Annotated in this window: 228 protein-coding genes, 4 tRNA genes, 1 other RNA gene and 3 pseudogenes (1 of these 236 only partly in view); 152 read left to right on the top strand and 84 right to left on the bottom strand. The window is 70.7% G+C overall.

The window, feature by feature from the left end; all coding sequences use genetic code 11:
* Positions 1–109, bottom strand: the 5' end (the start) of a protein-coding gene (locus tag AB0M43_RS22930; RefSeq protein WP_363727789.1) for a peptidylprolyl isomerase. It extends 722 nt beyond the left edge of the window; the window shows 109 of its 831 coding nt (coding positions 1–109); it begins with the start codon at positions 107–109; its stop codon lies off the left edge, out of view.
* Positions 110–287: 178 nt separating this feature from the next.
* Here AB0M43_RS22930 and AB0M43_RS22935 point away from each other — a divergent pair, with 178 nt between their 5' ends.
* Both AB0M43_RS22935 and hisS read left to right on the top strand, forming a co-directional pair.
* The gene (locus AB0M43_RS22935) at positions 288–977 is read left to right on the top strand and encodes an MBL fold metallo-hydrolase (protein ID WP_363727790.1); all 690 of its coding nucleotides are present in this window, start codon (positions 288–290) and stop codon (positions 975–977) included.
* Between the two features lie 100 nt (positions 978–1077).
* Positions 1078–2391: a histidine--tRNA ligase gene (hisS, locus tag AB0M43_RS22940; RefSeq protein ID WP_363727791.1), complete on the top strand. Its 1314-nt coding sequence runs from the start codon at positions 1078–1080 to the stop codon at positions 2389–2391.
* Between the two features lie 51 nt (positions 2392–2442).
* Here hisS and AB0M43_RS22945 read toward each other — a convergent pair whose 3' ends face one another.
* Positions 2443–2991, bottom strand: a complete 549-nt coding sequence (locus tag AB0M43_RS22945) for a hypothetical protein (RefSeq protein WP_363727792.1) — start codon at positions 2989–2991, stop codon at positions 2443–2445.
* Positions 2992–3241: 250 nt separating this feature from the next.
* Between AB0M43_RS22945 and aspS the strand changes: the two genes are divergently transcribed.
* Together aspS and AB0M43_RS22955 are read left to right on the top strand one after the other, a co-directional pair.
* Positions 3242–5011 (top strand): aspartate--tRNA ligase, encoded by a 1770-nt coding sequence (gene aspS, locus AB0M43_RS22950; RefSeq protein WP_363727793.1) that lies wholly within the window; start codon positions 3242–3244, stop codon positions 5009–5011.
* Between the two features lie 120 nt (positions 5012–5131).
* Positions 5132–5938 carry a sugar nucleotide-binding protein gene (locus AB0M43_RS22955; protein ID WP_363727794.1) on the top strand — a complete coding sequence of 269 codons (807 nt, stop codon included), beginning with the start codon at positions 5132–5134 and terminating at the stop codon, positions 5936–5938.
* Positions 5939–5942: 4 nt separating this feature from the next.
* Here the strand turns inward: AB0M43_RS22955 and AB0M43_RS22960 are convergent, their stop codons facing one another.
* From AB0M43_RS22960 to AB0M43_RS22970, 3 genes are read right to left on the bottom strand one after another with little or no spacing between them, the layout of a single operon-like run.
* Positions 5943–6158 carry a hypothetical protein gene (locus AB0M43_RS22960; RefSeq protein WP_363727795.1) on the bottom strand — a complete coding sequence of 72 codons (216 nt, stop codon included), beginning with the start codon at positions 6156–6158 and terminating at the stop codon, positions 5943–5945.
* Between the two features lie 57 nt (positions 6159–6215).
* Entirely contained in the window at positions 6216–6419 is a 204-nt protein-coding gene (locus tag AB0M43_RS22965) for a cold-shock protein (protein WP_363727796.1), read from the bottom strand.
* Between the two features lie 43 nt (positions 6420–6462).
* Complete coding sequence (locus AB0M43_RS22970) at positions 6463–7263, bottom strand: GNAT family N-acetyltransferase (protein WP_363727797.1); 801 nt, start codon at positions 7261–7263, stop codon at positions 6463–6465.
* 182 nt (positions 7264–7445) lie between these two features.
* Here AB0M43_RS22970 and AB0M43_RS22975 point away from each other — a divergent pair, with 182 nt between their 5' ends.
* From AB0M43_RS22975 to AB0M43_RS23010, 8 genes are all read left to right on the top strand, one after another.
* On the top strand, positions 7446–8972 hold the full coding sequence (locus tag AB0M43_RS22975) for an AAA family ATPase (RefSeq protein ID WP_363728024.1): 1527 nt from the start codon (positions 7446–7448) through the stop codon (positions 8970–8972).
* Positions 8972–9370 (top strand): hypothetical protein, encoded by a 399-nt coding sequence (locus AB0M43_RS22980; protein ID WP_363727798.1) that lies wholly within the window; start codon positions 8972–8974, stop codon positions 9368–9370. Before AB0M43_RS22975 ends, AB0M43_RS22980 begins: the two co-directional genes overlap by 1 nt.
* A gap of 148 nt (positions 9371–9518) precedes the next feature.
* Positions 9519–9974 carry a DUF948 domain-containing protein gene (locus AB0M43_RS22985; RefSeq protein WP_363727799.1) on the top strand — a complete coding sequence of 152 codons (456 nt, stop codon included), beginning with the start codon at positions 9519–9521 and terminating at the stop codon, positions 9972–9974.
* A 1-nt stretch (position 9975) separates the two neighbouring features.
* Positions 9976–10239, top strand: a complete 264-nt coding sequence (locus tag AB0M43_RS22990; RefSeq protein ID WP_363727800.1) for a hypothetical protein — start codon at positions 9976–9978, stop codon at positions 10237–10239.
* A complete protein-coding gene (alaS, locus tag AB0M43_RS22995; RefSeq protein WP_363727801.1) occupies positions 10239–12926 on the top strand; it encodes an alanine--tRNA ligase in 2688 nt (895 codons plus the stop codon). The genes AB0M43_RS22990 and alaS overlap by 1 nt, the downstream gene beginning before the upstream one ends.
* A complete protein-coding gene (ruvX, locus tag AB0M43_RS23000) occupies positions 12923–13384 on the top strand; it encodes a Holliday junction resolvase RuvX (protein WP_363727802.1) in 462 nt (153 codons plus the stop codon). Before alaS ends, ruvX begins: the two co-directional genes overlap by 4 nt.
* A complete protein-coding gene (gene mltG / locus AB0M43_RS23005) occupies positions 13381–14553 on the top strand; it encodes an endolytic transglycosylase MltG (RefSeq protein ID WP_363727803.1) in 1173 nt (390 codons plus the stop codon). Before ruvX ends, mltG begins: the two co-directional genes overlap by 4 nt.
* Positions 14514–15356: a shikimate dehydrogenase gene (locus AB0M43_RS23010; RefSeq protein ID WP_363727804.1), complete on the top strand. Its 843-nt coding sequence runs from the start codon at positions 14514–14516 to the stop codon at positions 15354–15356. Before mltG ends, AB0M43_RS23010 begins: the two co-directional genes overlap by 40 nt.
* Before the next feature lie 156 nt (positions 15357–15512).
* On the opposite strand, the gene AB0M43_RS23015 is transcribed toward AB0M43_RS23010, so the two are convergent.
* Entirely contained in the window at positions 15513–17069 is a 1557-nt protein-coding gene (locus tag AB0M43_RS23015) for an alpha/beta hydrolase (protein ID WP_363727805.1), read from the bottom strand.
* An 86-nt stretch (positions 17070–17155) separates the two neighbouring features.
* Here AB0M43_RS23015 and AB0M43_RS23020 point away from each other — a divergent pair, with 86 nt between their 5' ends.
* From AB0M43_RS23020 to aroQ, 5 genes are all read left to right on the top strand, one after another.
* Positions 17156–17863 (top strand): prepilin peptidase, encoded by a 708-nt coding sequence (locus tag AB0M43_RS23020; protein ID WP_363727806.1) that lies wholly within the window; start codon positions 17156–17158, stop codon positions 17861–17863.
* Between the two features lie 159 nt (positions 17864–18022).
* Entirely contained in the window at positions 18023–19213 is a 1191-nt protein-coding gene (gene aroC / locus AB0M43_RS23025; protein WP_363727807.1) for a chorismate synthase, read from the top strand.
* Positions 19210–19818 carry a shikimate kinase gene (locus AB0M43_RS23030; RefSeq protein ID WP_363727808.1) on the top strand — a complete coding sequence of 203 codons (609 nt, stop codon included), beginning with the start codon at positions 19210–19212 and terminating at the stop codon, positions 19816–19818. The genes aroC and AB0M43_RS23030 overlap by 4 nt, the downstream gene beginning before the upstream one ends.
* Positions 19815–20834, top strand: coding sequence for a 3-dehydroquinate synthase (gene aroB / locus AB0M43_RS23035; protein ID WP_363727809.1), 1020 nt, complete (start codon positions 19815–19817; stop codon positions 20832–20834). Before AB0M43_RS23030 ends, aroB begins: the two co-directional genes overlap by 4 nt.
* A 17-nt stretch (positions 20835–20851) precedes the next feature.
* Positions 20852–21322, top strand: coding sequence for a type II 3-dehydroquinate dehydratase (gene aroQ / locus AB0M43_RS23040; RefSeq protein WP_363728025.1), 471 nt, complete (start codon positions 20852–20854; stop codon positions 21320–21322).
* A 33-nt stretch (positions 21323–21355) separates the two neighbouring features.
* Here the strand turns inward: aroQ and AB0M43_RS23045 are convergent, their stop codons facing one another.
* On the bottom strand, positions 21356–22339 hold the full coding sequence (locus tag AB0M43_RS23045; RefSeq protein WP_363727810.1) for a hypothetical protein: 984 nt from the start codon (positions 22337–22339) through the stop codon (positions 21356–21358).
* Positions 22340–22367: 28 nt separating this feature from the next.
* On the opposite strand from AB0M43_RS23045, the gene AB0M43_RS23050 reads away from it, so the two are divergent.
* From AB0M43_RS23050 to AB0M43_RS23065, 4 genes are all read left to right on the top strand, one after another.
* Positions 22368–23198 carry a hypothetical protein gene (locus tag AB0M43_RS23050; RefSeq protein WP_363727811.1) on the top strand — a complete coding sequence of 277 codons (831 nt, stop codon included), beginning with the start codon at positions 22368–22370 and terminating at the stop codon, positions 23196–23198.
* A gap of 70 nt (positions 23199–23268) precedes the next feature.
* Positions 23269–23826 (top strand): elongation factor P, encoded by a 558-nt coding sequence (gene efp / locus AB0M43_RS23055; RefSeq protein WP_363727812.1) that lies wholly within the window; start codon positions 23269–23271, stop codon positions 23824–23826.
* Positions 23819–24268, top strand: a complete 450-nt coding sequence (nusB, locus tag AB0M43_RS23060) for a transcription antitermination factor NusB (protein ID WP_363727813.1) — start codon at positions 23819–23821, stop codon at positions 24266–24268. Before efp ends, nusB begins: the two co-directional genes overlap by 8 nt.
* A gap of 279 nt (positions 24269–24547) precedes the next feature.
* A complete protein-coding gene (locus tag AB0M43_RS23065; protein WP_363727814.1) occupies positions 24548–25600 on the top strand; it encodes a GNAT family N-acetyltransferase in 1053 nt (350 codons plus the stop codon).
* A 50-nt stretch (positions 25601–25650) separates the two neighbouring features.
* Here the strand turns inward: AB0M43_RS23065 and AB0M43_RS23070 are convergent, their stop codons facing one another.
* A complete protein-coding gene (locus AB0M43_RS23070; RefSeq protein ID WP_363727815.1) occupies positions 25651–26751 on the bottom strand; it encodes a GNAT family N-acetyltransferase in 1101 nt (366 codons plus the stop codon).
* A gap of 128 nt (positions 26752–26879) precedes the next feature.
* Here AB0M43_RS23070 and secA point away from each other — a divergent pair, with 128 nt between their 5' ends.
* The gene (gene secA, locus AB0M43_RS23075; RefSeq protein WP_363727816.1) at positions 26880–29729 is read left to right on the top strand and encodes a preprotein translocase subunit SecA; all 2850 of its coding nucleotides are present in this window, start codon (positions 26880–26882) and stop codon (positions 29727–29729) included.
* Between the two features lie 83 nt (positions 29730–29812).
* Here secA and AB0M43_RS23080 read toward each other — a convergent pair whose 3' ends face one another.
* The 3 genes from AB0M43_RS23080 to AB0M43_RS23090 all read right to left on the bottom strand — a co-directional run bounded on the left by AB0M43_RS23080 (position 29813) and on the right by AB0M43_RS23090 (position 31550).
* Positions 29813–30274: a hypothetical protein gene (locus AB0M43_RS23080; RefSeq protein WP_363727817.1), complete on the bottom strand. Its 462-nt coding sequence runs from the start codon at positions 30272–30274 to the stop codon at positions 29813–29815.
* Between the two features lie 78 nt (positions 30275–30352).
* Positions 30353–30808 carry an Rv3235 family protein gene (locus AB0M43_RS23085; protein ID WP_363727818.1) on the bottom strand — a complete coding sequence of 152 codons (456 nt, stop codon included), beginning with the start codon at positions 30806–30808 and terminating at the stop codon, positions 30353–30355.
* 511 nt (positions 30809–31319) lie between these two features.
* A complete protein-coding gene (locus tag AB0M43_RS23090) occupies positions 31320–31550 on the bottom strand; it encodes a helix-turn-helix domain-containing protein (protein ID WP_363727819.1) in 231 nt (76 codons plus the stop codon).
* 68 nt (positions 31551–31618) lie between these two features.
* On the opposite strand from AB0M43_RS23090, the gene AB0M43_RS23095 reads away from it, so the two are divergent.
* The gene (locus tag AB0M43_RS23095) at positions 31619–32116 is read left to right on the top strand and encodes a hypothetical protein (RefSeq protein ID WP_363727820.1); all 498 of its coding nucleotides are present in this window, start codon (positions 31619–31621) and stop codon (positions 32114–32116) included.
* 195 nt (positions 32117–32311) lie between these two features.
* On the opposite strand, the gene AB0M43_RS23100 is transcribed toward AB0M43_RS23095, so the two are convergent.
* Positions 32312–33349 (bottom strand): hypothetical protein, encoded by a 1038-nt coding sequence (locus AB0M43_RS23100; protein WP_363727821.1) that lies wholly within the window; start codon positions 33347–33349, stop codon positions 32312–32314.
* 171 nt (positions 33350–33520) lie between these two features.
* Between AB0M43_RS23100 and pruA the strand changes: the two genes are divergently transcribed.
* From pruA to AB0M43_RS23130, 6 genes are all read left to right on the top strand, one after another.
* Complete coding sequence (pruA, locus tag AB0M43_RS23105; protein WP_363727822.1) at positions 33521–35146, top strand: L-glutamate gamma-semialdehyde dehydrogenase; 1626 nt, start codon at positions 33521–33523, stop codon at positions 35144–35146.
* 157 nt (positions 35147–35303) lie between these two features.
* A complete protein-coding gene (locus tag AB0M43_RS23110) occupies positions 35304–35570 on the top strand; it encodes a hypothetical protein (protein ID WP_363727823.1) in 267 nt (88 codons plus the stop codon).
* A 228-nt stretch (positions 35571–35798) separates the two neighbouring features.
* Positions 35799–36503, top strand: a complete 705-nt coding sequence (locus tag AB0M43_RS23115; protein WP_363727824.1) for a hypothetical protein — start codon at positions 35799–35801, stop codon at positions 36501–36503.
* Between the two features lie 84 nt (positions 36504–36587).
* Positions 36588–37319 carry a hypothetical protein gene (locus AB0M43_RS23120; RefSeq protein ID WP_363727825.1) on the top strand — a complete coding sequence of 244 codons (732 nt, stop codon included), beginning with the start codon at positions 36588–36590 and terminating at the stop codon, positions 37317–37319.
* Positions 37320–37484: 165 nt separating this feature from the next.
* On the top strand, positions 37485–40046 hold the full coding sequence (locus tag AB0M43_RS23125) for a glycosyl hydrolase family 18 protein (RefSeq protein ID WP_363727826.1): 2562 nt from the start codon (positions 37485–37487) through the stop codon (positions 40044–40046).
* A 53-nt stretch (positions 40047–40099) separates the two neighbouring features.
* A complete protein-coding gene (locus tag AB0M43_RS23130; protein ID WP_363727827.1) occupies positions 40100–40636 on the top strand; it encodes a DUF2087 domain-containing protein in 537 nt (178 codons plus the stop codon).
* A 34-nt stretch (positions 40637–40670) separates the two neighbouring features.
* Here AB0M43_RS23130 and AB0M43_RS23135 read toward each other — a convergent pair whose 3' ends face one another.
* Positions 40671–41372, bottom strand: a complete 702-nt coding sequence (locus tag AB0M43_RS23135; RefSeq protein WP_363727828.1) for a GNAT family N-acetyltransferase — start codon at positions 41370–41372, stop codon at positions 40671–40673.
* A gap of 228 nt (positions 41373–41600) precedes the next feature.
* On the opposite strand from AB0M43_RS23135, the gene AB0M43_RS23140 reads away from it, so the two are divergent.
* Positions 41601–42395 carry a tryptophan 2,3-dioxygenase family protein gene (locus AB0M43_RS23140; protein ID WP_363727829.1) on the top strand — a complete coding sequence of 265 codons (795 nt, stop codon included), beginning with the start codon at positions 41601–41603 and terminating at the stop codon, positions 42393–42395.
* A gap of 56 nt (positions 42396–42451) precedes the next feature.
* Here the strand turns inward: AB0M43_RS23140 and AB0M43_RS23145 are convergent, their stop codons facing one another.
* From AB0M43_RS23145 to AB0M43_RS23155, 3 genes are read right to left on the bottom strand one after another with little or no spacing between them, the layout of a single operon-like run.
* Positions 42452–43405 (bottom strand): BadF/BadG/BcrA/BcrD ATPase family protein, encoded by a 954-nt coding sequence (locus AB0M43_RS23145; RefSeq protein WP_363727830.1) that lies wholly within the window; start codon positions 43403–43405, stop codon positions 42452–42454.
* The gene (locus AB0M43_RS23150) at positions 43399–44640 is read right to left on the bottom strand and encodes a 6-phospho-beta-glucosidase (RefSeq protein ID WP_363727831.1); all 1242 of its coding nucleotides are present in this window, start codon (positions 44638–44640) and stop codon (positions 43399–43401) included. The genes AB0M43_RS23145 and AB0M43_RS23150 overlap by 7 nt, the downstream gene beginning before the upstream one ends.
* The gene (locus AB0M43_RS23155) at positions 44637–45635 is read right to left on the bottom strand and encodes an ROK family transcriptional regulator (RefSeq protein WP_363727832.1); all 999 of its coding nucleotides are present in this window, start codon (positions 45633–45635) and stop codon (positions 44637–44639) included. The genes AB0M43_RS23150 and AB0M43_RS23155 overlap by 4 nt, the downstream gene beginning before the upstream one ends.
* A gap of 250 nt (positions 45636–45885) precedes the next feature.
* Between AB0M43_RS23155 and AB0M43_RS23160 the strand changes: the two genes are divergently transcribed.
* The 6 genes from AB0M43_RS23160 (at position 45886) to smpB (ending at position 51414) form a co-directional block, all read left to right on the top strand.
* Positions 45886–46395, top strand: a complete 510-nt coding sequence (locus tag AB0M43_RS23160; RefSeq protein ID WP_363727833.1) for a helix-turn-helix transcriptional regulator — start codon at positions 45886–45888, stop codon at positions 46393–46395.
* Between the two features lie 119 nt (positions 46396–46514).
* Positions 46515–47636, top strand: coding sequence for a peptide chain release factor 2 (gene prfB, locus AB0M43_RS23165; RefSeq protein ID WP_363727834.1), 1122 nt, complete (start codon positions 46515–46517; stop codon positions 47634–47636).
* Positions 47637–47722: 86 nt separating this feature from the next.
* Positions 47723–48403: a cell division ATP-binding protein FtsE gene (gene ftsE, locus AB0M43_RS23170; protein ID WP_197006967.1), complete on the top strand. Its 681-nt coding sequence runs from the start codon at positions 47723–47725 to the stop codon at positions 48401–48403.
* Positions 48404–48415: 12 nt separating this feature from the next.
* Positions 48416–49294, top strand: coding sequence for a permease-like cell division protein FtsX (ftsX, locus tag AB0M43_RS23175; protein ID WP_363727835.1), 879 nt, complete (start codon positions 48416–48418; stop codon positions 49292–49294).
* Positions 49295–49452: 158 nt separating this feature from the next.
* Positions 49453–50682: a peptidoglycan DD-metalloendopeptidase family protein gene (locus tag AB0M43_RS23180; protein WP_363727836.1), complete on the top strand. Its 1230-nt coding sequence runs from the start codon at positions 49453–49455 to the stop codon at positions 50680–50682.
* 252 nt (positions 50683–50934) lie between these two features.
* On the top strand, positions 50935–51414 hold the full coding sequence (smpB, locus tag AB0M43_RS23185) for an SsrA-binding protein SmpB (protein WP_363727837.1): 480 nt from the start codon (positions 50935–50937) through the stop codon (positions 51412–51414).
* A 74-nt stretch (positions 51415–51488) separates the two neighbouring features.
* Here the strand turns inward: smpB and AB0M43_RS23190 are convergent, their stop codons facing one another.
* Complete coding sequence (locus tag AB0M43_RS23190; RefSeq protein WP_363727838.1) at positions 51489–52115, bottom strand: helix-turn-helix domain-containing protein; 627 nt, start codon at positions 52113–52115, stop codon at positions 51489–51491.
* A 97-nt stretch (positions 52116–52212) separates the two neighbouring features.
* Here AB0M43_RS23190 and AB0M43_RS23195 point away from each other — a divergent pair, with 97 nt between their 5' ends.
* The 6 genes from AB0M43_RS23195 to AB0M43_RS23220 all read left to right on the top strand — a co-directional run bounded on the left by AB0M43_RS23195 (position 52213) and on the right by AB0M43_RS23220 (position 56670).
* Positions 52213–53205, top strand: a complete 993-nt coding sequence (locus tag AB0M43_RS23195) for an NADP-dependent oxidoreductase (protein ID WP_363727839.1) — start codon at positions 52213–52215, stop codon at positions 53203–53205.
* Positions 53206–53234: 29 nt separating this feature from the next.
* Positions 53235–53837, top strand: a complete 603-nt coding sequence (locus tag AB0M43_RS23200; RefSeq protein ID WP_363727840.1) for a cellulose binding domain-containing protein — start codon at positions 53235–53237, stop codon at positions 53835–53837.
* A gap of 21 nt (positions 53838–53858) precedes the next feature.
* Positions 53859–54231, top strand: a transfer-messenger RNA (tmRNA) gene (gene ssrA, locus AB0M43_RS23205).
* Between the two features lie 206 nt (positions 54232–54437).
* Positions 54438–54830, top strand: coding sequence for a hypothetical protein (locus AB0M43_RS23210; RefSeq protein ID WP_363727841.1), 393 nt, complete (start codon positions 54438–54440; stop codon positions 54828–54830).
* A gap of 121 nt (positions 54831–54951) precedes the next feature.
* The gene (locus AB0M43_RS23215; protein WP_363727842.1) at positions 54952–55635 is read left to right on the top strand and encodes a response regulator transcription factor; all 684 of its coding nucleotides are present in this window, start codon (positions 54952–54954) and stop codon (positions 55633–55635) included.
* Positions 55636–55692: 57 nt separating this feature from the next.
* A complete protein-coding gene (locus AB0M43_RS23220) occupies positions 55693–56670 on the top strand; it encodes an ATP-binding protein (protein WP_363728026.1) in 978 nt (325 codons plus the stop codon).
* Positions 56671–56798: 128 nt separating this feature from the next.
* Here the strand turns inward: AB0M43_RS23220 and AB0M43_RS23225 are convergent, their stop codons facing one another.
* The 4 genes from AB0M43_RS23225 to AB0M43_RS23240 all read right to left on the bottom strand — a co-directional run bounded on the left by AB0M43_RS23225 (position 56799) and on the right by AB0M43_RS23240 (position 60164).
* Positions 56799–57545 (bottom strand): S-methyl-5'-thioadenosine phosphorylase, encoded by a 747-nt coding sequence (locus tag AB0M43_RS23225; RefSeq protein ID WP_363727843.1) that lies wholly within the window; start codon positions 57543–57545, stop codon positions 56799–56801.
* Between the two features lie 184 nt (positions 57546–57729).
* Entirely contained in the window at positions 57730–58527 is a 798-nt protein-coding gene (locus tag AB0M43_RS23230) for a MetQ/NlpA family ABC transporter substrate-binding protein (RefSeq protein ID WP_363727844.1), read from the bottom strand.
* A 150-nt stretch (positions 58528–58677) separates the two neighbouring features.
* Positions 58678–59265, bottom strand: a complete 588-nt coding sequence (locus tag AB0M43_RS23235) for a methionine ABC transporter permease (protein ID WP_363728027.1) — start codon at positions 59263–59265, stop codon at positions 58678–58680.
* Between the two features lie 38 nt (positions 59266–59303).
* Positions 59304–60164 carry an ATP-binding cassette domain-containing protein gene (locus AB0M43_RS23240; RefSeq protein ID WP_363727845.1) on the bottom strand — a complete coding sequence of 287 codons (861 nt, stop codon included), beginning with the start codon at positions 60162–60164 and terminating at the stop codon, positions 59304–59306.
* Between the two features lie 798 nt (positions 60165–60962).
* Here AB0M43_RS23240 and AB0M43_RS23245 point away from each other — a divergent pair.
* Both AB0M43_RS23245 and AB0M43_RS23250 read left to right on the top strand, forming a co-directional pair.
* The gene (locus tag AB0M43_RS23245; RefSeq protein WP_363727846.1) at positions 60963–61553 is read left to right on the top strand and encodes a YqgE/AlgH family protein; all 591 of its coding nucleotides are present in this window, start codon (positions 60963–60965) and stop codon (positions 61551–61553) included.
* A 98-nt stretch (positions 61554–61651) separates the two neighbouring features.
* A tRNA-Ala gene (locus tag AB0M43_RS23250) sits at positions 61652–61724 on the top strand.
* A gap of 88 nt (positions 61725–61812) precedes the next feature.
* Here AB0M43_RS23250 and AB0M43_RS23255 read toward each other — a convergent pair.
* The 3 genes from AB0M43_RS23255 to AB0M43_RS23265 all read right to left on the bottom strand — a co-directional run bounded on the left by AB0M43_RS23255 (position 61813) and on the right by AB0M43_RS23265 (position 64070).
* The gene (locus tag AB0M43_RS23255) at positions 61813–62085 is read right to left on the bottom strand and encodes a hypothetical protein (RefSeq protein ID WP_363727847.1); all 273 of its coding nucleotides are present in this window, start codon (positions 62083–62085) and stop codon (positions 61813–61815) included.
* 160 nt (positions 62086–62245) lie between these two features.
* Positions 62246–62863 carry a response regulator transcription factor gene (locus AB0M43_RS23260; RefSeq protein WP_363727848.1) on the bottom strand — a complete coding sequence of 206 codons (618 nt, stop codon included), beginning with the start codon at positions 62861–62863 and terminating at the stop codon, positions 62246–62248.
* Positions 62864–62966: 103 nt separating this feature from the next.
* On the bottom strand, positions 62967–64070 hold the full coding sequence (locus AB0M43_RS23265; RefSeq protein ID WP_363727849.1) for a sensor histidine kinase: 1104 nt from the start codon (positions 64068–64070) through the stop codon (positions 62967–62969).
* Positions 64071–64178: 108 nt separating this feature from the next.
* Here AB0M43_RS23265 and AB0M43_RS23270 point away from each other — a divergent pair, with 108 nt between their 5' ends.
* A complete protein-coding gene (locus tag AB0M43_RS23270; RefSeq protein WP_363727850.1) occupies positions 64179–64706 on the top strand; it encodes a heme-binding protein in 528 nt (175 codons plus the stop codon).
* 242 nt (positions 64707–64948) lie between these two features.
* Here the strand turns inward: AB0M43_RS23270 and AB0M43_RS23275 are convergent, their stop codons facing one another.
* The gene (locus AB0M43_RS23275; protein WP_363727851.1) at positions 64949–65464 is read right to left on the bottom strand and encodes a DUF4352 domain-containing protein; all 516 of its coding nucleotides are present in this window, start codon (positions 65462–65464) and stop codon (positions 64949–64951) included.
* A gap of 230 nt (positions 65465–65694) precedes the next feature.
* Here AB0M43_RS23275 and AB0M43_RS23280 point away from each other — a divergent pair, with 230 nt between their 5' ends.
* The 4 genes from AB0M43_RS23280 to AB0M43_RS23295 all read left to right on the top strand — a co-directional run bounded on the left by AB0M43_RS23280 (position 65695) and on the right by AB0M43_RS23295 (position 70018).
* The gene (locus AB0M43_RS23280) at positions 65695–67578 is read left to right on the top strand and encodes a ricin-type beta-trefoil lectin domain protein (protein ID WP_363727852.1); all 1884 of its coding nucleotides are present in this window, start codon (positions 65695–65697) and stop codon (positions 67576–67578) included.
* A gap of 214 nt (positions 67579–67792) precedes the next feature.
* Entirely contained in the window at positions 67793–68419 is a 627-nt protein-coding gene (locus AB0M43_RS23285) for a TetR/AcrR family transcriptional regulator (protein ID WP_363727853.1), read from the top strand.
* Positions 68416–69498, top strand: coding sequence for a winged helix DNA-binding domain-containing protein (locus AB0M43_RS23290; RefSeq protein ID WP_363727854.1), 1083 nt, complete (start codon positions 68416–68418; stop codon positions 69496–69498). The genes AB0M43_RS23285 and AB0M43_RS23290 overlap by 4 nt, the downstream gene beginning before the upstream one ends.
* Before the next feature lie 67 nt (positions 69499–69565).
* The gene (locus AB0M43_RS23295; protein ID WP_363727855.1) at positions 69566–70018 is read left to right on the top strand and encodes a hypothetical protein; all 453 of its coding nucleotides are present in this window, start codon (positions 69566–69568) and stop codon (positions 70016–70018) included.
* 12 nt (positions 70019–70030) lie between these two features.
* Here AB0M43_RS23295 and AB0M43_RS23300 read toward each other — a convergent pair whose 3' ends face one another.
* Positions 70031–70690, bottom strand: coding sequence for a hypothetical protein (locus tag AB0M43_RS23300; protein ID WP_363727856.1), 660 nt, complete (start codon positions 70688–70690; stop codon positions 70031–70033).
* A 77-nt stretch (positions 70691–70767) separates the two neighbouring features.
* Between AB0M43_RS23300 and AB0M43_RS23305 the strand changes: the two genes are divergently transcribed.
* From AB0M43_RS23305 to AB0M43_RS23315, 3 genes are read left to right on the top strand one after another with little or no spacing between them, the layout of a single operon-like run.
* Positions 70768–71685, top strand: coding sequence for a hypothetical protein (locus AB0M43_RS23305; RefSeq protein WP_363727857.1), 918 nt, complete (start codon positions 70768–70770; stop codon positions 71683–71685).
* A 40-nt stretch (positions 71686–71725) separates the two neighbouring features.
* On the top strand, positions 71726–73195 hold the full coding sequence (locus AB0M43_RS23310) for a hypothetical protein (RefSeq protein ID WP_363727858.1): 1470 nt from the start codon (positions 71726–71728) through the stop codon (positions 73193–73195).
* Between the two features lie 20 nt (positions 73196–73215).
* On the top strand, positions 73216–74478 hold the full coding sequence (locus AB0M43_RS23315; RefSeq protein ID WP_363727859.1) for an AAA domain-containing protein: 1263 nt from the start codon (positions 73216–73218) through the stop codon (positions 74476–74478).
* A 15-nt stretch (positions 74479–74493) separates the two neighbouring features.
* Here the strand turns inward: AB0M43_RS23315 and AB0M43_RS23320 are convergent, their stop codons facing one another.
* From AB0M43_RS23320 to AB0M43_RS23330, 3 genes are all read right to left on the bottom strand, one after another.
* Positions 74494–75075 (bottom strand): hypothetical protein, encoded by a 582-nt coding sequence (locus tag AB0M43_RS23320; RefSeq protein WP_363727860.1) that lies wholly within the window; start codon positions 75073–75075, stop codon positions 74494–74496.
* 184 nt (positions 75076–75259) lie between these two features.
* Complete coding sequence (locus AB0M43_RS23325) at positions 75260–76045, bottom strand: SDR family oxidoreductase (protein ID WP_363727861.1); 786 nt, start codon at positions 76043–76045, stop codon at positions 75260–75262.
* Positions 76042–77478: an NAD(P)/FAD-dependent oxidoreductase gene (locus AB0M43_RS23330; protein WP_363727862.1), complete on the bottom strand. Its 1437-nt coding sequence runs from the start codon at positions 77476–77478 to the stop codon at positions 76042–76044. The genes AB0M43_RS23325 and AB0M43_RS23330 overlap by 4 nt, the downstream gene beginning before the upstream one ends.
* A gap of 199 nt (positions 77479–77677) precedes the next feature.
* Between AB0M43_RS23330 and ctaD the strand changes: the two genes are divergently transcribed.
* From ctaD to AB0M43_RS23345, 3 genes are all read left to right on the top strand, one after another.
* A complete protein-coding gene (gene ctaD / locus AB0M43_RS23335; RefSeq protein WP_363727863.1) occupies positions 77678–79366 on the top strand; it encodes a cytochrome c oxidase subunit I in 1689 nt (562 codons plus the stop codon).
* Positions 79367–79516: 150 nt separating this feature from the next.
* Positions 79517–80797, top strand: coding sequence for a nicotinate phosphoribosyltransferase (locus AB0M43_RS23340; protein WP_363727864.1), 1281 nt, complete (start codon positions 79517–79519; stop codon positions 80795–80797).
* A gap of 2 nt (positions 80798–80799) precedes the next feature.
* Positions 80800–81345 carry an isochorismatase family protein gene (locus tag AB0M43_RS23345; protein WP_363727865.1) on the top strand — a complete coding sequence of 182 codons (546 nt, stop codon included), beginning with the start codon at positions 80800–80802 and terminating at the stop codon, positions 81343–81345.
* Positions 81346–81408: 63 nt separating this feature from the next.
* On the opposite strand, the gene AB0M43_RS23350 is transcribed toward AB0M43_RS23345, so the two are convergent.
* Entirely contained in the window at positions 81409–82023 is a 615-nt protein-coding gene (locus AB0M43_RS23350) for an ABC transporter ATP-binding protein (protein WP_363727866.1), read from the bottom strand.
* Positions 82023–83159, bottom strand: a complete 1137-nt coding sequence (locus AB0M43_RS23355) for an FtsX-like permease family protein (RefSeq protein WP_363727867.1) — start codon at positions 83157–83159, stop codon at positions 82023–82025. The genes AB0M43_RS23350 and AB0M43_RS23355 overlap by 1 nt, the downstream gene beginning before the upstream one ends.
* A gap of 78 nt (positions 83160–83237) precedes the next feature.
* On the opposite strand from AB0M43_RS23355, the gene AB0M43_RS23360 reads away from it, so the two are divergent.
* From AB0M43_RS23360 to AB0M43_RS23375, 4 genes are read left to right on the top strand one after another with little or no spacing between them, the layout of a single operon-like run.
* A complete protein-coding gene (locus AB0M43_RS23360; RefSeq protein WP_363727868.1) occupies positions 83238–83810 on the top strand; it encodes a helix-turn-helix domain-containing protein in 573 nt (190 codons plus the stop codon).
* Between the two features lie 56 nt (positions 83811–83866).
* Positions 83867–85159 carry an alpha/beta hydrolase-fold protein gene (locus AB0M43_RS23365; RefSeq protein WP_363728028.1) on the top strand — a complete coding sequence of 431 codons (1293 nt, stop codon included), beginning with the start codon at positions 83867–83869 and terminating at the stop codon, positions 85157–85159.
* Complete coding sequence (locus AB0M43_RS23370; protein ID WP_363727869.1) at positions 85159–87867, top strand: DUF2156 domain-containing protein; 2709 nt, start codon at positions 85159–85161, stop codon at positions 87865–87867. The genes AB0M43_RS23365 and AB0M43_RS23370 overlap by 1 nt, the downstream gene beginning before the upstream one ends.
* A gap of 38 nt (positions 87868–87905) precedes the next feature.
* Entirely contained in the window at positions 87906–88364 is a 459-nt protein-coding gene (locus AB0M43_RS23375; RefSeq protein WP_363727870.1) for a cellulose binding domain-containing protein, read from the top strand.
* Positions 88365–88546: 182 nt separating this feature from the next.
* Here the strand turns inward: AB0M43_RS23375 and AB0M43_RS23380 are convergent, their stop codons facing one another.
* The 3 genes from AB0M43_RS23380 to AB0M43_RS23390 form a co-directional block, all read right to left on the bottom strand.
* Positions 88547–89041, bottom strand: coding sequence for a carbonic anhydrase (locus AB0M43_RS23380; RefSeq protein ID WP_363727871.1), 495 nt, complete (start codon positions 89039–89041; stop codon positions 88547–88549).
* Positions 89042–89148: 107 nt separating this feature from the next.
* Positions 89149–89553: a thioesterase family protein gene (locus AB0M43_RS23385; protein WP_363727872.1), complete on the bottom strand. Its 405-nt coding sequence runs from the start codon at positions 89551–89553 to the stop codon at positions 89149–89151.
* A 35-nt stretch (positions 89554–89588) separates the two neighbouring features.
* Positions 89589–90923 (bottom strand): AfsR/SARP family transcriptional regulator, encoded by a 1335-nt coding sequence (locus AB0M43_RS23390; RefSeq protein WP_363727873.1) that lies wholly within the window; start codon positions 90921–90923, stop codon positions 89589–89591.
* A gap of 85 nt (positions 90924–91008) precedes the next feature.
* Here AB0M43_RS23390 and clpS point away from each other — a divergent pair, with 85 nt between their 5' ends.
* The 5 genes from clpS to AB0M43_RS23415 all read left to right on the top strand — a co-directional run bounded on the left by clpS (position 91009) and on the right by AB0M43_RS23415 (position 93776).
* Positions 91009–91299, top strand: a complete 291-nt coding sequence (clpS, locus tag AB0M43_RS23395; RefSeq protein WP_363727874.1) for an ATP-dependent Clp protease adapter ClpS — start codon at positions 91009–91011, stop codon at positions 91297–91299.
* On the top strand, positions 91275–91766 hold the full coding sequence (locus AB0M43_RS23400; RefSeq protein ID WP_363728029.1) for a DUF2017 domain-containing protein: 492 nt from the start codon (positions 91275–91277) through the stop codon (positions 91764–91766). The genes clpS and AB0M43_RS23400 overlap by 25 nt, the downstream gene beginning before the upstream one ends.
* 47 nt (positions 91767–91813) lie before the next feature.
* Positions 91814–92308: a M67 family metallopeptidase gene (locus AB0M43_RS23405; protein WP_363727875.1), complete on the top strand. Its 495-nt coding sequence runs from the start codon at positions 91814–91816 to the stop codon at positions 92306–92308.
* Positions 92309–92363: 55 nt separating this feature from the next.
* Positions 92364–92723, top strand: a complete 360-nt coding sequence (locus AB0M43_RS23410; protein WP_363727876.1) for a MoaD/ThiS family protein — start codon at positions 92364–92366, stop codon at positions 92721–92723.
* A gap of 102 nt (positions 92724–92825) precedes the next feature.
* Entirely contained in the window at positions 92826–93776 is a 951-nt protein-coding gene (locus AB0M43_RS23415; protein WP_363727877.1) for a cysteine synthase, read from the top strand.
* A 103-nt stretch (positions 93777–93879) separates the two neighbouring features.
* On the opposite strand, the gene AB0M43_RS23420 is transcribed toward AB0M43_RS23415, so the two are convergent.
* Entirely contained in the window at positions 93880–94320 is a 441-nt protein-coding gene (locus AB0M43_RS23420) for a hypothetical protein (protein ID WP_363727878.1), read from the bottom strand.
* Positions 94321–94537: 217 nt separating this feature from the next.
* Here AB0M43_RS23420 and murI point away from each other — a divergent pair, with 217 nt between their 5' ends.
* The 4 genes from murI to rdgB are packed head-to-tail and all read left to right on the top strand — an operon-like array spanning position 94538 to position 97480.
* Positions 94538–95320, top strand: a complete 783-nt coding sequence (murI, locus tag AB0M43_RS23425; protein WP_363727879.1) for a glutamate racemase — start codon at positions 94538–94540, stop codon at positions 95318–95320.
* Positions 95317–96063, top strand: coding sequence for an MBL fold metallo-hydrolase (locus AB0M43_RS23430; RefSeq protein WP_363727880.1), 747 nt, complete (start codon positions 95317–95319; stop codon positions 96061–96063). The genes murI and AB0M43_RS23430 overlap by 4 nt, the downstream gene beginning before the upstream one ends.
* A 21-nt stretch (positions 96064–96084) precedes the next feature.
* A complete protein-coding gene (gene rph / locus AB0M43_RS23435) occupies positions 96085–96831 on the top strand; it encodes a ribonuclease PH (protein ID WP_363727881.1) in 747 nt (248 codons plus the stop codon).
* Positions 96832–96886: 55 nt separating this feature from the next.
* On the top strand, positions 96887–97480 hold the full coding sequence (rdgB, locus tag AB0M43_RS23440; protein WP_363728030.1) for an RdgB/HAM1 family non-canonical purine NTP pyrophosphatase: 594 nt from the start codon (positions 96887–96889) through the stop codon (positions 97478–97480).
* Between the two features lie 74 nt (positions 97481–97554).
* Here the strand turns inward: rdgB and AB0M43_RS23445 are convergent.
* From AB0M43_RS23445 to AB0M43_RS23485, 9 genes are all read right to left on the bottom strand, one after another.
* Positions 97555–97627 (bottom strand) — tRNA-Leu (locus AB0M43_RS23445).
* Positions 97628–97638: 11 nt separating this feature from the next.
* Complete coding sequence (locus AB0M43_RS23450) at positions 97639–98202, bottom strand: HNH endonuclease (protein WP_363727882.1); 564 nt, start codon at positions 98200–98202, stop codon at positions 97639–97641.
* Between the two features lie 31 nt (positions 98203–98233).
* A complete protein-coding gene (locus AB0M43_RS23455; protein ID WP_363727883.1) occupies positions 98234–98392 on the bottom strand; it encodes a hypothetical protein in 159 nt (52 codons plus the stop codon).
* On the bottom strand, positions 98392–98811 hold the full coding sequence (locus AB0M43_RS23460; protein ID WP_363727884.1) for a PLD nuclease N-terminal domain-containing protein: 420 nt from the start codon (positions 98809–98811) through the stop codon (positions 98392–98394). Before AB0M43_RS23460 ends, AB0M43_RS23455 begins: the two co-directional genes overlap by 1 nt.
* Before the next feature lie 45 nt (positions 98812–98856).
* Positions 98857–99330, bottom strand: a complete 474-nt coding sequence (gene bcp / locus AB0M43_RS23465; RefSeq protein ID WP_363727885.1) for a thioredoxin-dependent thiol peroxidase — start codon at positions 99328–99330, stop codon at positions 98857–98859.
* Positions 99331–99488: 158 nt separating this feature from the next.
* Positions 99489–100532 (bottom strand): hypothetical protein, encoded by a 1044-nt coding sequence (locus AB0M43_RS23470; protein ID WP_363727886.1) that lies wholly within the window; start codon positions 100530–100532, stop codon positions 99489–99491.
* Between the two features lie 4 nt (positions 100533–100536).
* Positions 100537–101280: a thioredoxin domain-containing protein gene (locus AB0M43_RS23475; protein ID WP_363727887.1), complete on the bottom strand. Its 744-nt coding sequence runs from the start codon at positions 101278–101280 to the stop codon at positions 100537–100539.
* Positions 101280–101807, bottom strand: coding sequence for a MauE/DoxX family redox-associated membrane protein (locus tag AB0M43_RS23480; RefSeq protein WP_363727888.1), 528 nt, complete (start codon positions 101805–101807; stop codon positions 101280–101282). The genes AB0M43_RS23475 and AB0M43_RS23480 overlap by 1 nt, the downstream gene beginning before the upstream one ends.
* Before the next feature lie 49 nt (positions 101808–101856).
* The gene (locus AB0M43_RS23485; RefSeq protein WP_363727889.1) at positions 101857–102384 is read right to left on the bottom strand and encodes a sigma-70 family RNA polymerase sigma factor; all 528 of its coding nucleotides are present in this window, start codon (positions 102382–102384) and stop codon (positions 101857–101859) included.
* 68 nt (positions 102385–102452) lie between these two features.
* On the opposite strand from AB0M43_RS23485, the gene AB0M43_RS23490 reads away from it, so the two are divergent.
* The 5 genes from AB0M43_RS23490 to AB0M43_RS23510 all read left to right on the top strand — a co-directional run bounded on the left by AB0M43_RS23490 (position 102453) and on the right by AB0M43_RS23510 (position 107920).
* Complete coding sequence (locus AB0M43_RS23490; RefSeq protein ID WP_363727890.1) at positions 102453–103049, top strand: zf-HC2 domain-containing protein; 597 nt, start codon at positions 102453–102455, stop codon at positions 103047–103049.
* Positions 103046–104656 carry a copper resistance protein CopC gene (locus AB0M43_RS23495; protein WP_363727891.1) on the top strand — a complete coding sequence of 537 codons (1611 nt, stop codon included), beginning with the start codon at positions 103046–103048 and terminating at the stop codon, positions 104654–104656. Before AB0M43_RS23490 ends, AB0M43_RS23495 begins: the two co-directional genes overlap by 4 nt.
* Before the next feature lie 18 nt (positions 104657–104674).
* Positions 104675–105373 (top strand): YcnI family protein, encoded by a 699-nt coding sequence (locus tag AB0M43_RS23500; protein ID WP_363727892.1) that lies wholly within the window; start codon positions 104675–104677, stop codon positions 105371–105373.
* Between the two features lie 388 nt (positions 105374–105761).
* Positions 105762–106976 carry an Ig-like domain-containing protein gene (locus AB0M43_RS23505; RefSeq protein ID WP_363727893.1) on the top strand — a complete coding sequence of 405 codons (1215 nt, stop codon included), beginning with the start codon at positions 105762–105764 and terminating at the stop codon, positions 106974–106976.
* A 77-nt stretch (positions 106977–107053) separates the two neighbouring features.
* The gene (locus tag AB0M43_RS23510) at positions 107054–107920 is read left to right on the top strand and encodes a GDSL-type esterase/lipase family protein (RefSeq protein ID WP_363727894.1); all 867 of its coding nucleotides are present in this window, start codon (positions 107054–107056) and stop codon (positions 107918–107920) included.
* A 41-nt stretch (positions 107921–107961) separates the two neighbouring features.
* Here the strand turns inward: AB0M43_RS23510 and AB0M43_RS23515 are convergent, their stop codons facing one another.
* A complete protein-coding gene (locus AB0M43_RS23515) occupies positions 107962–109167 on the bottom strand; it encodes an ROK family protein (protein ID WP_363727895.1) in 1206 nt (401 codons plus the stop codon).
* A 138-nt stretch (positions 109168–109305) separates the two neighbouring features.
* Here AB0M43_RS23515 and AB0M43_RS23520 point away from each other — a divergent pair, with 138 nt between their 5' ends.
* A complete protein-coding gene (locus AB0M43_RS23520; RefSeq protein ID WP_363727896.1) occupies positions 109306–111390 on the top strand; it encodes a UvrD-helicase domain-containing protein in 2085 nt (694 codons plus the stop codon).
* A gap of 35 nt (positions 111391–111425) precedes the next feature.
* Here the strand turns inward: AB0M43_RS23520 and AB0M43_RS23525 are convergent, their stop codons facing one another.
* Complete coding sequence (locus AB0M43_RS23525) at positions 111426–112424, bottom strand: endonuclease/exonuclease/phosphatase family protein (protein ID WP_363727897.1); 999 nt, start codon at positions 112422–112424, stop codon at positions 111426–111428.
* Between the two features lie 10 nt (positions 112425–112434).
* The gene (locus AB0M43_RS23530; RefSeq protein ID WP_363727898.1) at positions 112435–113529 is read right to left on the bottom strand and encodes a hypothetical protein; all 1095 of its coding nucleotides are present in this window, start codon (positions 113527–113529) and stop codon (positions 112435–112437) included.
* A gap of 521 nt (positions 113530–114050) precedes the next feature.
* Here AB0M43_RS23530 and AB0M43_RS23535 point away from each other — a divergent pair.
* The 4 genes from AB0M43_RS23535 to AB0M43_RS23550 all read left to right on the top strand — a co-directional run bounded on the left by AB0M43_RS23535 (position 114051) and on the right by AB0M43_RS23550 (position 120099).
* Positions 114051–116780: a M36 family metallopeptidase gene (locus AB0M43_RS23535; protein ID WP_363727899.1), complete on the top strand. Its 2730-nt coding sequence runs from the start codon at positions 114051–114053 to the stop codon at positions 116778–116780.
* 96 nt (positions 116781–116876) lie between these two features.
* Complete coding sequence (locus AB0M43_RS23540; RefSeq protein ID WP_363727900.1) at positions 116877–118352, top strand: M1 family metallopeptidase; 1476 nt, start codon at positions 116877–116879, stop codon at positions 118350–118352.
* 76 nt (positions 118353–118428) lie between these two features.
* Complete coding sequence (locus AB0M43_RS23545) at positions 118429–119028, top strand: CAP domain-containing protein (protein WP_363727901.1); 600 nt, start codon at positions 118429–118431, stop codon at positions 119026–119028.
* Positions 119029–120099: a helix-turn-helix transcriptional regulator gene (locus tag AB0M43_RS23550; protein WP_363727902.1), complete on the top strand. Its 1071-nt coding sequence runs from the start codon at positions 119029–119031 to the stop codon at positions 120097–120099.
* Positions 120100–120196: 97 nt separating this feature from the next.
* Here AB0M43_RS23550 and AB0M43_RS23555 read toward each other — a convergent pair whose 3' ends face one another.
* Together AB0M43_RS23555 and AB0M43_RS23560 are read right to left on the bottom strand one after the other, a co-directional pair.
* Entirely contained in the window at positions 120197–120697 is a 501-nt protein-coding gene (locus AB0M43_RS23555) for a hypothetical protein (protein ID WP_363727903.1), read from the bottom strand.
* 130 nt (positions 120698–120827) lie between these two features.
* Positions 120828–121685, bottom strand: coding sequence for a helix-turn-helix transcriptional regulator (locus tag AB0M43_RS23560; protein ID WP_363727904.1), 858 nt, complete (start codon positions 121683–121685; stop codon positions 120828–120830).
* A 121-nt stretch (positions 121686–121806) separates the two neighbouring features.
* Between AB0M43_RS23560 and AB0M43_RS23565 the strand changes: the two genes are divergently transcribed.
* On the top strand, positions 121807–122754 hold the full coding sequence (locus AB0M43_RS23565; RefSeq protein WP_363727905.1) for a carbohydrate-binding protein: 948 nt from the start codon (positions 121807–121809) through the stop codon (positions 122752–122754).
* Positions 122755–123191: 437 nt separating this feature from the next.
* The gene (locus AB0M43_RS23570) at positions 123192–124127 is read left to right on the top strand and encodes a GNAT family N-acetyltransferase (RefSeq protein ID WP_363727906.1); all 936 of its coding nucleotides are present in this window, start codon (positions 123192–123194) and stop codon (positions 124125–124127) included.
* A 194-nt stretch (positions 124128–124321) separates the two neighbouring features.
* Here the strand turns inward: AB0M43_RS23570 and AB0M43_RS23575 are convergent, their stop codons facing one another.
* Positions 124322–126859 (bottom strand): tetratricopeptide repeat protein, encoded by a 2538-nt coding sequence (locus AB0M43_RS23575; RefSeq protein WP_363728031.1) that lies wholly within the window; start codon positions 126857–126859, stop codon positions 124322–124324.
* Between AB0M43_RS23575 and AB0M43_RS23580 the strand changes: the two genes are divergently transcribed.
* The gene (locus AB0M43_RS23580) at positions 126761–126994 is read left to right on the top strand and encodes a hypothetical protein (RefSeq protein WP_363728033.1); all 234 of its coding nucleotides are present in this window, start codon (positions 126761–126763) and stop codon (positions 126992–126994) included. The genes AB0M43_RS23575 and AB0M43_RS23580 overlap by 99 nt on opposite strands.
* 59 nt (positions 126995–127053) lie before the next feature.
* On the opposite strand, the gene AB0M43_RS23585 is transcribed toward AB0M43_RS23580, so the two are convergent.
* On the bottom strand, positions 127054–127479 hold the full coding sequence (locus AB0M43_RS23585; protein ID WP_363727907.1) for a hypothetical protein: 426 nt from the start codon (positions 127477–127479) through the stop codon (positions 127054–127056).
* A 218-nt stretch (positions 127480–127697) separates the two neighbouring features.
* On the opposite strand from AB0M43_RS23585, the gene AB0M43_RS23590 reads away from it, so the two are divergent.
* Positions 127698–128234: an AAA family ATPase gene (locus AB0M43_RS23590; protein WP_363727908.1), complete on the top strand. Its 537-nt coding sequence runs from the start codon at positions 127698–127700 to the stop codon at positions 128232–128234.
* A gap of 166 nt (positions 128235–128400) precedes the next feature.
* Here the strand turns inward: AB0M43_RS23590 and AB0M43_RS23595 are convergent, their stop codons facing one another.
* Positions 128401–129360, bottom strand: a complete 960-nt coding sequence (locus tag AB0M43_RS23595; protein ID WP_363727909.1) for an NAD-dependent epimerase/dehydratase family protein — start codon at positions 129358–129360, stop codon at positions 128401–128403.
* A 60-nt stretch (positions 129361–129420) separates the two neighbouring features.
* Here AB0M43_RS23595 and orn point away from each other — a divergent pair, with 60 nt between their 5' ends.
* On the top strand, positions 129421–130035 hold the full coding sequence (gene orn, locus AB0M43_RS23600) for an oligoribonuclease (RefSeq protein WP_363727910.1): 615 nt from the start codon (positions 129421–129423) through the stop codon (positions 130033–130035).
* Positions 130036–130252: 217 nt separating this feature from the next.
* Here orn and AB0M43_RS23605 read toward each other — a convergent pair.
* Positions 130253–130325, bottom strand: a tRNA-His gene (locus tag AB0M43_RS23605).
* Between the two features lie 143 nt (positions 130326–130468).
* Between AB0M43_RS23605 and AB0M43_RS23610 the strand changes: the two genes are divergently transcribed.
* Positions 130469–130541: transfer RNA gene (locus AB0M43_RS23610), tRNA-Lys, on the top strand.
* A gap of 176 nt (positions 130542–130717) precedes the next feature.
* Here the strand turns inward: AB0M43_RS23610 and AB0M43_RS23615 are convergent.
* The 15 genes and pseudogenes from AB0M43_RS23615 to AB0M43_RS23685 all read right to left on the bottom strand — a co-directional run.
* Positions 130718–132037, bottom strand: a pseudogene (locus AB0M43_RS23615) (tyrosine-type recombinase/integrase); the annotation flags it as partial.
* 192 nt (positions 132038–132229) lie between these two features.
* Positions 132230–132835 (bottom strand): helix-turn-helix transcriptional regulator, encoded by a 606-nt coding sequence (locus tag AB0M43_RS23620; RefSeq protein WP_363727911.1) that lies wholly within the window; start codon positions 132833–132835, stop codon positions 132230–132232.
* Positions 132836–133012: 177 nt separating this feature from the next.
* The gene (locus tag AB0M43_RS23625; RefSeq protein WP_363727912.1) at positions 133013–133792 is read right to left on the bottom strand and encodes a hypothetical protein; all 780 of its coding nucleotides are present in this window, start codon (positions 133790–133792) and stop codon (positions 133013–133015) included.
* A gap of 15 nt (positions 133793–133807) precedes the next feature.
* The gene (locus AB0M43_RS23630; protein WP_363727913.1) at positions 133808–134680 is read right to left on the bottom strand and encodes a L,D-transpeptidase; all 873 of its coding nucleotides are present in this window, start codon (positions 134678–134680) and stop codon (positions 133808–133810) included.
* A 4-nt stretch (positions 134681–134684) separates the two neighbouring features.
* Entirely contained in the window at positions 134685–135647 is a 963-nt protein-coding gene (locus AB0M43_RS23635) for a S8 family serine peptidase (protein WP_363728032.1), read from the bottom strand.
* 410 nt (positions 135648–136057) lie between these two features.
* Positions 136058–136519 (bottom strand): annotated as a pseudogene (locus tag AB0M43_RS23640) (protease pro-enzyme activation domain-containing protein); the annotation flags it as partial.
* 36 nt (positions 136520–136555) lie between these two features.
* On the bottom strand, positions 136556–136765 hold the full coding sequence (locus AB0M43_RS23645) for a hypothetical protein (protein ID WP_363727914.1): 210 nt from the start codon (positions 136763–136765) through the stop codon (positions 136556–136558).
* Between the two features lie 454 nt (positions 136766–137219).
* Complete coding sequence (locus AB0M43_RS23650; protein WP_363727915.1) at positions 137220–137876, bottom strand: ATP-binding protein; 657 nt, start codon at positions 137874–137876, stop codon at positions 137220–137222.
* On the bottom strand, positions 137873–138808 hold the full coding sequence (locus tag AB0M43_RS23655; RefSeq protein ID WP_363727916.1) for a hypothetical protein: 936 nt from the start codon (positions 138806–138808) through the stop codon (positions 137873–137875). Before AB0M43_RS23655 ends, AB0M43_RS23650 begins: the two co-directional genes overlap by 4 nt.
* A gap of 61 nt (positions 138809–138869) precedes the next feature.
* Positions 138870–139706, bottom strand: coding sequence for a hypothetical protein (locus tag AB0M43_RS23660; protein WP_363727917.1), 837 nt, complete (start codon positions 139704–139706; stop codon positions 138870–138872).
* 3 nt (positions 139707–139709) lie between these two features.
* Positions 139710–140435 (bottom strand): hypothetical protein, encoded by a 726-nt coding sequence (locus AB0M43_RS23665; RefSeq protein ID WP_363727918.1) that lies wholly within the window; start codon positions 140433–140435, stop codon positions 139710–139712.
* Between the two features lie 88 nt (positions 140436–140523).
* On the bottom strand, positions 140524–140784 hold the full coding sequence (locus AB0M43_RS23670) for a hypothetical protein (protein WP_363727919.1): 261 nt from the start codon (positions 140782–140784) through the stop codon (positions 140524–140526).
* Positions 140781–141056: a hypothetical protein gene (locus AB0M43_RS23675; protein ID WP_363727920.1), complete on the bottom strand. Its 276-nt coding sequence runs from the start codon at positions 141054–141056 to the stop codon at positions 140781–140783. Before AB0M43_RS23675 ends, AB0M43_RS23670 begins: the two co-directional genes overlap by 4 nt.
* A 166-nt stretch (positions 141057–141222) precedes the next feature.
* The gene (locus AB0M43_RS23680) at positions 141223–141387 is read right to left on the bottom strand and encodes a helix-turn-helix domain-containing protein (protein WP_363727921.1); all 165 of its coding nucleotides are present in this window, start codon (positions 141385–141387) and stop codon (positions 141223–141225) included.
* Between the two features lie 18 nt (positions 141388–141405).
* Positions 141406–141579 (bottom strand): helix-turn-helix domain-containing protein, encoded by a 174-nt coding sequence (locus AB0M43_RS23685; protein ID WP_363727922.1) that lies wholly within the window; start codon positions 141577–141579, stop codon positions 141406–141408.
* A 580-nt stretch (positions 141580–142159) separates the two neighbouring features.
* Here AB0M43_RS23685 and AB0M43_RS23690 point away from each other — a divergent pair.
* From AB0M43_RS23690 to AB0M43_RS23765, 16 genes are all read left to right on the top strand, one after another.
* The gene (locus AB0M43_RS23690) at positions 142160–143011 is read left to right on the top strand and encodes a hypothetical protein (RefSeq protein WP_363727923.1); all 852 of its coding nucleotides are present in this window, start codon (positions 142160–142162) and stop codon (positions 143009–143011) included.
* Positions 143012–143596: 585 nt separating this feature from the next.
* A complete protein-coding gene (locus AB0M43_RS23695; RefSeq protein ID WP_363727924.1) occupies positions 143597–144583 on the top strand; it encodes a hypothetical protein in 987 nt (328 codons plus the stop codon).
* Positions 144526–145650, top strand: a complete 1125-nt coding sequence (locus AB0M43_RS23700; RefSeq protein WP_363727925.1) for a 2-keto-3-deoxygluconate permease — start codon at positions 144526–144528, stop codon at positions 145648–145650. The genes AB0M43_RS23695 and AB0M43_RS23700 overlap by 58 nt, the downstream gene beginning before the upstream one ends.
* A complete protein-coding gene (locus AB0M43_RS23705; protein ID WP_363727926.1) occupies positions 145647–145994 on the top strand; it encodes a hypothetical protein in 348 nt (115 codons plus the stop codon). Before AB0M43_RS23700 ends, AB0M43_RS23705 begins: the two co-directional genes overlap by 4 nt.
* Before the next feature lie 9 nt (positions 145995–146003).
* Complete coding sequence (locus tag AB0M43_RS23710) at positions 146004–146708, top strand: hypothetical protein (protein WP_363727927.1); 705 nt, start codon at positions 146004–146006, stop codon at positions 146706–146708.
* A 26-nt stretch (positions 146709–146734) separates the two neighbouring features.
* Positions 146735–148714, top strand: a complete 1980-nt coding sequence (locus AB0M43_RS23715; RefSeq protein ID WP_363727928.1) for a hypothetical protein — start codon at positions 146735–146737, stop codon at positions 148712–148714.
* A gap of 16 nt (positions 148715–148730) precedes the next feature.
* A complete protein-coding gene (locus AB0M43_RS23720; protein WP_363727929.1) occupies positions 148731–150230 on the top strand; it encodes an SCO6880 family protein in 1500 nt (499 codons plus the stop codon).
* Positions 150227–151825, top strand: a complete 1599-nt coding sequence (locus AB0M43_RS23725) for a hypothetical protein (RefSeq protein WP_363727930.1) — start codon at positions 150227–150229, stop codon at positions 151823–151825. Before AB0M43_RS23720 ends, AB0M43_RS23725 begins: the two co-directional genes overlap by 4 nt.
* Complete coding sequence (locus AB0M43_RS23730) at positions 151822–153669, top strand: TraM recognition domain-containing protein (protein ID WP_363727931.1); 1848 nt, start codon at positions 151822–151824, stop codon at positions 153667–153669. The genes AB0M43_RS23725 and AB0M43_RS23730 overlap by 4 nt, the downstream gene beginning before the upstream one ends.
* Positions 153670–153671: 2 nt before the next feature.
* Positions 153672–154349 carry a hypothetical protein gene (locus AB0M43_RS23735; RefSeq protein WP_363727932.1) on the top strand — a complete coding sequence of 226 codons (678 nt, stop codon included), beginning with the start codon at positions 153672–153674 and terminating at the stop codon, positions 154347–154349.
* Positions 154346–154711 (top strand): hypothetical protein, encoded by a 366-nt coding sequence (locus AB0M43_RS23740; protein ID WP_363727933.1) that lies wholly within the window; start codon positions 154346–154348, stop codon positions 154709–154711. Before AB0M43_RS23735 ends, AB0M43_RS23740 begins: the two co-directional genes overlap by 4 nt.
* Positions 154708–155208: a hypothetical protein gene (locus AB0M43_RS23745; protein ID WP_363727934.1), complete on the top strand. Its 501-nt coding sequence runs from the start codon at positions 154708–154710 to the stop codon at positions 155206–155208. Before AB0M43_RS23740 ends, AB0M43_RS23745 begins: the two co-directional genes overlap by 4 nt.
* Positions 155205–156341, top strand: a complete 1137-nt coding sequence (locus AB0M43_RS23750; RefSeq protein ID WP_363727935.1) for a M23 family metallopeptidase — start codon at positions 155205–155207, stop codon at positions 156339–156341. Before AB0M43_RS23745 ends, AB0M43_RS23750 begins: the two co-directional genes overlap by 4 nt.
* Before the next feature lie 64 nt (positions 156342–156405).
* Entirely contained in the window at positions 156406–158217 is a 1812-nt protein-coding gene (gene asnB / locus AB0M43_RS23755; RefSeq protein ID WP_363727936.1) for an asparagine synthase (glutamine-hydrolyzing), read from the top strand.
* A 205-nt stretch (positions 158218–158422) separates the two neighbouring features.
* Positions 158423–158983 carry a hypothetical protein gene (locus tag AB0M43_RS23760; RefSeq protein ID WP_363727937.1) on the top strand — a complete coding sequence of 187 codons (561 nt, stop codon included), beginning with the start codon at positions 158423–158425 and terminating at the stop codon, positions 158981–158983.
* 317 nt (positions 158984–159300) lie between these two features.
* Complete coding sequence (locus AB0M43_RS23765) at positions 159301–159843, top strand: TnsA-like heteromeric transposase endonuclease subunit (protein WP_363727938.1); 543 nt, start codon at positions 159301–159303, stop codon at positions 159841–159843.
* Between the two features lie 524 nt (positions 159844–160367).
* On the opposite strand, the gene AB0M43_RS23770 is transcribed toward AB0M43_RS23765, so the two are convergent.
* Genes AB0M43_RS23770 through AB0M43_RS23780 form a run of 3 tightly spaced genes read right to left on the bottom strand, consistent with a single transcriptional unit; the run spans position 160368 to position 163336 of the window.
* Positions 160368–161189 carry a methyltransferase domain-containing protein gene (locus AB0M43_RS23770; RefSeq protein ID WP_363727939.1) on the bottom strand — a complete coding sequence of 274 codons (822 nt, stop codon included), beginning with the start codon at positions 161187–161189 and terminating at the stop codon, positions 160368–160370.
* Positions 161186–162535: a SufS family cysteine desulfurase gene (locus AB0M43_RS23775; RefSeq protein ID WP_363727940.1), complete on the bottom strand. Its 1350-nt coding sequence runs from the start codon at positions 162533–162535 to the stop codon at positions 161186–161188. The genes AB0M43_RS23770 and AB0M43_RS23775 overlap by 4 nt, the downstream gene beginning before the upstream one ends.
* Positions 162536–162592: 57 nt before the next feature.
* Complete coding sequence (locus AB0M43_RS23780) at positions 162593–163336, bottom strand: AfsR/SARP family transcriptional regulator (protein ID WP_363727941.1); 744 nt, start codon at positions 163334–163336, stop codon at positions 162593–162595.
* Positions 163337–164257: 921 nt separating this feature from the next.
* On the opposite strand from AB0M43_RS23780, the gene AB0M43_RS23785 reads away from it, so the two are divergent.
* From AB0M43_RS23785 to AB0M43_RS23835, 11 genes and pseudogenes are all read left to right on the top strand, one after another.
* Positions 164258–165067, top strand: coding sequence for a hypothetical protein (locus AB0M43_RS23785; RefSeq protein ID WP_363727942.1), 810 nt, complete (start codon positions 164258–164260; stop codon positions 165065–165067).
* A 963-nt stretch (positions 165068–166030) separates the two neighbouring features.
* Positions 166031–166918: an SDR family NAD(P)-dependent oxidoreductase gene (locus AB0M43_RS23790; protein WP_363727943.1), complete on the top strand. Its 888-nt coding sequence runs from the start codon at positions 166031–166033 to the stop codon at positions 166916–166918.
* Positions 166915–167787, top strand: a complete 873-nt coding sequence (locus tag AB0M43_RS23795; protein ID WP_363727944.1) for an SDR family oxidoreductase — start codon at positions 166915–166917, stop codon at positions 167785–167787. Before AB0M43_RS23790 ends, AB0M43_RS23795 begins: the two co-directional genes overlap by 4 nt.
* Positions 167784–168995 (top strand): crotonyl-CoA carboxylase/reductase, encoded by a 1212-nt coding sequence (ccrA, locus tag AB0M43_RS23800; RefSeq protein ID WP_363727945.1) that lies wholly within the window; start codon positions 167784–167786, stop codon positions 168993–168995. Before AB0M43_RS23795 ends, ccrA begins: the two co-directional genes overlap by 4 nt.
* Before the next feature lie 17 nt (positions 168996–169012).
* A complete protein-coding gene (locus AB0M43_RS23805) occupies positions 169013–169273 on the top strand; it encodes an acyl carrier protein (RefSeq protein WP_363727946.1) in 261 nt (86 codons plus the stop codon).
* A 7-nt stretch (positions 169274–169280) separates the two neighbouring features.
* Positions 169281–170303 (top strand): ketoacyl-ACP synthase III, encoded by a 1023-nt coding sequence (locus tag AB0M43_RS23810; protein ID WP_363727947.1) that lies wholly within the window; start codon positions 169281–169283, stop codon positions 170301–170303.
* On the top strand, positions 170300–171292 hold the full coding sequence (locus tag AB0M43_RS23815) for a beta-ketoacyl-ACP synthase 3 (RefSeq protein WP_363727948.1): 993 nt from the start codon (positions 170300–170302) through the stop codon (positions 171290–171292). Before AB0M43_RS23810 ends, AB0M43_RS23815 begins: the two co-directional genes overlap by 4 nt.
* Entirely contained in the window at positions 171289–172044 is a 756-nt protein-coding gene (locus AB0M43_RS23820) for an SDR family oxidoreductase (protein WP_363727949.1), read from the top strand. The genes AB0M43_RS23815 and AB0M43_RS23820 overlap by 4 nt, the downstream gene beginning before the upstream one ends.
* Before the next feature lie 21 nt (positions 172045–172065).
* Positions 172066–172497 carry a MaoC family dehydratase N-terminal domain-containing protein gene (locus AB0M43_RS23825; RefSeq protein ID WP_363727950.1) on the top strand — a complete coding sequence of 144 codons (432 nt, stop codon included), beginning with the start codon at positions 172066–172068 and terminating at the stop codon, positions 172495–172497.
* A 226-nt stretch (positions 172498–172723) separates the two neighbouring features.
* Positions 172724–172912, top strand: a pseudogene (locus tag AB0M43_RS23830) (helix-turn-helix domain-containing protein); the annotation flags it as partial.
* Positions 172913–172915: 3 nt separating this feature from the next.
* Positions 172916–173959 carry a hypothetical protein gene (locus AB0M43_RS23835; protein WP_363728034.1) on the top strand — a complete coding sequence of 348 codons (1044 nt, stop codon included), beginning with the start codon at positions 172916–172918 and terminating at the stop codon, positions 173957–173959.
* Positions 173960–174019: 60 nt separating this feature from the next.
* On the opposite strand, the gene AB0M43_RS23840 is transcribed toward AB0M43_RS23835, so the two are convergent.
* The 3 genes from AB0M43_RS23840 to AB0M43_RS23850 all read right to left on the bottom strand — a co-directional run bounded on the left by AB0M43_RS23840 (position 174020) and on the right by AB0M43_RS23850 (position 177106).
* A complete protein-coding gene (locus tag AB0M43_RS23840) occupies positions 174020–174799 on the bottom strand; it encodes a class I SAM-dependent methyltransferase (protein WP_363727951.1) in 780 nt (259 codons plus the stop codon).
* On the bottom strand, positions 174796–175653 hold the full coding sequence (locus AB0M43_RS23845) for an alpha/beta hydrolase (protein WP_363727952.1): 858 nt from the start codon (positions 175651–175653) through the stop codon (positions 174796–174798). The genes AB0M43_RS23840 and AB0M43_RS23845 overlap by 4 nt, the downstream gene beginning before the upstream one ends.
* 1042 nt (positions 175654–176695) lie before the next feature.
* Positions 176696–177106, bottom strand: coding sequence for a hypothetical protein (locus AB0M43_RS23850; protein ID WP_363727953.1), 411 nt, complete (start codon positions 177104–177106; stop codon positions 176696–176698).
* 570 nt (positions 177107–177676) lie between these two features.
* On the opposite strand from AB0M43_RS23850, the gene AB0M43_RS23855 reads away from it, so the two are divergent.
* From AB0M43_RS23855 to AB0M43_RS23870, 4 genes are all read left to right on the top strand, one after another.
* Positions 177677–178195, top strand: a complete 519-nt coding sequence (locus AB0M43_RS23855; protein WP_363727954.1) for a VUT family protein — start codon at positions 177677–177679, stop codon at positions 178193–178195.
* Complete coding sequence (locus AB0M43_RS23860) at positions 178192–178953, top strand: hypothetical protein (protein WP_363727955.1); 762 nt, start codon at positions 178192–178194, stop codon at positions 178951–178953. The genes AB0M43_RS23855 and AB0M43_RS23860 overlap by 4 nt, the downstream gene beginning before the upstream one ends.
* 74 nt (positions 178954–179027) lie before the next feature.
* Positions 179028–179540 carry a hypothetical protein gene (locus AB0M43_RS23865; protein WP_363727956.1) on the top strand — a complete coding sequence of 171 codons (513 nt, stop codon included), beginning with the start codon at positions 179028–179030 and terminating at the stop codon, positions 179538–179540.
* The gene (locus tag AB0M43_RS23870; RefSeq protein WP_363727957.1) at positions 179537–180058 is read left to right on the top strand and encodes a hypothetical protein; all 522 of its coding nucleotides are present in this window, start codon (positions 179537–179539) and stop codon (positions 180056–180058) included. Before AB0M43_RS23865 ends, AB0M43_RS23870 begins: the two co-directional genes overlap by 4 nt.
* 507 nt (positions 180059–180565) lie before the next feature.
* Here the strand turns inward: AB0M43_RS23870 and AB0M43_RS23875 are convergent.
* The gene (locus tag AB0M43_RS23875) at positions 180566–180817 is read right to left on the bottom strand and encodes a hypothetical protein (protein WP_363727958.1); all 252 of its coding nucleotides are present in this window, start codon (positions 180815–180817) and stop codon (positions 180566–180568) included.
* A gap of 880 nt (positions 180818–181697) precedes the next feature.
* Here AB0M43_RS23875 and AB0M43_RS23880 point away from each other — a divergent pair.
* Positions 181698–181895: a hypothetical protein gene (locus AB0M43_RS23880; protein WP_363727959.1), complete on the top strand. Its 198-nt coding sequence runs from the start codon at positions 181698–181700 to the stop codon at positions 181893–181895.
* A 254-nt stretch (positions 181896–182149) separates the two neighbouring features.
* Here AB0M43_RS23880 and AB0M43_RS23885 read toward each other — a convergent pair whose 3' ends face one another.
* Both AB0M43_RS23885 and mobF read right to left on the bottom strand, forming a co-directional pair.
* Entirely contained in the window at positions 182150–182608 is a 459-nt protein-coding gene (locus AB0M43_RS23885) for a pentapeptide repeat-containing protein (protein ID WP_363727960.1), read from the bottom strand.
* An 82-nt stretch (positions 182609–182690) separates the two neighbouring features.
* Positions 182691–187784, bottom strand: a complete 5094-nt coding sequence (gene mobF / locus AB0M43_RS23890) for a MobF family relaxase (RefSeq protein ID WP_363727961.1) — start codon at positions 187782–187784, stop codon at positions 182691–182693.
* Between the two features lie 322 nt (positions 187785–188106).
* Here mobF and AB0M43_RS23895 point away from each other — a divergent pair, with 322 nt between their 5' ends.
* The 17 genes from AB0M43_RS23895 to AB0M43_RS23975 all read left to right on the top strand — a co-directional run bounded on the left by AB0M43_RS23895 (position 188107) and on the right by AB0M43_RS23975 (position 203489).
* Positions 188107–188454 (top strand): hypothetical protein, encoded by a 348-nt coding sequence (locus AB0M43_RS23895; protein ID WP_363727962.1) that lies wholly within the window; start codon positions 188107–188109, stop codon positions 188452–188454.
* Between the two features lie 129 nt (positions 188455–188583).
* On the top strand, positions 188584–189585 hold the full coding sequence (locus AB0M43_RS23900) for a hypothetical protein (RefSeq protein ID WP_363727963.1): 1002 nt from the start codon (positions 188584–188586) through the stop codon (positions 189583–189585).
* 92 nt (positions 189586–189677) lie between these two features.
* Positions 189678–189968, top strand: a complete 291-nt coding sequence (locus AB0M43_RS23905) for a hypothetical protein (protein ID WP_363727964.1) — start codon at positions 189678–189680, stop codon at positions 189966–189968.
* A gap of 135 nt (positions 189969–190103) precedes the next feature.
* Positions 190104–190970 (top strand): N-6 DNA methylase, encoded by an 867-nt coding sequence (locus tag AB0M43_RS23910; protein WP_363727965.1) that lies wholly within the window; start codon positions 190104–190106, stop codon positions 190968–190970.
* 75 nt (positions 190971–191045) lie between these two features.
* Complete coding sequence (locus AB0M43_RS23915; RefSeq protein ID WP_363727966.1) at positions 191046–191579, top strand: hypothetical protein; 534 nt, start codon at positions 191046–191048, stop codon at positions 191577–191579.
* 54 nt (positions 191580–191633) lie between these two features.
* Positions 191634–192326, top strand: a complete 693-nt coding sequence (locus AB0M43_RS23920; protein WP_363727967.1) for a hypothetical protein — start codon at positions 191634–191636, stop codon at positions 192324–192326.
* A gap of 87 nt (positions 192327–192413) precedes the next feature.
* Complete coding sequence (locus tag AB0M43_RS23925) at positions 192414–194018, top strand: ParB N-terminal domain-containing protein (protein ID WP_363727968.1); 1605 nt, start codon at positions 192414–192416, stop codon at positions 194016–194018.
* A gap of 131 nt (positions 194019–194149) precedes the next feature.
* Entirely contained in the window at positions 194150–194803 is a 654-nt protein-coding gene (locus AB0M43_RS23930) for a hypothetical protein (RefSeq protein WP_363727969.1), read from the top strand.
* An 82-nt stretch (positions 194804–194885) separates the two neighbouring features.
* Positions 194886–195614 (top strand): hypothetical protein, encoded by a 729-nt coding sequence (locus AB0M43_RS23935; protein WP_363727970.1) that lies wholly within the window; start codon positions 194886–194888, stop codon positions 195612–195614.
* A 76-nt stretch (positions 195615–195690) separates the two neighbouring features.
* Positions 195691–196422, top strand: a complete 732-nt coding sequence (locus AB0M43_RS23940; protein ID WP_363727971.1) for a hypothetical protein — start codon at positions 195691–195693, stop codon at positions 196420–196422.
* 109 nt (positions 196423–196531) lie between these two features.
* Positions 196532–197440, top strand: a complete 909-nt coding sequence (locus tag AB0M43_RS23945) for a hypothetical protein (protein ID WP_363727972.1) — start codon at positions 196532–196534, stop codon at positions 197438–197440.
* Positions 197437–198345 (top strand): phosphoadenosine phosphosulfate reductase family protein, encoded by a 909-nt coding sequence (locus AB0M43_RS23950; protein WP_363727973.1) that lies wholly within the window; start codon positions 197437–197439, stop codon positions 198343–198345. Before AB0M43_RS23945 ends, AB0M43_RS23950 begins: the two co-directional genes overlap by 4 nt.
* A gap of 132 nt (positions 198346–198477) precedes the next feature.
* The gene (locus AB0M43_RS23955) at positions 198478–199281 is read left to right on the top strand and encodes a hypothetical protein (RefSeq protein WP_363727974.1); all 804 of its coding nucleotides are present in this window, start codon (positions 198478–198480) and stop codon (positions 199279–199281) included.
* A 583-nt stretch (positions 199282–199864) separates the two neighbouring features.
* The gene (locus AB0M43_RS23960; protein ID WP_363727975.1) at positions 199865–200704 is read left to right on the top strand and encodes a hypothetical protein; all 840 of its coding nucleotides are present in this window, start codon (positions 199865–199867) and stop codon (positions 200702–200704) included.
* A gap of 138 nt (positions 200705–200842) precedes the next feature.
* Complete coding sequence (locus AB0M43_RS23965; protein WP_363727976.1) at positions 200843–201283, top strand: hypothetical protein; 441 nt, start codon at positions 200843–200845, stop codon at positions 201281–201283.
* A gap of 40 nt (positions 201284–201323) precedes the next feature.
* Positions 201324–202265, top strand: coding sequence for a hypothetical protein (locus AB0M43_RS23970; RefSeq protein ID WP_363727977.1), 942 nt, complete (start codon positions 201324–201326; stop codon positions 202263–202265).
* 339 nt (positions 202266–202604) lie between these two features.
* Positions 202605–203489, top strand: coding sequence for a hypothetical protein (locus tag AB0M43_RS23975; protein WP_363727978.1), 885 nt, complete (start codon positions 202605–202607; stop codon positions 203487–203489).
* A 155-nt stretch (positions 203490–203644) separates the two neighbouring features.
* Here the strand turns inward: AB0M43_RS23975 and AB0M43_RS23980 are convergent, their stop codons facing one another.
* On the bottom strand, positions 203645–203872 hold the full coding sequence (locus AB0M43_RS23980) for a hypothetical protein (protein WP_363727979.1): 228 nt from the start codon (positions 203870–203872) through the stop codon (positions 203645–203647).
* Between the two features lie 292 nt (positions 203873–204164).
* Between AB0M43_RS23980 and AB0M43_RS23985 the strand changes: the two genes are divergently transcribed.
* A complete protein-coding gene (locus tag AB0M43_RS23985; protein ID WP_363727980.1) occupies positions 204165–205343 on the top strand; it encodes an ISL3 family transposase in 1179 nt (392 codons plus the stop codon).
* Between the two features lie 1136 nt (positions 205344–206479).
* On the opposite strand, the gene AB0M43_RS23990 is transcribed toward AB0M43_RS23985, so the two are convergent.
* The 4 genes from AB0M43_RS23990 to AB0M43_RS24005 all read right to left on the bottom strand — a co-directional run bounded on the left by AB0M43_RS23990 (position 206480) and on the right by AB0M43_RS24005 (position 210450).
* Positions 206480–207022, bottom strand: a complete 543-nt coding sequence (locus AB0M43_RS23990; RefSeq protein WP_363727981.1) for an NUDIX hydrolase — start codon at positions 207020–207022, stop codon at positions 206480–206482.
* Positions 207019–208365 (bottom strand): hypothetical protein, encoded by a 1347-nt coding sequence (locus AB0M43_RS23995; RefSeq protein ID WP_363727982.1) that lies wholly within the window; start codon positions 208363–208365, stop codon positions 207019–207021. The genes AB0M43_RS23990 and AB0M43_RS23995 overlap by 4 nt, the downstream gene beginning before the upstream one ends.
* A 282-nt stretch (positions 208366–208647) precedes the next feature.
* The gene (locus AB0M43_RS24000; protein WP_363727983.1) at positions 208648–209172 is read right to left on the bottom strand and encodes a UTRA domain-containing protein; all 525 of its coding nucleotides are present in this window, start codon (positions 209170–209172) and stop codon (positions 208648–208650) included.
* Between the two features lie 48 nt (positions 209173–209220).
* Entirely contained in the window at positions 209221–210450 is a 1230-nt protein-coding gene (locus AB0M43_RS24005; RefSeq protein ID WP_363727984.1) for a helix-turn-helix transcriptional regulator, read from the bottom strand.
* Between the two features lie 566 nt (positions 210451–211016).
* Between AB0M43_RS24005 and AB0M43_RS24010 the strand changes: the two genes are divergently transcribed.
* From AB0M43_RS24010 to AB0M43_RS24070, 13 genes are all read left to right on the top strand, one after another.
* Positions 211017–211415: a hypothetical protein gene (locus tag AB0M43_RS24010; protein WP_363727985.1), complete on the top strand. Its 399-nt coding sequence runs from the start codon at positions 211017–211019 to the stop codon at positions 211413–211415.
* Between the two features lie 104 nt (positions 211416–211519).
* Positions 211520–211822 carry a hypothetical protein gene (locus AB0M43_RS24015; protein ID WP_363727986.1) on the top strand — a complete coding sequence of 101 codons (303 nt, stop codon included), beginning with the start codon at positions 211520–211522 and terminating at the stop codon, positions 211820–211822.
* Positions 211819–212196: a hypothetical protein gene (locus AB0M43_RS24020; RefSeq protein ID WP_363727987.1), complete on the top strand. Its 378-nt coding sequence runs from the start codon at positions 211819–211821 to the stop codon at positions 212194–212196. The genes AB0M43_RS24015 and AB0M43_RS24020 overlap by 4 nt, the downstream gene beginning before the upstream one ends.
* A gap of 112 nt (positions 212197–212308) precedes the next feature.
* Positions 212309–212452 (top strand): hypothetical protein, encoded by a 144-nt coding sequence (locus AB0M43_RS24025; RefSeq protein ID WP_363727988.1) that lies wholly within the window; start codon positions 212309–212311, stop codon positions 212450–212452.
* Positions 212453–212932: 480 nt separating this feature from the next.
* Positions 212933–213544: a GTP cyclohydrolase I gene (locus AB0M43_RS24030; protein WP_363727989.1), complete on the top strand. Its 612-nt coding sequence runs from the start codon at positions 212933–212935 to the stop codon at positions 213542–213544.
* Positions 213544–213918: a 6-carboxytetrahydropterin synthase gene (locus AB0M43_RS24035; RefSeq protein ID WP_363727990.1), complete on the top strand. Its 375-nt coding sequence runs from the start codon at positions 213544–213546 to the stop codon at positions 213916–213918. The genes AB0M43_RS24030 and AB0M43_RS24035 overlap by 1 nt, the downstream gene beginning before the upstream one ends.
* The gene (locus tag AB0M43_RS24040) at positions 213915–214601 is read left to right on the top strand and encodes a hypothetical protein (RefSeq protein WP_363727991.1); all 687 of its coding nucleotides are present in this window, start codon (positions 213915–213917) and stop codon (positions 214599–214601) included. Before AB0M43_RS24035 ends, AB0M43_RS24040 begins: the two co-directional genes overlap by 4 nt.
* Entirely contained in the window at positions 214598–215320 is a 723-nt protein-coding gene (locus AB0M43_RS24045) for a 7-carboxy-7-deazaguanine synthase QueE (RefSeq protein WP_363727992.1), read from the top strand. The genes AB0M43_RS24040 and AB0M43_RS24045 overlap by 4 nt, the downstream gene beginning before the upstream one ends.
* A complete protein-coding gene (tmk, locus tag AB0M43_RS24050) occupies positions 215310–215927 on the top strand; it encodes a dTMP kinase (RefSeq protein ID WP_363727993.1) in 618 nt (205 codons plus the stop codon). Before AB0M43_RS24045 ends, tmk begins: the two co-directional genes overlap by 11 nt.
* Positions 215924–217261, top strand: a complete 1338-nt coding sequence (locus AB0M43_RS24055) for an FAD-dependent monooxygenase (protein WP_363727994.1) — start codon at positions 215924–215926, stop codon at positions 217259–217261. The genes tmk and AB0M43_RS24055 overlap by 4 nt, the downstream gene beginning before the upstream one ends.
* Positions 217262–217274: 13 nt before the next feature.
* Positions 217275–218213: a hypothetical protein gene (locus AB0M43_RS24060; RefSeq protein WP_363727995.1), complete on the top strand. Its 939-nt coding sequence runs from the start codon at positions 217275–217277 to the stop codon at positions 218211–218213.
* Positions 218210–219055, top strand: coding sequence for a hypothetical protein (locus tag AB0M43_RS24065; protein ID WP_363727996.1), 846 nt, complete (start codon positions 218210–218212; stop codon positions 219053–219055). Before AB0M43_RS24060 ends, AB0M43_RS24065 begins: the two co-directional genes overlap by 4 nt.
* A gap of 3 nt (positions 219056–219058) precedes the next feature.
* Positions 219059–219445 (top strand): hypothetical protein, encoded by a 387-nt coding sequence (locus tag AB0M43_RS24070; protein WP_363727997.1) that lies wholly within the window; start codon positions 219059–219061, stop codon positions 219443–219445.
* Between the two features lie 2 nt (positions 219446–219447).
* Here AB0M43_RS24070 and AB0M43_RS24075 read toward each other — a convergent pair whose 3' ends face one another.
* A complete protein-coding gene (locus AB0M43_RS24075) occupies positions 219448–219945 on the bottom strand; it encodes an NUDIX hydrolase (RefSeq protein WP_363727998.1) in 498 nt (165 codons plus the stop codon).
* Between the two features lie 89 nt (positions 219946–220034).
* On the opposite strand from AB0M43_RS24075, the gene AB0M43_RS24080 reads away from it, so the two are divergent.
* The 5 genes from AB0M43_RS24080 to AB0M43_RS24100 all read left to right on the top strand — a co-directional run bounded on the left by AB0M43_RS24080 (position 220035) and on the right by AB0M43_RS24100 (position 223935).
* The gene (locus tag AB0M43_RS24080) at positions 220035–221210 is read left to right on the top strand and encodes a hypothetical protein (protein ID WP_363727999.1); all 1176 of its coding nucleotides are present in this window, start codon (positions 220035–220037) and stop codon (positions 221208–221210) included.
* Positions 221211–221487: 277 nt separating this feature from the next.
* Positions 221488–221631, top strand: a complete 144-nt coding sequence (locus tag AB0M43_RS24085) for a hypothetical protein (protein WP_363728000.1) — start codon at positions 221488–221490, stop codon at positions 221629–221631.
* 151 nt (positions 221632–221782) lie between these two features.
* Positions 221783–222247 carry a hypothetical protein gene (locus tag AB0M43_RS24090; protein ID WP_363728001.1) on the top strand — a complete coding sequence of 155 codons (465 nt, stop codon included), beginning with the start codon at positions 221783–221785 and terminating at the stop codon, positions 222245–222247.
* A gap of 79 nt (positions 222248–222326) precedes the next feature.
* Positions 222327–223178 carry a hypothetical protein gene (locus tag AB0M43_RS24095; RefSeq protein WP_363728002.1) on the top strand — a complete coding sequence of 284 codons (852 nt, stop codon included), beginning with the start codon at positions 222327–222329 and terminating at the stop codon, positions 223176–223178.
* Between the two features lie 82 nt (positions 223179–223260).
* A complete protein-coding gene (locus AB0M43_RS24100) occupies positions 223261–223935 on the top strand; it encodes a hypothetical protein (protein WP_363728003.1) in 675 nt (224 codons plus the stop codon).
* A gap of 353 nt (positions 223936–224288) precedes the next feature.
* Here AB0M43_RS24100 and AB0M43_RS24105 read toward each other — a convergent pair whose 3' ends face one another.
* On the bottom strand, positions 224289–225263 hold the full coding sequence (locus tag AB0M43_RS24105; RefSeq protein WP_363728004.1) for a Shedu anti-phage system protein SduA domain-containing protein: 975 nt from the start codon (positions 225261–225263) through the stop codon (positions 224289–224291).
* Between the last annotated feature and the right edge of the window lie 96 nt (positions 225264–225359).

The following is a 225359-nucleotide window of genomic DNA, read 5'->3' on the forward strand; positions in this document are numbered from 1 at the left end:
CGCCGGCACGGATCTGCCGCCGTCGACGGGCGTGCGCAGTCCGCCGAGCGGTCTGTCGGTCGAGCTTCGCCCGGGCCAGCTGGCGCTGCCGGTCTCTGCTGGAAGCCACGTGTGCTCCCTCCCCAAGGTGGGCACGGTCGATCCGTGCCGTAGGTCACATCCGCCCGAGTGTACGGTCGGGTCGGTTCGATAGGGTACCGGGTCAACCTGTATCTCCGTGCGACCGTCCGGACAGGCTCGGTAGGCTCTACGGCGGAGCCGTCACCTCGCCCAGAAGGACCCTTTACGTGTTTATTGCCGGGTTTCCAGCCGCCGCCCTCGGCACGAATTGTTACGTTGCCGCCGGTGACGGACCCGGCGGAACGTGCGTGGTGGTCGATCCCGGCCTCGGTGTCCTGGCCGACCTCGACGCGCTCCTCGCCGAACACCGGCTCACCCCCGTGGCCGTCCTGCTGACCCACGGGCACTTCGACCACGTCTGGTCGGCGGCGGAACTGTGCGCCGCCCGCGACCTGCCGGCGTACGTGCACGCGGCCGACGTGGGGCTGCTCGACGACCCGACCATGGGCCTGCCGATCAGCCTCGCGCAGCTCGTGGGCCCCGGGCGGTCCTACACCGGCCTGGAGGACCCGCGCCTGGTCGCCGACGGCGACGTGCTGGAACTCGCGGGTACGGCGTTCACCGTCGACCACGTGCCCGGCCATACCGGCGGGTCGGTGCTGTACCGGACCCTCGGCGCCGAACCCGTCTGCTTCACCGGCGACGTCCTGTTCGAGGGCACCATCGGACGCACCGACCTGCCGGGTGGTGACTCCGCGACGATGATGGCCAGCCTGCGCGACCGGCTGCTCACCCTCGACGACGCGACGGTCTGCCTGCCCGGCCACGGCGCGCGCACCACGATCGGCCGCGAGCGCGTGTCGAACCCCTACCTGACCGGCCTGGCCGCGCCGGACACCCGGCGGACCGGCTTCTAGTACCCGCCAGCGTCGTTGGTCCCTCCACGGGGACGGCGACCCTTCCGTGCGGGCCGCGACCCGGCACGGCGAAGACTTGAAACGAGAGAGAGCACCCGACATGACCCGTCCGACTCCGCTCAGCGGCTTCCCCGAGTGGCTGCCCGGCCAGCGCATCATCGAGCAGACCGTCCTCGACCGGATCCGGGGCACCTTCGAGCTGCACGGCTTCGCGCCGATCGAGACCCGCGCCGTCGAGCCGATGGACCAGCTGCTCCGCAAGGGCGAGACCTCCAAGGAGGTGTACGTCCTGCGCCGCCTCCAGGCCGAGGGCGCCGACTCCTCCGACTCCGGCCTGGGCCTGCACTTCGACCTGACGGTCCCGTTCGCCCGGTACGTGCTGGAGAACTCGGGCAAGCTGACGTTCCCGTTCCGCCGGTACCAGATCCAGAAGTGCTGGCGGGGCGAGCGGCCGCAGGAGGGCCGCTACCGCGAGTTCTACCAGGCCGACATCGACATCATCGACCGCGAGACCCTGCCGAACCACTACGAGGCCGAGCTGCCCGTCGTGGTGGCCGACGCGCTCGCCGGCCTGCCGCTGCGGTTCACGATGCACGTCAACAACCGCAAGCTGTCCGAGGGCTTCTACCGGGGCCTGGGCCTGACCGACCCGATGGCCGCGATCCGGGTGATCGACAAGCTGGACAAGATCGGCCCGGACAAGGTGGCCGTGATGCTCGCCGAGCAGGCCGGGGCCACGGAAGCGCAGGCCGCCGCGTGTCTGAGGCTCGCCGACATCTCCACCGCCGACAGCTCCTTCGTGGACGCCGTCCGCGCGCTCGGCGTCAGCGACCCACTGCTCGACGAGGGCCTGGAGGAGCTGGCCGCCGTGCTCGACGCCGCCGCCGAGCACGCGCCGGGCCTGCTCGTCGCGGACATGCGGATCGCGCGGGGCCTGGACTACTACACCGGCACCGTGTATGAGACGTTCATCGAGGGCCGGGAGAAGTACGGCTCGGTGTGCTCCGGCGGCCGGTACGACACCCTCGCCCAGTCCGGCAACGACACCTTCCCGGGCGTCGGCCTGTCGATCGGGGTGAGCCGGATCCTCGGGGTGCTGTTCGGCTCCGGCGCGCTGACCGTGAGCCGGCCGACCCCGACGTGCGTGCTGGTCGCGCTGCCGGCGGAGGAGGACCGGCCGGCGTGCAACCGGATCGCGGCGGCGCTGCGCGGGCGGGGGATCCCGGTGGAGGTCGCCCCGGCGGCGGCGAAGTTCGGCAAGCAGATCAAGTTCGCCGAGAAGCGGGGTATCCCGTTCGTGTGGTTCCCCGGGGACGAGCAGACGGTGAAGGACATCCGCAGCGGGGAGCAGGCGGTGGCGGATCCGGCGACGTGGGCGCCGCCGGTGGGGGATCTGCGGCCCACGGTGGCGTAGCGCTGGAGGCGGCCGTCCCGCGGGGCGGCCGCCGACGGTGGGCTGCCCGGATCAGCCGTGCCGGGGATCCGGCCCCGGACCGACCTTGCCGGGACCCGCCGAGGTGGGCGGCGGCTCCCTCGGGGCCATCGCCACCACCCACGCCGACTGCACCCCCAGGAACACCAGCAGGCATAGCAGGATCGCCTCGACCTGCAGGCTCGTCAGGTTCCCCCGGACCGCGTCCCCCAGCGGCGGGATCGCGGCCACGGCGGCGACCACCAGGTACACCGGCACGGCCCCCCACAGCAGCGCGCGGGCCGTCCGGGGCTGCCCGGTCGACTTCCGCAGCGCCGGGACCAGCAGCGCGATGCCGAGCGCGCCCGCCAGCCCCGCGAAGGTGAACGAGACCCGCCACAGGGTCGGCACGTCCGGGGCGACCTGGGACAGCAGCGACACGGTGCCGGGGACGACGAACTGCAGCGAGACGAGGTACGCCATCCGCCGCCCCGCCGAGTCCCGTACCGACATGTCCGGCCGGTCCTTGGCGGCCACCCACCACAGCCCGAGCAGGGTGAAGTTGATGCCCGCGACGACGCCGTAGAACGCGCTGAGATCCATCTGGGCTCCCTCGGGCCGCGTGGTTCTGGGCTGATTGTAGGATTTCGCCCCATACTGCCGCCGGACAACGGCCGAGTTGGCGGCCCCGGGACGCGGGCCGGTGACCCCGGGGAACGCCGGCCGGCCGCACCGCCGGTGTTCCTCCCGTCGGCCCGGCCGGTCCCCGCGCCGCCGCCGGGGGCGCCCCGCCGGCCCGCCCCGGCGCTCTGCGAGAATGTTGCGCGACGAAAACGGACGAAGGAGAAGCTCTGTGATCCGCACCCACGAGGCCGGGGCGCTGCGTTCCACGCACGTCGGCGAGCGCGTGACCCTGGCGGGCTGGGTCGCCCGGCGCCGTGACCACGGCGGTGTCATCTTCATCGATCTCCGGGACGCCTCCGGGTTCGTCCAGGCGGTGTTCCGCGACGCGGCGGCCGACGGCGCCCCGGCGGAGTCCGAGGCCACGGCCGCCCACGGCCTGCGCAACGAGTACTGCGTCAAGGTCACCGGCACCGTCGAGCTGCGCCCCGCCGGCAACGAGAACCCCGAGCTGCCCACCGGCGAGATCGAGCTGAACGTCACCGAGCTGGTCATCCTGTCGGAGGCCGCCCCGCTGCCGCTGCCGATCGACGACCACGTCGAGGTCGGCGACGAGGCCCGGCTGCGTTACCGGTACCTGGACCTGCGCCGCTCCGGCCCCGCGAAGGCCCTGCGGATGCGCTCGGACGCCAACCGGATCGCCCGCGACCTGCTCAACGAGCGCAAGTTCGTGGAGATCGAGACCCCGACCCTGACCCGGTCGACCCCCGAGGGCGCCCGCGACTTCCTGGTGCCGGTCCGGGTCAAGCCCGGTTCCTGGTACGCGCTGCCGCAGTCCCCGCAGCTGTTCAAGCAGCTCCTGATGGTCGCCGGCATGGAGCGGTATTACCAGATCGCCCGCTGCTACCGCGACGAGGACTCCCGCGCGGACCGCCAGCCGGAGTTCACCCAGCTCGACATCGAGATGTCCTTCGTGACCCAGGAGGACATCATCGAGCTCGGCGAGTCGATCGCCGCCGCCCTGTGGCGCGAGCTGGTCGGCTACGAGATGCCCCGGCCGCTGCCGCAGATCACCTGGCACGACGCGATGGACCGGTACGGCTCCGACAAGCCCGACCTGCGCTACGGCGTGGAGCTGGTCGAGCTGACCACCTACTTCCAGGGCACCGAGTTCCGGGTGTTCCAGGCCCCGTACACCGGCGCGGTCGTCATGCCCGGCGGTGCGGCCCAGACCCGCAAGGAGCTCGACGGCTGGCAGGACTGGGCGAAGTCCCGGGGCGCGCGCGGCCTGGCGTACGTGCTGTTCGACGCCGAGACCGGCGAGGCCCGGGGCCCGGTCGCCAAGAACCTGTCCGAGGCGCACCTCGCGGGCCTGGCCGACGCGGCGGGCGCCAAGCCCGGCGACGCGGTGTTCTTCGCGGCCGGCGAGCGCCGGGCGTCCCAGGAGCTGCTGGGCGCGGCCCGGATCGAGATCGCCAAGCGGTCGAACCTGATCGACGAGTCCGCGTGGGCGTTCTGCTGGGTGGTCGACGCGCCGATGTTCGAGCAGATCGACGGCGGCGGCTGGACGGCCGTGCACCACCCCTTCACCTCGCCGAACGAGGAGTGGGAGCCGAAGTTCGAGGAGTCCCCGGACGGCGCCCTGGCCTACGCCTACGACATCGTCTGCAACGGCAACGAGATCGGCGGCGGCTCGGTCCGTATCCACAAGGGCTCCGTGCAGCGCTGGGTGTTCGACCTGCTGGGCATCACCGAGGAGGAGGCCGCCGACAAGTTCGGCTTCCTGCTGGAGGCGTTCAACTACGGCCCGCCGCCGCACGCCGGCATCGCGTTCGGCTGGGACCGGGTCTGCATGCTGCTCGCCGGCTCCGACACGATCCGCGACGTGATCGCGTTCCCGAAGTCGGGCGGCGGCTACGACCCGCTGACCGGCGCGCCGACCCCGATCACGGCCGTGCAGCGCCTGGAGGCCGGCGTGGACGGCCCCCCGAAGAAGGCATAGAAAACCCCACTTTCCGGGTACGCGGCCAGCCGCCCCCGGGGCCCCGCCGGCACCTCGGCGACCGGTTCCGGCGGGCGGCTGCCGTCTCGTACCCCTCTGGAGGGTTTAGGGTCTGAGTCCGTGGACACTCTTCTGATCACGGGCGCGTCCGGTTTCCTCGGCCGGGAGGTGGCCCGTCGGGCCGTCACCGCGGGGTGGCTGGTCGTCGGCACCTACCAGTCCCAGGTCCCCGAGATCTCCGGCGTCACCTGGCACCGGCTCGACGTCACCGACCGGGTCGCCGTCGCGGCCCTCGTCGAGGAGGCCGCCCCCACGGCGGTCGTGCACACCGCCTTCTCCCGGAACTCGTGGGCGGTCAACGCCGACGGCGCGGCGAACGTGGCCCTCGCGGCCGTCGGCGCCCGCCTGGTGCACGTGTCCAGCGACGCCGTGTTCGCGGGCCGCACCGAGCCCTACACCGAGCAGGCCGTCCCCGAGCCGGTCAACGCCTACGGGGCGGCGAAGGCGGCGGCCGAGACCGCGGTGCACGCCGTGCACGCCGACGCCGTGGTCGTCCGCAACTCCCTGATCCTCGGCGACGGCGACAGCGCCCACGAGCAGCTGATCCGGGAACTGGCCGAGGGCCGCCGCGACGGCATCCTGTTCACGGAGGAACTGCGCTGCCCGGTACACGTGTCCGACCTGGCCTCGGCCGTGCTGGAACTGGCCGTCAACGACCACGCGGGCGTGCTCAACGTCGCCGGCCCCGACGCGGTCAGCCGCTACGAACTCGGCCACCTGCTGGCCGCGCGCCTCGGCATCCCGGCGGACAGACTGCGAGGCGGACCCGCCCCGTTCGCGTGCCCGGGGGAGATCCGCCTCGACATCAGTCTTGCTCAGGACCTGTTGCGTACCAGGCTCCGGGGTGTCCGGGAACTGGCGGCCTGAGAGATCAGAGCCGCGTGTCGTTGGCGCAGGAGAGCCACCCGCTCGTCGCCTCGCGGGCCTGCTCGGCCTGCGCCGCCGTCACCAGTCCGTTCACGTCGGAGGACCGTCCGAGGATGGCCTCCACCTGGGCGCGCTGTTCGACCGTGATCGCCCAGAAAGCGGATGACGCGCTACCGTCAGCGTGCCAGTCCACAATGCTCAACGTGCGTCGCTCAACCATCACTGCCTCCCGCAACCCATAGGGCGCGGTCTCACGGCGGGGAGGAGCTGACTGCCGTCAGATCGCGCGTACGTTTTCCGCCTGCGGGCCCTTCTGACCCTGGCCCACATCGAACTCGACCCGCTGGTTCTCATCCAGGCTGCGATAGCCCTGGCTCGCGATAGCGGAGAAGTGCACGAAGAGATCCTGCCCGCCGTCGTCCGGAGTGATGAAGCCGAAACCCTTTTCGGCGTTGAACCACTTCACTGTACCTTCGGCCATTGACCCGGCCTTTCTGTTGCTACCGCGTGACTTGCCCTCCAGCCTAGCCCGGTATCGGCCCCCGAACACGCGAATCGGACGATGCCAACATGCCGGCGGTCCGCGGGCACACCGCGCGGTAGCCCAGCCGCTCGTACAGCGCGGAGGCCCGGGAGTTGTCCGAGTACACCCCGAGGCTGGCGATCCCGTGCTCGGTGAGCAGCACCCGGGTCACGGCCGCCGTCAACGCCCCGCCGAGCCCCAGGCCCTGGTGGGCGGGGTGCACGGCGATCCCGGAGACCACCCCGAACCCGGGCGGGGACACGTCGGCGGCGACCGCGGCGAGCCGGCCGGCGACCCGGATCCCGTACCACGCCACCGCGTCCGCGTCGCCCGGCCGGACCGAACTCTCCGGCAACGAAAGATCCAGGACGGCGTCGATCTCCGCCGAGTCCCCCGGGTCGAGCCGGACCGCGTCCCCGGGGTCGGCCCGGACCGCGCCGGGGGCGTCCGGCCGGGCCGCGGGCGTGCCCGGCAGGGCCGGGGGCGCGGACACCGTCCAGCGGAAGTCCCACTCGTGCACCCGGCCCTCGAAGCCGGGGTCCACCCCGCGCGGCCCGTTGACCCAGTGCCCGGCGGACAGCACCCCGGTGTCGCGGGCGTGGGCGATCAGCGCGGCGCACGCGCCCGGGTCGCCGATGGCCTGGCCCCGGGGGGCGGAACCGGGCGGGTGGGCGACGACGAGCAGGGAGCCCTCGAGCGACCAACCGGTGACGATGCCGTCGCGGAGGATGACGGCCCGCAGGTAGGGGATGTCGGCGGCGGCGCGCTCGGCGGCACCGGCGGTCAGGGTGCGTGGTTCCACGCCCCGACCGTACCCGTGAGCGGCGTCACCGCGAACCGGACATTCGCCGGGTTCCGTCGGACCCCGACGGTAAGGTCTGCGGCGTGGACGCGCTGTTCGAGTTGTCGGAGCCCGGAGGTTCCGCCTCGGCGTCCTCGAACGACTTCGCGGACGTGCCGCCGGGGGCCCCGCTGGCCGTCCGGATGCGGCCCCGCGCCATCGACGAACTGATCGGGCAGGAGCACCTGCTGGCCGCCGGCGCGCCCCTGCACCAGCTGGTCAGCGGCGACTCGCCGATGTCGGTGATCCTCTGGGGGCCGCCCGGCTCCGGCAAGACCACCGTCGCGCACCTGGTCGCCCGGTCCTCCCAGCGCCGGTTCGTCGCCCTGTCCGCGCTGTCGGCCGGGGTCAAGGACGTCCGCGAGGTGATCGCGGCCGCCAAGGCCGACCGGCGGCGCACCGGGCGCGCCACGGTGCTGTTCATCGACGAGGTGCACCGGTTCACCAAGACCCAGCAGGACTCGCTGCTGGCCGCCGTCGAGGACCGCACGGTGACGCTGCTGGCCGCGACCACGGAGAACCCGTACTTCTCGGTGGTCTCCCCGCTGCTGTCCCGGTGCGTGCTGCTGACCCTGAGGCCGCTGGACGAGGTCGCGGTGGGGGCCCTGGTGGACCGGGCGCTGACGGACGAACGCGGGCTGGCGGGGGCGGTGACCCTGACGCCGGAGGCGCGCGACCACCTGGTGCGGCTCGCAGGGGGAGACGTGCGCAAGGCGCTGACGGCCCTGGAGGCGGCGGCCTCGGCGGCGCTCGCGCCGGGCTCGGCGCTGGGCGTGCGCGCTCCGGGCCCGAACCGGGGCCCGGCCCCTTCGAACCAGGGCCCGGCCCCGGCCCCCGCTCCGGACTCGACCTCAGCCCCTGCTCCGGACTCGACCCCGGCCCCCGCTCCGGGCTCGACCCTGGCCCCGGACTCCGCTTCGGACCTGGCCCCGGACGACGGGACCTCGGCCGACGGCGGCCCCACCCCGGTCCCGGCCGACAATGCCCCGGCCGAGAACCCGGCGGCAACCGCCCCGGCCGGTACCCCGATGATCGATCTCGCCACCATCGAGGCCGCCATCGACGTCGCCGCCGTCCGCTACGACCGCGACGGCGACGGCCACTACGACGTGACCAGCGCGTTCATCAAGAGCATGCGCGGCTCCGACGTCGACGCCGCCCTGCACTGGCTCGCCCGGATGCTCGTCGCGGGCGAGGACCCCCGGTTCATCGCCCGCCGCCTGGTGATCTTCGCCAGCGAGGACGTCGGGATGGCCGACCCCACCGCCCTGCTGGTCGCCACGGCCGCCGCCCAGGCCGTCGCGCTGATCGGCCTGCCCGAGGGGCAGCTCAACCTCGCCCAGGCCGTCGTGCACCTGGCCACGGCCCCGAAGTCCAACACGGTCACCACCGGGATCTTCGAGGCCATCGCCGACGTCAAGGCCGGCCGGACCGGCAATGTGCCGCCGGCCCTGCGCGACGCGCACTACGCGGGCGCCAAGGGCCTCGGCCACGGCGCCGGCTACCGCTACCCGCACGACGACCCGCGCGGCGTCGTCGCCCAGCAGTACGCGCCGGACGAGACCGTCGGCCGCGACTACTACCGGCCCACCACGCACGGCGCCGAGCGCGCGGTGTCCGAACGCATCGACAAGCTGCGGACCATCATCCGCTCCCGGGGAGACTCCTAGTGCGCACGAAGTTCCTGGTCGCCCTGTCCGTGGTGGCCCTGGCCCTGACCGGTTGCGGTGGCGGCCCGAGCGGCGCGGCCGACGCGCTGGCCAAGGTCGAGGCCCCCGAGTGGCTGGGCAAGCCCGCCGACACCACGAAGGGCGACAACCTCGTCCGGACGTACGTGGGGGTGCCCCGGCGGGCGGCGGAGGTCGAGTCGGCGTACTCGCAGGCGCTGGACCGCGCCGGCTGGCGGTTCCACGAGGGCGGCCCGTCCTGCGGGAAGAACCCGACGAAGGACGGCTGCTGGACGGCCGACGACCTGCTGATCACCGTGTCGGGCAGCGGCAACGACAGCGCGACCCCGGACGCGACCCCGGCGACCACGCTGACCGTCGTGGTGTCGGCGAAGGGCTAGCGCCCGTCCGGCCCGGCCCCGCGAAGCCCCGACCCGCGCACCCCCGCACCCCCGGCCCACCCGCGCGTGTCCGCCAAGGCCTGACGCAGGCCCTTCCGGGGTAGGCGATAGGGTCAGCCCGAGAGGTTTGTCACGAAGGGGGACCCCAGTGTCGTTCGGAGAGGTCGCGGCCCTGATCGCGGCCGTCGCATTCGTAGGTCTGGTGGCGGCCCTCGCGGTGCCGATCCTGAGGCTCCGGCACACCGTGGACGCGGCGACCCGGGCGCTCACGGACCTCACCGACCGGACCGGCCCGCTGCTCGGCAACGTCAACACGACGGTCGACAACGTCAACGTGGCCCTCGGCCAGGTGCAGGTCACCCTCGACGGGGTGAACGAGCAGCTCGCCCGGGTGGACACGATCACCAGCCACGCCTCGCAGCTCACGGCCAACGTGGCGAACGTGAGCACCCTGGTGTCGGCGGCCGTCGCGAACCCGCTGGTCAAGGTCGCCGCCCTCGGCTACGGCTTCCGCAAGGCCGCCGCCAAGCGCCGCGCCGCCGACGAGGACCGCGAGGTGCGCGACGAGCTGAAGTCGCGCCGCAAGGCCACCAGGAAGGGCTGAGATGTTCAAGCGACTGCTGTGGCTGGGCGTCGGGGTGGCCGTCGGGGTGGTGGTCGTGCGCAAGCTGACCCGGACCGCGCACGCGTTCACGCCGGCCGGCATCGCGGGTAACCTCGGACAGTCCGCCGGCGGGGTCCTGGACTCGGTCCGCGGCTTCTTCGACGACGTCCGCGAGGGCGCGGCCGAGCGCGAGGCGGAGATCGCCGACGCGATCGCGCACGGCCTACTGATCACCAACGACACTGAGGAAAGCGAAGAATACTGATGCGGACCGCGGAGATTAAGCGCCGGTTCCTGGCCCACTTCGAGGCGAACGGGCACACGGTCGTGCCCAGCGCGCCGCTGCCAGCGATTGATGACCCGAACCTGCTGTTCATCAATGCCGGCATGGTGCAGTTCGTCCCCTACTTCCTGGGCCAGCAGGCAGCTCCGTGGAAGCGCGCGGTCTCGGTGCAGAAGTGCATCCGGACCCCCGACATCGACGAGGTCGGCAAGACCAGCCGGCACGGCACGTTCTTCCAAATGAACGGCAACTTCTCCTTCGGCGACTACTTCAAGGCCGAGGCCATCCCGATGGCCTGGGACCTGCTGACGAAGTCCCTCACCGACGGCGGCTACGGGCTGGACCCGGAGACCCTCTGGGCGACGGTCTACCTGGACGACGACGAGGCCATCGACATCTGGCACCGCACGGTCGGCCTGCCGATGGACCGGATCGTGCGCCGGGGCAAGAAGGACAACTACTGGTCGATGGGCATCCCGGGCCCGTGCGGCCCGTGTTCGGAGATCTTCGTCGACCGCGGCCCGTCCTACGGCCGCGAGGGCGGTCCGGAGGTCGACGAGGACCGCTACATGGAGATCTGGAACAACGTCTTCATGCAGTACGAGCGCGGCCCGGGCACCGACAAGGAGAACTTCCCGATCCTGGGGGAGCTGCCGGCGCGCAACATCGACACCGGCATGGGCCTGGAGCGGATCGCCTCCGTCCTGCAGGGCGTCGACAACCTCTACGAGATCGACGAGGTCCGGCCGCTGATCGAGAAGGCCGAGGAGCTCACCGGCAAGCGCTACGGCGTGTCGAAGAGCTCGGTGGCCTCCGAGTCGCACCCCGACGACGTGCGGCTGCGGGTCATCGCCGACCACGTGCGCACCGGCCTGATGCTGATCGGCGACGGGGTGACCCCGGGCAACGAGGGCCGGGGCTACGTGCTCCGCCGCATCCTCCGCCGGGCGATCCGCTCGATCCGCCTCCTCGGCTTCGAGGGCCAGGCCATGCCGCACCTGCTGCCGGTGGCCCGGGACTGCATGGCCCCGAGCTACCCCGAGGTGGCCAGCGACTACGACCGGATCGCGCGGTACGCCTACGCGGAGGAGGACGCCTTCCTGTCCACCCTGCGGCAGGGCACGACGATCCTGGACCTGGCCCTGACGGAGACCAAGTCCGCGGGCGGCGAGAAGCTCGCGGGTTCCAAGGCGTTCCAGCTGCACGACACGTTCGGCTTCCCGATCGACCTGACCCTGGAGATCGCGTCCGAGCAGGGCCTGTCGGTGGACGTGGAGGGCTTCAAGGCCCTGATGCTGGAGCAGCGGACCCGGGCGAAGGCCGACGCGGCGGCGCGCAAGAGCGGGCACGCGGACCTGTCGGCGTTCCGGTCGGTGCTCGACGAGCACGGCCCGACCGACTGGGTGGCGTACTCGACGCTGGAGTCCGACGCGACGATCCTGGCGATGCTCAAGGAGGGCCTGCCGACCCGGCACGCGGCCCCCGGCGAGGTCGTCACGGTGATCCTGGACCGGACCCCGTTCTACGCCGAGTCCGGCGGCCAGGACTCCGACGCGGGCCGGCTGGTCGGCGCGGACGTCGAGGCCGAGGTGCTCGACGTGCAGCGGCCGGTGAAGAAGCTGGTCTCGCACCAGGTGCGGGTCCTGCACGGCGAGCTGCACGTGGGCCAGAAGGTGCACGCGGCGGTGGACGCGGAGTGGCGGATCGGCGCGCGCCAGGCCCACTCGGGCACCCACGTGGTGCACGCGGCCCTGCGCCAGGTGCTCGGCCCGGCGGCCCTGCAGTCGGGTTCGTACAACCGCCCCGGCTACCTGCGGCTGGACTTCTCCTGGCGCGGCGCGCTGTCGCCCGAGACCCGCAGCGAGATCGAGGAGGTCTCCAACCTCGCGGTCCGCAGCGACCTGCTGGTCACGGCGAACGTGATGCCGATCGCGAAGGCGAAGGACCTGGGCGCGATCGCCCTGTTCGGCGAGACGTACGACGAGGACGTCCGGGTCGTGGAGATCGGCGGCGAGTGGTCGCGCGAGCTGTGCGGTGGCACGCACGTCGAGCGGTCGGCGCAGATCGGCCCGATGGCGGTGACCGGCGAGTCGTCGGTGGGCGCGGGTTCGCGCCGGATCGAGGCCGTGGTGGGCCACGAGGCGTTCCGGTACCTGGCCCGCGAGCGGGACCTGGTGCTGCGCCTCGCGGAGCTGTTCCGGGTGCCGAGCGACCAGCTGGGTGACCGGGTGGCGCAGATGATGGCCCAGTTCAAGGACACCGAGAAGGAGCTGGAGAAGCTGCGGGCCCAGATGGTCCTGGCGAACTCCGGCGGCCTGGCGGCGGGCGCGAAGGACGTGCGCGGCGTCGCGTACGTGGGCGCGGAGGCCCCCGAGGGCACCGGCGCGAACGACGTGCGGACCCTGGCGCAGGACGTCCGGGGCAAGATCGACCCGAAGCGGCCGGCCGTGGTGGCCGTGACGGCGCGGGCGAACGGCAAGGCGTCCATCGTGATCGCGGTGAACGCGGCGGCGAAGATCGCGGGCCTGTCGGCGGGCGACCTGGTCAAGGGCGCCCTGTCGGGCAAGGGCGGCGGCAACGCGGACCTGGCCCAGGGCGGCGGGATCCCGGCGGACCAGGCCGGCGCGCTGCTCGACGCGGTCGAGAAGCTGGTGGCGGAGCGGGCTTGACCGGGACAGGTTGGCAGCGCGGCGTCCGACTCGGCATCGATGTCGGGAACGTCCGGATCGGCGTCGCGCGCTCCGATCCGGACGGCATCCTGGCCACCCCGGTGGTGACGGTGGCCCGGGACCAGTCGGAGACGGACAAGCCGACCGATCTGGCGGAAATCGCCAAACTGGTCGAGGAATATGATGCGATAGGCATCGTCGTGGGTCTGCCGATCGCCCTGAACGGCAAAGAGGGACTGGCGGCGGCCGCCGTGCGTGGCTACGCTGCGCGCTTGACCGAGGCCCTGCCGTCGATCCCGGTACACATGGCCGACGAGCGGATGTCAACCGTCGTGGCGGGACGTAGGCTCGCAGAACGGGGTGTCAAGGGGAAGCGCCAACGCGCTGTCGTCGACCAGGCGGCCGCGGTGGAGATCCTGCAGGGTTGGCTCGACGCTCAGCGGAGGCTACGCGGATGATGGACGAACTGGGGTTGTACGAGGACGTCGACCCCGGCCGGCACCGCCGTCGCAGAAAGAAGAAGGGCCGCAGCGGGCTCGCGCTGATCCTCACGGCGGTCATCCTGCTCGTGCTAGGCGGGGGCGCCTGGTGGGGCGCGACCAAGATCAGCGACATGCTCGCCACCCCGGACTACGCCACGGGCGGCACCAGCGAGACCACGGCCACGGTGAAGAAGGGCCAGTCGGTGGCCGACATCGCCAACACGCTGTTCTCCGCCGACGTGGTGAAGAGCGCCAAGGCGTTCGTCGAGGCCGCGAAGGAGAACCCGAAGGGCACGTCCTTCCAGCCGGGCACGTACAAGGTGCGCAAGCAGATGCGGGCCAAGGACGCGGTGACCGCGCTGCTCGACCTGAACAACAAGATCACCACCCGGGTGACCCTGCGCGAGGGCCTGACGTTCAAGGGCACGTTCGCGGAGCTGGAGAAGGTCACGAAGATCCCGGCCGCCGAGTTCGAGGCCGCCGCGAAGGACCCCGTCGAGCTCGGGGTGCCCGACTTCTGGTTCAAGCGCAACGACGGCAAGCCGGTGGAGAAGTCCATCGAGGGCTTCCTGTTCCCGGACACCTACGAGTTCGAGCCCGGTTTCACGGCGACCTCGATCCTGAAGAAGCTGGTCGCCCGGTTCAACGCGGAGATGGAGTCCAGCGGGTTCATCGCCCGGGCCGAGAAGGAGCGCCAGATCTCGCCGTTCGAGGCGCTGATCGTGGCCTCGCTCGCGCAGGTCGAGGCGGGCAACGCGGACGACCTGGGCAAGGTGGCCCGGGTGGCCTACAACCGGGCGTACAAGAAGAACATGCCCCTGGAGTTCGACGTGACGGCCAACTACTGGCTGATCAAGCAGGGCAAGCCGTCGAAGAGTTCCTCGGAGCTGTCGAAGGAGGAGATGGACGACCCGAAGAGCCCGTACAACGTGAAGAGCGTGCGCGGTCTGCCGGGCGGGCCGATCTCCAACCCGGGGGCGGCGGCGCTGAAGGGCGCGATCGAACCGCCGGCCGGCGAGTGGGTGTACTTCGTGGCCGTCGACAAGGAGGGCCACTCCGCGTTCGCCGTCACGCTCGCCGAGCACGACGCGAACCGACGCAGGGCATGCCAGGCGGGGGTGCTGACCGGGGACTCCTGCCGGTGAGGGCCGCGGTGCTCGGCCGCCCGGTCGGCCACTCGCTGTCCCCTGTCCTGCACAACGCCGGCTACGCGGCCCTCGGCCTCGACTGGTCCTACGCGGCGGTCGACGTCGGCGAGGACGAGCTGGCGTCCTTCGTGGACGGTCTGGGCCCGGAGTGGGCCGGGCTGTCGCTGACGATGCCGCTCAAGGAGGTCGCGCTCACCGTCGGCCGGGAGGTCACGCCGTTGGCCCGGGTGCTGGGCGCGGCGAACACCCTGGTGCTGCGGGGCGGCACCCGGTTCCTGGACAACACCGACGCGCCGGGCGCGGTCGACGCGCTGGCCCAGGTGGGCTGCGTGGCGGCGGCGGAGATGGCGATCCTGGGCGCCGGGGGCACGGCCCGCGCGGCGCTGGCGGCGGCCTCGTCGCTGGGCGCCCGGGCCACGGTCTACGCGCGCCGGCCGGAGGCGGTGACCGAGCTGCTGCCGGTCGCGGCGGCCCTGGACGTGCGGATCGTCCCCGCGCACTGGGACGACGTGGCCGACGCGGCGGACGCCGACGTGATCGTGTCCACCGTCCCGAAGAGCGCCGCCGGGTCCCTCGCCGAACTCAAGCCGCACCGCGACACCGTCGTCTTCGACGTGCTCTACGACCCGTGGCCGACCCCCCTGGCCGCCGCCGCGCTGGCCGCCGGCTGCCGGGTGGTGAGCGGCCTGGACCTGCTGGCCGCCCAGGCCTATCTCCAGTTCGCCCTGTTCACCGGGGTGCCCGCCCCGAGGGCTCCGATGCGCGCGGCCCTGGACGCGGCGGTCGCCGCACGGGGCTGAGGCCCGCCCACGATCTACGGACGGGCCTCAGGAAAATCACCACCACCCGACGGGTACGCGTCCCGCGCGCCCGACCGGCGGGCGTCGGATCCCGCGACTCCCGGGGGACACGCCGCGAACCTGCCCGCTGGGGTCGGCCCGCGGCGTCCCGCGCGGTTAGAACGGGCTGTCGTCCGCCGCGCACACCAGGTTCTTCGGCGGCAGGACCCCGGTGAACAGGTAGTCCCGCTTGGCCTTCTCACCACAGGTGCTCGGCGTGTACATGCCGGTGTGGCCCGCGCCCTCGATCACCATCAGCTGGGCGTTGGCCAGCTCGGCGGTGCCGTCCTGCGCGCCGTGCAGCGGGGTGGACGGGTCGTAGCGGTTGTTCACCACGAGGATCGGCGCGGCGGTCGGGGTGTTCCACGGACCCATGAACCGGTCGGTGTCCCGGCCCGGCCAGGTGGCGCACGGCATGTAGCCGAAGACGCCGATCCGGCCGAAGTACGGCACCCGGCGGTCCTCGGGTTCCGCGAGCCGGCTGTACGTGGACGTGTGCCGGGGCGAGACGCTGTCGGTGCAGTTGATCGCGAAGTACGCCTCGCTGCGGTTGTCCAGGTACTGCTCGCCCAGCTTCGGGGTCGCCTCCCGCACCGCCCCGAACGCGCGCGCGGCCGGCTGGACGTTGGCGAGCCGGTCGAGCAGGGTCGCCAGGTCCTTCCACCACAGCGGGTGCGCCAGGTTGCCCTGCACCGTGCTGACGATCGTCGTGTACGACCAGCTCTCGCCGTCGAGCACGATCGGCGCGACGCGCGCCCGGTCGGTCAACGCCTTGAACCGGGCCTTCGGCGCGACGTCGCCCTTGGCGAACGCGCACCGCTCCGGGCCGGCCGTCTGGCACTGGGTGAGGAACTGGTCGAACGTCTCGGCCAGCCCGCGCGGCACGTCCTGGCGGGTGTCGATCGGCTTGGTCAGCCCGTCGATCCCGTGCCCGGTGGCGCTGCCCTGGAAGTCGAGCGCGCCGTCGAGGACGAGCGCCCGGAACTTGTTCGGGAACAGGTTCGCGTAGGTCGCGCCGACGTGCGTGCCGTAGGACAGGCCGAGGTAGCTGAGCTTCTCGTCGCCGACGGCGCGGCGCATCACGTCGAGGTCGCGGGCCGTGTTGGCCGTGGACAGGTGGTTGATCAGGTCACCGCCGCGCTCCTTGCAGCGCGTGGTGAGGTCGGCGGCCTGCGCGTAGAACGCGGGCTCCTGGGCGGCCGTGGCCGGGAACGCGGGGACGGCGTTGAAGTACGCCTCCTGCTCGGCCTTCGTCTCGAAACATCGGATCGCCGTGCTCCGGCCGACGCCCCGGGTGTCCCAGGAGACGACGTCGAACCGGGCGCGCAGCTCGGGGGAGAACAGCCAGTCCCAGTGGCCGCGCCACTGGAGCCGGTCGACGCCGGACGCGCCGGGGCCGCCGAAGTTGACGAACAGGGAACCGATCCTGCGCGCCGGGTCGGTGGCGGGCATCCGGATCAGCGACAGCGAGATCTGCTCGCCGCGCGGCCGGTCGTAGTCGAGGGGGGCGGCGGCGGTGGCGCACTCGTAGCCGTCGGCGCAGGTGCTCCAGGTGAGCGTCTGGGCCGGGGGAGAGTCCGCTGTCGCGCCCGCGGGTGACGTCACCGCGAGGGTCGCGGCCATGGCGACGAGCGCGGTGCCCGCGGCCAGCCGGAGCCGGGTGAATGGTGTCATGCCGGTGACTCCTGTCGATGAGGGATTCCAGCGCCTAAACGCTAGGTGACCATGACAAGGTTGCACGTTGTGATATTGATCATGAAATGATTGCGCCCGCCCGGTACAACTGCGGGGTGGTCTGGGTGGCGGTGGTGCTCGGTGTCCTGATCGGCCCGGTCCTGACCGGCGCCGCAGACCGGTGGTGCCCGACGCCGGCCACGTGGCGGACCAGGCTCGTGGGGGCGGTGGTCCTCGCCGGGACGCTCGCCGCCCTGGCCGCCCGCCTCCCGGTGACAGCGCCCGCGCGGCCCCCGGGCGGGTGGCCGGAAAAGATCGCACAGACCGTCCTGACGGGTACGGATGCCCCGGGCGCCGGCCACGCGGCAGCCCTCACCGCCTGCTACGCCGCCCTCGGGTGCCTCGGACTCGTGCTGGCCAGGGTGGACCTCGCCGCGCTCCGGTTGCCCGACGAACTCGTGCTCCCCGGGTACCCGGCGATCGCTCTGCCCCTCGCTCTTCTCGCCCCCACCGGCGCGCCCCGCGCCCTGCTCGCCGCCGCCTGCTGCCTGCTCGGCTACGGCGTGCTCTGTGCGGCCGGCGGCCTCGGCTTCGGCGACGTCAAGCTCGGCGGACTCCTCGGCCTGGCCACCGGCTGGGTGTCCTGGCGGGCCGTCGCCGCCGGAGTGCTGCTCGCCCTCGCGCTCGGCGCCGCGCACGCCGTGACCCGCCGCCTCGCGGGCCGCCCCGGACCCGCCCCCTACGGCCCCGCGATGCTCGCCGGCACCCTGGCCGCCCTCACGGTCCCGCTCTGACCGACCTAGCCTGCAAGACCCGGCGCGGCCACCTGTTGGCCCGTTCCACGGCCGGATCCGCGCAGCTCGGGCCGCCCCCGGTCCCAGAGGCTGAGAATCGCGCGAACACGCCACGGAGCCGCCATGGTGACCGTTCCCGGCGCGTGAAAGACTCGGCGTGTGCTGCGATGGTTTACTGCTGGAGAGTCCCACGGTCCCGCCCTGGTCGCCATCCTCGAGGGGGTGCCCGCCGGGGTCGAGCTGACGAGTGCCGAGATCGAGCGGGAGCTCGCCCGACGCCGGCTCGGCTACGGCCGCGGCGCCCGGATGAGCTTCGAACGCGACGTCATCGAGATCATCGGAGGGCTGCGGCACGGCGTGACGCTGGGTAGCCCCTTCGCGGTCCGGGTCGGCAACAGCGAGTGGCCGAAGTGGCAGACGGTGATGGCCGCCGACCCGGTGCCCGCCGAGGAGCTGGCCGCGCAGTCCCGCAACGCGCCGCTGACCCGGCCCCGCCCCGGGCACGCCGACCTGGCCGGCATGTCGAAGTTCGGGCACGACGACGCCCGGCCGATCCTGGAGCGCGCCAGTGCCCGGGAGACGGCCGCCCGGGTCGCGATCGGCACGGTGGCCAAGGCGCTGCTCAAGCAGGCGTACGGCATCGAGATCGTCTCGCACGTCGTCGAGCTGGGCTCCGTGGCCGCCAAGCCCGGCGTCCTCCCGCTGCCCTCCGACGAGGAACGGCTCGACGCCGACCCGCTGCGCTGCCTCGACCCCGAGGCGAGCGCGCGGATGGTCGCCGAGATCGACGCGGCGAAGAAGGACGCGGACACCCTCGGCGGCATCGTCGAGGTACTCGCGTACAACGTGCCGGTCGGCGTCGGCACCCACACCCAGTGGGACCGCCGGCTCGACGCGAAGCTGGCCGCCGCCCTGATGTCCATCCAGGCGATCAAGGGCGTCGAGGTCGGCGACGGCTTCACCCAGGCCCGGTCGCGCGGCAGCGTGGCGCACGACGAGATGTACCCGGCGGCGGAGGGCCGCACCGACGCGACCAGCGTGCGGCGGGAGACCGACCGCGCGGGCGGCATCGAGGGCGGCATGTCCAACGGGCAGCCGATCCGGGTCCGGGCCGCGATGAAGCCGATCTCCTCGCTGAACCGCGCGCTGGCCACGTTCGACACCACGACCGGCGAGGCGGCGACCGCGATCAACCAGCGGTCCGACGTCTGTGCCGTGCCGGCCGCCGGGATCGTCGCCGAGGCGATGGTCGCGCTGGTGATCGCGGACCTGGCGGCGGAGAAGTTCGGCGGCGACTCGGTCGCCGAGATCCGGCGGAACGTCGCCGGCTACCTGGACGGCCTGGCGTGACCGGCCCGGCCGCGCAGCCGGGGACGGACCCGGCCCGGCCCGGCACCACGCCGGCCGCGCACCCCGGCACCGACCCTGCCCACCCCGGCGCCACCCGCCCCGTCTGCGTCCTCGTCGGCCCCCCCGGCGCCGGCAAGACCACGGTCGGCCAGGCCCTCGCCGAGGCCCTCGGCGTGACCTTCCGCGACACCGACGCCGACATCGTCGCCGCCACCGGCAAGGAGATCACCGAGATCTTCGTCGACGACGGCGAGGACGCCTTCCGCGCCCTGGAGCGCCGGGCCGTCGCCGACGCGCTCGGCGGCCACCCGGGCGTGCTGGCCCTGGGCGGCGGCGCTGTGCTGGCCGAGGAGACCCGGGCCCTGCTGATGGCGCACGTCGTCGTCTACCTGGAACTGGACCTCTCCACCGCCGTGAGCCGGGTCGGGCTCCAGGGCGGCCGGCCGCTGCTGATGTCCAACCCGCGCGCGACCCTGAGGTTCCTGCTCGACCAGCGCCGCCCGCTGTACGAGGAGGTGGCCGACGTGATCGTGCCGGCCGCCGTACCCCCGGCCGAGGTCGTCGCGATGATCACGAGTGCCCTGAAGGAGCTGTCGGCCCTGTGACGACGATCCCGGTCGGCGACGACTACGAGGTGCGGATCGGCCGGGACCTGCCGGTCGAACTCCCGAAGGCCGACCAGGCGGCCGTGCTGTACGCGGCCCCGCTGCGCGCGCACGCCGAGCGGATCGCGGCCCGGATCGACGCGAAGGTCACCCTGATCGAGGTGCCGGACGCGGAGCACGGCAAGTCCATCGGTACGGCGGAGGACTGCTGGGCCCGGCTCGGCGCGGCCGGCTTCACCCGCCGGGACCTGGTGGTCGGGGTCGGCGGCGGGGCCGTCACCGACCTGGCCGGGTTCGTGGCGGCGTGCTGGCTGCGCGGCGTCCGGGTGGTGCAGGTCCCGACGAGCCTGCTGGGCATGGTCGACGCGGCCGTGGGCGGCAAGACCGGCGTGAACACGGCCGCCGGGAAGAACCTGGTGGGCGCGTTCCACCCGCCGGCCCTGGTGCTGTGCGACCTGGCGACCCTGGACACCCTGCCGGAGCCGGAGCTGGTCAACGGCATGGCCGAGGTCGCCAAGTGCGGGTTCATCGCGGACCCGGTGATCCTGGACCTGATCGCCGACGACTACCGCGGGCACCTGCCGGAGCTGGTCGAACGCTCGGTCCAGGTGAAGGTCGACGTGGTCGTGGACGACCTGCGCGACACGGGCCGCCGCGAGTTCCTCAACTACGGGCACACCCTCGGGCACGCGATCGAGAACCGGGAGCACTACCGCTGGCGGCACGGCCACGCGGTCTCCGTGGGCCTGGTGTTCGCCGCCGCGCTGGCCCGGCTCGACGGCCGGCTCGACGCGCCGACGGCCGACCGGCACCGGACGGTGCTGGACGGCCTGGGCCTGCCCACGGCGTACCCGTCGGACGCCTGGCCCGAACTGCGGGCCGCGATGCGCGTCGACAAGAAGGCGCAGGGCGCGACCCAGCGGTTCGTGGTCCTCGACGGCCTGGCGAAGCCGGCCATCATGACGGGCCCGTCCGAGGAACTCCTCGAGGCGGCCTACGCGGAGGTGGCGGCGTGAGCGAGCATCGGGCGGACATGACGGGCTCCACCGCCGGTTCCACGAAGGTCTACGTCCTCAACGGGCCGAACCTGAACCGGCTCGGCACCCGCGAGCCCCTGATCTACGGCTCCACCACCTACGCCGACCTGGTGGCCCTGTGCGAGGCGACGGGCAGGGACCTCGGCCTCGACGTCGACGTCCGGCAGACCAACGCCGAGCACGAGCTGATCGGCTGGCTGCACGACGCGGCCGACGAGGGCGCGGCGGTGGTGCTCAACGGCGCGGCGTGGACGCACTACTCGATCGCGGTCCGCGACGCGTGTTCGCAGCTCACCGGCCCGCTGGTCGAGGTGCACATCTCCAACATCCACGCCCGGGAGGCGTTCCGGGAGCACTCGGTGATCTCGGCGGTCGCCACGGGCGTCATCGTCGGCCTCGGGGTGGACGGCTACCGGCTGGCCCTCCTGCACCTGGCCGGCCGGCGGCCGAAGCCCCTCAGCGCCTAGCCCGACCCCGCGACACGTTCTCCGGGTACGAGGTCACTTGGCCCGCATCCGGCGCGCCCCCACCCCGGTCGCCCCGAACGCGAACACCATGAACGCGATCCAGTGCCTCGTCGTCCAGCTCTCGACGGGCGTGTGCGCGATCGGGGCCGCCACCGGCTCGAACGGCAGCGGCGGGGGCGGCGGCAACGGCGACTTCCGGGCCGGCGGCGTGGCGCTCGGCGGCACCGGCGCGGCGACGGCCACCGGCGGGGGAGCGACCCGCCGCGAAGGGCTCGGCCTGGGCGTCGCCGCGGGCGTCCCCGGAGCCGCCCTGGGCGCACACCCGGTCGCGTCGCTCGTGGCCGCCTGCGGTCCCGCGCCGAGCTTCGCGGTGTCGGCGGGCCGGGCCAGCGGGACCGCGTACCAGCTCGACCTGCCGGCGTCGTTGTTCGCGAGGGTGTAGAGCGTCCGGCCGGGCCCGAGGAACGCCGAGCCGTACGCGGACTCGGGCAGCTTGCCCACCGTGCGGGTGTTCCCGGTGCCGGGGTCGGTGCGCAGCAGGAGCGCCGGCGCGTGCCCCTCGGCGGTCACCCCGTACAGCCCGCCGTCGGCCGGGTCGTACTCCCAGTCGCCCACGGTCGCGGTGACGTCCATGGGCGCGCTGGCGAGCACGGTGGCGGTGTCCGGGTCGAGGACGTACATCCGGCCCTCGGCGGCCACGTGGTAGCGCCCGGCGACCATCGCGCCCGCGTAGGACTCGTCGAACCGGGGGCCGACCGTGCCCCGGTCGCGGGTGGTGCCGTCCGCCTCGATCGTGACCAGGTGCGCGCCGTCCCCGAACGCCGCGCCGCCGCGCCGGATGGCCAGCGCGTGCATCCGGGGCCCGTCGGCGGCGAGCGCGTTCAGCTGGTACCCGGTCCGGGTGGTGCGCCCGTCGGGCCAGACCAGCGTCGAGTCGGTGTACGGGGTGGCCGCGTACACGAGGTGGGCACAGGGCAGGTCGGCCGACGTCCCGTCGACCACGATGCTGCCCAGCATAAAAATCGGCGAAAACCAGATAATAAACATGATTCTGGTACTTTATTACGTCAAAATGCTCAGCGTGAACATCTACCTCGAAGGTTTGCTGTGGGTCGTCGGCGCGGGCGTCGTCGCCGGCGTCCTGGTCTACCTCCAGCACCGCTTTCTCTCCTCCGAGCTCCGCGCCCAGCACAACGACGTCACCGGCGCGTTCTTCGAGATCATCGGCGTGTTGTACGCGGTGATGCTCGCCTTCATCGTCATCGCGGTCTGGGACACCATGAACGAGGCCGAGGACAACTCGTACAAGGAGGCCAACGCCCTCGTCGAGGTCTACTGGGTCGGCCACCACGCCCCCGAGCCCCAGCGCGCCAGGATCGAGGCCCTCAGCCGCCAGTACGCGAACACGGTCGTGGACGACGAGTGGCCCCAGATGGCCGCCCGCGAGGCGGTGTCCCCGAACGGCTACCAGCTCCTCGACGACCTGCGGGCGGAGGTCGAGGGCCTGAAGTCCACCGACCAGGTCACCTCCCGCCGGTACCAGGAGACGGCCGACAAGCTCAAGCAGGTCGTCGACGCCCGGGGTACCCGGCTGGCGTCGGTCGAGGGCGGGGTCAACCCGGTGCTGTGGTTCGCGCTGATCGGCGGCGCCGTACTGTTCGTCGCGTTCGCCTACCTGTTCGGGGTGCCCGGCCGGCTCGCGCACGCGACAATGGTCGTGACGGTCACCATGATGGTGGTGATGCTCCTCTACGCGGTGTACCAGCTGGAGTTCCCGTTCAGCCGGGCCACCGCCGTCGGGCCGGACGGCATGCGGTTCGCCCTGGAGCGGTTCGCCCAGATTGGCGGTGGCGGGTCGCTCACGCCGAGCCGGTAGACTGTCCGACGGCCATCAGCGGCCACCGTACCGAAGTAGTCAACCCATACGAAAGAGGACGTAACGAGGCATGGCATCCACTAACGAGCTCAAGAACGGCCTCGTCCTCAACCTCGATGGCGAACTCTGGACCGTCATCGAGTTCCAGCACGTCAAGCCCGGCAAGGGCCCGGCGTTCGTCCGGACCAAGCTGAAGCACGTGCTGTCCGGCAAGGTGGTCGACAAGACCTTCAACGCCGGCATCAAGGTCGACACCGCGACCGTCGACAAGCGCGACATGCAGTACCTGTACGCGGACGGCGAGGACTTCGTCTTCATGGACACGTCCAGCTACGAGCAGCTGCACATCTCGGGCAAGATCGTCGGCGACGACGCGGGCTTCCTGCTCGGCGAGATGGTCGTGACCGTGGCGACCCACGAGGGCGCGGTGCTGTTCATCGAGCTGCCGACCAGCGCGCTGTTCGAGGTCACCTACACCGAGCCGGGCATGCAGGGCGACCGCTCCACCAGCGGCACCAAGCCGGCGACGCTGGAGACCGGCGCCGAGGTGCAGGTCCCGCTCTTCATCAGCATCGGCGAGAAGGTCAAGATCGACACCCGTGACAAGCGGTACCTCGGTCGTGCCTGAGTCCTCCCACGACCCCGCGTACAACCCGGCGCGCCGCAAGGCGCGCCGGCGCGCGTTGGACGTGCTGTACGAGGCGGACATCCGGCAGATCGGCATGCTCGGCGTGCTGACCGCGCGGCAGAAGATCTCGCTGCGCGAGCCGGAGGCCCCGAAGTTCTCGGAGTACGCGGTGGCCCTGGTGGAGGGCGTCGCCCAGAAGCGCGAGGAGATCGACGAGCTGATCTCGACGTACGCCGAGGGCTGGACGCTGGACCGGATGCCCACCGTGGACCGCAACCTGCTCCGGATCGCGGTGTTCGAACTGATGTGGGGCGAGGGCATCGACGCGCCGGTCGCGATCAGCGAGGCGGTCGAGCTGGCCAAGGAGCTGTCCACGGACGACTCCCCGCGCTTCATCAACGGCGTCCTGGGTCGGATATCCGACTATTCCGGCCGCTGGTAGCACAAAGGCGCGCACGCGACGTCCAGCACGGTTGGGTTCGGTCCGGCACGGTCGGGGCGGGTTCGTTGGAAGAGAGTCAAAGGCTCTTCTCTCTTCCAACGAACCGCCACGGACCGCCCCCACCCCCGACGCCGTCCAACACCACCCAGGCCCGAGGCGACCACGCGACAGGGAGAGCCGACCGCCGCCGGGGCCCGGGACGCCAGTACCCGTCGAGGGGTAGATCTCCAGGGGCGAACCTCGACGACGGCCCACCGCAGGGAAGGTAGGGTCGGCCGGGTGATCACTCTTCGACCGCTCCGCGACAGTGACGCCGAGGACCTCGCCGCCGCGTGCAACGACCCGCTGATCCAGCGGTTCGTGCCCAGCCTCCCCGCGCCGTACTCGCTGGAACACGCCCTCTGGTGGATCCGGGACGGCGCGCCGACCGTGGCCGCCCGGGGTGGCCAGATCTGGGCCATCGTCGACCCGGCCGACGACCGGCTGCTCGGCAGCGTCGCCACCCAGCCCGGGACCCTGGGCTACTGGGTGGCCCCGTGGGCCCGGGGCCGAGGCGTCGCCACCGAGGCGACCCGGCAGGGCACGGCCTGGGCGTTCGCGCACGGCTACGAGCGGCTCGAACTGACCACCCATCCCGAGAACGTGATCAGCCAGCGGGTCGCCCTGGCCGCCGGGTTCCGGAGCGAGGGGCTGCGGCGCGCCGCCGAGCAGAGCCGGGGCGGCGGCCGCCACGACATGCTGGTCTGGTCGCGGCTGCCCTCGGACCCGCCGGGCCCGACCCGCCGGCTGTTCCCGGACCTGCCGGGCGGCGAACTGACCGACGGCGTGGTCGCGGTCCGCCCGATCGGGCCGGCGGACACGGACGAGATGTTCGCGCTGCGCAACCTGCCCGAGGTCGTGAAGAGCAACGTGCCGCCGGTGGAGATGAGCCGCGCGGAGGTCGAGGAGCGCTGCCGGCTCGCCCCGGGCGGCTGGCTGACGGGCGTCAGCGTGGACCTGGGCATCTGGGAGGCGGCGAGCGGCGCGTTCGTCGGCGAGATCGGGCTCTACTACCACGAGCCCCCGACCGGACAGGCCATGATCGGGTACTCGGCGCTACCCGCCTTCCGGGGCAAGGGGTACACGACCCGGGCCGCGAACCTGGTCGCCGAGTGGGCGTTCGCGCAGGTGGGCGTCATGCGCCTGATCGCGGGCACGGCCCCGGAGAACATCGGTTCCCAGCGGGTGCTCCAGAAGGCCGGCTTCGTCCAGGAGGGCTACACCCGCTCCCGGCTACCCGGCCCGAACGGCACCCGGATCGACGACATCCTCTGGGCCCGGCTACCCGGCTAGGCGGAGCGCCCGCCGCCGGGTGGTCCGGGCGGCGGGCACCTCGTACCCGTCTAGTGGGGGTCGGTGGCGAGTTTCGCGCCGATCCAGGAGTCGACCGGCTCGCCCCGGTGCCGGAGCCGCCCGCGCTGGGTGCCCTCGACCACGAACCCGGCCTTCTCGGCGACCCGCCGCGACCCGTCGTTGCCGACGAAGGCGTTCCACTCGATCCGGACGAGGCCCAACTCCTCGAAGCCCCAGCGGGAGACGGCCCGCAGGGCGGCGGTGCAGTGCCCCTGGCCGCGGGCCCACGGGGCGGTCATGAAGCCCACCTCGCCGAGGGTCGGGTCCGCCGCCGAGATCCGCAGGTCCATGTTGCCGGCCCACCGGTCGTCCGGGCCGCACACCGCGAAGATCGCCGCGGTGCCGCGCTGCCACTGGCGGGCGGTGAAGCCGACGAAGCTCTCGGCCATCTCCCGGGTGTAGCCCAGCGGCATGGACGTCCACCGCAGGATCTCGGGGTCCACGCACGCGACCAGCATGTCGTCGGCGTCGCGGAGCTCGGGGGCCCGGAGCGTCACGGGACCCTCGACGAGTACCGGCGGCGGGGAGCTGAACACCCGGGTACGCCGGCCGTCGACCGTCGGGAAGCCGTGCTCCTCCATCCGGGCCAGGTCGGCCGGCAGCAGCGCGCCGACCATGCCGTCGACCGGCTCCCCGTCCCGTTCGATCAGGGCCTCGCGCTGCACGCCCTCCATCACGAAGCCGGCGCGCTCGGCGACCAGCTGCGACGGCAGGTTCCCGATCCTGGCCCGCCAGAGCAGCCGCTGCACGCGCAGGGTGTCGAACGCCCAGCGGCAGACGAGCTTGAGGGCCTCGGTGGTCACGCCCCGGCCCCGGCCGCCCGGGGCGACCCAGTAGCCGATCTCGGCGACCCGGGCCTCGACGTCGTGGTCCACCACGCCGATGGAGCCCAGCAGCAGGCCGTCGTGGTCGAAGATCCCGAACTGCCCAGAAGCCGCGCCGGTGACGAAGCCGACGGCGTGCTCCCTGAGGTACGGGACGGGCACCCTGGTCCACCGCTGGATCGCCGGATCCTGGCAGGCGTCGAACACCTGGTCGGCGTCGGAGCCGCGCCACGCGCGGAGTACAAAAGAATCGGTCTTGATTTCCACCACCAGATCATGCGTGCTGACATCAGCTGTGAGCGAACAGGATTTTTCGGAACACCAGGGTGGGGTCGTCACTGGGGGGATTGCCGCCTACGATGGTCAAGCGAATACCTCCCAGGGAGTGCTGACCCGTGTCGATTTTTGAAAAGCTTCTCCGCGCCGGCGAAGGCCGCATGGTGCGCAGGCTGAAGGCCATCGCCGACGCCGTGAGCTCGATCGAGGACAACTACGTTGACCTCAGTGACGAGGAGCTGCGCGAGCAGACCGCCCTCTTCAAGGAGCGCCTCGACGAGGGCGAGACTCTCGACGACCTGCTCCCGGAGGCGTTCGCGGTCGTCCGCGAGGCGACCAAGCGGGTCCTCGGCAAGCGGCACTACGACGTCCAGATCATGGGTGGCGCCGCCCTGCACTTCGGCAACATCGCCGAGATGAAGACCGGTGAGGGCAAGACGCAGACGTGTCTGCTCCCGGTGTATCTCAACGCGCTGGCCGGCAAGGGCGTGCACGTCATCACGGTCAACGACTACCTCGCCCAGCGGGACGCCGAGTGGATGGGCCGGGTGCACCACTTCCTCGGCCTGACCGTCGGCGCCATCCTGCCGAACCAGTCGCCCGCCGACCACAAGGCCGCCTACGAGGCCGACATCACCTACGGCACGAACAACGAGTTCGGCTTCGACTACCTGCGCGACAACATGGCGTGGTCGAAGGAGGAGATGGTCCAGCGCGGCCACTACTTCGCCGTGGTCGACGAGGTCGACTCGATCCTGATCGACGAGGCCCGGACCCCGCTGATCATCTCGGGCCCGGCGGACCAGGCCGGCCGGTGGTATGAGGAGTTCGCCCGGGTCGTCGGTCGGATGACCAAGGGCGAGGAGGGCCACTACGAGGTCGACGAGTCCAAGCGGACCGTCTCCATCTCGGAGAAGGGCATCTCCCGGGTCGAGGACGTCCTCGGTGTCGACAACCTCTACGAGTCGGCCAACACCCCGCTCGTCGGCTACCTGAACAACGCGATCAAGGCCAAGGAGCTCTACAAGAAGGACAAGGACTACATCGTCTCCGACGGTGAGGTCCTGATCGTGGACGAGTTCACGGGCCGCATCCTGCACGGCCGGCGGTACAACGAGGGCATGCACCAGGCCATCGAGGCCAAAGAGGGCGTGGAGATCAAGCAGGAGAACCAGACCCTGGCGACGATCACCCTCCAGAACTACTTCCGGTTGTACGAGAAGCTGGGCGGCATGACCGGTACGGCCCAGACCGAGGCCGCCGAGTTCAACAAGGTGTACAGCGTCGGCGTCGTGTCCATCCCGACCCACCGGCCGATGATCCGGGTCGACAAGGCCGACGTCATCTACAAGACGGAGATGGCCAAGTTCGAGGCCGTCGTCGAGGACATCGTCGAGCGGCACACCCTCGGCCAGCCCGTCCTCGTCGGCACCGTCTCCGTGGAGAACTCGGAGCTCATCTCCAGCCTGCTGAAGAAGCGCGGCATCCCGCACTCGGTCCTCAACGCGAAGTACCACGCGCGGGAGGCCGAGATCGTCGCCCAGGCCGGGCGCAAGGGCGGCGTCACGGTCGCCACGAACATGGCCGGCCGGGGTACGGACATCCTGCTCGGCGGCAACCCGGAGTACACGGCGGCGGCCGAGCTGCGCAACGCCGGCGTCACCGAGGAGGACGAGAAGTACCCGGAGCTGTGGGAGGCCGCCCTCGAGCGCGCCGAGGAGTCCTGCTCCGAGGACAACGCGGCCGTCATCGAGGCCGGTGGGCTCTACGTCCTCGGCACCGAGCGGCACGAGTCCCGCCGGATCGACAACCAGCTCCGGGGCCGTTCCGGCCGCCAGGGCGACCCGGGCGAGTCCCGGTTCTACCTGTCCCTCCAGGACGAGCTGATGCGCCGGTTCCGTTCGGGCGCCGTCGAGGCCGTCATGGACCGGTTCAACATCCCGGACGACGTGCCGATCGAGTCGAAGATGGTGTCCCGCCAGATCAAGGGCGCGCAGACCCAGATCGAGGGCCAGAACGCCGAGGTCCGCAAGAACGTCCTGAAGTACGACGAGGTGCTCAACAAGCAGCGCCAGGTCATCTACGCCGAGCGCCGCCGGGTGCTCGACGGCGAGGACCTGCACGAGCAGGTCCGGCACATGGTCGACGACACGATCTCCGGCTACGTGCAGGGTGCCACCGCCGACGGCTACGCGGAGGACTGGGACCTGGAGCAGCTCTGGACGGTCATGAAGCAGACCTACCCGGTCGGCGTCACGATCGAGGAGCTCGAGGACGAGGTCGACGGCCGGGGCGGCATCGAGGCCGAGTGGCTGCTGGAGCGCCTCAAGGAGGACGCGCACGCCGCGTACGACAACCGGGAGGCCGAGCTCGGCGAGGCCCCGCTCCGTGAGTTGGAGCGCCAGGTCCTGCTGGCCGTCATCGACCGCAAGTGGCGCGAGCACCTCTACGAGATGGACTACCTCCAGGAGGGTGTCGGCCTCCGGGCGTACGCCCAGCGCGACCCGCTCGTGGAGTACCAGCGCGAGGGCTTCGACATGTTCAACCAGATGCTCGAGGGCGTCAAGGAGGAGACCGTCTCCTACCTGTTCAACCTCGAGGTCAAGGTCGAGGAGCCGGCCCCCGCCGCCGCCGAGCCCGGTGACACCATCACCCCGCTCCCGGAGGGCTTCGGCGGCGAGCCCGAGCACGTCGAGATCCGCGCCAAGGGCCTCGGCGGTCGCGGGCCGCAGCAGCTGCACTACTCGGCCCCCACCATCGACGGTGAGGCCGGCGCGGGCGGCGTCGTGCACCACGAGGAGGCTCCGGCGCTCGGTCTCGGCGTCGGCCCGGCGTCCCCGATGTCGGCCGGTGCCAAGCGTCCGGCGCCCGGCCAGAAGGTCGGCGGGGGTCCCTCGCGGAACTCGCCGTGCCCGTGTGGCTCGGGCAAGAAGTACAAGCGTTGCCACGGGGCTTCCGAAGGGGAGTGACCTGTGACGTCCGGCCCCCGACACCACTGGTGTCGGGGGCCGTTCGCTGTCCGGGGCGCGTTCGACCCGGGGCGGGGCCGCCGTCAGGGCGGCGGATTGGCGGCAGGCCATCCGCCTGCGGGGATCGGGCCGATGCGGAGCCGGGCCATCAGTGTCTCGATGTCGGTGGCCACTTCGGTCCAACCGACCTCTCGAAGGTAGAGGACTCGCGGGGCCGTGGTGGCGCGGCGGTAGTCCAGGGCGAAGGGTTGGTCTGGGCCAAGACCGCCGATCACCAGGCACTGGTGGAGGTCGATGTCATATGGCGGCTTGCCCACGAAGAACTCGTAGTAGTCGGGGGTTGTGTCGCGGATGCTGAGCGTTTCCCGTTCGATGTCGGCGGGGCCGTAGAAGTACGGCAGCGCGGCTTCGTCCGCGAAGACAGCCTCGAGGACATCCCGGTCGGCGGGGGCTCTCCACTCGTCTGCCGCTATCGCCGCTCCCAGGGCTGGGGGAAGTCGCAGTCCGAGGACGAGTTCCGGCGGGTGCTGCCCGGTGTTGGTCACCGGACGATCATCCCGGGCCGGGCTCTGACGCGTGGCGGACGAGCGGGCCACGCGTCAGAGCCTGTGGGAGTACCCGTCTCAGTGGGTGTCGGGTTTCGCCGGGCCGCCGGGGCGCAGCGACTGGAGGTGGGTGCACAGCCAGGTGTCCGCCGGCCGTTCCAGCCGCAGGGTCATCGCCCAGATCCGGCTCGACCGGTGCAGCATCACCACCGCCTCGATCACCGACGGGGCGGGGGAGGACACCCGCAGCGACGAGACCCGGGCCGTCCCCGCCGTGCCCCGTTGCTGGTCGATGTCGAGGACCAGTTGCCGGTGCGCGTCGGGGGAACAGACGGCCCGCAGCGCCTGGGCGGGGCGGTGGCCGGTGAGTGCCTCCAGGTAGAGGCGGAGGAAGGCGCCGGCGGCGCGGGTGGCCCAGCCGTCGGGGCCCCGGACGGCGGTGCGGCCCGGGCGGGTGCCGGCGGGGCCGGAGGGGCGGGTGCCGGCGCGGCCGGCGGTGGGGGTCCGGGTGTCCTGGTCCGGGTGGGGGTCCACGGCACGCCGGCCGACCACGCGCTTGGCGGGCGCGGATCTCCCCTGCGCGGCCGGCGCCCCTGCGCCCCCGGAGCGGGCGGAACCTCCCGCCGGTGCGGGCGGTTCGGAACCGGTGTCCTCAGGCAGCTCGCCCCGGTCGCCGGCCGCTCCGCCAGCCCGGGTCGGGTCCCGCGGCGGAGGAGCAGCTCCCCGAGGTGCCTCCGAGCGCAGGGCTCCCCGGGTGTGCCCGGGTCCCCCGTGGTCCGCGCCGCCCAGGTGCCCGGGTCGCGCCAATTCCGTGCCGCGCGCCGCCGCCAACCGCCGGACCTCCACCCGCGCGATCCCCGGCTCCGCCAGGCACAGGCCCCCGCAGCACACCCCCGCGCAGCACGACTCCTGCTCATACGGGGGCTCGGACGGGGGAACGGGCCCGATCATGACGTGCATACAGCCTCCCGAAGCCTACGTTTACCCCCGTTTGCGTCTGGGACGTTCTACTGAGCTCCGACAGCCACGCGCCAGACTGAATCGCCTATCCGACACTATCGTCGGCGATGAGGGGATTCTCGCGGATCCAGACGGCCGTCTCGGCGTACATCCGCTCGATGTAGCTCTCGACCTCGGTGCGCTCGACCCGCCACTGGCCCCGCCCCCCGATCTTGATCCCGCGCAGCTCACCGCTGCGGACCAGGTGGTAGACCTGGGAGGTCGAGACGTTCAGCAGGTCGGCGACGTCCGCCAACTGCAGGAACCGTGGCTCCATGGGGTGCGCCTCCGGGGCGAGGGGTACGGTTTCCTTAGTTTGCCACCGATGGCGTTGAGGAGCAGCACATGCGGGTCTACCTGCCGGGCACTCTTCCCCTGCTCGCCGCCCTGCGCGCCGACGGTCAGCTGGGCCCCGGCCCGCTCTCCGCGCACGCGGTGACCCCGGGCCTGCGGGAGTGGTATGTGGAGGGCGACGAGGAGGAGCTGGAGTTCGTGGCGTTCACCGCCGCGGCCCAGGCGGCCCTCCAACTGCTCCGGTTCGATCCGGCGGCCCCGCGCCGCCGGGTGGTGATCGCCGCCGACGTGCCGGACGCGCAGGTGAAGCCGGAGCAGGAGCTCGGGTCGAGCCTGGTGGAGCTGAGTTCCCCGGTGGGCCTGAAGGCGGTCGTGTCGCTGCACGTGGACGACGCGGACGCCGCGCCGGACGTGACGGCGGCGGTGGACGTGATCCTGGAGGCGCTGGCCGGCGACGAGGACGCCCAGTTCACGGTGGACGGCACCGAGGACCATGACCTGGCCTGGTTCGACGTCTCGGAGCTGGACCAGCTCCTCGACGGCGCATAACCCACAACTTCGACGGGTACGAGGGACCCGCGCGCCCCGACGCTCACCGGCGCCGCGGTCCGCCGCGCCCGACCGGGCTGCCCGCTTGCGGAGTCCTCGACCCGGTGCCGGGCCGGCGACGTTTCCGTGCCCCGCGTCGGGCGCGCCGCACGACGGGCTCGACGGCGGGGCGCATCCCCCGGTGGACAGGTCGGCTCAGGACTTGCTGGCCTCCTCGCGGCTCTCCGGAGCGGCGGCTGGAGCGGCGGCCGGAACAGTGGCCGGAGCAGCGGCCGGCAGCGGGGTGCCGAACACCGACACGGGTTCGGGCTGGTCCGCGTCGGCGGGGAACGCCACGGCCTCGGGCTTCGGTGCCGGGGGCACCTCGGCGCCGGCCGGCCGCATCGTGCGCCCGATCAGGATCGTGGCCGTGATCGCCCCGGCGAACAGCAGAGCGATCCCCGAGTTGACCCGGGGCCCGATCTTCGTGGACAGCAGCTCCTCGGCGATCACGGACAGGTCCGCGAGCGGGGCGACGAGCCGGGGGGCGGTCAGCCAGGCGAAGCCCTCGGACAGGAGGGCCAGGAACCCTGCGACGCCGCCGGCGGCCAGGTAGGCGGCCCAGTGCAGGGCGGGGCCGCGCACCAGGTACCGGAAGGCGACCACCCCGGCCACGATGCCCGCGAGGACGCCGAACGCGAGGAGCATCCGGTTCTCGGCCGCGTTGACCGTGTCGATGGTCTTGCCGGCGCCGAACAGGGGCGCGATCTTCGGGCCGAAGATGTTCAGGATCACCTTGGCGAGGAACGCGGCGTACGTGCCCGCGATGCCGGCCGCGATCAGCCGGACGGGGCGGATCGCGGCGAACAGGCCGCCGACCAGCGCCGCGGCCGCCAGGCAGACCGCGATCACGGCGGAGCTGCGGGTGTCGCGGATCATGGCGAGGGCGAGCGCGCCGGACAGTACCCCGAAGAGGAGTCCCGCTCCGGCACTGACCGCGAGGCGCTTCGGGCCCGTGGTGGCGAACCGGAGCGTGGCCACGGCGCACAGGCCCGCCGCCGCCCCGGCCGCGAGGACCACCGCGACCAGCTGGAACAGGTTCTGGGCGGCGCTGATCAGGCCGGAGTCCATGCCGCCGCTCTCGGCGAGGGAGGCACGAAGCGCCCAGAGGAGGGCGAACAGCCAGGCGAGGCCGATTCCGAGCAGGATCGCGGCGTTGCCGGGCTTGAGTGGGGCGGGAGGAGAGTCGGTCATCAGGGGCTCACTCCATCGACGCGGGGGTGACAGCATCCGAGGGTACGTGGCGGGCGAGAGGACTTGCCCTACCGGGCAAACGAGTGTGGTGTCCGTCAGGTGACGATGACCAGCCGAGACGTGGGATGATTGGCTCCGCCCGCCAGCGAAGTCGAGCTATCAGGAGTAGCGATGGACGCCCTCTTCACCGTTCCGGACGCGCGCAACGAGCCGGTCCGCTCGTACGCCCCGGGGAGCCCCGAGCGGGCCAGCCTGCAGACCAGGCTCGCCGAGCTGGCCGGCGAGCAGCTCCAGCTCACCTCCACGATCGGCGGCGAGCAGCGGATGGCCGGCGGCGAGGAGCTGCCCGTCGTGCAGCCGCACAAGCACGCGCATGTGCTCGGCGTCACGGCCAACGCCACGACCGCCGACGCGCGGGCCGCCGTCCGGGCCGCCAAGGACGCCGCGCCGATGTGGCGGGCCCTGCCGTACAGCGAGCGGGCCGCGATCTTCCTGCGCGCCGCCGACCTGCTGGCCGGCCCGTGGCGGGACACGCTGAACGGCGCGACGATGCTCGGCCAGTCCAAGACCGTCCAGCAGGCCGAGATCGACGCGGCGTGTGAGCTGATCGACTTCCTGCGGTACAACGTGGCGTTCGGCTCCCAGCTGCTCGCCGACCAGCCGAGGTCCTCCGACGGGATCTGGAACCGGTTCGACCACCGGCCGCTCGAGGGCTTCGTGCTCGCGATCACGCCGTTCAACTTCACCGCGATCGGCGCGAACCTGCCGATGGCCCCGGCCCTGATGGGCAACACGGTCGTGTGGAAGCCGTCGGTGACCCAGCAGTTCGCCGCGCACTTCACGATGCGGCTGTTCGAGGCGGCCGGCCTGCCGCCCGGCGTGATCAACATGGTCACGGGCGACGGCCTGGCGGTCTCCGAGGTCGCCCTGGCCGACCCGGACTTCGCCGGCCTGCACTTCACCGGCTCCACGCCGACGTTCCAGAAGCTGTGGACGACGATCGGCAACAACATCTCGAACTACCGGGGCTACCCGCGGATCGTCGGCGAGACCGGCGGCAAGGACTTCATCATCGCGCACCCGTCGGCCAACGCGGCGGCGGTGAGCACGGCGATCGTCCGGGGCGCCTTCGAGTACCAGGGCCAGAAGTGTTCGGCGGCCTCCCGGTCGTACCTGCCGCGCTCGATCTGGAACGCGATCAAGGACGACCTGGTCGCCACCACCGAGGGCCTCACCTACGGCGACGTCTCCGACTTCTCCAACTTCGGCGGCGCGGTGATCGACCGGCGCGCGTTCGACAAGCACGCGGCCGTGTTCGACCGGGTCCACGGCGCGTCCGGGGTCTCCGTGCTGGCCGGGGGCACGACCGACGACTCGGTCGGCTACTTCGTCCGCCCGACCCTGATCGAGTCCACCGACCCGACGCACGAGATCTTCACGACCGAGTACTTCGGCCCGATCATGGGCGTCTACGTCTACGACGACGCGGACTTCGAGAAGGTCGTCAAGCAGGCCGAGAACGCCTCCCCGTACGCGCTGACCGGCTCGATCTTCGCCGACGACCGCCGGATCGTGGACTGGGCGGCCAACGAGCTGCGGTTCTCGGCCGGCAACTTCTACATCAACGACAAGCCGACCGGCGCCGTCGTCGGCCAGCAGCCGTTCGGTGGGGCGCGCGCGTCGGGCACCAACGACAAGGCCGGCTCCTGGCACAACCTGCTCCGCTGGATGTCGCCGCGCACGATCAAGGAGACCTTCGTGCCGCCGACGGACCACCGCTACCCGCACATGGGCTAGTCCTCCGGGCATGACGCGGCCGGGTTCCCCACGGGGAGCCCGGCCGTTTCCCTGCCCTGACCTGGGGACGCGTGCGGTTCCGGGGCGGCGGGTCTTGCGGGGATCCGGGCGCGTGTCGAGACTGTGGGGGACAGTCACACGGGGAAAGGACACTGTCATGCGTAGATCTCTGTTGGTGGTCGCGGCCGTCTTCGTCGCCGGGGTGTTCGGGACGGCGGGCCCAGCGTCCGCCGATCCCGGCACGTCCGGCACGGACAACACCGCGACCCACGGGTCGGTGGTCGGCACGGACAACACCGCGACCCATGGTTCCTTCGCCGGCCCGGCCGGCACGTCAGGCCTCGACAACATCGCGACCCAGGGCTCCTTCGCGGGCCCGGCCGGCACGTCCGGCCAGGACAACGTCGCGACCGAGGGGTCGTAGGCCCGGGACGGACACGGCGACCGCGCGGTCGTAGCGGGAGCCCACGGGGCGGGTGCCGGTCGACGGCGTCCGCCCCGTGGCGTGTCCGGGCCGGCGGGCGCGCCACGGACCGGCACCGCGCAGGCCGACCCTCGCCGGTTCCTGTCGCCATCCGCCAGGGGGTGGGCTCCGGGCCGGTCGATAGGGCACTGTGGATGGTCTACGGGCTGCCGACCGCTGGGGGCGGACATGGCGAGGTGGTTGGACTTCGACAACGTCTTCGTCCGCGCGGCCCTGTGGGTGCTCGTCGCGGCGGTGGGCGTCCTGTACGGCACGGTCCTGACGGTCACCGAGACCGGGAAGGTGCGGGCCTACGCCCGGGCCCCGGTCTGCGTGGGCACGTCCGACGACGGCTGCGTGCGGGAGTCCACGGCCCCCACCTGGGGCTGCGAGCGGCGCGGCGGCGGGGAGTACGCCGTGACCCACCACCTGCGGGTGGGGGAGCGCGCCCGGCCGGAGCTGGTCCGGGTGGACGACGCCGAGGTCTGCGGCGGGAAGGGCGAGGAGTTGGGGATCCGGTGGTTCCGGGGCGAGATCGTCGGCGTCCGGCGCGGGGCCGTGCGGTCGGTCACGGAGCACACCCCGGCGCCGCCGTACCTGTGGGGCATGCTCGGTCTGGTGTTCTGGACCGTGGTGTTCTGGAACGGCACCCGGAAGGGGCAGGGTCTCCTGGGGCGGGAGTGGGACTCGTTCGCGTTCGGGTCGGTCTCCCTGTGTGCCGTGCTCGGCTCCGGGTATCTGCTGGTCACCTGGCTGCTGGACGGCGTGTGGGGCCTGGTGCGGCCCGAGCCCCGGCTGATCCTCGTCAGCGTCGCGCTGACCCCGGGCGCGGCGGTCGTCACGTGGCTGCGGGTGCCGCTGCCGCCGTGGTTGGGCGGGCTGCCCAGGGCCTGACGCGAGTCGCCGGCGTGCCTCCCGGTGGAGAAATCGTCCCCTCCGGTCCATAGTGGATAGTCGGCGGGTTCCGGCGTGGGGGGGATGACGATGCTCGGTGGCGCGGAGTTCAGGGAGCGCGTCTACAACGCGATCTTCAGGGTGGTGATCGTCGTGGTGGGCTTCCTGCTGGGCACGGTCATGACCTTTGTCGGGACCGAGGAGACCGTGGCCTACAACCGGGCCCCGGCCTGCGGCGAGGTGGTCGACCGGGACTGTGTGCGGCAGGCCACCGTCTCGGACTGGAGCTGCGAGCGGCGCGGGGACTACGAGGCCGGCTACACCAGCTGGCTCAGGCTCGGCGGGCCCGACCGGGCCGAGCCGGTCGAGGTGGACGCCGACATCTGCTACGCCCGCGGCGTGGGGCGGGAGTTGACCGTCCGGTGGTTCCGGGGCGACATCGTGACCGTCCAGCGGGCGGGGTTCGTGTCGGTGACCGACCACCGGCCGGAGGTGCCCTACTTCGCGGCACTGCTCGGGCTCCTGTACTGGGCGGCGGCGTTCACGCTCGCCGTGTACGGGCTCGTCGTCGCCCTGCGCAGGGACATCGAGGACCCGGTTCTCGCCGTCGGTGTCTTCGTCGGCCTCTTCGTCCTCGGCGTCGGTGTCGCGTACCTGGTGGTCGCGGGCATTCTGGACGGGTTCCTGGACGTGGTGCACCCGTACCCCCGGCTGGTCTATGTCTGCGTCGTCCTGCCCCCGGTGGTCGCGGTAGTGATGGTGGTGCGTGTCGTGCTGCCGGCCGGTCGGGGTGGGGCGCGGAGGATGCGGAGCTGAGGGGCGTGGGCGCCCGAAAGGGCATCGACGGCGGTGCAAGGGTGCGACAAGGGCCGTATTGGTGATCAACTATTGACCACTGGATGTGACGGCGCTAACGTCATCGAATAATTTAGGAAACATTCCTAAGAGTTGTTCCGTCTCCTCACCCCTCGGGAGCCGAAGTTGTCCAGACGAGTCCTGCCGGCCGTCGTCGCCGCCTGTGCGGCACTGGCCGCAGCCGTGTTCACCTTCAACATCGGTCCGTCGTACGCCGCAGCCAATGAGGACTGTCGCCCCGACGGACTGGCCCGGAGCGCGGGCGTCGACGCCCCGTACTGCGCCGCCTACGACACCAACGGCCGCGAGAAGATGGGCGCCGGCGTCAACCGGCGCGTGATCGGTTACTTCACCAACTGGCGCACCGGGGCCAACGGCGCCCCCTCGTACCTGGTGAACAACATCCCGTGGAACAAGGTCACCCACCTCAACTACGCGTTCGCGCACGTCGACGGGGCCAACAAGCTCTCGGTCGGCGGCGGCGGGGCGACCAACGCCTCGACCGGCATGACGTGGCCGGGCGTGCCCGGGGCCGAGATGGACCCGAGCTTCCCGTACCAGGGGCACTTCAACCTGCTGAACAAGTTCAAGAAGCAGTACCCGAACGTGAAGACGCTCGTGTCCGTCGGTGGTTGGGCCGAGACCGGCGGCTACTTCGACGACAGCGGCAACCGGATCGCGTCCGGCGGCTTCTACACGATGACCGAGAGCCAGGCGAAGATCGACACCTTCGCGGACTCGGCCGTCTCGTTCATCCGGCAGTACGGGTTCAACGGCGTCGACATCGACTACGAGTACCCGACGTCGAACAAGGACGCGGGCAACCCGCTGGACTTCACGGTCGCCAACGCCAAGCGGGGCCAGCTCATGGCCGGCTACGTGAACCTGATGCGCACCCTGAAGCAGAAGCTGGACGCCGCGAGCGCCGCTGACGGCAAGTACTACATGCTCACCGCCGCCGTCCCCGCCTCGGGCTGGCTGCTGCGCGGCATGGACGTCTACCAGGTCACCCAGTACCTCGACTACGTGAACGTCATGACCTACGACCTGCACGGCGCCTGGAACGAGTACGTGGGCCCGAACGCCGCGCTGTTCGACAACGGCCAGGACTCCGAGATGATCGCCGGGAGCGTCTACAGCTCCTACGGCCAGATCGGCTACCTCAACGGGGACTGGGCACTGCACTACTTCCGGGGGAGCATGCCCGCGGGCAGGATCAACCTCGGGTTGCCGTACTACACCCGGGGCTGGGAGAAGGTGACCGGCGGGACCAACGGCCTGTGGGGCACCTCGAAGGGCTCACCGTGCCCGGCCGGCACCACGGTCTGCGGCGCCGGCGCGATCGGCATCGACAACCTGTGGCACGACGACAAGCCCGGGACCACGGAGGAGGAGCCGGCCGGCTCGAACCCGATGTGGCACGCGAAGAACCTCCAGCAGGGCATCCCGGGTGACTACCTGGCCAAGTACGGCCTGGACCCGAACCTGCCGAAGAACAAGCTGACGGGTACGTACGTCCGCAACTACAACGCCACCATGGCCGCCCCGTGGCTGTGGAACGACCAGAAGAAGGTCTTCCTGTCCACCGAGGACGACGTATCGGTGAACACGAAGGCGCAGTACATCGCCGACAACGGGTACGGCGGCGCGATGATGTGGGAGCTGGCCGGCGACTACGCGTGGGACGCGGCCAAGGGCCAGTACTTCATGGGCAACACGCTGACCACGGCGCTGTACGACAAGCTCCAGACCGGCGCCCCGTACGGCGCGTCGAAGTCGAACAAGACCATGCCGACCGCGACGCTGGACGTCGGGATCGACGTGGGCGGCTTCCCGGTCGGCGACTCCAACTACCCGATCACCGGCAAGATGAAGGTCACCAACCGCTCGACCGTCGACATCCCGGGCAGCGCGAAGCTCGAGTTCGACATGCCGGTGAGCACCACGGCGGAGATCGGCCAGCAGACCGGGTGGACGCTCACCGTCGCCCCGGGCCGCAGCGGCTCGAACTCCGGCGGTCTGAAGGCCGACTTCCACCACGTGACGATGACCCTGCCGAGCTGGCAGACGATTCCGAAGGGTGCTTCCGCCGAGGTCGTCATGACCTGGAAGCTGCCGGTGTCCGGACCGTCCAACTACACCCTCACGTTCGGGGGTACGTCCTACCGCCTGTCGGCCGACCACCCGCGCGGCGGTACGACGAACCCGACGACGGCGCCGCCGACCACGGCCCCGCCGACGACCCGGCCCCCGACCACCGCGCCGCCGACCACGGCTCCGCCCACGACGGCCCCGCCGACCACGCGGCCGCCGACGACGGCGCCTCCGACGACGGCTCCGCCGACTACCCAGCCCCCGACCTGCTCGGTGGCGGCGTGGACCGCGGCGACGGTCTACAACGGCGGAGCGCAGGCCTCCTACAACGGCCGGATCTGGAAGGCGAAGTGGTGGACGCAGGGAGAGACGCCCGGAGTGGCGGCGGTGTGGGAGAACATCTCGGCCTGTGGGCCGGCGACCTCGTCCCCGCCCGGGACGTGCACCACCCCGCCGTGGGTCACCACGACCGCCTACTCGGGCGGCGCGACGGTGGTCCACAACGGGAAGAAGTACCGCGCCAAGTGGTGGACGCAGGGCGAGACGCCCGGTACCGCCGCGGTCTGGGAAGACCTGGGCACCTGTAACAGCTAGGTAGGACACGTACCGCCCCCGGCACCCGCCGGGGGCGGTACTAAATTCTGGGCATGACTCCGAACGCCGCCTGCGGTCTGCTGGCCGAGCCGGAACGCCTCCGGGTGTACGCCGCCGTCGTCCTCGGCGCGGGCCTGCCCAGCGAGATCGCCGACCGGTCGGGCGTGGACCTGGACACCGTCCTCAAGGCGGTGCGCCGCCTGCACCGGGGCGGCCTGCTCTCCCTGGTGGACGGCCGGTACGCCGCCGACGCCGCCCCCTTCAAGGACGCGATCCGGCTGGCCGCCGCCACCGAGCCCCCGGTCACGCCGCTGGACCCGGACCCGAAGCGCGACGCGGTGCTGCGGGCGTTCATCCGCGACGGCCGGCTGGTGCGGATGCCGGTGGCGCGGGCCAAGCTGCGGATGGTGCTCGAACACATCGTGGCGGGCTTCGAGCCGGGGGTGCGCTACCCGGAGCGCGAGGTGAACGCGATCCTGCGCGCCTGGTCCGAGGACTACGTGACCCTGCGCCGCACCCTGATCGACAACGTCCTGCTGACCCGCGACGCGGGCGTGTACTGGCGCTCGGGCGGGCCTGTGGAGGTCTGAGCGGCCCCGTGGAGGTCTGGCGCCGGGTGCAGGTCTAGCGGACCCGCAGGGACGCCAGCGGCCGGTACGTCAGCCCCAGGCGGCGGAACAGCCGGATCGCCCCGCAGTTCCACCCGTCCACGAGCAGCCCGACCCGCCCGTACTCGGAGAGCATCTCGTCGACCAGGAACCCGCAGGTCGCGGCGGAGTGCCCCCGGCCCCGGGTCTGCGGGTGGGTGGCCGCGCCGGACAGGAAGCCGACGGTCGGGGCGCTCCACGCGTCGGCGGCGACGGCGGCGAGCCGGCCCCCACAGTCGCGCAGCCCCGCCCAGCGCCGGACGCCCTCGACCCGGGGGCGGGCCTTGGCGGACGGCCACGCGGCGTCGAGCAGCTTGCCGATGTCCCGGTCGTCCTCGTCGGTGAGCCAGCCGGCGGAGCTCGGCACGACGGCGGGCCGGCGGGAGGTCTCCATCCAGCCGAACGTGTCGACCATGGTCACGCCGGGCACCCGGTCCGCCAGCTCGCGGATCAGGGGGGCGTCACCGATCGTGCGGTAGCTGGGGCCCACCTCGGCGAGCACCTTCGGGACCAGCACCGCGAGGTCGTCGGCGGAACCGGTGACGGCGAGGCGGTCGCGTTGGTAGAGCGCGGGGGACGCCACGGCGAACGCGTCGCCGTGGGAGTAGGCCCGGGACTGTCCCTGGGCCGCCCACGCGAGTAAGGGATCCTCGTCGCCGGGCTCGTTGGTTTCCTGCACGGGTCCAGCGTGCATCCGTTGGCGGCGAAAGGGGGGATGCCGGTACCCGAATGTGATTTACGACTCTGAATCTGGCCTGGTTGCAACCCTGCGCGCCCACGACGCAGCGCGAGGCTGCGGCCACCGTGGGCCAAACCGCGCCTAACGCCCCAGCTAGGCTGGCCGTCACGGAACGTGAACCTGGGAGCCCCCGTGCCGTCCCGCCGATATCGCGGTACGGTGACGATCGTGACCGATGAGACATGCCCACTGTTCGGCGAGCAGGGCGGGAAGCTGACCTACGGGAGCTACCTCCGCGTCCCCGAGCTGCTAGAGCTCCAGATCCCCGAGTCCTCGCCCCCGGCGCACGACGAACTGCTGTTCATCACCATCCACCAGGTGTACGAGCTGTGGTTCAAGCTGATGCTGCACGAGCTGACCGACGCGCGGGACCGGATGCTCACCGGCGAGGCGTACGCGCCCCGGGTCCGCCTCGAACGCAGCCAGGCCATCATGCGGGTACTGGTCAGCCAGGTGGACGTGATCGACACCATGACGCCGCAGGACTTCCTCGCCTTCCGGGAGAAGCTCGCGCCCGCGTCCGGCTTCCAGTCCGTCCAGTTCCGCGAGATCGAGTTCCTGTCGAACCTCAAGGACCCGACGTACCTGGACCGGTTCCGGGGCCTCACCGAGGCCGAGGAGGGCCGGCTGCGCCTCCGGCTGGACGAGCCGAGCCTGTGGGACGGCTACGTGTCCCTGCTCGCGCACCACGGGTTCGCCGTGGGCACCGAGGAGGACCGCGAGCTCGCGCTGAAGCAGATCGCGCACGACCGGGAGAAGTACGGCGCGCTGTGGGACCTCGCCGAGGCGCTCATCGCGCACGACCAGGCCCTGGCCCTGTGGCGCTCGCGGCACGTCCTGATGGCCGAGCGCCAGATCGGCACCAAGCCGGGCACCGGCGGCAGCGCGGGCGGCACGTACCTGCGCTCCCGGATCGCGCTGCGCTGCTACCCCGAGCTCTGGTCGTTGCGCTCCGCGCTCTAGGAAGACGTCGAGGGGGGTACCGCCGGCCCGCGGTACCCCCCTCGTGCCGTGTCTTTTTAGAAGGCGCTCCGCAGCCGCGCGTGCGACTCCACCGACGCGCCCAGCGAGTCCAGGGCCCGCAGCGCCGCCCCCAGCACCGGGGGAGACGTCACGACCACCGGCTGGGCGGCCGGCACGAGGCGCGAACGCACCCCGGCCAGCAGCAGCGGCTGTGCCGACTGGAGGACGCCGCCGCCCAGTACCACCGCGTGCGGTTTCTCCAGCAGGTCCAGCCGGCGGGCGGCCACGGTCGCCTGCGCCACGATCTCCTTCGCCTGCTGCTCGATCACGCCCAGCGCGACCTCGTCCCCGGTCTCGGCGACCGTGAACAGGAGCGGGGCCAGCTCCGGGATCCGGTCCACGTCGATCTCCCCGAGGTGCAGGGCGACCCCGACGGCCTCCGCGCCGTCCCGGCCGAAGTGCGCCGCCACGGCCGCCGTGAGCGCGGTGGCCGGGCCCCGGCCGTCCTCGCCCCGGACCGCGTGCCACAGCGCCAGCCGGGCCAGGTGGTGCCCGCCGCCCCAGTCGCCGGTGGTCTCGCCGAGCGCCGGGAACCGCGACGTGCGCCCGTCGGCGGCCCGCCCCACGCAGTTGGTGCCTGCCCCGCACACCACCGCGATGGCGTCGGGATTGTCGGTGCCGGCCCGCAGCAGCGCGAACGTGTCGTTGTCCACCAGATGGGTGTCCGCCCAGTGCGCGCCGTCCGCGCCCGCCTGCAGCGCCGTCACCTCGTGCGGCAGGTCCGCGCCGGCGAGGTACAGCTCCGCCCGGTCCAGCCGCACCCCTCCCGCCTGGGCCTGCGCGTCGGAGATCAGCTTGTCCAGCAGCGCGGTCGTCCCGTCGAACCCGAGGTGGAACGGCGAGGAGCCGCCGCCGCGCACCCGGGCGAGGATCCGGCCGTCGGAGTCGCCGATCAGCACGTCGGTCTTCGAGTTGCCGCCGTCGACGGCGACATAGTGCCGGGCTACCACTTCAGGTGCCGATCGCGGACCATCGTCGCGGTGAGCTGCTCGGCCAGGTCGTGCTGCCCGACGAGCGGGTGGGCGAGCAGCGCCTTGTAGACCCGGTCGGCCCCGCCGTGCACGGCCGCCTGGACGGCCAGTTCCTCGTAGCCGGAGACGTGCGCCACGAGGCCGGCCAGCTCGGGGGCGAGCGGGGCGATCGGGCGGGGGACCGCGCCGGCCGCCGACACGTCGCACTGGACCTCGATGACCGCGTCGTCGGACAGGAACGGCAGCGCCCCGTTGTTGCGCACGTTCGCCGGGTGGATGCCCGGGGTCTGGCCGGTCAGCGAGTTGATCAGGCCGACCGCCGCCTCGGAGTAGAACGCGCCGCCCCGCTTCGAGAGCAGTTCGGGCTTCGTGTCCAGGGTCGGGTCCGCGTACATCTTCAGCAGTTCCGCCTCGATCGCGGCCACCTTCTCGCCCCGGGTCTCGGCCCCGCGTTCCTCCTCGACCACGTTGTCGTGGGCGTAGAAGTACCGCAGGTAGTAGGAGGGCACGTTGCCGAGCTGGGTGAGCACCTTCGGCGGCAGCGACAGGTCGGCGGCCAGCTCGTCCAGGTGGGTGGTCAGCAGCTCGGGCAGCCGGTCCACCCCGTCCACGTACGCGGCGCGCTCCCAGGTGAGGTGGTTGAGCCCCACGTGGTCGAGCAGCACCGCCTCGGGGGCCACCCCGAGCAGCTTGGCGAACCGGCGCTGGAAGCCGATCGCCACGTTGCACAGCCCGACCGCGTTGTGCCCGGCGTCGAGCAGGGCCCGGGTGACGATGCCGGTCGGGTTGGTGAAGTCCACGATCCACGCGCCGGGGTTGGCGAGCTTGCGGGCCCGCTCGGCGACGTCGAGGACGACCGGCACGGTGCGCAGCGCCTTGGCGAGCCCGCCCGCGCCGGTGGTCTCCTGGCCGACGCAGCCGCACTCCAGCGGGAACGTCTCGTCCCCGATCCGGGCGTCCTGCCCGCCGACCCGGAGCTGGATGACCACCACGTCGGCGCCGTCGAGCCCCTTGTCGAGGTCCGAGGTCCAGGTGACCTTCCCGGCGTGCCCGTACTTCGAGAAGATCCGGGCACCGAACGGCCCGACCATCCCGAGCCGGTCGGCCGCCGGGTCGATCAGCGCCAACTCGGTCACCGGCGACCCGAGCCGGGCGAACCCGTCGATGAGTTCCGGACTGTACGTCGAACCGCCGCCGACGACCGCGACCTTCATGAAATGTCTCCTTGGATCAGTCTTCTTTGTACGGTGGCCAGGCCGGCGCGGAGCGCGCCGGTGAGCACGGGGTCCCCGTCGACCTTGGTGAGTTCGACCGGCACGTTGAACGGCCGGAGGGCCATGGCCTTCTCGACCGCCTCGCGCAGCGCCTCGCCCCCGGCGCGGGCCACGCTGCCGGCGAGCACGATCCGGGGCGGGTCGATGATGGCGATGATGGCGACCAGGGGCACGACGAGCCGCTCGGCGATCTCCTCGAGGGTCAGGCCGTCCAGGTTGGGCGCGCCGATCAGGCTCTGCAGGTCCCCGCCGCGCGCGCCGGTCGGCACGGGCAGGTAGCCGATCTCGCCGGCCCCGCCGGACGCGCCGCGCAGCAGCTGTCCACCCAGGTCGATCGCGAGCCCGAGCCCCTCGTCGACCCACAACAGAGTGAAAGGCCCATTTTGGAACTGCCGCTCGGCGACCGCGACGAGGTTCACGTCGTTGTCGACGTCGAGGGAACAGTCCACTCGGGTCCGCAGCTCGCCGATCAGCCCGGGACGGTCCCAGCCCGGCGTGTCGATGTGCCGGATGGTGTCGGTCGCGGGGTCGTAGGAGCCGGGCACGGCGAGCTGGATGTGGGCCGGACGGAGGGGGCCGGCGGCCAGTCTGTCGAGCACTTCCGTGATGGTTTCGGCCTTGAACTCCGTTTGGACCCCGCCGACAAGATCACAAATGGCTACGGAGAGTGATTTTACTCGGAGTGATATCGCGGCGACATGTGCCGCTTCGGGATGCGGGGCGTAGATCTCCGCATTGGGCCCCGGCCGGCCGGTCACATGCCCGGTCACCACCGCGAGACCGCTCTCCACCAGGCGGCGCAGCAGCTCCGAGGCGGTCGGTTTCGAGAGCCCGGTGAGCTCGCGCAGCTCGCCCCGGGTCAGGCTGCCCCGGGCCAGCAACTGCTCCAGAGCTGCGCCTTCGTTCAGCGCGCGCAGGTGACGGGAGGTCGCCACAGCTCAGCTCCAATCGTTAGTAAGACTGACTGACAATAACACGCGCGGGGTACGCCGGTCGATCTCGTATCGACACGGATCGCCTGCCCAAAATGTCCAATATGAAAAGGTCGTTACAACAAGATCACCTGATCGGGATCAGAATGTGATCATGCCCTCTTCCGATTTGGACCAACAATGCCTTCACTGTCTGTAATGGAACCTGCGCGTTCGCTGGATTTTCGCAGCTCAGAGTGGCACCGTTATAGGTATGGCAGATACTGGCCTTAATGCGACAGCGGCAGCCCTATTGGGACTGCTACACGATGGACCGATGACCGGCGGCCAGCTCATGGCCGAAGCGGAGCGGCGCCTGGGTGCCTACTGGACGATGACTCGTTCCCAGGTGTACCGGGAGCTTCCCGTGCTTGCCGAGCGTGGATACCTGCGCCTCGGCAAGCCGGGGCCGCGTTCCAGTCAGCCCTATTCGGTCACGGCGTCCGGCAAGCGAGCCTTTGGCAAGTGGCTCGCGGAACCGGCGGGGAAGGACCAGGTCAGGAACCCGGTCGTTCTGCGTACGGCGTTCAGCAGCCTCATGCCCAAGGGCGAGAAGAAGGACATGTACGAGGAGGCGGTGTCCTACCACACCAACTCTCTCGCAGAGGTCCGGGAACAGGCTAAGAACGCCAAGAAGGATGGGGACGAGGCCGGCGCCACGGCGCTGGACTTCGCGGTCGGCTACCACAAAGCTGTGTTGGCCTGGCTGAAGACGGCAAAGTAGCTCAATCGCCCGGCAGGTCCTGGCCGGGCGCCTGAGTCTTCTCAGCCGCCGAAAGACCCACAACCACCAGACGGGGACGGGCGGGCTGGCCGAAGGGCCAGCCCGCGTACCCTGGGACGGTGACCACCACGCTCGAACTCGCCGAAGCCATCCGTGGACTCGATGCCACCCTGCACAACATCGAGGTCGTCCTCGACGTCGCCAAACTCCGCAAGGACAAGGCGGCGCTCGAAGAGGAGGCGTCCGCGCCCGATCTGTGGGACGACCAGACGAAGGCGCAGGCGGTGACGTCCCGGCTGAGCTACGTGAACATGGAGATCAACAGGGTCGAGGGCCTCCGGTCCCGGATCGACGACGCGGGCATCATGTTGGAGATGGCCGAGTCGGAGGACGATCCGGGGGTCCTCGAAGAGGTCGTCGAGGAGCTCGCGAAGCTCCGCAAGTCGATCGACGAGCTCGAGGTCCGCACCCTGTTGTCCGGGCCGTACGACGTCCGCGAGGCCCTGGTCTCGATCCGGTCCGGCGCGGGCGGGGTGGACGCGGCCGACTTCGCCGAGATGCTCATGCGGATGTACCTGCGCTGGGCCGAGCGGCACGGCTACCCGACCGAGGTCTACGACACGAGCTACGCCGAGGAGGCCGGGCTCAAGTCCGCCACCTTCGCCGTCAAGGTGCCCTACGCGTACGGCACGCTGTCCGTCGAGGCCGGTACGCACCGGTTGGTCCGGATCAGCCCCTTCGACAACCAGGGTCGCCGGCAGACCAGCTTCGCCGCCGTCGAGGTCGTGCCCGTGGTCGAGCAGACCGACGACATCGAGATCCCCGACGAGGAGATCCGGGTGGACGTCTACCGGGCGTCGGGTCCGGGCGGGCAGGGCGTCAACACCACCGACTCGGCGGTCCGCCTGACCCACATTCCGACGAACATCGTCGTGAGCTGCCAGAACGAGCGGTCACAGCTCCAGAACAAGGCCACCGCGATGGTCGTCCTCAAGGCCAAGCTGCTCGCGCGCAAGCAGGCCGAGGAGGCCGCGAAGATCGACGCGCTCCGCGGGGACGTGGCCGGTTCGTGGGGCGACCAGATGCGCAACTACGTGCTCAACCCGTACCAGATGGTGAAGGATCTCCGGTCCGAGTTCGAGACCGGGAACCCCGCCGCCGTGCTCGACGGGGAGATCGACGGCTTCATCGAGGCCGGGATCCGGTGGCGCAAACAGCGGGAGCGGGCCGCCGGGCAGTAACCGGACGGGCGGCGGGCGGTAACGGGACTGGTCGGCCGCGGGCGCGAGACTGGACGACTCAGCCGGGTGACGTAGACTTCCCAACCGTGATCCGGCTCGAGCACGTTACCAAGACGTACCCGAAGGCGAGCAGGCCCTCGATCGAGGACGCAACGGTCTCGATCGAGAAGGGCGAGTTCGTCTTCTTCATCGGCCCCACCGGCTCCGGCAAGTCCACGATCGTCAAGCTGATGCTGCGTGAGATCACCCCGACCAAGGGGAAGGTCTACGTCAACGGCAAGGACATCACGAGCATGCACAGCTGGAAGGTGGCGAACTTCCGCCGCTCCATCGGCTGCGTGTTCCAGGACTTCCGCCTGCTGCCGAACCGCACGGCCTTCGAGAACGTCGCGTTCGCCCTCGAGGTGATCGGGAAGACGAAGTCGGTGGCCCGGCGGGTGGTGCCCGAGGTGTTGGAGCTCGTGGGGCTCGGTGGCAAGGAGCACCGGTTCCCGCACGAGTTGTCCGGCGGTGAGCAGCAGCGCGTCGCGGTGGCCCGGGCCTTCGTGAACCGCCCGCTGATCCTGCTGGCCGACGAGCCCACGGGAAACCTCGACCCGGACACGTCCATCGAGATCATGCGACTGCTCGACCGGATCAACCGGACGGGTACGACGATCGTGATGGTCACCCACGACTCGAACATCGTCAACCAGATGCGACGACGGGTGATCGAAGTCGACGGCGGGCGCATCGTCCGTGACCAGGCTCGCGGCGTTTACGGCTAGGCGGAGGAATCGATGCGCGCCAAATACGTACTCGCCGAGGTCATGGTTGGCCTCTGGCGGAACGTGACGATGACCATCGCCATGATCATGACGATGGCGGTCTCGCTGTCCCTGCTCGGGGCGAGCCTCCTCATGTTCTGGCAGGTCCAGGACATGAAGGACTACTTCAACTACAAGGTCGAGGTCTCGATCTTCCTCGAGAAGGCCACCGAGGAGCAGCGCAACGATCTCCAGCAGAAGCTGAAGACCGACCCGCTGGTCAAGACGGCCGACTACGAGAGCAAGGAACAGGCGTACCGGAAGTTCAAGGAGCAGTTCAAGGACGCTCCCGAGCTGGTCAACGCCACCCAGATGGACGCGCTGCCGGAGTCGTTCCGGGTGAAGCTCAACGACCCGACCAAGGTCGACGAGATCCGGAACAAGTACAACGGGCAGCCCGGCGTCGGGCAGATCATCGACCAGCGACAGCTGCTGGACAAGATCTTCTCGATCCTCGGTTCGTTGCAGAAGCTCGCGCTGATCATCGCCATCGTGCAGGGCGTGGCCGCGTTGCTGCTGGTCGGGAACACGATCCAGGTCGCCGCGTACAGCAAGCGGCGTGAGGTCTCGATCATGCGCCTGGTCGGCGCGTCGAACTGGTTCATCCAGGCGCCGTTCGTCATGGAGGCCGCGTTCGCGGGCATCATCGGCGCGTTCCTGGCGTACATCGTGCTGGTCCTGGCCCGGTGGCTGCTGCTCGACGGCGCGCTGAAACCGCTGATGAACGCCACGATCATCACGCCGATCCCGTGGGAGAACATCCACCTGATGCTCCCGCTGCTCGCGGTGGTCGCCGGCGTGATCAACGCGGTGGTCGGCTGGATCACGCTGCGGTTCTACATCAAGGTCTGACGGGAGAAGCCCCAGGTCAGGGGCCGAACCCATTTCGGGGCGCCCTCCGGCGTGTCCAGCCGGAGAGCGCCTCGATCTATGTCCGTCTTGGTTAGTCTGTCCCCACGCTACGAAATGGGGCGGATATGTACCGATGGACACCGCTTGCTGTGTTTCTATTGGCAGTCACCGTTCTGTCCTCCCCTGCGCACGCCGACCCCGAGGCCGACCGGCAACGGGTCGCCGCCCAGCTCGCCGAGACCAACTCGCTCCTCGAAGGGGCCACCGACCGGGCCCGCGCGGCGGCCGCGTCCTACAACGAGGCCACCGCCGCCCTGCCCAACGTCACCGCCGCCGCGGCCACCGCCAAGGGGGTCGCCGCCGCCCAGGCCGCGGTCGCCGACCAGGCGCGCGGGGAGGCCGACAAGGCGCGCGGCGAGTTCAGGGTCGCCAGCGAGGCGTACACGGCCGCCGCCGGGAAGGTCGAGCAGGCCCGGGAGCTCAACGCCCGGTTCGCGGCCGGCGCGTACCAGGGCTCCGGGCTGATGCAGATGAACGTGGTCCTCGCGTCGAAGTCCCCGACCGACCTCGCCGACAAGCTGACCTACCTCGACCAGGTGTCGAAGAACCGCGCCCGCAGCCTGCAGGACTACACCCAGGCCCGGCTCGCGTCCAAGGTGCTCCAGAACAAGGCCGACTCGGCGAAGGAGTCCGCGGAGAGCGCCGAGCGGGCGGCCGCCGCGGCGCTCCAGGTCGCCCGGCGCGCCGAGGCCGACGCCGCCGCCCTCGTCGAGGCCACCGTCCGGCTGGCCGAGCAGCAGCGCCAGGCCCTGGCGACCGCCGAGGGGGAGCGGGCCGAGACCCTCGCCCGGTACGCGGAACTGGAGGCCGAGAGCGCCCGGATCGAGGCGACGCTCCGCGCGATCCAGGCCCAGGCCCAGAACGAGCAGCCGTCGGAGCAGCCCGCCGAGCAGCCGGCCGCCTCGGGCTACCACGGCGGCTACTTCCCGATGCCCGTGCGCGGCGGGTGGAAGTCCTCGGACTTCGGCAGCCGGTACGACCCGTACTACCACGTCTGGCAGCTGCACGCGGGCGTCGACATCGCCGCCGACGGGGGCACCCCGATCTACGCGGTCGCCGACGGCCGGGTCGCGCAGGCCGGCTGGAACGGCGGCTACGGCAACTACACGTGCATCAGCCACGGCGAGTACGAGGGCCGCAACATCGCGACCTGCTACGCGCACCAGTCGTCCATCGCGGTCGGCTGGGGCGAGTACGTCCGGGCCGGGCAGATGATCGGCCGGATCGGCACCACGGGCGCGTCCACGGGCAACCACCTGCACTTCGAGGTGCGGCTCAACGGCACCCCGGTGCAGCCGCTGGACTTCCTGCCCGGCTGCTTCTGCTGACGACCGGGGCCCGTCCGGTGAAGGCCCGCCCCCTCGGCCGGCCGCAGGCTCCCGGGACGGCCGGTCGCCGCGCCGGCCGGGCACCGACGGCTGGGCCGGCCGGCCTCCCCGGCCGCCGGCCTGTCGATATCCGGTCGGCCGCCGGTCACCCAAGGGCTACCATTGCTCGTCCGGCCCCGCGTGGTCCGGACGGGTGGACTGGGTGTTCGGCCGGGTCGTGTGGGGTCCGGTCGGTGGTGGAGAGGTGGAGTTGTGCCGAGGGAGCAGGGCCGCAAGGTCGTCTCGACGAATCGCAAGGCCCGGCACGACTACACGATCGTCGAGACCTTCGAGGCCGGCATGGCCCTGATGGGGACCGAGGTCAAGTCCCTCCGGCTCGGGCGCGCCTCGCTGGTCGACGCGTTCGCCCACTTCAACGGGCACGAGCTGTACCTGCACGGCCTGCACATCCCGGAGTACGTGATGGGCACGTGGACGAACCACACCCCCCGGCGCACCCGCAAGCTCCTGCTGCACAAGGCCGAGCTGGTCAAGCTGGAGCAGAAGAGCCGCGAGGGCGGTTTCACGATGGTCCCGCTGTCGCTGTTCTTCGAGAACGGCTGGTGCAAGCTGGAGCTGGCGCTGGCCAAGGGCAAGAAGTCCTACGACAAGCGCCAGGACATCGCGACCCGGGACGCCAACCGGGAGATCGCCCGGGTGCTGGGCCGCAAGAACAAGGGCATGGACGACTAGACGGGTACCGGGCGGCGCGCTCGCCCGGCCTGCCGTGTCGGGCGCTGCCGCCTCAGGCGGAGGGCTCGCCGGGCTCAGGTCGTCGGCGCGGGCGGCAGTGGTGACGCCGGCGCCGGGTGCGGCAAGGGGTGCGCGCCGGCCGGCCGCAACCCGTCGAACAGCATCGCGAGGTACCGCCGCCACAGCTCCGGATCGGCGTCCAGCAGCGGCCCGGCCACGTAGTTCGGCGCGCACATCAGCAGGATGACGTCGGCCCCGGTGACATCGGCGCGCACCACCCCGTGCTCCTGGGCCCGTTCCACCAGCGCGTAGGTCGCCTGGAACATCCGGTCCCGGGCCCGGGCCACCTCGGGGTCGGCCACGACGGTGGGGCTCGCCGCGAGCAGGAACGACAGGTCCAGCTGCTGCTTGTACTCCGCGCTCACGGTCAGGAACTCCACCAGCCCCGCCTCCGGATCGCCCCCGAGCAGCGCCTCCCCGGCCGCGCTCAGGGTGGCCATCCGGTCGAGGACGATGGCCACGAGCAGGTGGTCCTTGGTGGGGAAGTGCCGGAACACGGTGCCCTTGCCGACCCCGGCCCGCCGCGCGATGTCACTGATCGAGGCGTCGGCCCCGCGCTCGGCGAACTCGGCGGCGGCCGCGACCAGCAGCGACTCCCGGTTCCGGGCGGCGTCGGCCCGCAGTGGCCGCGTGACTGTCACGCCGCCCAGCCTACAACAAGTTGACCGCCCGGTCCGGTTACTGTTAGCGTCCTCGAACATGACCGGGCGGTCCGGTTAGTGTTTCGGGGAGGTCGGCATGAAGGCACTCGTCGCGCGGGACTACGGCCCACCGGAGAGCTACGAACTGGCCGAACTGCCCGTCCCCGAACCCGGCCCGGGGCAGCTCCAGGTGCGGGTCGCGGCGGCGGCGCTCAACGCGGCCGACCTCAGACTGCCCGCCGGAGACTTCCGCGAGGTCGCTCCGCTGACGTTCCCGCACGTCCCGGGCAACGACTTCGCCGGCACGGTGACGAAGGTCGGCGACGGCGTGACCGCGTACCGGGTCGGGGACGAGGTGTTCGGGTTCGCGTTGCCCCGGGCGCTGCGGGCCATGGCCGGCCCCCGCCCGTCGCTGGGCACCGGGGCGCTGGCCGAGTACGTGGTCGTGGAGGCGGACACCCCCTTCGTCGCCCACCGCCCCGCCGGACTGGACCCGGTGGCCGCCGCCGCGCTGCCCATCGTCGGCTCCACCGCGCTGGCCCTCCTGCACCACGCGGCGGTCCGACCGGGCGGGACCGTGCTGGTGATCGGCGCGACCGGCGGGGTCGGCACGGCCGTCCTGCCCCTGCTCGCCGCCGCCGGGGCCACCGTGCTCGCCACCGCCACCCGGGACGACGGTGACCTGCTCCGGAAACTGGGCGCCGCCGAGGTGCTCGACTACCGCGCGGCGGACCCGGTGGAGGAGGCGCTCCGGCAGTACCCGTCGGGGGTCGATCTGGTGGTGAACCTGGTGCTGCCCAGCGACGACCTGACCGGCCCGGCGCGGGCGCTGCGCCCCGGTGGCCGGCTGCTCACCATCACCTTCCCGCCGCCCGGCCCGGACGCGACCGGCCGCGACGACGTGACGGTGACCCTGGTCCTGGACATGGCGGGGGAGTACGGCGCGATGCGCGAGGTCGCCGGACACGCCGCCGCCGGTCGGCTCCGGGCGACGATCGGCCGCAGCCACCCCCTCGACGGGGCCGGCCGGGCCTGTGTGGAGTTCGCCCGGGAGCACACCACGGGCAAGGTCGTCGTCACGATGGCGTGACCCCTTGACGGGACCGTTAAGTTCCTTGCGTGGGTCGTCACATCCGCCGTTCCGGGCGGTCCCGTCTGATGGGCGCGCTCGTCACCGCCGCAGGTGTGCTCAGCGTCATCGCGCTCGTCACGTTGGGCATGCGCGCCGACCCGGCACCCGTCGGCATCAGCCCCGCCGCGACGGACGGCCCGCCGGCCGGCGACGTCGCGGCGCTCGGTCCGCAGCCGGTCGGGGCCCTGAGCCCACGGCCCTCCGCGTCGGCCCCGCCCACCCGGTCACCCTCCGCCGCGCCGACGTCCGCGAAGCCCTCGCCCACCCCCGAGTCGGTGTCGGTGCTGGTCGCGGGCTTCCGCGAGGAGGCCCGGTGGAGCGGCGGCTACTCCGGCACGGTCACGATCACGAACCGGAGCACGGCCACCGTCACCGGTTGGCGGCTGGTGCTCGCGATGCCGGCCGGCCACGAGGTGCGGGACGTCTCCGGCGCGGAGGAGGACGCCAGGGGCCGGACCGTGACGCTGACCCCGGAGTCGTGGACGGAGCGGATCGCGGCGGGGAAGTCGGTGTCGCTGCGGCTGACGCTGCGGGGCGGTTCCGGCGTGCCGTCGGTAACCGAGGTGACAGTGGGTTCGGGATCGCGCTAGGCTGGTGGCACAACACCATATGGGGATGACTGGTTTCGACTTCGTTCGTTGCGTCAGGGGAAGCGAGTCGAGATAGCCGACGTCAGCTCGTTAATCGTCGTCGGAAAACAATAAGCGCCAAGAATTCGCGCTCGAACTTCGCTCTCGCTGCCTAAGCGTTAGCCAAGTTCTGTCAGTCCGGGTTTGCCTTCGGCCCGGGTCCTGGCATCAGCTAGAAGGCTTACCAACCGAGCCCGGTGACGGGGTTCATGCGGGAAACCAAACAGTTACTGGGCCCGTCGTGCCAACTCGCTCACGAGATTGGCAGGGCCAAGTAGGGACATAGTGAGCTGCACTCGGAGAAGCCCTGGTTATACGACGGAGGACCCGGGTTCGATTCCCGGCATCTCCACGGCGCGACCCGCCACCGCCTGTAGGCACGCGGCACGGCAGGTCGACAGACGAACAGCGCGGCGCGCACCCCTCTTAAGGGCTGCAGCCGCGCTTTTCGCATCCCTCATCCCATATGCGTAGTTAGGTGTCAGACTTCGATGGATCCTAGACACTGGGCAATCATTCCGTCACTCTTGGTGAATATCTTTCGTCGCGAGGAGGTGTGCGATGGCTGTGATCACACGTGATACGGGGGTACTGGGGACCGCTCAGGCGTTGGAGGGGGCCGTCGCCGGCCGCGCGCCGGTCGAACAGCTGCACCAGCTGCTCAGCCACCTGCGCGTGACGCTCGCCGCGCACCCGGACTCGACCCGGACCGGCCCGTACGCGGAGATCCTCACCACCGCCCCGCACCTCGCCCGCCGGGCCGACCAGCTCGTCGCCGAACACGACCGGCTCGCCCTCGCGATCAGCGCCCTGTTCGAACGGCTGGAGGCCGGTCCGGGGCGCCGGTTCGCCAAGGAGGTCGCCGAGCTGTTGCGGATGCTGCGCGGGCACCAGCGGCGGGGCGCGCAACTGCTGCACGAGGCGTACACAGTGGATCTGGGGGGCGAGACGTGAGAAGGGCCCGTCGAGTACCCGGCTGAATTGTTTTTTCGGGTGTTTCCTGCCCATTGTTAATGACTGTTACGGTCTGCGAACGGCGTCCACGGAAACGCGCCGGACGAAATAGGCTTGGACGATGAGAGTGCTCGTCGTCGACGACGACCCGACGGTCAGCGACGTGGTCCGCCGGTACCTGGAACGCGCCGGCATCGAGGTCACCCTGGCCCCCGACGGCTCCACCGGGCTCGCCGCCGCCAAGCGGATCCGCCCGGACCTCGTCGTCCTCGACCTCATGCTGCCCGGGATGGACGGCATCGAGGTGGCCCGCCGGCTCCGCCGCGACGGCGACGTGCCCATCGTCATGCTCACCGCCCTCGGCGAGGAGTCCGACCGGATCCTCGGCCTCACCACCGGCGCCGACGACTACGTGACCAAGCCCTTCTCCCCCCGCGAACTCGTGCTGCGCGTCCAGTCCGTCCTCCGCCGGACGGCCTCCCCGGTCGAGGTCGTCGCCGAGACCCTCAGCCACGACACGCTCGTGGTCGACGTGGCCGGCCGGGAGGTGCGCCTCGACGGCAGGGAACTGCCGCTGACCGTGCGCGAGTTCGACCTGCTGGTGTTCCTGATGCGCAATCCCGGGCGCGCCTACCGGCGGTCCGAGCTGCTGGAACACGTGTGGGGCTGGACCTTCGGGGACCAGTCCACCGTGACCGTGCACGTGCGCCGGCTCCGGGAGAAGATCGAGTACGACCCGGCCGAGCCGGTGCTGATCCAGACCGTGTGGGGCGTGGGGTACCGGTGGGGGCCGGCCAATGGCTGAGCCGGACGCCGCCTCCGGGCGGGAGGTGACACCGTGAGGGACCTCCTCGGGGTCGTCGTGCTCGCGCTCGTCTGCTCGCTCGCCGTCGCGCTGCCCGGGGCGTTCGTGCTCAGCCGGCTGCGCCGCCGGGCCGTCGCCCTGCACGTCGGCGCCCTCGTCGCGCTCGCCGTCGCCGCCGTCGCCGCCGGGATCGTGGGCGCGGCCCTGGCGATGTTCATCAGTACCCACGACCTGACCGTGCTGCTCGTCGTCGTGGTCACCTCCGGGGTGGTCAGCGTCGCCGTCGCGCTCTGGCTCGGCCGCCGGTTCGCCGCCGACGCGATGTGGGCCGCCGAGGCCGAGAGCACCCGGCGCGAACTCGTCGCCTGGGTCAGCCACGACCTGCGGACCCCGCTCGCCGGCCTGCGCGCCATGGCCGAGGCGCTGGAGGACGGGGTGGTGGACGATCCGGAGACCGTCGCGGAGTACCACAAGAGGATGCGGTTGGAGACCGACCGGATGACCGGCCTCGTCGACGACCTGTTCGAACTGTCCCGGATCAACGCCGGCGCGCTCCGGCTGACCCTGGCCAGCGTCGCCCTCGGGGACGTGGTCTCCGACGCGCTGGCCGGGGCCGCGCCGATCGCCGGGGCCCGGCACGTCCGGCTGGAGGCCGCCGCCGGTGACTGGCCGGCCGTGCTCGGCAGCGAGCCGGAACTGTCCCGGGTGGTCGGAAACCTGCTGGTCAACGCGATCCGGCACACGCCCGCCGACGGGTCGGTGACGGTGACCGGGGGGCGGGACTCCGAGGGGGCCTGGTTGGCGGTGACCGACGGGTGCGGCGGGATTCCGGCGGACGACCTGCCGAGGGTGTTCGAGGTGGCGTTCCGGGGGGAGGCGGCGCGGACGCCGGGCGCGGCCGGGACCGGGCTGGGGAACTCGGCCGGGCTGGGGCTGGCGATCGTGCGGGGGCTGGTCGAGGCGCAGCACGGGCGGGTGGATGTGGCGAATGTGACGGGTGGGTGCCGGTTCGAGGTGCGGCTCGCGGCGCCGTGAGTGGGGTGGCGCGAGCCTCCGTGCGGCTGGCGGCGCGTGATCCGGGTGCCGGGGCCTCGCGCCCCGACGTGTTCAGTCGGGTGGACCCTGCCGGGCGACCCTGTGACGGTCGCCCGGCCCACGCGGGCCTACACGCAGGTGTGCTCCGGGGGCAGGGCCGACACCGTGCGCAGGACCAGTGACTTCATGCGTTCCGTGTTCTCCGCGAACACCCGGAACACCTCCTCCATCGTCACCGACTCACCCGCCGCCACCCCCGCGTCGTGGTCGGTGACCAGCGCGATCGAGGTGTAGCACAGCCCCAGTTCGCGGGCGAGGATCGCCTCGGGCATGCCGGTCATGTTGATGATGGAGGCGCCCTGGGCCGCGTACCACTGGGACTCGGCGCGGGTCGAGAACCGGGGGCCCTCGATCACGACCATGGTGCCGCCGTCGACGATGTCCACCTCGGCGGACTCCAGGACGGCCTTGCGGCCGGCGGGGCAGTACGGGTCGCCGAAGCTCGTGTGGTGCGCGCCCTCGTCGAAGTAGGTGCCCACCCGGGTGGTGGTGCGGTCGACCACCTGGTCGGGCAGGACGAACGTGCCCGGGCCGTGGTCGGGGCGCAGGCCGCCGACGGCGCACGGGGCGAGGATCTGGCGGACCCCCAGCTCACGCAGGGCCCAGAGGTTCGCCCGGTACGGGATCTTGTGCGGCGGGAACCGGTGATCCGTGCCGTGCCGGGGCAGGAACGCCACCGACCGGCCGGCCACCGTCCCGACCACGATCGGGTCGGACGGCTTGCCGTAGGGGGTGTCGAGGTCGTGCGGCGCGCCTTCGCCCTCGATGAGGGAGTACAGGCCGGAGCCGCCGATGACGGCGATGTCTGCGATCACGTACCCCAATCTAAAGCAGAAGATACGGAACCGGTCGCGGCGGTCGGCACGATAACCGTGCATGACAGCCGAACCGGGACCGCGGACAGCAGTCGGCACGGGGCCCGAACTCCCTGTGCCGACTGCTCGACCGCCCGCGGCCACAGGCGAGGACTGCGACGGGTGGCGTACCCGTCCGGTGGTTCTAGAAGGCCGCGATGACCGAGCCCGCGTACTTGTCCTCGATGAACTTCTTCACCTCGGGCGAGTTCAGCAGCTTCTTCAGCTTCTGGATCTTCGGGTCGTTCTCCTTGCCGGTCTTGGCGACCAGCAGGTTCGCGTACGGGTTGTCCTTGCCCGACTCCAGCGCCAGCGCGTCCTTCGCCGGCTTGAGGTTGGCCTCGATGGCGTAGTTCCCGTTGATCACGGCGAGGGACACGTCGTCGAGCGCGCGGGGCAGCTGGGCCGCCTCCAGCGCCTTGAACTTGAGCTTCTTCGGGTTGGACGTGATGTCCTTCTCCGTGCTCGCGTCCGGCTTGACCTCGATCAGCCCGTTGGCGGCGAGCAACTTGAGCGCGCGGCCACCATTGGTGTTGTCGGCGGGGATGGCCACCTCGGCACCCTCGGGAAGATCCTTCAGAGCCTTGACCTTCTTCGAGTACGCGCCCAGCGGCTCGATGTGCACCGCCGTGACCGGGGTGAGCTTCACGCCCTTCTTGGCGGCGAAGTCATCGAGGTACGGCTTGTGCTGGAAGAAGTTGGCGTCGATGTCGCCGGAGTCGAGGGCCACGTTCGGCTGGACGTAGTCGGTGAACTCCTTGACGGTGAGCTTCAGGCCCTCCTTGGGCGCGAGCTCCTTGGCGACGTAGTTCAGGATCTCGGCGTGCGGCACCGGGGAGGCGCCGACGACGAGCTCGTCCTTGCTGTCACCGGAGGAGCAAGCTGCGAGCCCGACGGTCGCGAGGGTGGCGGCGAGGATGCCGGTGATGATGCGACGGGACATTGCGTTCTCTCCTTGGTTGTTACTGGTGCAGCCGGTGGGGACCGGCGGCGGTTCGCGGTGGGACCGCGAAGACTGGGGTGTTCGGCTCGGGCCGCTGGCCGCGTTGGGCGGTGCGGGCCGTTTCGTGTCGGGCCGTTTCGCTTCGGGTGGTCAGCTCGGCCCTCGGCGGTCGAGGCGTCGGGCGAGGAGGTCGCCGCCCGACTGAATGGCCTGCACGAGCACGATGAGCAGCGCCACCGTGGCCAGCAGGATGTCGGTCTCGAAGCGCTGGTAGCCGTACCGCAGCGCCAGGTCGCCCAGGCCACCGCCGCCGACGACCCCGGCCATCGCGGAGTACCCGATGACGGCGACCACCGTGACCGTGAACCCGCGGATCAGGCTCGGCAGGGCCTCGGGCAGCAGAACCTTCGTGACCAGATGCCAGGTACGCATGCCGAGCGACCGCCCGGCCTCCAGCAGCCCCGGGTCGACCTCGTGCAGCGAGGACTCGACCAGCCGGGCGTAGAACGGGATCGCCCCGAGCGCCAGCGGCACGATCGCCGCCTCCGGGCCGATCGTGGTGCCGACGACCGCCCTGGTCAGGGGCATCACCAGGATGAGCAGGATGATGAACGGCAGCGACCGGCCGGCGTTGACGATCGCGCCGAGCGGGCGGGCGATCGGCTTCGGGGCCAGGGTGAGGAAGACGCCGAGGGGGATGCCGCCGAGGACCGCGAGCGCGGAGGTGGCGGCGACCATCTCCAGGGTCTCTACTGTGGCGGGGCCGAGGAGGTCGATCACGACTGGGGACCGTTCGCCTCGGAGCGGGCCGCCGGGCCGGGAGCCGGGCGCGGGGTCAGGGCGTCGGCGTGGTCGGACTCGATGCGGCCGGTTGCGGCTTCCGCGGTCGGCCGGTCCGTCGCCAGGCTGGTCGCGCCGGGCACCAGCGCCGCCGCGGCTCCGGCCGGGGCCTCGGAGCGGGCCGTGAACTCCGCCGTGGTTTCGGTGGAGACGATCCGGCCGGCCTCGATCACCGACACCGTGTCGGCCACCTGGCGGATCACCCCGTGCTCGTGCGTGATCAGCAGGATCGTGAGGTTCAGTTCGCGGTTCAGGTCCCGCAGCAGCCCCAGGATCGAGGTGGTCGTCTCCGGGTCGAGCGCACTGGTCGCCTCGTCGGACAGCAACACGTGCGGCTCGGCGGCCAGCGACCGGGCGATCGCGACCCGCTGGCGCTGCCCACCGGACAACTGCGCCGGGTACGCGCCCGCCTTGTCGGCCAGGCCCACCCGGTCGAGCAGCTCGGCCACCCGGCGGCGCTGCTCACCCTTGGTGCGGCCCGCGAGTTCGAGCGGCAGAGCGACATTCGCCGCGACGGTACGCCGCTGGAGCAGGTGGTACTGCTGGAAGATCATGCCGATCCGCCGGCGCGCCCGGGCCAGGTCGCCCTCGCCCAGACTGGTCAGCTCCTGCCCGAACACGGTCACGGTCCCCGCTTCCGGACGCTCGAGAACATTCACGGTGCGTAACAGGGTCGACTTGCCGGCGCCGGAGCGGCCGAGGATGCCGTAGACCTCGCCGGGGGCGACGTCGAGGTCCACGCCGTCGAGGGCGGCGTGGGCGCCGTACCTCTTGGTGATGTTCCTGATCTTGATCATGGGATTTCCTGAAATGACGGATATTGGAGCCGCAAGGCTCCGCCATGGGCGGTCAGGCAGGGTGGGGATGCGCCTCAGCGGCGCGAAGACTTCACGGAGAGTGCAGGCGGGGCGCGACTTAGAGTCGGCAGCTGCACATTCGACAGGCGCGCGGCGTCATCACACCGACGACCATACGGTCGAGGTGCGGACGGGTGCGCAGGGCTGTCATGGTGGCAAGTCTAGGCACCCGAACCGGACTCACGTAACTCATCGTGAGCGGCCTCACGAAACCCGGCGACCCGTGGTCGCCGCTCCAGGCCGGGTGGACAGGCCGGCAAGGTCGGGATGCCGGGCCGAACCCGACAGGGTGGTCATGGCGATCAGGCCAGGGTGCCGGGCCGCTACCGGCAGGGCGGTCGGGTCGATCGCGTCGGGGTGTCGGTCGATCCCGATCGGCTGCCCATGCCGAAGTGCCGGGCCGCTCCAGGTGGGGTGGTCGCGCCGGGTTGTCGGGGTCGATCCCGATCGGGCTGTCGCGGCGACCATGCCGAAATGCCGCCCCGCTGCGGCGGGGTGGTTGGGGCCATCGCCCGGGTGCTGGGTCGCGCCCCGACGGGACGGTTGGGTCACCATCGGTCCTCCCCGCGAGACGGGACCCGTGCCGCAGCGTGCCGCCGTGGTTCCGGGGAGTGTTCCCGAGGAAACGGTGAGTATCGATGAGAAGGTCCCGGGTCGACAACGCTCGAGCCTGTTTTCTGTCGCAGAATCTCCGAAGACCCTCTCCCGTTTGGCCGCCTCGAACGCTAGGTTCGCTGTATGCGGCACGAACCGGACACGACCGGAGGGATGGCGGTGGAGTTGCTGGCTGGCCGGCTGCTCGTCGCCTCCCCGATGCTGCGCGACCCCAACTTCGAGCGCACCGTCGTCCTGCTCGTCAGCCACGACCAGACGGGCGCCCTGGGCGTCGTCCTCAACCGGGCCACCGAGGTCCGCGTCCTGGAGGTCCTGCCCGCCTGGGGCCGGCTCGCGGGGGAGCCCGGGGTGCTGTTCGAGGGCGGTCCCGTGCAACCCGAGGCCGCTATCTGCCTGGCCCGCACCCGGCCGGACGCGAAGGAGCTCCCCGGCTTCCTGCCCATCCACGCCGGGGTCGGCACCGTCGACCTGTCCGGTGATCCCGACGGCCTGGGCGAGCAACTGCTGGGCCTGCGGGTCTTCGCCGGGTACGCGGGCTGGGGCGCCGGCCAGGTCGAGAACGAGATCGCCGAGGGCTCCTGGTTCGTGTACGACGCGCTGCCGGGGGACCCGTTCATGCCGCGCCCGGATGATCTCTGGGCGATGGTGCTGCGCCGCCAGGGCGGGCTGACGGCTGCTCTCGCGCACTATCCGGCCGATCCGACGCTGAACTGATCATTTGCCCCGGTGTGGGGTGGGGGTCGCCCCGAGTTCGCGTGGTGGGGGGTGGCTGTGTAATATTGCCCAGGCGAACGCGGAAGCGGACGTGGCAAGGGGCTGTGGCGCAGCTGGTAGCGCACCACACTGGCAGTGTGGGGGTCAGGGGTTCGAGTCCCCTCAGCTCCACCCTTGTGAGGAACGACCGAGGCTCTGATCCAACATTCGGATCAGAGCCTCTTTTGCTGACCCTGGAACCTCAGCCTGACGAGATCCTTCACGACGAGCGGCCTCCCGGGCAGCAGTACTCGCACGGTTGCCGCAGCTGGGCGATCGCCTCGGCCGTGGGCATCCAGGTCTGGTCGCTGGGGATTCCGCCCCGGCGGACCACGGCGCCCTGTCCTCGGCGCATGCCCCGGCAGTCCCGGACGACGTGGAACGCCGAGCCGCCGTCGGAGACGATGACCTGTCTCGGCAGGCCGTCCTGGCGGGGTTTGCAGTCGAAGCACCACGCGATCGGACCGCCGTGTCGGCATTCTTCCTCGTTCATGGGGACATGATGCTCGACTGTGGAGTCCGCCGCTGCCCCGAACTCGGACGCGTGCGCCGGCCCGGTTGGCTGCCGTGGGCCAGCGGAGGTCTGGGAGCCCCGGCGGCGTCCCGGACTCAGCGCGGCCCGTGCTCGCGCCGGCTCGGGCGGGGCGGGGCCGTCAGCGGATCAGCCGGCGTTCCATGGCTGTGGTGACCGCCGCCGTGCGCGAGTCCACGCCCAACTTCCCGAAGATGTGCACCAGGTGCGTCTTCACCGTCGCCCGGCTGATGAACAACCGCCCCGCGATCTGCTCATTCGTCAGCCCCTCCGCGAGCAACTGGAGGATCTCCACCTCACGCGGACTCAACGTCACCCCCGGCTCCCGCACCCGCCGGGCCAGCCGCGAAGCCACCGGCCCGGACAACACCGTCTCCCCGGCGGCAGCCGCCCGCACCGCCCGGAACAGCTCCTCCGGCGGAGCGTCCTTCAACAGATACCCGGTCGCCCCGGCCGCGACCGCCCGCACGATGTCGGCATCGGTGTCATAGGTGGTCAAAATCAGAACACGAGGGGGGTACGCCAGCGCGAGCACCCTTTCCGTCGCCGTCACGCCGTCAATACCCGGCCCGAGCTGCAGATCCATCAGCACGACATCGGGGCGCAGCGCGGCGGCGAGCGCGACCCCCTCCTCGCCCGTACTCGCCTCCCCGATCACCTCCAGGCCAGGCTGCCCGGTGAGTAGCGCACGTAGGCCGGCGCGTACCACGGGATGGTCGTCCACCAGAAGAACTCTCATGCCGCACCACCCGTCGGGACCGTGCGCGGCACCCGCAACGGGAAGCTGCGTCGCCAGCGGCGTGGCACGCCGGTGGCGCGGCCAATGGGACGCCAAGGGCCGGTCATGCCGCACCACCCGTCGGCACAGTGACAGCGATGGCCGTGCCCTCGCCAGGGGCGCTCTCCACCTCGACGGTTCCGCCGAGCAGAGCCACCCGCTGCCGCACCGCGTCGAGCCCGAACCCACGCCCGGGCGAGGACCGCACAGCACCAGGATCAAACCCGACCCCGTCGTCCCGCACATCCAACGCCACCGAATCCGGCAGATACGTCAACGTCACCGCCACCCGCCCGGCCCGAGCGTGCTCGGCCACATTCGCCAACGCCCCCTGCGCGACCCGCAGCAACGCGACATCGATCTCCCCGCCGAGCGGATACGGCTCGCCCTCGACGGTCAGACTGCACGGGGCGACAGCCCCCGGCGCGGGCAAACCGTCCGCCCCTGAGGCCGCGCACAGCCGCCGCAGCGCCGCCACCAACGTCTGTTCCGTCAAAGCGCTGGGAGTCAGATCCGCCACGACCCGCCGTGCCTCCACCAGATTCTCCCGAGCCACCGCCGAAGCCTGCCGCACATGCCCCCGCGCCACCTCCGGAGCGGTGACCCAGTCCCGATCAGCGGCCTGGAGCAGCAGATTCATACTCGACAACCCCTGGGCGAGCGTGTCGTGGATCTCCCGCGCCAGCCGCTGCCGCTCATCGAGAACCCCGGCCCGGCGTTCGCTCACGGCGAGAGCCTCACTGGTGCGGGCGAGGCGGAGGTACGCGGCCGTCGCGATCGTGGCCACCGCCACCGGGGCGAGGACGAGGCTGGGGTCGAACCGGTCGGCGAGCCGGAGCTGGGCGAGGACCACGGCGGCGGTCAGTCCGGCCGCGACCGCCACGGCCGCCGAGGTGGCCAGGTGGCCGAGGGCGACGAAGAGGAGGGGTACCGCGCACCAGGCGAAACTCGGGGCCAGCAGGACCAGGACGAGCCAGCCGGTGAGCATGCCCGCGAGCCACGGGGTGCGGGGGACGGGCCAGAGCACGCCGATGCTGTAGGCGACGGCCAGGGCACCGGCCAGGCCGAGGATCAGGGGGGCCTCGCCGGACAGGCCGTGCCGGGCGACGTAGCGCGAGGCGGACGCGGCCAGCAGCAGGTAGAACCCGGCGTGCATCCAACTGCGCATGGCCCCAACATAGATCGGCCCGAGGGGATGACATCAACCATTGGGTTGATTCGGGGACCCATCCTCCGCACCAGGTGCGGCCGGCCCCGCCCGGGCAGACTCGAACCCATGATGAACCGACGCACAGCAGTTCTGGGTACCGTAGCCGGCCTCGCCACCGTCGTCGCCTCCACCGGCGTCGCCCTCGCGGCGAACGACCCGGCCCCGGCGTCCGCGAAGAAGTCCCCGATCACCCAGTCCACCCAGGTCCTGACCATCGACGCCGCCAGCCGGGCCGCGTCGAAGGCACTCGAAGCCGCGGCGAAGGGCGGGCACCGGGTCACCGTCGTGGTGATGGACCGTTCCGGGGTCGTGCGGGTGACCCTGCACGGTGACGGGGCCGGGCCGCAGACCGACGAGTCGGCGAAGCGGAAGGCGTTCACGGCCGTGTCGTTCGGGCAGCCGACCTCGGCGCTGGTGGCCCGGGCCGGGGGCACGAACCCCTCGGTGCGCGACATCCCGGGGACGTTGTTCCTGGCCGGTGGCGTGCCGGTCACCGTCGACGGGGTGGCTGTCGCGGCGATCGGGGTCGGCGGGGCGCCGAGCGGGGACCTGGACGAGAAGTACGCCCAGGCGGGAGTCGACGCGCTCCGCTAGAACCATTTTCCGGGTACGGGTCGCCGGAGGTCGCCATCGGCCTCCGGCGCGAGCCCGCACCGCGCGCCGCGTTGTGGTGTCCTGCGGGCGCGCGTCGCAAGAAGGGACCCGCTTCGCCACCTCAACATCAGTCGCTGGCCCCCCACGCCAATCGTCCCGGCCCACTAGTCCTGGCACGCAGGGTTTCGTGCGAGCCGCGCGGTGCCTGGCGGCGGTTCTCTCGGCGCGCGCCGGGCGGTGGGTCAGAGGGTCCAGTAGCCGATGTCGCGGGCGCCCAGGGTGTCGCGGACCGCGATCCGGGCGCCCTTCGAGGCGCCCTTGGGGACGTCGAAGACCACGGTGCCGGAGACCTGCGCGCCGGCCTTCAGGTCGACGGACTCCAGGGCGGGCGGGAACATCGACGTGGTCGGGGTGCCCTTGGTGCCGTCGCGGGACACGATCCCGAAGTTGAACGGGTTCGCGTGGTACTTGCCGGCCTTGCACTCGATGACGATGTCGACGACGACGTACTCGCCGCGGGGCTTGTCGAACTCGTGGCTGCCCGTGGTCGAGACGCGCGCCGAGCGTACGGTGACGACGATCTCGGAACGGTCGCCGAGGAGGGTCGAGTCCAGGGTCAGTGGCTGGGACACCGGCACCGTGGCGGTCTTGTCCAGGCTGACCGAGGGGCGCGGTTCCGGGGTGAGGCCCCCGTCGGAGCAGCCGGCGGACAGGAGGATCAGGCCGGCGAGGCCGAGGGCGGCCACAACCTTGCGCATGGGAGTCCTTGCGAGGAGAGAGGGCGGTTCGCGTGTGACATTGTGGACTGTATACACGCTTAAGGGAAAGCGCTCCCAGCGTGATCGAAACGCCACTTGTTCCTCCACTGAAGACAGCGAATGACCGTCGATGTCGTCGTACCCCTCTGAGTTGTCGTGTTGTGGCCATGTCCACTTGCTGAACGTGGCAACCAGGCCGGTACCCATCGGATCCGGGTTTGACTCGGGGCATGCGAACTCTGCGAAACAGACTGTGCGGCGCGGCCCTGGTGGCCCTCGTCGCCGGCTCGCTGCCCACCATCGGCACCCCCGCGCACGCCACCCCCGGCGCGGCCCCATCCGCCCTGGTCACCGCGATGCAGCGTGATCTGGGGCTCACCGCCGCGCAGGCCGAGGCCCGGATCGTCCATGAGGAGCGCGCCGGTCAGACCGACAAGCGGCTCCGGGCCAGCCTGGGCGGGGCGTACGCCGGCACGTGGCTGTCGGCGGACGCGACCGTCACGCACGTCGCCGTCACCACCCAGGAGGCCGCCGAGCTGGTCCGCGACGCGGGGGCCGAGGCGACCGTCGTGGCCTACAGCGCCGCCGACCTGCGCGGGGTCCAGGAGAGCCTGGACAAGGAGTTGGGCTCCGCCGGGCTGCCGGTCGTCGTCACGTTCGTGGACGTGGCGGCCAACCGGGTCGCGGTGCACGCCCGGCCCAAGCTGGTCGGGGACGTCCGGGCCGTGGTGCTCGCCAGCGGGGTACCCGTCGGGGCCGTGTCCGTGGTCGGGTCCGCCGAGGCCCCCGCCCCGACGGCCGACGTGATCGGCGGCAACCGGTACGACATGCAGGGCGGGTGGTGTTCCGTCGGGTTCGCCGTCGACAACGGCGGGTTCGTCACCGCCGGGCACTGTGGGACCCCCGGGACGGCCACCAGCTCGCCGTCGGGCACGTTCCAGGGCTCGCGGTTCCCGAACGACGACTACGCGTGGGTGGCCACGCCGGGCCACACGCCCCGGCCGTGGGTCAACAACTACGCGGGCGGGCACATCGCCGTGAAGGGCTCGGCCGAGGCGGTCGTCGGCTCCTCGGTGTGCCGGTCGGGCGGGAAGACCGGGCTGCACTGCGGCGTGATCACGGCCTGGAACTCCTCCGTCACGTACCCCCAGGGCACGGTCTTCGGGGTGATCCGGACCAACGTCTGCTCCGAGCCGGGCGACTCCGGCGGCGCGCTGGTCTCCGGCCAGCAGGCCCAGGGCGTCACGTCCGGCGGCAGCGGCAACTGCTCGTCCGGCGGGGTCACGTACTTCCAGCCGGTGAACGAGATCCTCACCGCGTACGGGCTGACGCTGAGCGTCGACACCTATGTTCCCCCGGTGGTCACCGACCACGCGCCGATGGGCAGCCTCGACGCCGTCACCGCGCAGGCCGGCGGGCTGTGGGTCGCCGGGTGGGCCGCCGACGAGGACATGGCGCCGCGCACCACCCCGGTCCGGATCGACATCTCCGTGGACGGGCACGGCACGCCCCGGCTGACGGCGAACCAGAACCGGCCGGACGTCGGCGCGTACCTCGGGCCGGACTACGGGCCCAACCACGGGTTCTCCACCACGTTCTCGCTGGCCAACGGGCCGCACACCGTCTGCGCCTGGGCGCGCAACTACCGGCCCCCGGGCGCCACCGGCTACGAGCCGCCGTCGACCGCCCTCGGCTGCCGGACCGTCACCGTGGGCGCGCCGGTGACCGGCGGGCCGCTGTCGAGTGAGTACTCGAACCTGTGCCTCGACGTGACCGGCGGCATCGAGGACAACGGCACCCGGGTGCAGCTGTACACGTGCAACGGGACCGCCGCGCAGCGCTGGACCGTGGCCTCCGACGGCACGCTGCGGGTGTACGGCGGCAAGTGCCTGGACGTCATCGACTTCGGCACCGGCAACGGCGCGCCGTTCCAGATCTGGGACTGCCACGGCGCGGCGAACCAGGTGTGGGAGGTCCGGCCGGACGGGGTGCTGTTCAACGCGAACGCCGGCAGGTGTGTGGACAACCTCGGGTACGGCACGACCAACGGGTCCCCGGTGGGGCTGTGGGACTGCAACGGGGCGTCCAACCAGCGGTGGCGGCTCCCGATCTAGCCGCCACGGTGCCGGCTTCCGGCGGTGGGCGCCGTGCCCGGCTCGGGTCGGCACGGTGCCCGGCTCGGGTCGGCACGGTGCCGGGCACGGTGCGGCTCCGGTCGGCACCGTGCCCGGCTTCCGGCGGGCCGGCGCGGGACGGGTGCCTCCACGGCGGGGCGCCCGTCCCAATTTTTGGAGCGGAACGCTTCGTTCCGATGATAGGGTGCGGGGCATGACTGCACCCCTGAGTGGTCGCAAGGCCCAGGCCGCGCTCAACGACCAGCGCATCCTCGAAGCGGCCCGCGCGGTCTTCCTAGCCGACCCGAACGCCCCGATCTCCGCCGTCGCCGAGGCGGCCAACGTCGGGATCAGCGCGTTGTACCGCCGGTACGCCAGCAAGGAGGACCTGCTGCACACCCTCGCCACGGACGGCCTGGACCGGTACCTGGCGGAGGCCGGGCGGTGCCTGGCGGACGAGGGGGACGCGTGGGCGGCGTTCGCGGAGTTCATGGAGCGGTGCGTGGACGCCGGGACCAGCTCGCTGACGGCGCGGCTGGCCGGCAGTTTCACCCCGAGCGACGCGCTGAACCAGGCCGGCCGGCGCGCGGGGGAGCTGACCTACGCGATCATCGCCCGGACCATCGCCGGGGGCGGCCTGCGGCCCGACATCCTGGTCGGCGACCTGTCGCTCATCTTCGAGCAGCTCCAGACCGTCACCGTCGGGGACGCCGACCGGGTGCGGCAACTGCGCCGGCGCTACCTCGCCCTGTACCTCGCCGCGCTCCGCGACCCCGACGCGCCACCGCTACCGGGGCCGGCCCCCGACTGGGCCGAGCTGAGCGGACGGTACGCGCGATGACCGTGCTGACCACCCGCGACCTCAACCGGGCCCTCCTCGCCCGCCAGCACCTCGTCGACCGGGTCGCCATGCCCGTCCCCGACATGGTCGAGCACCTCGTCGGGCTCCAGGCCCAGGCCCCGCTGCCGCCGTACTTCGGACTGTGGTCCCGGCTGACGGACTTCCGGCCCGCCGACCTGTCCGACCTGATCGCCGACCGCACCCTGGTCCGGGGCACCCTGATGCGCGGCACCCTGCACCTGGCGAGCGCGCGGGACTACCTGGCCGTCCGGCCGGCGCTGCAGGGGATGCTGGAGAAGGCGCTGCTGAGCACGTACTCGAAGAAGCTCGCCGGTCTGACCCGCGACGAGATCGCCGCCGCCGGCCGGGCCGCGGTCACCGGCCGGGCGGCCACCCCGGCGGAGATCGGCAGGGCGCTGCTCGAACACTGGCCCGGGTACGACCACCAGGCGCTGTCCAACGCCGCCCGGATGTACGTGCCGATGGTGCAGACCCCGCCGCGCGGGCTGTGGGGCGCGTCCGGCCAGCCCCAGTTCAGCACGGTGGAGGACTGGATCGGCGCGCCCGTGGCCGCCGACACCGCGCCGGACGAGCTGGTGCTGCGCTACCTCGCCGCGTTCGGCCCGGCCACCACGAAGGACATCCAGGCCTGGTCCTGGCTGACCGGGGTCAAGGCGATCGTGGACCGGCTCCGCCCCCGGCTGCGGACGTTCCGCACCGAGTCCGGGGCCGAACTCCTCGACGTGCCCGACGCGCCGCTGCCCGGCGGGGATCTGCCGGTCCGGCCCCGGTTCGTGGCGGCGTTCGACAACCTGATCCTGTCGCACTCCGACCGGTCCCGGATCCTCGACGACGGCCACCGCAAGCGGATCTTCACGGTCAACGGGCTGATCCCGGCCACCGTCCTGGTCGACGGGTTCGTGGCTGGCACCTGGCGGATCGCCGACGGGGTGCTCCTGGTCGACACGTTCGAGGAACTACGGCCGGCCGACCGGGAGGCGTTGGCGGCGGAGGGCGCCGGCCTGTTGGCGTTCGCGGAGGCCGGTACCGACAAAGTGGAATTTTCCCATGCCAACTAGGGTGGGTTTCCTAGCGATTTAGTGTGATTTGGTCTTATGGTGCCGTAAACGACCTACGGGGGAAGCCATGAGATCTACGCACACGAAGGTGTTCACCGCGCTCGCCGTCACCCTGCTCGGCGTCCTGCTGACCGGGGCCCCGGCGGGCGCGGTCGGGACCGACACCGGGGGCTCGCGCGTGGCCTCCCCGGCCCGCGACGAGCCCTGCGACCTGAGCCTGGTCCGCAAGGAGACCCAGAAGCCGACGCCCGTGCCCGGCTTCCCCAAGCAGCGCGAACGCAAGCACACCCTGTCGGTCACCAACAACGGCCCCGAGGAGTGCTTCTACACGCTGGGAGACACCCTGCAGATCCCGCCCAGCATCACGCTGGTGTCCTCCGGAGTCGTCGGCGACGGCGGGCGGGTCGAGAGCCCCGGCGGCTGGAACGGCACCACCCAGACCACCATCGCCCAGGACGAGGCGATCGACCCCGGCGCGACCCACGTGTGGACGGTGACCTACCGGTACAAGTTCAAGTAGCGGCCCCGGGCCTCAGCGCAGGACGTTGACGGCCCGGGCCACCACCAGCGCCGCCGTGACCAGCGAGATCGCCGACTGGCCCATCATGGTGAGCTTCGCCCACCGCGACAGGGGCATCGTGTCCGTCGGGCTGAACGCGGCGGCGTTGGTGAACGACACGTACAGGTAGTCCATGAACTGCGGGTGCCAGCCCTCCCGGGCCAGCTCCGGCGTCGACATCTGCGGGAACAGGAAATCCGGATCGGGGCACCGGCCCTTCGCCCGCGCGGCCGGGCCGCCCCGGTCCAGCTCCCAGAACCACAGCGCGAACACCACCACGTTCGTCAGCCAGACCCCGGCGCCGTTCAGCAGCAGCACCGCCGGGTCGCTCGGCGCGTGGCCCGTCGCGATCATCCAGACCAGCCGGGCCGCCGCCCACGCCGTGATCAGGCTCGCCACGCCGATCAGCGCCAGGCTCGCCGTCCGGATCAGCGCCGACTCCCGGACGAACCGCGACGGGTTCGCCACCACCAGCACCGCCAGCAGCACGCACTCCACCCCGGGCAGCAGCCACCACGGCTGGAACGTCAGCTCCCGGTTCAACGCGACCTGCGCGGCGATCATCACCGCGATGGCGGCACTCGCCGCGAACCGGTTCTCGCCCGGATGCGGGTCCGCCGACCAGGTCGTCATGGGCTCCATTGTCACCCCGGATCCGGGGACTTGTCGGTGCCCGCTGCTAATCTCCGCAGATCAGGGAGGACACCCACGTGACGGAGCTCGCCGAACGGCTGCGCTGGCTGCGGGGCGGGGCCGCGCCGGTGCGGTACACCGCCCGGACCATCGCCGCGCTCACCGCCAACCCCGGCTGCGCCCGGCGCGGGCTGCTCGACGCGGCCGGCGTGGACAAGAAGGCCCTCGCGGACCGGCTCGGCCACCCCGCGCGGTTCGGCCAGTCCCGGTTCGCGATCACCCGCACGCTCGGCTTCGAGGCCCGCCTGAAAGCCGACGGGTACGCGGAACTGCTGGCCGCCGTCGCCCTCGACGGCGCGCGGGTCGTCACCGTCGAGCTGACCATCGACATCGCCGGCGAGCCCGCCGCCCTCGAACCCGACCTGGTCCTGCTGCGCGCCGCCGGCCGGCTGCACGTCGTCCAGGTCAAGTCGTTCGCGGTCGTCGACGGCCAGGCCCCCGGGGACAAGGTCGCCGCCGCCGCGCGCCAGGCCGCCGTGCACGTCCTGGCCCTGCGCCGCCTCGGCCACGACACCAGCCACGAGGTGTACCTGGTGTGCCCGGAGAACTTCTCCAACGCCCCCGTCGCGAACCTCGTCGACGTCCGGCGCGAACTCGGCGTCCTCGAACGCCAGCTGGCCCGCCTGACCCGGGTGTCCGACCTCGCCGAGGGGCTGCCCGACGGGGCCACGGCGGAGGAGGCGGTGGAACGCGTGCCCGCGCGGTACGCGCCCGAGTGCCTCGCGGCCTGCGAGCTGGCGTTCTACTGCCGGCAGGAGGCCCGGTGCGCGGGGGAGACCGACACGCTGGGCCGGTCGGTGCGCGACGCGGTCGGCGGGGTGGCGACGGTGGCGGAGGTGCGGGCGCTCGCCGCCGGGGGTGCCTCGGCGGAGCATCCGGAGATCGCGGAGCTGCTGGCCACGGCGCGGACGTTGCGCGCGGAGGCGACCTCGTGACGCGGCCCGGTCCTGTGGGCCGCACGGCGGAGGGTGGCCGGTGAGTCTGTTCGCGGCGTTGGCCAAGGTGGACGCGCTCGCCGTCGGCCGGGCGCAGCCGATCGCGGGCGTCCGGCACGTGTACCTCAGCGGGCGGCCCCTCGTCCTCATCCCGTTGGCGTTGGCGGGGGAGGCGGCGGCGCCCCTGGCGATGATGCTCGGCACCGACCGGGCGGATCCCCGGCTCCTCGTGGTGCCCCAGCCCCGGGACCGCGCGCTCCGGGCCGCCTTCTTCGACGACCTGTCCCGGGTGGTGACCGCCCTCGTCGGCGACCTGGCCACCACGCCGGAGCAGGAAACCCCGGAGACGGGTACCCAGGGGAGCGGCCTTTCCCTGGTTTCCGACTCCGGCGGCGAGCACCCGGGGGCTCCCGGCCCGCTGGGATCCGACGGGGCCCGGCCGGTGACCGTGGTGCCTTCGGGGCTGGAACCTGACGTTGCCCAGCCGGCCGGTGCCGCCGCTGACGAGCTGGCCGGCCCCGACGTGCAGGTCCTCGTCCCCAACCGGTCCGGCGTCGACTTCCTCCGCCTCCTCGGCCGCGCCACCCGGTTCCGCGACGGCGACCGGATCGGCCGCTGGCTGACCTTCCTCGCCGACCGCTCCGAGCACCCCGACTCGTGCCTCCTCCTCCCGGTCACCGAGGCCCTGACCGGCCACTGGGCCACCGGCCAGAGCGCCGTCGAGGACGCGCACCTCGCCTCGGTCCTCGCCTGGATCGACGGCGCCCCCGAGCAGGTGGTTCCCGACGAGGCCGCCTCCACGGCCGGCCCGCAGACCGACCCCGACTTCGACAACAAGGTCCTCGCCCCGCTGATCGACGCGTACGACGCCGGCGACCCCGAGGCCGCCCCCCAGATCGCCAAGGCCGTCGGCGCCCTCCTCGAACCCGTCTGGGCCCAGGTCTGGCACGCGGTCGACCTGCTCCGCGCGCTGCCGGAGGCCCGGAGCGTGCCGGAGCGCTGGCTGTGGGACGTGTCGGAGTACGCGGGCTTCGTCGCCGGCCACCTGCCCCAGCCGGTCCGCGACTCCCCGGTGGCCGCCGCCGCGCGCCTCGACCGGCTCGAACGGACCCAGGCCCGGGTCGAGGCGCAGCGCGCGTTCGACGATCCGCTGGTGATGGCGGGCCACCAGCTGACCGGGGCCGCGTTCCGGGGCACGGTGGTGGCCACGGAGCCCGACCGCAAGGAGGGGCGCAAGCTCCGGCCGCGGATCACGGTGGAGACGGTCCGGCCCGTGCACCTGCGGGGGGCCGTGACCAGTCCCGCCCGCCGCGCGCAGGCTGCGGAGATCACCGAGGTCGACGGTCTGCGGGTGGTGCTGACCCTCACCAGCGGCATGGGGCGCGGGGCGGTGCCGGCGGCGGGCAGCGTGCCGGAGGTGGGCGAGGAACTCGTGTACACGTCCCTGAGCGAGACGTTCCAGCGCCCGGCGGCGTTCCCCGACGAGACCCCCTGGACCCACGGTGGCTGACCGGACCTTCGAGGTGACCCGTGGTTGAGGCGATCCTGGCCGACCTGACCGGTACCACCCACCGTGGTGTCGTGGTCGACTCCCCGCCCGGGGCCGGCAAGTCCACCCTGGTGGTCCGCGCGGCCCTGCACCTCACCGGCGACCTGATGATCGTCGCGCAGACCAACGAGCAGGTCGACGACCTGATCGACCGGTTGGCGACGAAGGACCCGACGGTCACGATCGGCCGGCTGTCCTCCTCGGCGTACCGGCCGTCGGAGCGGGTGACCAGGGACAACGTCCGGATCGGCCAGAAGGTCGCCCAGCTCGACGGCGCGCGGGTCACCATCGCGACGGCCGCGAAGTGGGGCACCCTGACCGAGGGTTCGTGGCCGTGGGCGATCGTGGACGAGGCGTACCAGATGCGGTCCGACGCTCTGTTGCGGATCGCGCCCCGGTTCGAGCGCGCGCTGTTCGTCGGCGACCCGGGGCAGCTGGATCCGTTCTCCACGGTGGAGGCCGAGCGCTGGTCGGGGCTGTCCTGGGACCCGTTGCAGAGCGCGGTGTCCGTGCTGCTCCGGCACAACCCCGACCTGCCCGTGCACCGGCTGCCGGTCTCCTGGCGGCTGCCGGCCTCGGCGGCCCCGGTGGTCGCGGAGGCGTTCTACCCCTTCACAGGCTTCTCTTCGGGTACGGGTCCGGACGACCGCCGCCTCGACCTCGGCCCCGGCGCGGACACCCCCCTCGACCGGGCGCTGGACCTGGCCGCCGACACCGGCTGGGCCCTCTACGAGCTGCCGGCCCGGCACGCGATCCGCACGGACACCGAGGCCGTGGACGCGGTCGCCGACCTCGCGGCCCGCCTGCTGGCCCGGGGCGCGGTCGGGCACTCCGAGCAGGGCTCGCACCCGCTGACCCCGGCCCGGGTGGCGATCGGGGCGGCGCACCGCGACCAGGTGGCGGCGATCCGCGCGGCGCTCGCCGACCGGGGCGTGGACGTCACGGTGGACACGGCGAACCGCCTCCAGGGCCGCGAGTACGACGTGACGATCGTCCTGCACCCGCTGTCCGGCCGGCGGGACGCGACGGCGTTCCACCTGGAGTCGGGGCGGTTGTGCGTCCTGGCGTCGCGGCACCGGCACGCGTGCCTGGTCGTGGCGCGGGCGGGGATCGCGGAGCTGCTGGACGCGCATCCGGCGGCGGGGCCGGTGGCGCTGAACGTGCCGGTGAAGTTCCCGGACGGGTGGGCGGCGAACCAGACGATGATGACCCACCTCGACGCCCACCGCGTCCCGTCCGCCTGACGGACGCGTCCGCCGTCAGGCGCGGAAGCTGACCTCGGTGCCGTCGCCGCGCCGCAGCTCCCCGCGCCGTACGTAGTCCCCCAACGCCCGTTCCAGTTGCGCGTCCCCCCAGTCCGCCAGCAGCCACAGCCGCCCGCTGAGCGCCGCCTCCGTGACGAGGGTCAGCAGGCCGGCCGCCGTGTGCGGTTGGCCGGTCAGTTCGGCGCGGCGGATCAGGCGTTCGAAGAGCTGTTCGCAGCGGCGGAGCTGGGCGAGGCTGAGTTGGCGGCGCTGGATCGGGTCCGGGTACTCGACGAACTGGTAGAGCGACAGGCTGGCCCGGGTGTGGTGGAACAGGTCCTCGCCCCGGCCCCGGGTCTCCTGGATCTCCTGGTAGAGCCGGTTCTCCTTGACCGCGAAGCGTTCGTCGTCGCCGGGGCGTTCGGAGTGTTTGCTGGCGGCGACGGCGAGGATGCCGATGCCGGCGAGCGGGGCGAGGAGGCAGAGCAGGGTGCCGTCGCCGGTGGACGCGGAGTAGAGCACCGTGACGAGGGCGAGCAGGCCCGCGGTCACCGCGGTGGTCCGCGCCGCCGTCCGCATCGCAGACCTCCCAGTCATCGAGTGCTGTCCACATTAGGAGTCCGGACGAATTCCGGCCACCCGGTTGTGTCCGGCCGGGGCGGCGGGCACCCCGACCGGTGACGACTCCTGGCTGCGGCGCCCTCGCCGGCCGCGCGGACCGGCCCCGTGGACGGCTCCCGGTGGGCCCCGTGGACAACCCGCTGACAGCGCTCGCCCCGGCCTACCGGCCCGCGTTGTGCCTGGTCACCTGCATTCCGGCGATCCGGGTCGCCAGCCCCGGCGCGAGTCGCGCGCCCCACCAGGCGACCCGCCCGGAGAACGGCGCCACGATCAGCGCCCGGTTGCGGGCCACGCCCCGCAGGATGTCCCGGGCGAGCTTCTCGGCGGAGTACAGCGGAACGGGGATCCGGGCCCTGACGTCGCGCCCGATGCTCGTACCCGGCAGATCGGGGTTGACGTTGTCGAGCAGCGGGGTGTCGACGAAGCCGGGGCACACGGCGCTGACCCGGATGCCCCGGGAGGCCGCCTCGGCCCGCAGCGCCAGGCTGAGGCCGACGACGGCGTGCTTGGTGGTCGTGTAGGGGGCCATCAGGGGCGCGGGGGTGAGGCCGGCCAGCGAGGCGGTGTTGACGAGGTGGCCGTGGCCCTGGCGGAGCATCAGCGGGTAGGCGGCGTGCACGCCGTGGACGACGCCGCGCAGGTTGACGTCGATGGTGCGGTTCCAGTGGTCGAGGGTGAGTTCCTCGGCGACGCCGCCGGAGGCGATCCCGGCGTTGTTGAACACGACGTCGATCCGGCCGTGCCGCTTCCAGAGGTCGGTGAAGGTGTACTCCACGGCGGCGGCGTCGGTGACGTCGAGTTCGACGGCGGAGCAGCCGAGCTTCTCGCCGACGACGAGGGTGGCGGGGGAGTTGTCGGCGATGATGACCCGCGCGCCGCGGGCCAGGAGTTCCGTGGCCAGGGCGAGGCCGATGCCGGAGGCCCCTCCGGTGATCAGGCAGATCATCGTTTCACCTCGTAGTGGGAGCGGTTGAGTCGGCGGACGGCGGTGCGGTAGCTCCAGGCGAAGCCGGGCCAGGTGGTGCGGTTGACGCCGTGTTCGTCGAGATACCAGCTCTGGCAGCCGCCGGCGTTCCACACGGCGCCGCGCAGCTTGCGCTGGATGTCCTCGTTGAACTGGCGCTGGGCGGCGGGCCGGACCTCGACGGTGCGGGCGTCGTCGAGCAGGGCGAGGGCCTGCATCACGTACCGGACCTGCTGTTCGATCATGAACACGACGGAGTTGTGTCCGAGGCCGGTGTTGGGCCCGAGCAGGACGAACGCGTTCGGGAAGCCGGCGATGGCGATCCCGAGGTACGTCTCGATGCCGTCCTTCCAGGCGTCGGTGAGGTCCAGCCCGTCGCGGCCGGTGATGCGCTGGCCGTTGAGCGCGTCGGTGACGTGGAAGCCGGTGCCGTAGACGATCGCGTCGACCTCGCGGTGTTCGCCGTCCCCGGTGACGATGCCGGTGGGGGTGACGTGCGAGATGCCGTCGGTGATCAGGTCGACGTGCGGCCGGCCGAGGGCGGGGTAGTAGTCGTTGGAGATCAGGATCCGCTTGCAGCCGATGGTGTAGTCCGGGGTGAGCTGGGCGCGCAGGTCGGCGGACGGCACCTGGCGGCGCATGTGGGCGCGGGCGACCATGGCGGCGATGCCCATCAGCCGGGGGTGCACGAAGCCGAGGGCCCTGGCCTCCAGCCGCCAGAAGACGGTGCCCCGGTAGAGCTTCTGGACGGCGGGTACGGCCCGGTAGAGCGCCTGTTCCCACTTCCCGACCCGGCGGTCGGCCTTCGGGATGATCCACGGGGGTGTGCGCTGGTAGACGTCGAGCCGGGCGACCTGGGCGGCGAGCCGGGGCACGAACTGGACGGCGCTGGCCCCGGTGCCGATCACGGCGACCCGCTTGCCGCGCAGGTCGACGGAGTGGTCCCACTCGGCGGAGTGGAAGGCGGGCCCCTCGAAGGTCTCCAACCCCTTGATCTTCGGGTACGAGGGCAGGTGCAGCGCCCCGATCCCCAGTACCACCGCGCGGGCCCTGACCTGTTCCCCGTTGGCGGTGGTGACGGTCCAGTGGTCGTCGGCGAAGACGGCCCCGGTGACCTCCTGCCCGTACCGGATGTGCCGGGTCACCCCGTACTTGTCGGAGGTGGCGCGGAGGTAGTCCCAGATCTCCTCCTGGCGGGGGAAGGCCCGGGTCCAGGACGGGTTCTGCTCGAAGGAGAAGGAGTACATGTTCGACTGGATGTCGCAGGCGCACCCGGGGTAGGTGTTGTCCCGCCAGGTGCCGCCGAGGTCGGTGGCCTTCTCCAGGATCACGAAGTTGTCCCGGCCGGCCTTCTTGAGGGCGATGGCCATTCCCAGCCCGGAGAAGCCGGTACCGACGATGATCACGTCATACATTCATCCTCCTCTACTTGCCGGTAACATACCCTCCTTACCTACTCGTGGGTAGGGTGTGACTGGTGGTAACCAAACGATCTCTCGGCGCGTTTTTGCCACCCGTTGGGGTGGGAGCGGCCCTGAAGGACTATTCTGCGTCCGGGATACGGCCAGGCTATTTCTGGCCTGCCAGTACACCAGCAGCGATGGAGGACGGATCGTGACTGCTGTCGAGCCGAAGCCGATAGTGACCCGCCCCTGGCCAGTGCACCAGGGCATCAAGGGATCGGCGTTCGCCCGGCTACTCCGTACCACGGACGCGAAGCAGATCGGGATCATGTACATGGTCACGGCCTTCGCGTTCTTCATCATCGGCGGCTTCCTGGCCCTCTTGATGCGCGCGGAGCTGGCCCAGCCCGGTGGCCAGTTCCTGTCGGCGGAGCAGTACAACCAGGCGTTCACGATGCACGGCACGATCATGCTGCTGCTGTTCGCGACGCCGATCGTGTTCGCCTTCGGCAACTACATCGTCCCGCTCCAGATCGGCGCGCCGGACGTCTCGTTCCCCCGGCTGAACGCGTTCGCCTACTGGCTCTACCTGTTCGGCGGCACGATCGTCGTCCTGGGTTTCGCCACCCCGAACGGCGCGGCCGACTTCGGCTGGTTCGCGTACTCGCCGCTGACCGACGTCGCGCACTCCCCGGGTGCCGGCGCGGACATGTGGATCGTCGGCCTGATCATCTCCGGTCTGGGCACGATCCTCGGCGCGGTCAACATGGTCACGACCATCCTGACCCTGCGCGCCCCCGGCATGACGATGTTCCGGATGCCGATCTTCACGTGGAACCTGCTGGTCACCAGCCTCCTCGTGCTGATGGTCTTCCCGATCCTGGCCGCCGCCCTCTCCGGGCTGGCCGCCGACCGGATCCTCGGCGCGCACGTGTTCGACTCCGAGACCGGTGGCGCCATGCTCTGGCAGCACCTGTTCTGGTTCTTCGGGCACCCCGAGGTGTACATCGTGGCGCTGCCGTTCTTCGGCATCGTCTCCGAGATCTTCCCGGTCTTCTCCCGCAAGCCGATCTTCGGCTACAAGGGCCTGGTCGGCGCGACGCTGGGCATCGCGGCCCTGTCGATGACGGTGTGGGCGCACCACATGTTCGTCACCGGCCAGGTGCTGCTGCCGTTCTTCTCGCTGCTGAGCTTCCTGATCGCGGTCCCGACCGGCATCAAGTTCTTCAACTGGATCGGCACCATGTGGCGCGGCCAGCTGACCTTCGAGACGCCGATGCTGTTCTCGCTGGGCTTCCTGGTCACGTTCCTCTTCGGCGGCCTGTCGGGCGTGCTGCTCGCGGCCCCGCCGATCGACTTCCACGTGTCCGACACGTACTTCGTGGTGGCCCACTTCCACTACGTGCTCTTCGGCACCATCGTCTACGCGGTGTACGCCGGCATCTACTTCTGGTTCCCGAAGATGTTCGGCCGGATGCTCGACGAGCGCCTGGGCAAGGTGCACTTCTGGCTGACCACGATCGGCTTCCACACCACGTTCCTCGTGCAGCACTGGCTGGGTACGGAGGGCATGCCGCGCCGGTACTTCGACTACCAGGAGCGCGACGGCTTCACCACGCTCAACCAGATCTCCACGATCGGCGCGTTCATCACCGGCTTCTCGACCCTGCCGTTCCTGTGGAACGTGTGGAAGTCGTACAAGGCCGGCCGGACGGTCACCGAGAACGACCCGTGGGGCTACGGCGCCTCGCTGGAGTGGTCGACCACGTGCCCGCCGCCGCTGCGTAACTTCGACTCGATGCCCCGGATCCGCTCCGAGCGGCCGGCCTTCGACGAGAAGTTCCCGGAGCTGGTCCCCGGGTACAAGCCGCCGGCTGTGAGCGGTTCTCCCAAGGATTAGACGGATCGTGACGCGGGCCCTTCCCCAGGTGGGGGAGGGCCCGTTTCCGTGCGCCCGGTGCGCGGCCCCACGCGGCCCGGCTCGCGGCCCGTGGTGCGGATCACTCCGAGCGGGCCGGACCCGTGGCGCGGTCGGCCTAAGCTGATCAACGTGACGGCCTCTTTCTTCACTGACCAGTACGAGCTCACGATGGTGTCCGCCGCCTTGCGCGACGGCACCGCCGACCGGCCCTGTGTGTTCGAGGCCTTCGGTCGCCGGCTGCCCAACGGCCGCCGCTACGGGGTGGTGGCCGGCACCGGCCGCTTCATCGAGCAGCTCAGGGACTTCCGGTTCGACCACGCGGAGCTGGAGTTCCTGTCCTCCCGGCGGATCGTGGACGACCGGATGGCCGAGTGGCTCGCCGACTACCGGTTCACGGGCGACATCGACGGGTACGTCGAGGGCGAGCTGTGGTTCCCCGGCTCGCCGCTGCTGACCGTCACGGGCACGTTCGCCGAGTGCGTGGTGCTGGAGACCCTGCTGTTGTCGATCCTGAACCACGACTGCGCCATCGCGGCGGCGGCGGCCCGGATGGTCACGGCGGCCCGGGGCCGGCCGATCATCGAGATGGGTTCGCGGCGCACCCACGAGGCGGCGGCGGTGGCCTGCGCCCGGGCGGCGTACATCGCGGGGTTCTCGTCCACGTCGAACCTGGCCGCGGGCCAGCGCTACGGGGTGCCGACCGCCGGCACGGCCGCGCACGCGTTCACCCTGCTGCACGACGACGAGAAGGCGGCCTTCGCGTCACAGGTGGCCTCCCTCGGCGAGGGCACCACGCTGCTGGTGGACACCTACGACATCCGGCAGGGCATCATCAACGCCGTCGAGGTGGCCGGCTCCCGGCTGGGCGCGATCCGGATCGACTCGGGCGACCTGGCCGTGATGGCCCAGCAGTCCCGCGACCAGCTCGACCAGCTGGGTGCCCCGGACACGAAGATCATCGTGTCGGGCGACCTGGACGAGTACGCGATCGCGGCGCTGGCGGCCGAACCCGTCGACGCGTACGGCGCGGGCACGGCCGTCGTGGTCGGCTCCGGCGCGCCCACCGCCGGCCTGGTCTACAAGCTGGTCGAGGTCGACGGGCGCCCGGTCGTGAAGCGCAGCGAGAACAAGAAGAGCATCGGGGGCCGCAAGACGGCGGTCCGCCGGCACAAGCCCACGGGTACGGCCACCGAGGAGGTCGTGGTGTCCCAGGGCGTGCCCGAGGCGCTGGCGGGCGACCGGGCGCTCCAGCGGCCGTACGTGCGCTCTGGCGCCGTCGTGGCCGGCCTGCCTACGCTGGCGGAGAGCCGGGCGCACCTGCGCGACTGCCTGATCTCCATCCCGTGGGAGGGCCTCAAGCTGTCACCCGGCGACCCGGCCATCCCCGTCAGCGTGACCGAAGGACACTAGCGATGCGCGCACTGATCATTGTCGACGTGCAGAACGACTTCTGCGAGGGCGGTTCCCTGGCGGTGGCCGGCGGCGCGGCCGTCGCGGCCGGCGTGACCGACGCGCTGCTCTCGGGCCCGTGGGACCACGTGGTCGCCACCCAGGACCACCACATCGACCCGGGCGACCACTTCAGCGACACCCCCGACTACGTGCACTCGTGGCCGGTGCACTGCGTCGTCGGCACCGCCGGGCAGGAGTTCCACCCGGCGCTGAACACCGACCGGATCGAGGCGGTGTTCCACAAGGGCGAGTACGCGGCGGCGTACTCCGGCTTCGAGGGCGCGGCCGAGGGCGTCACCCTGGCCGGGTGGCTCCGGGAGCGGGGCGTGATGGAGGTCGACGTGGTGGGCATCGCCACCGACTACTGCGTCCGGGCCACGGCGCTGGACGCGGCCCGCGAGGGCTTCACGACGACGGTGCTGACGGACCTGACGGCGGGCGTGGCCCCCGAGTCGACGGACCGGGCCCTGGAGGACCTGCGCGCGGCGGGCGTGACGATCGCCTGACCGGACACAGATCAAGAGCGCGCTCCTCCGGGTACCCGATGAAGGCGCTCTTGATCTGTGTTCTCAGTGTGCGGCGACCAGCAGGGCGCCGTCGTCGATGCGTTCCACCCGGTCGACCAGGTCCAGGGAGCGCTCGTCGTGGGTGGCGATCAGGACCGCCGCGCCGTGCTCGTGGGCCTGGCGGCGGAGCAGTTCCATCACCGCCCGGCCGCGTTCCCGGTCGAGGGCCGAGGTCGGCTCGTCGGCCAGCAGCACCGGGGCGCCGGTGAACAGGGCCTGCGCGACACAGGTCCGCTGCTTCTCGCCGCCGGACAGTTGCGCGGGATGGCGGTCGGCGAGTTTCCCCAGGTCCACGGCGTCGAGGATCTCACCGGCCCGGGTCCTGTCGGCGGCCGTGATCCGCGCGCCGGCCACCACCCGGCGGACCAGCAGGTTCTCCGCGACGGTCAGGTAGGGGATCAGCGCGCCGCCCTGGAGGACGAACGCGGGCCGGCCGGGTGTCGAAACGGTGCCCGAGGTGGGGGACAGCAGGCCGCCCGCGATGGCGAGCAGGGTGGTCTTGCCGGAGCCCGACGGGCCGAGCAGGGCCACGAGTTCCCCGCCGGGGACGGTCAGGTCGACGCCGTGCAGCACCTCGACGGCGCCGTAGGCGTGCGTGATCGCGGTCAGGGCGAGCATCAGACGCTCCTTCCGAGGCTGAGCAGCGGGTCGACGGTGAGCAGCCGGCGCATCGACACCAGCGAGCCGAGGAGCGCGAGCACCGTGAGCAGCGCCGCCGCCCCGAGCGTGTCGCCGACCGTCAGCAGGAACACCCCGGCCGGCAGCAGGGCCGCACTGGCGAACGCCGCCCCCGCGCTGACCGCGACCCCCGCGCCGAGGGTGACGAGCACCTCCATCAGGTACGAGCCGAGCAGCAGGCCCCGTCGCGCGCCCGTCGCCCGCAGGACGGCCAGGGAGCCCTCCTTCTGCAGGGTGAGGATCCAGAAGACGGTGCCGATCAGGAGGGCCGCTCCGGCGTAGAGGAACGAGCGGATCAGGTTCACGGTGCCGGTCTCGGCGGCGTAGCTGGGGACGGAGGTGATGGCCGTGTCCAGGTCCACGGCCTCGGCGCCGGGGACGCCCCGGACCTTGCCCTCGGCTCCGGCCACGTCCTTCTTTCCGGTGGCGCCCTCGATGCCGACGTGGCCCTCGATCAGGTAGGCGGAGACCCGGTCGGGGGTGCGGCGGATCTGCTGCCAGGTGGTGAGGGGGACGTAGGCCATCGGGGTGTGCGAGTAGGTGCCCAGGTCGGCGAACCCGCTGACGGTCAGCTCGACGCCGCCGGGCTGGACCCGCACGGTCTGGCCGACCCGGAGACCCTTGTCGGCGGCGGACCGGTCGAGCAGCAGGCCGGTGCCGTCCCAGCCGGGGGCGGCCCTGCCCGCCGCGCCGCCGGGAGCCGGGGTGCTGGGCTGGCCCCCGGCCGTGGAGCCTGTCGTCGGCCAGCCGAGGAGCCCGACCGAGACCACGTCCTCCCCGGCCGCCAGGTTGGCCATCGAGAAGCCGACCGGGGTCGCAGTCCGCGCGCCGGCCGCCGTGAGCCGCGTCCCGAGGTCGCCCGGCAGGTCGCTGCGGTCGAGGGAGCGCTGGACGTTGCTGGCGAAGACGAGCTGGTCGGCGGGCAGGTGCCGCAGGCCGGAGACCGAGGCCTCGCCGAGCCCGACGGCGAGCCCGGTCATGACGAACACGAGGTAGGCGACGAGGGCGACGAGGGTGGCCAGGAGGCCGAAGCGGACGCGGCTGTGTCTGATCTCGCGCCAGGCGAGGAACCACATGGGGACAACCTTTCCTACAAGTTGTCGGCAAACATACCTACGCAGTGTCGGAAACGCAAGGCCCGTTATGATCCCCCTATGCCCCGGATCAGCGCGCCCACCGTCGCCGAGCACCGTTCCCGGCGACTGGTGACGTTGCTGGAGGCGGGCCGCGACCTCGTCACGGAGGGTGGCCCCGAGGCGCTGACCCTGGCGAACCTGGCCAAGCGGGTCGGCCTGAGCCGCCCGAGCCTGTACGAGTACTTCAAGTCCCGCGAGGACCTGGCCGCCGCGATCATCGAAGACGAGCTGCCGCGCTGGACGGAGCTGGTCGCCGACTCGCTCGCCGGGGACGCCCCCCTCGCCGCCAAGATCGAGTCGTACGTGCGGATGCAGTTGGAGCTGATGCGCGACGGCCGGCACGCCGCGGCCGTGGCCCTGTCCGCGCACGCGCTGCCCGACGACGCCCGGCAGCGGATCCGCGACGGCCACCTGCGCCTGCTGGAGCCCCTGATCGGGGTGCTGGAGGAGGCCGGGGTCGCCGAGGCCCGGCTGCGCGCCATGTTGGTGCAGGCGATTGTGGAGTCCGCGAACCGGCTGCCGGTCGCCGACTCGGAGGCTTTGATCACAGTGACCGTCGGTCAGATTCTGCACGGAGTTTCCGGGATCTAGCCCCCATTGATGGTCATATCGGTACCGTCACCCTTGGTAGCGTGAACGGGGTGACGATGGCCAATCCGCTGAACTGGTCTCTGGTCAGGGGTCCACTGCCCATCGTGGTCACCGTGATCGGCCTGTGCTGCCTCGCGTTCCTGCTCACCCGCCGTGGTCGGACCTGGTGGACCCGGGTGGTGCCGATCAGCGCGCTCGCGGCGCTCGGCCTCGCCTTCGGGGTCAAGTACGCGGTCGACAACTGGTTCAAGCCGTTCCCCGACAAGCTCCCCGACAGCCTGGTCGGCTGGGCCGGCGCGACCCTGCTCGCCGCCGGGCTCGCCGGGGCCGCGTTCCCGCGCCTGCGCTGGTGGGGGCGCGCCGGGGTGGTGCTGGCCGTGCTGCCGGTCCTCGCCATGTCCGCCCTGCAGATCAACAAGGTGTACGCGTTCTACCCGTCCCTGCGCGCCGTCCTCGGCCTGAACGTGCAGACCACCGAGTTCCACCCCGGCGACCGCGCCCTCGTGACCGCCCCGGCCGGGAAGACGCTCAGTGACGTGTGGAAGCCGCCGTCCGGGATGCCGACCCAGGGCGCGGTGTCCGAGGTCGAGATCCCGGGCACGACGTCCGGCTGGAAACCACGGATCGCCCGGGTGTACCTGCCGCCGGCGTACCTGACCACGCCCCGGGCGCAGCTGCCCGTGCTGGTGCTGCTCGCCGGCCAGCCGGGCAGTACCGCCGACTGGTTCACGTTCGGGCTCAAGGAGCGGCTGGACCGGTTCGCCAACACGCACGACGGGCTCGCCCCGGTGGTGGTGTTCCCCGACGACCTGGGCACGGTGCCGCAGAATCCACTGTGCGCGGACGGGCGGCTGGGCAACGTCGAGACGTACCTGAAGACGGACGTGCCGGCCTGGATCCGGGCCAACCTCCAGGTCGACCCGAACCCCCGGTCCTGGGCGATCGGCGGCTACTCGCACGGCGGCACCTGCGCGTTGCAGCTCGGCGTCCGGGCGCCCGAGGTCTATCCGTCGTTCATCGACATCTCCGGGCAGCGCGAGCCGACGGTCGGCAACCGCAAGGACACTGTGGACACCGTGTTCGGCGGCGACGCGGCGCGGTTCGCGGCGTACAACCCGCTGGACATCCTGGCCACCAGGCGGCTCCCGGACAGCGCCGCCGTCGTCGCCGTCGGTCTCAGGGACAGGGTGTACCTTCCGGAGCAGCGCGAGGTGGCCGCCGCCCTGCGGAAGGCCGGCGTGGCCGTGAAGTTCATCGAGCGGCCCGGCGGGCACGACGCGATCGTCTGGCTGGACAGCCTCGACCTGTCGCTGCCCTGGCTGGCCCAACGAACGGGGATGACGCACTGATGACCACCGACCCCGTGGACGGCCCCGGCGGCCCGGCACCGGCTGTGACCGGGCCGAAGGCCCCGGCTCCGGGCGGCCCGGCCCCGGCTCCGGGCGGCCCGGCCCCGGCTCCGGGCGGCCGGGCTCCGGCCGGCAAAGTGGCCCAGGCCCAGGCCCCGGCCGCCGCCGACCCGGTCACCCCGGCCGAGCCGCTCGCGCCGAGTACCCCCGTGGTCCCCTCGAAGCTGCGGAGCGTCGCCGTGGCCGTCTGGGCGGCGATCACCCACGCCCCGGTCACCCTGGCCCTGGTGGCGGCCCTGTGGATCATCGGCCTCGTCAAGGGCACCATCGCGCACGGCCCCACCGAGGCCGCCGTCGAGAAGTGGGGCCTGGGCCTGCAGGCGTTCCGCGACGGGCACTGGTGGAGCCCCCTGACCTCGGTGGTCTACTGCACCGGCTTCGTCAACTACCTCACGACCACTCTCCTGGTACTGGTCGTCGGCGTCTCCGTCGAGCGCCGGGTCGGGGTGTGGCGGCTGCTCGGCCTGATGCTGGTCAGCCAGGTCGGCGGCGCGCTCCTGACCGTCGGGATCATCTGGCTCGGCGAGCGCGCCGAGGAGGACTGGCTGTTCTCGATCAGCACCTACAACGAGATGGGCGCCTCCCCGGCCGCCGCCGGCCTGGCGCTGGCCGCCACGTTCGGGCTGTCGGCCCTGTGGCGCCGCCGGGTCCGGCTGCTGCTGATCGCCGGCCTGCTGACCTGGGCGCTGTACGTCGGGCACATCATCGACCTGCAACGCCTGTGCGGCGGCGTGATCGGCCTGGTGGCCGGCCTGCTCGTGTTCGGCCGGTCGGTCCGGAGCCGGCGGATCGGCGCGCCCTCGCACGCCGAGACCCGGGTCCTCGTCGCGATGGTGGTGGCCGTCGGCGCGCTCGGCGCGATGCTCACCGTCGTGGTGGACTACGCGATCGGCCCGCTGTCCACGTACCGGGACCTGCTCGTCTACCCCGCGTGGACCCCGGAGGAGGTCGCCAACACGTGCGCGGACCCGGAGTTCGCGCTGGACTGCCGGCGGGCGCTGGCCGGCGACGCGCTGCGCGGGCTCCCCGGGCTGCTGCTCGGCCTGGCCCCGGCCCTGCTGCTCCTCGTGATCGCCGAGGGGCTGCGCCGGGGCCGCCGGCTGGCCTGGTGGCTGGGCCTGGTGGTCAACCTGTTCATGATCGCGCTGGTGGCCTGGTCGGCGTACCAGTACCTGCGGCACCCGTTGCCCGACGACTACCCCGGCAGCAAGCCCCAGACCGGCTGGATCCTGTTCAGCTACCTCGAACCGGTGCTGCTGTGCGTGGCGACCGTCGTGGTCCTGCTGGCCACCCGGCGGCACTTCGCGGTCCGGGTGCCCCGGACGAACCTGGTCGGCTTCGGCCTGTACGTGGCGGGCACCCTGGCCGTGGTCGGCTTCGGGTACGTGTGGATCGGGCAGCTGGTGGCCGACCAGTTCGACCCCGAGCCGACGACGGCGGACCTGCTGCTGGACCTGCCGGTGCGGCTGCTGCCCACCGGGTACGCGGACTTCTTCGGGGTGCGGCTGCTGCCGAAGGGCGACGTGGCCAAGCTGCTGTTCGGGTACACCGGAATGGTCTTCTGGGTCGTGATCCTGGTCGGCCTGCTCGCCCTGTTCCTGCGCAGCCGCACCACCAGCGAGCCGGGCGCGGCCGACCGGGCCCGCGCGCTGCTCACCCAGGGCGGCTCGAACCTGTCCTACATGACCACCTGGGAGGGCAACGACTACTGGTTCGCGGTCACCGGCGACGCGGCCGTGGCCTACCGGGTGATCGGCGGCGTGGCCGTCACGACCGGCGACCCGTTCGGCGAACCGGCCGGCCGGCGCGCGGCGGTGGCCGGGTTCGCGGACTTCTGCCAGACCAACGGCTGGACCCCGTGCTTCTACAGCGTCACCGAGGACGTCCGGCTCGCCGCCGAGGAGCTGGGCTGGAGTGCCGTGCAGGTCGCCGAGGACACGGTCCTACCGCTGCCGGAGCTCAAGTTCTCCGGCAAGAAGTGGCAGGACGTGCGCACCGCGCTGAACAACGCGACCAAGGCCGGCATCACGGCCCAGTGGTGGCGGTTCCCGGAGGCCCCGCTGTCGATCAGCGAGCAGATCCGGGAGATCTCCGAGGACTGGGTCGCGGACAAGGGCCTGCCGGAGATGGGCTTCACCCTGGGCAGCCTGACCGAACTCGACGACCCCCGGGTCCGGTGCCTGGTCGCCGTCGACGCGGACGGCAGGGTGCACGGCGTGACGAGCTGGCTTCCGGTGTACCGGGACGGCGCGGAGGTCGGCTGGACGCTGGACTTCATGCGCCGGGGCGCCACCGACTTCCGGGGCGTGATGGAGTTCCTGATCGCCTCGGCGGCGCTCGGCTTCAAGGAGGAGGGCGCGGAGTTCCTGTCGCTGTCCGGCGCGCCGCTGGCCCGGCTGGACCGGGGCGACGACCCGGGCGCGCTGCAGAAGCTGCTCGACTTCACCGGCCGCACCCTGGAGCCGGTGTACGGGTTCCGGTCGCTGTTCGCGTTCAAGGCGAAGTTCCAGCCGGTGTACCGGCCCATGTTCATGGCGTACCCGGACCCGGCGGCGCTGCCCACCATCGCCAGCGCGATCGGCCGGGCCTACCTACCACACCTCACCCCGGCCCAGGGGCTGCGACTGGTCCGCAAAGTGGTCGGATAATTCGCACTATTTGGGTCTTGACAAGGTACGGTTTGCTCATGTTCGCCCGCCTTGTACTAGCGGCTGCGGCGGTGCTCCTCGCCGCCCCCGTACCGGCCTGGAGCTCCCCGTCCCCGCCGGCCACCGCGCACTGCCCCGACGTGCCGTCCGCGACCCCCGACCCGCACGGCGTGGACGTCACGTTCTGCGTGATCGACGTGTGGGACACCGGCTTCGACGGCCGCCTGACGTTCACCAACCACGGCGCGGACCCGGTCCGGGGCTGGGAGTTGGCGATGTCGGTGCTGCCGGAGATCTCGGTGCGCGAGGCGTGGGGGATGGAGTACCGGCAGACGGACACCAAGGTGGACTTCTGGCAGTCCGAGGGCGGGGATCCGGTGGCGCCCGGGGCGCAGGTGACGTACCGGTTCCTGGCGCGCAAGCCGGCCGGGGAGTCGATCGGGAGTCCGGTGACGGCGTGTGTGATGCGGGGGAAGCCCTGCCATGTGCTGACCTGACGAGGCGGGGCTGACGGGCCGCTGGCCCGCCGGGGTGCCGGCCCACTGGGGTGCCGGCCCGCCGGGGTGCCGGGCTCGCCCGGGCCGGCCCGGGCTTCCCGTGCCGACCCGCGCGGGTCCTGGGCGCGCGGGCCGGGAGCGAGACGCCGGCCGGGGCTGTTGGGAACCCCGGCCGACGTGGCCTATTCCTTGATCTCGACCAGCGCGCCGGTGTGCACGTCGTAGACGAACCCGCGCACCGCGTCCTTGTGCGGCACGAACGGGTCGGCCAGCACCCGGCGGATCGACTGGCGCACGTCCTCGCCCGCGTCCGGGAACGTCTCGGCGGCCCACGGCGGACGCAGCCCGGTCTCGGCCTCGATCCCGGCCTTGAACTCGTCGTCGGTGAACGTGACCATCCCGCAGTCGGTGTGGTGGATCAGCACGATCTCCCGGGTGCCGAGCAGGCGCTGGCTGATGGCCAGGCTGCGCAGCACGTCCGGGGTGACGCCGCCGCCCGCGTTGCGGATGACGTGCGCGTCGCCCTCGGAGAGGCCCAGCAGTCCGTACGGGTTGAGTCGGGCGTCCATGCAGGCCACGACGGCCACGCCCCGGCCGGGCGGGAGGGGCAGGTGGCCCTTGTCGAAGCTCGCGGCGTAGTCGGCGGCACTGGAGACCAGTTCGTCGGTCACGGTCATGGGAGACCTCCTCGGATCGGGTTACGGAAACGTTATCCCCATTACTCCTACTGAACAAGTAGGGAATTCGTGCCTAGTTCGGAGCCGGGCCGCCCGGGGACGGGTGGCTAGGAGAGTTCCTTCCAGAAGGCGCGCTCGTCGTCGTCGAGGGGGCGCGAGGCGCGGTCGGCGTAGGAGTACGCGACCAGGACGCACTCGCAGCGGGCCACCGGGGCCTCGCCGTCGAACAGCTCCTGGCTCAGCGTCCAGGACGACGTGCCCAGCCGGCTCACCCAGGTCTCGACCCGCAGACTCAGCCCGGGCCGGTACTCCACCGGGTACAGGTAGTCCACCGCCACCCGCGCCGCGATGTACCCCCGGTCGCCCGGCGCCCCGGCCAGCCCCGACGGCGAGGTGCCGATCAGTTCCATCCGGGCGTCCTCGAAGTAGGACAGGTAGCGGGCGTGGTTGACGTGCCCCAGCTGGTCGGGATCGGACCAGCGGACCTGGGCGTGGTGGACGGCTCGGGACATGCCCGCACCCTACAACGGGCGGGGGTCCGGGCCTGCTACACCGCTCCCGGCAGGGGCGACAGCAGGAGCCGGGCGGCCCCGTTCAGCGCGATCAGGCTCGACAACCGGTCCCGGCTCGTGATCACCGTGAGGCTGCCCGGGTTGCTCGGCAGCAGCGGCCGGACCTGGTCGGCGTGCGTGGCGTTGTCGAGGACCAGCAGGACCCGGCGGTCGCCGACCAGGCTGCGGTACACGTCCGTGGCCTCCTCGACCCCCTCGGGCACGGACTCGGCGGCCACCCCGAGCGCCGCGAGCAGCAGGCCGAGCGCGGCCCCGGGCGTCAGCGGGCCGCCGGTCCCGGTCCCGGTCCCGGTCCCGGTCTCGGCCGGCGCCCCGGCCAGATCCAGGAACAACTGCCCGTCCGGGAACCGGTCCCGCACCCGGTGCGCCCACCGCACCGCCAACGCCGTCTTCCCCACGGCCCCCGCCGCGCTGATCACCACCGACGGCGGCCCGGCCTGCCCCGGCCCCGGCAGCAGCCCGTCGAGGAACTCCAGCTCCTCCCGCCGCCCCACGAACCCGGCCACGTCCGGCGGCAGCAGCGCCGGCACGGTCCTCGGCAGCGGCGCGCGGGCCGGGTCCAGCGCCGGATCGCGCCGCACGATGGCCTGGTGCAGGTCGTCCAGCTCCGCGCGGGGGTCCAGCCCGGTCGCGTCGACGAGCAGCCGGCTGGCCCGGTCGTACACGGCGAGGGCCTCGGTGCGGCGGCCCGCGCGGTAGAGGGCCAGCAGGTGCAGCTCCACCAGGCGTTCCCGCAGCGGGTGGGTGCGGGTCAGGGCGGCGAGTTCGGGGAGTACGGCCTCGTGCCCGCCCAGCGCCAGGTCCGCCTCGATCCGCAGCTCCGTCACGGACAGGTGCAGCTCCTCCAGCCCCCGGCCGTACGCGCCCCGGATCCGGGGGGTGGACAGCGCGCCGAGCGGCCGGCCCTTCCACAGCGCCAGGGCGGGGCCGAGCAGGGCGCGGCGCTCGGCCGGTTCGGTGGCCTCCTGCCCGCGCCGGCACAGGTCCCGGAACCGGTGCGCGTCCACCCGGGCGGGGTCGCCCTCCAGCACGTACCCGCCGGCCCGGGTCGCGAGCCGGAACCCGCGCCGCTCGGCGTCCACGGCGGCCAGCCCGGTCCGGAGCCGGGACACGTGGGTGTGCAGCGCGGCGCGGGCGCTGCCGGGCGCGTCCTCGCCCCAGAGCAGGTCGATCATGCGGTCGATGCTCAGCGCGGCGTTCAGGTTGAGCGCGAGGAGGCCGAGGAGGCAGCGTTCCATCCGGCGCTGGCCGAGGTCCACGGGCACCCCGTCCACCAGCACGTCCACGCCGCCGAGCACCCGGAACTCCATTGGGTGAGGCTAGTACCCGTGATCATGGGTGCGGGGCGGTGAGGTGGGGGATTTCCTCCCGGGCGGTTCGGGCTAGGGTGAGGGAATGACCGGCACCCAGGCCCTGCCCGCCGAGGCGACCGAGGTCGAGGAGGTCTTCGAGGCCGACCGGCCCTGGATCACCGTGGTGCACAACGATCCCGTGAACCTGATGAGCTACGTGACATGGGTCTTCCAGAAGCTCTTCGGGTACTCGAAGGAGAAGGCCGAGAAGCTGATGCTCGACGTGCACCACAAGGGCCGCGCCGTCGTCTCGCACGGCGCGAAGGAGCGGATGGAGTTCGACGCCACCCGCCTGCACGGCTACGGGCTCTGGGCGACGGTGGAGAAGCAGTGACCTTCTACCGCAAGGGCGACGAGATCGTCGCGACGTTCCGCCCCGAGGAGATCGACGTCCTCCGGATGGTGGTCACCGAGGTGTCCGGGCTGGTCACCGACGGGCTCCGGGCCGACCCGGTGGTCGAGCGGCTGTTCCCGGACATCTACCCGGACAACCCGGTGGAGGCGGCGGAGCTGCGCCGGTACACCGAAGACGATCTCAAGCAGGAGAAGGTCGACGCGGCGGCCGTCGTGCTCGACACCCTCGACGAGCGCACGGTGCTCACCGAGGACCAGGCCGACGCCTGGCTGCGGGCGGTCAACGACGTGCGGCTGGCCCTCGGCACCCGGCTGGAGATCAACGACGACTTCGACATCGAGGAGGAGTACGAGGACGCCGACGACGAGCGCGGCCTCCAGATCTCGGTGTACGGCTACCTGTCCTACCTCCAGGAATCCCTGATCGACTCCCTGCGCCAGTCGTGACCCATGCCATGGAGACCGCCGGTACCCCCAGCCGGTACGATGGCGCAGTGCTGACCATCGACCGTGCGATCGCCGACGCGATCGTCGCCCACGCGCGCCGGGACCACCCGGACGAGGCGTGCGGTGTCGTGGCAGGCCCGGCCGGATCGGACAAACCGGCCAGACACATCCCGATGGCGAACGCGGAACGGTCCACGACCTTCTACCGCTTCGACTCGATGGAGCAGCTCCGGGTGTGGCGCGAGATGGACGACCGGGACGAGGAGCCCGTCGTCATCTACCACTCGCACACCGCCACCGAGGCGTATCCGTCCCGCACCGACATCAACCTCGCCGCCGAGCCGGGCGCCCACTACGTGCTCGTCTCCACCCGGGCGGACGACGAGACGGAGCTGCGGTCGTTCCGCATCGTTGACCAGGTGGTCACCGAGGAGCCGATCCAGGTCGTCGACTCCGACGCGGAACGGACCAGCGCCGATTCCGACGCTGTGCAGACGTACATGTTCGGGCAGACGCCGACGACGGTGGTCTACGACTGTTAAGAGGCGGTTCGTCTCCAGTCCCTGATCAACCCTCGTTCACAGGAGCACTCCGACCATGGCAATCGAAGTCCGAATCCCCACCATTCTCCGGTCCTACACCAACGGCGAGAAGGCCGTCAGCGGCGCGGGCAGCACGCTCGCCGAGCTGCTCACCGACCTCGACGGCCAGTTCAACGGCCTGCGCGGCCGGCTGATCACCGACGACGGCGGCCTGCACCGGTTCGTCAACATCTACGTCAACGACGAGGACGTCCGGTTCACCGGCTCCCTGGACACCAAGGTCGCCGACGGCGACTCGGTCACCATCCTGCCGGCGGTCGCCGGTGGGGCGTTCGGGTTCGCGGCGCTGGCCGCCCTCGGGTGGACGGGTGGCGCCGACCTGGCGCTGCGTGGGCAGGTTCTCGCGGGGCACTAGACCCCGTTCTGGCCTTTTCCGGGGCCGGAGTCTTTTATCGTGGCTTCCGGCCGGGCCCGTCAGGGCCCGGCCGGAAGCATCCCACCTCCCAGAGGACTTGTCATGGCGAGATACGACTCGCTGCTGGCCGCCTGCGGGGACACGCCGCTTGTCGGGTTACCCCGCCTGTCGCCGTCCCCCCAGGTGCGCCTGTGGGCCAAGCTGGAAGACCGCAACCCCACCGGCAGCATCAAGGACCGCGCGGCCCTGCACATGGTGCGCGCGGCCGAGGAGTCCGGCCGGCTCAAGCCCGGCGACACCCTGCTGGAGCCCACCAGCGGCAACACCGGCATCGCGTTGGCCATGGTCGCCAAGCTCCGGGGGTACCGGCTGGTCTGCGTCCTCCCCGAGAACGTGTCCTCCGAGCGCGTCGACCTGCTCCGGATGTACGGGGCGGAGATCATCTTCTCGCCCGCCGCCGGGGGCTCCAACCAGGCCGTCGCCAAGGCCAAGGTCCTCGCAGGGGAGCATCCCGACTGGGTGATGCTCTACCAGTACGGCAACGAGGCCAACGCCCGCGCCCACTACGAGACCACCGGCCCGGAACTGCTCCGCGACCTGCCCACCATCACGCACCTCGTCGCCGGGCTCGGCACGACGGGCACCCTGATGGGCATCGGCCGCTACCTCCGGGAGAAGGTCGAGGGCATCCAGGTCATCGCCGCCGAGCCCCGGTACGGCGAGCTCGTCTACGGCCTGCGCAACATCGACGAGGGCTACGTCCCCGAGCTGTACGACGCCTCGGTCCTCACCCGCCGGTTCTCCGTCGGCACCCAGGACGCCGTCCTGCGTACCCGTCAGCTCGTCGAGGTCGAGGGGCTGTTCGCCGGCTTCTCCACCGGGGCCGTGCTGCACGCCGCGCTCGCCGTGGCGCACGAGGCGGCCCGGGCCGGCCAGGAGGCCGACGTGGCGTTCATCGTGGCCGACGGCGGCTGGAAGTACCTGTCCACGGGCGCGTACGGCGGGACGCTCGCCGACGCCGAGGCGGCTCTGGAGGGGCAGCTCTGGGCGTGACGCCCGGGGAGGTGCGGGGCAGTGCCTCCAGAAGCCGGGCCGGTCGGTCGGCGTAACCCTCTGATGCTCTTGAGGGTGTGATCTGGTCCGGTGCTCGGGGTCGCTACGCCGAGGCCGTCATGACCGCGCCCACGATCAGCGTCAGCGTGCCCGCGCCCAGCACCGCCCACGGGATCATCGGCCTGCGCACCGTCGCGAACCCCGCGACCGTGAAGGCCATCCCGACGATCCCGACCAGGATGATCACCGGCTCGAACCAGCCGGGCGCGCCCGCGATGATCCGGACCAGCGCCGAGATCCCGACCACGATGCCGCCCAGGGCCAGCACGAACGCCCACACCGAGACGGCCGCCAGGATCCGCTGCGGGGGCGGGGCCGTGAAGTCCCGCTCGCCCCGCCGGCTGTCGCTGCTCACGGCCGCGGCGAGCCGGGTGCGGAACGAGGCGTTCGGGTCGGCCCGCGGCGCGTCGGCGTCCGCCAGACCGAGGGCGGAACCGAAACCGGCGGCGGGATCCTGCTCGTAGCGTTCAGTGTCACTGCTCACGCTGCACCATTCTTCCGTATCCCAGCGGCCGCCCGACACACGACCCACGAATAGCGCAGTATCCCCCTAGCTGCGGGTCTCCGGTACCGGGGCGGGTACGAACGGCACACCCGGACCGCCGCCGCGAACTCCGCCCCGAAGCCGCTCGATGTCACCTTCGCGACATCTGACAGGAGATCGGCTGGCAGGGCGGCTCTCACAGCGTAGGCTGCGCAGCGTGACGGACGCGCCCATCGGCATTTTCGACTCGGGGGTCGGGGGGCTCACGGTCGCCCGAGCAGTCCTTGAGGCGCTCCCGCATGAGGAGCTTCGCTATCTCGGCGACACGGCCCACGTGCCGTACGGCCCCAAGCCCATCGCCGACGTCCGGCGGTACGCGCTGGACTGCCTCGACCGGCTCGTGGACGAGGGCGTCAAGGCCCTCGTGATCGCGTGCAACTCCGCGTCGGCCGCCTGCCTGCACGACGCCCGGGAGCGCTACCCGGTGCCGGTCATCGAGGTGATCCGCCCCGCCGTGCGACGAGCTGTCACGGCCACCCGCAACGGCCAGATCGGTGTGGTGTGCACGACCGCCACCGCGAACAGCAAGGCGTACGAGGACGCGTTCGGCGCCGCCCCGCACGTCACCGTGCACACCGTCGCCGCCCCCGCGTTCGTGGACTTCGTCGAGCGCGGCGTCACCACCGGCCGCCAACTCCTCGGCCTCGCCCAGGGCTACCTCGAACCCCTCGAACGCGCCGGGGTCGACACCCTCGTCCTCGGCTGCACCCACTACCCGCTCCTGGCCGGCATGCTCGGCCTCGTGATGGGCGACGGCGTGACCCTGGTGTCCAGCGCCGACGAGACGGCGCGCGATCTGTACAGAATCCTCACCGAACGTGACCTGCTGCGGCCGACCGACGCGCCCGCGCCGCGGCACACCTTCACGACCACAGGCGATGCTGCCGCCTTCACCAAGCTGGCCGGCCGGTTCCTCGGGAATATTGAGGTCTCGTCATGAAGCTCACCGTTCTGGGCTGCGCGGGCAGCTTCCCCGGCCCCCAGTCGCCCTGTTCGGGCTACCTCCTGGAGGCGGCCGGCTTCCGGCTCCTCATCGACTTCGGCACCGGCACCCTCGGCGCCCTGCAACGCCTCGGCGACATGTACGCGGTCGACGCGGTCATCCTGACCCACCTGCACCCCGACCACATGCTCGACGCCGCCTCCTACGTCGTGGCCCGGCGCTACTGTCCGACCGGCAAACTCCCCACCCTCCCGCTGTACGGCCCCACGGGCGTCGCCCAGCGCCTGCACGACGTGTACGACCGCACCGAGGCACCCCTCGACGACGTGTACGACTTCCACGAGCTCACCCCGGGCGAGTTCGACCTCGGCCCGTTCCGGGTCACCACGGAGCTCATGGACCACCCCGTCGAGACCTTCGGGCTCCGGATCAACCACGACGGCCGCAGCCTCGCGTACTCGTCCGACACCGGCCCCTGCGACGCCCTGCTCAAGCTCGCCCAGGGCGCCGACGCGCTGCTCTGCGAGGCCAGCTACCTGGAGGGCGCCGACAACCCGCCGCACCTGCACCTCACGGGCAAGGACGCCGGGGAACACGCCACCCAGGCCGGGGTGAAGCTGCTCCTCCTCACGCACCTCGTCGCGGCGTGGGGGGACGAGGAGCAGACCCTCCGGGAGGTCCGCGGCGCGTACTCCGGCCCCCTCGACATCGTCCGCTCCGGCTCGGTCTACGAGATCTGAGCGGCCCGATAAGCTCGGGGGATGTCACGCCCCGATGGCCGCACGGCCGCAGACCTCCGCCCCGTGAACATCACCCGCGGCTGGTCCCGCCACCCCGAGGGCTCCGTCCTCGTCGAGTTCGGCGACACCCGGGTGCTCTGCACCGCCAGCGTCACCGACGGCGTGCCCCGCTGGCGGCGCGGCTCCGGCCTCGGCTGGATCACCGCCGAGTACTCGATGCTGCCCCGCGCCACCAACACCCGCAGCGACCGGGAGAGCGTCAAGGGCAAGATCGGCGGGCGTACCCACGAGATCTCCCGCCTCATCGGCCGCAGCCTCCGCGCCTGCCTGGACCTCAAGGCCCTCGGCGAGAACTCCATCGTCCTCGACTGCGACGTCCTGCAGGCCGACGGCGGCACCCGCACCGCCGCGATCACCGGGGCCTACGTCGCCCTGGCCGACGCCGTCGACTGGCTCGCCGCCCGGCACAAGCTCGCCGCCAGCCCCGCCAAGGCCCTGCACCGCTCCGTCTCGGCCGTCAGCGTCGGCGTCATCAAGGGCGAGGCCCGCCTCGACCTGAGCTACGCCGAGGACGTCAACGCCGAGGTCGACATGAACATCGTCTGCACCGGCGACGGCCAGTTCGTCGAGGTCCAGGGCACCGGCGAGGACGGCGTCTTCAACCGCGACCAGCTCAACGCGCTGCTCGACCTGGGGGTCGCCGGGTGCGCCGAGCTCACGCTGCTCCAGCAGGCCGCCCGGGGCGCCGAAGCGGTCCGCCTGGCCTGACCCCGTCCCCGTCCGATCCTGGCCGGTAGGCCACCGCGTCCTCGAAGAAGGTCCGCTGATGAGGTTGCTCCTCGCGTCCCGCAACGCCAAGAAGATCACCGAGCTGCGTCGGATCATGACCGACCTCGACATCGTCGGCCTCGACGACGTGCCCGACTTCCCGGAGACCGTCGAGTCCGGCCTCACCTTCGAGGAGAACGCGCTGCTCAAGGCCCGCGACGGGGCCCGCGCCTCCGGCCTGGCCTGCGTCGCCGACGACTCCGGCCTCGCGGTCGACGCCCTCAACGGCATGCCGGGCGTGTTCAGCGCCCGCTGGTCCGGGAAGCACGGCGACGACCTGGCGAACCTCCAGCTCCTGCTGGGCCAGCTCGGCGACGTCCCCGACGAGTACCGCGCCGGGGGCTTCGTCTGCGCCGCCGCCCTGGTGCTGCCCTCGGGGGAGGAGCACGTCGTCCTCGGCGAGATGCGGGGCACGATCATCCGGGAGCCGCGCGGGACGGGCGGGTTCGGGTACGACCCGATCTTCGTGCCGGACGGGCACGACGTGACGAGCGCGGAGCTGACGCCGGAGGCGAAGGACGCGATCAGCCACCGGGGCCAGGCGTTCCGCGAGCTGGCGACCCTGATCGCGGACCTGCCCGGGGTCTGACGAGAGCGGTGCCGCGCACCTGAGGGGGACGTGGACGGGGCCGGCTCGTAGAAGCCGACCCCGCCGCGATCACGTAGGGCCGATGGGATTCGAACCCACCCTGTCACGGACCTAAACCGTGTGCCTCTACCGCTGGGCTACGGCCCCCTCACATACGGTTACGAAATCTCCGCTGTGATCCCCGAGTCTACGGCCGGGCTCACAGGCTCTGTCGGGTGGTCGCCTGTCCGTTTCCGCTTGCCCTTGCCCGCGTAGGTCGGCGTCTGGCTGTGACAGTTCGGGCAGAGGAAGCGCAGGTTCTCCAGCCGGCAGTCGGCGAAATCCGCGCTGATGTGATCCACATGTAGGGTCAGCGGCCGGCCCTGCCATTCTCCCGGGTTTCCGCACTCGGCGCAGGCATGCGGCAGCCCCGATTCGAGCATCGCCCGGCGAAGCTTCTCGGGTTTCGCGCGGCTCTGGTCGGACCTTCGCACGATCAGGATCTGCTGCGCGCTGAGTCGGTAGACCGACTTCTTGCCCCGATTGTGGTTGCTGCCTGTGAAGTGCGAGATGTCGATCCCCTCGCGGGTGATGCGGCGCTTCAGGTGGGCGTGACTTCCACCTGTCAGGCGTATCCCCAGCGCGCGCATCACGCCCATCACACTGACCGACTCGGCGACGGCCTTCTCAAGCATTTCCCGGGTATAGGTCACCCGGCTCCATCGTGGACGCGAGTTCTCCATGGCGGGGACGCTAGCCGCACCCCCCGACAATTCAGGACTCGTCCGACCTGCTCTCCAGCCGACTGATGGAGACGAGCAGCCTGCGCGCGTTCTGCGGGCTCCGGAGCGGGTGAAGCTCCTCCGGCGTCCGCCAGCCGTCCGGGGAGACGCTGATCTCGTCGTGTCCGGTGCGGGCGCAGGTGGCGTCCATCAGGACTCCTCGGGTTCGTCCTTCTTCTTGCGGAGCTCCTCCTCGCGCCGCCGGAGATCCGCCTCCCAGTCCTTCAGCAGCTTCTCGTCGTCCCGGTTCTGCTTCGCCAACCCCTCCAGGAACTCGGGATCGTCGTCCGGCGCCACCTGTCGGGGCCGCCCCGGGGCCACGCCGCCGGGCCGCAGCCCGGTGCCGGCCGGGTGCGAGGAGCCGGCCGCCCGGGAGGTCAGCCCGGACGACGGCCGGCCGGCCACGAACCAGGCGATCCAGCCGATCGGGGAGAACAGCAGGATCAGCAGGATCCACGCGACCTTGGGCAGGTTGCGGACCTCGTCCTGGGGGGTCGTGATGCAGTCGATCGTCGCGTACACCAGGAGGATGATGTCGAGGACGACGAGGAGTGCGTAGATGCGGGCCACGGCGGCATCATCCCTGATCGGCTCTGTCGCCGCAGCCCCGGGACACTACTGGTCCAGACCGAGGTCGCGGCGGAGCTTCGCCACGTGGCCGGTGGCCTTGACGTTGTAGAAGGCGTGCTCGATGTTGCCCTCCTCGTCGATCACGAACGTGGACCGGATCACGCCCATGCTGACCTTGCCGTAGTTCATCTTCTCGCCGTACGCCGCGTAGGAGTCCAGGACGCTCTTGTCCACGTCGGAGACCAGCGGGAACGTAATCGCGTCGCGCTCGACGAACTTGGCCAGCTTCTCCGGCTTGTCGGGGGAGATGCCGACGACCTCGTAGCCCTGGGCCTGCAGCGAGGCGAGCGAGTCGCGGAAGTCGCACGCCTGCTTGGTGCAGCCGGGGGTCATCGCGGCCGGGTAGGCGTAGAGGACGACCTTGCGGCCGCGCAGGTCCTTGAGGGCGAGCTGGCCGCCGTCGGCGGTGGGCAGGGTGAAGTCGGGCGCGACGTCGCCGGGCGTGAGCTTCTCAGTCATGAACCGACCATATCCCGCCCCTCCGACACGCCCCGGACGCCCGGGCCGGACCCGCCGGCCGACCCGCCTCAGCCGGCGCCCGCCCCGCCTCGGACCGCGGGCGAACGGCGGCCAGACCCGCCTCAGCCGATCCGACCCGGTCGGCGGTGCGGTCCGCCTCAGTCGGCCGGTGCCGCCCGCCGGAGCCGGTGCGCGGCGGCGGCCGCGAGCCCGAGTCCGACCCCGAGGCACGCGGCGACACAGATCCGGGCATACAACCCGTTCCACGGTACGGGCGCGATGGCGTGCTGGAACACCGCCGCCCGGGAGAACCCGCAGAGCAGGGCGAGCGCCGCGCCGCCCAGCCCGAGCGCGAAGTCGGCGGCGGGCCGGCGCAGCAGCGCGTACCCGGCTGCGGCCAGCATCGCCCCGCCGGCCGCGAACCCCCACAGGTCCTCGCGTTGGAACGTCCCGGCGTCGAGCACCCGCCCGACGGAGTCGAAGAGCGACAACCCTCCGGCGAGTACGCCCAGCAGCGGCGCCACGAACCATCCCCGCCGCACCAGCGCCGCCCACGGATCCGGGCGGCTCCCAGCCGACGCGCCCGGCGAGCCCACCCGCCACCCGCCCAGCACCGCCACCCCGAGCCCGAGGAGCACCACCCCGCCCCACCACCCCCACGTACCCGGCCGGGGCGCCCAGTCGAGGGTCCCGGTGACGCGGAACTCCCGTACCCCCTCCCGCAGCGGGATGGACCACTCCCGGAGCCGGTGTGGCCGATCGGGCTCGCGGACCGTGATCGGCGGCTGGGGTCCCATCCAGTGCGCCCGGTGGTCGTGCCACCGCACGACGGGCGTGCTGGACAGGAGTTTCCATTCGGGTGCGGCCCCGGCGTCGCCGCCCTCGGTGCCGCCGCGCAGCGTCTCGTTGAGGTAGCTGGCGGGGGATCGGGTGTTCTGCCGCACCCCGCCGGGCCCGACGCTCAGGTAGGGCTCGCCGGAGTAGCCGAGCACCTCGACGGTGGCCGGCCCGTCGTAGCGGAGTTCGAGGCTGGCCCCGGCGTCGGCGGTGCGGATGGTGAGGCCGGGCAGCGCGGGGCTGATGCCGGTGACCGTGGTGCGGTAGTCGCTGGCGCCGGGGGCGTCCTGTGGATGCGCGGAGGCCGGGCTGGCGACTGCCAACCCGGCCACGATTCCCGCGAGCAGCGCCCGCCATACCTTCACATGGCTATTTAACGTCAGTCACCATGCGCTTGAGGGCGTCGACGACGCTGGTGTCGCCCTTGCCCTTGTCCGCGACGACCTCGACGTCGTTGACGAACAGGGTCGGGGTGCCCTTGAGGCCGCGCTTGGTGAAGTCGTCGGTGAGCTTCTTGGCCCAGCCCTTGTAGGTGCCGTCCCGCACGCACCGCGCGAACGCGGGGTCGATCAGCCCGGCGTCGCCCCCGGCGGCGATGATGTCGTCGTCGGGGAGGCCGCCGGTGTTCTCGGCGGGCTGGCGGGCGAAGAGCTGCTTGCTGAACTCGTAGAGCTTGCCCCCGTCGGCGGCGCACCCGGCGGCGGAGGACGTCCTGGTGGAGTACTGGTTGGGCGCCGAGAACTGGTCGAGGATGGCGACCGGGTGGTACACCAGTGTGATCTTGTTCTCCTTGATCCACTGGTCGACGGTCGGCGTGATGGCGTCCTCGACCTGCTTGCAGGCGGGGCACTGGTAGTCGAGGTAGATCTCGACCTTGGCCTTCCCGGTCGTGCCCGGGATGACCATGCCGTCCTGCTTCTCGGTGGCGGTGGCCGGCACGTTGAACTGGGTCGGCTGCTGGGCCTGCCAGACGCCGTACCCGATCGCGCCGGCGACCAGCACGGCGAGCGTGACGCCGATGGCGGTCCACATCACGCGGCGGCGCCGGTCCTCCTTGGCGATCTGTTCGCGGACGACCCGGGCGGCCGTCTTCTGCTCAACTCTTCTGCTCACTATTGTCCCTTGCTCGTTTCGGGCCCCGACGGGCCACCCAGAAGCACCCCGTCGAGGGAGAGCCAGGTATGCGGCCGGAGGATCAGGAATCCGGCCCCGGCCAGAAACCCTATATCCCTCAAAGTCTCCCAAAAGTATGTGGGCGACTCGCCGGCGGCCAGCGCCCCGCCGCCGCCGAAGCAGCCGCAGTCGATCTGGAGCCCGCGGGCCCACGCGGTGGCGATGCCGAAGATGAACATCACGAGCAGCCCCGCCGACAGGATCGCCGCGGCCCTGGTGAAGAGCCCGGCGAGCAGCAACAGGCCGACCATGATCTCGACGAACGGCAGCGCCGACCCGACGATCTGGGCCGCGCCGTTGGGGAGGAGTTCGTAGGCGTTCACCGCCCGTACGGAGCTGCCGAGGTCCGCGACCTTGGAACCCCCCGCGACCAGCCACACCCCGGCGAGGCCGAGCCTGGCCAGGGTGCTGATCACTTTCGTGACGTGCCGACGCCGGCCGGGAGCGGCCGTTCGTGGCTCTGACATGTCGATTCCCACGCCCATTAGTCGCACCGCCTCTGCGGTTGGTTCCGACTCAGCTGGTGAGGGCTGTCTCTACCGCCTCGACCAGATCTGCCCGGGCCCGTGCGACCCGTGATCTGATTGTCCCAATAGGTACGGATTCGATGTCAGCGGCCTCGGCATACGACAACCCGAGCACCTGGGTGAGCACGAACGCGCTCCGCCGGTCGGCCGGCAGCCGCTCCAGCAGGTCCTGCCCGCTGACCCGCCCGGCGGGGTCGGGCTGGTGCGCCGGCTCGTCGAACGCGTTGTCCGCGCGCCGCTGCCGCACGATGACCCGGATGTGGTCCACGCACACCCGGCGGGCGATGCCGAGCAGCCAGGTCCGCACCGTGGAGCGGGCCTCGAACCGGGCGAGGGCCTTGAACGCCCGCAGGTACGTCTCCTGGGTCAGGTCGTCGGCCACGCCCGCGTCGGCGAGGCTGGCGCACAGCCGCCACACGTCGGACTGGGTCTCGCGGACCAGGGCCGCCTGCGCCACCGGGTCGCCGTCCCGGGCCGCGAGCGCCCACTGCGTCGCGGAGTCGGGAGCGGGATTCACGAAGCTGACAATACGGGAGTGGCCCACGTCACGGGAACTGGAGAGGGCCCGGAACCGACTAGAGGGACATGACGTGTGGTGAGGTCCGGGCGGCGCTGTCGGCGCTCTTCGACGGTGAGGTGGCGGAGCTCTCGGTGCAGGCGACCGAGGCTCATCTGTCGGGCTGCGCGGCCTGCCGGACGTGGAAGGTCCAGGCGCTCCGGCTGCCGGACCTGATCTGGACGGCGACCCCGCCGGACCTGACGGCCCGGGTGCTGGCCGCGGTGGCGGAGGACGAGCGGGCGGCCCGGAAGGCCCGGTGGCAGATCCTCCGGTTCGCGGTGGGCGCGGCGGCGGTGATCCAGCTGCTGCTGGCCCTGCCGGTGCTCCTGGACGGCGGTTCGGGGCCGCACGCGAGCCGGGAGATGGCCTCGTTCGACATCGCGCTGGCCGTGGGCTTCCTGCTCGCGGCGTGGCAGCCGTCCCGGGCCCGGGCGTTCGTGCCGGTCGCGGCGGTGCTCGCCGGCTGCCTGGCCCTGACGAGCGGCATGGACGTGCTCAACGACTCCACGGCCCTGGCGCACGAGACGGGGCACCTGGTGGCGCTCGTCCAGGCCGGGTTGCTGTGGGCTCTGGGCCGCTCCTCGGTACGTGGCGGGTCCCGTCCCGCTACGGTCACACCGTGAGAAAATCGGCACTCTTCATCGTCGCGCTGGTGGCGGGGCTGCTGCTCCTGCCGGCGGCGCCCGCCAGCGCGCACGCCGGCCTGCAACGGACCGACCCGCCCTCGGGTTCGATCGTGGCCCAGGCCCCGCGTCAGGTGACGCTGTACTTCACGGAACCTGTCACGGCCGTCCCCGGCCAGCTGCGGATCATCGGCCCGGACGGCAAGCGCGCCGACCGGGGCGAGCCGGCGGTGGACGGCGCGCAGGTGTCCATCCCGCTGCGCGAGGGCGCGGGCCGGGGCACGTACCTGGTCTCGTACCGGATCATCTCCGACGACAGCCATCCGGTGTCCGGCGGTTTCGCGTTCTCGATCGAGGCCCCGTCGACGACGGCCCCCGGGGTGTCGGGCGGTCAGGGCGCCGAGGTGGATCCGGTGGTGCGGGCGCTGCTGCCGGTGTCCCGGTTCGCGGGCTACGCCGGCCTGCTGCTCGTGATCGGCCCGGTGCTGCTGATGGTCGGCCTGTGGCCGGCCCGGCTGTCCCGGCCGGGGAAGCTGGTCTGGACGGGCGTGGGCCTGCTGGCCGGCGGCACGGTCCTGGCGCTGTATCTCCAGGCCCCCTATGTCACCGGCGGTTCGCTGTTCGGGGTGTCGGGGGCGGACCTGTCGGAGGTGCTGTCCAGCCGGTTCGGCTTCACCGGCCTGGCGCGCCTCGCCATCCTGGCCGCCGCGATCCCGCTGCTGCGCCGCGTGCTGGCCGCGAAGAACACCCAGAGCGACCAGGTCATCCTGGGGGTACTGGCGTTCGTCGCCGCCCTCACCTGGCCCCTGGCCGGCCACCCGAGCGCCTCGCCCGCTCCGCCGCTGACGGTGGCCGTGGACCTGGTGCACCTGCTCGCGATGGCCGTCTGGCTGGGCGGCCTGGTGGGCCTGGCCCTGCACCTGCTGCCGAGGGGCAACGAGACGGAACTGCGCGCCCTGTTGCCGGTGTGGTCCCGCTGGGCCGGCTGGGCGGTCACCGCGCTGGTCGTGGCGGGCGTGGCCCAGGCGCTGATCGAGGTCGGTACGTTGCCGGCGCTGTTCAACACCCGGTACGGCCAGCTGCTGATCGTCAAGGCGGTGCTGCTGGCGATCGTGCTGGGCGCCGCGTCCCTGGCCCGGCGCAAGGTGCTGGCCGGGGAGCCGAGGGTGCGCCGGCTGGTGTTCGGCGAGCTGGCGGTCACGGCCGTGATCCTGGCGGTCACCGCGTTCCTGGTCCAGCAGACCCCGGCCCGCACCGAGGCCGCCCTGCCGTCGGCGAGCGCGAACCTGCCGGTCTCGGCGACGTTGAACAGCAACATCTTCCGGCTCCAGGTGGAACTGGAACCGGGGTCGGTCGGCAACAACTCGATGCACATGTACGCGTTCACCCCCGACGGCAAGCCGATCAAGGTCCTGGAGTGGCAGGTCACGGTCGGCATGCCGTCGAAGGAGATCGCGCCGATCGAGGTGCCCGTGCTCCAACTCACCGATGACCACGCGGTCGGGGAGCTCACGCTGCCGACCGCGGGGACCTGGGAGCTGCGCTTCACGCTCCGGGTGTCCGACATCGACCAGGCGACCGTCAGCCAGACGGTGCAGATCAAGTAGACCGAAAGGGTCCCCCTCATGCGCAGTGTCCTCGGACGGAAGCTCCTCGTCGTACTCGGCGTGGCGGTCGTCGGCGTCGTGGCCCTGGCCGGCCCCGCGGCCGCGCACGTCACGATCGACGCGGGCACCACCAACAAGCAGGGGGGTACGGCCCGCGCCGTGTTCCGGGTCCCCAACGAGAGCGAGACCGCGTCCACTGTGAAGCTCGAGGTGACCCTGCCCGAGTCGCAGCCGCTGTCCTCGGTGCGCACGATGCCGGTACCCGGCTGGAAGGTCGAGACGGAGAAGACGAAGCTGGCGACCCCGCTGGAGTCGCACGGCCGGAAGATCACCGAGGCGGTCACGAAGATCACGTGGACGGCGAACACCGCCGAGGACGGGATCAAGCCGGGCCAGTACCTGGAGTTCCCGGTGTCGCTGGGCGGCCTGCCGAAGGCCGACCAGATGGTGTTCAAGGCCCTGCAGACCTACTCCGACGGCACCATCGTCCGGTGGATCGAGGAGAAGACGGGTACGGAGGAGCCGGGCAAGCCCGCGCCGGTCCTGAAGCTGGTCGCCGCCGACGCGTCCCCGGCCCCGGCCGCGAAGAAGACCGAGACGGCCGCCTCCGAGAACAAGGCGACCCTGCCGCTGGCGATCACCGGCGCGGTGGCCGGGCTGCTGGGCCTGGGGCTGGGCGCGGCGGCGTTCGCGCGGAGCCGGCGCGCGACCTCGTAGTACCCGTCGAGTTCTGGCAGTGGAGGCCCCGCGCGACATCCCGCGCGGGGCCTCGCCGTGCCGGGCGGGGAGTCTCCCGGCGGCCTCGACGTCGGGTGTGGGCCGTCACTCCTTTCTCGACCGGAGGTGCAGTCACCCTTCGTGTGCACAACGCTATTCCTGGTGACGAAAACTCACCAGACCTATATTTTTCAGGCAAATCTTGCTATGTACCCCATAGTCGGACTCTCTGTGCGTCGTAAAACTCTCTTCACTGGAACATTCGGACTACGTGCAACCATCCATGCCGGTCACAGCGTTTAATGTCACGAGCCGGTGGGTTGCCGTGGTGTCGAGCGGCGGGGGACGCTGGTTCATTGACTGTTCCCGGTGATGAGAGGTGGCCCAGATGTCGGACCGGTCGCGACGCGGAGTACTCGGCGCGATAGCCGGAGTCGCCGCGCTGCCCCTTCTCGCGGCCTGTGGCTCGGACGAGAAGAAGACCGGCAAACCGGAGGGCGTGAAGGCCGAGTCCGGTGGCACCCCCACCCCGACGTCCGAGGCGGCGATCACCATCACCCCGGCGAACGGGGCCAGGGACGCCAACCCCGCCTCCGTCACCGTCAAGGTCGAACGCGGCACCCTCGACGAGGTCGTGCTCACCAACGAGGCCGGCAAGGTCGTCAAGGGCGAGCTGTCCGCCGACAAGACCACGTGGACACTCGGCGAGCCGCTCGGCTACCAGAAGTCGTACACCGTGAAGGCCACCGCCGTCAGCACCAGCGGCAAGAAGGCCGAGGCGACCAGCAGCTTCACCACGATCAAGCCGAACAACCAGACCCTGCCGTACTTCACCCCCGGCGCCCCCGGCACGTTCGGCGTCGGCCAGCCGATCGTCGTGCGGTTCGACGAGCGGATCCCGGACCGGAAGAAGGCCCAGGCCGCGCTCACCGTCACGACCAGCCCCGAGACCGTGGGCGCGTGGCGCTGGTTCGACGACCAGGAGCTGCACTGGCGCCCCCAGGAGTACTGGAAGCCCGGCACCAAGGTCACCGTCACCGCCAAGGTGCACGGCGTGGACCTCGGCAACGGGCTCTACGGCCAGGACGACAAGTCCGTCGCCTTCGACATCGGCCCGTCGAAGATCGCCGTCGCCGACTCGGTGTCGAAGAAGATGCAGGTCTTCTTCGACGGCGCGATGGTCAAGGAGTTCCCCGTCAGCCTCGGCAAGGGCGGCACGGTCCAGGTCGGCAACAACACGATCGACTACTGGACGCGGACCGGCCCGCACGTGGTGACCACGAAGGACCGTGAGGTCCGGATGACCTCCGCGAGCTACGGCGGCCCGACGACCGGCCCCGACGCGTACGACAGCAAGATCGGGTTCGCGGTCCGGATCTCCTCCGCCGGTGAGTACGTGCACCTGCGCGACTGGGACCTCGGCCGCCTCGGCAAGGTCAACGACTCGCACGGCTGCATCAACGTCGGCCCGGGCAACGCCCAGTGGTTCTTCGAGAACTTCAACGCCGGCGACATCGTGGACGTCAAGAACGGCCCCCGGGTGCTCGATCCCCGCGACGGTCTGGGCGACTGGGTCATTCCGTGGGCGCAGTGGGCCAACTAGGCGCAGTGGGCCAACTAGGCGCAGTGGGCTGACGGCGGCCCTGTCGCGGCACGACCGGTTGGCCCTATTCTGGACGCATGCGCCGCTGGAGCGTCATCCTCGTCGTGGTCGCGTCCCTTGTGGCCATCGCCTGCCAGTCCGGGGGAGACCCCGGCCCGGGTCCCGGCCCCACGCAGACCCGGCCCGGCCCTACGAAGACCGCCAAGGGGCTGCCCAACTCGATCACGGCGATCGGCGACTCGATCACCGTGGCGTACGCGTCCTGCCTGCTCCCGCAGCCGTGCCCGCGCAACTCGTGGTCCACGGGCGACAGCGACCGGGGCGGCACCCACTACCAGCGGCTCAGGGCCCTGAACCCGGCGATCACCGGCCACGCCACGAACCTGGCCGTGGTCGGCGCGCGGGCATCCGGGCTGGCCGCGCAGGCCCGCGCAGCGGTGGACACCCGCGCGGAGTACGTGACGGTGCTGGTCGGGGCCAACGACGCCTGCCGGCCGACCGCCGCCGAGATGACCAGCGCCGCCGACTTCCGGGCCCAGATCGACGAGGCGCTCCGGATCCTGAAGGCCGGCCTGCCCACGGCGAAGGTGTTCGTGGCCAGCGTCCCCGACCTGTACCGGCTGTGGGACGTCGGGCACGCCAACGACACCGTCGTACGGGTCTGGAACCGGGGCGTGTGCCCGAGCATGCTGGCCAACCCCACCTCGGACGCGGCGGCGGACCGCAAACGCCGGGGCGAGGTGCGCGACCGGGTGACCGCGTACGACACGGCGCTGTCGGCGGCCTGCTCGAAGTACGGGCGGCTGTGCGACTACGACGGGGGCGCCGTGCACCGGTACCGGTTCGAGGTCAAGCACCTGTCGCCGATCGACTTCTTCCACCCGAACGCGAGCGGGCAGCAGGTGCTGGCGGAGGTCACCTGGAAGGCCGGGCCCTACGCCTGACCGCACCCGGTAGCGCCCGGCCAGGCCCGTGGCGCACCGCCTCAGACGGCGCCGACCGCCTCGCCCGGCACCGACACGTGCTCCCGGCGGGGCGGCAGCGGCACCGGCAGCCCGGCCGACTCGGCGGAGAACAGCAGCCGGTCCAGGTGCTCGATGGCGTAGCTCACCGCGCCCAGGGTCACCGACTCCGCGCCGAGGGTGGACACCTCCAGCCGGGGCATCCGCAGGCACAGCCGGGACAGCGCCCGGTGCAGCGGTTCGGCGATCACGTCCCCGGACTGCGAGAAACCGCCGCCGAGGACGACCAGTTCGGGGTCGAGGGTCAGCACCAGCGCCGCCGCCCCGACCGCCAGGTCTTTCGTGTACTGCCGCACCGCGGCCACCGCCGTCGCGTCCCCGGCCCGCGCGGCGGCGAACACCAGCCGGCCGATCTCGTCGGTCGGGGTGCCCGCCGGCACCACGGGGCACGCGAGCAGCTTCGGAGCGGCGTCGTCCCACCGGGTGACCGCCAGGGTGCCGATCTCGCCGGTCGCCCCGGAGTGGCCGTGGTACAGCGCGCCGTTGAGCAGCATCGACGCGGCGGTCCGCCGGCCGGCGTGCAGGTAGACGACGTCGCGGACCCCGGCGGCCACGCCCCGGACCCGTTCGGCGAGCGCGCCGAGCTTGCAGTCGTTCTGGACGAGGACCGGGCACGCGTACCGCTCGCCGAGGTGCGCGATCAGCGGGGTACCGGCCCAGTCGGGGATCGAACCGGACAGCACGATGTTCCCGGCCCGGTCCACCAGGCCCGTCACCCCGGCGGCCACGGTCCACAGGTCGGCGGCCATGTGCCCGGTCGAGGCGAGGCACGCGGCGGCGGCGGCGTCGGCGGCGGCCAACCGGTCGGCGGCGGACCACTCGGGTTCGACCTGGCGGTGCGCGGTGGCCAGGACGGTGCCGTTGAGGTCACCGAGCGCGGCCCGGACGTGGTACGCCCCGATGTCGAGGCCGAGCACCACGCCGGCCTCGGCCCGGAACCGGTACCGCCGGGCGGGGCGGCCCAGGCCACCCTGGGCGGGCGGCTCGACGGCGGCCCAGCCCTGGTCCAGGAGCACCCCGAGCAGGTCCTCGCACGAGGGCCGGGACAGCCCGGTACGCCGGACCAGGTCGCTGACGACCTGTGCCGGTTGGCCCCGGAGCGCCCGGATCACATTGAGCGCGTTGAGCTGTCGAAGCCGGGTAAGGTCGCCGCCCAACTGCTCGTCCACGCCTGTCAACGTACCGGAAACATACCTATCGGTGCATAGCTCGGACAGCCAGCTGTGATCAGACAGGGGACGCCGCCCCGCAGGTCCACCGGGGTCCGTAAGATTCCATAGCCCCACTGGTGAGTGATCGGAGCTGCGTTGTCAGACATCCCGACGACCGTCGAGACCGAGATCGCCACGGAACAGGAGTACGTCGACCGCGTCTACCTGCGGCTGGAGCAGCTGCGCGCGGAGGCCGTCGCCAACGAGGCGGCCGGCTACCGGCAGTCCGACGCCCGGGTGCCCGGCGCGCTGGTCGAGCGGGACGCGTTCGTCTACCACGCGGCCAAGCGGCTGCGCACCCTCGACAGCGAGTACGAGGGCCTGGTGTTCGGCCGGCTCGACCTCGCCGAGGACAAGGTCCGCTACGTGGGCCGGCTCGGCCTGCGCGACCAGCAGATGAACGCCCTGCTGGTGGACTGGCGGGCCCCCGCCGCCGCCCCGTTCTACCAGGCCACCCCCGAGCACCGCGAGGACGTGATCCGCCGCCGGGTGATCCGGTCCACCGGCTCGAAGGTGATCGGGATCGAGGACGACCTGCTCGACCCGGAACGCGGCCAGGGGATGACCGTGGTGGGCGACGGCGCGCTGATGGCGGCCCTCAGCCGGGCCCGCAGCAACCAGATGCGCGACATCGTGGCCACCATCCAGGCGGAGCAGGACAAGGCGGTGCGCGCCCCGGGCAGCGGGGTCACGCTGATCACGGGCGGCCCCGGTACCGGGAAGACGGCCGTGGCCCTGCACCGCGCGGCCTTCCTGCTCTACTCCGACCGCCGCCGGTACGAGGGCGGGGGCGTGCTCGTCCTCGGCCCGTCCGCGGTGTTCATGACCTACATCGAGCGGGTACTGCCGTCCCTGGGCGAGAACGCGGTGACCCTGCGCTCCCTGGGCGGCCTGTTCGACGGGGTGGAGGCGACCGACCACGACGACCCGCGCTCGGCGGCCCTGAAGGGTTCCCTGGGCATCCGGCCGCTGCTGGTGAAGCTGGTCCGGCAGGCCCCGCCGGAGGCCCCCACCGAGTTCCGGATCACCTACCGGGGCGAGGTGCTCCGGCTGGAGGCGGACGTGTTGCGGGCCGCGCGGTCCCGGGTACACGAAAGAGGCATTCTTCCCAATCATGGTCGTAACCGGGCGGCGGCGGCGCTGATCGCGGACCTGTGGCGGCTCTACCGCGACCGGCTGCACGAACCCACGGTCGAGGAGCGCGACGCGTTCGTCGCGGACATGAAGGAACGCTCCGAGCTGCTGGAGTTCGTCACCCGGTGGTGGCCGCAACTGAACCCGGAGCAGGTCCTGGGCTGGCTGCGCGACCCGGCCATGGTCCGCCGGCTCAACGGGCCGCGCGCGCTGCGGTTCGCCGACCGGCCGACCGTGCAGGACGTGCCGCTGCTGGACGAGCTGCGGATGCTGCTCGGCGAGCCGCCGAAGCCGAAGAAGTCCGACCCGTTCCACGTCGTCGACGGCATCCGCGAGCTGACCACGGTCGCCGACCGGGAGTACGCGTCGCGGCAGTCGGTCGTCCGGGGCGAGAACTACGACGAGTACGCGCACGTCGTGGTCGACGAGGCCCAGGACCTGTCGCCGATGCAGTGGCGGGTGCTCGGCCGCCGGGGCAAGTACGCGAGCTGGACGATCGTGGGCGACCCCGCGCAGTCCTCGTGGGAGGACGCCGCCGAGGCGCGCCGGGCCCGCGACCAGGCCGTGGGCCGGACCCGCCGGCACAGCTTCGAGCTGACCACCAACTACCGCAACTCGGCGGAGATCTTCGAGCAGGCCGCCGCCGTGGCCCGCCGGGGGCTGCCGGGCATCGTGCTGCCCACGGCCGTCCGGCGCACCGGGGTGGCCCCCTCGCACCGGGTGGCCGGCGACCTGCGCGCGGCCGTCCGGGAGGCGGCCTCCGAGCTGCTGGAGCGGCTGGAGGGCACCATCGGGGTGGCGTGCGTGATGGCCCGCCGCGACGAGGTGGCCGGCTGGATCGAGGGGCTGGCCCCGGGCCGGCTGCACGCGGTCGGCAGCCTGGAGACCAAGGGCCTGGAGTACGACGGGGTGGTGATCCTCGAACCGGGGGACATCGCCGACGAGTCCCCGGTGGGCCTGCGCACCCTCTACGTGGTGCTGACCCGCGCGACCCAGGAGCTGATCACGGTCGCGTCGACCCCGGCCTGGCAGCAGCTCTTGACCTAAATGTTCTTGACCTGAGGCCTCAGCGGGCCCCACCACTAGAACCGGAAGCTGGCCTCGATGGGTCGGTGGTCGCTGCCCGTCCCGGCGAGCACGGTGGCGTCCGTCGCGGTCAGCCCCCGCGACAGGATGTGGTCGAGCCGCACCATCGGCACCCCGGTCGGCCAGGTGAACCCGAAGCCGCTGCCGGCCTTGTCCTGGGCCTCGGTCAGCTGCCCGGTCAGCCCGCCGAGGCTGCGGTCGGTGCTGGCGGTGTTCAGGTCCCCGGCGAGGATCAGCCGGCGGGCCGGGTCGTCCTCGATCGCCCCGGTCAGCGCGGCGAGCGTGGCGTCCCGGCGCTGGCTGGCCAGGCCGTCGGCGCCGAACCGGATCGAGGCGAGGTGCACCACGTACAACGTGACGGGGCCCTTCGGGGTGTCCACGACCATCTTCAGGGCGCGCACCCAGCCCATGCCCACGTCGACGGGCTGCACGTCGCGGAGCGGGAACCTGCTCCACACGCCGAGGGTGCCCCGGTTCTGCCGGTGCTTGTAGGCCGGGTCGAGGGCGGAGTGCAGCGCGCCGTCGGACGCGCCGGCGACCTCCTGCACCGCGACCACGTCGGCCCCGGCGTCGCGTAGGGCGCGGGCGGTGCCCGCCGGGTCGGAGTTGGCCGCGAACATGTTGTGCGAGAGGACCCGCAGGTCGGCCGGGCCGCCGGGGCCGCGCGGCACCAGGGCGGGACCGAACAACCCCACCCAGGCGAGTACGGCGCAGCCGGTGGCGATCAGCGCCGGCTTGCTCCGCGTCAGGGCGGCGACGAGGCCGAGGACGCCGAGCGGCACGCCCAGCCACGGCAGGAAGCTCTCCACCAGCGAGCCGAAGCCGTTGCCGTTGGGGATGAGCTTGTGGCCGAGCAGCAGGCCGGTGACCAGGAGGATCACCAGGGCGAGCACGAGCCCGCCCGGGGTGGTGCCCGATCTCCTCGCGGCGGGTTTTCGGACCGGCGGAGCGGTCGTCGCGGGCGGGTTCTGGGGTGTGCTGATCCGGCGAGCCATCCCCTTCAGCTTAGCGACCTGCCAGGACGAGGGGTCTGAGCCGGTGCCCATTCCGCTGCAAAGCATCCAGAACGGCACACAGGATGAGGAGTCCGGCGAGGGCGTACGGCCAGGCCGCGTAGTCCGACGGCGGGGCCTCCAGCAGCTGGTCCTGGAGGTACACGCCGAGGTACGCGCCCGCGAAGCCACCGACCGCCGCGGCGTAGAGCCGCACCGCCTGGGGCAGCAGGAACGCCGCGTCGATGGCGACCGCGCCCAGCAGGAGCAGGAACGGCACCGCCGAGGGCGGGAAGCCGGTGCCGGAGAGCAGGAGCCACATCACGCACCGGTACGCGACGTACGCGCCCGCCACGGCGGTGGCCGCCCAGGGCCGGTTGATGAACTGCCGCGCGCAGATCAGCACGAACATGCCGGCGAGGGCCGCGTAGAACGGGTAGAGCCAGTGCTCGACGGGCATCGCGAAGTGCAGGACGGCGATCCGGTCGACGGGCCGGCCGATCTGGTTGGCGGCGAAGGCGAGCAGGCTGGGCTCGGCGTACGGCGCGCCGCGGTCCCACGCCTGGATGGACAGCACCCCGTACTCCTGGTGCTGGTTGGGGAAGAGGACGTTCTCGAAGAAGAACAGCCAGAACGCGACGGCGAGTACGGCACCGTTGCCGGTCAGCCACCAGCCCCGGATCACGGCGGCGATCATCAGCGCGGTGCCGAGGTAGAGCAGCGCGTGGCTGTAGCTCCACGAGGTGATGTCGAGGCCGTTGACCGCGTGGTTGAGCAGGTCGACGGGGATCGCGACCAGGAAGATCGCGGTCCCGGCCTGGGCGACCCGCAGCGCCAGGGTGTCCATCCCGAACCGGGTGTAGCTGTGGAAGACGACCAGGGCGACGGCGAGCACCGTGCCGACCGTGTTCAACAGGTGCGGCGGGGCGAGGTCGTCGCGGAGCCACTTGAAGTGCCAGGAGACGTCCCACGACGCGCCGAGCATCTTGAGGAGCAGTGCGACCGCCCAGAGCCGGTAGACGAGCCGGAGCATCTGCTCGCGCTGGGCCGGTTCCGGCCCGCGCCGGGCGAGCTCGACCCAGGCTCGGACCTGGTCAATCACGTTCACTGCCGTTCCTCCCAAGGTGTGCGAGGAAACAGTGTCACCCACCCGAGAGCAAAAAGACATCCGGGGAAGCCCCGACCCCGACGGGGCCGTGTAGCCGCATGATCACTTTACGCGACCGTTTCTGTCAAATGGCTGACAGTCCGCAGAATAGTTCTCACCTTTCGGACTTAGTGGACTCCAAGATCGACGTGAGCCATTGTGTTACCCGTCGCGAAAGCGGCAGGCTGCCCGGCGGGACGCCATATCGACGTCCCTGAGGCCCGAGGGCCACAGGCACCGGGCCGGCGCCGTACATCGCCAGGCCGGATGCCGTGGATCCAGGGGCCACAGAAACGCAGTCCGTTCAACAGGGGGTTCCTATGGCAGTACCCTCGCGCGGCCGTTATCTCCGGCTGATTCCCGCCCTGGCTGCTGCACTCGCAGTCGCGGCGGTGCCGGCAACGGCCGTTGGCGATCCCGGCAAGGACGGGGCGGGCGCGAAGTCGCCCCTGTCGTCCTACGGAGACACCGCTAAGGGTGACTTGGGGGAGTTCTACGACGCGCGCACGTCGGCCGGCAGCCAGAAGGCGCTGCAGGCCAAGGCCGCGAAGCAGGCAGCTGCACCCCGGCAGGGCCTCCAGGCCCTGCGCACCGAGCTGGGTATCGAGGGCGTGGTCGAGACCGACCCGCTGACCGGCTCCTTCCGTCAGGTCAGCAAGCTGGATGGCTTCCTCACCTCCGCGAGCAAGACGGCTCCCGAGGGCGTCGCCCTCGGCTTCCTGCGTGACCACGCCGCCGCCCTCGGCCTCACCGCCAAGGACATCTCGGGGCTGTCGCTCCGCAAGGCGTACACGGACGTGGAGGGCACCACCCACCTGTCCTATGTGCAGTCGGTCAACGGCGTCCCGCTGTTCGGCAACGGCTTCAAGGCGCACGTCGCGAAGAACGGCGCGCTCATCTCCATCGACGGTTCGCCGGCCACCGCGCTGCCGACCGGCTTCGCGAAGAGCAAGCTCGACGCGTCCAGCGCCCGGGCCAAGGCCGTCGCGGACGTGAAGGGCGACGCGAAGGCCTCGGCCGTCGCCAAGACCGCCGGCACCGCCACCAGCTTCGCCAACGGCGACCACGCCCAGCAGGTCGTGTTCCTGACGGTGGGCGGCCCGCGCCTCGCGTGGCAGACCATCGTCGCGCCGAGCAAGGGCGAGCAGTACATCCACGTCCTGGACGCGGAGAGCGGGCAGACGCTGTACCGGCGCAGCCTGGTCTCGCACGCGGCCGACGAGGCCACCGGCAGCGTGTTCGAGCAGTTCCCCGGCGCCCTGCGCGGCGGCGACAGCCAGACGAAGAGCCTGCCGGGCCTGTCCAAGGACGCCACCAAGCTCGAGGGCGTCGCGGGTCACGTGTACCTCGACCTGAACAACAACAACGCGGCCGACCCGAACGAGGAGGTGGGACCGAAGGGGCCGAACGGCGACTTCTCCTACCCCTTCACCAACTTCATCAAGAAGGTCGGCGCGCCGTGTAGCAGCCACTACCAGTGCTCCTGGGACCCGAAGACCCCGGGCTCGTGGCAGACCAACTCGAAGCAGAACGCCGTCCAGATGTACTACTACCTGGGCCGCTTCCACGACCACCTCGAGGCGGGCCCGATCGGGTTCACCCGCGAGGCCGGCAACTTCGACACCCGTGACGGCGACGGCATCCAGGGCGAGGCCATGGACGGCGCCAACACCGACAACGGGATGCCGGGCGGCAACTCCAACAACGCGAACATGTCCACTCCTCCGGACGGTTTCGCGCCGCGGATGCAGATGTACCTGTTCTTCGACGACGGCAGCTTCCCGTGGACCGCCGCCAACAGCGGTGACGACGCGAGCATCCTGTACCACGAGTTCACCCACGGTCTGTCGAACCGGCTCGTCGTGGACGCCATGGGCGTCTCGACCCTGGGCAACCTCCAGGCCGGCTCCATGGGCGAGGCGTGGTCCGACTGGTACGCGATGGACTTCCTCGTCGGCGAGGGCTACACCAACGACCGCAAGCTGGTCGGCGACGTCCGCACCGGTGAGTACGTCGGCCACGGCCTGGACTCCGTCCGCAGCCAGCCGATCGACTGCAAGGTCAGCAGCACCGACGACCCGAACTGCCCCGGAACCCCGGGTGCCGGTCCGGGCGGCTACACCTACGGCGACTTCGGCAAGGTCATCGGTCGTCCCGAGGTGCACGCCGACGGTGAGATCTGGGCCTCGACCCTGTGGGACCTCCGTCGCGAGGTCGGCAGCAGCGTGGCGCGGTCCCTCGTGACCCGCGCGATGGAGCTGTCGCCGAGCAACCCGTCGTACCTCGACGAGCGCAACGCGATCCTGCTCGCCGACACCGTCGTCTTCGGCGGCGCGTACCACAAGAAGATCTGGGAGGTCTTCGCCACGCGTGGCATGGGCTTCTTCGCCGCCGCCACCAACGGCGACGACGCGGCTCCGGCCGAGGACTTCAGCACCCCGCCGCCGGCGGGTACCCCGACCTACTCGGTGACCGGCAAGGTCACCAACTCGGCGTCGGGCGCTCCGGTCCCGGGTGCGGTCATCTCCTTCGCCGGCCACCCGGCCGCCGCCGGGGGCAGCCTCTCCGCGGTGTCCGACGCCAACGGTGACTACTCGTTCACCGGCCTGGTCGCGGGCAACTACCCGAAGTTCAACGCGAACGGTCCCGGCTACGAGGGCGCCAGCACCACGTTGGTGGTCCCCGTCGGCGGCACCACGGCGAACTTCTCCCTGGTCCGTAACTGGGCCTCCGAGGCCGGCGGTGGCGCGATCACCGCGTTCAACGGCGTCGACTACGACATGTTCGGTTGCGGCCCCCGGGCCATCATCGACCAGTCGCTCGGCGGCGGTTGGAGCTCGGACGTCGTGCAGACCGGTTCCGGCATGGAGTCGCGGTTCGCCGTGATCAAGCTGCCGAACGCGGTCAACATCGACACGCTGAAGATCGACCCGTCGAACACGTGCGGCGACCCGGGCAGCTCCTCCACCGGGCACTACACGATCGAGACGTCGGCGGACGGCGTGACCTGGGCCCTGGCCCAGGACGCGACGTTCACGGTCGCGAACCGCAACAAGCTCAACGTGGTGCCGCTGGCGGCCGGTACGGCCTCCGGGGTGCGCTACATCCGTTACACCATGCTCTCGAGCCAGGCGCCGATGTGCCCCGGCCCGTTCGGCGGTTGCCAGTTCGTCGACTCCGTCGAACTCGCGGTGTACGGCTCCCCGAGCTAGTACCCGGACAGACGCAGCAAGAAGGCGGGGCCCTTTCGGGTCCCGCCTTCGCTATCGTGAGGGGTCGATAAGTCCTTCTCCTGTGGAGTGTCGACTATGCGCAAGATCTTCACGGCGGTCGCTGTCGCCGCCGTACTGCTCGCAGCGCCCGGAGCCGCGACGGCCGGGGGGCCGGGTGCCACCCCGGGCTCGTCGGGCCTGGGTGACATCTACTACCCGGACTACGGCAACGGCGGCTACGACGTCGGGCACTACGACCTCAAGCTCGGCTACCAGCCGGCCACCGACCACCTCGACGGCACCGCGACCATCACGGCGCGGGCCACCCAGCACCTGTCCCGGTTCAACCTCGACTTCGCCCTGACCGTCAGTTCGGTGACCGTCGACGGCCGGCCGGCGGCGTTCGCCCGGGAGGGCGCGCACGAGCTGGTCGTCACCCCGGCCACCGACATCAAGCGGCACCGGAACTTCACCGTGGTCGTGACGTACTCGGGCGTGCCGTCCAGCGTCGTCGTCAACGGCTTCACCTCGTGGAAGCGGGTCTCCGACGGCGCGCTCGCGGTGAACGAGCCGGAGAGCGCCTGGTGGTGGTACCCGAGCAACGACCATCCGCTGGACAAGGCGACCTTCGACGTGTCGATCGCCGTGCCCGACGGTACCCAGGCGGTCAGCAACGGCGTGTTGAAGACCGAGCCCTACTCGGTGGGCGGCTGGACGCACTGGGACTGGTGCACGACGACCCCGACCGCGACGTACCTGGCGTTCATGGCCATCGGGAAGTACGACCTGGTCAAGGGCACCGGGGCGGACGGCCAGCCCCTGATCACCGCCTACGCGACCAACCTCGGCGAGTACGGGGCCGCCGCGCGCGCCTCCATCGGGCGCACGCCGGAGATCATCGCGTGGGGGAGCACCCTGTTCGGCCCGTACCCGTTCGAGGCGCAGGGCGGGGTGGCCGGCCCGATCGACGGCATCCGGTTCTCCCTGGAGACCCAGACCCGCCCGGTGTACGGCTACCGCGCCTGGCGCAACGGCCCCAACACCTCGATCATCGCGCACGAGCTGGCGCACCAGTGGTTCGGCGACAACGTCTCGGTGCACAACTGGACCGACATCTGGCTGAACGAGGGCTTCGCCTCCTACGCCGAGTGGCTGTGGTCGGAGCACGAGAACATGGGTACGGCGCAGCAGGTGTTCGACGAGACCTACGCGTTCTACCCGGCCGACTCGCCGTTCTGGCAGGTGCTGCCCGGCGACCCGGGCGCGTCGGACCCGTTCGACGCGGCGGTCTACGACCGGGGCGCGATGGCCCTGCACCAGCTGCGGCTGAAGGTGGGCGACCGGAAGTTCTTCGGGATCCTCGCCGGCTGGGGCAAGCACAAGAAGTTCTGCGACGGCTCGATCGCCGAGTTCCGCGCCTACGCCGAGCGCCTGTCCGGTCAGGATCTGTCCGGATTGTTCAACACCTGGCTCTACACCAAGGGCAGGCCCAATGTAGCGACCTCTCCGTCACTCTCCGCTGCGGTCAAGCCCGCATCCTGGGAGTTCATTCGAATGAGCCGCGAGCACTAGGTACACGGTCAGTCACATGAAGTGAAAGGGGCCGCCAGCTATTGGGGGCCCCTTTCGCATGGGATAAGTTCTATGAATGTCGTCTCGGCTCCGGGTACCCCTTCTGATCGCCCTGTTGCTCTTCGTGATCGCTGGCGGTGCCGGCTTCTCGATGTTCGCCGGGCACGGGGTCACCGAGCGGGTCGACGCCGCCGGCGCGACCGGCAACGACCTCGTCGTCGAGGTCCCCCGCGGTGAGGCGCAGGCCGCCGACCAGGGCGCCACCCGCGGCGACGTCCGCGGCGCGGGCGACTCCCGCGAGGCCCAGGTGCTCACCCTCGTCAACAACGAGCGCAAGACCGCCGGCTGTGCCGCGCTGACCGCCGACACCCGGCTCGCCGTCTCCGCCCGGATGCACTCCGCCGACATGATCAAGCGCGGCTTCTTCGACCACACCAACCCCGACGGCAAGTCCCCCGGCGAGCGGATCGCCGCCGCGGGCTTCTCCGGCGGCGCGTGGGGCGAGAACATCGCGGCCGGCCAGCGCGACGCCGCCTCGGTGATGAAGGCCTGGATGAACAGCCCCGGCCACAAGGCGAACATCGTGAACTGCAAGTTCAAGTTCCTCGGGGTGGGCGTCGCCGACGGCGCCAGCAGCAAGTACGGGATCTACTGGACGCAGAACTTCGGCGGATAGGTGGAGCAGTCGGTCGGGGCGCGGCTGCGTGCCCTCCGCCTGACCCGGGGCCTCACCCAGCGCCAACTCGCCGAACCGCACTACACCCGCGCCTACCTGTCGATGGTCGAGGCCGACCGGGTGCCGGCCTCCGAGGACCTCCTGACGTACCTCGCCGACCGGCTCTCGATCACGATCGGCGACATCACCGGCGACGCCGCCAGGTTCGAGGGCCTCTGCCGGGCCGCTGAACACCACCTCCTCCTCGGGGGGTACGCCGAGGCGGCCCGCCTGTTCGCCGCCGCCGCCGAGCTGCCCGTCGCCGACCGGGACACCGCCGCGTGCCGCCAGGTGACCGCCCTCGCCCTCGCGGGGGACACCCAGGCGGCCGTCCGGCACGGCGAGGCCCTGGTGGCCGAACACCCCGGCCCGCGCGCGTACGCGGCCCTCGTCATGCCCTACACCATCCTCGGCGCGTCCCGCCGGGTCGCCGACGCCGCCACCCGCGCCCTGGCGACCCTGCCCGACGACGCCCCCGACGAACTGCGGATCTTCGTGTACCGCGCCGTCACGCACTCCTCCATCAACCAGCACCGGTTCGCCGAGGCCGCCGGGTACGCGCACCGGGCCCTCGCCCTGTGCGCCCCCGACTCCGTGGACGCCGGACTGTGCCGCCTAGCCCTCGCCTCCGCCCGGATGGAGGCCCTGGACTGGGACGCGTCGGCTGGTGAACTCCGCCTCGCGGTGGCCGCCCTGGCCGGCACCAGCTACCAGTTGCAGGCCCGCACGATGCTCGCCGAGGCGCTGCTCCGGCAGGGGGACACCGCCGGGGCGCTCGGGGCACTGCCGGACACGGTTGAGCTGACGGGCTGGCTGCTGGGGTACGCGTACCGGATCAGGGGTCTGCTCGGCCCCGACGAGGCGAGCCTGCGGCTGTCGATGGACGTGTTCGAGGAGCTGGGGGCGGCGCGGGAGCTGGTGGAGTCGGGGCGGGCGTTGGGGCGGATGTTGGCGGCGGAGGGGCGGCTGGCGGAGTCGGTGGCCGCCTACCAGCGGGGACTGTCCTCGGCCATCCCCGCCGAGGACCCCTGAGGCCGTCCGGCCGGAGACCGCTGTCCGTCGCGCCCCGGGAGCGGTGACCATCGGGCGGCGGTGACCGTCGGGCGTTCGGGCCGGAGTTCGGGGACCGCTAGGTCGAGCATCCGGAACGTTCGCCGAGTCGGTGGAACGTGACCGTCACGCCGTAGCCACGGCCGGCCACGCCCGACGGCAACCGGCGGGTCCCCACCGCCAGGCGCAGGCAACGCTCCCCGTCCTGCCGCTCGCCCCGGACCAGCGGGATCCCGCTGTCGGGGGTCAGCCGCCAGCCGGTGTCCCGGGCGACCCGCTCGTAGTGCCGGGTGAGCTCCTCGGTGGACGACGTCGTGCTGTAGGTGAGCTCGCGGCCGCCGATCGGCTCGCCGTCGCGTTCGCACGGTTGCCAGTCGTGCGGGCCGTCGACCGGGGTCGCACCCTGGGGTGGGTCGGTGAAGACGGGATCGGTGCCCAGGCGCGCGGGCAGGCCGGGAACGTGGTCGCAGGCGGGGAAGCGAATCAGGCTGGCCGGGCCCCGGACCGCGACGAACACGAGCGGGCCGCCCACGCCGAGGACCAGAACGGCGAGCGCCACACCCGAACGGCGGAATGCCACGGTCCAACCCTACGGTCCCGGTCCACTTGGTACCCGTCTCGATTTCCCGGTCGTGGGCCGCGCCGGTCCGTGCGGGACGGCAGTGGGGAGCGGTGGAACCCGCAGCGGTCGCCGACGAGCCGATCAGCGGCTACCCCGCGTGCGGCGGCCGGGCCCCCGGTGGTGGGCTGAGGGCGGCGGCGCACGCGCGTTCCAGGAGTTCGATCGCCTCCGGGTAGCGTCCCGCCCCGGCCAGCGCGCGCGCCTCCCCGGTCAGCGCCGCGATCTCGTCCACCGGCGGCGGGGCCAGCAACCGCAGCAGCGGCCACCGCACCAGCAGCGCCAGGGCCCGCTCCGGCGCCCCGTGCGCGATCAGCATCGCCGCCGCCGCGCCCGGCTCCGGCCCGGGCTGGACCAGCAGCAACGCCCGCCCCCGCAGCGCCTCGGCCTGGGCTGCGGACCCCAGCGCCCGGTACGGCTCCTGGAGCGCCGCGCACAGCCACACCACCCAGTCGGGGTCGGGGTGCGCGGGCAGCCCGGCGAGCGCGCCCTCCCCGAGGTGCGCCGCGTACTCCGGTTCGCCTGCCGCCGTCAGGCACCCCACCCGCCGGGCCGTCGCGTACTGCGGCACGGCGTCGGGGAGCCGCGCCGCGGTGGTGAACAGCTGGTCGGCCTCCGCCCACCGCCCGGCCTCCAGTGCCTGCTGGGCCTGGCCGCACACGTCCCAGAACGTACCCCCGACGAAGGTCGCGCCGTGTGGTCGCAGCCAGGCGCGGGCGAGCCGGAGGGCGCGGTCGTGGCTGGCGTCGGGGACGGGGCCGGTGCGCAGTTCGGCGACGGTGAGGCCGAGGGTGGCGGCGAAGTGTTCGAGCAGGTCGGAGGAGGGCACGGCGCGGTCGGCCTCCACCGTGGACACGTAGGCGCGGGAGCAGGCGGTCCCGGCGAGCGCCTGCTGGGTGAGCCCGCGGGCGGTCCGCAGGGCGCGCAGCCGTGTGCCAAACGTTTCCATCCCGAAAGTCTAGGGCCTGCACCCATTGACCACGGTCTCTTGCCGTCGAGATACTTCGACCCGGGTAAATCATCGATTTACCTAAGTATCTCAATCCTTTACCTTGCAGGGAGGCAACGGTATGAGAACAGGGAAACTCGTCCTGGGGGCCACACTGGTCCTCGCGGCGCTGGCCGTACCGGCGACGGCGGACGCCCGGACCACCGGGGACCGCAGCGGCGGCTACGGCACGGTCGCGGCCACCCCCGACACCCCGGCGGCGCAGGCCCGGCGCGCCGAGGCGGTCGCCAAGTTCCGCGAACTGCACGAGATCCGCAAGGCGCGCAATGCCGGCGTGGTCGCGCCGGGGGCCCAGGCCGCGACGGCGCCGGGTCTGGCCGCCGCCCAGCTGCACCACTTCTGGGGCGTCGAGCCCACCAACGCGTCCGGCGACGGCCTCCAGGCCACCCAGAGCGTCGTCCCCACCTGGAAGACGAGCAAGGACGGCGACTTCATGTACACGCCGACCATGAAGCCCCCGGGCGGCTCGTGTATCGAGATCACCACCGCGTACTGGCGCTACAACGGGGCCAACACCAACGAGGTCTGGGCCTGGGACTGGTGCGGCGAGGGCGGACCCAAGAAGGAGGTGAACATCGACGCCGCGTTCCTGGCGAAGTACACGACGACCGTGGACGGGCGGCCCGCGTACACCGTGAAGGTCGAACGGACGGTCGTGGCGAGCAACACGTGGACCGCGTACCTGTTCAACGTGCAGACCAACGCCTGGGACACCTTCTACACCCAGAAGGGCACCGACAAGAGCGAGCTGCCGTACGGCTGGGACATCTTCGAGTTCTACGCCTCCAAGAACCCGGCGACCGGCCAGGCCTACTACTGCGCCGACATGCCCGCCACCGGCTTCGACTCCAGCGGGATCAAGGTCCGCAAGAACGGCGTGTGGAGCCCGGCGACGGCGGCCAACTCGCCGTGGGAGCCCTACGTCAACCCGACCGGCAGCACCTACTGGTGCAACACCCTGAAGTTCCAGAAAATCGGAGCCAACGACCGTTGGACGGTACGCAAGTAGGTCCGGGCTGTCCGGGGTGGGCGGCCCGGTCCGCCCCGGTGGTGGGGAGCGGCGGTCCGGTCGTGCGGCGGGGTCGGGTGCGCGGTCCGGTCACGCGCACGGGGCCGGTCGCGCGGACCGGGCCGTTCGCTCGTGGTCGGCGGGGGTGCCTTGTCGGGGACCGTGCCGTGGGCGGGTGGCTGGTCACCGTGCCGAGGTTGACGGGCTGGTCACCGTGCCGACGGCGACGGGCTGGTCACTGTGCCGAGGGGCGTCGGGTGGGTGACCGTGCCGTGGACGGGTGGCCGGTCACCGTGCCGAGGGCGACAGGTTGGTGACCGTGCCGGGGGCAGTCCTGATGTGACCGTGCCGTTGGTCGCACGGCCGGGGAATTCGGTGCCGTGCGGATGGGGGCGGCTGCTAGCTTCGTCAGGATTCCCTGACGACGAATGGCGGACATGACCCCCGAACTCGTGCTGCGGCCCCTGGCCGACGCCACCGAACTGCCCCTGTTCCTGTCCCTGCCGTACGTGCTCGACCACGAGCTGGCCGACGACCTGGCCGCCGGCCGGCGCCGCCCGGAGTGGATGTGGGTGGCGCTGCGGGCCGGCAGGGTCGTCGCCCGGCTGGCGTTCTGGTCCCAGCCCGGAGCGGTGGCCCCGGAGTCCTTCGACTTCTTCGACCTCGACGGCGCCGACCCCGACCGGGTGGCCACCGGGGCCACGCTGCTCAGCGTCGCCTGGGCCGCCGTGCTTCCGGAGGGGACCACCCCGCCGGACTTCATCCGGTTCCTGCCGCCGGACTGGCGGGACGAGCCGGCCATCCGGCGGGCCACCGACGATCTGCTCGGCGTACTGACGGCGGCCGGCGCGGAGCTGTTCGTCGAGCGGCTGCGCCTGGAATGGCTGCCGGGCACGCCCGTACCGGAGCCTTCGGGCCGGCTGGAGTTCACCCCGGTCGCAGGTAAGGACGAACTCGTCGAGCTGATGGCGCGGGTGCTCGACGGCACCCTGGACGCGTACAGCCGGGCCGATCTGGAGTCGATGACCCCGGCGGAGTCCGCGGCGGCCCAGTTCGACGAGGAGTTCGCCCACTTCCGGAGCCCGCGCGACTGGTGGCGGATCGGCCGGCTGCCCGGCGGTGAGCCCGTCGGGTTCGTGGTGCCGGCCCGCAACAACTACAACCCGATCATCGCGTACGTCGGGGTGCTGCCCGAGCATCGCGGACACGGGTACATCGCCGACCTGCTGGCCGAGGGCACCCGGATCCTGGCCGGTCAGGACGTGCCCCGGATCCGCGCGGCCACCGACCTGGGCAACGCACCGATGGCGGCGGCGTTCGCCCGCGCCGGCTACCGGACTTTCGAGCGCTCGGTCGTCCTGCGCTGGCGGTGACCACCCCTAGGCAGTAGGCGGCCCGAACGTCCCGCCCGAAGTCGGGCACACGCCGTGGCCAGCGGTCCGATCACGCACCCGGGTCGGACTCTGGCCGGAAGGCATTTCGGTCACGCGCCCGGGTCAGGCCCTGGCCCGCATTCATGGCCGGCGCCCAGTCAGGCGAATTCGACTTCTGACCGTCACGAACCAGGTCAAGGGCCGACGTCCTCCAGGTCGGCGAGACTGCCTCGGACCATTTCGGTGTTCACCCGGTCACCGCTTTCCTCGAACGCCTCCACTGCCCCAACCCAGCACCGACGAGCCTCGTCAGTTCGGTCTACCGACTGGTACACGATGCCGAGGTTGAACAGCGCCGTTGCCTCGCCGTGGCGGTCCCCGGCCTCCTGGTCGATAAGGGCGGCCTGTTCGTAGGCGGCGATCGCCTCCTCGAACCGACTCACCTTGTGCAACGCGTTTCCGAGGTTGTTCAGCGCTGTTCCCTCGCCGTGGCGGTCGCCGGTCTCCCGGAGGACCATCCTTGCCTGTTCGCAGGCGGCGATCGCCTCTTCGAACCGACTGACCGTGTGCAAGGTGTTTCCCAGGTTGTTCAGCGCCATGCCTTCGCCGTGCCGGTCGCCAATCTCCCGACAGATCGCCAGATCGCCTTCCTGCGCGGCGATCGCCTCCTCGAATCGACCTACCTTCTGCAAGGTGTTTCCGAGGTTGTTCAGCGCCATGCCCTCACTGTGCCGGTCGCCGCTCTCCCGGTGAACGACGGCGGCCTGTTGGCAGGCGGTGATCGACTCCTCGAACCGGCCCACCCCCTGCAGTGCGAGCCCGAGGTTGTTCAGTGCTGTTCCTTCGCCGTGCCGGTCGCCGGTCTCCCGGTAGATGAGGGCGGCCTGTTCGCAGGTGGTGATCGACTCCTCGAATCGGCGCACGCTGTGCAGCGCGAGCCCGAGGTTGTTCAGTGCCGATCCTTCGCCGTGGCGGTCGCCGATCTCCCGGTAGATGAGGGCGGCCTGTTCGCAGGCGGTGATCGACTTCTCGAATCGGCGTACCAAACGTAGTGCGTTTCCGACGTTGTTCAGCGCCATGCCCTCGCCGAGCCGGTCGCCGGTCTCCCGGTAGAGGGCGGCAGCCTGTTCCTGAGCGCCAATGGCGGCCTCGAACCGGCGCACGTCCTGCAACGCGTTTCCGAGGTTGTTCAGTGCCGTGGACTCGCTGTGGCGGTCGCCGATCTCCCGGTAGATGAGGGCGGCCTGTTCGCAGGCGGTGATCGCCTCTTCGAATCGGCGTACCTGCCGCAGCGCGAGTCCGAGGTTGTTCAGCGCCATGGCTTCCCCGGGGCGGTCGTGGAGGGCACTGCTGGCGGTGACGGCCAGCTCGGCGAGGGTTGCCAGTTCGGTGAGGTGCCGTCGCCAGGACAGAAACTCCGTCAAGATGGCCGGAAGGTTGGCAGCGGTGTGGTGGTCGCCGTTGGTTGCGGCATGGGTGGTGGTGGCGATGAGGTTGGGGTGTTCGGCGTCCAGCCATGCCAGGGCATCGGCGCGGCCGGCGAACCGGTCGGGTACCGCCTGTCCGGGCAGGGCACGCAGGTGATCGTCAGCGGCGTCCGCAGTGGTCAGGTAGTAGGCGGTCAGGCGTTCGTGGGCCGCGGTCTGGTCCGCCGCACGGACGCGGGCGGTGGACGTGTGTAGACGGGTGAGGTCGTGCATCCGCCACCGGCCCGCCCCCGACGGCTCGATGAGATTCGCGTTCCGTAGGGCCCGGAGGTGCCGGCGCACCGCCGTCGCGCTCTCGTCGGCCATGGCGACGACGGTCTCGGTGGCGATGTCGGGGCCGGGATTGAGCGTCAGCAGGCGGAGCAGTCGGGCGGCTTGTTCGTCGCGGGTGGTCAGGTGCCGGAGCGACAGGTCCAGGACGGCGGCCACGCTGCGGTCGCCGTAGACGAGGTCCTTCAACCGGGTCGGAGCCGACAGGTCGGCAGCCAGTGCCGTCACGGTCAGGTCGGGGTCGTCGGCCAGGATCGCGGCGGTGATCCGTAGAGCCAGGGGTAACCGGCCACAGAGTTCGGCCAACCGGAGCGCCGCGTCGGGGGCGGTGACGATTCGCCGGTCGGTCGTGTCCCGTGAACGCAGCACCTCGTAGAGGAGTTGGACGCAGGCGTCGTCCTTGAGGACGTTCAGCGGGAAGATCGCGACCCCGGGCAGGTCACCCAGGGTGTGGCGGGAGGTGATGAGTACCCGGTGCGCCCGGTGTCGGGGTAGCAACTGTGCGACCTGGGTGGAGCTGGAAACGTTGTCCAGGACCAGCAGCACCGGTTGGCCCGCTGTGGCCCGTGCGGTCAGGAGCTGGTGGTAGACGGCCACCTGCTCGCCGATGGTCGCGGGCATGTCAGCAGCGGGAACGCCCAACGCGCGCAGCATCGGCGCGAACACCGCGTCGGCCTCCACCCGGCCGCCGGGGTCGTAGCCCAGCAGGTCGGCCATCACCGCCCCGCCGGTGAACCACCCCCGCCCGACCGCCACAGCGGCGGCATGCCGGGCCAGGGCGGTCTTGCCGACCCCGCCCAGACCCGCGACAGCGGACAGGACTGTCGCGCCCGACAGCGGCCCAGCTGGATCCAGCCGGGACACCAGGTCGGTGACGTGGGCGTCTCGCCCGACGAAGACCTCACCAAGGCCGGCGTCCGGGCCGAGCACGGGTTCGACCACGGCCACGGGGCCCGGCCGGGCGGCCTCGTACACGTTGATCGTCCCGTCGCCGACCACGTTGACCCGGGCCTGGCCCGACGCGTCCACCTCCTGGCGCACGCCACCGGTCAGACCCCGGCCCGACGCGCCCACATCGTGGAGCGCGCCGCCGGTTTGGCCTCGGCCTGATGCGTCCGCCTCCCGGTGCGCGGCGCCGGTCGGCTCGGGAGGTGGCTGCAGCGGGGTGGTCACGACTCGTGGACCGTCATGCTGCCCTGGCCGACCACGTTCACCCGTGACTGGCCGGAGGCGGTGACCTCCTGGAGGACGTCGTCCGTCCAGGCCCGGTCGCCGGTCGGCACGGCCAGGTCCTCGCGGAGCAGTCGGCGCAGCTCGTCGGCGACCTGCGGATCGGCGGCCAGCAGGCGTCGCAGGCGGCCCTGCCACTCGCCGACCAGAGCCTGGGCCGCCGCCGTGTCGCCGACCGCGTGGGCGGCCAGCAGTTCGGCGCGGACGTCGACGAGTTCGGCTTCCAGGGCCTCGGCGCGCTGCGGCCACACCCGCCGCCACAGGGAGCCCATCGCCGTCCTCGTGAGCTGCCACGCGTCGGTGGCCAGCAGGCCCACCACCGTCGTGCCCGCCGCCGAGGCCAACGCCACCAACTCGGGGTCCACGACACACCACCCTTCGCCTGGTACGGAGTCCGCCCACCACGTTAGGCGCACACGTCGATCCACTTCGGCAGCCCGGGAGTCGCGTCGGCGACAGCTGGACCCTGTCGGTGCCGAGGGATTCCCACCTTCCGTGATGAGGGGACGGCGGCGTGTGAACGCGCGGCGCACTCCGAGAGGGCCCCGTGTGGGCTCGCCGAATACGCGGCATACTCCGCGAGGTGAGCGACCCGGTGTTCATCGTCATGTCCGGACTGCCCGCGAGTGGGAAGAGCACCCTCGCGCGCCGCATCGGTGAGCGGCTGACGTTTCCCGTCATCGACAAGGATCGGATCCTTGAGGCGCTGTTCGATACGTTGGGTGTCGGGGACCAGGCATGGCGTACCCGTCTGAGTCGCGCCAGTGACGAGGTGCTCGTCGCCACCTCTGAGACGGCGCGCCGGGCGGTGCTCGACAACTGGTGGCACCGCGAGTGGGCCGTGCCCCGACTCCGCCAACTCGGCGGTCTGCTGATCGAGGTCCACTGCGCGTGTGACGTGGAGGTGGCCTCGGAGCGGTTCCGTGCGCGCCGCCGCCACCCGGGGCACCTCGACCAGGTGCTCACCGAGGAGGAGGCGGAGGAGCGGATCGCGAGGGTGCGGGCGTCGTTCCGGGGGCCGTTGGGGCTCGGGGGGCCGCTGCTGGTCGTGGACACCAATAGGCCGGTTGATGTCGGTGAGCTGGTGGCGGGCATCCGGCCTTGGATCACGGAGGGATAAATGTGGCCGGTGGGTGCGCCCCTGTCGGGGACCGTGCCGGGTGCTGGCCCGCGTTGTGACCGTGCGGGGGGAGGCCAGCCGAAGCGCCCCCGTCGGTGACCGAGCCGTCTGAGGGCTCGTTGGTCACCGTGCCGGGGGCGCGCCGATTCGTAATCGGATGAAGGGTCTAGCGGTTGTGCCAGGCGCGGAGCAGCGCCGTCTCCTCTTCCGGGGTGAGGCCGGCCGCCAGGGCGGGTTCGGTCTTCTGGCCGCGCCACCAGTCGAGCGTGGTGCGGGCCGTCTCCGCCGCGCTGCGCACCGTGAGGCCGGCCGCCGTCGCGGGGGTGGTGTCCCGGCAGAGCATGCCGGCGTACTCCCGCCACACCCACAGGGGCAGCGAGTGCGGGCCGGCCCAGGGCTCGACGCCCCGGTCGAGCAGGAAGTCGTGGTCGACCCAGGTGAGCTTCGCGTTGGAGCCCACGCCCGAGGCGATCTCGGTGAGCAGGTCGCCGAACGGGCGGGCCGGGCCGGTGCCGTCGAACGTGCCCGTCAGCCCCTGTGTGACGCCGCGCAGCAGCCAGCTCGACAGGTCGGCGACGTCCACGTACTGCACGAGGCGCTCCGGCTCGCCCGGCACCAGCACCTCGCCGCCCTTGGCGAGCCGCAGCGGCCAGTAGGAGAACCGGGGGATCGCGTCGCCGGGGCCGACGATCAGGCCGGCCCGGCAGATCAGCGCCGGTACCCCGCTGCTGCGGACGGCGTCCTCACAGGCCACCTTGTTCGGCCCGTAGCCCTCGGCGTCGGGGTCGTGCAGCGGCGTCTGGTGGGCGAGTTGCCCGGGAACGGACTGATCCGCGTACGCCGAGATGCTCGACACGTACGTCCAGTGCGCGACACGCCCGGCGAGCGCTTTCACCGCCTCACGAACATGCTCGGGATTACTGGACACGTCGACGACCGCGTCGAAGGTCTGGTCGGCCAACGGATCGAGCCCCACAGACCTGTCGAGCTGGACAAACGTCGTCCCGGCCGGCGCCGTCCCGCTCTTTCCACGGGAGGCGCAGGTCACATCGTGGCCGGCGGCGATGGCTTGACCGGCGATGGAGCGGCTCAGGAACACGCTCCCGCCGAGGATCAGCATGCGCATCCGGCAAGTATGCCCCGTGGAGTGCCACGAGGTGGGCCTCGGACGCCTAGGCTATGCATCGTGAGCGAGCTTCTTGTCTGGATCGACTGTGAGATGACCGGCCTCGACCTCGGGCGTGACGCCCTGATCGAGGTGGCGGCGTTGGTGACCGACCCTGAGCTGAACGTGCTCGGAGACGGGGTCGACATCGTCATCAAGGCCCCCGACGAACTGCTGAACGGCATGGTCGAGGTGGTCCGCAAGATGCACTCGAAATCCGGCCTGACCAAGGAAGTGCGTAACGCTACGGTTACGGTGGGTCAGGCGGAAGAGATGATCATGGAGTACGTGTCCCAACACGTCCCCAACCCGCGCACCGCCCCGCTGTGCGGCAACTCCATCGCGACCGACCGCGGCTTCATCGCCCGGGACATGCCGCTCCTCGACGCGCACCTGCACTACCGCATGATCGACGTCTCCTCGATCAAGGAGCTGGCGCGCCGGTGGTACCCGCGGACCTACTACGGTCAGCCCGCCAAGGGCCTGGCGCACCGGGCGCTCGCGGACATCAAGGAGAGCATCCGCGAACTGGAGTACTACCGCCGGACCCTGTTCGTTCCCGGTCCCGGGCTGGACGTGGACGGGGCCAAGGCGGTGGCGGCTCAGGTCGTGGCGGAGATGCCGATCGGGGAGTAGTCCGTCGCTGGCGGGGGCCCTCGGGGTGGCCCGGGTCCCCCGGGCGCATCCGGGCCCCGCTCGGGCGGCCATCGCCGGGCTGGGCGGCTTCCGCATTGGATCTCTGGCCTGGGTATCCGGCCCGGGACCTGTACGAGGCGTTCGGCCCGGGACCTGGGCGCTCGGCCCGGAAACGCGAAGAGGCCCGATCCGAAGATCGGGCCTCTCGCACTTGCAGGGTGACTGACGGGACTCGAACCCGCGACCCCCGGGACCACAACCCAGTGCTCTACCAGCTGAGCCACAGCCACCATGCGCCCCATTGCCTGGGGCGACGACCCATCATAGCCGGATCCCACGGGTACCGCACCAGCGGGTTGCCCTGGCGCGGCGGAGACCCCCGGATTGGCTCGCCCGAGGGGGTGCGTGTTAATGTTCTCTCCGTTGCAAGCGAGCGCCGCTAGCTCAATTGGCAGAGCAGCTGGCTCTTAACCAGCGGGTTCGGGGTTCGAGTCCCTGGCGGCGCACCGAAAGGGTCCCTGACCTGCGGAAACGCAGGTCGGGGACCTTCTTTTTTGGCCTGGGCCCGCCGCTGCACAGGGCTGGGGGCCAACACCTTCCCGTGCTCATGGGCGGTCTTCAATAGGGCATCGCTGACTAGGCTCTTCTTCCGATTGTGCCGGGGCCAGTAGTGGATGTATGTGGACCAGGTGGTCTCCAGCTTCGCGTGCCTGAGCTGGTGCTGGACCTCGGTGGGCTCGGCTCCCTCCTGGATCATCGTGGTGGCGAAGAAGTGCCGCAGGCTGTGGAAGGTGCCCAGCTTCGGCCAGCCGGCCTGCTCGCGCCATCCTTCCCACAGCGTTGACCAGCGCCGATCGTGGATCGGACGCTTGAGGTGGTCGTAGAACATCAACTGCGCGACCCGCATCAGCGGCGCCTGTCCCGGGTCGGGGGTGCCGCCGCTGATGTCGGGGATCACGACTTCGATGGGCGCCCAGTGACGCAGGTGTTCCTCGGTGATCTGCGCCACCATCGGGTCAAGGTCGAGGTGCCCGACGCTGCCGTGTTTCGGCGGCGAGAGGTAGAAGCCGCCGTAGGTGCGGGTGTGGAACTGCAACTGCTGGATGACGTGCAGCGTCTTTGTGCGCTGTTCGACGCACCGGTCCCCGGTCTCCAGCCCCATCACCTCGGCGAAGCGCAGGCCCTGGCCGATGCCGTACCAGATCGCGGCCCGGTACTGGTCCGGGACGACCTCCAGAAGGCGCACTGCCTGGCGCGGCTCGGGCACCCATCGCGGTGCTCTGCTCAATCCCCGAAGTGCGTCCCTGAGCTTGATCCCCGAACACGGATTCTTTTTGATGGCCCCATCCGTAGTGGCCGAGTTCAGGATGGCGTTGAGGAGGTTGTAATACAGCTCCAGGCTCGACTGGGCCACTTTGGTGGCGATGCGGTCGGCCAGCCATTCCAGAACGACGGTCGTGGTGATCTCGTTGGTCTCGAACGAGTTGAAGAACGGGTAGATGTGGTTACCCAAGATGCCGACGACCGTGTCCTGCCGGGATGGGCCCTGGAGGATGCTGCGGGACTTGCGCCACCGCTCGCAGTAGGTGTGGAAGCCTCCGAATGGTGTCCCGGCTCCAGTCGTGAGGGTTTTGGGCGTGGATTGGCTGGAGGCGATCAGCGTGGACTTGGACGGGGAGTTTGGGGCGGCCTCGGGGGCGGACGCTTTCGCTGGTGCCGGGGCTCGCCGCGCGGGGGCGGGGGTGGGCGGTGCGGGGGTGGAGTTCTCGGGGAGCTGGCGGTCCACCTCCGCCATGGCCTCTTCGGCGGACATGGCCCCGGGCAGCATCAGCGAGTCGAACAGGCGGGCGCGGGCCTCGTCCTTGAAGTGTTTCTCATCCCCGGTGCCGTCGGGGTGCTTGAACAGCACGCGCCACTGACTGCCCCGGCCGTAGTTGGATGACTTCTTCTTGCGCCCGTTCGCGGTGCGGGCCTTGAGGTACCAGCGGTCACCCACGGACATGGCGCACCTCGCCGATCTGCGTGGCGGTCAGCGTCTGCGGGTCTGGGCGGTGACTGGTCGTGATGGGCACGATAGCCTGCTTCTGGGTATGCACGTGATCCTCTTGGGTGATGTGTTGCCGCAGGGACCACGTCGGTCGGGGCAGGTCGCCAAACTCAACCCGGCCGGCGTGGCAAAAATTCGCGCGTACGTCTAGCTGCCTGGTGGCCGCGCGTGTGTGGCGGAGTCCGATTCGTTCGCTAAGCGGTAGCGCTCATGGGCTGCGCCGATGGCCCCCGCGTAGGCGATAACGTCGGTGAGAGCGAGGCCGGCGTCTAACGCTGCGGCCAGAGCCGCCGCAACCGGGCCGAGAATCGCGTCGTGTACGGCCACATGTGCCAGACCGACCCGCGGGGGGTCGTGGGGGCGACATGCGAGTTGGAAGCGGTCCACGTCCTCCAGGGGCGGGGACTCGGTCAGGGGGCGTTCCCCGCTGGCCCACTGCCAGGCCGTCCGGCTGCTCACGGTCACTGTGGAGGTCAGGTCCACGGGCTCGTCGGAGCCCTCGGGCGGGAGTAGTAGCCGGTTTGGGGAGACGCCGAGCGCGGCAGCGAACGCCACAAGGTCATCCACGTCGACCCGCCGCCCCCCGAGCTCAACCTTGCTGAGCACCGCTTCCCCGATCGGCCTGCCTACCCCGGCTAGGCGCTCTCCGAGACCGGCCAGGCTTAGACCCGCGTCTGTACGTAATGAGTGAATCGCGTGGGAGACCCGTTGTGCGGTGGGCCCGCGCTCGATAGCTGCCTTCGCCATAATCATGATTCTCTCAGATACTTTGGAGAGATCCAAGGTGGGCGGTCACCGCAATTTCGACTAGCGGGCGTCCATCATGGAGAGATGGGGGTGGTCGGTGGGCCCGGGAGGCCGGGGCCGGCTCCCCGTGGAAGTCGGCCCCGGCGTGATGAGCCTGGTCGTCGGTGCCAGGCCCTGTCTGGGTCAGCCGGTAACCGGGAGATGGTCATCCTGCGGCTGGACGGGCGGCGCGACCGGCGGGACCGGGGGCGCCGGCGGGACCGGTGTGCCGGTCGGTGGGGTCGTCGTCGGGGAGGTGGTCGGCTTGCCGGTCGGGGAACTCGTCGGGCTGCTGGTGGGCTTGCCCGTGGGGCTGCTCGTCGGGCTCGCGGTCGGGCTGGTCGTGGGCTTGCCGGTCGGGCTGTTCGACGGCGTGGGGTTCGGGTTGCCCCCGTCCGGCCCGCATGCCGCGTACCCGATGTTGATCACGCTGGCGGCGGTGCCGGACCCGGCCTTGACGGTGACCTGGGCGGCGATGACGAACTTCGCGCCGTCAGCGGTGCTGCCGGTGACGCCGTAGGTGACCGTGCCCTTGGCTCCAAGGGGGCCGGCGGGCGTACCGGAGAAGCTGCTGCTGACCTTCCCGCCGTCGCAGGTGGCGGTCGCCGTGCCAGAGAGTAGGCCGCCGAGCCCGGATAGGCCCGTGACCTGCACGGACGCTTTTCCCGCGCTGGCCCGCACGGTCGCGGACGCCCGGAGGGTGCCGTCGGAACTTGCCGCCGCCCCGGTGGCGGTGCGCTCGGCGCTGTTGGAGGTCGCCGAGGGGGCCGCGCCGACGGGGGCCGCCCCGGTGGCGCTGAGGCCGTACGCAGAGCTGGTGGGGGCGGCGGCCTGAGCAGGTCCGGCCAGGAGGACGGCGGTGCCGCCGCCGAGCAGGGCGAGCATCGACACGCCGGCCAGGCCGGTTTTGAGCGAGGTTTTCACGAATCTGATCCTTCTTTAGGGGGTGATGCGGATGACGGTGCCGGCTGGCACCTGGAGGAGTGCGGCCATCGCCGTGCCCGGGATGCGGACGCAGCCGTGGCTGGCCGCTGTTCCGAGCACGGAGTCCGACGGCCACGTGTGCAGAGCGATGGTTCCTGGGCCGGAGCCGAAGCTGGTCAGGGTCGCCGAGTGGGTGCCGAGCGGGAGGATGACGGGGCTATAGGTCTGCTCGGAGTCCCGGATCGCGGCCAGGATGAAGCTGCGGCCCGTCGGGGTCGGCGTGGAACTCTTGCCGGGGCTGGTGGTCCAGCTCCCGATCACCTGCCCGTCCTTGAGCAGGTCCAGAGTCATTGCCGCCAGTCGGGTGCGGATCTCGTAGGGGCTGCGCGCCGTCTCCACCAAAGCGGCCGGAATCCAGCCCGTCGCCCCGTTCGGGCGGCTCGGCAGCATGACCTGGAACCAGCCGGGCTGCGCGACGATCACGGGCAGCCACGTCAGGCTCCGGCCCTGCCGGGCGGGGAGCCGGGCGATCGGCTCACCGCCTGGGCTGGAAAACACGGGTATCGGGACCGGCGGGTGGACCACGAAGCCGTCGGTGCCGCCGTTGAGGTCGGTGTCGAGCGGGGCCTGCGGGACGGTGGTCCAGGTCGTCGCCTCCACCAGGCCGGCGAGGACGTCGGGGCTGACCGACGGCACCGGCACCTGGACCTGCTGCACCGGCCCGGCGATCGGCGCCGGCGCAGCGGCCGAAGCCTGGTCGACGGGAGCCGACGCTGCCGAGCTGGTCACGAACAGGGCCACGAGCGTGTAGATCACCGGCAGGCCGAAGACGGCGGCGAGGCCGACTCGGGACCGGAACTCGGTGGGGGTGCTGGTGTCGTCGGTCATCGCGCTACCTGGTGATCTCGGTCAGGAACCGCGCGTTGGGCACCCCGAGACCGGTCACCATGTCGTACCCCGGGACCGTATGCAGGGCCTGCGGGGTGGAGTCGACATCGATCAGGTACTGGCCTCGCGGGGCACCCGGGATTCCCGGAACGAGGATGCCGGCCGCCGTGTGGGTGATGTCCGTCGTCACCGGCATGCCGGCGGAGGCGCGGGCGTACAGGATCGGGGCGAGCAGTCCCACGGGCTCCCCGGTCCCGGCCCGCGACTGTGCAACCGCCACCAGCGACGCGATGATCGGGGACGCCAGCGACGTGCCGCCGATACCGCCCTCCTGGTAGACGCCCTGGTAGGTGTAGCCGACGAAGAACCCGGTGTACGGATCGGCGAGGGCGGCCACGTCCGGGATCGTCCGCTTGTCCCCGGGAACTCCGGCCTGCCAGGACGGCTTGTCGAAGTAGGCGCTCGGGCCGCCCCCGGCTCCCCAGACGAACGCCGGGGTGGTCGGCACCCACTTACCGCCGATCAGGGCGTTGCCGGTCGCCTCCCACCCGGTGTTCACCGCGAGATTGCCGCTCTGGGAGATGCCCGTGGTGGTCCCACCGACGGCGGTCACCCAGGGGCTGGTCGCGGGGAAGGCCGCGGTAGGGGACGGGGCGCCCCTGGTGGTGAGGTCGCCATAGTCGCCAGTGGAGAAGTACAGGCCAGTCCCGAAGACGGCTGCACGGGCGAACAGCGAGTTGGACGCGGCGCGGGCCTCAGCGTTGTCCTGCTCGCCGTTGTAGCCCCACGAGTTGTTGATGATGGTCGCGTTGAAGGAGGTGTCGGCCAGGACTCCGGCGATGGTGCCTTCCAGCGAGCTGGAACGGCAGTCCGGAGCCGCCGCATAGATGATCTTGGCGGCGGGGCGATGGTGTGGATGGTCTGGATGTCCAGGGCTTGTTCCCCGAGCCAGCCCGGTACGTCGCAGCCGTGATCGCTGCCATCTCCGTTGACGTACCTCTTGACGGCGAACTGGTCAGCGCGAAGAGGCGTGACGCCGTTCTTGCTGAACGCCCGGTTCGCGTCGGCTAGGGCACCGCCTCCGTCGAACGCGCCGACGATGACGACCACCTGGCCGCTGCCGGTGTCGGAGGCGGTGAGCCCGTAGAGGCTGCGCAGCTGAGGGCCGGTGTACCCGCAGTTGGCGTTGGATGTGACCGGCGCCGGGTACTTGGCCGGCGCGGAGCTGACCCACTCGCCCCAGTAGGTCGTGCAGTAGTCGCCCGTCGCGTGCGGGCTGGCGGCCGGCCGTCTGGCCTTGGGCGCTGCGGCGGCGGGACGGGCGAGCATCGGCTGCGCGGCCTGCTCAGTCAGTCCGGTTGCCACGATGTCGGCGGCGACCGTCGTGGGCTTGGCCGGTGTGGTTGCCGTGGCTCGCAGCTGCACCCCAGCCCCGGAACGGGTCGCCGTGACCGAGGTGCCGAACGCGGCGCCCAGAGTTCGGGCCGTGCCGGTAACCGGCAGGCGGGTACCGGTGGCATCGAGCCGCCCGACGGTCAGCCCGGCGGAGCGGGCCCAGGTCGATACCCGGGCCACCCGGTCGGCTCCGGCGCCGTAGCGCTGGCGGACCTGGTCACGGCTGAGATGTCTTCCGAACAGGGGACTGCCGGGTGTGGTCATTGCGGTGGCGTAGGAGGTCAGGCCGGCATCGTCTTGGCCCGCGAGGGTCAAAGTCACGGTGAGCGGTGCTGATGCCGCCGCTGGCGGGACCGCTGGGCCCGCGATGGCGGTTCCGGCTACGGCCAGCGCCGCCAGTGTGGCGGCGCTGACGGTGGCCAGGAAAGGTGTTCGAGAGCGCATCAAAACTCCAGGGTTGTTTGCGGAAGATGTGGGCGCTCAGGCCCGGGGTGCTTTGCCGAGTTCGGCTCGGCGCACGGCCACGATCAGGGCGATCTGGCGGCGGAGGCGGTCCTGGGCGCGCGGTCCCGCGCGGCGTGCGCGCGGGACCGGCCCCCCGGTGATCCCCGACGACAGCACCTGCGTCCAAGCGGCGTACGCCGGGGAACTGGAACGCGCCGTGCTGCGCGCCGGGGTGATCACGTGCATGAGCCTGTCCATTCAGGCCGCACGGGGGTACGGGTCCGCCCGCCTCTCCACGGGTCCCGCCCGCCCGCTACCTGGAGAAAGAGGGCGTACGGCCCCAGACGGCGGCCCGTCGCCGGTCGGTGGATGGCGTGGAGCGGGGCGGTAGGGCCGGTAGGCGACGGTCACCGGCGGCAGCCTCAGATCCCCGACCTTGAGCCCGAGAGAGGCACACAGCAGCGCCCGGTAGAAGCCGCTCGGCGACTTGGCGCCGTGCTCCCACTTGCTGATCATCTTGCGAAGCGACTCATCGGCCGGGAGTTCGTCGGCGGACAGGTGTCGCATGTGGTGGATGAGCTGTTGCTGTGACCAGTGCAGCGCCAGGCGGCGGCGTACCAGTACGCGGCCGGCGTAGGCGGCGGTCCCGGGGTGAGGGAACTCTTCAGACACGGGTGTCCTCCTGGTGGTGAGCGGGGGTCTATTGGGCGGGGTTCTGGCGGCGGCGGTCCGGGCCGGTGAGCACCACCCGGGTACACATCTCGGCGAGCCGGCTGGTGATTCGGTCACCCAGTCGCGCTTTGAAATCCACGAGCGGCAGGTTGGTCGTGATGATCACTGGGCGTTGTTCTGCGTACCGGTCGTTGAGCAGCCGGTAGGTCATCTCCTCGACCCATTCGGTGGGCCGGGCCGCTCCGAGGTCATCGAGCAGCAGGAGGTCCGCCCGCCGATAGCGTTCGAGAATGGCTTCGGAGTCCGTGCCGGACCGGGGCCGTAGGTCGGCGTACAGGTCGGCGGCAGTCGTCGCCTCCCACCGCACCGCGACGGGCTGGGTGACTGCGGCCCGAAGCGCCCCGAACGCCGCGTGGGTCTTTCCCGCTCCGGTGACCCCGAGAAGCAGCAATGACCTCGGTTCGCCGGAGCGGAACCCCTCGACCCATCGGGCCACGTCGGGGATGTCTACTGCGGCGTGGACGAACATCTTCGGGAACTTGGTGTCGCAGTATTGCCGGGCCTGCTGTCGGCGGAACTCGCCGACGTCGAAGCGCTCGGAGGCGGTGGGATCGCGGCCCAGAAGATCCTGGACGTGGTCGGGGAACCGAAACGCTGGAACGGCTTCTGCTTCGGAGTTGGTCACATCGACCCCTCATAGGCTGCGGCGGACGGCGGGTTGGTGAACGGCCGGTAGGCGGTCGCATCGCGTGGATCTCCGCGCTGGGAGGCCAGCCTGAGCTGGTCGAATTTCTGCCTGAGCTTGGGCACCGACAGAACGTGCGAGCGCCAGAAACCGTCGGCCATCGACCAGCGAATGACGCCCAGTACCTCGTCAAGGTCGCGGTGGTCGTCGGTGAGCATGGCTTTGGCGGCACGTCTCCAGCCCTGGCTGGCGGTGGGGCTGACCCGACAGCCGTTGGCGGCCATGCCGGCGGCAAGCTGGCGGCAGATCTCCTCGGCCTCGGCATCGATCCGGTCCGGCGGTGTGCCCGAGTCCGCGCGCGCACCGATGTTTCCTGCTCCCTGATCCTTGCCACCTGCTACCTGCATAGGCGCGGACTTGGTCGTGCGCTTCTCGATCTCGTCCGGGAATTTCTCGGACTTCTCAGAGACGGACTCGGACAGGGTTGGGACAGGCTCGGAGGGGCGCGCTTTCGTCTTCATCTGGTCCGTGCTGGGCTCAACCCCGCCGACGGCTGGATCGGGCCTGGCCGGGGTTGGTCTGGAAGTCGGCGTCACGGACCCGAAGTTGGAATGGTTGAGCGCAGGCAGGCGTGAGGGAACCTTGTCGGTGTCGAGCCTCTGGTGTCGCGCGAGAGTCGGCAGGAACAAGAAGGTGCGGCCGTCGACGTGGTACCGGATCGCCTTTTCCAGCTTCTCCAACTCGTCAATCAGCCGGCCGACGTCGCCGGGGCCGAGATCGTCGTCGTAGGCGAAGATCTGCCCTTTGATCCAGCGGGGATCTCCACGCAACCGGCTGTGCTCATCCGCCAATCCCCAAAGTCCGATGTAGAGCAGCCTCGCGTCACGTGACAGATCCGCAATGTCCTCGTCTGCGAAGTATTCGGGTTTCACGGTCCGCATCCGCGCCATCTGGTTTCCTCCGTTCCAGTCGTCCTGGTCGCGGTCGCCGGACCTACCGGGGCAACGGGCTGGTGGACCTGCTCCAACCACCCTTGGGGGCCTGAAGACGGGTCAGCGTGCGTCCGGAGCGGAAGTGATTCCACGCGGCGATGGCGTACCGGACCACGTCGTCCGGGCCGAGGCGGTGACCGGTCAGTGAGTCGGAAGACAGCCGCGTGCGCAGTGCTCGTGCCGGATCGCCGGGTGCCAATCCGAGCCCGTCGATCACCTGGTCGCCGAAGAAGAAGTCAGCCCGTTTGACGTCGACCCGCGCGCACATGTGGTAGGCCGCGGCGATGGAGCTCGGCGGTGCCGGTATGGCCTTGCGGGCACGGATCGCCATGTCGACAGCCAGACGCAGTTCAGGGTGGCGGGCCAGATAAGCGGCCATCTCCGGATGGGTCGGAGCGACGGCGCCGGCATTGCGCCGGCCCTGGTCGTAGGCGATGACCCGCCGGGCGATGGCGGCCAGTGTGTTGGCGTTGCTTTCTCCCGACAGCGCCAGCGAGTCGCCCATGCTGCGGTGCGCCCCGATGTCCATGGTGTCCTGCGCGGTGGCCTCCAAACCCCAAATGACCAGGAATGGGAGGGTGACGTTCGCAGCGATCAGGGCCAGGAGGCGGTGCTGGCCATCGGCCAGCCATCCGTCGGTGGCGAACCTGATCGGGTCGCCGTTGAACGTCCACTGCCCGGCGGCCATGTCGCGGGCGTAGGCATCGACCCGGCCCTGACGGACGTTGCGGTTGTGGCCGTTGTTCGCCAGCCACGTGTCCGCCACCTCAGGGGTCACGGTGATGATCTCGTGGCGGACAAGGCGAACGCGGGGCGTGTTGGCGGAATTGCGAGCCATGTGTCAGTCCTTTTCAAGAGGGTTGGGATCCGGGTGGGAAAGATCGGTGAGGATCGTGGTGATCTCGTCGCGCTGGCGAGCCAGGTCGCGGACCACACCAGCGGGCAGCCGGGGTTTGGTGGACGGCCAGCGGTCATCGACTAGTAGCCGCGCCAGCCGAGTGACAGCGCGCCCGTGGGCGAACACCCCTTCGGCGAACTCGTCGGTGAGTGGCCGGCGACGGCGGGACGGCGGGGCGCGGTCCTCCAGCGCGGACGGGCTGCGCTCCGCGATGACGGCCGCGACGTGCTCGGCGGTCACCCTGGGGGCTCCAGACGAGGTGCGCGGGGCGGTGGACACGGCTTGAGTCCAGGTCTGGCGGACGTTCTCCTTGCCAGCCTCACGGGCAACCGGATCGGTACCCGGCGATGGCAGCAGCCGGGCCAGGGGGCGTGCCTGCGCCTCGCTGACCGGCACGGGGGCGGGCTCGGTGCCAGATGGCGTCACCTCGGCCAGGACCCCGACCACATCGGCGGCGGAGATCAGCCTGTCGGCATAGCTGCGCGACAGTCTCCAGCGCTCCTGGCAGTACTCGCGGAATGATTGATGCTCTGAGCGGTAAAGCCGCAGATCGCGGACAACGGCAAGGGCCTGCCCAACCTCGACGAACGTGTCCAGGCCGGCGGCGATGACCTGCTCGCACTGTCGAAGTCGCGCGGCCTCGGCTGCGGACAGCACGTCGCCGGTCACGGCCGGCTCCTGCGATCCAACGCCTCAACCGAACGCGCTGAGTCCGCCGAAACGGCAGATCCGGTGGCTACCGCCCTTCCGATGAACGTCACGAATGCACCTGCGGCGGGCGGGCTGGGCAGGTGGGATAGTGCTGGCCGTACAAGCTGACGGCGTTCTTCCTGGCCTCAGTGAGGTCATCGCCTGCGAGTATCCGGCCGCGGGGCACCTGGCCGGAGCGCGGCCACACTGTCACATCACCGTCGGCCTGTGCCGCGATGCTGACCGCGCAGAGTTCGCCGGTCACGAGTTCGGTCCAGACCACCGGGATCCGGCAAGCCGGGCAGTAGCCGGGCGGGAGGGCGCTCATGCGGCGACCTGCTCACCGAGGTCGGTGACCCGGTCAACGATCAGCGGCTGCTCCGCCCGGCCGGTCTCCGCGCAGACGCGGCAGGTGATCGGCATATCCGGCAGGTCCGTGGCGTGCGCCTCGCACACGTCCACGAAGGTGCGGTGCCCGTGGGCGCAGTACCCGGACAGCTGGGCCGTCGCACGTGAGGTGCATTGGATGGTCGGTCGCAGTTCGGCGCTGGAGCACGCTCGGTGGCGGCGCAGGGCGAGGACGTGCATGGAACGGGACATGGATGTACCTCCACGGCTGCCCTGGTGGCGTCAGGGCACGCTGATGACCGTCACGCGTTACGTGGCGGAAGTGGGGCGTTCTACGCGAGCGAAGGAAGCTCAGCGGAACGGGTGGACGCGCTGGTGCATTGGGACCAAGCGCGAGGACGCGGCTGCGCCGGGTCGCTCAGTCGTCCTTGCAGAACGAGTTGAGCGACTCGGCGGAGATGCGCCAGGGGCTGTTCCGCGCGTTGCCGACGCGGACCGCGTGTAGCCGGTGACTGTGGATCAGGTGATACACCGCCGCCTTGCTCACGCGGAGCCGGAGTGCAACTTCTCGGACTGTGAACATCGAGGCTCCCGCCCTGGGTCAGTGCGGCGTCGTGGGCGTCGCCAGGGCCGCACAGAACCGGTCGAGAGCTTCAGGCGGTATCAAATAGCCGTCAGCCCCGAAGGTGGCGTCGAGCCTTCCGCTGCGCACCAGATGGTGCACAGTCTCCGGCCGTATGCTCAGTTTGTCGGCAACATCCGTTTCGGTGTACATCTCAACCCCCGTTGGATGGTTTCCGTCCACCTGCGAATGTCGCGGGCGGCGAACCGCGCCGGGATGACGCGATCTGTGGAAAACCCTGCCGAGGGGTCGTGTAGTTGTCTACGCACGGACCGGGAGTGCACGACTCGGGATTATCGATGATCTTAAACATTGCTCGGCATCGATAGGCGGCGAGTTCGTTTACTGGAAACGGCCTGCTCACAGGGGTGTGCGCACGTTTGTCATTGCTGGTGGCCGGTCGATTCAAGCCCTAGAAGGGTGCTTGCAATGACGGGAGCGACTTCGTGGCTCCACAGTGGTCCGGAGGCCCGCCTTGTGCACCCTTAGGGTTGCACCACTAGTCTCAAAATTCATCCTAAAGGACGATGAGCAAATGGCCCGTTCAGCCGATGTGAAGGCGTCGAGCTAGGTCACTTGAGCCCCTGGCCATCTGGTCGCGTGCGACGTTACGAGTGATGGAAATCGCCGGTCAGATGGCTGTGACCAGCCAAAAAGGGGTCGGCAGGGAGTGATCGTTGCCACTACACTCTCAGCTCACCCTCCGGGGTTGTTGGGACATGGGGGAAGTGCAATGAGCAACTATTCGAGCGATCCGAGGCCGCCGGGTGACCGGCGGCGAGAGCTGTCCTGGCTCGTGCGCGGACGTCGGGAGGCGATGACGTCGGCGGACATCGAGGGTTGGGATCGTGCGCCCAAGGAGCACCTCAGCCAGAACGACATCGTCGCCGCGATCGGATGCAGTGTGCGGTGGTATCAGCAGTTGGAACGCGGCGCGGATATCGACTACGACCCGGCCCTGCTGCTGCGCACCGCCGAGGCGATGAGAATGACCGATTCGGAGTACTACTACCTGCATTGGTGCGCACGTGGACATTCCGCTCCCGGACGCCATCCGGCGACCGCCACGCAGGAGGACAGCCTGCGGCGCTGCATCTCCGCGATGCGGTGGCCGGCGTGGGTACTCACTCCGTCTGGGCGGATTCTTGCCACCAACAAGGCGGCCACGGTATGGCTTCCGGGCGTGGAGTCCGCCGGCAATCTGGCCCGGTGGGCGATGCTGAACCCCGCATCGCGGGAGCAGTTCCTTGACTGGGAGGACACCTGGGCCCCGGCGTGGATCGCGTTCCTGAGGATGAGTGTCGCGATGGTCGCCGATGATCAGGATCTGCTGGCGCTCATCGCCGAGGTCGTCGCCGCCGACGATCTGTTCGACCGGCTGTGGCACACCCACCTCATCGGCCGGATGCAGCCCGTCGCGTACCTGCACGAGCAGCCGCTGTGGATCCGCGGCAGGACTGGCAACCACGAGATGCGGCTATCCACGCTCACCCCGCCGGGCGCCTGGGAGCGGCAGATCTTCATGCTCCAGCCGGTGGGCACCGCCCCCACCGAGCTGAAGGCGCGGACCAGCCCGACGCTGTGACACCAGAGCTGAGACGCGCTTGCGCCCCCTACTGAAAGGCGCGCTCGGTGTGAAATTCCACCTCGACCAGACCCGGTCGGACCAGGACCGCCCTGTCGGGTAATCCGGTCCGGCCGGGCGCCGTCGTTTACGGACCCACCGCGTCCTCGACGCTCCTCGCCAGCGGGGGCAGCAGTCGATCGGGACCCTCGGTTCAGCAAGGCGCGCTGATCACCCCTTCATGCGGGGGCGATGTTGCCCCCGTCCGCGCACCGAACAGAGTCCACCGCACAACTGAACAAACTCCCGCCGGTCGTCCCGGCACCGGCATGCTGCGCAGTCGGTGACAATCGGGCCAGGCATCTCCGGCAGGCGGCCCGGGACGGCGCTGCCTGTTTCTGCTGGTAGGGGCGTCCTTGGACCCGGCGGGACCCGAGCGGACGCCTGTCGGATGACCGGCTCTGTGACCACCGTGGGTTAGGTGATCAAGCCACCTCGTCGCCATCCACGCCCACCGAAACCGCGCTGGTCGGGATCGTCCTCCACGCATCCCCGTTCCGACACGGTTCAGCCGCTGCCACCCCGTCAGCGGACAGGCGGGATCCGATGAGCACGGCCCGGTCACCGCAGCAGGCCGGTACGCCGCGCTCCGCTACCGCCGCGCCCGGCGTCACCGGCCTGCCCGAATCATCCGGCCCCTTCGCACACACCGCGACCGAACCGGTGGCGGTGCGCCCGGTGGGACGGGAGTTCCGGCGGATCGCCGGGGTCTCCAGTCTGTGGATGAGCGCCGCCGGGCTGCATCCGCACGGTGCGCTGGTCGCTGTGTCCGGGGCCGACGGCGGGTCCGGGCGCTCCACGCTCACCGCCGCTCTCGGCGAAGTTCTGGCGGCGGCTTCCCCACACCCGCTGGTCGCCATCGACGCGAGCCTGCGCCGCTGGGGCGGGCTGGCCGAGCGTGTCGTGACCAGTGTCGAAGCCACGGTCCGCGACGCCGCCGACCAGATCGGCGACCTCAACCCCGACGCCGACCTTGACCACCTCGCGCAGCGCACCGCCGGGGACCTGCGGGTCATCATCGGAGAGCCCGGCACCGGCGGCCGTAGGCCCCCGACGGCCGATGAGCTGGCCCCGGTCGTGGCCCGCGCCCGCAGCCAGTACGCCCTCACGCTGCTTGACCTGCCCGAAGCTGACGCCGTCTGGTCCATCGAGGCGCTGCGCTCGGCGGTCGCACCGGTACTGGTCGCCCGCTCGACTCCTGACTCCCTGCGTCACACGCTGCGGCTGTTGCACCTGTTGCGCGCCGACGGCTACGGCCAGGTCGCCGCTGCCGCGATCGTCGTGGTGATGGGCACCGTGCCACGCCCGAGCCGTGATGTCACGGCGGTGCAGCGCCAGCTGCGCCAGGTCGCCGCCGACGTTCACCGGGTGCCCTACGACCCGGCACTGGCCAAGCCCGTCTCGGTCGAGGTGCGCGCCCTGCGCCGTCAGACCGTCGCCGCGCTCGTCGCGGTCGCGGCCTCCGTGATCGAGCGGTGCCCGACGAACCTGGCCCCGCCCATCTGGGCACCAGCGGACGTAGGCCCGTCGTGATCGCCCTGGCGCGGATCACCCGACTGCCCGGTGCGGTGATCCTTCTGCCGATGCTGGCCGGTGCGAGCCTGTCGGCGCTCGCCGGGACGCGCGGGGCGTTCGGGCCCGTGACCGACGCGCTGACCCGCTGCGCCTTGCCGTGCATCGCGGTTCTGCTCATCGCCGTCGGCGCGCAAGTCCGCCCCGCCGGGATTCCCGCGCTGGCAGGCCGCGCCGGGGTGGTCCTGTTCGGCACGACCCTCGTCCCGGCCCTTCTACTCCTGGCCGTGGCCTGGCGGTTCGGCCGAGAGGGCGTTGTCGGGATTCCCCTTCTGACACTGCTGGCCGTGGCCTTGTCGTCGTCGTATGCGATGTGGGCGCACACCGCCCACCGGTACGGCACGCGCGAGGACGCGGCGGCCGGGTGCCTGGCTTCCGCGATCAGCTCCAGCCCGGTCGCCCCGCTGCTGGTTGTGGCTGTGTGGCAGGGGACCGGCGGCGCCGTGAGCTGGCGGCTGCTGGTGGATTCCGTGCTGCCGCTGATTGTCGGCGTCGCCCTGGGCGCGGTGCTGCCGGGTTCCCGCGAACCGCTGCGGGGACTGCTCGGCCCGCTCCTGCCGGCGCTCGCGTTCAGCCTCGGGTGGGGCATCCCCATCGCCGCGCTCGTCCACCAGGCGCCCGCCGGCCTCGCGCTGGCGGCGATCATCGGCCTGATCTCCGGCGGCCTGGTCGCCTTGGCCTGGCACAAGGTCCTGCGCCGCTCGGCCGTCGTCGGCTGGTCCGCGGCGGCCGTGGCCGCCAACTCCGCAGCCCTGCCTCAGATCCTCGCCGCCGGGGACCCGGCTTGGCGCCCCTACCTGTCCACCGCGACCGCGCAGGCCGCGACCGCCGCCCTGATCAGCACCGCGCTCGCCGCGCTGCTCGTCACCGCCGCGGCTCGCCGCGCGAACCCGCCCGACCTCGCCGATCCGGCTGACGGCCCGCAGGCCGTCCCGTCCGTGCCCGACGACGGCCAGACGAGCGACCCGGGCCTGAACCACGCGGTGGCCGTCCTGACCATCCAAAACCGCACGGGGGGAATGTCATGACCCACCACCTCGCCGCATGGATCGGCGCGCACGCCGTCCAGCTCCGCGCATACGCGCCGCCCAGTCCAGAACCGACCGGATTCGACTGGAACAAGGTCCACCCCGATCCGTCGAAAGTTCCGAATAACGAACTTTTCTACGGAATCATCAACGGCGTTCTTTTCCTGACCATTGTGGCCTCTATCGTCACGCTGCTCGGCGGTGCGATCGCTTTCGGGTCCGGGCCGATCTTCGGGGCACACATGTTGTCGGACAGGGGCAAAAGCATGATGTGGAAGGCCATGCTCATCGCCCTCGTCGCTGGCGGTGGCGCGGCCCTCATCCAGTTCCTGCTGAAGCAGTAGGAGCCGGTGATGGCTTACAAGTCCACACGCGACCGTTCTGTGGCGCGCCCGTTCCTGCTCGCCTTCATCGTGTTGTGCATCGGTGCGCTGGTGTTCCTCGCCGGCCGCTGGACCGCTCCAGCCATTCCGTCTACGGCGACCACCCCCACACCCGCCGGAACTACAGATCCGGCCGAGTCGGGGCCGCGTTTCGACAAGGGGGTGCCGGTCGGCTTCCCGGGCACCGCGCAGGGTGCCGGTGAGGCTGCCGCGGCGTTCGAGTCGGCACGCGCCGCCTGGAAGGGGCTGAGCCGCGACGAGGTCCGGTCCCGGCTCGTGCGGATCGCCGCCCCCTCGCTGATCGACCAGCTGATGCCCGATCCGCTCACGGTCGGAAACCCCAACCTCACGATCGCCGCGCCACTGCTGGTCACCACCAGCCAGGGCCGCAGTCGGCAACCTGTCGCAGACGGCACGCATGTCACCGCGAAGGTCTATGCCCTGGCCGCGATCGGCCCGCGTGGTACCGGGGTGAATCCGCCGGTCGCGGGCCTGGCGGGTGGGTTCACCGTCAGCACTCTGGGGTTGCGCTGGTCGGAGGGCTCCTGGCAGATCGTGTCCTACGCCCTCGGGGTGGCAGCGCCAATTGTCATCGATCCTGCGGGGACCGCCGCCGCGATGCCCGTCGACCTGGTGGGCCCGGCCGCCTGGGTACCGGGGACGCCCCTGCCATGACCAGACACCCGCGCACTCTCGTCTGGGTGGCCGTCACCGTCGCGCTGACCATGGCCACCCTGTTGTCGCTGGCCGTGGCGACGCAGGCCGCGCCGACTCCCGGACCCACGCCAACCCCGACTACGGCCCCGACGTCTTCCCCTTCGCCGACGCCTTCACCGTCCCCGACAGCCAGCGTGCCGGCGGACTGCAAAGGGGTGCCGATCGACCCGATGCACGCCGAGTTCATCTGGTGCGTCACCTGGGCGGACAACAACGCCGATCGGACTGTGACCTGCAACCGGGCCACGAGCCCGGACGCGCGGGTGATGTGCCTGGCGGTGACACAGCACCTCGACGCTGATCCAGCGAAACAGGCGCGGTCGGTCCTCGGCGGCAACGGAAAGGTCGACTGCAACTTCTGGGACGTGCTGCTGAACTCCCCGACCCTGCCGACGGACGAGACGCGCCGGCTTGTGAACCGCAAAGCCGCGTGCATGAGCTACAAGGGCTACCTGGAGTCGCGGGTATCGCAACTGGCGAGCACGCTGCCTGAGGAATGCGGCATCGCCAACGTTCCGTGCCAGGTGAAAAAGGCCGTGACGGACGCGCTCGCCGACGGGATCGGCGCGGGGATCAAGGGCCTGGTCCAAGCCGTGGTCGGCGCCGTGACCTGGCTGCTGGGCAGGCTCGCCGACTGGGTGTTCACCACGACCACATGGAACCCCGACGACGGGTTCTACACCACCTACAACCTGGTCGCGGGCTCGATCATCCTGTTCATCTTCGTGTACTTCCTGGTCGCCACGATCATCTCGGGGATGCGGCTGAACGGGCCCGGACCGCTGGCCACGATCGGCGGTCTGATCCGTGCGGTCCTCGGGGTGGGGTTCGCGGGAGGAATCGCGTGGACGATCACGGCGATGTGGGATTCGGCGACCACCACACTGATCGAAGCCAACGAGAATACGCCGTGGGACCCGGGCGCGTGGATTACGGCGCTCAACGACCTCACCGACGGCGCGGGCACGCTGATCGTCGCGCTGCTCATCGGCTCGGCGGCGCTGGTCGCGCTTGTCGTGCTGTTCATCGTGATGATGTTCCGCAGCCCGCTGCTGTCGGTGACCGCCCTTTTCGGGTCAGTGGCGTTCGGCGGGCAGATCATGTCCGAGACTCGGAGTTGGACCCGCCGCTGGTTCTGGGCCGTCAATGCGTTGGCCAGCAGTAAGTTCTTCATCGCCGCGCTGTGGATCTACGGCAGCCGCGAGCTCCAGAGCACCGACTCCTTTATCACCGCCATGCAGATGCTCCTGCTGCTGTGGCTGATGGTGGCCTGCCCCTGGATCCTCCTGCGGATCACCAGCATCTGGGACGGCTATCTGGCCGACCCGAACGGCCGTGCGCTATTGGCCGCCGGAGGGCAGGCCACCGGTATCGGCTCGATGCTCGACAAGACCACGGGCCTGTTCAACAAGTCCGACACCGACAGCGCAAGCGGTGACTCCACCAGCGGCAGCGGCGACGAAGCGTCCGACCAGTTGGCCAGTGGCGACGACATCCCCACGAATCCGACCGACCCGAGCAAGGTCATCGACGGGGAGATTGTGCCCGACGGCGACGGCGACGGCGAAGGCGGCGACGACAAGCCCGGCAAGCAGGCGGCTGAGGCAGCCGACCACGACGCCACCGGCGACCAGGTGGGCAAGCCCGCCGATCCCGAAGGTGCCGGGGATCCAGGCGGAGGAACGCAAGAGGACGGACAGAACGCCGGGGAGGCCGACGGGCTCAAGGAGGGCACTGAGTCCGCGCAGAAGAACGTCGAGAACGGAGAGCTCACCACGCCGGGTGACTCCACCGGCGAGAACGGATCGCTACCGCTCATCCCGGAAACCGGCGCTGGCGGCGATGAGTCCGCGTCTCCACACATGCCGAATCCTACCGAAGGCCCCGACTCCGGCGGCGACTCCGGGGGCAAGGGCAGCGGCGACGCCGAAGCTGCGGCCAGCGAAATTCCGCCGGTCGTCTAAGGAAACGGGGGAAGTAGTGGTCAAGTTCCAATTTCCGCCGCGTTCCACACGCGGCGCTCTACTCGGGTTCACCCTCGGGCAGTTGCTCATGTCCACCGCTGGTCTGGCCGGCGCGCTCGCAGCGCTCAACCTCGCCATCGCCGGGCACCTGCCGGAGGCAGGTGGGGCGCTCGCGGGCGGCATCGCCGCGATCACCGCCGGCCTGCTGCGGATCCGGGGCCGCCGGGCGACCGAGTGGCTGCCGATCGTCATCGGCGCGCTCCGTCAACGAGCCACCCGCCAGGACCGCTACCGGGGCGCGATCTTCAGCGCGCACCCGGGTGAACACCTCGATATGCCGGGCCCGCTCGCCGGCTACGTGTGGCTTCCGGCGACGACCCTGAACGGCACGACCGAACTCGGGCTGCTGCACCACCGGGCCGAACACACGGTCACGGCCGTGCTCACCTACACCGGGCACAGCCTGGTCCTGGCCGACACCGGCGACCAACAGCGCCGCCTCACCGACTGGGCGGGCCTGCTCAACACGTTGGGCGGCGAGTACGCCGAACACGGCCTGACCCACTGGGCCATGTGGTCTCGCACCGTCCCGGACGCCGGCAGCCGCGCGCAGCGCCACCTCATCGAGCGGGCCACCGACACCACCAGCCGCGCCTACCGCTCCCTGGCCGCGCTGACGGCGGCCGGAGCGCGCACCGCGCAGCGCGCCGAGCACTACCTGGTTGTCGTGTTCGATGTGCGCCGGCTCAGCCGCGAGATCGCTTCCGCCGGGGGCGGGGACGCCGCGGTCGGTGTGGTCATCGCCGAGCAGTTGGCCGGGATCGCCTCGGCCGTGCGCGAGGCTGGGGTGGACGTGGTCGAGTGGCTGACGCCGCGCGGGTACGCGGCGGTGCTGCGCACCCAGTGGGACCCGGCCTCGCAGCCGTCGGTGGACCTGCGCGCGGCCGGTGGGGGCCTCGACGGCGTACAGCCCGCCGCCGCCGGCCCGACCGCCGCCGAGACCGTCGGCTGGGGAACCTACGTGCACGACTCCGGGCGCTCCCGCACCTTGTGGGTGCACGAGATGCCCCGGACCCCTGTCGGGATGACGTGGCTGTCACCGCTGCTGACCCCCAGCGGTCACCGCCGCACCATCAGCCTGACCGCCCAACCGGTGCCCGCCGCCCTGGCCGCGCTGCAATCGCGCCGGGAACGGGTCGCCAAGGCTGGCGACGAGCTGACCAAGCGGAAGATGCGGCTGCTACGCACCGCCCGCGAGGTCGCCGAGGGGCACAGCGTCGAGCAGATCGACCGCGAACAGGCCGCCGGCCACACCCGGTATCGGTACGCGCTGCTGATCACCGTCACCGCGCTGACCGACGACGCCCTCGACCGTGCGGTTCTGGCCGAACAGCGACGTCTTGTGCGCGCCGGCTGCGCCGGGGTCGTGCTCAACGGCGAACCGGACCAGGCGTTCTTCGCCGGTGGCCTGCCGCTGGCCCGGGGCCTGGCCAGGATGCGGGGGCCGCTGACATGAGCCGGTCTAAGAAGATCAAGCCGGCTCCGGGGCCCGGCACGCTGGGGGCGGCGATCCGTGAGGAGACCAGCCGCCGCGACCTCGACCACGCCGAACGCACGGTGAACGCCGAGCGTGCCCGGATCGACCGGGACCTGCGGCGCCTCACCGAACCCGCCCCTGTCGATCGGCGGGGCGGCTTCGGCCGGGCCGCCGGCCGAGTCGGGCACCTGATGCGCCTGCCTCCGCTGGTAGCGACGTCGGCTGTGTTGTGTTCTGCGGCCTACCAGGCGGTCGAGGAACCGCCGCTGCCGGCCGATGGCGCGTACATCGGCGTCGACGTCTTCAGTCGGGCCGCGTTCACGTTCGACATCCACGAGCTCTACCGCCGCAAGCTCGTCACCAGCCCGAACATGGCGATCGTCGGCGAGATCGGCACCGGGAAATCCGCGCTCCTCAAGACGATCGCCTACCGCAGCACGGTCTTCGGCACCCGGTATTCCTGCGTCGATGTGAAGGGCGAGTACGAGAGTCTGGCCGCCGCGACCGACGTGACCCCGGTCCGTGTCGGACCTGGGCTCGGCACGGTCCTCAACCCCCTTGCCGGAATTCACAGGGTCGCGGGTCTGGCCGCCGACCAGTGGCTGCATCTTCAACGCAGTCGCCGGCTCCTGCTCCTGGAAGGCGTGCTGGAGATCCAGATCGGCGAGAAGCTGACCGAGGCTGAGCGGTCGCTGCTGGAGTACGCCCTGGACGCGGCGACCCGCACCGGGGACGGCACGAGCGTCGAGCGGATGGAAACGCCCACCCTCAGCGGAGTGCTGGCCGCGATGGGAGACACCGCCGCCTGGGCGCACCGCCTCGCCGCTCTCGACTATCCCCTCGCGGACTTCGTGGTGGAGTCCCGCCGAGTGCGCCTGGCACTGGAACGCCTGATCTCCGGGGTACTGGGGCATGTCTTCGACGCCCCCGCCGGCACCGCCGGGACGATCGGGCTGGACTTCCAAGCCGCCGGCACGGTGCTTGACCTGCGCGCCATCCGGAGCTCCGACGCGATGACCGCGATGGCCGTCACCTGCGCGCAGAGCTGGATGGAAGCGGTCCTGTCCGACCCCGGAGCCGGGTCGCGGCTCTGTATTTACGACGAGTTCGCGCTCCTCGCCCGGTACCTGCACCTCATCCGCCGCCTGCGCGAGCAGTGGAAACTCGCCCGCCTGCTCGGCATCGGCAACCTCGCGGCGTTTCACCGCTGGTCGGACATGCTCGCCGCCGGCGCCGCCGGGTCCGAGGAGGTCCGCATCGCCCGGGGCCTGATCGAGGACACCGGCATCCGCGTCGCCTACCGCCAGGCCGTCGGCAGCGTCGCCGACACCGCCGAGTACATCGGCGGCTCCGACACCGAACTGCGCCTCCTGCCCCGGCTGCGGCAGGGAACCGGGTTGTGGCGGATCGGCACCCGCTCCTACGTCGTCAAGCACCAGCTGTCCACCGACGAGATCGCGATGGTGCACACCGACTCCCAGATGGAAGCGCGCCCGGAGCTGGAGCTGACCGACGCCGACTACGACGAGCGGCTGGAGACGGCCGCCACGGGACTCGCCCGGAGGACACAGTGAGCGACAGCCTGATGAGCCCGACCCGTTCGGTTCCCCGCCGCGGCGTTGCCCGCGTGGACCTGCTGGTCCGGGGCGTGGTGTTCGCCGCGCTGGTGATCGTGACCCCGATCGCGGTGTGGACGCTGTGGCTCGCCGGACAGATCGGCGGCCTGGTCACCGGCCTCACCTGGCCGGACTCCACCCCGGGCGACGCCCCGGGGATCGCGGTCCGTCTCCTCGGGCACGCCGGGCACCCGGGCGCGGCCTGGCCCGCCCGGGCTCGCGCAGATGTTCCCGGCGCGGCCGTGGTCTACGGCCTGTGGCTGCTCCTGCTCGGCGGCGCGGTGTTCGGTCTCCTCGCCCTCGTAGCCCGTCTCGTCCGCCGGTTCGGGCGGCGGCGCGGGTTCGCCACCCGCCGCGACCTGCGCCGATTGTCGGCACAGGCGATGTGTGACCGGGCCCCGGTGCTGCGCCCGGCGCTGACCGTCACCGACCGCGACACCGTGGACGAGATCGCCGACAAGCAGCGACGGGCTGCTGACCCGTTGGAGATGTCGCGCTGCCTGGGCGTCGACGCCCAATCCGGGGAGACGTTGTACGCGCCGTTGAACTGGGCCGAAGTCGTGAGGGCACCTCCGCAGTCGGGTAAGACGACGCAGCTGGTCATTCCGCGGATCCTCGACACCAGGGGTGCGCTGATCACGACCAGCACCCGCCTGGACGTCGTCCCACCCACCTGGGCCGCCCGCAACGCGGTCGGGCCGACCTACATTTTCGAGCCACAAGGCACGCTCCCTGGCGTTCCCCGGTTGCGCTGGTCCCCGATCTGGGGCGCGGAGAACCGGCTGGCGGCGATCCTGCGCGCCAACGGCTTCGCCGCCGCCGCCGGCCTGTCCGGCGGCAACGTGGAAAACGGCCAGTTCTTCACCGACGCCGCCGCTGGCGTCCTGCGCGCGCTGCTGCACGCCGCTGCACTTGATGGCACCGCGACGATGACCGACGTCGCCGCATGGGGCCGCAACCGTAGGGAACGGCGCCCGGAGCGGATCCTGCACGCCCACGGGGCCAGCGACTGGGCTGAGGACCTGACCAGCCACCGCCTGTCGACCAGTCGGACCGTCGACAACGTCGAGGTGGTCGTCCGTCAAGCTTTGGACTGCTTCTCCGACCCCCGGGTGTTGGACGCCTGCTCCCCGGTCAGGGGGCAGGAACTGGACCCGCTGGCGTGGCTGGCCGAGTCCGGCACCATCTACATGGTCGGCGACCGAAGCTCGCAGGCCAGCGTCGCGCCGCTGCTCACCGCCATGATCGAAGACATCGCGTGGCGGGCAACGCAGAAAGCCTTCGTCGCGGTCGGCGGTAAGTGCGACCCCAACTTGGTCCTGCTGCTCGATGAGATCGCGAACATCGCCCCGTTGCCCTCAGCGGCTTCGCTCATGTCGGAGGGCGGAGGCTCGGGCCTGGGTACCTCGATCATCGCGCAGAACGACTTCCAGCTCCTCGACCGCTTCGGCCAGTACAAGGGCCCGGCGCTTGTGCTGGCAGGCAACGTCCACGTGTTGCTGGGCGGCGGCACCGACGTCAAAGCGCTGAGGGACTTCCAATCCCTCGCAGGCAAGATTCGCGAGGCCGAGCACGGCACGTCCTGGGGCTCAGGGCGCACCAGCCACAGCGCGCAGGTGCGCCGCGAGGACCTGATCGACCTGGCCGAGCTCCACGCCCTGCCGTACGGGCGGGCGCTGGTCATCGCGGGGAACCTCGCCCCCGTGGAGGTCATCACCCCGGCCTGGTTCGAGCGCGAGGACGCCCTAGCGCTGCGCCAGTCGGAGAAACAGTTCCGCGACCTGATCGCCGGGGGGTGGTAGCGATGACCGACGCCGACATGGACATGGACCCGCTGTTCGACCTGCCGGAACCGGCGGTGGACACCGAGGCGCTGCGTCTGGAGTTCTCGCGCCTGATGGTCGACGCCCTCGCCGAGCACACGCAGGTCCTCGATGCCCTGACCAGCAAAGTCGAATCCCTGCACCAGCAGGTCGCCGCGCACAAGAAGACGAACAAGAAGAAGGACAACACCGGCCCGTCAGCGCCGATGAGTCCGGCGGGGCTGCGGTGGCCGTACCTCGACCGCGATGAGGCCGATGACCTGTGGGGCATGACCATCGGGTATGCCGCCTGGCTGGTCGATCGGTACTTCCTCCAGGAACAGCTACCCGCGTGCTGGGCGCGACACCCCGCGCTGGTGGACGAGTTGGGCGCGCTCGCCCTGGCCTGGCACGGAGCGCACGCCGACGACGCCGATCTCAGTGCCCCGTTGCGCTGGCACGAGAGCTTCGCCCGCGCCCGCGCCCGGTGGGAGATCTGGGTCCGTCCGACCCGCTGCCTCACCGGCAGGCACGCCGATCCCGACACCGTCATCTCCTGGCCGGACACCTCCCTGGCCGACACCCTGGCGGTCGCACGCGAGAACGTGAACCGCTACCCGCACCGGGATTCCACCGACGAACCGGCACCGGAACCCGCCCTGGGTGGTGATCCGTCATGACCGCGCCGATCACCAGCGAGAACGACTGGGCGACGCTCATCCCCGCCCTTCGGCAGAACATCAAGGACGCGCAGGGCATCTACCGGCGGGTCCGGGCGCTGTGGGACGAGCCACCAGCACCGCCGGAGACCCTGGAGACCCCGGACCTGGAAGCCGAGGCCGACGCGCGCACGGCCTATGAGCGCCAGACCGAGGCCGACGACGACATGTACCCCGACGGCGTCGTCGACGGCGACTTCGACCGCGAACCGGAAGAAGAACCCGCCGAGCCCGAACCTGAGCAGACGCCGCCGGACCCGGAGCCAGACGACGACCCGGGACCGGACGACCCGGGCCCCGACCCGAGCGAGCCACAGCTATGACCCCCGTTCGCCGCGCCCTGCGGCTCGCCGTCGTCGCGCTGCTCCTGGCCGGGTGCGCGGCCCCCCATCGGCCCGCGCGCACCCGCCCGTCGCCCACTCCGGACCGCTCGCCGACCACCGCGCCGGCACAGCCGACGCCTGCGCCCGGCCCGCCGCTGGACAACACGCAGGACAAGGGCGTCGCGGCGCCCCCGGCGCCGCGCGCGGTCGCGGTGGCCGACGCCTATGTGCGTGCCTGGGCGCGGCCGGACCTCCCGGCCGAACAGTGGCTGGCCGGGGTGCGCCCGCTGGCGATCCCGGCCTACGGGGCGCTGCTGGTGACGGTGACCCCGGCGCGGGTACCGGCCCGGACGGTCACCGGCCCGCCGGTCACCGTGTCCTCCACCAGCTTGGTGTGCGTGTTCGACGTGCCGACGGACGTCGGGCCCATGCGCGTCACCGTGATCCGCGACGGCGACCTGTGGCAGGTCGCGTCCCTGATCCGGAGCACCCCGTGAAGGCCCGCTGGCTCCTCGCGTTCGCCCTGGTGGCGGCGTTCACATGCGGTCTGCTCACCGTCGTGCTGGATCCGCCGATCGCGCGGGCCTGTGGCGGGGACGCGTTGTCCCCGGGGCCCGTGCCGACCGGGGGCCTCGGGCCTATCGGGGACTGGAACACCAAGCAGGTCACCAACGCCGCGATCATCGTCGTCACCGGCCGGAACAAGCATGTCCCGCCGCGTGGCTGGGTGGTGGCGCTGGCGGTGGCGATGCAGGAGAGCACCCTGCGCAACCTCGCCAACTCCAACGTTCCGGAGTCGTTGAAGCTGCCAAATGAGGGCGTGGGATCCGACCACGACTCGGTCGGCCTGTTCCAGCAGAGACCGCTGCCGCCCGCCGGCGCGGGGTCTTGGGGCACGGTCCCGGAGCTGATGACCCCGGCCATCGCGGCGGCGAAGTTCTACGACGCGCTGCTGCGCATCGAGGGCTGGGAGAACCTACCGGTCACCGTCGCCGCGCAGCGCGTGCAGGGCTCCGCGTTCCCCGACGCCTACGCACGGTGGGAGGGGCCGGCTGGGGAGCTGGTCGCGGCGCTGTCCGGGGTGACCTCGATTGAGCAACTGCCCGGGGCGAGCCTGACCGACTGTGGAGTCCCGCCGGTCGTGGCCGGCGGCTGGACGACCCCCCTGTCCCCGCCGATCCAGCTCAACAGCCCGTTCGGGCCCCGAGACGGGGTCCTGCACGCGGGCATCGACCTGGAGGCCAAGAAGAACCTGGCAGTCCGCGCAGCCTCCAGCGGGACGGTGGTGTTCGCAGCTTGCGACCGCGACACCGGCAACTGCGATATCGACGGCAGCACCACGATGCGCGGCTGCGGATGGTTCGTGGAGATCAAGCACGCCGACAACGTAGCCACCCGGTACTGCCACCTGATCCGCAAACCCGACGTGACCGTAGGCCAGGCCGTCACGGTCGGGCAGGTCATCGGCGCGTCCGGAACCTCGGGGAACTCGTCGGGCCCACACCTTCACTTCGAGATCCATACCGGCGTGACGTGCGCCGCTGAACCCTCCGGTGGTTGCGACCTCAACAACAGCAACGCGACCGACCCGGTCCCGTTCCTCCGCGCCCGGGGTGTGGCCCTGTCGTGACGTGCGCGGACGCGCGGCTGGTCCAGTCGCGCGCGGACAGCCCCTATATCTAAGGAGTACAGCGATGTGCGGCATTACTGGCTACACGAGCTGGGCGATCAGTCCGACTCTCGAACCTCAGGTCATCCACGAGATGACCAGCACCCTACTGCCGCGCGGGCCGGACGCCCACGACGTGCTCGTGGGCGACGAGATCGCGCTGGGTCACACGCGTTTGGCGGTGCTGGATCTGTCCGGCGGCGCGCAGCCGATGACGACCACCGGCCGCGACGGCGGGCTGCTCGCGCTGACGTTCAGCGGCGAGATCTACAACCACCACGACCTGCGCCGCGAACTCCAGGCACGGGGGCACCGGTTCCGGACTCGCTCGGACACGGAGGTGGTGCTGCGGGCGTGGGTGGAGTGGGGCATTGAGGCCCCTGCCCGGTTCCGGGGGATGTTCGCCGTCGCCGTGTGGGATGAAGCGGTCCGGAGCTTGTACTTGGTACGTGACCACCTGGGCGTCAAGCCGCTGGTGTACGCGCGGACCGGTGACGGCGGGACCGTTTTCGGTTCCGAGGCCAAAGCGGTCCTGGCGCATCCGCGGGTGGAGACGGCCGTGGACGTCGACGGCCTCGCCGAGCTGATCGCCCTGGCCCCGAACACGAGCCCCGGGCACTGCGTGTACCGGGGACTGGAGGAGGTGGCCCCGGGGACGATGGTGGTCGCCACCGGCCGCACCACGCGGGTCGTGCAGTACTGGTCGTGGGCTCCGCGCCCGCACACCGATGACCTGACCACGACCGTGGACACGGTCAGGGGTTTGCTGGAGGAGGCGGTGGACCTCCAGCGCACCGCCGACCGTCCGGTGGGCGCCCTGCTGTCGGGCGGCCTGGACTCCAGCGCGATCACCGCGATGGCGGCCGTGGACGACCTGGCGACGTGGGCGGTGGACTACGCCGACGGCGGGGACTACGCCTCCTCGGCGCTTCACCTGGGCTCCGACACCCCGTACGCGAAGCTGGTGGGCGAGCACGTCGGCTCCCGGCACACGACCGTGTACGTGACGCAGGACGAGCTGATCGCCAACCACGAAGCCACCGTGACGGCGATGGACGTGCCGGGGTACGGGCCGATCAACACCCCGTTGATGCTCCTGTTCCGCCACCTCGCCCCGCACACCCCGGTCGTCTTGTCCGGTGAGGCGGCCGACGAACTGTTCGGGGGCTACCACTGGCACAACCCCGGCCCGGACGATGACGCCGACACGTTCCCGTGGGTCGGGACGTCGTACAGGCCAATGGACTACCTGCTGCGGGCGGACGTTGCGGAGGTCGTGCGCCCGGCCGAGTACCGGCAGCGCCGGTACCGGGAGGCACTGGAAGAGGTGCGATACCTGCCAGGCGAGCGGGGCCGGGACCGGGACCTGCGCCGCCGCCACGCTCTGACCGACCTGTACTACCTCCAGTTCCTGCTGCGCCGCAAGGACAGGATGGCGATGTCTGTGGGCGTCGAGGCCAGGGTGCCATTCACGGACGTGAGGCTGGTCGAGTACGCGGGGTCGGTCCCGTGGGCGTGGCGCCGGCAGGGCGGCCAGGAGAAAGGAATCCTGCGTCGGGCGGTGAAGGACCTGCTGCCGGAGTCGGTCGCCTGGAGGCGCAAGTCCGGCTTTCCCGTCGCGCAGAACGCGCCGTACAGGGCGTACCTGTGGCGGGCGGCCCGAGAGCTGGTCGCCGACACGTCCTCGCCGGTGTGGACGTTCCTGGACCCGGACACGGTGACGTGGCTCCTGGACCGGACAGAAGACGATCTTGGAGATTGGACCAGCACGCTCCACGCGAGTTTCGTGGTCGAGTGCGGGATGTGGCTGCGGCAGCGGTCGGTGAAGCTGCCGTGAGCGCTGTAGGTTCCCAGCTTTCGCGATCAATTCCCAGTTCAGATGAGCACTGTCTGAGCAACGCGGGATTCGGACATCGTGCGGCCTGGCGACGGCTCGCCTGTCGCCGACCTGGGAGCCCTGATTCCGCGCCATCTGCGCGGTGGCGGTCTTGGATCAATTTCTCGGCACGGATGGTCCGTGTTGATCTGTCAAAGGAGCTGTCATGTCTGTGAATCGGAGTGGTCTTAGGGCGGTCGCGCTGGCGATCGTTCTACTTGTGCTGGCGGTGTCGGGTTCGATCGCGTATCCGCGGTGGGTGCGAAGCGAAGATCTGAGGGCTCAGGCCGTGGCCGAGTTCGGCGGTCTCGATGCGCCACGGGACTGGGGGCCTGCGTCGCTGGAGAAGGCAGACGCGACGGATTGGCGGCATCGGAGTCTGGCCTGGCGGTGGAGTTCGCGCACGGATCCGGGGGCGGTTCCCGAGGTGGTGTCGCTGGCTGCGGAGCAGGGGTGGCGGGCGCGGAACTGTGGTTCGGAGACCTGTGTGGAGAAGGGCGCGTTTCTGATGCAGGTGCACAGCGTGCCGTGCGGCGCGGGGGCGCGGTGCGGTCTGGTGGTTGAGGTCTCCTGGACGGAGCCGCTGGTGGCGTGGAGGTTGCTGGGCGTGTGCGTGTCGGTGATCGTGGGCGGGCTGGTGGTGTTCCTGGTCGTGACGCGGTCCCGGCCGCGTCACGACGTGCCTGGCAGAGCTGGAGGAGGTGCGGGCGGTGTCGTGGGTTCTTGATCTTTCGGACGTGGTTGCTGAGGCTCGATCACGCGTCGGGGAGTGGGTTCGCGTGCCGGCGGAGTGCTGCGGTCCGGGCTTTCTCGATGACTTGGAGGGAGGGCGGGTCGCGGACCTTCAGTCGGAGAAGTTCGAGGGCCGGCGGGTGCGGGGTGCGTCGCTGCTGGGGCCGAGGTGGGACATCGACATCCGGCTCAGCCCGCCGCCTGCGTGACGAGCCGCCGGCCGACTCGGATGGTTGACCGTGCTCGGCGTGTATCGACGTAACCGCATCTTTCACTCTTCTGTGTCGTTGGGCAGTGGGGCGGAGGTGGCGTGTGGCCGTCGATGCGGTGTGGGTTTCGGTGCGGGCCGAGGACGGCTCGGCGGACGGCCCCGTGCCGTGGCATCAGCTTGCCCCCGCCGAGCTGTTGTGTGCGGCGCCGTGGCGTTCGTTTCGCTGGTACGCAGGTCAGCGGCACCTCTCGGGTGTGTACTGGTCGTCAACGACGTCGGGTCATCTGGCGTATGAGTCGCGGCTGGAGTTGGCGCGGATGCAGTTCGCTGACTTCGACCCGACCGTGTCGTGGATCGCCGCGCAGCCGTTCCTACTCCAGACCGTCATAAAGGGCTGCCTGTGCAGGCATGTGCCCGATCTGGTGCTGTTGGGCGATGCGGTTCCGCGGGTGGTGGACGTCAAGCCCTTGGCCCGCCTGACGGATTTGGTGGTGGCGTTCACCCTGGCCTGGGCACGGGAGGCTGTGCAGCGCGTCCCGCGGATAGTCACGCTTCGTCTCATTCCATGCTCTGACCAGATCAGCGTGTTCGGCGCTCGCGCGCGCCTTGGACTTCATGAGGAATCCTCCCCAAAGATCGATTGACATCCCGAAGTGATTGGCTCGGAAACCGACAGCCAAGGGGCGACGAACAGCAGCACCCTTGGGAAATAGTCCGCCGGACATCTAATGTGCGGTTTGGTATTGTAAAGCGTTTCATAGCATAGAGATCGTTACAAGAAGAAGTTTTTCATGCATTGATCCTTTTCATTAGTTGATCGTTGGCCCGGGCTTTGTGGAGATCATCGTCTGGTCCACCTCAAGGTGTGGGACCGCCAGCTCGGGAGATCTTCGGCGGGGCGCCCATCGTTGTCGCCGACAGTGGATGGATAGCGGAGTCCGCGTTGGCCGGATCGGCGCCAGGAGGACGGTCCGGCCGCTCGGCCACACGTGGGTGACCGTGAATGTGAGGTCCAGACTGACAGGTCGCCGCACTCCGCTGGGCAAGACTCCCTTCGCCGCGCAAGAGCGGGCGGCGGTCGAACCACTTGGGACGCTGGGTGGTAGTAGAGGCCGAACGCGCGGCGTCCCACCCCGTGACCGCGAAGGTCTGCCCTCGCGGCGGTGGGTCATGCGTGGGCGAGGAGCAGGGTGGCGGTGGTGTCGGCATACACGGTGCCGTGGTGGACGAATGGAGCGAGGTGCAGACACGTCGCCTGGTACAGGTCCGCGCGGCCGGTGGGATCCAGAGTTCTGAGGGTGTCGCCGACGGCGGAGAATCCGAAGAAGCGGAAGACGTCGGTCGGCCCGCCCGCGAACATCGCCGGCAGGGTTCGCGGACAGGCGGTGACGGCGGTGAAGCCGGCCAGGGCGAGCGCCTCGGTGAGCGTGTGGCCGTCGAGGTGCCAGGGGTGGGCGAACGCCTCGCCGGCCGCCGGGCCGAGCACATCGGTGACTGCATGGCACAACCCCTCGAACAGGGGGTTGTCGGACAGCCCGGCCCACACGAGGGAGGCGACGGGCGCGCCGGGTTTGAGGACTCTGCGGATCTCCGCCAGGGCGGCGGGGAGGTCGGGGACGAACTGGAGGACCTGCTGGCACGCCGCGCCGTCCATGCAGTCGTCGGGTAGTCCCAGGTCCGCGGCCTCGCCGTGGCGGTACGTGATCGGGGCGCCGCGGACCTCGGGCTTCTCCACCGCCATGGTGAGCATGGCGGGGTTCGTGTCGACGGCGGCGACCGCGCCCCGGGGGCCGACGCAGGCTGCGAGAACGCGGGCGACGGTGCCGGGTCCGCAGCCGACGTCCAGGGCCCAGCCCCCGGGGCGGGGCGCCAGCGCGCCGGCGAGGTGGCAGGCCCAGGGGTGAAAGAGCGCGGGGACGAAGATGTCGTCGTAGGCGCGGATCGCCTCGGTGGGGACGGCCGGTGAGGGCGCGTCGGGTTCGGGGTTCATAGCCCGGCCGTCTTGATCGTCGGCCGTCCGGGCCGGGACCGTACGGCCAGCTCGGTGAGGGCGTCGACGAACCGGTCTATCTCCTCGACCGTGGTGTAGAGGTGAAAGGACGCGCGCGTGGTCGAGTTCAGGTCGTACTGCCGGCACGCGGGCTGGGCGCACAGGTTCCCGACTCGGATGGCGATGCCCCGCGCGTCGAGGTATTCACCGATGGCCTGTGGGGCGGTGGTGTCGAGGGCGAAGGAGATGGCGGGTCCTCGGGAGTGGTTGTCGGCGGGGCCGATGAAGCGCAGTCCCGGAATCGTGGACATGGCCCGCAGCGCGTGACCGGTCAGGGCGTGTTCGTGTGCGGCGATGCGGTCCATGCCGACGCCGTCGAGGTAGCGGCACGCGGCGGCCAGGCCGATGGCCTGGGCGATCATGGGGGTTCCGGCCTCGAACCGGTGGGGCGGCCTGGCGTAGGTGGACCGCGCCATGGTCACGACCCCGTTCATCTCCCCGCCCGTCTGGAAGGGGGGCAGTGCCTCCAGGAGTTCCCTGCGGCCCCACAGGACTCCGATGCCGGTCGGGCCGCACGTCTTGTGGCCGGAGAAGGCGAGGAAGTCCACGCCCAGCTCCGCCACGTTGACCGGCTGGTGCGGTACGGACTGGCAGGCGTCCAGGACGGTCAACGCTCCGACCTCGCGGGCCCGGCGGACGAGGACGTCGACCGGGTTGACCGTCCCGTACACGTTGGACTGGTGGGTGAAGGCGAGAATGCGGGTGCGGGCGTCGACGATGTCGGGCAGGCGGGTCAGGTCCAGCCGCCCGTCGGCGGTGAGGGGCAGCCATCGCAGCTCCGCGCCGGTGCGCCGGCACAGTTCCTGCCACGGCATGAGGTTGGAGTGGTGCTCCATCTCGGTGGTCACCACCACGTCGCCGGGCCGCAGGGCCAGCGAGCCGAATTCCGGCGCGGCCCCGGAGGCGTTGCCGACGCAGTACGCGACGAGGTTGAGCGCCTCGGAGGCGTTGCGGGTGAGCACGATCTCGTCACGGCGCGCGCCGACGAAGCCGGCGATGATGTCGCGGGAGCGTTCGAACAGTTCGGTGGCCTCCCGGGCCAGGGTGTGGGCGCCCCGGTGCACGTTGGCGTTGTGGTGGCTGTTGTAGTCGTACTCGGCGTCGAGGACCACGTCCGGTTTCTGCGAGGTGGCCGCGTTGTCGAGGTACGTGATCGGCGCTGGGGCCTGCGACCGCAGCCGCAGGAGTGGGAAGTGTGAGCGCAGGGAGGTCACGTCGAATGGTCCGGCTCCGGGCGGGTCACACGGGGTGAACAGGGCGCGGTGGGCGCGACAGGAACACGTCATAGTGGGGAGCATCGCAGCGCCGACCGACGCCGCGCCGATATCGCGCCGACGGGGCTGCTACTCGTCGAGATCGAGGGCCAGGATGTCACCGAGCCTGTGCCGTAGAGCGGGCGAGGGGCGAATCCCGTAGTCCAAAGCGAGCATGTTGCGTGCCCGCCGGTAGACCTCGACGGCCTCGGCTGGACGCCCGATGGTGACTAGAACCCGCATCAGTTGGTCATAGAAGACCTCGTGGAGCGGATAGCGCGCGGTGAGCTCCTCGATGTCCTCGATGATCTCTCCGGACCGCCCGAGCGCTATGTCACGTTCGATGAGAGCCGCGTACGTCTGCTGGAGCGCCTGGTCGAGGCGGGCGATGATCACCTTGCCCATCGGCCCGTCTCCGATGTCGCACAGCGCCGGCCCGCGCCACAAGCCGAGGGCCTGGCGCAGGAGCGCGGCAGCCTGGTCGTTGTCGGTGGTACGGCGTTCCTGAACACGAAGGCGTTGGAACACCGCCGCATCCAGTTCATGCTTGCCAGCCTTCAGCCGGTAGCCGGGGGGGTTGCGCACCAGTCGAGTCGCGCCGTCGGCCTCCCATCGGTCAAGACTGCGACGCAGCCGGGCGACCTGGGCGAGAAGTGCCGACCGTGCCTGCGCCGGCGGATGCTCCGGCCACAATTCCGCGATCAGGTCCGACACCGAAACCGTCCCCGAAGTGAAGACGAGCACCGCCAGCAGGCTGCGCTGCAACATCCCGCGCACCGATTCCACCTGCCCTCGGGCACCCACCTCAACCGGGCCCAGCAGCCGAAATTCCACGCCATCCTCCCGATGAAATGAGGCATCGACTCATGGGCGCGGCGAGCCTGGGTCAGGCACGTAACGTCCCCACGTCTCTAACGCCGCCGACACGGAGGGGTCGTCCCACGATCACTATCTGCGAAAACATCGGTGGTTCAACGCCACTGTGGATCGTCAGTGAGGTCTTCGACTGCACGCGCACAGCGCGTGCTTGAGCAGCAAGACGGTGGACTGGGACTTCCCCGCCTGGCAAACAGGAACTCTCCTCTCCTGCCAACCAGCAGCCCAGACAGTCCCCCCGGAAGACGAGAAACAGACGTTCCGCTCCCAGCCGTGTGGCGAAAGTGATCTATTGAACTGCTGGTCAGGTACCGAATACTGCGTTTGTGATCACTGCTCACCTGGCGACGGAGGCCCGCTCACGCCTTGGGGAGTGGGTAGTGTGCCGGCGGAGTGCTGCGGCCCCGGCTTCGTCGATGACCTGGAGCGGGGGTGGGTCGCGGACCTTCCGGCGGGGGAGTTCGTGGGCCGGCGGGTGCGGGGTGTGTCGTTGCTGGGGCCGAGGTCAGACATCGACGTTCGAACGTCTCCCCCGCCCGCGTGATGGACCACCTGCCGGCTCGGCTGTTCGCGAACGCCTGGCAGCTATCGACAAGGCCGAATCTTTTACGCCCGGCTAGTTCGGTGGTCGCGTGTCAGCGGGAGAAGGGTTCGTTGTGGCGCCCACCACGAACAAGTTTGTGTAAATATTCGGCATTTTTGTTGATTGCCATATTTTGGCAGGTGGGGTGTCTTCAGACTGGGTTCTCTGGCACGTCGCGGGGTTGTCCCCTCTTTCTGGGGAGTTCGGCTCCGCGCGTCTGACTGGGCAGGGGTGTTGTGATGTCGGTCAGTTCACGATCGGGGTGGGGTCGCGGGGCGCGTCGGTGGGGTGCGGGCGTGCTCGGGGTGGCGGTGTTGACCGCGACAGCGGTGGTGGGCACCGGGTCGGTGGCGTGGGCGGATGACCCGGACGGGTGTACGCGCACGCACAAGCCGTTGGGTGGGGATCGGATCGTCTGCGTCGACCTCCAGGAGTCTGAGGTGGTGACGGGCACGGCCGGCCCGGACACGATCATCATCACCACCACATTCCCCGAAGCGGGCGTTCCGAACGGGGCGAAGGTCCTGGGCCTGGGGGGTGCCGACGTCATCACCATCACCGGTGGCGTCGGCTTCGACGGCGAACAAGAGGAAAACACCGGCGGGCCTGGGATCGACCGAGATGGCGTGGTTGACGGTGGTGACGGCGCGGACATCATCACCGTCACCGGCGGCATCGGAGGCGATGACTACGACAACCCAGGGGACGGCGGCGACGCGAACCGGGGGACGATCCTCACCGGCGGCGGTCTGGAAAACACCGTCCGACTCACCGGCGGCGACAGCGCAGCCTACCCGGACGGCCCGGGCGACGCCCGGGGAGGCAACGGCAACACCGGCCTCATCACCGGCGGGTCCGGCATCGACACGATCATCGCTACCGGCGGCAACGGCAACGAGAGGGGCGGCAAGGGCAACGGCAACGGCTTCTTGGGCGGCACGATCAACACCGGCGCCGGTGCCGACGTCATCGACCTGAACAAGGGCACCGGACCCTACGGCGCCGCCAACGGCGCAGGGGGCAGCGTCGACGGCGGGCCCGGCGTCAACGTCTGCGCCCTCCTCGGCCCCAACCAAGGCACCATCGTCAACTGCACCATCGTCTGATCACGCCACGCGCACCCCGCCTGCCCGGCCGGCGGGGTGCGCCCGACTCTTGACCCCACCCGGGGTATAGGCCGGAGCGGACAGAAACGTGGAGACCGGCGAACCGGATGATCGTGCCGACGAACTGCACGCCGATATCAACCGCTCCTCCTCCGCCGCTGACGTCCGACGTGCAATCCGAACCTTCCCCGCACGGAAGCCGGCTCCAGCCAGGTAACGACGGACCCGAACTCACACAAGATCCAGAGTTAATCGTCAATCTTTGTCGAAAGCGGGCGGGCCGAGCCGTCGACGCCAATCGAGACCCCAGAACAAGATCATCTCGTGGCCCTCGTAGGCTTACCTCGGCGCGACCCTGTGAGTTCCCGGAGTTCACGAAAGCTGATGGCACTTCGAGCTGAACTCACGCGGTTAGACGCTTCTGGAGAGTGTCGAGTCTTGGGTTCGCGGTAAACCGGCCGACTGCTGTTGCTCGGCGGCGGTTTCCAGGTTCTGGCATGCGGCTTCGGCATAGCAGATCGCTGTCTTGGGTCCAGGGCCGAACGCGGAGGCTAGGTGGGTGAGGTCCGCGCCACGTCCCCGTACGGCTCGCCAGCCGCGATGGTCGCAGTGCTTCGAGCCGCACCCGGTGATCCCGTCGAACACGCCAAAGCCTGTGCCGCGGGCGCCGGAACAATGGTGGTCGTGAGGGTGTCCGCAAGATCCGCCGCGTGGTTTGCCGGATGTGGAGTCGGGGTGCGGCTGTTCGGGATGGTGTGACCGGCAGGTGGTGTCTGGCGTCAGCTGGACGGCTCCACAGTGTGGCAAGTGCCCGATAGGGCAAACTAGAGTGTTTCTCCGGTCACCCTCTGTACAACAGTCAATGCGGCAGTCTAGCCTTCTCATATGGAGATAAATGCTCCTTTATGGAGATCATTGACTCTTCTCGACTAGAGGTTCTCTGAGCCGAGGGCGGTGGTCGACATGGGTGTTTTCGCTGGTCCGGTGGCCGTTGTTTCGGGGGCGGCGGGGACTCTCGGGCGAGCCTACTGTCGGGCGTTGGCGTTGGCGGGGTTCGCGGTGTTGGTCAACGGGCGGGGCCGGCAACGAATCGCCGGTGGTTGCGGACTGGACGCCGTCGCCGACGAGATCGAGCGGGCCGGCGGTGTGGCGGCGGTGTGCCGGTCGGACGTTTCGGCCATGGCGGGTGCCGAGCAGGTCGTCGCGGCGGCCATGGCGGCGTTCGGCAGGGTCGACGCGGTGGTGTGCAACGCCGGGGTGTTGCGGGACCGCCCGTTGGCCGCCATGGGCGCGGCGGAGTTCGACGAGGTGGTGCGTTCCCACCTTTACGGCACGTTCCACCTGACGAAGGCCGCGTGGGGCGCTCTGCTGGCCTCGGGCGCGGGCCGGGTGGTGACCACTACCTCGAGCGCGGGCCTGTGGGGCAACCCCGGCCAGTCGCACTACGCGGCGGCGAAGCTGGGCGTCGTCGGATTCACCCTGTCCCTGGCACTGGAGGGCGCGCCGTCTGGGGTGCGGGTCAACGCGGTGGCCCCGCTGGCGACCTGCCGGGCGACAGGCGGGCTGATCCCGGAGGCGGCGCGGGAGTTGTTCTCCGCCGACCAGGTCGCGGAGCTGGTCGTGCGCCTGGCCGGCGCCGGCTGCACCTCGACGGGCCGGATCTGGGAGGTCGGCGGCGGCGTGTGCCGGGAAGTGGGACTGGGGGCCGGCCCGTACCTCCCGTGCGGACACCACGCCGAGCCCGTGGACCGCGATCAGGAACTCACCGACCGCCCACTGACGGCCAGATCCGCGGTGGCGGACCTGGTGCGGGCGGCACAATTCCGCGACGGCGAAGGAGGGCAAGCATGATGCTCGATGGCAGGGTTGCGCTGGTGACCGGCGGTTCGGAGGGAATCGGCCGGGCGATCGTGGAGATGTTCCTCCGACACGGCGCCAGCGTCGCCTTCACAGGTCGGCGCGCCGAGAACCTGAATCAGACGCTGAAGGAGTTGTCGCAGTGGGCTCCCGGTCGGGTGGCCACCTTCCAAGGCGACGCGGGCGACGGCGAGGTCGCACGGGACACGGTCTCGGCGGTGCTGGAACGCTTCGGCGGTGTCGACATCCTGGTCAACAACGCGGCCATCAACCCCTACCTCGGGCCGATGGTCGAGGTGGACGAGGCCCGGTTCGACGAGATCTACCGGGTGAACCTGCGGGCACCGCTGCTGTGGACCCAGCAGGCTTGGCGGCAGGTGTGGCGGGCCAGGGACATCGAGGCCCGGCCGGCGGTGGTCGTCAACGTCGCCACGGCCGCCGTGCTCGGCTTCATCGGTCCGGCCGGCGTCTACGCCGGTTCGAAGACGGCCCTCGTCCACCAGACCCGGCACCTGGCCGTCGAACTGGGCCCCAGGGTGCGGGTGACCGCGATCGGCCCCGGCCTGGTCCGGACCGCGATGCTCACCCGCCGGGTCCTGCAACATCCCTTCCTGCGAAGCAGGTTCGGCCCCGAACCGCTGGCCGCCGACCCCGCCTCGTCCCGCAGGCCGTGGCCGTTGGTGAGGATCGGACAGCCTGACGACGTCGCCGGGGCGGCGTTGTTCCTGGCCAGCGACCTGGCGAGCTGGGTGACCGGGCAGGTGCTGGTCGTTGACGGCGGCGCGTCGCTGACATTCGGCACGGTCGACGACACGGACTGGTCACGCCCCATCAGCCGATCTGTCACACAGGTCGCGGGATGAAGCGCCGCTACGACCTCGGCGAACAACCACCGCTGGGGACGATCCCACCGAGGATGCTCGCGGCCGTCGTGAGGCCCGGACGGTTCGGCCCGCCCCGGGAGTCCCTGGCGGTGGAGGAGGTCGACACGCCGACCGTCGGACCGGAGCAGGTTCTGGTGTGGGTGATGGCTGCCGGCGTCAACTACAACATGGTCTGGGCCGGACGCGGCCAGCCGGTCGATGTCACCGCCGCCCGGCGGCGGGAGGGCAACCCGGAGGGCCTGCACATCGGCGGCTCCGACGCGGCGGGAATCGTGTGGGCGGTCGGCGAACGGGTGACCGGCACCCGGGTCGGTGACGAGGTCATCGTCACCGGCGCCCAGTGGGACGAACGGGCCACCGACATCCGGCTGGGCGCGGATCCGACGACCTCGCGCACGATGCGCGCCTGGGGATATGAGACCAGCTTCGGGGGACTCGCGCAGTTCGCGCTGGCTGACGAGTACCAGGTGCACCCCAAACCCGCCACCCTCGGCTGGGCTGACGCCGGCTGTTTCGGAGTGTCGGCGGGCACCGCCTACCGGCAACTGTTCGGCTGGCCCCCGCACCAGGTCCGCCCAGGTGACCCGGTGCTGATCTGGGGCGGGGCGGGCGGGCTGGGCTCGATGGCGATCCAGCTGACGCACCGGGCCGGAGGCACCGCGATCGCGGTGGTCTCCGACCCGCGGAGGGCGGAGCACTGCCTGAAGCTGGGCGCCCGCGCGGTGATCGACCGGTCGCGGTTCTCCCACTGGGGCCGGCTCCCCGACACCGGCGACCCGGCGTTTCGGGGCTGGCAGTTGGGCGTGCGGGCGTTCCAACGCGCCTGGTGGGCGGCACTCGGCGAGCGCCGCGACCCCCGGATCGTGTTCGAGCACCCCGGACAGGGCACCCTGCCGACGTCGGTGGCGTGCTGTGAGCCCGGAGGCATGGTGGTGCTGTGCGGGGCGACCAGCGGCTACAACGGTGACGTGGACCTGCGGTACCTGTGGATGCGACAGATCCGGATGCAGGGCTCGCACGTGGCCAACACCCGCCAGTTCCGGTCCGTCATCGAACTCGCCGGCCGCGGCCTGCTCGACGTGTGCCGGACCCAGACGTTTCCCCTGGCCGAGGCCGGCGAAGCCCACCAGGTACTCCACGACGGCACGGGCCTCGGCAACCTCGCCATCACCGTCAACGCGATCTGACCCGAAGGAGCACCGCCATGCGACAGCTGACGACGACCGACCTGAAGGACCTGATGACCGCGTGTCTGGGGGAGACCGCCGAGACCGTGCTCCCCGACGGGGACGCCTACCTCGACACGAGCTTCGAGGAACTGGACTTCGACTCCCTGGCGCGCGTCGAGCTCGGCGAGAAGGTCATGGACGAGTACAAGATCAGTCTCCCGGACGGTCTGGTCGACCAGACCCCCACCCCCCGGGCGCTGCTCGCCCACATCAACCAGCTCCTCGCCACGGGATAGGGACGTCATGTCCGCCTCCCTGGCCGCACCCGAGGCCGTCATCCGCGGCGTCGGGGCGCACCGACCGCTCCGCGTGGTCGACAACCCCGAGATCGCCGAGCGGATCGGGGTCCCCGCCGGCTGGATCGAGAGCCACACAGGCATCACCCAGCGCCGGCACACCGCCGGAGGCGAGACCCTGGAGACCATGGCCGTCGCGGCCGGAACCAACGCGTTGATCGCCGCTGACGTTCCCGCCGCCGACGTCGACTGCCTGATCCTGGCCAGCCAGACCCACCTCACCCAGACACCTCCACTCGCCCCACTGGTCGCCCACCGGCTCGGGGCGCACGCGGCCGGCGTGTTCGATCTGAAAGCCGCGTGCGCCGGGTTCTGCCTGGGGCTCGCCGCCGCACGCGACCAGATCCGGGCCGGCACCTCCCGGCATGTCCTCGTGATCGCCGCCGAACACATCAGCCCGATCACCGATCCCACCGACCGCGACACCGCGATGATCTTCGCCGATGGCGCCGGGGCGGTCCTGGTCACCGCGGCCGAGGAGTCCGGGGTCGGGCCGGTGGTCTGGGGTTCGCAGGGCGCACTCATCGACGCGCTGGTCAGCCGACCCGGCTGGCTGGACATGATCGCCGATCCGGGCCTGGGCCACTCGGTTCTGGTGATGAACGGCAAAGACCTGACCCGATGGGTACTGCGCCACTCCCCAGCCATCGTCGAAGCAGCCCTGTCGGCCAGCGGCCTGACCCTCACCGACCTGGCCGCCTTCGTGCCGCACCAGGCCAACATGCGCATCATCGACATGCTCGTCGAACGCCTCGCGATACCGGACACGGTCGCCGTGGCCCGCGACATCGCCGTCACCGGCAACACCAGCGCCGCGTCCATCCCCCTTGCCCTGGCCGCCCTGCTACACCAGGGCGGAACCAAGCCCGGGGACCTGGCGCTGCTCATGGCCTACGGGGCCGGCGTCACCTACGCCGCCCAGGTCATCGCCGTGCCCGCCGCCGTACGCACGACCGGAGGACAGCCATGAGACCGGGAACCCGCACAGGACACGCGCAGCTTCTCGGCGTCGGCGGCTACCGGCCCGACAAGACGGTCACCAACGCCGAAGCGGCCGCCCGCTGCGGCGTCACCGAGGCCTGGATCTCCAGCCGCACCGGCATCCTCGAACGGCGCATCGCCGGCCCTCAGGAGACCCTGGCCGCCATGGCCATCTCCGCGGCCCGGGCAGCCCTCGACCGCACCGGGGTCGACCCCGCCGACGTGGGTTGCGTACTGGTGGCCAGCATGTCGCACACCCGGCAGGTGCCGCCCCTCGCACCGGACGTCGCCTACCGCCTCGGCGCCACCACCGCCGTGGCCTATGACGTGTCGGTGGCCTGCTCAGGATTCTGCTACGCCCTCGCCCAGGCCGCCGACCACGTGCGCTCCGGCAGCACCCGGTACGCGCTCGTGATCGGCGCCGAACGGATGAGTGACATCACCGACCCAGCGGACCCCGGCACCGGACCCCTGTTCGCCGACGGAGCCGGAGCCGTCCTCATCGGCCCCGCCGACACCCCCGGCATCGGACCCGTGACATGGGGCGCCGACGGGGGCCGGGACCAGACGATCACCATGACCTCCACCTGGGCGCAGGCGCAGGCCAACCGGGCAGGACCGCCACCGGCGGTCACCATGGACGGCGGCCGGGTCTGGTCCTGGATCCGCTCCCAGGTCGTCGATGCGATCGGCCGGACGCTCAGCCAGTCGGGCGTCTCGTTCGACGACGTGGCGGTGTTCGTCCCCCACCAGGCCAACGGCCGCATCATCGACATGCTCGTCGAACGACTCCACCTCCCCGACCACGTCCTCGTCGCCCGCGACATCACCCACTCCGGCAACACCTCCGCAGCGTCGATCCCCCTGGCACTGGACCGCCTGTACACCGAGCGGCGGGCCCGCACAGGGGACCTGGCCCTACTGTTCGGGTTCGGGGCCGGCCTGGCCTACGCCGGGCAACTGGTCACCCTCCCGTGACCGACACCCCGGTGGTCGTGGTCACCGGCGGGGTCCGGGGCATCGGGCTCGCGGTGACCCGCCGCCTCGCCCGCGCCGGCGCGCACGTCATCGCCAGCTACCGCCGGTCCACCACAGCCGCCGACGACCTGCGGACCGAAGCCCTCGACAGCGGTCTGGACATTCGGGTGGTCCGAGCCTCGGTCTGTGACCCGACAGGACTCGACGCGCTGTTCGAAACGGTCCGCGACACATACGGCCGACTCGACACCCTGGTCAACAACGCCGCTTCCGGGGCTCTGCGACCCTTAGGCGACCTCGCCGACTACCAGTGGCAACGCGCCCTGGACACCAACCTGCGGGGCGCGTTGTGGTGCGCCCGGCGGGCCCGCCCCCTGCTGGCCGCCAGCCGCGGCGCGATCGTCAACCTGTCCTCCCTCGGCAGCACCCTCGTCATACCCGACTACGCGGCGGCCGGCGTGTCCAAGGCGGCCCTGGAAGCACTCACCCGCTACCTCGCCGTGGAGTACGCCACCGACGGCATCCGGGTCAACGCCGCCTCCGGAGGACTGTTCGACAACCCCAAACCCGAGGCGTCGCCGGAACTCCTCGCCCGCGCCGCCGGAGCCACCCCCCTGGAACGCAGGGTCGGCCGCCCGGAGGAGATGGCCGCGCTCGTGGAGTTCCTCGCCTCCCCGGCCGCCTCCTGGATCACCGGCCAGGTCATCGTCGCCGACGGAGGATTCAGCCTCTGCCCCGGCTGGGGACCGTGACCGGTGCCGCTACTGGGACGGGTGTTCACGAACGAGGCGGTCCACGAGGTCACCCGGGCACGGATCGCGCAGTTCGCCCACGCCGTCGGCGCGACCCACCCAGCGCACTTCGACCCCGCCGCGGCCCGCGCACTCGGCCACCCCGACGTGATCGGCCCACCCACCTACCCCATCGTGGCGTGCCTGCCCGTCGTCACCACGATCCTCGACACGCTGGCCGTCAACCCACGAACCGGCCTGCACCTGGAACAGACCTTCCGATACTTTCGGCCGATCGCCGCAGGGGACCTGCTCGCGGTCACCGCGACCATCACCGCAGCCCGCCAGATCGCCGACAACCTCATCCTGACCCTGGCCATGACGGTGACGTCAGACGGCATCACCGTCACCCAGGTCCGCACCGCACTTCTCCTACGGCCAACCCCAACGACCACTGACGTAACGAGCACGTGACCGACCCGACGCTGACGCCGCGCAGACATCAGGATCCGGTAGCCGCCGACACGGCTCCCGCGCACGTAGCCGTCCACAGTCCTGCCGCGAACGCGAGGTCCGGGCACGCTCACTACCGACAGAGTGTGCGCTCCGGGGCTGGAATGCGGTGTGTGCGGCTGGCCCTGGCCGATCGGGCAAACGTTTCGATTTCGCGACGTCGCAGTCATGGGCTCGTTGACGAGTCATGGCGACGGGAAGGGTGGGTGCGGTGCCGGTTGGTGTGGAAATCGCAGCTAGGCGGCGGCGTCGGGGTATGTCGCGCCGGGCGGTGGCCGAGTTGGTGGGGCGCAGCGAGGAATGGTTACGGCAGATCGAGTCGGGCGCACGGGCTCTGGACAGCATCAGGACTGCCGTGCGCCTGTCAGAGGTGCTTCACATGCCCGATCTGTTGGTGACATTGAGTGTGTCGGGCGGGGTGTCCGCGCCACCGGTCGTCAACGATGCCGTGTCGGAGGTGCGGCGGGCACTGATGGACCGGCCGGGGATGAGCGCGTTCACCGACGATGGCGGCTCGTGGCTGGATGCCGCGGAACGCCTTCGAAGGGACGTTCCTGTGGCGTGGAAGGTGTGGCTGACTGCCCCCCGGGAACGGTTCTCCCGCACTATCGCGCGTATGCCGGGGCTGATCCGGGGTGCGATGGCGTCATCGCAGGTTGAGGAGGCGCACGCTACGGCGTTGGACGGTTGGCATCTGGTCCGTTCAGTGTTAAGCAGGGTGGGTGAGGCGGAGCTGGCGTGGCTGGTCGCGGATCGGTCGATGGGCTTGGCCGAGTCGACGGGGGACAGGGCGTTGATCGCCGCGTCGGCCTGGCACCTCGCGGGCAGCTATCTGCGGCGGGGGCACAACTGGGAGTCACAGCGGTTTGCCGTCGCGGCGGCACGGCGGCTCGCGCAGGGTAGCGGCCCGCCCGAGGATAGGGCGTTGGTGGTGTTGTGGGGAGCGCTGCACGCCTTGGCTGCCGAGGCGTGCGCCGCCGCGGCGGAGGCCCGTGTCGCCGCAGAGTTGCTGGCGACGGCGAGAACGGCCGCGGAGCGCATCGGCGGGGACGCGTGGCAGATGTTCATCCCGTTCGGCGTGACCGAGTACTCGATCGCCAGGGTGCACGTGGCGATCCGACTGGGCGGGCTGAGCGAGGCGCTACGCCTTGCGGCGGATGTGGACATCGCCGATGACTATCCGGTGGAGCGTCAGGTTCGGTACTACTTTCCCCTGGCTCACGCCCATTTCCGCCGTGGCGATGATGTCGCCGCGGTTTTCACCCTGACCAAGGCCGCAGCGTTGTCGGAGGAGGATCTGCGCTACGACTGGATGGCCCGCCGCTGCCTGGATGGCCTCAGCCGGCGAGGTAACCGGTCTGTGCGGCGTGAGCTGAACATGTTGCTCCAACTTGCCGACCGTGTGTCGGGAAACGTCAGCTGAACTGTCGCTCCAGGTCTGGATGTCTGTTCTCGAGGACCAGTGCCTGCGGTGTCGTCCGTGTCAGGCCCACCCCCATGCGGCGGTCATGGTGGCGGAGTGGTCAACGAACGTGGGGTCCAACAGAAGGGCCCCGATCTGGGCCATCGCGACGTCCGGGAGCAGCCCCGCAGAGGCGGGCTGGGCAAAGGTGAGGTACATGAGTTCGGCGTGCGGGGTGCCACCACGGACGACGACCGTGCGTCCTTCGGCCTCGACCTTGGTCAACCCGACCCGTTGCAAGGGGAGCGGGAAGGTCCTTGCCCAGGACAGATCCGAACCTAGAAGCCTGTGCCCAGCAGCCATCAGCGAGGCCAGCGCCCGGCCGTAGTCGCCGACCACCGCCGCCGCCGGCACCCAGGAGGTGGCCTCGACACACAGCACCCCGTCGGGGGACAACGACGCGAGGAGACGTTCCACAACGCGCTGCCGGTCAGGGAGGTGTTCCAGGACCAGACGGGCGTGAATGAGGTCGAATCTACCGGCCGGTGGTTCCTCACCCTGCACGTCATGGCGCACTACCTCGACAACGCCGCCATGGTGGTGGTCCATGAACCGGGTGTCGAGATCTGTGGCGACCACCCGACCAGCGGCACCGACCCGGGCGGCCATGGTAGGAAGGAGGGACCCGGTGCCCGCGCCGACCTCCAGGCAGTGCCAGCCGGAACTGAGGCCGATTCGGTCCAGGAGCGCGATCGAGTGCGGGTCGAACACTTCGGCGAGGAGATGGAGCCGACGCTGTTCGCGCTCGGAAGGAATGAACAGCTCCTGCCCCCACGGGACAACGGCATCTTCGGCGGTCATGATGGTCTGCCTCCTCGATGAGGTGGTGAGGATGGATCCACGCCTCGCCCGCTCACCGGGCCCACCGCAGCGGCCGTCCGCGCCCGTGACCGCCTCCAGGTGCGGGTGACTCCGGCGGCAAGCTGGGCCACACCGGCGGTCATGACGGTGAAATGGCGGCAACCGGTGAGAGTTTCGACCTCGGCGTCGGGGAACGCCGCGTGCAACGCGGCGGCGGCCATCACCACGCGAGGATGACTGTGTTGGCCCACTGGCAGATAGACAGGGACCTGCACCTCTTTCAGGGCGGTCCAGTCCAATTCTGCTCGCCGCCACGCTCGCCAGCACGTCTGCACATCAATGATCTGCTGCCGTGACCCGGAAAGCAGGTCACGTGTCCGCGGCCCGGCCGCTGGCGCGTATTTCGATGCCATTCGGTCCAGAGCGCGGGGAATCTGCTCGACCGGTAGGTTGACCACGCTGTCCATGCGCTGAAGAAACGCAGGCTCGTGTTGATGCCAGGCGTGGTTGCCGAGCCAGGCTGGCTCGATGAGGGTCAGACTCCGCAATCGCTGAGGGTAGTGCACCGAGAGCAGTAACGCCGCCGTGCAGCCACCCGAGATCGCCACGACGTGCACTGGTCCCGCGCTGGCGGCGGTGACTGTGTCAACGATGGCGCCCAGCTCGTCGGCGAGCTGGTACTCATCCCGCGGCCCTCGATACGTCTCGATCGGGTACGGCCGCACGACAGTGCTCACGTCCTCGCCCAGCCGGTTGATCAACGGCAAGTAGAAGGTGCCGTGCTCGCACAACGCCCCAGCCACGAACACGGCTACTTCCTTGTGCGCACCGCCGGACGTAGCAGTCGCGATCACGTGGCACTCCCTCCTGCGCGCACAGAAGTAGGCGCGCGCATCGGGCCCGACCTCAGGTGCGCGGCCTATACCGGAATATGGGTGACAAGTGAGTGAGGACTGAACCGAATTCGGCAGCCTATTGCTGGTGAATGCGAGTGAGTCAAGGCTAGAACGCGATGAAGGCAAACACTCCAACTATGATTGGACCCAAAAGCGCGACACGGATCGGCACACTACGGTTCGTGGTTCCTGCGCGGAGAAGAACTCGAAATTTCGCCGTCGGCACGCAAGGCCATCCCGCCCCGGCGGCGGTAGAGGCTCGCACAATGGGAATCCTTTTCTGAGCGTGCGAGGTCGCGGCCTGTGGGCTGCGACCTCGCACGTTGTGTCGTCTGCCTCTCCTACCGGCGCGGTGGCGGCGCGTCTCCGACCGGTGAACTACCAGCGGTTCATGGTGAACACAGCCGACGCCATACCGCCAAGAAGATCGACACACGTCGCTGTTCTGATGAGTGGAACAGGCTCTCCCCGCAGCCGCGGCGCCGGCGGTGACCCTTGCCAGACCGGATGGACCAACACCCTGCTTGACGCCGAAACTGGGAACACCGAACTCCTCAGCCGCATGACAGCTTGCCCCATTGGATCACCAATCGTGAAGGATGGCCGAGAAGTAGCTCATCAGACCATCTGAGTCCGAGGTAGGTCAGTTCCAGGAACTCCCGCTTACTAGGCAACACTACTTGCAGTAGCTGTAGAGTTACTTGAAAGCAGAGGTTTTCCTGCTGACCGAGTCTGGAGCTCCGGACGTGGACCCAGGCCGCGCTCACGGCCGTGGCGCTGGCCCGGGCGGTCGTGGACGAGCACCGCCTCCGCGACACGACCCGTGACTGCACCGCCTGCCGGCGCCGTTGGCCGTGCCGGGCCGTCACCCTCGCCACCACCACACCCGACACGCCGATGACGCCGTAGAGGCTCAGCGAGCGGCTCAAGTTCCCCACCATTTCGCGGTGAGCATCCATGGCGGTTGTACCCGACAAGCCCGGCCGGTGCCTGCGCCCGACTACAGGCTCGGCAGGGTGCGTCCGGGCGGCAGGAACAGCGGTAGCAGCCGATCGGGACCGGACGAGCCCGCTGCGGTTGAGGCCAGGAGGTTCAGAACCCGGCCGCAACGCAAAGCCCGCAGGACCATGCCGTGGGCGTTGGCGACGCACAACACTGTCCCGTACTCGGCTGCGACGGTGTAGGAGGTCGCCAGAGCCAGCGGCAGATGGTGACTACAGGTCCGGGCCGCAGCCAGGTCGATGACGATCTCATCGGGCGGCCGGTTACTGGTGATCGTCGCGAGGATCAGCCGCGCCAGATCCTCGACCGCCTCGACGGAAAAGCCCCGCCGGCCTCCAACCGGACCAGCCGCGCTCCGGCGAGATGCGTGGTGAGGGAATATCGCACTGACTGCCCCGATATCGGTCATCGCCCCGCCATGCGGCGGTGCGCAGTGGGCAGCGGGGTCCGGGCCGGTGTACTTGCGAGCTTACGCGCAACCAACCCGCGACACTTCCCCGCCAGATCACCGAAGCGCACCGCCCCTCGTCGGCGAAGCGCGTCCGACACTCTTCGCCAGCTTTTGGTCACGGCCCTGGGACGGTCAAGGCTGCGAAAGCATCGCCAAGGTTCGCAATCACCCTGTTCACAGCGTCCCACCGTGGTCACGGGAGCTGGGATCCTACAAGCGCGCGGACCGCGACGTCGCGGTGGACGTCGACGGTGCGGTGCCCGGACTGGGAGGCGCTGGCCCTGCGGGCGCGGAGGTCGCCGGGCCGGTGGGTGACGCTGCCAGCCGACCAACACCACCCCGGCGCGCTGGTCGCCCTGCGGGCCGGGCGGCTGCCCGACGTGCCGCCGGCAGAGTTCGACACGCGACGGTGCGCGGACCGTCGCTCGGTGGGCCGCGCCTGGATCTCCAGATCCGCACCCGGACCCCACCGCCGGCCGCCGGGCTGGAGCCCAGCGGCAGCGGGGTGTGCGACTCCGGGGGCGGGCGATGAACGGCCGGCACCTAGCGGCGGCGGGCGCTGCCGCCGCGTACACCGGGACGGTCGCCGCGACGAACGTGACCACGTCGACGTTCGGGGTGATCACGGTCGCGGGGCTGTCCGCGCCGGCTGGGGTGCTCCTGGCCGGAGCGGTGTTCGGCCTGCGGGATCTCGTGGATGAATGGGCCGGGCGGCCGGCGGTGTTGGTGGCGATGGCCGCCGGCACCGCCGTGTCGGCCGCGGTGGCGAGCCCCGCCCTCGCGCTGGCGTCGGCGGTGGCGTTCGCCGTGTCGGAGTTGGTGGACCTGGCGGTGTACTGGCCGCTGCGGTCCCGTGGCCGGATGCTCGCGGCCGTGGCCGCGTCCAACGCGGCCGGGCTCGTGGTCGACAGCGTGCTGTTCCTGGCGCTGGCGTTCGGGGGCCTGCACCTGCTGCCGGGGCAGGTAGCCGGCAAGGCGTTCATGACGGTGCTGGCCGTCGGCGTCCTGGCGGCCGTCCGGCTGCGCCGTGAGCGGGGCCTGCCATGAGGTTCTGGTTGGGCTCGCATATGCCGAGCTGGCTCACGAAGGTGAGCGTGCCGCTGTTCATCAGCCATCGCCGGCTGGCCGGACGCCGCTCGCTGCCCCGCGCGCTCGGCCCCTGGGCGCTAGATAGTGGTGCCTTTTCGGAGATCAACCTGTACGGCGAGTGGACGACCACCCCCGCCGCCTACGCCCGGTCGGTGCGCCGCTACGTCGAGGAGATCGGCCGTCTGGAGTGGGTCAGCCCTCAGGACTGGGTCTGCGAAGAGGTGGCCCGCGCGAAGACACGCCTGTCGGTCACCGCACACCAGACGTTGACGGTCGCCAACTTCGTGGCGCTGCGCGAACTGCTGGGGATGTTGGTGGTTCCGGTACTCCAGGGCGGGGACACGGGGGATGAGTACCTGCGCTGTGCCGACATGTACGAACGTGCCGGCGTCGACCTGGCCGCCGAACCGGTGGTGGGGCTGGGCTCGGTCTGCCGACGCGGGAGCTCGCGGGAGATCACGGACCTCGTCGGTGCCCTGGCCGGCAGCGGCATCCGTCTGCACGGCTACGGCGTCAAGCGCGCGGGCATCGACCGCATCGGCGACCGGCTGGCCAGCGCCGACTCCATGGCGTGGAGCTTTCGGGGCCGGCACGTCCCCGGTTGCTCGCCGGGGCACCGCAGCGAGGCCAACTGCCTGAACTTCGCGCTCGCCTGGCGTGCCCGCCTGCTCGGCGAGCCGGTGCCAGACCTCGCCGCGACGGAGGTCGGCGGATGAGCCACGACCACCCCATCACCCGCCACCGGGTACGAGCCGCACAGCGGCCGACGGGACGGCGGGCTCTGGCCGCGATGGTGGCAACCGCTCTGCTGATCCTGGCTGCGACCCTCGCGGTGCCGGCGATCGAGCGGCGCACCCTCCGCCACGACGCCAACCAGGCGCTCGCGGAACTCGTGCCGCCCGGCTGGGGCAATCCGGCCCGCGACGGGCTGGACACGCTCATTGGCTGGCGGCTCGACCAGCCGGCCGCGAGCACCGCCACCGTCGCCGACCGCGCCCGCGCCGCCGGTTGGACCGCCCGTCCGTGCGGTCCGGGGATGTCGTCGTGCTGGACCCGGGACGGCTACACCCTCACCACCGAGGAGCCGTGCCGGCCCGGCACCCGCCCGTGCCGGCTCCGGGTCGCCGTGTCCTGGACCGACCCGTGGATCCGCGACGCCCTGCTGTTCCCCGCCGCCACGGCCGTGCTGCTGCTCGCAGCGGCCGGCTGGTGGGCGCACCGCCGCCGGAACACCCCGGCCGATCACCCCTTCGAGCCCGGCCGCACCGTCCGGGCCATTGACCTGTTGAGGAGTACCCCATGACCCGAACCACCCGCCGTGTCCTGGCCGGCGCGATCGTCGTGCTGATCCTGTGCCTGGCCGGCGCGCTCGTCAAGCCGACCACCGATACCGACCTGCACCACCAAGCGGTCGCCGAGATGCACGAACTGGTCCCCGCCTGGGGCACCACCGAGGTGACCATTTCCGAGCCGGTCCGACAGCGCCACGCCTCGATCGGCTGGCGCACCGTCACCACCGGCGACGACCCGCACCCGGTGAGCGAGGCCGTGCAGCGCGCCCACGAACACGGATGGCAGGATCGCCAGTGCGGCTCCGAGACCTGCCTGTACAAGGGCCAGTACAACATGCAGATCGAGCCGGCCCCGTGCACCGCGGGGAGCACCGGGGACTGCGGGCTCGCGGTGACGATCAGTTGGACCCGGCCGCTGGCGGCGTGGCGCCCGCTGGCGATCGTGGCCACGCTCGTCGTCGGGACGGTCGGCCTGTACCTGATCGTCGCCCGCGCCCGCAGCCGCGACACCACCGGCGAGGCAGGCTGATGACCCGAACCGCAGCCGCGAACTCACCCACCTGGTGCTGTACCTCCTCGCCGGGTGCGGATTCGGCGGCGCGCTGTCGGCACCGTGTACTTCGCGGTCCGGCTTTGGCGCGCGGGCGAACCCGGGACGGCACGTCGTGATCGGCTAAAACTGGCCCGGGGAACTCATCCTGGTGACAGTCGTCGGGGTTCCTGGCGGATCATGCGTGTGATCGGGTCGTGGATCTCCCAGCGGCTGAATTCGAGGTCCGTCAGGTTCGGGGTGGCCCCGATCGCCCGGGGTCGCCACGCTGCCAGAGGCCGGGTCCAGCTGACGAGCCCTAGGAGCGTGATTCGCGACTTCGAGTAGACTGCTTCCGTGTCCCCCGTCGATCCACGCATCCAAGCAGCACTGGACCAGGTGGATAGCCGGGGCTTCCTGGAGCAGATGTTTGAGCTTGCCCGGGAAGTGTCCGTACTGAACGACGGCGATTGGGCTCAGACTCGCGCCGGTCGTCGTTACCGAGGCTCAGTCGCCCGATTCACCAAGCTGAAGCCCTTGGCCGACCTCGACATTTGCTGGTGGGTCGCTGGTACCAAGCCCGTAGCCATCATTGATCACCAGGACTGCGAGCCGGACGAGCTTCTCAGCCAGCGCCCTGGTCGCCTGAACCGTGTCACCCGACGCCTGATCGATGCCTGGTCGCGTGCACATGATGCCGGCAAGCTGCACCCTGCGTTCACCCTTGAGCCGACCGGCGCGCAGAAGGTAGCCACTCATCCTGAACTGGATTGGGAGCGGGTGTCCCCGCGCAACTTGTGGTGGGCACAAAACCCCGAGTTCTTCCGCCTCGACCAAGTAGAGGCACTGGCATGCGGAGAGTGGCGACCTTGCCTCCCTCCGGCGGCAACGCCAAGCGAGACGCAAACTAGTCGGCCATCAACGTTGCTTCCCGACTCCGCAGCCGTTTGCTTTGTGCTCTTCGTTTATGCCCGTCTCATGCGCCTCGTGGCGCTTCCGGCTGCCCTGCCGTATCCCACAAGGTCACCCGGGAGTGCCGTTGCATCCTCACGTCGCACGCCTCGTGGACCGAACCACTCGCAGTCGACATGGTCGATCTGCGGACACCTCGCCTGGTCCTAGCTGGGACGGGGGTTCCGCCCCCAACCCCCGATGGAGCGGTAGAGCGGTGCAGTGGTGGATGGCTGTAATTCCGGTCGCTACGGCGGCCACAACCTTGGGCGTTCCCCGGATCATCTCCGCACTGGGAACGTTCCTCAACGACCGTGCAGTCCGCAAGCGGCTCATGAGTGGCGTCACCGACTCCAGCGAGCGGGAGTTTCTGCTTGAGTACGCTCGAATCCAGAGGGACCGGACGATCGCCGTATGCCGAATGGGCCGCAGCGCTGAGGTAGCGCCAAGTGGTCAACCCGCTGTCGCAGGTAGACGGGCCGCTAAGAAGGCGCTTCCGTCCGGGGCACCGCACGAACAGGCCACCCCGTAAGCAGTGAGCCGTCTGGTGAGAGTTGGTAGTGGCCCGGGGCAGGTGGAGCATCGGTATGTAGTCGGATCGTCTCCACCTCGAACTCTTGAAGTGCGCTGAGACGGTAACCCCCGTCGGTTCTTACGGTTAGCAGGAGAGCAACTCGGGGGTGGAGCAGTGGCGGCTCGTCGGCGCCGGTTGAAGCCCGGCTTCGCCACGGTCCGCGACATCGTGTCGTATCTGGCGGGTCTGACCATCATCGGATACGAGGTGTTCGTCAGCGAACGTGTCGACGGCACTGCCATCGTCGTGGGCATGGCACTGATCGGCCTGCCGCCCGCACTCGGCGGCCAACCGCCCGCTGATCCGCTCTGATCAACCAGCCCAAGTGGCCGAAGGCCGCACGCCAAGCCGTCGCCGTTGTCGTCGCGGTAGTCCTCGGTGTCGGGGAGTGCCTAGCCTAGGGCACCCTGGCCGACGGCATGAGCGTGCTCGCTGTCGTGGCGATCGTGGCCGCGGCCTCGCACCTGTCGTACAAGACGGTAGCCGGCCACATTGCCGGTGCGGTCGAGCGTGTGACCAGCAGGAAGACTTGAGGCTGGGTTCATCTATGCAGGTGGCGTGACCGGCTAGTAGCGGACACCGTTGAGGTTTGCGCCGCGAAGGTTCGCGTATCGAAGGTCCGCGCCGTGAAGGTTTGCTCCCGAGAGGTTCGCATCCTGAAGATCAGCCCCGCTGAGGTCCATGAATGCAAGCGAGGCACCGCTCAAGTCTGCCCTTTGAAGATTCGCATTCTTGAGGCTGGGGGTGTTCGGGAATGGGGCACCAGTGCTGGGCTTGCGGGTGCGGTCTTGCTCCGGCTCGGAGCTGGTAGGGGTTGGATCGACCACTGACGGTGGTGCCTCCGCAGGGAGTGCCAAGACCCCTAGGCCGACTTGGCCAAATCCGACCAGGACGCCAACGAATCCCGTCCACAGCGCTGCGAGACCGATGAAGCGTGCGGACCATCTAGCTTTGGGAGAGCGGGGAGGAGGCGACCATCGTCGGCTGCGATTATCTTTCGACGGATTTGCTGGCAACGTGTCCATCCTCAATGCTCAGCGAAGGGCTCCACGACGAATTATAGAGCCATCGATGAAACGGCTGGGACCTGCCGCCGTTGGGATGGGCTTAGTTCAGTTCGGGGCCGGGATCGTCTGCGTCGGTGGCGAACTCTGGATCCCACTCAGGTACCAGGTTGGGGTCCTGCGATGGTTGCGAGCTTGACGCGGGTGTTGGTGGGGTCGGTGTGGGGCCGTGGGGTACGACGGCGGGCACTGGAACAGAGGGTGTCGGTTGGGATCGCTCGGTGGTGAGCCCGGCAAGCTGGCTGGTGAGGTAGGTCCACGCTTGAGCTTGCCTGCCGGCGGTCTGCGGTCGCGGCCCCAGCGGGGTGAGGTCATCGACCTGGTACAGGTCTCGGTAGGCGGCGATGCCTCCGGCCAGGGTCCGCCACTTCTCCCGGGCGGCAGGGCTGTTCGGGACGGGCCCAAGAGTTGCCGCCCACGGTGGCGGCGAAGCTGCGGTGGCGTCGGTGAGGTTAGTGACCCGGTTGCGGATCGCGCGGACCATGGCCTGGCTGTAGGCGGGAAGCCCCGGCTCGCCGTCGGGCCCGAACGATCGGGCCGGCAGCCATGGGGGGAGGCCGTCGGCGGCGGGGACGGTGCGGGTCGCTGTGTGGATGACCCGGTCGTACAGGACAGCTGCGGGGTCGTCGGCGGAGTGGAGTTCGCGCTGGGCGACGACGGCCGGCAGTAGCGTCTCCAATCGGTATCCGGCTCGCTGTGCTTCGGCGAGGGCGTGGCCGAGCGCGCCGTACGCCTCGGATTCGATGACGACCTGGGCGAGGTCGGCGGGCAGGTGCCGGTGCAGTAGTAGGTTCAGGTCGACGCTGCTGTAGACGGTGCGGCCGTAGTCGAGTTGGCCGGCGAGGGTGTGCAGGGACGCGGCCTTGTCCTGTTCGGCGGCCAGGGTCTGGGTCGCCGACAGTTCGGCGGCCTGGCGGGCGATGGCGCTGGCCAGCACCTCGTGGCCCTTGCGCTCCAGCGGGGCGGGGCGCTCCAGGTCGACGTCCAGCGGCACGAACGTGGGCGTGTAGAGCAGGTTCGACTCGGCTCCGCGGGTGGCGGCGGCGTACAGCTGTTCGCGGGTCATGGTGTCGTGGACCAGGGAGTGGCCGGTGTCTACCGTCATGCCGAGCGCCCGGGTGACGGTGGTGGCGTAGCCCAACTCCACGCTCGCGGCGACGTAGGCGGCGGGCAGGGTGACGGTGCGGCCGGAGTCGAGGTGGCGGACCCGCAGTGACCCGTCCTCGGCGCGGGCCAGCACGGCAAACAGGTTCCCGTTGCGGACCCAGTGGGTGCCGAAGCGGAGCTTGCGGTTGTTCTTGCGGGTGACGATGCGGTCGCCGACTCCGGCGGTGGTGCCGTCGTGCAGGGTGACGCCTTCGGCTTCGACGGTGCCGGCGGTGACCCGGTCGGCGCGGGCGCGGGCGGCGAGGTCGGCGGCGTCGGAGGTGGACACGGTCATCATGAGGCTGGTCTTGCCGGCCGCTTCGTCGCGGCTCCAGTTGGCGTACATCTTCTCCCGGAGTTCGTGGTCGGTGCCTTCGATGATGCGGCCGTGCTCGGCGTAGACGGTGGCGACGCGGATGTCTCCGGTGCGGATGCGCACGCTGGCCTTGCGCTCCCACTCGTTCTTGAACCGCCACACGCTGGTCAGGCGGGTACCGTGGCCGGACTCGTCGAGTAGCCGGATCGCGCCGCCGGCCTCGATCGCAGCCAGTTGCATCCAGTCCCCGACCAGCAGCAGTTTGCCGCCAACCCGGGCCACCTCGTGGCGGAGCCGGTCCAGGGTCAGGGTGCCGACCAGCCCGGCCTCGTCCACGATGACCAGGTGGCCGGGCTTGAGCTGCCATTTCTGGTGGGTGGCGGTAACCTCGGCGTGGATGCGGGCGAGGGTGCGCCTGGCCTTGGGGTTCTGCGATTCGTTGTGCCGGCGGGTGATCTCGACCAGGTACTCCAGCCGCTGCCGGGCTCCGTCGCCGACGGCTTCGTACATCCACTTGGCGATGTTCTCCGCCTCCAACTCGGTGGAGGCCGACAGGACCCCGGCGGCGTTGGCGCTCAGCGCGAGGCCGAGCACGGGGCCGCGCGATCCTCCCCACGCCTTCACGAGCGCCTTGAGGGTCGTGGTCTTGCCGGCCCCGGCGGGGCCGATGAGCAGGGACAGGGAGGTGCCGGAGTGCGCGAGGTCGCGGATGGCGTCGACCTGGTCGGGCGCGAGGACGTGTTCGGCGGCGGCGATGGCGGCGGTGACCGCCTCGTGGGGCACGGTCGGGCCGGGCATGGTGGCGGCGGCCAGTAGCCGGTCCTCGGCGGCGAGCACCTGCCGGGAGGTGTAGACCTCGCGTGCCGGGTGCCGGAACACACTGCGGGATTGATCCAGCACCGGGAACGGGGTGTCGATGGCGGGCCCGGTGGTGTCGGCGCTGATCGCGGCCGGGCGTTCGGGCCTGGGGGTGGTGGCCTGCGGGTCGTCGGGGGCCGGCGGGTAGACGGCCTCGAACACCGTCATGGGGTCCAGGCCGACGGTGACGGCGAAGTCCATGGCCGCGCTCGCGCCAACGGTCGGGTCGGTGTCGGCGAGGTCGCGCAGGTACGGCAGCACCTGGCGCAGCGCCCCGACGCGGCGGGCGATGTCGTCGTGGGCGGCGATGTCGGCCAGCGGCAGGGACGTGGTGATCTGGTCGATGATCGCGGCGGCGAGCGGGACGGTCATGGTGGTCAGGACGCGGGCGGCGTGGTCGGGGCCGCGTTCGGCGAGCAGGGACGCCGGGTCCGCGCCGGACGGCAGCGGGGCGCACAGCAGCGGCCCCGCCCAGCGTTCTTTGAGGAGGTCGTAGGCGCGGCGGGTAGCTTTCTGTCCGGCGGGGTCGCCGTCCAGGGCGACGATCAGCGGGGTGCCGGTGGGCACGGACGCGACGAGCAGGTCCACCTGGCGGGCGGTGAGGGCTGTGCCCAGCGGCGCGACGGCGGCCACCCTGCCGGTGAGCTGGTCGACGTCGTTGAGGCGGGCGACGGCCAGCACGTCGGCGGTGCCCTCGACTAGCAGCACCTTCTGCGGCCCCTCGACCTGGAATTGCTCGGCCAACCCGAACAGGGAGGCGGACTTGTCGAAGATCGCGGTGGCGGCGGTGTTCTTGTACTTCGGCAGATCGGCGGCCCCGGACAGGTCCCGGGCGGTGAAACCGATGATCCCGTGGCCGTCCCGGATCGGGAAGACCAGGCGGTCGCGGAAGGCGTCGATGAGCGTGGTGCGACGGGTGACGGTGGCCAAACCGGCGGCGAGAAGTTCGGTGTCGGTGAACCCGGCGCGGCGCAGGTGGTCGAGCAGCCCGGTCCAGGACTGCGGGGCGTACCCGAGCGCCCACGGCTCGCCGGGCCCGGAAGCGGCGGCGATGCCCCTGCTGGACAGGTACTCCTGCGCGCGCGGCCTGTGCTCCAGGTGGCCCCGGAACCAGGCGGCGGCTGCCGCGTTGGCCGCGTACAGCCGCAGCGTCTCGGGGCTGGGCGCCACCGGCTGCTGCATCGGCTCGGGTGCCGGATGCGGGTCGGGTTCGGGCGCGCGGGGAGCCGGAATCACCACTTGGGGGGCGGCGGCAGGGGCTGCGGGGACGGGGGTGCGGCGGCCGTCCATGCCCCGGATCAGCTCGATCGGCACCGGCACCAGGTCCGGCGGGGTCAGCAGGAGACTGCCGGCGACGGCGTCGCGCACCACCTGCTCGACCAGCGCGGCCCGGTCCTGCTCGGTGGCGGCGTGCAGGTGCCGGGTCGCCCGCTGCGCCTCGGCCTGAAGATGGCGGATGGTCCAGGTGCTGCGCCGGTCACCGACCACGGCGATGACCTCGCGGCCCAGCTTTCTGATCTCCTCCGGGGTGACCTCGGCGGCGGCGACCGTGCGCCCCAGCGCTGAGGCCAGCATCGCCCGGGGGCTCTCCCCGAGCACGTCGGTCGCCACCCGCCACCACTCGGCGCGCTCGGACATCTCGGTGGTGGTGGCCTTCTTCGACGGCCGGGACGCCAGGGTCGCCTGCTGCGCCAGCTTGTACTGGGTGGGCTTGTCCGGGTAGTGCCCGTGCTCGCGGTGGTAGTCCGCGATGAGGATGTCGTAGGCGCGCTCGATCTGCTGCCGGCGGGCGGAGAACTCTTCGATCAGCTCGACCGGCACGCCGTCGATCTCGCGGATGACGCGCTTGCCGTCCAGACCCGTCCCGAGCCGGGTGCCGAACTCCACGCCCAACTGCCGGCGGAGCTCGTCCTCCAGGTACGTGTTGTACAGCTCCGAGGCTGCGACGGTGGCCCGGAATAGGGTCGTTCCGTCCAGGGCCAGCCATTTGCCGGGCATCCCGGCCAGTGGCTTGGCGAACACCTTGTTGGCGACGACGGCGTGGGTGTGCAGGTCCGGTTGGAGCGCGCGGGAGGTTCTGTGGTCGAACGCGGTCACGATCAGGCCCTCGACCTCGCGCCATGCTGTGCCGTTGGTGCCGTCACGGGCACCTGCGACTTCGTCCTCCAGCCACGTGATCGCGGCGGCCACGGCGGCGTGGTGGGCGGACTCCACCGCCATCCGGGTAGCCGCGTCACCGAGTGCCCACACGACGCTGACGGACTTCACGGGAGAGAAAGTGAGGTCGTAGCCGGCGATGGCCTGACGTTCGCCCTTGGCCTTCTCCTCGACCTCGATGGCTTCGCGGGTCTCGGCGGTGACCGGTCTGCCGGCCGTTTCGAGTTCGGCCACCCGATCGGCGACCCGCTCGTCCACGGTCCGGTACTTGCGGTAGGGACGCCCCAGAGTCAGCGCACGGTCGGTCTCCCGCTGGAGACGGCGGCTCAACTCGGGGGTGTACTTCTCGTGCCCGCCGTACTCGTCCAGCAGTCGGTTCCAGAGCGTCTTGTACTGCTCCTGGTAGTTGGGGTGCTTGCCGTGCGCGAACAGGGACTCCATCTGCGCTTCGGAGACCTCGCCCGACAGTCCCAGTGCCGCTGCTCCGCGGCCTGCCCAGCGGCCTGCCGGGTTGCCCGTGCCTGTGTAGTAGTCGCCCAGTTTCTTGGCGGGTCCGCGCAGTCCGGGGGCGCCGTCGGTGGTGCGGGTGGCATCGTGACGAGCGACCTGATCGGTGAGGTACTTGTACCCCGATCCGGCCGCGAGCGGCTTGATCGTCATCGTCACAATTCGACGGTGCCCCTGTCACATTCTGTAATGCAAGAGGTGTGCGAGGAAGAAGGGGCGTAACGGGCAGTGTGGACGGTGCGCGGGACGGGGCTGGGCTGGCGGGCAGAGAGTCGGAGGGGCGGGAGCGGCGGTGAGGTGCGGGGCGCTGAGCTGCCGTGATGCGGCGTGTAGTCCAGGTGGAGAGCGTGGTGGGGTGCTGCGTGTGGCGACGGTCGGGGAACGGTGCGACCGGTGAGGGGCGCGCGCAGAAACCCGGGTCCGCCCGGGTCCTGGGCGGCGACGGTCGGGCGGTCGCGTCGGTACCGTCGGGCGCATGGCACGCACACGAGCGGAAGATTTGGAACTGAAACGACAGGCTGCGGCTGCGGTCGCAGCGTTCTCGGGCACGGTCGCCGACCGGGTGACCCGCGTCCTGGTCGCGGGCGAGGACCGGACCCGGGCGCGGGCCGCGCTGGCGGACGCTGACCGGCGCTATGGCGACGAGCTGGCGGGCCTGGTCGCGCTGGGCCTGTCGGCGGACATGGTCGCCGAACTCTGCGCGGTCCCGGCGGGTGACGTGCCGCGTTCGCCGGTCGCGCGTCCGGGGCGGCGCGCGGCGCGGCCCGGTGACTCTGGTCCTGGTCCTGGTGGTGATGGGCGGATGCCGGGCGGGCAAGGCTGATCGCGACCGGACCTCAAAGATGATCTTGTATTCCAGGTAGACGTGGAGGAAATGAGTAGGGTAAACTAGGAGTGTTTGCAAGGGAGGGCAACCCCGGGCGAACACGAAACCCACACACAGGAGGAACGAATGAGCAACGCCATCCGCTGGACCCACCGGGGCGAACACGTGATGTCGATGGAGGCCATAACGCTTCAGCAGGATCGGGACGAGAGCATCATCCGCCCGAACCTCGGAGGCTGGGCCAACTCCCTGCGGCGTACCGCCAGTCAGATCGCCGACCGGCGGGACGGGCAGACTCCGGGACTGCCCTTCGAGTTCGTGATCTACCGCCCGGACGCACAGGGTGTGTGGACCGCGTTCTACAACCGCGCTGCGCTGGACAAGTGGCTTGCCGCGTACGGGATGACCCTGGATGTAGAGCCGGAGCCCGGTACGTCGTTCCGGGTGATGCTCCCGGCGACGGATGAGAACTGGCAGCCTCTGCGTGACCCGGATGCCGACGGGGTCGAAATCGAAAACGGATACGTCGTGGTCGACACCGGCGAGTGGGTCAATCGTCGTACCGGCGGGCTCGCCGTTGACGTCAACGACGCGTACAAGGCGTTCGCCGCGCGGTTCGCGGAGATCGACCGGTATACCAACCCGGCTGACGACTCGATCGTAGAACTGTTCATCACTGCACGGGTCGGTAACTCCGACTGGCGAAACGATGACTTCGCGGTCGTGGGCACGGCTGACGGTGGCGGCTTGGTGAACCTCTCCGACGACGTCCGGACGCTGCGGTACTACGACCGGGACCACGGGTCCATCGCGTTCGTGTTGACCGACTGCAACGGCGGGCAGCGCTACGCCGACCCGGTCGCGTACTGCGACACCGTCACCGAGGGCGGTTACTGGCAGACCAACGAACTGTCCATCACCTGCTCGGCTGACGGTGGGCACGGCTGGTACCTGCGGGCGGGCGAACTGACCACCGAGACGGGCACCTTCATCACGCTCGCTGACGCTGGGTTCCCGGACCGGCTGACCACCAACAACGACGACTACGACTCCGACGCCTACGGCGACAACAGCGTGATCTGCCCGACGCACCGTCAGCCCTGCGGGCTGACCATGACCGGCTGCTAGTTCCTACGGCGCTCGACGCCAACCACGAAACCGGCCCGGGGGCGGGCTCACGCCCCCGGGCCTCCTGGAATCGCACACCGTAGGAGTAGGTCATGGCACGTACAACCATCACGCACGTTCGGGCCGTGTTCCGGCGCGCGACTGCTGCCGCTGAGGCTGCCGGGCTCAACGTCACCGGCTGGTACTTCGAGGGCGGGTCGAAGATCAACGGCGTTACCTGGAAGCTGCACACCCACAACGAGGAATGCACGAGCGTCGAACTCAGCGGCTGGGGACGCAACTTCCTCGGGTGGACCGCGCAGGAGGCGTACGACACCCTCCTGGCGCTGGCCGGTGCCTGGGAGGCGGTCGCCAGGGTCCGGGACTCGGTCCCGGCGGCCTGAACCCACCGGGTGCCCGGCGGCAGAGCCGGGCACCCGCTCCCCGATCTACCTGGCACCTCCGGCCGGACCCGGACCGGCCCCGATGCCCACCTGTTCGTAGACAACTCACCCCGACAGCTTGAGGAGTTCCATTCCGTGACCACGAAACGCAGGCGACCCCCGATCGGCGACCCGTACAAGCGCGCCGTCGTCCTGGCCGAGGCCATCGCGGCGACCTGGGGCCGCTCCGCCAGCGGCGGCAGCGACCTGGAGATCCCCGTCGGCGTCGTCGCCGCGCTCGCCCTGGTCCGCCCGGCGGATCCGAACGAACCCGACCCGGCCGAATTCCTCCTGGCGCTGGACGCCGACGGGTTCGCCGAGACGCTCCGCACGATCTGGGCGACCTTCGCGGCGGTCCGGCCGGACCTGTCGCCGAATGTGTACCCCGTCCGGAACTGGCTGTGGGAGGACCGCCCGGCGCGCATCCTCGACGCCGCCCGCGACGTCGGGCGCACGGCCGTCGACCACGGACTCCTGGACCTGGTCGCCGACTACCGGATGGAGATCGACGTGTTCGGAACGCTCCTGGTCGAGCTGCGCCCGAAGTCGGCGATCTCCGGGCGCGGCCAGTACTACACCCCCCACCCGGTCGCCGCAGTGATGGCCCGGATGCTGCGGCCCAAGCCGGGGGAACGCGTCCTGGAGCCGGCCGTCGGAACCGGCGGGATGCTCCTCGCCGCCGCCGAAGCCCTCCGCGCGGACGGGCACGACCCGGCCACCGTGAAGTGGTACGCCAACGACATCGACCCGATCGCCATCGCGTGCCTGGCGGTCAACGCGCACCTGTGGGAACTCGGGCCGCACGTGCTGTTCGCGGTCGCCAACGCCCTGACCGAACCCGACTGGATCCCGGGCGCGCTCGCCGCCCGCGACATCGCGATCAGCGAGGTCCGGGCTGCCAGGATGGTCGCCGCATTCCAGTCGCTCATGGGAGCGGAGGGTGGACACGAACTCTCAGAGTAGGGTAAGCTAGGAGTATTCGACCGGGAGGGCAACCCCGGCGGATGGACGAGAACCCACACGATGGAGGAACGAAACGTGAACGAAGAACCGAACAACTTCAACGCCCTGGTGGGCTTCGCTCTGATGGACCTGGACGGCTCCGTGATCGAGGTGAGCGCCCACGAGTTCATGACTGCGCTCCTGGGGGAGGGGTCGAGCTTCGACCCGGCGGCGTACGGGCGCTTCGCCGAGGTCCAGCCCCTGCTGGACCGCCTGCACCTGGCGGCCGAGCCGGCGCTGACCCGGGTGGGGCTGCGCGATGAGTACCGGCGCTGGTCCCGACGGATGCCGCTGGGCTGGCGCGACCTGCTCCCCGCGACCGAGGGCGCCGTGGACCTGGCCACCGAGGTCGTCACCCCCGACAAGCGCGCGCCGGGCCTGCCCGAGGTGATGGGCGCGACCGTGTTCAGCGCCTGGGTGGCCGTGGCCTCCGCTTGCGCCCGGTACGTCGAGAACGGCCCCGGCGCACCGATGCTCTGGGAAGTCCAGACGGCCGCACTCCAGGCCGAGCGGCTGTACCGGTGGATCGCCGAGGGCCGGTTCACCTTCCTGGCAGACAACCTGATCTAGCGACCCGGTGGGGCGCGGGATCAACTCGCGCCCCACCGTCACCAGGAGGTGAACATGTACCAGCACCAAGACGCCGCAACCGTTCGGGCGCTCGTCGTCAACAGCCACCAGGTCCGCCGGGCCGTCGACCTGGCGGGCGGCGCGGTAGAGCCGGCCGTCACGCCCAAGCACATCCCCCAGATGCTGGCCTGGGATGTCACTGCGGTCATCGCCGCACCCGACGGCTACGAGTTGACGCTGCGGTTCCGGGCGTACTCCGACACGGCTCCCGACGCCGTCATGGCGAATCCGGATCTGCCGCTGTGCCGCCTGTGGCTGCCGTCGGCACAGCGCGGCACCTTCCACCAGACGATGGACGCCGTGGCCGACCGGCTGCGGGAGTTGCGCCGGTCCGACGCGGCCGAGGTCCGCTCGCTCATCGTGGGCCTGGAGGTCCCGGGCGGACGGATCACCCTGGAGGACTGCGACCAGGTGACCGGGCTGATGGCCCGGCCGTCGGCCGCCGGGTGGACGCGGGCCGCCGGCATCGTCCTGGACCGGACCGGCACCCGACTGCTCGACGCGGTGCGGGTCTTCGACCTGGGCTACCCGGACCGACCCGACACCGGGGGCCGATGGTCCCGGGTGCCCGACGCGGTGACGCTGTACGCGGCGCTGTGCTTCGGGACCGGACTGGTCGACAGCGCAGCTACGGCCTGGGAGATCGCGCGGATGCGCACCTGGCATCAGCACCGAAAAAGCAGTTGACCAGCAACAATTCAGTAGGGTAAGCTAGGAGTGTTCGTGAGGGCGGGCAACCCCTCGCGAACACTCACCACACACAGGAGGAACGCAATGACCGACATCAACCAGGCCACACCCGAGCAGCCCGAGCAGGAACTGCCGCCGCTGCCCGCCGACTACAAGTGGGTGGCGATCAAGGACCTGAAGAAGAACAAGCTGAACATCCGCCCGGACGCCGAAGCGCTCCAGGAGATCGTGGACGTCCTGGTCGCCGAGGGCGCGAGCGGAATGCTCGCCCCGCTGATCGTCGTGCCGACCGACGACGGTCCCCTGATCCTCGACGGTGAGCAGCGGTACCTGTCGGCGGTGGCCGCCAAGCAGACCCACGTGCAGGGACTCATCCGTGAGGACCTGGTGGGCAAGGTCGACCAGATCACCGCGATGCTGCGGACGCTGACGCGCACCGACCCCGGCAAACTGGCCACGGCCACCGCGATCCGCAACCTCGCACTGGAGGGCCTGAGCGACGCGGAGATCGCCAAGAAGATCGGCTGGCGCAAGCCCAAGGTCGCCGCCGCCAAGAAGGTCGCCGAGATGAACCCGAAGGTCGTCGCCGACCAGCGCAGCCAGGGCCTGGACCTGCTGCAAATGGCCGCGATGGATGACTTCGCCGGCGACAAGAACGTGACCGAGCAGTTGCTGAACGAGGCCGAGCGCGGGCCGCTGCACTTTGACCGGCAACTCAAGCAGGCCCAGACCCGTAAGGCGCTGGCCGAGGCGCTGGCCGCGCGGACGAAGGAACTCCAGGCGGCGGGCGTCAAGGTCCGGGCCGGCTGGATCGAGGCGTCCATGAACAAGACGTGGCTGCCGCTGAACAAGCTTCAGCACGACGGCAAGAAGCTCGACGCGCACGCACACCGCACCTGCCCCGGTCACGTGATCAACCTCCGGGAGGCCGGCGGGCAGGTGTCGGAGACGGCCTGGTGCTCGGCGTTCAAGGCCCACGGCCACCGCCAGGTGGTCGACGGCGCACCCGTCGGCGGGAAGATGACCGACAAGGACAAGGCCGAGCGCGCCCGGGTGATCGCCAACAACAAGGCGATGGAGGCCGCCAACGACGTGCGCGTCACCTGGCTGGCCAACCTGCTGGCCTCCGACGACGTCAAGGGCGGCGAGAACGTGATCGCCGAGGTGATGCTGAGCCAGACGCTCGGGCACCTGCGCTGGAAGGGCGGCCAGCGCGAGCTGCTGGCGACCCTGCTGCGCAAGAAGAAGAACGCCGAACTGGCCGTGCCCCGGCGCGGCGCGGCACTGACGGTCCGCTTCGCGCTCGCCTCCGCCCTGGCGGGCCTGGAGCAGGGGATGGGTCGCGAGTCCTGGCGAACCAACGACCGCCAGGGCCTGGCCGCCGCCGCGCTGCTCCTGCGGTTCTGCGTCGCCAACGGCTACGACCTGGCGGACGTGGAAAAGATCATCCTCGCCACCGTCGAGCGCCAGGAGGCGGCGGAGGTCGCCGCGAAGGCCAAGGCAGCGGCCAAGCCCGTCGCCCCGAAGACGGCCAAGACGGCGACTGCCAAGGCCACTCCCGCGCTCCCGGCCGCCGACCCGATCGCCCCGCAGACCGTGCCGGACGGACCGGAGCCCAAGGTCACGGTCCCGGACAGCCCGGCAGAGCTGGCCGAGGCGGTCGAGCGTGAGCCGGCGCTGACCGGCTGAGCAAGCAGTGCCCCCCGGATCCCGGGGGCACCACGGGCGATCACCCTGAACCACAAGAGTAGGGCAAGTTAGGAGTGCCAGCCCGGGAGGGCAACCCCGGGCCGGCACTCCACCACACAGGAGGAACAAACATGCTCGACGGATTCGCCACCATCACCCGAGCCTCGGGCGACCTGCGCGAGCGGGCGGTCACCGTGCAGCCGGAGCTGGCGCACGCCACGGCCAACGCCGTCGCCGCGCTCGACGTCCTGCCGTGCGCGGCACTGATGGGCGGGCTGCCGTCCCGGGCGGTCTCGCAGACCTTCGACGTCGCGTTCGCTCAGTACCCGGCCGTCATCGGCTACCACCGGGCGGTCGCCGCACGCACGGACTGCGGCTGCCCCCGGATGTGCTACATGTTCGCCGCAACGGTGTTCGAGGCGCTGGTGGACCTGTGGGCCACCGCCGAGGGATACACCCGGCACCCGGAGCACTTCAGCCTCCGCCTGGTCGACAACGCCTACAAACTCATCGGCGACCTGGCAGCCGCGCTGCGCTACGACGAACCGGTGTACGCCCTGGACCTGCGCCCGGAACCTCGGCCGAGTCGAGGCGCGGCCTGTGACCAGCGGTCTACGGCCATCGGGTGCTGCGCGGCCGGGAACTGCAACGCCGGCTACGACGACGCCACCACAACCACCGTCGAGGACCTCGAAGAGGACTACGACGACGAGGAGGTGGGCATCCGCGTCTGCTGCTACGAGGGCTGCGCCCGGTGCGACAACACCGGCGTCCTCTACCCCTGACCGCCAGGGCGGGGCGGACCGCACTGGCCCGCCCCGCCCCAACTCTCCGACTTCTAACCGGACCTAGAAAGGAACAGCTCCGATGATGGACACCCGGATCGTCCTGCCGCTGTCGAGCGCACTCCCGCCGATCGCCGCGACCGTCTCCGTCAACCCCTCCACCGGCAGGGCGACCTACCGTGTCACCGGCCGCCGCCTGGCGGGCGCGTTCGACATCTACCCCCACACCGACCAGCACGCCGCCATGCCCAACCGGCTGACCGTGATCACCGGCACCGGCACCGGCACCGACGGTGTCCTGGGCCGCCGAGCGAACCTACCGGTCGTCAACGGCATCACCGTCCGGGCCACCGCCACCTGGACCGTCGACCAGATCAATGCACGCGCGCCGCTCGGGCCTCGACGCGCAACCATGAGCTGCAACGGTCGGTCACGTCGTGCGTCCGCCGGCCGCACGGTCCCGATCGACACCGCCAGCTACACCGCCGCGATCATGAGCGCCCTGGTGCGTGACTACGCCACCCGGACCGACCTGCCGGACCTGCTTGCCGCCGCCGCGCTCGTTACCGGCCCGACCCGGCTCCGCGCGCTCAACACCCACACGATCCAGCCGCTCGCCGAGCAGATCAGCGACCTGACCGCCCGGCTGGCCACGCACGAGTCCGTCGCCGCCGAACTGGCCGCGCTCCTGGGACAGCACCCGACCCGGAACGCCCGCCGACCCCGCCGTAAGGCGCGGCGCCGCCGGATGGCCAACCGCCGGCCCGGCCGCCGCGCCGGAAGCCGCGCACCCCGCGCCCGCCAGCACTAATCCGCACGTCCGTGCCAGCGCCGGAGGGCAACCCGGAGCCACCACGGATTCACCACACCACCCGGAGGAACACACCATGACCACCCTGTACCTGCGCGCACCCGATCCCGACTGGCTGACACAGCCCGGCGTCCCGCTCGCACTCGACCTGAACCAGTTCACCGGTCGGGCACTCCCCGCCGCCGCCACGGAATGGCTCCTGCACTCGGGAACCCCCGCCGAACTGGCGACCGAGGGAGCCCCGAAGCTGACCGCCCGCCAGTACGCGGCCGAGGTCCGCCGCCTGGTCCTCGACGTCGGCCGCCTGGAGCACGTGAGTTCCCAGAACTGGGACTGCTCCCCCCTCGCGTTGTCACGGACCACCCTCGCCGTCGGGCACCACCAGCGCAACACGATCTCCAACTACCTGGCGCTGCGCGACCTGCTCGGCGACATCGTCTTCCCTGTGCTGGAGGGGGCCACCGCCAGCGAGGTACTGCGCTGCGTCGACCTGTACGACAAAGCGGGGGTGAACCTCACCCGCGCGGACCTCGTCGGACTCGGATCAGTCAGCCGCCGCAAGCCCGCCGCCGACACCGCCCGCCTGATCGACGCGCTCGCGGCCATCGGCCTGAACCTGCACGCCGACGACCGCCACGACCTGATCGGGACGACGGGGAACCTGGCGGCGGCCAGCACCGCCGCCTGGACAACCGGGGCCGCCACCAGCGACCCCCTGCACGAATGCACGCGGGCCACCTGCGCCCACTGCCACCTCACCGCGCGCCTCTGGCACGACCAGCACGCCCTGGCAGGGGTGGCCGCGTGACGCTGCACCTCGTGCAGCACGGCGGTAGAAGTTCGTGGGCGGCGGCGCAGCACGCCGCCGCCCACGGCACCGCCGCCATGATGCTGCCCGCCCGAAAAGGCGCTCTGCGATGACCGGCCCGCGCCCGACGTCGACGGATGCCGCTGGCTGGTGCCAGCGTTGGCTGCACGGCCGCCAGAGCTGGCGGCACCGCAGCGAACCAGGCGGCTTCGACCGCGACCGGTACGCGATCGTCCCGGTCGACTACGAGCCGGCCCGCCGGTTCGTCACCGGCCACCACTACTCGGCGACCTGGCCGGTGGACCAACTCCGCTACGGACTGCTCGACGTGACCGGCCCGGCCCCGTCCACGGCGGAGCTGGCCGTCGACGGGCAGCGCCTCGTCGGCGTCATCGTGCTGGGCGTCCCGATGAACAAGGCCGTCCTGACCGGCCCGTTCCCGACGCTCGTCCCGTACCGCGAGAGCATGGACCTGGCCCGGCTGGTGCTGCTCGATGAGGTCCCAGCCAACGCCGAGACGTTCTTCACCGCCAGAGCACTGCGCCTGGCCGCGGGGGAGGGTGTACGCGGGCTGACCGCCTACGCAGACCCCACCGAACGCCTCCACCGCCTCCCCGACGGCACCACCGTGACCATCAAGCGGGGGCACCTCGGCTACGTGTACCAGGCCGGAGGGTGGACTTACCTCGGGCGAAGCAAGCCCCGACCCCAGATCCTGTTGCCCGATGGCACCGTGCTCAACGCCAGGGCCATCGCCAAGGTCACCGGCGGTGAGCGCGGACAAGACGCGATCATCCACCACCTCCGTGCCCTCGGGGCCACCGAACCCCGACCGGACCGGTGCCAGCGGAGCTGGCTGGATGAGGCGCTGAACGACATCGGCGCGCACCGGGAACGCCACACCGGCTGCCACAAGTACGCCATCCGGGTCGGACGCAACCGGGCCGAGCGCACCAGCACCCCCATCCCGCTGTCCGGCGGCCCATATCCGAAGCACAACCACCTGGAGCCCCGATGAACACCTTCCCGCTGACCCGGGGGATGCACCTGCCCCGTCCCCGACCGGCCGCTGCCGAGCCGGCGGGCGTGCTGTCGCGCCGGCGCGTCGCCGAGCTGGAGGCCAAGATGTGGCACTCCTACCGGGTGCTGGAGGCCGCGTTGACCGTGACCCGCCGGACCCACCGGGTGACCGCCGTGGTCTGGTTGTTCTCCGGCGGCAACGACTCCGCGACCCTCGGGCACCTGTTCGGCCGGGTGAACCCCTCCCTCACCCTGGCCGTGCACGCCAACACCGGCATCGGGATCGAGGCCACCAGGGTCCACGTCCGCCAGACCTGCCAGGACTGGAACCTGCCCCTGCTGGAACTGCACCCGCCCGCCGGATCCACCTACCGGGACCTCGTCCTGGCCGAGGGGTTCCCGGCCCCCGCCCGGCACTACCTGATGTACCAGCGACTCAAGGAACGCGCCCTGCACCAGGCCCGCAACCTCCTGGTCACCGACCCCCGCAAAGAACGGGTGATCTTCCTGGCCGGCCGGCGGCGCACCGAGTCCCTGCGCCGCCGGAAGGTCCCGACGTGGGACCGGAAAGGCTCGATCCAGTGGGTCTCCCCACTGACGACCTGGACCACCGCCGACATGAACACCTACCGCGCCCGGTACCCGGACCTGCCCCGCAACGAGGTCGCCGACACCCTGCATATGTCTGGTGAGTGCCTGTGTGGGTGTTTCGCCAAAGTGGGGGAGCTGGACGAAATCGCCTACTGGTACCCGGAGGTGCGCGCGGAGATCGCCGAACTGGAAGCCGAGGTCCGCGCGGCCGGAATCCCGGAACCGTACTGCCGGTGGGGCTGGGGCGCCGACCGCCGCGAGCGCGGAGCCCGCCGGATCGGCCAGCTCTGCTCCAGCTGCACCCGCAGGTAGCCCGCGGAAGTGAAGGCGGGCCGGTCGGCACGTTGGGCAACAGGCTGACCGGCCCCGCCCCGGTGCACCACACGGCCGGAGGTATGGCCAGAACACCAGGACGCCCGACCATCCTAAACCAGGAGCACTACCATGACCGCTCCCACCGAACTTGACCTCCGCCCCCGCCGCGACCACAACTTCGGTGCCCGGCTGTCCGGTCGCGCCGGCGTGCGGCAGGATCAAGGGATGGCCGCCAGCAACCCGACAACCACCCCGCCAGACACACTCCTCGACCGGGCCGGTGTAGCGGCGCTGACGGGCAAGAACATCAAGACGGTCGACTACTGGTACTGGCACCGTGACCGGTTGGGTTTTCCTGAGCACCACGTCGGCGTGCAGTGGCGTGCCGGGGACATCCTCCAGTTCGTCGCCCGGCTCGAAGAAGCCCGCAAGGCGAACCTGACCGCGATCGACTACGACGGTGACCCCAACGACATCGTCAACGCCGCTCAGGCGGCCAAGGTTCTCGGGTACAAGAGTCGAACCAGCCTGCGGAACTCGAAAGTCTGGGACAAGCTGGTCGAAAAGGCGCTCCCCTCGTCGCAGACCCTGGCCGACGGGCGAACCCTGTGGGAATTCCTCCGCAAGGACGTCTGGCAGGTCGGAGAAGAACGCGAAGGCAAGGGGACCGGGCAGATCAGCCGCAAGCCCGTGCCAGCGTCCCACCGCAACGTCGACCGCAACGGCGACCCCGAGGACATCGTCCCGGCACCGGAAGCGGCCCGGATACTCGGCTACACCCGAGCGCAGTATCTCCCGGCGGAGGCACTCGCGCTGGCTATCAACATCGTCAGCGCCGACGCGGGCATCCGACAGCCACCTCGCAAGTTCCGGCGTGGAGACCTCATCGCCTATCACGACCAGCAACTGACCGGAGAACGCGTCGCCGAGTAGCGGTAGGCCAGGTGGTCCGTGCCGGATCCCGGTGGATCCGCGGGCTGCAACTCCGTTGTCGATCTTGACTTGGTCAGCAACTATGGAGGGGGCTGTGCGCCGACTCCCCCGTGGTCGGCGCACACCCGTTGCTGTTCGCCGGCAGCCGGCTGTCGGGCCGGCAGGGTGTTCATTCGGCGGTCCTTCCGGCTCTACCCGGGCCAACTTGGGCGATGTCGTTTCTGAATCAAGCGTGCCGGCACAGGCCATTGTGGAAGGCGATCCGGATGCTCTTCCGGCGGCATGAGCGGTGCCGGAAAGCCGTGCTGGCGACCACTCGGATCCGGAACTCCAGCATTGGGCAAGATTTCGTCGGATCGCCTGCGCGGAAAGGGTTCCGGAACTTCAGTCCACAGCAGATTGAGCTGCCGGAACGCCCTGCTGGCAGGGTAGAGTGAGGCGATCCGCTTGAATCGGAGCGGCCCCGGGGTGCGCTAACACCGCCAGGGCCTGGCTCCAGAACCTCTGCCTAACAGGAGTTCTTTTGCGTACCGAAGAATCTACCAGCTCTGCCATGCCCAAATTATTCCTGTATGGTCGGGCGGTGGCCCTGGCTGCGGCCGTGGGGCAGTCCGCGCCGAGCGAGCACGACCTGATGGTGCAGATCGGGACGAACTGGTGGCTGGCATGGCTGGCCCCGTTACTACTGGGGATCTACTCGACTCTGGCATTTCGGGCCCGTTACCGCCTGGATACCCTGCTGGCACTGCTATTGATGATCTTGGGGCAGGCGCTCGCGCACATGCTGGCCAGCCACATGATCGCCAGCGGGCCCCTGCTGGTGATCGCGGTCGTGTCGATCTACCCGGTGGTCATCTGGCGCATCGAGGTTCTCGGCGAGCTGATGATGGAACACGGCCGTCAGAACGCCGACCGTGAGCGGGCCATCCTAACGGCCGAGGCGGCGAATCTCGATCCGGACCGAGTTCCGGACGCGCGCTCGCTCGCGCCGGCAGGGTTGCCGGACATGCGACCCGGTGCCGGAACGCCGGGAGCGAACGTGCCGGACCGCGCCGCCGATCCGGCAACACCGCACGGCGACGTTCCGGACCGCCCGACAACGGTTCCGGAAGTCCCGGACAGCGAGCCGGAACCGCAGCCGGCTATCGAAACGCCAGGGCCCGAGCCAGAACCCGCCGAGGACACCGAGCCGGACGGCGAACCGGAACCGGAACCGAAGCCCACCCCCGGGGACGTGGCCGTCCAGGTGCTGACACTGCGAGAGCACCGGCCGGAGCTGACCCAGCCGGAAGCGGCCCTGCTGATCGGAATCTCCGACCGGCACCTGCGAACCTGCCTACGCGAGGCCGGAGTGAAGTGGGGACCGCGCGGTCGGCGGACCTCTCGACGGAAGGGGGACGCGCGGGCCTTGCAGCGCGCGTAGGGCCGCCCACGGGACCTCCACGCCGCAGTCCGAGCAGTCCGGACCCGCAGCCTTTCGTCAAGGTGCTCCGCGCGGACAATCGAGGGGATAACTCCATGTCAAACTGGCAGCCGGATCCCCGGACGAAAGGCGACGGCGTTGACCGACGATGAGCGGACACACGCGACCAAGACCGTGCGGCGGGCTCGGCGGATTCGACGTGTCCGGAATCTCGCGACGTACAGCCCGATCGCCGTGCTCGCCGGCTCCGGCGCGATCGTAGACGCCGCCGCTGGCGACGGTGCCCTGGCGCGCTGGACCGGGTGGGCGATGACGGCGGCGGCGGTCGTGTTGACTCTCGCGCTGGCGTTGGTCGTCGTATTCCAGCGGTGGATGCGTGTCCATGAGTGGTGGCCGTACCTATTGGCGCCGGCCACAATGGTCAGCTTCCTAGTCGGCACGGTCGCCGCTGCGGTCACGTCGCCTGCGCACTGGTTCCTAGCGGCCGTCGGCTGGCTGCTGTTCTTCGTGGTGTTCACAGTCGCGATCCGGTACGTTCGCCGGCCTTTGAGTGCCAGCGCGCCGATCTGGCGACAGTAGTCGAACTGATTAGATCGCAACTGCGGGCGAGGTGGAGATCGTGGGTGCTGAAGAAGTATCTCAAACATTGGATCTTGAATTCGACGGAGAATTGCTCATCCCGCGTGTCAACACGTTAGCCTATCGACAGATCTATTCCCTCGAAGGTTGGATGCGCAGAATCTGCCTCACGGCTTGGATGGGAGTCTTCGGTGCTAGTTGGTCGCAACATCTCGACCCCGTTCTGCTGAAGACGCTTGAAGGGAGGGTGCGGCGAAACCACCAGCGGCTCCACCTTGATGCGGAATCAAATGATGATCTGATCTGGCAGTCGACCCACCATGAACTGCTGTCCATGTTGACGCACGACTCCGTGGCCGTATCGGTTCACCGGCTCACCGGATTTGACCAAAGCTTTGTTCACAACACCTTTGACCAGGTTCGGGGCATCAGAAATATCTTGGCCCACAACAGGGCGCTCTCGCGGAAGTCTCTCGATATTCTTCAATCCTTGATAGCCGACCTTGAGAAGTTCGTGGACGCCTTCAGGGCAAGCATTCTTTATGGGGCGCACGATATCCTAAGTGATGATGATTGGATGGGGAATTTTCTGGCTGAACAACTCGTCGGCAACGATTGGAGCCAGTTCCAAGCGTTCGTTTGCCGTAAGGGCGACTTCGTTGAATACGTCACCTTGCCGACTGCTCCATTCGACAAATGGCCTGATGCTGAGCGGCTATTGAAGGTCTACGCTTCCCACCTCGACGGCATAGTTGCGTTCTGCCTCAATAAGGAAGGGGATGAGATCGGGATCCTTGCCCCGGCGGTCCTTGATGACCAAGCTCACATCGACTTGTGTGACATCTTCTCGGGAAATCCTAACGTGTGGACCGATGTCCCCTTCGTTGCCCAGCATCCAAAGTTCATTTGCAGCCCCAAAGTCTGGATCTACGAGAATCGGTCACCGTTCAAGGATTATGGTGCAGCGGCTCCTTTTGAATAACGAGCGCTCGCGACTGTGAGTCGCACCTAAGGTCGCCTCGGAGTCAGACGGCCGGGAGCGGGCGATCGCTGCTCAGGGTCCACATTGGGTACACAACCGCAGCCGGCGGGCAGCGAAGACTCAGTTGAGGTTGCTGGAGGCTCCCAACGGGGACCGGATCAAACTCATCAAGGAGCTGTGCTGGATGCTTCGCGCTGGCGGGTGCACCGCTTTGGAGTTACAGTGCAGCATCATGACGCTACCTAGAGTCGTCGTTGGCGGTGACCGCCTGCGGGGTTTGCTGGGGGTTGAGTGCCTGCGCCACACACTCATAAGTGTGAAGGGAGAAGTGGCACGTCGATGACGTTGATCCTGTCGGCCATGACGCAGCAGTGCATCGTTATGGTCTCTGATCGTCGCCTGACGGACTCGGTGACGAAGAAGATTGTCGAGCACAATGAGAACAAGGTCGTCTTACTCGCCGATCGGCTCATGCTGGGCTACACCGGATTCGCCAAGCTTGACAAGACTCCTACGGACATCTGGGTCGCCGAGCAGGTCACGGGGTCCCACCCCAGTCAATGGTTGACGATTCTGCAAGAGCGTGCGGCTGTCGCTGTGCGGAGAGTTAGACGCAACTATCGCGTGCCCCCCAGTAAGTCCCGCCACGCTTTCCTTGTTGCAGGTTGGCTACCTGATGAGTCCGGAGTGGATCGGCCGCATTCGTTTCTCATCAGCAATTTCCACGATGCAAACGGCAATGACAGATCGCAGCCAACCAATGAATTCACCATGTCAACAGAGACGTTGAGACCGAACGACTATTCAAACCTGAGCTGGGTGGGTGGGCTAGCTAAAGGCGGTCAGGAGCGGCTTGTCCGAGCGCTTCGCGTCATCTCCAAATACTCGGCTCAGAACCCCGGTCGCCCGGACGGCATTGTTGAAGTCCTCATCAAGGAACTGCTGAACACAGCCGAAGTCGGTGTGGGGCCGGGTAAGGAAAAGCTCGTCGGCCGCGACATGCTCGTAACGGCGTTCCCGCGCCTAGCTATTGGATCTGGCGGTGTCCTCATGCCGATGAACCCGAGGTACCTTTCCGACCGTCACGTCACCGCCTCCTATTTGGAGGACGCTTGGTATCACGATCGGACGAGAGCACTCATGCGGTATGGGCCGATTGTTGTGCAGCCGGACATGATCTTGCGTGGCATGGAGATTTCAGACCAACCGCTGAAGGCGCTCTAGTGGGCAGGCTCGACGACTAGCGAAAGTCGCGGGACGTGCTCGGGACCGGGAGCCTCAGGGCAGCGACGTGTTCGGCGGACAGGCTGAGAGCTCCGTCAGCGGACTGGATCTAGCCGCGGGACGTCGGGCACCGCAAGGCGAAGCCCGAAGTCTACTCAGCCAACCCGCTGGACTTCGACCTGTACCCACCCCGGCTTCCCCGTCAGCTCGGCGGCCAGGGCCTCAGCCTTGGCTCGGGTCAGGTGCTCGACCAGGGCATCACGGCCGGCGACAGTCACCTGGACCTCATAAGACCCTGACGGGTTGTGCCGCACAATCACCTCTGCCCTTTCGGCGGGCTCGATTCGACCGTTCCACCAGTGCGCGATCGTCGTCATCTCCACCTTCCGATCCTCGAACCCTTGTGGCTCTCCTCGGCTTTCTGTGGGCGGGGATGGTTGCCCTGATGCGGGCTGCGGGCATCCAGGTTCCGAGCCTCTGACCGGCAGAGCGCCATTGACCGGGATTGTCGGCGGTTGTGAGCCACGGCATCCGGGTTCGACCACCCGGGGTCAGGAGTCCGGCTGACAGGTAGGCATCTGACTTCCTTGATCATCTGCCGGGAAGGCCGAAGCGTTGCGTGTCACCGCCGTTTGCAATCAACTCCTGGCCATCCCGGACGCCTCGGTGGCCGCCGTGAACATCACCAGCGAAGGGGTCATCGTCCGGTTGCGGCGGCAGGGCCGCCGGATGTGGTGCCCATGCGGCCACGAGGTGGCGACGCACTACGACCAGCGGCTACGCCGGTGGCGACACCTGGACCTCGGCGCCCGCCCGGTCTGGCTGGAAGCACCCATCCGCCGACTGAACTGCCCTGGCTGCCGGCGGGTGCGCACCGAACAGGTCGGTTGGGCCCGCCCCGCAGCACGGCACACCTACGCCTTCGAACAGGTCGTGGCGTGGCTGGCCCAGCGCATGGACAAGACCGCGGTCACCGAGCTGATGCGCTGCTCCTGGGAAGCCGTCGACGCCATCGTCCGCCGGGTCGTCACCGACCACCTCGACAACACCCGCCTCGACGGCCTGCGCCACCTCGGCATTGACGAGATCAGCTACCGACGCGGCCACACCTACCTGACCGTGATCGCCAACCACGACACCGGCCGAGTCGTCTGGGTCGGCGAGGGGCGAGGCCGGGGCACCGTCGAGGCGTTCTTCGACGACCTGGGCTCCGAACGCACCCGGAAACTGGAGGCGGTCACCATGGATGCCGCCGGCAACTACATGGCCGTGGTCCGCGAACGCGCACCCCGGGCCGAGATCTGCCTGGACCCATTCCACGTCGTCGCCTGGACCAACGACGCCCTCGACGCCGTCTACCGCACCGAACCCCGCTCCCGCCCCGACCCGCAAGGCACCGGACGGCCCGGCAACCGCGCCTACTGGCGCAACGCCCGCTACGTCCTACGCGCCGCCTCCGAACGCCTCAGCACCGGACACCGCGAAGTCCTCCAGCAACTACGACAGACCCGTGAACGGCTCGGCCACGCCTGGGAACTCAAAGAACAACTCCGCGATCTCTACCGCACCGTCGCACCTGAAAATGCCGTCGGCTACCTCGCCAACTGGATCTCCGCCGCCTTCTACAGCGGCATCCCAGCCATGGCCGCGCTCGCCCAGAAAATCGACCGCCACTTCGAGCCGATCATCGCCTCCGTCCAGCGCGGCCTATCCAACGCCCGCATGGAAGGCATCAACACGAAAATCCGCGTCATCCAACGCCGCGGCTACGGACACCCCACCGCCGATTCCCTCGCCGCCATGATCTTCCTCTGCCTCGGCGGCATCAACCTTCGCCTACCCACACAAACCTGAGGAGAGCCACCCTTGTACGCACAGGTCAAGACGGCACGCCAGGCACTGCACCGCGTTTCAGGGTTTTGGAGCCGTTGTCGTTGGTGCTGATCCGATTGGCCGGTGAGGGGCCGGCAGTCCGATATCGGAGAAGTTGAGCTAATGCTCAGCGTCATGTAAAAGACCTGGTCGCCCTGATTGCTGCCAGCTCCAGGACCAAAATCGAACACATGTGCGATAGTTGGCCGACGCGGTCCGCGAAGCCCACTCACCAGGAACTTGCCGGACGTATTCCTCAGGAGGTGTGTACGAGGTGGCGACAAGTGCGCGCCTGGTCGGTGGCGACCGTGCCGACCCACGTACTCGGGAGGAAGTTCTGGCTGGGCTGATGCGGGCACCGGGTCTTGCTGGCAAGGTCCGTACGGCGACTACTGCGCCGGACGCCGCAGGTGGCAGTGCCGTGCGGATTGTTCCGGTTCGGCCCGAATTGGCGGCCGTGCTTCCGGACGGGGGCCTTCGACGCGGCTCGACAATGGCCATCACCAGTGGCACGGGCCTTCTCATTGAGTTGATGGCCGCAGTGTCGAAGGCTGGGGGCTGGTGCGCGGTGATCGGGATGCCCACGCTCAGCGCCCTGGCTGCTGACGCCGCAGGGGTCAGCTTGGACCGGCTGGCGCTGGTGCCCAAGCCGGGACCAGGGTGGGCCGAGGCTGTCGCTGCTCTCGTGGACGGATTCGACATGATCGTGGTCGAACCCGCCCTCAAGGTACCTGCCGCATTGGCCGGGCGCCTCGACGCGCGCGTACGTCAGCGCGGAGCAGTTCTACTCGTCTACGGCGCGGCCGAGTGGCCGGGGGCCGACGTCCGCCTCGGTGTCGACGTGGCCGCGTCTACCTGGCATGGAATTGGCCCGGGCCGTGGTCGGCTCCGCTGGCGTGAGCTAGTGATCACCGCACAGCGTGGGCACGCGGCTCCGGCTCGCCGTGGCACGTTCACCATCGGTGAGCGCCCGGTACTACCCGCCGGAACAGGTCTGCGGGTCGTGCCTACTCTGCCGGGACTTGTCGAACATCGGCGCGCGGTGTGACCGTGGCGTTGATGGCAACCCTTGAGGGACGGTGGCAGGCGCGGGACTTCGAGGGCGATGCGGCCCGTTTCTATTCGGCTGGCCGGCGTGTGCGATCAGCCAGCGTGTAGAGCAGCGCGGCCAGGGTAGTGCCGGCGACGATGTCCTGCTTGTCAACCAGCCCGAGGATGTCGTCCAGCGGCACCCACGCGCGCCTGTCGGACTCGAAGCTGTCCTTCGGCGGGCCGATGTGGGTGGCTGAGTCGGCGCGGAAGATGTGGTGGGCGCTGGTCATCAGGCCCGGCGACGGCTGGGTGTAGAGCAGTGGCCGGAGAACACCTGGACGCCATCCGGTTTCTTCCTCGAATTCGCGGCCAGCGGCTGCGGCCGGCTCCTCGCCCGGTTTGATGCTGCCGAGCGGGATCTCCCACGCCCATGTGTCCGTGATGAACCGATGCCGCCAGATCAACAAGACCTTGTCGTCGTGCACGACGACGGCACCGGCCCCTGGCGCGGCGGAACGCACGATGCGGTGGTCAAGGTGCCGCCCATCTGGCAGCTCGACGTCGGCGGACGTGACGTGTACCCACTGGTCGCGGTACAGCTCGCGCTCGCTGTGGATCTTCCACTTCATCCGACATTCCCTCGCTGCTCCGTGGTGTACCAGGTCGCTCGCTCCAGGAATTCTCCCACCGGCGGAGCTGGCCGGGCCGGGCGGAGTGCCTGCACGACCGTGCCTATCCGGTCGCGGATGCGTCCGCTCTCCATTCCCTCGGCCAGGTCGAGCATCTGCCCGCCGACGTGTGCTGCGTGTTCCGCTTCGCCACGGGCGGCCAGGACGAGCGCGAGTCCGCCGTAGCGGTGGACCTGCCCGCGTAGGTGGGTCAGCGGCGCGGTCCGCACCGACTCCTCCGCGTAAGCCTGGGCCGCGGACAGGTCCCCGATGCGGCGCAGCGCCTCTGCGGCCTGCGTCTCCACGAGCCCGGGGGCGACGTAGGAGTGCTCGACCACCTGGCCGCTGCCGAAAGAGACCCGGGCTACGGCGGCTTCAGATTCGCGGAGGTGCGCTCGCGCCGATACCGCGTCGCCCATCCTCGCGTACGCCTTGGCCGCGAGCGCGTGCAAATCGGTGATCAGCGAGGAGCCGAGTTCAGAGCCGGCCGCGCGTAGAGCGGTCTGGGCGTACTGCACGACCAGCCGGCAGTCTCCCCGGAAAAGGGCCTGGTTGGCTAGCAGGGCGACCACGTAGCCCCCGTGGCCCCGGTCGCCTGAGGCTTTGGCGAGGCGGAGCGCGTGGAAGAAGTGCCGCTGGGCGAGGGGTTGTTCGTCCCCGTCGTACGCGCATACCCCGGCAAATGCTGCCAGGCCGGCGGCGGCGCGGAATAGCTGCCGGCCCAACGGGTCGTCGTAGGCAGCCCGGAGCAGCGGCGCCACTTCGTTGTTGAGAAGCGCGACGATCCGCGGACGGGTCGGCACCCCTCCGACCCTGCGGTACATCTCCTGATAGTTCGCTCTCGCGCGTACGAGCCGGTCAACCTCGTGGGCGGTGACGCGGTCGCGGCCGGTGCGGGTGATGTCCCGGTCCTCGGGCGGGTTCTCCCACGTCCAGACCGGTTCGATGGCCGCCGGACCGGTCACCGACGTTCGGGGACCTCGGCCCTTGAGGTCCCCGCGCCACAGGGCGGCGGCCTGGTCGACGGCGCGGTCCAACGTCTCCGGGGTGCTCTGCCCGGTGCGGTCCATGCCGATGTCAGACAGGGACACCGGCCCGCTGAAGGCGACGCTGAGGATCTCACAGATCAGCTCGGGCACCGGTGGGCGGGGGATCGCGTGATCGCGGACCCACCGGGCTACCGAGGCGTGGTCGTGTCGCAGCCCGAGGTCGGGCCGCGCGGCGTTGACGCGGGAGGCGAGTCCGGCATGGGACATGCCCGCGCGCTCGATCGCGGCGTCCAGCAACATGTTCGGCCCAGACATCAACCCAGCCTATGTGTCCCGGCGTACCGGGCGAAGAGGGCGAAGCGATTCACACCCCGTGTGAATCCTCTTCCACTGTCGACTGACCTCACACCCTCCCGCCCGGGCAATCGATGGCCTTCCCTGGAAGGGGCAGTGCAGAGCGATAGCCCGGGAGGAGGTACCGACATGAAGCACTCAGCCAGCGCATGCGCCCTGCCCGGCAAGTGCGCGGTGCCGGTGCCGGTGCCGGTGCCGGGAGCAGGGTGCGGGCTGCCTGCCGGCACCCTGCTGGTCCGGGTTCTAGTAGATGAGTTCCTGCCGTCCGCCGGCCAGGGTGAGGGTGCCGACTTCGAGAACAGTGTCGGTGGCGGCGTCGCGGACGATGCGCAGGATCGTCATAACCACGGGCTTGTCGAGTTCGAGGTCTGCGATCTCCTCCTGGCTCGCCTCGCGGGCGCCCACGATGTCGGTGTGTTCGAGGGTGTAGCCGGCGTCTTCGAAGCGGCTGTACATCCCGCCTGGGCCGGTGTTGTCCTCGGCGAGGATCGGGAGCTGTTCCACGATCGCGGGGCTGAACCAGCTCGTGGCGAGCTGGAGGGGCGCGTCGGTGGTGGCCATGCGCCGGGCGCGAGCGAGGACCGGGGTGGCCTCGGTGACGCCGAGGAGTTCGGCGACGGCGGCCGGGGCGGGCTTGGCCGGGTCGATGGTCGTGGTCACGTTCCACTCGACGCCGGCCTGCACCAGGTCCGCGTAGAAGCCGCGCTGTTCGCCGGCCTGGGCGCGGTTGCGGGCGAGGCGGCGGATCGGCTGTTCGACGGTGGTCACTCGGTGGTCTCCTCGCTGAGCTGGGACGAAACGGTACTGCTGGGAACTCTAGAGGGCCTGGATCCCCATCCGGCTGGCGAGTGCGGCAGCGCGACGTGGGGGGTGCTTGGCCCGGCTCGCCCGGCGGACGATCTCGCGGGCGAGGGAGTGGTGGCGGATCTGCTCGCCCGCGAACTGCTCCGCGGTCAACAGCAGGTCGACAGCCTCCTCCACGCGGCCGAGCCGGGTCAGGGCGCGCGACGACTCGATCGCGTGACGTCCCCGGCGCTCGATCGGCACGGGCGAGGTGTCCAGGGGGACGCCGATCGCGGCGGCGCGTGCGGCGTCTCCCAGCTCGATGGCCACGACGGTCCGGTGGATCTGGACGTTGATCGGCCCGAACCCGGTGTAGGCGTGGTTGCCGTTGTAGCCGAGGCGGGTTGCAAGCGCGTCGGCGTGGGCGAGGTGCTGTTCGGCCTGCTCGGCGTGGTCTGCCTGTGCCGCCGATCGGGCTCCGATCAGGTGCAGCATCCCGAGTACGGACAGGTCCGTGCCGTCGGCCTCCGGCCGCGACAGGTCGGCTTCGACCAGGGTCACCGCCGAGTCGATCAGGGCGGCGGACTCGGCGAACAGACCCAGCGCCCCGAGGGTGTAGGCCACGATCCGGTACAGGGATCCGATGGTCGGGACGTCGCCGGACATCTGCGCGAGCTCCAGCCCGCGACGTGCGGTCCCGAAGGCCAGGTCCGGCTCACCGAGCTTGGGCACGAACACACCGACCAACTGGTGGGCGGCGGCAGACTGGCGCAGCGCCCGGCGCTGGTCGTCGCCGGTGAGCAGCCGGGTGGCGGCGAGGGTGTCGGTGACGATCGCGGGCAGCAGCAGCGCGGTCCGGTTGTAGCGGGACGACTGGTAGTCGTTCCAGGCGTAGTTCACACGCACGGCCAGCGCGTCCAGGTCGACGCCGGCTTGGTGGCCGGCGAGCTGGTCGGCGGGCAGGAACTGCCGGACGTCGGTGAGTGCGGCCCGCAACTGCGGGATGCTGCCGTGCCCCTCGCCGTCGCGCCAGTCCAGGAGGATGTCCGCGCCGAGCAGGTCACCGAAGGGGACGGCGAGCGCGTCGGCGAGATCGCGCAGGACGGAGATCCGGTCGATCTCGTGTCTGCCCGTCTCGACTTTGCGCAGCCATTCGTCGGTGCGGCCGACAAGTCCGGCCAGTTCCGTCTGGCTGAGTCTGCGCCGGTGCCGGTGCTTGGCGATCCGCTGTCCGGTGGTCAGGTGGGCGTCGGAGTCTCGCATGTCGACAGTCTCCCATCGAGATCACTGAGAGTACCGGGAAGAATTTTCCCGGTACCGCTCCCGAGGCCGGATTACGGTCATCGCAGCCCTTGCGCCCCACATCAAGATCAACGGTGCGAACGGGCTGATAGCGCCTCAGCGTATCCCTGTCACCTGCGCCCGTCGACGGTGCGACCCGGGGAAGGAGCGTTCCCGATGCCCGAACAAGCTTCGACTAGCCACCGCCTCGCCGGGACCGTCGGGGTGGGCCTGAACTTCGATGCCGTCGCCGTGTGTGCCTGCGGGAGTCTCCCCCTGTGGCCCCGGGCGTCCGCTGCGCCAACGGCGGGCGGCTCCGACTGCGGCGATGGCAGGGGGCCGACGACGCGGCCCGTGCTGGACCGGACGCGATACCGGACCGGTAGCAGCCCGACGCCGTTGGGCCGGGACTGCACGTCGTGGGGTGGCCGCCAGTTGGCGTCGCGGGCGGTCACCCCCCTTGATTCAGGCTGGCGGTTCCTTCGACCAACTCCCCGGTCAGGATCCGGCCAGCCGGCCCACAGCGGGGCGGTGAAGTTGTGACCGCCATGGCGGCGGTAACCGCGATCTACCTGGGTGCCCTGCACACCCGCCGTGATGCCGGCGACCTGTTCGCCATCGTCGGCGTGCTCCTGGAGGCGCCGAGCGCGGTCGGGCCGGTGGCGGGCTGGCTGGACCGGGAAGCCGGTCCGGTGAGGTTCGTGTGCCGCCTCGGGCACGGCTGGTGCGCCGTCAACGGCCCGGCCGACATCCGCGAACTCATTGACGGCCGCGCTCCCCAGCTGATCACGACGGCCGGCGACGTCCTGTCCGCGCTGCCGACCTCGCGCGGACCGGTTCGCCTGCACAACGACCTGGTGTATGAGGCCAGGCCCGAATCCGAAGGCTGGTCGCTGTGGTCACTGCCCTCGGCGCCGGCTACCGCACCCGTCGCGGAGAGGAGGTGATCACCGTGAGGGACATGCTGCGCCGCTCCATCGGCTACTAGTGCCCGACCGGTGGGAAGGCCCGGTCCGCCGGGCCTTCCTTCCCGACCTCCGAGGAGGACGACATGATCACCGATTCTCTCGTGCGGGCCCTCGCCGATGATGAGGCCCTGGGCGAAGTGCTCTACCAACTGATCACCATGTACCCGCCGAACGCCGACGTGCTGGTGGTCGAGGACGCCGACGGCCGGTTGTCGATCGTCGCGGGCGTCGAGGCGCCCACCGACCCGAACGGCCTGTGCCTGGTCGTGAGCCGCAAGCGGATCCAGGACCTCGCCGACAACTACGGCTACCCGTCCGCCACCCTGGAGTTCGCGCATTGGCGTCGCCAGCTCGCGGGCCTGGTCCGCCGACAGGGGCCAGTATGACCGCCGCCCTGCACGTCCCGCCGGCGGACATGTTCCAACCGGCCACCGGCCGCGCCCGCGTACCTGGCGCGCTGTCGGCCCCGCCGGCTGCTGCGCAGCGGTCGTTCGCGCCCCGGCTGGTGCGCGCCGCGACGGTCACGGGGCCGTCGAGGTGGCGGCGTCGGCCGGCGTGGCACGACCTGGTCATGCCCGCTCCGGTCGCGGATGTCCAACCCGAGCCCGAGCCGGAGTCGGCCGCGCGGTGCGTGGCCGACGGCCTTGGCCTGGCGGCCGTGACCCGACAGGAAGCGCTGGAGGCCGCCGCCGTGTGCTCGACGCTGACGGCGCTGCGGTGCGTGGCGTGCGACAGCTATCACCTGTTGTGGGGTGCCTGATGGTCAGCCAACACGGGCACCCGACGCACTCGGCTGTCGTCGTGCTGCGGGTCCTGCTGATCGTTGCGGTCGTCGGCGCGGTGGGGTTCGGCGCGTGCTACGGGCTGTGGCCGTGACGTCGGCCGCGCCGCCGGACGTGCGGTCCGGCGGGTCGCTCGGTCCGACCTTGGCGGCCGTGGCGACCACCGCCACGGTCGTCGTGGTCGTGTTCTGGCGGCTGGGCTTCACCGGCCTGCTGCTGCGCCTTTTGACCTGAAAGGAACCTCGCGTGTCCGAACACCCGGGCCGACCCCCACGGCCGGCGACCGGGTGGGGCCACGCCGAAGCGGTGCTGGCCGCGACGGTCGCGGCCCTGACCGGACCGGCCGACCCCCACCGCACCGCTACCCGGCCCCGTTCCGCCGACCCTCCGGCGGCTCCCGGAGCCCCTGACTGACCCACCGCGAAGGAGGCATCCGTGGTTCGGCGACGCACCATCCCGACGCGCGCGGCGCAGGACGTCGCCGCCGCCGATGCCCTCGACCGCGGCGGCCAGCGAGACGACGCCATGAAAGAGGAACGGGCCCGCCACGTGCCCGGGGCCGGTGGGTGGTGCGCGGGGTGCCACCGCAACGGCCAGGTGCGCCAACACGCCCACTGCCGACGGGCCCGTCCTGCCGGCACGTAGGCCCCCGCAGCCCTATGCCCTCGCCGCCGTCGGGCGGCTTCCCGCTCCACCCCCAGACGGGAGTTCTCGATGAACGAACAGGCAACCCTGTTGCAACTACCCCGCCAGATCAGCCCCCACGACCCGCCGGCCCGCGACCTGGACGCCGCCGCCGACGGCGCGCGGATGCTGCTGACCGGCCTCGGTGTGGACCTCACCGGCACGCACACCACCGGCACCGCCGAGCGGATGGTCAAGGCCCTCGCGGAGATGCTGACCCCGCAGGTGTTCGACCCGACGCTGTTCGACAGCGGCGCAGGCACGGACCTGGTGCTGGTCTCCGGCATCGGCTTCAACGCGCTGTGCGCGCACCACGTGCTGCCGTTCACCGGGACGGCCGACATCGCCTACATCCCCGGCGAGCAGGTCATCGGCCTGTCGAAGCTGCCCCGCGCCACCGCCAGCGCCGCCGCGCGCCTCCAGGTGCAGGAGGAGTTCACCACCGACCTGGCCGACTGGGTACAGACCACGACCGGGGCCGGGGGTGTCGGCGTGCGGGTGCGCGCTCAGCACCTGTGCATGTCGTGCCGGGGAGCGCGCAGCACCGCGGAGACCACGACGGTGGCGACCCGGGGCCTGCTGGCCACCGACCCCGCCCGCCGCGCCGAGTGGCTGGGCCTGCTCGCGACGGCGGTGGCGTGATGGGACGCCGGACCGTCATCGGCAAGGACTTCACGTTCTCCGCCGGCCACCACCTGCCGAGCCTGCCCGACGGGCACAAGTGCCGCACCCCACACGGGCACAACTACACCGTCACCGCCTGCCTGACCGGCAAGCTGGTGCCGCCCGGCTTCGTCACGGACTTCGCCGACCTCGCCCCGTTCAAGGCGTACCTGGACACCACCGTCGACCACAAGGACCTCAACACGGTGTTCGACTTCGAGCCGACCAGCGAACTCCTCGCGGCGCACTTCGCCGACTGGTTCGTGGAGAACGTCCAGCCGCACATCTCGGGCCGGCTGGTGTCGATGTCAGTGTCGGAGACCACCACGAGCTGGGCGGAGGTCCAGCTGTGACCCGCGGTCGGTTCGTGGCCCTGGAGGGCATCGACGGGGCCGGCAAGACCACGGCCGTCGCCGCGCTCGGTGACCTGCTGCGCGGGCGCGGCGAACAGGTCACCGTCCTGGACAAGCACACCCTGACGTTTGACTCGCCGTACGTGGCCGGGATGGTCGGGCGGGTTCGTGACCTGATCTGGGGCCGCGACCCGGGAGATCCGTACCTGGAACTCGGGGACTTCTTCTGGGTGCACCTGCAAGCCGCCTGGTATGAGGCCGTCTCCCACACGGTGCTCCGGCCATTGCTGGAGGCCGGGCACACCGTCCTCACCGACACGTGGACGTCGAAGTTCCTGGCGAAACTCGCCATGCGCCCGAACGTCGACTTGGAACGGGCCCGCGCCGCTTTCGCCGACCTGCCGGTCCCGGACCTGGTGGTGCGCCTGGAACTGGCCGCCAGCGTCGCAGCCGGCCGGCGGACGGAGTTCTCTGCCAGCGAGGCTGGCAACCACGAGGGCACCGTCGAGCGCACACCGGAGTCGTTCGTGGCGTATCAGACCCGGGTGGCGATGGTCCTCGACGCGTTCGGCGAGACCGGCGGCTGGCACATCCTCGACGTCAACGGCCTCGACGTCGCCGCCACAGCCTCCGCCCTGGCCGGGCTGGTCGACACCATGACCCCGGTCGGGAGCGCGCGGTGAGCGTCGAGCGGGTCGGCGGGCTGGCCGATGACGGGCTGCTGCTGGCGGAGAAGTTCGTGACCGTGCAGGGCGAGGGCCCGTCCATCGGGCAGCCGGCGGTGTTCCTGCGTACCAGCCGCTGCAACCTGCACTGTCCCGGCTGCGACACCCCGTTCACCTGGGACGCGACGCGCTTCGACCTGCGTGCGGAGTCCACGCATGTCGGGTGGCGGGCGCTGGCCAGGTGGGTGCTCGACCAGGCGCCGGAGCTGGTGGTCATCACCGGCGGTGAGCCGCTGCTGCAACAGCGCCACCTCCTCGACCTCGTGGGCCACCTGATCGGCGAAGGGCGGCGGATCGAGTTCGAGACCAACGGCACCGTCATCCCGGCCGTCGAGCTGGACCGCGACGGGGTGCGGTTCAACGTCTCACCCAAGCTGGCCGGCTTCGCCGCGCCCCGCGACGCGGCGATCCGGATCAACGTGCCGGCCCTGGCCGCGCTGCGCGACACCGGGCGAGCGGTGTTCAAGTTCGTCGTGTCCCACCCGGACGAGCTGGAACAGGTGGCGGCCCTGGCCGACAAGCACGCCTTGGCCCCGGTGTGGGTGATGCCGGAAGGCACTACCGAACGCTCCGTCCTCGACGGGATGCGGGCGCTGGTTGACCCGGCCCGCGCGCTCGGGTTCTCGGTGAGTCCCCGCCTGCACATCCTGCTGTGGGGAGACGACCGTGGCCGGTGACGTGGACTCCCCGTTGGGCCTGTTCGTGGCGGTGGAGGGCGTCGACCACGCCGGCAAAACCACCCTCACCGCAGCACTCGCCGCCGCGCTCACCGCGCGCGGTTTGGCGGTGGCCAGCAGGCGGGAGCCCAGCGCCGGGCCGATCGGCACACAGTTTCGGCTGTGGAGCGCGGCCACGCCGCCGATGCCGGCGGAGGCGATGGCCCTGTTGTCGGCGGCCGACCGCCACCAGCAACAGGCCGATCTGAGCGCCGACCTGGCCGCGTACGCGGTGGTGCTCTCGGACCGCTACTACCTGTCGGGTCTGGCCTACCACCGCGCCGACGGCATCGACCTGACCCGCTACGCCGCGTTCAACACCGGGATCCGCAGGCCGGACCTGTACCTCGTGCTGGACGTGGACCCGGCGACCGCCAGCGGCCGGGCCGGTGCGCCTGACGGCCGGTGGGAACAGCCGGCGCTGGCTCACCTGCTGCCAGGTTCCTACGCCGAAGCCGTCGCTCACGTCGTGTTCTGCGACCGCACCCCTGTGCACCGGCTCAACGCCAACGCCACGGCCGGCGACGTTCTCGACTACGCCTTGTCCATAGTGGAGGGACGCCTGTGAAGGTCATCATTATCGGGTCCGGGGTCGCCGGCCTGTTCGCCGCCGACGTGCTGCTATCCGCTGGCGCTGAGGTGGTGATGCTGGAGCGCGGCCAGGCGATGGGCCGGCGAGTCTGCCCGCCGGGACCGGCGTGTGAATGCCGGGTCTGCGACGTGCTGATCGGCGAGGGCGGGGCCGGGTCCTGGTCAGACGGGAAGATCACCCTGTCGGCCAACCGGGGCACCCACACTCGGGAGCTATTCACCCCTGAGCAGGGCGAACTCCTGGGGATCGTGGACGACCGGCTACGCCGGTTCGTGTCGGCGGCCGTGGACTACCCGCCGGCACCGGCCCCCGACACCACCGGCACCGGCCTGCGGTTCGAGTCCTACCCGCTGCTGCACGTCGGCTCCGACGGCGTCCGCAAGTTCGGGGCCGACTACTCCCGCCACCTGCAAGAACGCGGCCTGGACCTCCGCACCGCGACCACCGCCACCGCGCTGCTCACCACCGGGGCGCGGGTGACCGGAGTCGCTGCCAACTCCCGCAGAGACAAGGCGGAGACGGTGCTGGAGGCGGACGCGGTGATCGCCGCGTCCGGCATGGCCGGCACACCGTGGCTGGAGGCCGAACTGACCCGCCTCGGCGTCCCCCTGGACACCGGCCCGGCCGACATCGGCATCCGCCTGGAGACCAGCGCCGCCGCCCTAGACCCGTTCATCGGCGCGTTCTACGACTTCAAGGCACACCACACCTTCGGCGGCCTGGACCTGCGCTCCTTCTGCGTGAACGGGCGCGGGTACATCATCACCGAGTACCACCAGGACCTCGGCATCCGCGGCGTCAACGGCCACAGCTTCCTTGACCGCCAGTCCGAGCAGTCCAACCTGGCGATCGTCGCCACCATCCAGCCCGAAGACGTCCCCGACCCGAAAGCATTCGTGCGCGCCGCGGCCGGGGGCGTCAACGACGGCGGCGCGGGCTACCCGGTCCGCCAGCTCTTGGCCGACTTCCTCGGCCCGGACCTCGTCGGCCCGGCCAACGGGGTCACCGCATCCAACCCCAAATCCGTGCTGGGGCCGCTGCGGGAGTTGCTGCCCGAACCGCTGGGCAACGCCTTCGCCTCCTACATCCTGTCCCTCGGCAAGGCCATGCCGCCCGTGCTCGGCGAGGACACCGTGCTGTACGGGCCGGAGATCAAGTACTACAACCGGGTCGTCCCGATCGACCTGGAGACCTGGGCCAGCACGGACCTCGACGGGCTGTACGTCGTTGGAAACGCTGCCGGGCGCACCGCGTCCCTGTCCGCCGCGGCGCTGTCGGGCATCATCGCCGGCCGCGCCCTGACCGCCTAGAACCGGAGCAGACATGCACACCCGCCCCCGCGCGGCCGACGCCGTCATAGATTTCCGCGACCCGGTAGACCTCGCCGGCACGATGGACATCCAGATCCCGGCCCTGGCCTGGACCGCCGACGGCCCCGACCGGTGGCGGCGGGTGGTGCACCTACCCGGCGGCCCCGTTGACGTCGCCGTCACCGAACACGACGACCAGCACAAGCTGGCCTTCTGGTTCGACCACACCCGCGCCGCCGAGCTGGTGCCGTGGCTGCGACGCACCTTCGCCGAACAGGTCAGGATGCTCGACCTCATCGGCCGATCCAACGTCATCGACACCCTCGCGGTGGAGTACTCCGGTGTGGTCGTGATGTGGGCGGACCCGTTCGAAGCGCTGATCTTGACGATGCTCTCGCAGAACCGCTCCGGGGAGAACGTACGGGCAGTCTTCCCGAACCTGGCGGCCGTCTGCGGGGGCATCACCCCCCAGACCATCGCCAGCTTGGACCTGGGCACGCTGACGGAGACGATCCGCTCCTCCGGACCGTACAAGGCCCCGCGCATGGCCACCGCCGCGCGCCAGATCCTCGATGACGGCGGCGCGCAGTGGCTCGCCGACCGGCTCACGCGGCCAGGGGCGCTGGACTACCTGTGCGCGCTGCCGGGCGTGGCGCACAAGACCGCCGCTTGCGTGCTGGTGTTCGGCGTCGGCGCCCGCAGTCTCCTGCCCGTCGACGTGCACCTGCACCGCGCGGTGGCCCGCCTGGGACTGGTGCCCCACGACGGGAAGCTGACCGTGAAGGTCCGCGACCAGATCGTCGCCACCCTCCTGGGCCTGGGCCCCGACCTCGCCCCCGCGCACTTCATCTTCCTGCTCCTGGGCCGCAGCACCTGCACCGCCGGCACCCCCGACTGCGCCAGTTGCTTCCTCGAATCCGACTGCCCCTACCCCCGCCGGGAGAGACCATGACCGACCACCACCGCAGTGACCACCTGCTGCCCGGCACGCCGAGCATCGACCTGGCGGTGATCGCCCCGATCCCACACCAGCGCGCCCTGTCCGCTCGCGGCCCGATCCAGATGGCCCTGACCCACCTCGTCCTGGAGTCCGAGCCGTACGCGGACTACTTCGCCGAGCGGTCCGCCGCCGGAGTCCGGGTGATCCTCGACAACTCGGCGTTCGAGCTGGAGGAGACCACCGGGCAGGGACTGGCAGCCGAACACGTCCTCGCCGCCGCCGAACGCATCGACGCCACCGTGATCATCAGCCACGACGTGCTCTACGACGGCCCCGCGACCGTGGCGAGCACAACGGCGTTCCTGCGGGAAGTGGCCGGACGGGAATTTGAGGTGATGGCCGTCCCGCAAGGCCGCAGCCGTAAGGAATGGCTGGCCTGCTACCGGGCACTGTGCGACCTCGAAGGCGTGCACAGCATCGGACTGAGCAAACTCTCCGTCCCGGCGTCGTTCGGTGCCCCCAACGCCGAAGCCCGCCTGGAGTGCGTCGGCCTGCTGCTGCAACAGGACCCGTGGCTGCCCATGCACCTCCTCGGCGGAGACCGGTCACTCGCCTGGGAACTGCGCGAGCACCGCAAGCGCGGACACAGCGAGGTCGTGAAGTCCAACGACTCCAGCGCCGCGTTCTGGTACGCGGCCTGCGACCTGCCGATCGACCCGATCACCGGCCGCGCCGAACGCGACACCCCCACCAAGCCGGACCTGTACAGCCCGATCGGCGACGACCGACTCGCCGTCGCCGTCGCCCACGTCGCCGTGCTGCGCACCGCCGCCGGCCTCGACCCGGAGGACTAGACCATGCGAAAGACATTCGTGCACCTGGAAACGACAATTCCGGGCCTGCACCACTGGCCCGGCGCGCACGGCACCGAGATCTACCTGTCCCGCCCTCACCGGCACTTGTTCGGCGTCGAGCTGGACGTGCAGGTCGATCACGGCGACCGCGAGATCGAGATCATCGCCGAAGCCCGCTGGCTGCTGGAGCTGATGGGCACCTTCGCGCTGTCCAACAGCGACGGGCTGTTGGACTTCGGGCCGCAGTCGTGCGAGCACCTGGCCGGGCGCATCACCGACGCCGCCGCCGAGCGGTTCGGCGACCAGCGGGAACTGCGCTGCCGGGTCCTGGAGGACGGAGTGCTCGGCGCGTTCACCGAACAGACCCCAGCCCCCCGGGCCGTGCGGTGAGATCAGGCGGGCAGGCCAGCGGCCAGCCGCAGCATCGTGATCCCGTCTCGCTCCAACCCGGCCTCGATGTCGGCCTGGTCGTAGACGGTCACCCCGGCGTCGTTGAGGATGCGCATCACCGTGGGATGCGGGGTGAGGCTGTCAGCCGGCACCTGGACGACTTCGCCCACCTGATCGCCCTGCCAGCCGGCGGGCACCGTGTGCTCCCCGGCCGCGAGGAAGCAGAACATGATCAGGTGATACGAGCCCCCGGACCACTGCCCCAGCATCTCGTACACGCCGGTCAGGGTCATGTCGTCGGGCTTGAGGTCGACACCGGCCTCCTCGCCCGCCTCCCGGCACGCCGCAGCAGGCACCGACTCGCCCGGATCGACTTTCCCGCCCGGCAGCAACCAGTGTCCGGCGTAGGGGCCACGTTGCTGGTGCAGGAACGTGATCGTTCCGCCGGGTCCCGGCGTGATCGCCAGGGCCGCCACTGTCACCTTGCTGTACTCGCTCACCGTGCACCTCTCGGTTCGCCCGCTCGCCGGTCGGCCCGCGTGCCGGATCCGGTCGGACCGTACTGGTCTACCGCACCGGCCCTTGCGGCGTGGGCGCGGGATCGGTCCGGATACACAACGCCACCGACCCCGGGCAGGACGCGGTGACCCCGCGCGCCGCCCGCCTAGAGCCGCAGGTCGAGGCGTACCTGGTGCTGGGCAGCCCCGAACTCCCGCACTCCGACCAGCCCACAGCTACGGGGCCGGTGATCCTCGCGCACTTGGGCGCACAGCGCGGCACAGCACCGCAGGCCACGGTCGTGCACCGCTGGTCGCAGAGCACCACCCCACCGCTTGGTGGGCACCTCGCCGGGCACCTGGCGGTGCGCACCGGGCACGCAGGCCCGGCGGTGCCGCTGTGGATCGTGCACGTCGGCCCGGCGGGTCTGCACGCCTACGCCCTAGTGCGCGCCGACGCCGAATGGGGCCTGTTCACCCGGATCACCGCCACCCCCGTCGCCGTGGGGGCATCCGGCGTCGAAGGCTTAGCGTGGTTGGCCGGGGTCGTCGGCGCGCACCGTCTGCACGGCCCGGTTCTCGACAACCACAATCGAGCCTGGACCAAGGCGCACCCCGGGTACGAGCTGGAGGTCAAGTACACCGTGACCGGCGCGGACCCGTGGACGCTGGCCACGGACCTGCACGCCCGCATCGGCGCGGGCGAGGTCGCCGGCCTCATGCTCAAACCCGGCGATGGTCTCCAGAAGTGGGCGAGCACCAACCACCTCTTCGAGATCACCGGACCGCCACCGGAGGCCGGGTACGTGTCCTTCGCCCCGGGCGACGGCGGCAGGACGCTGATCAAACGCAAGTGGTTCACCGAGGACGCGCGTTTGCGCCGCGAACACCTCGACGTCCTACGGCTCGACCTGCCCTACGAACAGCACGTTCGCGGCGTCCTGGGCCTGACCGACATGATCGAGCATCCGCCGTTTCACCGGTACCGCCTCGACGTGAACGCCGAGTTCACCGACACCGGCAACTGGTTCTCGATCATCTGCGACCGCGTCCAACCCGCCGGGAACGCGCGGCAACTCCGCCAGGTGGAGATCGAGTACTGCGGCACCCGGGGCATCTTCGCCCCTGACGAACACGCTGTCGGCGAACAGTTCGACCGCCTCACCAACTGGGTCGGCCAGATACTGCGCCACCACGGGGCACACAGCGAGCCCGGGCACTACTCGAAGCTGTCGTTTCTCCGCGACCTGGCAGGCACCCCGAACTGACCGCGCCCGCCACCGAAGCGGACCCACCCCCCGGCGTGCCGGGCCGGCGAAACTCGCGGGCCCGTGATCCCGCACGCCCAAACACGATCAAATGCTCAGGAGTTTTCCCATGTGCTACGACTGCGGCCCTCAGCCCGACCAGCATCGACCACGCCCCCGACTGGAGATCGGGTACCGGGTGAGGCGCTGGTGTGCCCGCCGCCGACCTCTGGTCCGCATCCTCGTGCGCGGGGCGTCCATCATCCTCTTCGCCGTGTTGCTACTCGGCGGGCCGATCGTGACGATTTGGGACCCCGCCCTGCTGGCGAACCTGCGCAACTGGGGCGGCGGCACCAGCTTCGCGTTCGTCAGCACGCTTGCCACGGCTGCTCTGCTGGCCGGGCTCGGAGTGGTACGCACCTGGCCACGGGAGGACGGATGACAGCCATCATCGGCAGTGGCCAGCACCTGGAGCAGCGGCTGCCACGGCTGTTGCCTGATGTGGCGCACCAGATCGTGGACCAGACCGCGCTGCTGTACGGCGGAGTCGCCGCGTGACGTGGTTGATCGGCGGGGCCGCAGCTGTCGCCGCGATGCTGATGGTGGCGCGAACGTTGCGGGTCGCGTGGGCGGACCGTAAGCGGGCAAGGGCCGAATCCCAACTCCGCGGCGGACAGTTCTGGAACCTGATTCTCGCCGCGGGGCTGGGTGTGGTCACCGTAGGGTTCGCGGCCTTCGGCGGGTTCGGCGGTCTGCCAACGCTCGACGCCGCCGCGTCGGCGAGCCCCGCGCCGCAGGACAAGCCGTGCTCGAACCGCACCGGCACCCTGACCCTGGAGCGGACCGCACCCACCACGATCACCTGGACCTACACGCCACCCGGCACAGCGACGGGCGGGACGGTGCGTTTGTCCGTGCGCGTCGACGGCCACCTCGCCGGCCCCACCTCGAACCGCGAACCGACCGGCACGCTGACCGACCTACCCATCCATCCCGTCGCTGTCCACGTTGAGGGCACCGGACCCGCCGGACGGGTCTACCTGACCTGCACCGGCTGACCATCCGCACTTGGACCGCGCTCTCCACGGCGGTCGTCCGCACCACGTCCCCTGTACATGTAGTTGTGAAAGGTAGAACGTGATCACCCCGAACACCACCCTGAAGCGGTGGATTATCGCCGGCGCGCTGACCGTCGGCATCGCTGTCCTGGCCGCGTCGCTCGGCCCAGCACTTCTGAGCGGCCCCGAACTGTCCAAGCCCACACCGGGTGGGCCGTGGGAAGCCGCCGGCGTCCACCGGATGCGAACCACCACCACTTCCGCAGCCGTGCTGGTCGTGGCGACCTCACGGCAGGACGTGATCGACGCCGACGGCGCGACCCGGTTCACACGCCGGCTCGGCAAGATCGCCTGGCGGTCCGGAGACGGCAGCCGGGAAATTACGGTGTCGGTCACGTTCGAGGGCGCGAGCCGAGAACTGCATCCCACGGTCCGGTGGACGGCCGCCCAAGCGCTCGCAGCCTGGGGCCCGGCCCGAGGAGGACGGATGCCGGCCGACCCCGCTGGGACGTACGCGCACCCGCCGGACCCGATGGCGCGCGAGGCGGCGGCTCAGTGGCTGTGGGCCGTTGCCCTCGACGCCGCCGAACGGGTCGCCCCCGGCAAGGTCGATCCGAAGCCTGCGGTGATCCCGGTCGGGGTAGGGATCTGTGGTCGTGAGACCCCCGAGGACACGCCGATCACAAGGGCGCAGAACACGCCGATCAAGGTCACCGTCACCGGCGACCCGGAGCGCCTGCTACCCGACATCGCCGACGGCTGGGCACGGCTCGGGCTCACCAACGACGACAACCTCGACACCGGCATGAACCTGGTCACGGCCCGGTGGGCGGACCGGTGGGACCTTGGCGGGATCACAGCCCAAGCCGCAGAACACACGATCTGGCTGATGCCCACCACCGGCTGCCCGCACCCGGCCCCACCCCGGTGAGCAACACCATGGTCGATCTGCACTCCTTAGCCCTGACTGTGTTCGACCCCTGTCGGGTCTGCGAATGAGCGTCCGTAGGTCGATGTTCGCGGCGACCCCCGACGTCTCCGGCGTTCTCGCGCTGGCCGAAGACGTGGTAGCCGGCACGGTGCCGCTAGCCGGGTCGTGGTGGTGGACACCGGCCAGCCCGGATCCGACGGTGCGCCTCGGGTGGGCGTGGAGCCTGGCCCGGGTGCCCGGGGTCGCCGTCGCCCTCGCATACGCCGCCCCTATCAGGCCGGGGCTGTTAGTCCGCGCCGCGCGGATCGGTGAAGGCCGCCGTCGGAGCTGGGCGTTGCCGAGCGCGCCGATCCTCGCCGCCGGTCACGCCCCGGCGGCGCCGCCGGGGATGATCCGCGTGCCGCACCTCGCGGGCAGCCAGGTTCTGTGGGAAATCGTGCCCGAGCAATCCGCCGAACGGCTCCTCGGGCACCCAGTGCCCGACACCGACGTCCGCCGACACGTCGAACGCGACCTCGACCGGATCCTGACCCTGGTCCGGGCACTTGCCGCCGGTCGGCTGCCGGACGGCATCACTGACCCACTGCTGTCCGGCTGGGCGGACAACCGTCTATCGCTAGACATCGGGGTGATCTACCGGCACTGGTCCCGCATCCACGCCGCCCTCCCACCGGAACGGCAGTTGGGAGCCGAACGGCGACGCCGTGTAAGGCCGGTGAGGTCCCGGGCTGTGCTACAACTGGTTCGCCCCTGCTGAGGCCGGTCGCGCAGCAGGTCGACGTGTCCCCGGTCGACACCAAGGCCATCTTGGCGACGAACCCAACCCCCTACATTCCCGCCACCTGCGGCGACTTATCCACATGCCGCAAGTTATCCACAGGCAACTGCGCAGCCTGTGGACGGTCGGGGAGAGTGGCGGCGGGGCAGGTCACCTTCGACCGCCGGCCACGGCCACGCGCTGGTGGGGTGGTGCCGCAGGAAGACCACCCGGACGCCGAGCGCGTCCCTGGCGGCGCTGGCTCGGACGCCAGCCAGCGCCGCCAGCACCCGGGCCAATTTCAACCGGTCGGAGGCTGATCCAGGGCACTTCTCGTCGCCGGTATTCTGGGCCTATTCGGGATTCTGGGGTTGGTTGAACGTGCCGTCCAACTGACTAGCCAAATCGTCAAGAACCCCGAATATCTCGTCGTAGGTTCGGACGTCGACGTTGAGAAGGTTCTGCCGGTACATCTCAAACGACTGGCGCTTCTCCTCCGTGTCGAGACTTGCAGTGTTGCCGACGATCACCAGCTGCCTGGGCGCGTGGCCCTGTAGACCAGGTGTCTCCTGCTGGAGGGCATGAAGGTTTGTTAACAGCCGGTGGCGCCCCACGATAGCCTGCATCACTGCCCCGGTCAGGTCATGCGAGGGCACGTGCACGCCGTTCCGATACCGTGGACCCATTAGGTCAGTGCAGGGTGTCTTGATCTCCACGAGGGTGCAGTTGCCCCGATGTTGGGCCACGAAGTCCAAGACTGTACCGCCTCGATTTCCCAGTCCCTTGCCCCCTAGGTAGGACTTGTTGTGGAGGACAAAGGGGCCAGCGCTGACGAATGGCGCTAGCAGGGCAGGGTTGCTTCTGAAGAGTCGGTTCCAGAATTCTTCCTCGGCGTTCTTTGAGTGCTCTTCCCAGAGTGCGACGGCGCTACGGAACAAGCTGGCCGGCCGATCAGCTCCAGGCAGGATTAACGGCTCGGGCTCGGGCTCCGGCTCGGGCTCCGGCTCGCGCTCGGGCTCCGGATCGGGCAAGTCCCGCTCGGACTCAAGGGCCTCCTGTCGGGCCGCGTTGAGGAGGTTTTTCAGATGCTGTGCGGAATACGTGATCGGGTTTTGGTCGATCAGCCTGTGATGGTTCGTGCAGATCAGCAGCAGGTTTCCTGGATCATTCCTGTCTGCTGCCGGGTCGTACCTCGGTCCGCTTGGGTTGGCTGCATGGATATGCGCCACTTCGAGGTTGACAAAGCCTTCCCGGACCAAAGGAACATCGCACCCTGGGAAGACGCATCTACTCTGGCCGGATGGCTGTCTCGGCGGGTTGAGGCTCATGACCTAGACATACACGACTGCCGAAGTGAGCCACGTCGTGGGATGCCTGGAGCGGAAAGGCTCCGGGAGTCCAGGGTCACTCGACAAAGGACGGCT

Source organism: Longispora sp. NPDC051575, from assembly GCF_040681875.1.
GTDB lineage: Bacteria > Actinomycetota > Actinomycetes > Mycobacteriales > Micromonosporaceae > Longispora.

Excerpts from the sequence above, each read along its gene's own strand:
- AB0M43_RS23100 (WP_363727821.1), bottom strand. The coding sequence starts at position 33,349 with ATGACCGACTCTCCTCCCGCCCCACTCAAGCCCGGCAACGCCGCGATC.
- AB0M43_RS23230 (WP_363727844.1), bottom strand. The coding sequence starts at position 58,527 with ATGTCCCGTCGCATCATCACCGGCATCCTCGCCGCCACCCTCGCGACC.
- AB0M43_RS23895 (WP_363727962.1), top strand. The coding sequence starts at position 188,107 with ATGGCACGCACACGAGCGGAAGATTTGGAACTGAAACGACAGGCTGCG.
- AB0M43_RS23630 (WP_363727913.1), bottom strand. The coding sequence starts at position 134,680 with ATGACCGACGACACCAGCACCCCCACCGAGTTCCGGTCCCGAGTCGGC.
- AB0M43_RS24005 (WP_363727984.1), bottom strand. The coding sequence starts at position 210,450 with ATGCGAGACTCCGACGCCCACCTGACCACCGGACAGCGGATCGCCAAG.
- AB0M43_RS23745 (WP_363727934.1), top strand. The coding sequence starts at position 154,708 with ATGACCCCCGTTCGCCGCGCCCTGCGGCTCGCCGTCGTCGCGCTGCTC.
- AB0M43_RS23150 (WP_363727831.1), bottom strand. The coding sequence starts at position 44,640 with ATGAAGGTCGCGGTCGTCGGCGGCGGTTCGACGTACAGTCCGGAACTC.
- asnB (WP_363727936.1), top strand. The coding sequence starts at position 156,406 with ATGTGCGGCATTACTGGCTACACGAGCTGGGCGATCAGTCCGACTCTC.
- AB0M43_RS24105 (WP_363728004.1), bottom strand. The coding sequence starts at position 225,263 with ATGAGCCTCAACCCGCCGAGACAGCCATCCGGCCAGAGTAGATGCGTC.
- hisS (WP_363727791.1), top strand. The coding sequence starts at position 1,078 with ATGACCCGTCCGACTCCGCTCAGCGGCTTCCCCGAGTGGCTGCCCGGC.
- AB0M43_RS23325 (WP_363727861.1), bottom strand. The coding sequence starts at position 76,045 with ATGATCTGCCTGATCACCGGAGGGGCCTCCGGCATCGGCCTCGCCCTG.
- AB0M43_RS23160 (WP_363727833.1), top strand. The coding sequence starts at position 45,886 with ATGGCAGATACTGGCCTTAATGCGACAGCGGCAGCCCTATTGGGACTG.
- AB0M43_RS23215 (WP_363727842.1), top strand. The coding sequence starts at position 54,952 with ATGAGAGTGCTCGTCGTCGACGACGACCCGACGGTCAGCGACGTGGTC.
- AB0M43_RS23560 (WP_363727904.1), bottom strand. The coding sequence starts at position 121,685 with ATGGAAACGTTTGGCACACGGCTGCGCGCCCTGCGGACCGCCCGCGGG.
- AB0M43_RS23770 (WP_363727939.1), bottom strand. The coding sequence starts at position 161,189 with ATGAACCCCGAACCCGACGCGCCCTCACCGGCCGTCCCCACCGAGGCG.
- AB0M43_RS23390 (WP_363727873.1), bottom strand. The coding sequence starts at position 90,923 with ATGGAGTTCCGGGTGCTCGGCGGCGTGGACGTGCTGGTGGACGGGGTG.
- ccrA (WP_363727945.1), top strand. The coding sequence starts at position 167,784 with ATGAAGCGCCGCTACGACCTCGGCGAACAACCACCGCTGGGGACGATC.
- bcp (WP_363727885.1), bottom strand. The coding sequence starts at position 99,330 with ATGACTGAGAAGCTCACGCCCGGCGACGTCGCGCCCGACTTCACCCTG.
- AB0M43_RS23740 (WP_363727933.1), top strand. The coding sequence starts at position 154,346 with ATGACCGCGCCGATCACCAGCGAGAACGACTGGGCGACGCTCATCCCC.
- AB0M43_RS23685 (WP_363727922.1), bottom strand. The coding sequence starts at position 141,579 with ATGTACACCGAAACGGATGTTGCCGACAAACTGAGCATACGGCCGGAG.
- AB0M43_RS23645 (WP_363727914.1), bottom strand. The coding sequence starts at position 136,765 with ATGCACGTGATCACCCCGGCGCGCAGCACGGCGCGTTCCAGTTCCCCG.
- AB0M43_RS22965 (WP_363727796.1), bottom strand. The coding sequence starts at position 6,419 with ATGGCCGAAGGTACAGTGAAGTGGTTCAACGCCGAAAAGGGTTTCGGC.
- AB0M43_RS23430 (WP_363727880.1), top strand. The coding sequence starts at position 95,317 with ATGAAGCTCACCGTTCTGGGCTGCGCGGGCAGCTTCCCCGGCCCCCAG.
- AB0M43_RS23380 (WP_363727871.1), bottom strand. The coding sequence starts at position 89,041 with ATGACCGTGACCGACGAACTGGTCTCCAGTGCCGCCGACTACGCCGCG.
- AB0M43_RS24070 (WP_363727997.1), top strand. The coding sequence starts at position 219,059 with ATGCGAAAGACATTCGTGCACCTGGAAACGACAATTCCGGGCCTGCAC.
- AB0M43_RS23950 (WP_363727973.1), top strand. The coding sequence starts at position 197,437 with ATGAACACCTTCCCGCTGACCCGGGGGATGCACCTGCCCCGTCCCCGA.
- AB0M43_RS23265 (WP_363727849.1), bottom strand. The coding sequence starts at position 64,070 with ATGCGCAGTTGGATGCACGCCGGGTTCTACCTGCTGCTGGCCGCGTCC.
- AB0M43_RS23875 (WP_363727958.1), bottom strand. The coding sequence starts at position 180,817 with ATGAGTGGCTACCTTCTGCGCGCCGGTCGGCTCAAGGGTGAACGCAGG.
- AB0M43_RS23355 (WP_363727867.1), bottom strand. The coding sequence starts at position 83,159 with ATGTGGTTCCTCGCCTGGCGCGAGATCAGACACAGCCGCGTCCGCTTC.
- AB0M43_RS23045 (WP_363727810.1), bottom strand. The coding sequence starts at position 22,339 with ATGCTGGGCAGCATCGTGGTCGACGGGACGTCGGCCGACCTGCCCTGT.
- AB0M43_RS23795 (WP_363727944.1), top strand. The coding sequence starts at position 166,915 with ATGATGCTCGATGGCAGGGTTGCGCTGGTGACCGGCGGTTCGGAGGGA.
- AB0M43_RS23900 (WP_363727963.1), top strand. The coding sequence starts at position 188,584 with ATGAGCAACGCCATCCGCTGGACCCACCGGGGCGAACACGTGATGTCG.
- AB0M43_RS23255 (WP_363727847.1), bottom strand. The coding sequence starts at position 62,085 with ATGAACGAGGAAGAATGCCGACACGGCGGTCCGATCGCGTGGTGCTTC.
- AB0M43_RS23920 (WP_363727967.1), top strand. The coding sequence starts at position 191,634 with ATGTACCAGCACCAAGACGCCGCAACCGTTCGGGCGCTCGTCGTCAAC.
- AB0M43_RS23855 (WP_363727954.1), top strand. The coding sequence starts at position 177,677 with ATGAACGGCCGGCACCTAGCGGCGGCGGGCGCTGCCGCCGCGTACACC.
- AB0M43_RS23975 (WP_363727978.1), top strand. The coding sequence starts at position 202,605 with ATGACGTTGATCCTGTCGGCCATGACGCAGCAGTGCATCGTTATGGTC.
- AB0M43_RS23865 (WP_363727956.1), top strand. The coding sequence starts at position 179,028 with ATGGTGGCAACCGCTCTGCTGATCCTGGCTGCGACCCTCGCGGTGCCG.
- AB0M43_RS23735 (WP_363727932.1), top strand. The coding sequence starts at position 153,672 with ATGACCGACGCCGACATGGACATGGACCCGCTGTTCGACCTGCCGGAA.
- AB0M43_RS23680 (WP_363727921.1), bottom strand. The coding sequence starts at position 141,387 with ATGTTCACAGTCCGAGAAGTTGCACTCCGGCTCCGCGTGAGCAAGGCG.
- AB0M43_RS23545 (WP_363727901.1), top strand. The coding sequence starts at position 118,429 with ATGTCGTCTCGGCTCCGGGTACCCCTTCTGATCGCCCTGTTGCTCTTC.
- AB0M43_RS23300 (WP_363727856.1), bottom strand. The coding sequence starts at position 70,690 with ATGACGACCTGGTCGGCGGACCCGCATCCGGGCGAGAACCGGTTCGCG.
- AB0M43_RS23110 (WP_363727823.1), top strand. The coding sequence starts at position 35,304 with ATGCGTAGATCTCTGTTGGTGGTCGCGGCCGTCTTCGTCGCCGGGGTG.
- AB0M43_RS24010 (WP_363727985.1), top strand. The coding sequence starts at position 211,017 with ATGGCGGCGGTAACCGCGATCTACCTGGGTGCCCTGCACACCCGCCGT.
- AB0M43_RS23235 (WP_363728027.1), bottom strand. The coding sequence starts at position 59,265 with ATGGTCGCCGCCACCTCCGCGCTCGCGGTCCTCGGCGGCATCCCCCTC.
- AB0M43_RS23660 (WP_363727917.1), bottom strand. The coding sequence starts at position 139,706 with ATGGCTCGCAATTCCGCCAACACGCCCCGCGTTCGCCTTGTCCGCCAC.
- AB0M43_RS24015 (WP_363727986.1), top strand. The coding sequence starts at position 211,520 with ATGATCACCGATTCTCTCGTGCGGGCCCTCGCCGATGATGAGGCCCTG.
- AB0M43_RS23690 (WP_363727923.1), top strand. The coding sequence starts at position 142,160 with ATGAGCAACTATTCGAGCGATCCGAGGCCGCCGGGTGACCGGCGGCGA.
- AB0M43_RS23620 (WP_363727911.1), bottom strand. The coding sequence starts at position 132,835 with ATGATTATGGCGAAGGCAGCTATCGAGCGCGGGCCCACCGCACAACGG.
- AB0M43_RS23320 (WP_363727860.1), bottom strand. The coding sequence starts at position 75,075 with ATGACTGGGAGGTCTGCGATGCGGACGGCGGCGCGGACCACCGCGGTG.
- AB0M43_RS23935 (WP_363727970.1), top strand. The coding sequence starts at position 194,886 with ATGATGGACACCCGGATCGTCCTGCCGCTGTCGAGCGCACTCCCGCCG.
- AB0M43_RS23385 (WP_363727872.1), bottom strand. The coding sequence starts at position 89,553 with ATGTCCCGAGCCGTCCACCACGCCCAGGTCCGCTGGTCCGATCCCGAC.
- AB0M43_RS23240 (WP_363727845.1), bottom strand. The coding sequence starts at position 60,164 with ATGATCAAGATCAGGAACATCACCAAGAGGTACGGCGCCCACGCCGCC.
- AB0M43_RS23375 (WP_363727870.1), top strand. The coding sequence starts at position 87,906 with ATGTTCGCCCGCCTTGTACTAGCGGCTGCGGCGGTGCTCCTCGCCGCC.
- AB0M43_RS23020 (WP_363727806.1), top strand. The coding sequence starts at position 17,156 with ATGATTGCGCCCGCCCGGTACAACTGCGGGGTGGTCTGGGTGGCGGTG.
- AB0M43_RS23990 (WP_363727981.1), bottom strand. The coding sequence starts at position 207,022 with ATGAAGTGGAAGATCCACAGCGAGCGCGAGCTGTACCGCGACCAGTGG.
- AB0M43_RS23570 (WP_363727906.1), top strand. The coding sequence starts at position 123,192 with ATGACCCCCGAACTCGTGCTGCGGCCCCTGGCCGACGCCACCGAACTG.
- AB0M43_RS23130 (WP_363727827.1), top strand. The coding sequence starts at position 40,100 with ATGACTCCGAACGCCGCCTGCGGTCTGCTGGCCGAGCCGGAACGCCTC.
- AB0M43_RS23260 (WP_363727848.1), bottom strand. The coding sequence starts at position 62,863 with ATGAGAGTTCTTCTGGTGGACGACCATCCCGTGGTACGCGCCGGCCTA.
- AB0M43_RS23360 (WP_363727868.1), top strand. The coding sequence starts at position 83,238 with ATGCCCCGGATCAGCGCGCCCACCGTCGCCGAGCACCGTTCCCGGCGA.
- AB0M43_RS23280 (WP_363727852.1), top strand. The coding sequence starts at position 65,695 with ATGCGAACTCTGCGAAACAGACTGTGCGGCGCGGCCCTGGTGGCCCTC.
- mltG (WP_363727803.1), top strand. The coding sequence starts at position 13,381 with ATGATGGACGAACTGGGGTTGTACGAGGACGTCGACCCCGGCCGGCAC.
- AB0M43_RS23290 (WP_363727854.1), top strand. The coding sequence starts at position 68,416 with ATGACCGTGCTGACCACCCGCGACCTCAACCGGGCCCTCCTCGCCCGC.
- AB0M43_RS23115 (WP_363727824.1), top strand. The coding sequence starts at position 35,799 with ATGGCGAGGTGGTTGGACTTCGACAACGTCTTCGTCCGCGCGGCCCTG.
- AB0M43_RS23540 (WP_363727900.1), top strand. The coding sequence starts at position 116,877 with ATGCGCAAGATCTTCACGGCGGTCGCTGTCGCCGCCGTACTGCTCGCA.
- ftsX (WP_363727835.1), top strand. The coding sequence starts at position 48,416 with ATGCGCGCCAAATACGTACTCGCCGAGGTCATGGTTGGCCTCTGGCGG.
- AB0M43_RS23850 (WP_363727953.1), bottom strand. The coding sequence starts at position 177,106 with ATGACCGATATCGGGGCAGTCAGTGCGATATTCCCTCACCACGCATCT.
- AB0M43_RS23510 (WP_363727894.1), top strand. The coding sequence starts at position 107,054 with ATGCGCCGCTGGAGCGTCATCCTCGTCGTGGTCGCGTCCCTTGTGGCC.
- AB0M43_RS23500 (WP_363727892.1), top strand. The coding sequence starts at position 104,675 with ATGCGCAGTGTCCTCGGACGGAAGCTCCTCGTCGTACTCGGCGTGGCG.
- AB0M43_RS23015 (WP_363727805.1), bottom strand. The coding sequence starts at position 17,069 with ATGACACCATTCACCCGGCTCCGGCTGGCCGCGGGCACCGCGCTCGTC.
- AB0M43_RS23925 (WP_363727968.1), top strand. The coding sequence starts at position 192,414 with ATGACCGACATCAACCAGGCCACACCCGAGCAGCCCGAGCAGGAACTG.
- AB0M43_RS23350 (WP_363727866.1), bottom strand. The coding sequence starts at position 82,023 with ATGCTCGCCCTGACCGCGATCACGCACGCCTACGGCGCCGTCGAGGTG.
- AB0M43_RS23695 (WP_363727924.1), top strand. The coding sequence starts at position 143,597 with ATGAGCACGGCCCGGTCACCGCAGCAGGCCGGTACGCCGCGCTCCGCT.
- AB0M43_RS23670 (WP_363727919.1), bottom strand. The coding sequence starts at position 140,784 with ATGAGCGCCCTCCCGCCCGGCTACTGCCCGGCTTGCCGGATCCCGGTG.
- AB0M43_RS23760 (WP_363727937.1), top strand. The coding sequence starts at position 158,423 with ATGTCTGTGAATCGGAGTGGTCTTAGGGCGGTCGCGCTGGCGATCGTT.
- AB0M43_RS23870 (WP_363727957.1), top strand. The coding sequence starts at position 179,537 with ATGACCCGAACCACCCGCCGTGTCCTGGCCGGCGCGATCGTCGTGCTG.
- AB0M43_RS23365 (WP_363728028.1), top strand. The coding sequence starts at position 83,867 with ATGGCCAATCCGCTGAACTGGTCTCTGGTCAGGGGTCCACTGCCCATC.
- AB0M43_RS24060 (WP_363727995.1), top strand. The coding sequence starts at position 217,275 with ATGCACACCCGCCCCCGCGCGGCCGACGCCGTCATAGATTTCCGCGAC.
- AB0M43_RS23930 (WP_363727969.1), top strand. The coding sequence starts at position 194,150 with ATGCTCGACGGATTCGCCACCATCACCCGAGCCTCGGGCGACCTGCGC.
- AB0M43_RS23490 (WP_363727890.1), top strand. The coding sequence starts at position 102,453 with ATGACGTGTGGTGAGGTCCGGGCGGCGCTGTCGGCGCTCTTCGACGGT.
- AB0M43_RS23415 (WP_363727877.1), top strand. The coding sequence starts at position 92,826 with ATGGCGAGATACGACTCGCTGCTGGCCGCCTGCGGGGACACGCCGCTT.
- AB0M43_RS23270 (WP_363727850.1), top strand. The coding sequence starts at position 64,179 with ATGATGAACCGACGCACAGCAGTTCTGGGTACCGTAGCCGGCCTCGCC.
- AB0M43_RS23195 (WP_363727839.1), top strand. The coding sequence starts at position 52,213 with ATGAAGGCACTCGTCGCGCGGGACTACGGCCCACCGGAGAGCTACGAA.
- AB0M43_RS24030 (WP_363727989.1), top strand. The coding sequence starts at position 212,933 with ATGAACGAACAGGCAACCCTGTTGCAACTACCCCGCCAGATCAGCCCC.
- AB0M43_RS23885 (WP_363727960.1), bottom strand. The coding sequence starts at position 182,608 with ATGGACACGTTGCCAGCAAATCCGTCGAAAGATAATCGCAGCCGACGA.
- AB0M43_RS23565 (WP_363727905.1), top strand. The coding sequence starts at position 121,807 with ATGAGAACAGGGAAACTCGTCCTGGGGGCCACACTGGTCCTCGCGGCG.
- AB0M43_RS23410 (WP_363727876.1), top strand. The coding sequence starts at position 92,364 with ATGGCAATCGAAGTCCGAATCCCCACCATTCTCCGGTCCTACACCAAC.
- AB0M43_RS23775 (WP_363727940.1), bottom strand. The coding sequence starts at position 162,535 with ATGACGTGTTCCTGTCGCGCCCACCGCGCCCTGTTCACCCCGTGTGAC.
- AB0M43_RS23725 (WP_363727930.1), top strand. The coding sequence starts at position 150,227 with ATGAGCCGGTCTAAGAAGATCAAGCCGGCTCCGGGGCCCGGCACGCTG.
- AB0M43_RS23345 (WP_363727865.1), top strand. The coding sequence starts at position 80,800 with ATGCGCGCACTGATCATTGTCGACGTGCAGAACGACTTCTGCGAGGGC.
- AB0M43_RS23295 (WP_363727855.1), top strand. The coding sequence starts at position 69,566 with ATGAGATCTACGCACACGAAGGTGTTCACCGCGCTCGCCGTCACCCTG.
- AB0M43_RS23330 (WP_363727862.1), bottom strand. The coding sequence starts at position 77,478 with ATGTATGACGTGATCATCGTCGGTACCGGCTTCTCCGGGCTGGGAATG.
- AB0M43_RS23275 (WP_363727851.1), bottom strand. The coding sequence starts at position 65,464 with ATGCGCAAGGTTGTGGCCGCCCTCGGCCTCGCCGGCCTGATCCTCCTG.
- AB0M43_RS22960 (WP_363727795.1), bottom strand. The coding sequence starts at position 6,158 with ATGGTTGAGCGACGCACGTTGAGCATTGTGGACTGGCACGCTGACGGT.
- AB0M43_RS23835 (WP_363728034.1), top strand. The coding sequence starts at position 172,916 with ATGCCCGATCTGTTGGTGACATTGAGTGTGTCGGGCGGGGTGTCCGCG.
- rph (WP_363727881.1), top strand. The coding sequence starts at position 96,085 with ATGTCACGCCCCGATGGCCGCACGGCCGCAGACCTCCGCCCCGTGAAC.
- AB0M43_RS23370 (WP_363727869.1), top strand. The coding sequence starts at position 85,159 with ATGACCACCGACCCCGTGGACGGCCCCGGCGGCCCGGCACCGGCTGTG.
- AB0M43_RS23705 (WP_363727926.1), top strand. The coding sequence starts at position 145,647 with ATGACCCACCACCTCGCCGCATGGATCGGCGCGCACGCCGTCCAGCTC.
- AB0M43_RS23505 (WP_363727893.1), top strand. The coding sequence starts at position 105,762 with ATGTCGGACCGGTCGCGACGCGGAGTACTCGGCGCGATAGCCGGAGTC.
- alaS (WP_363727801.1), top strand. The coding sequence starts at position 10,239 with ATGCGGACCGCGGAGATTAAGCGCCGGTTCCTGGCCCACTTCGAGGCG.
- AB0M43_RS23940 (WP_363727971.1), top strand. The coding sequence starts at position 195,691 with ATGACCACCCTGTACCTGCGCGCACCCGATCCCGACTGGCTGACACAG.
- AB0M43_RS23090 (WP_363727819.1), bottom strand. The coding sequence starts at position 31,550 with ATGGAGCCACGGTTCCTGCAGTTGGCGGACGTCGCCGACCTGCTGAAC.
- AB0M43_RS23525 (WP_363727897.1), bottom strand. The coding sequence starts at position 112,424 with ATGGCTCGCCGGATCAGCACACCCCAGAACCCGCCCGCGACGACCGCT.
- AB0M43_RS23010 (WP_363727804.1), top strand. The coding sequence starts at position 14,514 with ATGCCAGGCGGGGGTGCTGACCGGGGACTCCTGCCGGTGAGGGCCGCG.
- AB0M43_RS23245 (WP_363727846.1), top strand. The coding sequence starts at position 60,963 with ATGCGGCACGAACCGGACACGACCGGAGGGATGGCGGTGGAGTTGCTG.
- AB0M43_RS23860 (WP_363727955.1), top strand. The coding sequence starts at position 178,192 with ATGAGGTTCTGGTTGGGCTCGCATATGCCGAGCTGGCTCACGAAGGTG.
- clpS (WP_363727874.1), top strand. The coding sequence starts at position 91,009 with ATGACCGGCACCCAGGCCCTGCCCGCCGAGGCGACCGAGGTCGAGGAG.
- AB0M43_RS23810 (WP_363727947.1), top strand. The coding sequence starts at position 169,281 with ATGTCCGCCTCCCTGGCCGCACCCGAGGCCGTCATCCGCGGCGTCGGG.
- AB0M43_RS23210 (WP_363727841.1), top strand. The coding sequence starts at position 54,438 with ATGGCTGTGATCACACGTGATACGGGGGTACTGGGGACCGCTCAGGCG.
- AB0M43_RS23450 (WP_363727882.1), bottom strand. The coding sequence starts at position 98,202 with ATGGAGAACTCGCGTCCACGATGGAGCCGGGTGACCTATACCCGGGAA.
- AB0M43_RS22945 (WP_363727792.1), bottom strand. The coding sequence starts at position 2,991 with ATGGATCTCAGCGCGTTCTACGGCGTCGTCGCGGGCATCAACTTCACC.
- AB0M43_RS23285 (WP_363727853.1), top strand. The coding sequence starts at position 67,793 with ATGACTGCACCCCTGAGTGGTCGCAAGGCCCAGGCCGCGCTCAACGAC.
- AB0M43_RS23945 (WP_363727972.1), top strand. The coding sequence starts at position 196,532 with ATGACCGGCCCGCGCCCGACGTCGACGGATGCCGCTGGCTGGTGCCAG.
- AB0M43_RS23675 (WP_363727920.1), bottom strand. The coding sequence starts at position 141,056 with ATGTCCCGTTCCATGCACGTCCTCGCCCTGCGCCGCCACCGAGCGTGC.
- mobF (WP_363727961.1), bottom strand. The coding sequence starts at position 187,784 with ATGACGATCAAGCCGCTCGCGGCCGGATCGGGGTACAAGTACCTCACC.
- AB0M43_RS23480 (WP_363727888.1), bottom strand. The coding sequence starts at position 101,807 with ATGTCAGAGCCACGAACGGCCGCTCCCGGCCGGCGTCGGCACGTCACG.
- AB0M43_RS23815 (WP_363727948.1), top strand. The coding sequence starts at position 170,300 with ATGAGACCGGGAACCCGCACAGGACACGCGCAGCTTCTCGGCGTCGGC.
- AB0M43_RS23805 (WP_363727946.1), top strand. The coding sequence starts at position 169,013 with ATGCGACAGCTGACGACGACCGACCTGAAGGACCTGATGACCGCGTGT.
- aroQ (WP_363728025.1), top strand. The coding sequence starts at position 20,852 with ATGACGGGCTCCACCGCCGGTTCCACGAAGGTCTACGTCCTCAACGGG.
- AB0M43_RS23955 (WP_363727974.1), top strand. The coding sequence starts at position 198,478 with ATGACCGCTCCCACCGAACTTGACCTCCGCCCCCGCCGCGACCACAAC.
- AB0M43_RS23710 (WP_363727927.1), top strand. The coding sequence starts at position 146,004 with ATGGCTTACAAGTCCACACGCGACCGTTCTGTGGCGCGCCCGTTCCTG.
- AB0M43_RS23595 (WP_363727909.1), bottom strand. The coding sequence starts at position 129,360 with ATGCGCATGCTGATCCTCGGCGGGAGCGTGTTCCTGAGCCGCTCCATC.
- AB0M43_RS23905 (WP_363727964.1), top strand. The coding sequence starts at position 189,678 with ATGGCACGTACAACCATCACGCACGTTCGGGCCGTGTTCCGGCGCGCG.
- AB0M43_RS22990 (WP_363727800.1), top strand. The coding sequence starts at position 9,976 with ATGTTCAAGCGACTGCTGTGGCTGGGCGTCGGGGTGGCCGTCGGGGTG.
- AB0M43_RS24090 (WP_363728001.1), top strand. The coding sequence starts at position 221,783 with ATGCTGATGGTGGCGCGAACGTTGCGGGTCGCGTGGGCGGACCGTAAG.
- AB0M43_RS23050 (WP_363727811.1), top strand. The coding sequence starts at position 22,368 with ATGATTCTGGTACTTTATTACGTCAAAATGCTCAGCGTGAACATCTAC.
- pruA (WP_363727822.1), top strand. The coding sequence starts at position 33,521 with ATGGACGCCCTCTTCACCGTTCCGGACGCGCGCAACGAGCCGGTCCGC.
- AB0M43_RS23790 (WP_363727943.1), top strand. The coding sequence starts at position 166,031 with ATGGGTGTTTTCGCTGGTCCGGTGGCCGTTGTTTCGGGGGCGGCGGGG.
- AB0M43_RS23455 (WP_363727883.1), bottom strand. The coding sequence starts at position 98,392 with ATGGACGCCACCTGCGCCCGCACCGGACACGACGAGATCAGCGTCTCC.
- AB0M43_RS24035 (WP_363727990.1), top strand. The coding sequence starts at position 213,544 with ATGGGACGCCGGACCGTCATCGGCAAGGACTTCACGTTCTCCGCCGGC.
- AB0M43_RS24100 (WP_363728003.1), top strand. The coding sequence starts at position 223,261 with ATGTTCGCGGCGACCCCCGACGTCTCCGGCGTTCTCGCGCTGGCCGAA.
- AB0M43_RS24020 (WP_363727987.1), top strand. The coding sequence starts at position 211,819 with ATGACCGCCGCCCTGCACGTCCCGCCGGCGGACATGTTCCAACCGGCC.
- AB0M43_RS23120 (WP_363727825.1), top strand. The coding sequence starts at position 36,588 with ATGACGATGCTCGGTGGCGCGGAGTTCAGGGAGCGCGTCTACAACGCG.
- AB0M43_RS23095 (WP_363727820.1), top strand. The coding sequence starts at position 31,619 with ATGCGGGTCTACCTGCCGGGCACTCTTCCCCTGCTCGCCGCCCTGCGC.
- AB0M43_RS22975 (WP_363728024.1), top strand. The coding sequence starts at position 7,446 with ATGCGGCCCCGCGCCATCGACGAACTGATCGGGCAGGAGCACCTGCTG.
- AB0M43_RS24065 (WP_363727996.1), top strand. The coding sequence starts at position 218,210 with ATGACCGACCACCACCGCAGTGACCACCTGCTGCCCGGCACGCCGAGC.
- AB0M43_RS23995 (WP_363727982.1), bottom strand. The coding sequence starts at position 208,365 with ATGTCTGGGCCGAACATGTTGCTGGACGCCGCGATCGAGCGCGCGGGC.
- AB0M43_RS23840 (WP_363727951.1), bottom strand. The coding sequence starts at position 174,799 with ATGACCGCCGAAGATGCCGTTGTCCCGTGGGGGCAGGAGCTGTTCATT.
- efp (WP_363727812.1), top strand. The coding sequence starts at position 23,269 with ATGGCATCCACTAACGAGCTCAAGAACGGCCTCGTCCTCAACCTCGAT.